We start from the raw sequence: 230,686 nt of genomic DNA, 5'->3' as shown, positions 1-230,686 counted from the left end.
TGCATATTCTTGTTCTGCACGACCATTCTGTTGTAAATATTGATCCAATTTGTCGATATGCTTTGCACTACGGTAGAGCAGGGTATTTTTTGCAATTAAATAAAGCGGATACCAAGCCAAAGTACGTGGCTTGAGTCCTAGGTTTTTCATTTTACGTTGCCCAATAAAAAACTGGGTAATATCCAAGTGATTTTGATAGGCCTTTTTTTGCAAAAAGGAATTGAAGTGTTTGTAGTGTCGTTCAAAAGGCTCTTTGGATAAGCTGATGGCTAAAGCTTTGCTACTTTCATCGGCCTTAGGGTGGGCATAATTCATCCATTGCAGTAGCTTCCATGCGTCAGACTCTTTGCTGACTAGCCATTTTTCATCTACTCCCATTAACCAGCCCGTATATTTCCAAAAATGCATGATGGCTTCTGATTCGGTCTTGCTTGGAAAAATGCCAATGGCTCTGACACCGAGAAGTAACACCGCACTAAATGCAATGTTGGTCATGGCTTGATCATATTGATTGATCGGTGCTCCCCAAATATCGTTATCCCAATCTTTGGATTTATTGAGTTGATGGCGTACCAACGAATGAATAAAACGCACATAAATGGTTGAAGTAAAACCATTGTTAAAACGAGAGAAGCTATCTTGTTGATTGACATCAAGCCACCATTTGTGGGTTTCAGCTAAGCGTTTTCCCGCGTATTTATGTAAAGCACCCGTCATAATTAACGGTTGATTAAAACCAGGGTATTGATAACCCGTCATTAAAGCCACATCGCGTAAAATAAAAGTGCCATTTGTCCCTAAACGATGGGTAAATTTGATCGCCGTTTCAATTTTAGCTGGATCAAACCAGGTAGGCGCTTGTTCAACCATTTTAAAAAAATCAGTTAATTCAGGGATTTCATTGGGAAGTTTATCCAAACCTTGATACAAGGCTGTTTCAAAAAGTTTTCTATTTTGTCTCGGATTGGTCATCACCCAATCCATAACTTTGTCCATCGCGATATCACCAGTCTGTAAGGCACGATTGAGTGAAAGATATTCGTCATAACTCGGTTGTAACTGCTGGTCTGTAAAATAATAAAAAAGCTTAGACTTCATATTTGTTCGTGCCATCTTCTCAAATGAGGCAAGGCGTTGTGGCTTAATTAATGTTTGCATTTTGAGCGCGACCTGATTATTGTTTAGTCAAACTCTAATATGAATAATTATTCGCATTCAATTCGCATTTTGGAGTGAACCGCAAGATGAGAAAACAACCACAACAACAACGTGCTCGGAATGTCGTAGATAGTATCTTGGAAGCAACTCAATTATGTGTTGCTGAATATGGCTTAATCAACGTCACCACACCCAAAATTTCAGAAAAATCAGGTGTCAGTGTTGGTTCTATCTATCAGTATTTTGGCAATAAAGAAGAAATTATTCAGGAGCTTTTAAGTCGTAAAAGTGAGCAGCTGGGGCTTGCGTTGAAACAGATTGCGATTAGCCAAGAAGAATTGAGCTTAGAAGAAATCATTCCACTTAGTCTTCAATTCGGTTTTGACATGATGAAAGCCGATGGTGGCTTTTTTATTGAAGTGCTTAAACATTGGCATGGCTATAACAATTCAGAAGCAGCAAAAGTGTTAGAAAAGCATTTCTATGAAGTGGGATTGTATGTATTTAGCCGTTTTTTTAATCATTGGAGTTTTGAAGTACTTAAAAATAAATCCTTTGTGATTATCAATAGTACGCTTTTTACCATGATGCGTTATGTCAGTCATAATAATTTTCTAATTTCAGAACAGCAGCTAAAAAAAGAATTAACTTTGATGATCTTGGCTTATCTAGAGCAAGGCGCCTGCCCTAATCCGCTTTAAGATAGTCTTTAATGGTGGTAGGGATCCATAGATTGTACTCGACTTATATAGACATACATCCAAATACAAATAGAGCTTGGTTTTATAGAACCCGATTTTATAGAGTTGGTTTTATAGAGTGAGTTTTATAGCGTTGGTTTTAGCGAGTCTAAGTATTGTTTGAGTTGGGACAGAACATTGATCTCTTTATCGGGAATCGTTCGATGCTTCTATTCAATGATAAAACTGATCTATCTCCTTATATAGATTTTAATCGCCGTATCTCTATTAAATTGCATTTATAACAATGCTAAGGGCATACAAGAGGGCGTTTTACTTGTTTTAGCAAATGTACGATGGGGGTATTGGTTTTTTTATTGCTGTGTTTTTATGCAAAAAAGCAGATTTTTAAAGAAAAAGTGCTGTTTTAGAAGAATAAATAAGCAAGTGATAGATAAAATGAAAAATAATTAAAAAAAGGGGTTGTGTTGGTTATGGAATGCTGTAGAATGCACATCCATCGGCGGTGATGTTAAATAAAACTTCTGATAAATCAGGCACTTGATTAAGTTGTTAAGATTTCGAATTGAGATTTTAAGATGAGATTAGGGTTGGGTTTGTTAGAAAAAATAATTAACATTATTGATTGACTTTTTAGAGATAGAGAGTAGTATAGCCGACCTAGCTTGATGCTGACGAAGCATTGAGAAGATCATTAAGAGAATATGAAGAACAACTTGTGTGGATTTTTACTGATTGATTGATCGAAATATTATCATTGATTGATTGGTTTAAATTACTCGAAGTTTATTTGAGAGAATTTGTCAGTACATTGATGAGCCAGAATTGTGACCTTAAGTCACTAATGATTTTTAACTGAAGAGTTTGATCATGGCTCAGATTGAACGCTGGCGGCAGGCTTAACACATGCAAGTCGAGCGGGGGAGATTGCTTCGGTAATTGACCTAGCGGCGGACGGGTGAGTAATACTTAGGAATCTGCCTATTAATGGGGGACAACATCTCGAAAGGGATGCTAATACCGCATACGCCCTACGGGGGAAAGCAGGGGATCACTTGTGACCTTGCGTTAATAGATGAGCCTAAGTCGGATTAGCTAGTTGGTGGGGTAAAGGCCTACCAAGGCGACGATCTGTAGCGGGTCTGAGAGGATGATCCGCCACACTGGGACTGAGACACGGCCCAGACTCCTACGGGAGGCAGCAGTGGGGAATATTGGACAATGGGGGGAACCCTGATCCAGCCATGCCGCGTGTGTGAAGAAGGCCTTATGGTTGTAAAGCACTTTAAGCGAGGAGGAGGCTCTCTTGGTTAATACCCAAGAAGAGTGGACGTTACTCGCAGAATAAGCACCGGCTAACTCTGTGCCAGCAGCCGCGGTAATACAGAGGGTGCGAGCGTTAATCGGATTTACTGGGCGTAAAGCGTGCGTAGGCGGCTTTTTAAGTCGGATGTGAAATCCCCGAGCTTAACTTGGGAATTGCATTCGATACTGGGAAGCTGGAGTATGGGAGAGGATGGTAGAATTCCAGGTGTAGCGGTGAAATGCGTAGAGATCTGGAGGAATACCGATGGCGAAGGCAGCCATCTGGCCTAATACTGACGCTGAGGTACGAAAGCATGGGGAGCAAACAGGATTAGATACCCTGGTAGTCCATGCCGTAAACGATGTCTACTAGCCGTTGGGGCCTTTGAGGCTTTAGTGGCGCAGCTAACGCGATAAGTAGACCGCCTGGGGAGTACGGTCGCAAGACTAAAACTCAAATGAATTGACGGGGGCCCGCACAAGCGGTGGAGCATGTGGTTTAATTCGATGCAACGCGAAGAACCTTACCTGGTCTTGACATAGTAAGAACTTTCCAGAGATGGATTGGTGCCTTCGGGAACTTACATACAGGTGCTGCATGGCTGTCGTCAGCTCGTGTCGTGAGATGTTGGGTTAAGTCCCGCAACGAGCGCAACCCTTTTCCTTATTTGCCAGCACTTCGGGTGGGAACTTTAAGGATACTGCCAGTGACAAACTGGAGGAAGGCGGGGACGACGTCAAGTCATCATGGCCCTTACGACCAGGGCTACACACGTGCTACAATGGTCGGTACAAAGGGTTGCTACCTAGCGATAGGATGCTAATCTCAAAAAGCCGATCGTAGTCCGGATTGGAGTCTGCAACTCGACTCCATGAAGTCGGAATCGCTAGTAATCGCGGATCAGAATGCCGCGGTGAATACGTTCCCGGGCCTTGTACACACCGCCCGTCACACCATGGGAGTTTGTTGCACCAGAAGTAGGTAGTCTAACCGTAAGGAGGACGCTTACCACGGTGTGGCCGATGACTGGGGTGAAGTCGTAACAAGGTAGCCGTAGGGGAACCTGCGGCTGGATCACCTCCTTAACGAAAGATTGACGATTGGTAAGAATCCACAACAAGTTGTTCTTCATTGATGTATCTGAGGGTCTGTAGCTCAGTTGGTTAGAGCACACGCTTGATAAGCGTGGGGTCACAAGTTCAAGTCTTGTCAGACCCACCAAGTCTACTGAACACAGAAGAGCAGATATATTAAGATCTTAAGCTGGGGACTTAGCTTAGTTGGTAGAGCGCCTGCTTTGCACGCAGGAGGTCAACGGTTCGACTCCGTTAGTCTCCACCACTAATTAAAGACTAAGTGATTACAGAACTTAGTAAGCCGATAGCTTATTAAGTTCTGTGATTTATCACAGTTAACTACTCGCTGACGAGGCGGTAGTGAATCATTAACAGAATATATTTGAGTTGAAATAATTGTTTAAACTCGTTTTAGTTGATGTTAGCAAGTAATTGTTAATGTTGAATGAAATGAGCACTAGCGATAAAACTGAATCAAGCGTTTTGGTATATGAATTAAATTGAAGCTGTATGGTGATTAAGTTCACAGGCAACAAATAGAAGTGATTAAGTTCACATTGTTGATCCTCCTTGTAGGGATTAACGACTGTTTGGGGTTGTATAGTCAAGTAATTAAGTGCATGTGGTGGATGCCTTGGCAGTCAGAGGCGATGAAAGACGTAATAGCCTGCGATAAGCTTCGGGGAGGCGGCAAATATCCTGTGATCCGGAGATTTCTGAATGGGGAAACCCACTTACCATAAGGTAGGTATCGCATGATGAATACATAGTCATGCGAGGCGAACGAGGGGAAGTGAAACATCTCAGTACCCTTAGGAAAAGAAATCAATTGAGATTCCCTCAGTAGCGGCGAGCGAACGGGGATCAGCCCATTAAGTTATATGTGTTTTAGCGGAAAGCTCTGGGAAGTGCTACCGTAGAGGGTGATAGTCCCGTACACGAAAGGGCACATATAATGATGACGAGTAGGGCGAGGCACGTGAAACCTTGTCTGAATATGGGGGGACCATCCTCCAAGGCTAAATACTCCTGACTGACCGATAGTGAACCAGTACCGTGAGGGAAAGGCGAAAAGAACCCCTGTGAGGGGAGTGAAATAGATCCTGAAACCGCATGCATACAAGCAGTGGGAGCCGACTTGTTCGGTGACTGCGTACCTTTTGTATAATGGGTCAGCGACTTATATTCAGTAGCAAGGTTAACCGCATAGGGGAGCCGTAGAGAAATCGAGTCTTAATAGGGCGTTTAGTTGCTGGGTATAGACCCGAAACCGGGTGATCTATCCATGAGCAGGTTGAAGGTTGGGTAACACTAACTGGAGGACCGAACCCACTGTCGTTGAAAAGCCAGGGGATGACTTGTGGATAGGGGTGAAAGGCTAATCAAACTCGGTGATAGCTGGTTCTCCCCGAAAGCTATTTAGGTAGCGCCTCGGACGAATACCATAGGGGGTAGAGCACTGTTTCGGCTAGGGGGTCATCCCGACTTACCAAACCGATGCAAACTCCGAATACCTATGAGTACTATCCGGGAGACAGACTGCGGGTGCTAACGTCCGTAGTCAAGAGGAAAACAATCCAGACCGCCAGCTAAGGCCCCCAAATTATAGTTAAGTGGGAAACGATGTGGGAAGGCATAGACAGCTAGGAGGTTGGCTTAGAAGCAGCCACCCTTTAAAGAAAGCGTAATAGCTCACTAGTCGAGTCGGCCTGCGCGGAAGATGTAACGGGGCTAAAACTATATGCCGAAGCTGCGGATGTATACTATGTATACGTGGTAGGGGAGCGTTCTGTAAGCCGATGAAGGTGTATTGAGAAGTATGCTGGAGGTATCAGAAGTGCGAATGCTGACGTGAGTAACGACAAAACGGGTGAAAAACCCGTTCGCTGAAAGACCAAGGGTTCCAGTCCAACGTTAATCGGGGCTGGGTGAGTCGACCCCTAAGGCGAGGCCGAGAGGCGTAGTCGATGGGAAATTGGTTAATATTCCAATACTTCTGTGTAATGCGATGAGAGGACGGAGAAAGTTAAGTCAGCCTGGCGTTGGTTGTCCAGGTGAAAGGCAGTAGGCATGCATCTTAGGCAAATCCGGGGTGCTCTATGCTGAGAGCTGATAGCAAGCTAGTTTACTAGCGAAGTGGCTGATACTATGCTTCCAGGAAAAGTCTCTAAGCTTCAGTTACACAGGAATCGTACCCTAAACCGACACAGGTGGTCAGGTCGAGTAGACCAAAGCGCTTGAGAGAACTCTGCTGAAGGAACTAGGCAAAATGGTACCGTAACTTCGGGAGAAGGTACGCTGCTGACGGTGATAGGACTTGCTCCTTGAGCTATTGGCAGCCACAGAAACCAGGCCCCTGCAACTGTTTATTAAAAACATAGCACTCTGCAAACACGAAAGTGGACGTATAGGGTGTGATGCCTGCCCGGTGCTGGAAGGTTAATTGATGGGGTTAGCGTAAGCGAAGCTCTTGATCGAAGCCCCAGTAAACGGCGGCCGTAACTATAACGGTCCTAAGGTAGCGAAATTCCTTGTCGGGTAAGTTCCGACCTGCACGAATGGCATAATGATGGGGGCGCTGTCTCCAGCAGAGGCTCAGTGAAATCGAAATCGCCGTGAAGATGCGGTGTACCCGCGGCTAGACGGAAAGACCCCGTGAACCTTTACTGCAGCTTGACATTGAACTTTGATCTTACTTGTGTAGGATAGGTGGGAGGCTTTGAAGTAGTGACGCCAGTTGCTATGGAGCCATCCTTGAAATACCACCCTGGTAATATTGAGGTTCTAACTCTGTCCCGTTATCCGGGACGAGGACCATGTCTGGTGGGTAGTTTGACTGGGGCGGTCTCCTCCTAAAGAGTAACGGAGGAGTACGAAGGTGCGCTCAGCGTGGTCGGAAATCACGCGTAGAGTATAAAGGCAAAAGCGCGCTTAACTGCGAGACCCACAAGTCGAGCAGGTACGAAAGTAGGTCTTAGTGATCCGGTGGTTCTGTATGGAAGGGCCATCGCTCAACGGATAAAAGGTACTCTGGGGATAACAGGCTGATACCGCCCAAGAGTTCATATCGACGGCGGTGTTTGGCACCTCGATGTCGGCTCATCTCATCCTGGGGCTGAAGCAGGTCCCAAGGGTATGGCTGTTCGCCATTTAAAGAGGTACGCGAGCTGGGTTTAGAACGTCGTGAGACAGTTCGGTCCCTATCTACCGTGGGCGTTGGAAATTTGAGAGGATCTGCTCCTAGTACGAGAGGACCAGAGTGGACGAACCTCTGGTGTACCGGTTGTGACGCCAGTCGCATCGCCGGGTAGCTATGTTCGGAAGGGATAACCGCTGAAAGCATCTAAGCGGGAAGCCTACCTCAAGATAAGATTTCCCTAGGACTTTATGTCCTCTAAAGAGCCGTTGAAGACTACGACGTTGATAGGTTGGATGTGGAAGTGCGGTGACGCATGAAGCTGACCAATACTAATTGCTCGTGAGGCTTGACTATACAACACCCAAGCAGTTGTATATGAAGCATCATTTGATTCATAAAAGATCAAACATACTTGATTTAGTTGTAAAGCTAGTTACAATACCCAACTCAAATGTTCTGTTAAACTCATTTGGTACGAAGTAAGGCATTTAAATAAGACCCGAACAAGTCCATAACAGTTTGCTGGCGACAATAGCAAGAGTGAACCACCTGATCCCTTCCCGAACTCAGAAGTGAAACCTCTTAGCGCTGATGGTAGTGTGGGGTTACCCATGTGAGAGTAAGTCATCGCCAGCTTTTAAATCTAAAACACCCCGGTCTCTAACGAGAGCGGGGTGTTTTTTTATGCGTGGTGTTTATTAGCGAAATGAAAAGAAATCTGTAGAAGAATTGAAGTGCATAAGCAACTGAAAATAAACAGATTTTTTTAGATGCAAAAAGAAAACCCCATCATCCTGATGGGGTTTTCTTCGTATTGGTGTGTTAGATTTGACTCCTGTCGAATCTCACGTCCTGTGTGTTTTTTTATTCTCAATGAGACTTCCTGTCTCTTTATGTTTGCTATGATAAGCGCAATGCCTAAATCAGTATATTCGCTAATCACTACGATTGTTGTAGGTTAAAGCTTACAAGATGATCCAATTAAGAATTAAGACCCAATTCGCTCAGTTACCAATATGAAATGGTGAGATGGATACTTTTGTTTAAAATAAATCGATAGGTCATAACAATACTGAGGGAATCTAAAATGAAGGCTTTTCGACAGTGCTTAATCTATTTACCCCTATTGCTCAGCTGTAGCTTGTTGAGTGCATGTAATGCTCAAAATAATCAAACCACTACGGCTAATTCTTTGATTAACCAGAGCTATCAGATCCAAAAAGTAGCGACATTTGATGAACCTTGGGCAATGGCTGAGCTGGCTGATGGTCGTTTACTGATTAGCGAAAGGAAAGGGACGTTAAAACTGTTTGATCCTTCTTCATCACAAAGTATTGATATTTTAGGTGTTCCGCCAGTCGCTTATGGTGGGCAAGGGGGCTTGGGCGATATTGTTCTACATCCTGATTTTGCAAACAATCATCAAATTTATTTAAGTTATGCCGAAACAGGAAAAGGGGGATATGGTGCGGTTGTGATTCGTGGTGAATTAAATCTACAAGAAAAAAATCCTCAAATCCGCAATATAAAAAGAATATGGGAACAAGTTCCTAAGGTTTCAGGGCAAGGGCATTATGCACATCGAATGATTTTTGCAAAGGATGGCAAGCTCTGGATTAGTTCTGGTGAACGCCAAAAATTTGATCCTGCTCAAGATATGAATTCAAACTTAGGAAAAGTTTTAAGACTGAATGATGATGGTACTGTTGTTGCAGATCATCCATTTACTCAACAAGGTGAGATCGCAAAACAAGTGTGGTCGTTGGGTCATCGTAACCCATTAGGTATGGCTTTTGATGCGAAGGATCAATTGTGGGTGGTTGAAATGGGGCCTAAAGGAGGAGATGAGTTAAATCTGATTAAGAAGGGCGAAAATTATGGTTATCCGATTGTTTCCAATGGTGATCATTATTCAGGAAAATCGATTCCAGATCATGCGACGCGTCCTGAATTTAAGGCGCCAGAAATCAGTTGGACACCAGTAATATCACCCTCCAGTTTGGTCTTTTATCAAGATGAATTATTCCCGAAATGGAGTCACAAAGCCTTGATTGGTGGGTTATCCTCAGAAGCGATTATTGTGGTTGATACTGAATCGAAGCCTGTTCGTGAGGTACAGCGTTTAAACATGCAGCAACGCATTCGAGATATCCATCCCGCCCATAATGGTTCGATTTGGGTTTTGGAAGATGGAAAAAATGCGGGGCTATTAAGATTGTTACCTAAGTAAAAAATTAATTTAATTCAATGGATTATTATATTATTGAAAAGATGTGGAAGCAGCTGAATTGATATCAGTTGAATTGTTAGGGTTGTCTATAAATTATGCTATTCTTTCGATTTAAAATAATATAAATCGAGAACAATAATGCCAGCAACTACAATTGAAGTTCGCTATCAATATTCTGTAGCGCAAGAAGTGGACTTCATCGATGCTGTTCATCGTGCATTGGTGAGCGCTTTTAAAATTCCTGAATATGATCGTGATATTCGTTTATTGGTGCATGAACCGCATCGCTTTCAATGTCCACCGAATAAGCTTTATCCTGAAAAATTCACCCTGATTCGTATTGATTGTTTTGCTGGGCGTACACTGGATACCAAGCGAAATTTGTATCGCAGTATTGTAGAGAATCTATCTGTATTAGGGATTCCCAAAGATCATATCAAAATTTTATTAAGAGAAATTCCCGCTGAAAATTGGGGAATCCGTGGTGGTCAAGCTGCCTGTGATATGGATTTGGGGTTCGATATTCAAGTCTAGCTCAACCTAATATGAATCAAAGTAGATAGAATAGATTACTCTGTTGATAATATTATTTAAATTCAATATGTTAATTCAGCTTGTGCGCGCTTATAAGGTGGAGTATATGCTGCGTGAAGCATATCTACGTATCATTAAACTGACGTAATATTGTCATTGAAATGACCTCAAAATGTCATGCTATTGGTTTCTAATAAAGCTCATTTAAATCAATAAAAAAGACCTTTATGAAAAAAATTGCTTACTCTGTTTTAGCGTTAGGCGTATTGGCTTTAACCGCATGTAATGATGATGACAATGATTTCTCATTTGAACCATCTGTTACTGTACCGACCTTGGTTTCATTTGCCAAACTTGATGTCGAAACTTATGCAGCCGGTCCAAACTCAGGTGCATTTGTAAAGGGCGCCAATGGCATATTTCCACCTTTTAAAGGTCAGCCAGTTCAAGGCTTTTCGGGTGCTGTAAAGAACGGTGATGGCACTTATATGGTCATGGCAGACAATGGCTTTGGTACACAAGACAATTCATCTGACTTTTTACTCCGTGTTTATCAAGTAAAACCTGATTTTCGGACGAAATCGGCAGGATCTGCAAAAGTTCAAGTGATGAGCTTTATTCAGCTTCGTGATCCCAATAAATTAATACCATTTTCAATCGTCAATCAAAACAGCACAGATCGTTTACTCACTGGGGCGGATTTTGATCCTGAATCGATTCAACGTACTGCGGATGGTACTTATTGGATTGGGGATGAATTTGGACCATATTTACTGCATTTTGATAAAGATGGAATACTGCTTGATGCGCCGATTGCATTACCTCATCCATTGAAAGCTGGTGTGGAATTGCGTTCTCCGCAAAATCAATTCAATAAAGCCAACATAAATTATGTAGAGCCTTTGGTTCAGCAAAGCGGTGGCTTTGAAGGAATGGCATTGTCTAAGGATGGTCAATATTTATATCCTTTGTTAGAAAAACCGTTAAAAGGCGAGACCACACAACAGTTGCTTATCTCACAATTTGATGTGAAGAAGAAAGCGTATACTGGTCGATATTATTATTTTACCTTGAATGCCAAGGCGACCAATATTGGTGACTTCCAAATGTTTGATGATAAGTCTGGCATTATCATTGAGCGTGATGCGAGTCAAAACAAGTTAGATGGTTATAAGAAGCTGATTCAAATTGAATTAGGGGATTCTGGTAAAGCGGTAAAACGTTCTGACTTAGTTGATCTTATGAATATCGCCAACCCGAATAATTTATATGGGACAGCGCGAGATGGAGATATTGGTACAGCAACAACTTTTGCTTTTCCATTTGAAACCATTGAAGATGTGATTATTGAAAATAAAAATACCTTAACTGTTTTAAATGACAATAACTTTCCAGGTTCATCAGGACGAAATGCAAAGCGTGCGGATGATAATGAAATTATTCAGATTAAATTGCCTAAAGCATTGTATTAATACGCGATAAAATGCTTAGCCTCCACGACCCGAAGCTAAATTAATCTTAGCAAGGGAAAACGCCCTCCTTTTTAAAAGGAGGGCTGGGGAGGATTAAAACTTAAACTGATCAATATTAAGTGAAATACCTGACTTTTTATTGAGGGTAAAGCATCAGTACATACCTTAAATTAGCTGAGCAGATATTATTATTTTAAAGTGCGAAGTAATCTTTAAGCTAAATCACAGACAGCCAGTCAATTGACTGGCTTTGTTTATACATCATTCAAGCATGAGGATTAAGCTAAACAGTCTTGTTTCGAAACTTGATCAGGGCAGCCCAATGGATTTAAAGCACATTTTAAATCTTCAATTTGTTCATGGGTGACATAGCCTTTAGATTTTAGGTAATCTGCAACTCGGTCATCACGTAGGCTTAAGAAGGCTGCATCATAAACACCTAAATCTACAAATAAAGCAGCTGCTTCTAAGCTATTAAAACGGTCTAGAAACACATCATTGCCATACATTAGGAAAACATGGTCGTAATCCGCATGTGCATCGATTTTTAAACGAGCTGCCAATGTTGTTGGTGAGGTTTTGATAAAAAGCAAATCTGATAATTCATCAAATTGGGTCATATCTAAGATATTTTCACCGGTTTTTACTTTACCTAACCATGCTTTAAAGACCAGTACCGCACCGCCACGCAGTAACATGCTCCACACTTGATGACGAACTTCATCATTTAAGCATTCGCATTCATCTTCGAGACGTTGAACCAGTTTTTCTTCTTGTTGCGCTAATTTATCAAACAGACCTAAGCCTTGAGGATGATAAGCAACAGGGGTAAATACATCAAATTTTAATTCATCAAATACTTGAAGTGCTAAAGGCACAGCTGCTTGATAAATCGTGTTGAGTGCTTGTATTTGTGTGTCGTGGAGTTTGCTGTGTTTAAACAGATCTTGCCAATCAATTTCAGGCAGGATTGCATTTGCACCATATTGACGATGAAATTGTTGAGCTTGGTGTAGCCCATGTGGAACAGTTTCTGAAATATTCATGGTTAAAAATCCTATTTAAAATTGAATTCAAACGCTGTTTTTGTTTTCCTAAACATGAGCGTAGTTTTGTCTTGAAGTAATTTTTGATTTATCTGAGATGCAATAGGAATGCGACTAAAGTTGTAGACAGGGTGAAAAGTAGTTTTTTATTTTTTAAAATCATATAAATAGAAAATTGTAACTAACTATACAAGTGTATATTTACTATTTTGATGTTATTTGCCATAGAAAAGAGGGCTTTGAAGTTTTTAGTCAATAAATGGGTTCGAGTTTTGCTTTTTTTTGAATGCTTTTGCACAAAGCTTAAAAAAAATTGCTATTCCACTTAAAAAATTGCGTTACAAAACCTCTAGAACGCAATGGTCTAGAGGTTGTAAATGTTTCAAAACATTAAAGAAGAACGTGATCAATAAACTGAAAAGGGTTGAACGTAGTGGAAGATTATTTAGAAATCTTCAAGCCAGATAACCATGCACGTAGAGAAGCAGGCTTCAATGGTTTCTTCAACAACACCACGTTGAGGTCTTTAACACGCTCTGGTAATTCAGGATCAGAATCTGCAGTAATCAGTGCTGAAGGAACATTTTCCTGACGGTTTTCGACAATAAAATCTAAGCCAATTTTGCCGTGATTTAAATGCTGATCAACCAACCAGACTTGAATATTTTCTTTTTGAATAATTTCCAACGCTTGTTCAGGTTCAGTGGCTTTAAAGACTTGATAACCCCATTTGGTCAGTAGCGTTGTCATACCCTCCAAAATCGTATCATCATTGTCCAAACATAAGATTTTATAAGCTTTGGCTTTTAATGGTACCGCTTGTACAGGTGATGAAACCAGTTTAGGCGCTGCTACCATTGGCACATCAATCATAAAACACGAGCCTTTACCTAGTTCAGAATAAACATGCACAGGATAATCAAGCAAACTGGTCATACGTTGGACGATTGCCAGACCAAGCCCTAGGCCTTGTTCGCCCCATGGCGAGGTATGTCCACAACGCTCAAACTCTTGAAACAGCTTAATGCGTTGTTCTTCTGCAATCCCTGGACCGGTATCCCAGACACCGATACGAATATGATTTGGGCGATTAGACGCGCGTAACACACCAACAATCACACGTCCGCGAGCAGTATAACGCAAGGCATTGCTGACAAAGTTTTGGATGATACGACGGATCCATTGTGGGTCGGTATCAATCCAGAATTGAGCATCATGGACACGCAATTGGATATTACGTTGTGCGGCGATTGATTTAAATTGCAGTTCTAAATCACTTAATAAATCATGCAGTGGATAAGCTTGGCGTTTCGGTTGGATTGAACCACCTTCCAGTCGTGCAATATCCAAAAGGGCAGACAACATACTCTCAGCACCATGTAAGGCACGATCAAGCTGTTGTAAGGTTTTACGATCTTCATCCGATTGTACGCTTTGTTCTAAAGCAGTACTGAATAAGCGTGCTGCGTGCATCGGTTGAAGCAAATCGTGACTGGCTGCTGCAATAAAGCGGCTTTTTGACATATTGGCTTTGTCGGCTTGCTCACGTGCCAGTTGTTGTTCAGATAAGGCATTTGCAAGCTGTTGGGTACGATCAGACACACGTGCTTCAAGTACCGCTTCATTTTCACGGAATGCAGTAATATCCGCAAAGGTCGTAACAAAACCACCACCTTCAATGGGATTACCACGCATTTGAATCACACGGCCATCTTTACGAATCCGTTCAAACTCATGTGCGCTCCCGACTTTCATCCAATGAATTCGCTTACGTACATGTTCTTCTACCGAGCCTGGACCACATTCGCCACGCTCTGCGTTATAACGAATCAAATCGGCAATTGGGCAACCGACATAGACTAAATCTTTTGGATAATCAAACAGCTTTAAATATTGGTTGTTCCAAGCAACTAAACACATGTTTTCATCAACCACACTGACCCCTTGGGTCATGTGGTCAATCATGGTCATGATAAGATTTTGATTAAAGCGTTGCCATTGTGACGCTTGGTCGAGAATATTTGCCACTTGGCCCAATGCCAAGCCATTATTGACCATAGCCGTGGTGAGTAATGTCCGTGCAGAGGCTGCCCCGATTGTGCCTGCGAGGTATTGTTCAGTGAACCGCCACCACATCCCATTGGCACTGCTATTTTCATTGAGCACCACATTGTTCATGGTACAAAATTGCTGAAAGGCATGGGTTGCTGGCCCTTCACCAGTAATCCGTTTGGCTAGTGCAATCAGATCACCAACTTTAAGTTTAGCGACATCATGGTGTAAATAATTAATATCGGTAGAGGTATTTTGTGCAGGTAAGGGCTTGGTTTCATAATAGAAAAAGCTTTCTGCCTGTATTTGTTCAGCAATACTAGGACGATAAATACGAGAGACCCAAATATATAAGGTAATATTTAAACCAAGTGCCCAGATTACACCATGAGTAAGCGGGGCAAAAGATTCAAAACCAAATAAGGCTTCTGGTCTTAACCATTCAATATTTAAAGGTCCAAACATCAAAAATTGATGTGCAAACTGGCTATATTCAACAGGTAAGCTACGTAAAATCGTTGGCAATAATAAGGTATATGACCAAAGGATAAAGCCTACAACCAAGCCTGCATAAACCCCTTGGCGACTTCCACCACGCCAGTATAAACCACCAATTAAAGCCGGTGAAAATTGTGCAACCGCACTAAAAGCCAATAGTCCGAAGGTAGATAATTGGTCAATATCATTAAAGAAGTGGAAGAATAAAAATCCGAGTAACATTACCGCTAAAATACACACACGACGGGTAAATTTAAGTACCTGTGGTAAGCGTTTGTCATGACGAGAAAGAATGCCAAACTTCCATAGAGAAGGCATAATCAAGTCATTACTGAGCATGATGGACAGTGCCACAGAAGAGACTAATAGCATACCTGTTGATGCTGAAAAACCGCCTAAAAATGCCAGTAAAGATAACCAGTCTTGGTTATAACTAATCGGTAAAGAGAGTACTGCAACATCAGGAATGGTCAGATACTTAGGTGCTGCATGCAGTGCCCAACTGGCGATTGGAATAATGGCAATAATGGTCAGAATCAAATATGCAGCAAACCACCGTCTTGCACCACGTATATGTTTTTCATCGCGTAATTCAACCACGGCCACATGGAACTGACGTGGTAAACAGATAATCGCCAATGAAGCGAGTAATGTTTGAACCCAGAAGGTATCTGGCACACCAAACAGTTGTACTTCATGAAAAGTTTTTTGCACATCCTGTGAGATTTGTACAATATTTTGTGGATGATCAAAAATAAAGAAAAATGCCACGCAGAGCAGGGCAAATAGTTTTACAAATGATTCAAAAGCAACGGCAAGCATTAAACCGCCATGTTGTTCGGTATTGGCAATTTGTCTTGTGCCAAACATCATGGCCAAGATCGCCAATACAGCGGTAAGACCAAGCACACCATTGGTGGTGGTGGAGACCACTTGGGTATTGTGATCGAGCATGACGGAAGCGCTAAGCGCAATGGCGCGTAATTGTAGTGCTAAGTAAGGAATGATGGCGATTACAGCCAAGATGGTCACTAAGGACGCTAATGTTCCACTTTTACCATAACGTGCTGCGACAAAGTCGGCAATCGAAGAAATCGCATGATGTTGTCGAACGCGACCTAAACGGCGCCAAATGTCATAACCTAGCCAGACAAATAATAAAGGTCCTAAATAAATCGGCAGGAAAATAATCCCCTCACGTACTGCAGCACCTGTTGCTCCATAAAACGTCCAAGATGAGCAATATACGCCCAATGTTAGACTAAAGAGAAGCATCCTGCCGCGCGTGCTTAATCGACTCGCATGCTTCTCACCAAAGAAGGCACAAACGAATAGAATGAGGATGTAAAGGGCCAGAACCCCTATAATTAACCAACTGTTCATAAGGACTACAGTATAAAAAGCTGCGCCTATAATAACGCATACATGAACTGTCTCGTTTATTTTGCTCAAAATTTAACGACCAAAGTCTAAGTTACGAGAACCCCACAATATTGTTAATTTTGACCATGTAAAAAAAGACTAAAAAAAGCAACCAGCGTTCTGGTCGCTTATCAAGGAGCATGGTTATGGATGAGAGACAGGTAGAGGCGATTCTACAAAATCCAAAATTCAAGGAAATGGTTGCTAAAAAAAGTAAATTAAGCTGGACATTAACTGCAATTATGTTGTTCGTTTATGTTGGATTTATGCTTTTAGTTGGCTATAACAAAGAATTTTTAATGAGTTCATTTAGTGGTGGCATCACCACTTGGGGAATTCCTTTAGGTCTAGGAATTATTGTTTTATCTTTCGTATTGTGTGGTGTGTACTCATATATTGCCAACAATAAATTGGATCAATTGAATGCAGATGCAATGAAAGAAGTAGAAGCAATCGCCCACGAAAAAGGACTGCACTAAGATGAAATGGAACTCTTTAAAGACTAAAGCAGCTCTTGCATCTACTGCACTGCTTTCTACTGTTGCACAAGCAGGCCCAGATTTAGGTGAAGCTCAGCAGCAAGCGACCAACTGGCATGCAATCATTATGTTTGCAATTTTTGTTGGTTTAACCTTATTTATTACTAAATGGGCTGCAAAACAAACTACCAATACTGCAGACTTCTACACCGCTGGTGGTGGTATCTCTGGTTTCCAAAATGGTTTAGCGATTGCAGGTGACTATATGTCTGCTGCATCGTTCTTGGGTATTTCTGCATTGGTGTTTAGCTCAGGCTTTGATGGCTTGCTTTATTCACTGGGTTTCATGGTTGGCTGGCCAATCGTATTGTTCTTGGTTGCTGAGCGTCTACGTAACTTAGGTAAATATAACCTGTCTGACGTGGTTTCTTTCCGTTTAGAAGAAAAACCAGTACGTACACTTGCAGCAATCAGTTCGCTTGTAGTTGTGGCTTTCTATTTGATTGCTCAAATGGTGGGTGCAGGTCAGTTGATCAAACTGTTATTTGGTTTGAACTATAACATCGCAGTTGTGATTGTTGGCCTTCTGATGATGGCTTACGTGATCTTCGGTGGCATGTTGGCAACAACTTGGGTACAGATCATTAAAGCAGTGATGTTACTTTCAGGTGCAACATTCATGGCGTTCATGGTGATGCATTCTGTCGGTTATAGCTTCTCTGAAATGTTCAGACAGTCTATTGATGTATTTGCAAAAGTACATGATGTCAGTCTTGATGATGCAACCAAAATTATGGGACCAGGCAGTTTGGCGAAAAACCCACTCGATGCTTTGTCACTTGGTTTAGCACTCATGTTTGGTACAGCAGGTTTACCACACATTCTTATGCGTTTCTTTACAGTTAAAGATGCTAAAGAAGCTCGTAAATCTGTGGTTGTTGCAACAGGCTTCATTGGTTACTTCTACTTATTAACCTTCATTATCGGTTTCGGTGCGATCCTTTTCGTATCAAACAACCCACAATTTATTGATGTTGCTAAAATGGCTGTGACTGGCAAACTAGAATTAGTTGGCGGTAACAACATGGCAGCGGTACACCTTGCAGATGCAGTGGGTGGCGATCTGTTCATGGGCTTTATTTCAGCAGTTGCATTCGCAACGATTCTTGCGGTAGTTGCAGGTTTGACACTGTCAGGTGCTTCAGCAATTTCACATGACTTGTACGCAAACGTACTGAAAAAAGGTCAAACAACCCCTGAATCTGAATTACGTATGTCGAAGATTGCAACACTTGGTCTTGCGATTTTTGCGATGATTTTAGGTATTTTGTTCGAGAAGCAAAACGTTGCCTTCATGGTGGGTTTAGCATTCTCTGTCGCGGCGTGTGCAAACTTCCCAGTATTGGTTCTTTCAATGTTCTGGAAAGGCTTAACTACACGTGGTGCTGTTGTAGGTGGTGTTGTCGGTCTAGTGACAGCGGTGACTTTAATTATCTTATCTAAAGCAGTTTGGGTAGATACATTAAAAATCTCTGATACTCCGATCAACTCATTCAATGGTCCTGCAATCTTTGCTATGCCATTAGCATTCATCTGCTGCTGGTTGTTCTCTGTGACAGACAAATCTGCACGTGCAGAAGCAGAGCGCAAAGCATTTGATGCACAGTTTGTACGTTCACAAACAGGTATTGGTATCTCTGGTGCTTCAGATCACTAAGTGATTTGAGATCAGCTTAAAAAACACCTTCTCGAAGGTGTTTTTTTATGGGCGATGCAAAGCCAGAACTCAATCATCCCAGTTTCAGCTTTTAAGCGATATAAAGCTTGTTTTATGCTGATAGATCAGTTGAATTATCACGAAAAATTGAAAGTATTTAAGAAACCCCATGAATATGTTAATTTGAATGTTTAAAAGAACAATCAGAATCAGAAAATATGCGTTCAATGATCGAATTTTGGAAAGGTTTTAAACAATTACCGTCAGCATGGTTATTGTTGGTCCAACTGCTTATTTTAGTTTTATCTGTCTATACCAATGCCAGCAGAAGTTATCAAATTTTAACTTGGTTACTCGGTGTCTCTGCATTACTGATTATTGCCAAAGTGATTCGACAAACACCGACATTTACACTGTTGGGCTTAACTTTTGTCACGGGGGCATTTGTACTGTCCTTTCTGATGCTGATCGGTTTTCATTCTGTTACTTTGCAAATCTTTGCACATTCATTTGAAGCAGCTGCTTATTTTTGTGCAGCATATGGCCTAATCCGCTATATGTTTGCAGATCGTTATTTAACCAAAGATGAACTGTTTGCTGCGGGTGCGGTATTTACCCTGATCGCATGGGGATTTGCCTTCTTATACAGTATTTGTCAATTGCTGGTTCCGCAGAGTTTTCAAAACCCAAATCATGTTGCGGACTACCAATCTTGGCTGGATTTATTGTTCATTAGTTTTAGTTTGCAATCGGCAACGGGATTGTCCGATTTGATTCCTGTTGCACCTGCTGCGCGGGTGATTTCAATGTTGCAAATGTTCTGTGGTGTGATGTATTTTGCCCTGATCGTCTCACGGATGATTGCCTTGCAATATATTGAAAATAAACCAAAATCATGAGCTAATGATCTTGTTACATTTAGTAAATTGTTGAAAATGTTAATTTAAATTATAATGTGGCCTGAATCCAATCGCTGTTCTACAGGATTCGTCTTTTTTCACACCTGTGAATGCCTTTTTTTGACTTTAAAAAGTCTGTCCATTGAGTATAAAAACCTGGGGGAAATATGCCTTCCAAAAAAATCACTTGGTTTGACAATGTCAATCCAAATGTTTTCTTGAGCACTGTTGGAATTATTGCGCTTTTTTTAGCCGTTGTTGTCTTTGCACCAAATGCCTTTGAACTGATTACTCAAAGGATGAACCGCTGGATCACCGATTCATTTAGTTGGTTCTATGTTTTATCTGTCGCAATATTTTTAATTGTGCTGATTTTTATTGCCTTTTCTGACATGGGTAAAATCAAGCTTGGACCTGATCATAGCCAGCCTGAGTATAGTAATGGGTCATGGTTTGCCATGCTATTTACTGCGGGTATGGGGATCGGGTTAATGTTCTTCAGTGTTGCAGAACCTGTCATGCATTATGTCAATCCACCTGCTGGTGATCCACAAACCATTGAATCTGCCCAAGAAGCAATGAGAATTACCTTTTTCCATTGGGGCTTACATGCTTGGGCTATCTATGCAGTTGTTGGCTTAACGCTGGCTTATTTTGCTTTTCGCTATAACTTGCCACTCAAAGTTCGTTCAGGTTTGTTTCCGATTATTGGTCAACGAATTCATGGCCCAATCGGAGATGCGGTCGATACTTTTGCCACCATTGGTACGGTATTTGGTGTGGCTACCACGTTAGGATTTGGGGTAACGCAAATTAACTCTGGCTTAAATTATTTATTTGGCTGGGAAAGTAATATTAGCACCCAAATCTTTTTGATTATTGTGGTGAGTACGCTGGCTTCGTTGTCGGTTTTCCTCGGATTAGACAAAGGAATTAAACGACTCTCTGAACTGAATCTGATTTTAGCTTTGGTATTGTTAGGCTTTGTATTCCTCGCCAGTTCCAGTATTTATATCCTACAAGCAACCATTCAAAACGCTGGACAATATATTTCGAATTTGTTTAGCATGACCTTTAATTTATATGCTTATCAATCAAATGGCTGGATTGGTGGTTGGACCATCATGTATTGGGCATGGTGGATTTCTTGGTCACCATTTGTTGGTATGTTTATTGCGCGTGTTTCAAAAGGTCGAACCATTCGAGAGTTTATTGTTGGGGTACTGCTTATTCCGACAGGCTTTACCTTGATCTGGATGGGTTTTATTGGCAATGCTGCCTTGTTCAGTATCATGGAACAAGGGCAGGTTGGGCTAATTTCTGCGGTACAAAAAGATTCATCAGTTGCATTGTTTGAATTTTTAACCCATCTGCCTTTTTCAGGTGTGTTTAGTCTTATTGCGACACTGCTGGTGGTGTTGTTCTTTGTTACCTCCGCAGATTCTGGTGCATTGGTGACCGATTATCTCACTGCGAAAACAGAAAATTCGCCGATATGGCAACGCTTGTTCTGGACTGTTTTAATGGCGGTCTTGTCGATCATTCTATTAATGGTTGGTGGGCTAGGCGCACTACAATCGGCCACCATGATGAGTGCCTTACCATTCACCTTTATTATGCTGTTGTTGTGTTGGGGCTTAGTCAAAGCATTGCGCTTAGATGTCACCAAAATGCAGGCTTTACAAGTGGCAAGAATCACGCCGAGAGCTGTGCAAAACCCACGTAGTTGGCAGCAACGTTTGGGCTTAATCATGCACTATCCGCATACGTTGGCTGAAGTACAACATTATATTCAGGTTGATGTGATTAAGGCTTTTGAAAGTATTCGTTTTGAGTTTAAACGCCGTGATTTAAATGTGGTGATTAAAGAAACCGAAGACGGTGTTCAACTGAGTGTGGATCATCATGATGAGTTCAATTTTATCTATAAAGTCATTGCACGCAAAATGGTTGCGCCAAGCTTTATGATGAATGAAGAACATCAGGAAACCGATGATTTTTATCAAGCAGAAATATTTTTAAGAGAAGGTGGTCAAAACTATGATGTAATGGAGTGGACGCAAGAAGACTTGATTCAAGACATCATTGATCAATATGAACGCCATCTACATTTCTTAAATGTACTGAGAAACTAAGTTGTTTATTTAAAAACAAAGGCAATAAAAAAGGACTCGTATGAGTCCTTTTTTGATTCAATTTCTAAGCAACTTAGAAACGGAATTTAGCATTTAAGCCAACAGTTTGCGTATCACCAACATACGAAATTGCGTGGCCTTTATTGTTTTCGTAGTTTGCATTTACGTAGCTTGCACCAACTGCAATCGCAGGCGTGATGAAGTAGTTTACGTTTGCACCCCAAGCTGAATCAGGCGTACCTTCGTAGCTAGACGCTGCGTAAGAAGCACCAACGCTTAATTGTGGGTTCAAATAGAAATCAGTTTTAAACTGGTATGCAGTCGCATCACCATAGATGATGCCTGATTCAAACGCTAAAGACATATTTGTACCGTCAATACCGCCAACGTATTTAGCACGTGCAGTGATTGCGTCTTGGTCTTCACCAATTGTTGCAGCTTCAGCAGTCGCTTTAGCAACGCCGTTACCCATAACATTGAATGCATCTAAAGCAACTTGGTCAGCAACGTTAGTATAACCAACAGCAACTAAGAAGTTTTGAGTAGGAAGAGCACCCACTTCTAATGCAAAACGATCGCCTTGATCATTTGGCAAGCCATTTTTACCGTCAAGGATTGTGTGGCTATAAGAAGCACTTGCGTATGCAGGTACATATGGAGTTGGAACATAAAGTTCAGCTTTAGCGCCGTAGTTATGTGCAACTACACCACCGTCTAATTCGCCATAGTTATATGCTAAAGAAACATTTGATGCTTGGTTTAAGAACGCTGCTTCAGCCAATGGACCTTTTGAAGAGTCAACATTTTTGAAGTAGTAAGTACCTTGCAAACCACCAGTGAAATCTTTGTCATTTTCAGTTGTATCGATATACTCTGATTGACCTTGAATTTCAAATTGGTATGCTTGAGCGCCGGTCATGGCTAATAATAAAGCAGTGGCTAAACCGAGTTTTTTCATAATCTTTTCCAATAGGAGAAATTGGTGAAACAGACGGCATTGTATTGTAACAAGATATTAAGTCAATGACGTTTAAGGCCACTGTTTACAAAGTAGATACATGAAATTTACATTGTTTAAAAAACGTACATTTAAATAGCTTTACGTCAACCTGGAAAAAAACTTAATTAGAACAACAGACTAAATTCAGACAAAAGTTTTATTTCATATAAAACAGATATCAAATTGTTAAATTAATACATTTGTTTTATTGTTTATTTGTGTTTTTTGATCGATATTACCGATGGTTGTTTTGCGATCAATGTCAAGAAAATGTCATTAAATTCTGCTTATATTTAGAATTAATTTGTGATTCTATAATCATTTCATGTGAATATTGTTGTTTTATTCTCAATTATTCATAAAAACGATAATTCATTTATATCCGATCAATTTAATAGGTTTTACAAAGTAAAAGATATTTTGAATAATGAGTCAATAAAGTTCATTCATTTTAAATGAATTTTTTGAGATTTTGAGTTTATATGCCCAGCTTTCCCCAAGGTTGGGCTTTTTTTTATTTAAAAATTCAAAGCAAATCGCATTAAACAGACAATAAAAGTATTGCACCAATATGTAGCATAATTAAGCAAAAGGTGAATTATGTTGGCATGATTCTTGCCAAAAAAAATCCCAATTTTCAAAGAAAACTGGGATTTTTCGCCAAAATCTGGAGCAAATCAATAAATTCTGCTGAGGAATATTAATAAATTGCCCTAATGAAGTGCATTATGCACCAATATATTGCACCTGTAAATATTTTCTTACATTCAATTTAAAAAATAATTCATGGGCTCATCTACACTATTTCAGATTGAGTCAATGCCTAAGTAAAGTTTATGAGTAATTACCGATTTAAATCTAAAATAAAAAGCAGTGTATTGATCATTCTGAGTAGTGTGGCATTTTCAGGTTGTGTTTCTAATGCCAATTTGCATGATCCAGCGTCATCACAAAGAACAAGTGAAATCCCGTTGTTGTTTAATTATGCGCAAACTCAAGCCGTCTTTGTGACTTATGATGGAACTCAATTTAAACGTTATGGGAATGATTTAAATAGAGCCAAGACTGCCTATATTCCAGCCTCTACTTTTAAAATGTTGAATGCCTTAATTGGTTTGCAACATGCGAAAGCGACAAATACAGAAGTATTTAAGTGGAATGGAGAAAAAAGATCTTTTCCTGCATGGGAAAAAGATATGACCTTGGCACAAGCAATGCAGGCTTCAGCCGTACCTGTATATCAGGAGTTGGCACGGCGTATTGGCTTGAATTTGATGAGTAAAGAAGTCAAGCGTGTTGGTTTTGGCAATACACAAATTGGTCAACAGGTAGATAATTTCTGGCTAGTCGGCCCATTGAAAATTACCCCAGAGCAAGAAGCTAAATTTGCTTATCAATTGGCAAACAAAACATTGCCTTTTGATGATGCTGTACAGCAACAAGTTAAAGATATGCTCTATGTCGAAAGACGGGGTGATTCCAAGCTTTATGCCAAAAGTGGTTGGGGAATGGATGTGCAGCCACAAGTGGGTTGGTATACGGGATGGGTGGAACAGCCGAATGGTCAGATCACCGCTTTTGCTTTAAATATGCACATGCAGACAGGGGATGATCCTGCTGAACGCAAGCAACTGACATTAAGTATCTTGGATAAATTAGGCTTATTCTTTTATTTGAGATAAATGCAGTAGATAAAAAAATGCCCAGTTTATTGGGGGAAACTGGGCAATAAAAAAGGTAAATTTTCAAATCATGAGAATTTCTATCTAAGTTCAATTTTATGCAAATTCTATTTATATGTAAAATGTGAATTTTGAATATTACTCATCTATAAAAACGATAATATAAAGGCGTTGAACGCTGTAGATTAAACTTGATTATGTGGAGTAGTTTATGTGTATATATTCTATAATATAAACAAAATTTCTTTAGCTTTATTGCGATATAACTTCCCACAGGACCATGGTGATGGTGCATGAACTCAGATCAGAACAAATAAGCACGCGTTTGCTTATCCTCATGTCAGTCATCATTTTGTCTGTTTTGTTAATTGCTGTTCCACAAATCATCAGTAATTATCGAGAGTATAGTCGAGCAAATCGAGCTTTAGTCAATATTCAAGCCTTGCAAGTTTTTGCTGAAACATCCAATAAAATTTCACGGGAAAGAGCGCCAACAAATAAAGCAATGTCGAGCACGACAGCAAATTTTCCAGACAGAATAAAAGAATTGCAGGACTATCGTAAGGACGTAGATCAGCAGATTAATTTAACCGTCGAGACCTTAAACAAGGCGGGGTTTACCAGTTTGGCGGATCAAGTTGATGTTCAGTTAAGACATGATTTGAACATCGCCCGTAAACAAGTCGATGCTTATTTAGCCTTACCATTAAAAGAACGTAATTCAGTGCAAATGGATCAAGTGATTCAGGGAATGTTTCGGGCATGGGACAGTTGTAGAGCCATGTTGCAGCAATTAATTAACCATTCAAAAAAGAATAATAGTGATGTGACGGATTATGCTTCAATTGTGCTGATATTGGCTGATTTACGAGATCAATCTGGACGAGTTGCGTCTAACATCATGGCACCCCTGAGCTTTTCCGAACCACTGCCTGAATATAACAAAGCACGCTCATTACAAACGCAAGAACAGGTTAAATACTTATGGCGTTTGATGGATACCATGCAAATAGAGTCTTTAAAAACGCCAGAGTATCTTTATTTATATGGTCAGGTGAAAACTCAATTTATTGACCAAGGTTTACCCATCGTAAATCGTTTGGTGCAAGAGAGTAGAAATCAGCAGCCTTATTTTTTAACGGCAAACCAACTGACAGATGCAATCGTGGATAAGTTTACCACGGTGGTAAATTTACAAAAATATCTACTTGAAACCCATGCCTTAAGTGCACGTCATCGAATGGAATCGGAGCAACGTCAATTTTTTATCACGCTCTTTATTTCTCTTTTGTCATTGTCGGTCGCAGTTTTTACCATGTTATATACACGTAAAAAGTTATTTGAACCCTTGATATATGCAAGAAATATGATTTTGGAACTGTCTCAAGTACAAGAACGTGATTATCTAGGGGATGCTTCGATACAAACCAAAGAGGTGCATACCCTAACTGATGCGCTTGATAAATTAAAAGAAATGCTCAAGCAACGTGATGCTTTTGAATTTCAATTACAAAATAGCGCCAACACTGACAGTTTAACCGGTGTCTCAAATCGATTGGCTTTAGATGTTTATTTAAAAAATATTGCGACACAAACCGAGCGGTTTCAAGAGTTGACCTTGATCATGGTGGATATTGATAATTTTAAATATGTGAATGATCGCTTTGGGCATATTTTAGGTGATTCGGTTATTGTTGAAATTGCTCGATGTTTAAAAGCAAATATTGCGCAATCTGATTTGATTGTACGTTTTGGTGGCGATGAGTTTTTGATTTTGATTGATCGTATTCAATGGGATTGGGCGTTGCAAATTTCTGAAAGCATTTTGGCTGATGTCTCACGGTTAAATTTTAACAGTTCAATGTCTAACGAACAGCTCAATGTTTCTGTCAGTATTGGCGTGGCAACTGGGGCTGAAAGTTGGGAAGCTTTGTTTAATCGGGCAGATGCATCGCTATTTAAGGCCAAAGCACAAGGTCGAAATAAAGTCGTGGGATGATCGACTGGGAATCTTGATGATAATTAACCTGTTAGAAAATATTGATTTATCATCAGCATTCAATGATAAAAATACTGAATTATTTTGCAGTGACTTTACGTAACTCAGCATACAATTGATTTAAAAATCGTTGCTGTTCGGCATTGTCTTGAAAGTAACGTTGATACAGCACACTACAGCTTTCCACATCAACAATATTATTGAGATTAAATGACCAATCCTCTGTATTTTTAATACCAATCCCCAGATCATCACCACAACGTTGCCACTGTTTAGAGAAGCCAGAGTTTTGATTGGGAGCAAGCAGCTTAAATTCTGCTTTAAGGCTAAAGCCGCGCATTTCTGAGTTGGTGAATTTGTTGATTGCACTGATTGGTACGCCACCCCAAGTAATGGTTTGTCCACTCGGCATTGAAATCCCTTTCAGTTGACTTTCACTCATTAACTGACTTTGTCTGCCGGTTTTAAAGCCGTGTTTTTCGTAGGTTAAAGTAGAGCCAACAGGAAGCTGTATTTTTTTAATCAGTAAGGGCTGGGTGGTGATAAAATAAGGATTGTCGGGTCTGCCATTACCACCGGCAATGTTTATACTACAACTGCTGAGTAAACAGATACTTGGGACTAAAAAGCATAAGTAAAGAAGCTTCATAAGGAAAATATCCTGTGCTATGCATTGATCTTGCCTTGTTTAAATTAGAAATGCAAAATTTGCTCAGCAAATCCTCAAATTAAGCCAATGATTGTTGGAATATATAAGAGAAAGGCGCGAATCTGAGTTTTATAAAAATTATATGAGCTATTTAATTTCGAGCTTAGATGATTAATCTCCCCCTAAGTCCTGTGGGATAAAGAGAGAAACTCCCTCCTTATTTAAAGGAGGGAGGGGAAGATGCAGGGAATTACTTCAACAACGGTTTTAAGAACTTCGCTGTATGTGAAACTTTAGATTTCACCACTTGTTCTGGGGTACCTTCCGCAATAATCTGACCACCCCCTGCGCCACCTTCAGGGCCTAAATCAATCACCCAGTCCGCCGTTTTAATCACATCGAGATTATGCTCAATCACCACAATGGTATTGCCCTTATTGCGTAGTTCATGAAGAATATCGAGCAGTTTGGCAATATCATGGAAATGCAAACCAGTGGTTGGTTCATCCAGTACATACAGGGTTTTACCTGTATCGCGTTTTGCCAGCTCACGCGCCAGTTTGACCCGTTGCGCTTCACCACCAGATAGCGTTGTTGCAGACTGACCTAAGCGGATATAGCCTAACCCGACTTGGTTTAAGGTTTCCAAACGACGGTGAATCACAGGGATTGCATCAAAGAAATGCATCGCATCTTCGACGGTCATTTCCAATACGTCAGAAATATTCTTGCCTTTATAACCAACTTCTAAGGTTTCACGGTTATAACGCTGACCATGACAGTTATCACAAGGCACGTACATATCGGGTAAGAAGTGCATGGCAACTTTGATCATACCATCCCCCTCACACACCTCACAGCGCCCGCCTTTGACGTTAAACGAGAAACGACCTGCAGCATAACCACGGGCTTTAGCTTCAGGGGTTTGCGCAAACAATTCACGAATCGGGGTAAACAAACCGGTATATGTCGCTGGGTTGGAACGTGGAGTACGCCCAATCGGACTTTGGTCAATGTCTACCACTTTATCAAGGAACTGTAAGCCATCAATCGAATCAAACTTTTCAGCAGTTAAGGTGGTTGCACCATTTAATTGCGTCGCTGCAAGTGGTAAAAGGGTACGGTTAATTAAGGTGGATTTACCTGAACCTGAAACACCTGTCACACAAGTCATTACACCTAAAGGAATCGTCAAATCAACATTTTGTAAGTTATGCCCTGATGCGCCCATCAGTTTAATTTGTTCTTCAGGCTTAGGCGGTTTAACTCGCTCTTTGGGCACTGCAATTTTTAACTTACCAGAGAGGTATTTTCCTGTTAGAGAGTTCTCATTGGCTGCAAGTTCATCATAGGTTCCTTCGGCAATGATATGACCACCATGCACACCAGCACCCGGACCAATATCAATAATATGGTCGGCTGCACGGATTGCATCTTCATCATGCTCAACCACTAAAACTGTATTGCCCAGATCACGCAAACGAACCAGTGTTTCCAATAAACGATCATTATCGCGTTGGTGTAACCCAATGGATGGCTCATCTAAAACGTACATCACCCCCATTAGACCAGCACCAATTTGTGAGGCTAGGCGGATACGTTGTGCTTCACCACCTGAAAGTGTTTCAGCAGAGCGAGATAGGCTTAAATAATTTAAACCGACTGATACAAGGAAGTGCAAACGCTCGCGAATTTCTTTAAAAATTTTATCGGCAATTTCACCTTTGGCACCTTCAAGATTTAAATCTTGATAGTAGCTTTCAGCATCACCAATCGACATTTTGGTAATTTGGGCAATGGTTTTGTCTTTAACACGGACATGACGTGAAATTTCATTTAAACGTGAGCCGCCACAAGCATCACAAGCGGCATTGGATAAGTACTGCGCCAGATCATCACGGACATAATTAGATTCAGTTTCACGATAACGACGCTCTAAATGAGGCAAAATACCTTCAAAAGGTTGTACCCGATTGTGTTTACGACCACGCTCATCGATATAGCTAAGATCAACTTTTTCTTTGCCTGTACCGTAAAGAAATTTCTTTTTCGTATCAGCGTCGAGTTCATTCCAAGGCGTGTCTAAAGAAAAGCCAAAATGATCTGCAACTTTCTGAATCATGCTGTAATAGTATGGACGTTGTCTGTCCCAGCCACGGATTGCACCTTGGCTGATAGAAACATCTGGGCTTGGAATCAGTTTTTCAGCACTGAAATGACTACGGGTACCTAAACCGTCGCAGACAGGGCAGGCACCAAATGGGTTATTGAACGAGAACAGACGTGGCTCTAGTTCAGCAACAGCACGGTCACATTCAGGGCAGGAATGTTTTGCTGAAAATACACGGTCAGGATGTTCACCACCCATCCACGATAAAATCGCCAGATCACTGCCTAAACGTAATGCTGTTTCAAAGCTTTCGGCAATTCGATTACCTAAATCATCACGGACTTTAAAACGGTCAACCACAACTTCAATGGTGTGCTTTTTCTTTTTATCGAGTTCTGGTGGTGTATCGATATCAATCACTTCACCATCCACGCGCGCGCGGACAAAACCTTGGCTCTGTAATTGCTCAAACAGGTTGCTGTATTCACCTTTACGCTCACGAACAACTGGTGCAAGGAGCATCAACGCTGTGCCTTCCTCCAGTCCTTTCACTGCATCGACCATTTCAGAAACAGTCTGTGCAACCATCGGCAAGTCGTGCTCTGGGCAGTAGGGTGTGCCAACACGTGCATACAGTAAACGTAAATAGTCGTAGATTTCAGTAATGGTTCCCACGGTTGAACGGGGGTTATGGCTGGTAGATTTCTGTTCAATCGCAATCGCAGGGCTTAAACCTTCAATTGAATCAACTTCAGGCTTTTCCATTTGTGAAAGGAACTGACGTGCATACGCAGATAAAGATTCGACATAACGGCGCTGACCCTCAGCATATAAGGTATCGAAAGCCAGAGATGATTTCCCTGAGCCTGAGAGTCCTGTGATGACCACAAACTTGTCACGTGGAATATCGAGTGACACATTTTTTAAATTATGGGTACGTGCGCCTCGAATACGGATATGACTTTGACTCATAAAAGCTTTCTCGAAATTATGCGAATTAAAGGGGTATATGATAGCGATTTAATTTTGTTCAAGCTGTAAAAAATAGTTTTTAAACGACAAATTGTGTCATGTAACTGACCATTTAAAACTGTGATGGAGTTTGAGTTTTTGAATAAAATAATAATATTCATATGTTTATGATAGTTTTCAATAATTTTTAGGGTCGCATTCAGCTAATTTAAAATCAAAGCTATAATTTATTTAAAATAAGTTATTGAAGAAAAATGAGATATGCAGTCAGCTTTTGATGCTGTGCTGATTTCTGAGTACTTATTTCGATATTGCATAGGGTAGAACGAATAAACCAGATCAGCTTTAAGATTGGTCCTGTGATGCAATCAATAACCACTTATCTAAAAAAGAGAATTGTTAGACAAAGGTTCTGTGATTAACCATTGTTTTTATTATAAAATGTGTGATATCTATCGCACTTGTGGAGGGCTCGAAAATGAATATACGAAAAATTATATCAGTTATTTGTTTTGCATTTTCTTGCAATGTCTTGGCAGGCGAGACTTCACAAGTTTTATTTGATCAAGTGTTAAATTTAAAACCCAATCAATTGTACGAATTAGAATTAGAAGATGTACAAGCGGGGGATCAGATTTGGACCGCGGTTTATTTGGTTGGACGACAAAATTATCCAGGACTTACTGCAAAAGTTGAGTTTGTCATGGACAATCAGGGCCTGTTAAATAAAGCCAATCCCAGTGAGCATGCTGTATATCAAACACTGATTGCAGAAAATTTGACGCAAACCAATCAATATTCACTCAAGCAATTCAAAGGCTTAAACACATTCATTGAAGATGCTTCAGAACAGCTGATTACAGATCCGATATTGGAAAAAACAGATAGCATTCGTATTTATAGTCAAGTGAATGACTGGATCCCTGAATACAACACTTATGAACCCACCAAAGTGAAATTTGGCATTCAAAATCCTTTGGATTTTGACATTGTTGCGGCTTATGTTTTGGTGGGCAAAGGTGAAAAGCCTGCTGAACTCAGTGAATTAAATTTTAAAAATATTCCAGCCTCTTATGTCTCACCTTTGCCTCCAGTATCAGCCGATTTTACTCAAGCTGAGGTGAATAAATCTGAGACGCACTTGAGTAGAAGTGAGCTAAAATTTATCTTTTTTATTGTGATGGCGATTGTTATGGGTTTGGTTGCGTTTATTAACCGAGGCAAATTAAAACGCGCTTTTTAAAGCTTTAACTTATAGCGCATTAAATTTCTAATATTTTAGATTTCAAATTTACACGCTTGGCGTAAACTCTTGCACTGATCATGTGTTTGAGTAATTTTAGATGTTGTCTTTATTTTTGAAATGTATTCTGGGTGCAGCAGTGGTTTTGTTGATTTCAATTCTTTCAAAAAGTAAGGCATTTTATATTGCAGGTTTAGTCCCACTTTTTCCAACATTTGCATTGATCGCACATGTGATTGTGGCGCAGGAAAAAGGTGCTGAAGCCTTAAAGCAAACAGCCTTATTCGGGCTGTGGTCGTTGATACCGTATTTCATTTATTTGTTCACAGTCTATTTATTGGCAACTAAGCTTTCGATGTGGTCTTGTTTAGGGATTGCAACATTATGTTGGATTGTGGCTGCTGCTGTTTTGATTTATGCATGGCAATTGTTTCAGAATGGATCGGTTTTATGATTTATTGAATCAATAAAAAGAGTTGCAATGAATACTTTTGAGTGGATTGTAAAGTTAATGAGCCTTTGATCAAGGCTCATTTTTTAGGGATATATTTTAATAATCAGCTGTTTAAACAATAAACTGTTTTGGGCTTTCTAGGTTCTTAATGGCATTGTAAATTTGATCTGCATGATTACACACAATCAGTTTTGCCCGATGTTGGGGCGGTAAAAAGCCTTCAATAACAGCATGGTCTAATTGCGCAATCAAATGGTCATAGAAACCATTGACGTTATATAACATCATCGGTTTTTGATGTTGATTCAATTGTCCCCATGTCGCGACTTCTAAAATTTCTTCAAAGGTACCAAAACCACCAGGTAGAGCGACAAAAGCACTCGCACGTTCAGCCATCATAGCCTTACGTTCATGCATGTTTTGTACAATATGTAATTCTGTTAATTGGTTATGGGCAATTTCATAATCCAGCATAAATTCGGGAATAACTCCCACAACATCACCGCCATGTTCAGTGACCGTATCTGCAACTTGGCCCATTAAGCCAATACTTGCACCGCCATAGACAATTCCAAAACCTTGTTCTGCGATGCCTTGGGCAAGTTGGATGGCTTTTTCTCGATAGGTGGGATTATTTCCAGGTCGGGAGCCACAATAGAGCGCGATTAAACATTGTGTGGCTTTATGTTGTTGTTGATCTAATTCGAAAGGTTTATTCATCATTACAGGCAATACACTATTCATAATTTATTTTTTCACCTTAACTTATCATGTTCTTATACATTTCTACTACTTTAAGTAAGAAATGTGACAAAAACATGTTGTGTTATCGGCGCTTTTGCAATGATTTGTATCACTTTGATTTTGTATTTAATTTTAGATAAATCAGTAAAAATCCTGATAAATGAGATGAAATTCCTATCTGGATTGCCTATAATTAACGCTTATTTATCAACAAATGAATCATCATGGGTAGTGGTTGTAGTCGCTCCGAAAATGCACAATCTTTAGACAAAATAATAGTTCAAAATACACTAAAGTTTTCTTCTCAATTCCGAAATTTACAGTTCTCACATGCTGAAAATAGCTATTGCACATTTTCAATGGAGCAAGATCAATGATACTTGAGTGGATGTCTGATCCTTCTGCATGGGTTGGTCTTGCAACTTTAGTTGTTTTAGAAATCGTTTTGGGTATTGATAACCTTGTATTTATTGCAATTTTGGCAGAAAAACTTCCGCCTGAACAACGTGATAAAGCAAGGATTATTGGGCTTTTACTAGCCCTCTGTATGCGAATGGTGTTACTGGCATCCATTGCATGGGTGGTGACATTAACCGAACCATTATTCCATCTCTTTGAGCATGCTTTTTCTGGGCGTGATCTGATCTTGCTGTTTGGTGGTGTGTTCTTATTGTTTAAAGGCACAATGGAACTACATGAACGCCTTGAAGGTGGTCAGGATCTTAAAGAAGAAAATCCTGTACATGCTGTATTTTGGATGGTGATTGTCCAAATTGTTGTTTTAGATGCAGTATTCTCCCTAGACAGTGTGATCACCGCGGTGGGAATGGTGAAAGAACTTTCAGTGATGATGATCGCTGTGGTGATTGCCGTAGCTATTATGCTGTGGGCATCAAAAGCCTTGATGGACTTTGTCAATAAGCACCCAACAGTAGTGATTCTATGTCTTGGCTTTTTGATGATGATTGGTTTCTCATTGATCGTCGAAGGTTTTGGTTATCACATTCCAAAAGGTTATTTATATGCAGCGATTGGTTTCTCGGTACTGATCGAATTTATGAACCAAACCATGCGTAAAAACCAAGAGAAAATGGTGACAACGACCGACTTACGTTTCCGTACAGCTTCTGCGGTATTGAAAATGTTAGGTGGAAAAAGTGCCGATAGTCAAAATGGTAAAGCGGATGATGTGATCGCAACACAAGCACTGGCAGATGAAATTTTTGATGATGAAAATGGTGCTTACCATAGTGTTATGGTTCAAGGGGTCTTGGGACTATCAGAACGTCCAGTAAAATCGGTCATGACACCGCGCCCTGAACTAGAATGGTTAGATTTGGATGAAGACGAAGCCAGCATTAAAGAAAATTTGATGGCAATGTCACATTCACGTTTAATTTTGGCACATGGTGAATTGGATAATATTGCGGGTATTGTTTTAACCCATAAAGTTTTAAATGATTATATCGAAACGGGTGTTTTAAATTTTGAAAAACACTTACGCGAGCCTGTGATTGTGCATGAAAATGCGCAAGTGTTGATGGTGATGGAACAACTGCGTCAGGCACCCTTACAAATGGCGATTGTATTAAATGAATATGGGTCAATTGAAGGGATTGCAACGCCGATTGATGTGCTTGAAGCAATCGCAGGCGAGTTCCCTGATGAAGATGAACTAGAGGCTGCTGCGGAAAGTCTTGAAGATGGTTCGTTGATCCTTGAAGGTTCAACCGATATTCGTCATGTTTCTTTGCTGTTAGGTCGTGATTTAGTCGATGAGTCAGAACAATACTCAACCCTCTCAGGTTATATCCTGTTCCATCTCGGGCGTTTGCCTGAAAATGGTCAAAAGCTTCAAGTCGATGGTTATGAGTTTGAAGTGGTAACGATGGATGGGCATAAGATTGAGAAGGTGCATATTATGGCATTAACAAAATCTAAAGATGCCGAGTCCTAATGGATTTGTTGTAATGAAGCCAGTCGAAAGACTGGCTTCTTTTTATTTTGTTTTTGAAAATAATGATTTAAACCATATGGTTAAAATGATGTCTGGATGACATCATTCATATAGAAAGAATAGGTTTCGATTTCCTGCTGGGTTGGATTATCATTGAGCCTATTCAGATTTTGAGTATTTTCATGTCCAATCTATCCTGTCCATGTGGTTCAGCGCTTTATGCTGAATGCTGTCAGCTGCTGCATTTGGGGAAGAACAAAGCCAAGACAGCAGCACAGTTGATGCGTTCGCGTTATAGCGCTTTTGCCAAACATGAGATTGATTATATTGTTCAGACCACTGCGCTTGGACAGCAGCAAGCTTTGGATGTTAAAGCGATTTCAGACTGGAGCAAAGCCAATCAATGGCTCAGTCTCGAAGTGGTGCAAGCCCAAGAAAAGCTCGATAAAAATCATGCTCAAGTTGAATTTAAAGCACATTTTCATGATGGTCAGCAGGCTCAAATACACCATGAAGTTTCACACTTTGTGCAGCATGATGGTGTATGGTATTTCTTAGATCCAACCACAGATCAGGCTATTACCATGAAACAGCTATGTATTTGTGGATCCGCCAAAAAATTTAAGCAATGTTGCGCACAATTTTTATAACTTTTAGTTCATTTTTGACTTAAAATAGCGCGCATCTTTTCCCATCAGTGGATGAAGGGCAATGTTACTGACGATTATTTATATTATAGCCATTACAGCAGAAGCCATGACTGGAGCGTTGTCCGCAGGACGACGTAGTATGGACTGGTTTGGGGTGATACTGATTGCCTGTGTCACTGCACTCGGTGGCGGTTCTGTGCGAGATGTTTTACTTGGACATTATCCACTGACTTGGGTGAAACATCCTGAATACCTTGTCCTGACATGCTGTGCTGCCTTTGTCACCATTATTATTGCCAAATGGATGAAGCACTTACATTCCATTTTCTTATTACTGGATGCTTTAGGCTTAATTGGTTTTACCATTATTGGCTGTCAAATTGCCTTGCAAATGGGGCATGGTTTTGTGGTTTCCGCGGTTGCTGGGGTATTAACAGGGGTATCTGGCGGTATTCTACGGGATATTCTGTGTAATGATGTTCCGCTGGTCTTCCGTCGTGAACTGTATGCATCGATTTCCTTTGTTGCGGTGATTTTCTATTGGTTCTGTATAGATTTTGGTTTATCGCTTGAAATTACCGTGGTTTCTACTTTAGTTTTTGGTTTTGCATTACGTTGTGTGGCGATTTATTTTGGTTTGGAAATGCCGAAATTTATCTATAAAGATCATGATGAACAATCGGCATCTTCTAAAGATGAGTCATAAGGATGGATCAGCAGCTATTGACTGTGAATCGCTACGTTTAAATTTGAGCTTGGTATGTCATATCTGATTCAGCAAAATCTTAAACTTGAAAAATTTACTGAGCTAGATTTTGCTGTGTATTTTGAATTGGTCAAAAATATTAAAGTCATGCAAATGATTACCGAACGAGCATTAACGCTTGAGGAAGCGCATACGGAATTTGCCAAGATTTTATCTAAGAATGCCTATGATGTAGCATTGGGAAATTATAAAATTCTTGATCCTCAAACAAATGACTTTATCGGTTTAGCCAAACTCGAGTTGGATCAGCCAACAGCAACAACTGCGGAATTGGGCTATATGCTTTTACCTGAATATTGGGGGAAAGGTATTGCCAGTCAGGTTGTTACATTTTTAATTGAGCATGCAAAACAACAAGCATATTTAAAGGATCTCATGGCTATTATTGATCCCGAAAATATAGCTTCAAGAAAAATATTGATAAACAATGGTTTCCATTCTCAAGAGTTTAAAGATTTTGACGGACTAGCAGGAGAAATTCTGCTGTTCAGTCTTTAAAATTAAACAGCGAGCCAAAGTTGTTTCTGCTTTTACATATTTGTTGAGTGCATTATGGATTTAGTATCACGTGTACAACGCTTACCCATAGGTAAATTTCACTATACCTTACTCTGGGTGATCGGACTGGGCTGGATGTTTGATGCCATGGATACAGGACTGATCTCCTTTATTCTCACCAAAATGGCAGAAGAATGGCAAATGACCCCTACTGAAAAAGGCTGGGTGGTCTCCATTGGCTTTGTGGGTATGGCAATTGGTGCTGTATTTTCAGGTGGTTTGGCTGATCGAATTGGTCGTAGAACAGTCTTTGCGATTACTTTGGTGACCTATAGCATTGCAACCGCGTTATGTGCTTTTGCACCGAATCTGACTTGGTTATTGCTGTTCCGTTTTATTGTCGGATTAGGGCTGGGTGGGCAACTTCCTGTGGCTGTAACTTTGGTCAGTGAATATATTCCTGCTCAAGTACGTGGTCGATTTATCGTACTTTTAGAAAGTTTCTGGGGACTTGGTTGGCTTGTTGCTGCGCTTATTTCTTATTTTGTAATTCCTGATTATGGTTGGCATATAGCATTTTTGATTGGTGGTTTACCTGCAATTTATGTTTTTATGATTCTCAAAAAAGTGCCTGAATCGGTTCCTTATTTGATTAATCGTGGACGAATTGAAGAAGCCCATGCACTGGTACAGAAACTGGAACGGCAGTGTGGGGTAGAAGTGATTGAAACCATTGAAGTCAAACCTGTTTCAGCAAAACAAACGATTTCATTTTCACAGCTTTGGTCAGGTGCTTTTGCCCGTCGTACTTTGATGCTGTGGTTGATTTGGTTTGGTATCGTCTATTCTTATTATGGCATTTTTACTTGGTTACCAAGTTTGCTGGTCAAGCAGGGCTATACCATTGTGCAGTCTTTTGAATATGTACTCGGGATGATTTTGGCACAATTACCCGGTTATGTGGCTGCGGCTTGGTTGGTGGAAAAGCTTGGACGTAAAGTAACACTCGCTGGTTTTATTGCTATGTGTGCGCTTTCTGCTTACTTCTTTGGTCAAGCGACCTCAGTCAATATGATTATGTTGTGGGGATGCTTAATGTCGTTCTTTAATTTGGGTGCGTGGGGGGTGCTATATACTTATACACCTGAACAATACCCAACCAATATTCGTGCTTTTGGCTCAGGTTGGGCATCTGCAATCGGTCGTATGGGGGGAATTGTCGCACCGTTGGTGGTGACCCATATGATGGTGGCAAGTGATGGATTTAGTTCAGTCTTTATGATGTTTACGATTGTACTTTTCGCTGTTGCCGCTGTGGTTTTGGTCTTGGGTGAAGAAACCAAAGGTAAGACCTTAGAAGAGATTGGGTTATAGTGGTTTATTGAAATATATAAAAACATAGCGCTAAAAAACGATAACAAAGAAAAAGTATACAATGGCTGATATAGGGTTAATCTTGCCTCTCAGCCATTTTAATTTCTCTAACGTTAAAATTAAAAAAACCAATCATTCATAGCGATATTATCAAATAGATCAGACCAGTATTGAGGGCGGAATAATGAAAAGTAAAATAGGATTAAGCTTTTGTATTGTTTATCTTTTGCTTACCGCATTTTGTCTTTATATCGCGTTAGATCCAATGACGGATAACAAAGGAAACTTTGTTTTCTTACAATTACCGATAGGTTTTCAAGTCTCGGCATTTAATGCAATTGGCTTAGGCCCTTTATTCGATCGGCTGTCTTGGACGCAAGCGTACAGTTTTGTGGTTCCTGTTACTTTGCTGCTTCTATATGGGATCGGGTGGTTGTTGAGTTCGAGCATTCATTCTATAAAAACGCGAAATGGACCACTTCAATAAGTTTCAGCATTTATAAATTTCATTTGAAATAAAGTGCATACCCCAATTTAAAAATAGCAGTTTAAATAAAAGTTGCTCATTTCTTAAAAAATGGATAATTTTACGTCATTAGAAAGATCTAAAGACGCAATTTGTCGTTGTAGGGTACACTTGCACTTGTGTAGTCAGACCCTGCGACTTAGCATAAGAACGTAGATACAAAACATTTATTTAGAACGCACTTATTTAGGATAAAAGGTTGTTATGACAAGCCTTGCGCATCATGCGACAGAAAATCGTTCCGTAGCAGAATTTACTGAACAAGCTTACCTCAACTATGCCATGTACGTGATTATGGATCGTGCATTGCCACACATTAGTGATGGTTTAAAACCTGTACAACGCCGTATCGTTTATGCGATGAGCGAATTGGGATTAAAACCAAGCGGTAAGCCGAAAAAGTCTGCGCGTACAGTCGGTGATGTATTGGGTAAATACCATCCGCATGGTGACTCAGCCTGTTATGAGGCTATGGTGTTGATGGCACAGCCATTTAGTTACCGTTACCCATTTATTGAAGGGCAAGGGAACTGGGGTTCGCCTGATGATCCTAAATCATTCGCAGCCATGCGTTATACCGAAGCCAAACTCTCACCTTATAGTGATTTGTTGCTTTCTGAATTAGGTCAAGGGACCTGTGATTGGCAAGATAACTTTGATGGTTCAATGAAAGAGCCTGTCAATTTACCAGCGCGTGTACCAAATATTTTACTCAATGGTACCACTGGTATTGCAGTCGGAATGGCAACGGATATTCCGCCACACAATTTACGTGAAGTGGTTAAAGGTACGATTGCTTTAATCCGTAATCCAAACTTAACAGATGAAAAAATTGCAGAATATATTCCTGCACCTGACTTACCGACCAAAGCAGAAATTATTACACCACGTGATGAATTATTAAAAATTCAAATGACTGGACGTGGTAGCTATCGTACCCGTGCCGTATATACCATTGAAAAAAATGAAATTATTATCACTGAGCTGCCATATCAAGTTTCTGGCTCAAAAGTCATCACGCAAATTGCAGATCAAATGCAAGCCAAAAAACTGCCATTGGTCAGTGACTTACGTGATGAATCAGATCATAAAAACCCAACACGGTTGGTGATTGTATTACGTTCAAACCGTATCGATGCCGATGCAGTCATGAGTCATTTGTTTGCGACAACCGATTTAGAGTCGAGCTATCGTGTCAATATGAACATGATCGGTGCTGATGGTCGTCCACAAGTTAAATCAATCCGTCGCATTTTATTAGAATGGATTGAAATTCGTAAGAGTACTGTCACACGTCGTCTGCAATATCATCTGAATAAAATTGAAAAGCGCCTACATATTCTTGGTGGTTTGATCATTGCGTATTTGAACATTGATGAAGTGATCAAAATTATTCGCGAAGAAGATCAACCTAAACCCGTATTGATGATGCGTTTCAATATTGATGAAGTTCAGGCAGAAGCAATTTTAGAGCTTAAGTTACGCCATTTGGCAAAACTTGAAGAAATGGAAATGCGCCGTGAGCAAGAAGAACTTGAGGCCAGAGCAGCGGTGATTCGTGAACAACTTGCAAATCCAGAGTCATTAAAATCTTTAATTATCGAAGAACTTAAAGATGATGCGAAGAAGTTTGGTGATGATCGTCGTTCACCGATTGTGCAACGTGAAGAATCACAAGCCATTAGCGAACAAGATTTAATGCCAGCTGAAGCGGTAACAGTGATCCTTTCTGAAGCAGGCTGGGTTCGTGCAGCCAAAGGTCATGATATTGATGTTGAAAAATTAAATTTCCGTGCTGGTGATCAGTACTTGAGTTCAGCACAAGGCAAGTCCAATCAGAAAGTATATATTTTAGATGAAACTGGACGAAGTTATGCTTTGGCCATCAATAGTTTGCCATCGGCACGTGGTTTAGGAGAACCGTTGAGTTCAAAACTTTCTCCAGCCAATGGTGTGGGCTTTATGCAAGTCCTGATTGAAGATGAAGAAAAAGAAATAGTTGCTGTAAGTTCAAAAGGTTATGGCTTTAAATCGCAAGCTAAACAATTGGATACCAATGCCAAAGCGGGTAAAACATTCCTGACAGTTGCTGAAAATGCGACAGCAATGCCAATTGAAGTCGTTGAAAATCATACTCATTTGGCTATACTCAGCTCAGCAGGACGGCTACTTTTAATTGAATTATCTGACTTGCCAACGCTGAATAAAGGTAAAGGAAATAAGTTGATACAACTTGAAACTAATGAGTCTGTTCAGTTTATGTTAACTTTGAATTTAGATGAAGTAATACAAGTGCTTGCAGGGCAGCAACAATTAAAATTAAAAGGGGAAGATTTACAGAAATATATCGGTAAACGCGCATCAAAAGGTCAGTTGTTACCGCGCGGATATCAAAAAGCAAATAAACTGTTGATTCAAAGATAAAACTAGCATCCTTGGATTGAAATACGTTATATATGCAAAGTGTTCGTGAAAATGGATGCAATATTGAGCACAAAGAAGCCAAAAAATTATGTTCAATATTGAGAAAAACAGTTTAAAACTAAGGATTACTGATTGGAGATTATGGCATTATGGAAAAAGTTTGGTTCGCTGAATATCAAAAAACTGGAATTCCAGAAACAGTAGAATTGCCACAGGAAAATAGCTCTCTTATTGATATTTTTGAGCGTAATTTCCAAAAATTTGGTTCACGTGATGCCTTTATCTTCATGGATAAAGTGATGTCATTCAGTGACCTTGAATTGGCAAGCCGTAAATTTGCGACTTATTTGCAAAGTTTAGGTTTGGCAAAAGGTTCACGTGTCGCAGTGATGATGCCTAACGTCCTTCAGTATCCCGTTGTTGCTTTAGGTGTATTCCGTGCAGGTTTGGTACTTGTGAATGTGAATCCACTTTATACAGCACGTGAATTAGAACACCAACTTAATGACTCAGGCGCTGAAGCTTTAGTCATTGTTGAAAACTTTGCGACTGTTTATCAAGCGATTATTGGCAAAACACCTGTAAAACATGTTGTTGTTGCATCCGTTGGCGATATGTTGGGTACTTTAAAAGGTACTTTGGTGAATTTTGTTCTACGTAAAGTGCGTAAACAAATTCCAGACTGGAATATTCCAGGACATATTAAGTTTAATGCAGCATTGGCAAAAGTAAGCCCAAGCAATTATAAACGTCCAACCATGACCCTCAGTGATACTGCTGTACTTCAGTACACAGGCGGTACTACGGGTGTTTCCAAAGGGGCGGAACTGACGCACCGTAACTTAGTAGCAAACTTGCTGCAATGTGATGGTATTTTCCAAAGTAAATTTGGTCAAGGTGATGGCGCGAAAGATGATCGTATCTTCTGTGCTTTACCGCTTTATCACATCTTCGCATTCATGGTGTGTGCGATGTATGGTATGTATAAAGGTCAGGCAAATATTCTGATTCCAAATCCACGTGATTTACCTGCGGTGATTAAAGAATTACGTAAATACCAACCGGGTTTCTTCCCTGCGGTAAATACTTTGTTCAATGCGTTGGTACATAATGAAGAATTTAGACAGCTCGACTTCAGTAAGTTAAAAATGGCGATGGGTGGTGGTATGGCCGTGTTGCCGTCAACCGCTGAAGAATGGAAAAAAGTTACTGGAACCATCATTATTGAAGGTTATGGTTTATCTGAAACGTCTCCAGTTGCAACTGCAAACCCGCCTGCAACGACTGAGTTTAGCGGTACAATTGGTATTCCTTTACCACTGACTGATGTTGCGATCTTAGATGATGATGGCAATCATTTGTCACAAGGTGAGCAGGGTGAAATCTCGATTCGTGGTCCTCAAGTGATGAAAGGCTATTGGAATCGCCCAGATGAAACTGCAAAAGTCATGACAGCTGACGGTTATTTCCGTACTGGTGATATTGGGATCATGGATACCCGCGGTTATTTCAAAATTGTCGATCGTAAGAAAGACATGATTTTAGTATCAGGCTTCAATGTCTATCCTTCTGAAATTGAAGAAGTGATTGCGCAACATCCAAAAGTGCTTGAAGTGGCTGCAATTGGTGTACCTGATGAAAAATCGGGTGAAGTGCCAAAACTATTTGTAGTGAAAAAAGATCCGTCTTTAACCACTGAAGAAGTTCTTGAATATGCAAAAGAAAACTTAACGGGTTATAAACGTCCGCGTTATGTTGAATTTATGGATGATTTACCAAAATCAAATGTAGGTAAAATCCTACGTAAAGATTTACGTAAATAATTGAAAAGTTAAAGATAAAAAAGCGCCAACAAGGGCGCTTTTTTATGCTTGAGGTAAAACAATCGATCGCTTTATATGGTGATTTTATTTTTTATGCGAACGAATATACCAACCGTCAATATAAGGGCGGCTTAAGCCAACAATTGCTGTAAAGGTTAGCATGGTGCCCATTTGACGACCCAGTGCAGAAGGATGAATACTGCCATAGCTAAAATAAATATCGATTAAACAGTATACGACAATAATGGCTAACCAAAAGTATAGATTCATACGCTTTATGCCGACCGCAAAAAAGGCCACCACCAAAACAATAAGCGTCCCCAATGTGGATTGCCAATTGTAATTTGCACAAATCACGCACAAGAGAAAAGCCAAAATTGGCAATACAATTTTAAGAATACGATCAATCTCCGCTTGTTGATGGCGCTGCTTTTCTAAAACCTCAAACAATTCATTTTGATCTGGTTGCACGTTATTGTCCTCACTACACAATTTTGCAAAACTCTGCATTTAACAAAAAATATTCTGTTCATGCCATGCTATGATAACTCGCATTAACACTTCATGAGAAAAAATCATGTCTGGGATAGATGGCATCATATATTTAATTCTAATTGCCTGTTTACTTCCTTATGTTTTTACCATTATTGCGAAAGCATCTGGTGGTTTTAAAGCTGCTGATAATCAGAATCCACGTGAATTTTTAGCCAAAACCACAGGCTTGGCGGCACGTGCCAATGCAGTACAACAGAATAGTTTTGAGAGCTTACCTTTATTTATTGCTGCGATTTTAATGGCAGAGTATATGGTGGTATCACAACATCTGATTATGATGTTAGGGATCGCCTATATCGTGTTACGCATTATTTATGGGATTTGCTATCTGGCCAATATTTCAGCGCTACGTACCATTATTTGGGCTTTGTCCTTAGCTTGCCCAATTATTTTATTGTTATTGGTTATTCGCATCGTCTAAACAGTTTTGATGAAATTCATTCATTTTGATGATGCAAAATGTATAATCCGCATCTGTTTGCGCGATTTAGCGTTATAATCGACAAGATTTTAAATAAGACCTCACTTGAAAGAGTATCCTATGAGCTATAGCAATATTCCTGCTGGTAAAGATGCACCAAATGACATCTACGTAATTATCGAAATCCCAGCAAATGCTGCACCGATTAAATATGAAGTAGATAAAGATTCAGATGCTTTATTTGTAGATCGTTTCATGGGTACAGCAATGTTCTACCCAGCGAACTATGGTTATGTACCAAATACATTGTCTGAAGATGGTGACCCATTAGACGTATTGGTTGTAACTCCACACCCATTGGTACATGGTTCAGTGATTCGTTGTCGTCCTGTTGGTAAATTAAACATGGAAGATGATGGTGGTATCGATGCGAAACTGATCGCAGTTCCACATGACAAATTGACTCCGCTTTATAAAGATGTGAAAGAATATTCAGATCTTCCTGCTTTATTATTGAATCAAATTGAACATTTCTTTGCACATTACAAAGATTTAGAGCCTGGTAAATGGGTTAAATTGACAGGTTGGGAAAGTTCAGAAGTTGCCAAAGCTGAAGTCTTAAAAGCAATCGAAGCTGCAAAATAAGCCTGATTAAAACGTGGTTTGAAGATTGAAAAATGTTCAAATCCATAAAAAAACCTGCATCATTCAATGCAGGTTTTTTTGTTTCTGTGGCTTTATTCTAAATTAGAAAAATTTCACAGGAATATCTAAGAAAATACGCCATTCATTGGTATCACCAATATAGACAGGATTATACGCTTCACTTGCACGGTAGTAAGAGTGACGTAGACGTAAGCTCGCATCTTTTGCAAAACCGCTTTGCATGGTGTATTTCACCTGATTAAAGAATTCACGTTCTTGTGCATCATCAGTCACGTTGCGGACTTTAATATCCCAACCATAAACAAATGCTGTGGTCCAATTTAAGCCAGCAACACCATAATTGCTAAAGTCTAGGTTATATTGAACTTGTGCTGATTTTTCATGGTTACCAATAAAATCAGACATATAAGAGTTTGGTAAATAAATACTTTGGAAACCGTCAGCATTTTGACCATAGTCATAACCCACATCACCTGTATTTTGTTGGTAAGCCAACATCACAGTGTGCGGACCTTGATTATAAGTAGAAGACAATGCCCAGATATTATTGGTTTTTTCTACGCCTGCTTTACCTGTGCTTGCATAATCTACATCGACAGGACCTGTTGCAGAATAGGTATTGGCATTTTTATCAAACTTGGTGTGATAACCACTGAAATCGAAAGTTAAAGAACTTTGATTTGCCAATGGGTATTTATAATTTGCATTGATATAATGACGTTCTAACGCATTTTTAGAATCTAAACCATAATAAGACGCGCTAAGCTGGTCATCAAATTTGTATTTAGCACCCCAAACAATCGCATCATCTAATTTATTACCATCAGTACTGATCTGATCAGACATTTGGTCTTTAGTGAATTTACCCGCAACAAGTTCTAAATTTTTAATTTCATGGCTGGTTAATAACGTACCTGTAAAATATTCAGGAACAAGACGTGTTGTATTACTTGCCAGTACAGGTAAATCTAAAACTTGCGTACCATAACGTACAGTTGTATTTGAGAAACGAGCTTTTACGCTTGCACCACCACGCGTCCATTGATCATAAGGATCAACTCGACCATTTGCATCTCTTGCACCATTATTTTTAAGTGCAATCATATTGTTGCCAGCATGGGTATTTGGACCGATTTTAAAAGAAAAATCACCAACTGCGCCAACACCAAAACCGACGATACCTGGAGTGAAGCCTGAATCTAAATCAAAAATTGCCGTTTGTGCAAATGAGCTTTGATCATCAATACCATGTTTTTTATCGCGAAGAATATAACCTGTACGAAACAATACAGAACCTTTGGCATCTTCAACGAACCCTTTTGCTTCACTTTGTTCGCTAGCAAATGTAGGGGATATTAGAACCGCGTTAATTAATACAGCTAAAGTAAGTTTTGGAGCATTCAACATGAATTGCCTCGTGAACGAGAATAGATTGCACTGACTGATTGAATTCAGAACAGATTGTGGATGAATTGTATATTTAATCTATAAAAAGGGAATCTCTTTTGATCAAAAATATTACATTTCTGTAATCTTTTACGCAATATTAATTTCTTTACTTATGAGAAAAAGTTCTAAAGATTTATTAAAATGATGATTTTATGTGAAATGTAAAATAAATTAGAAAATATGCTGAATTTATCTCCATGTTTTTTACCAAAAATTTAAAAACACAGTAAAATTCGCCTTTATTTATACGCCCACCTGTTTGCCATCATGAACTCACTTATTTCTAAACTGTTATGGGCAATGCCTATTTGTATCGCGTCGTGTCCTACATTTGCTGACGAATCAAATGTCTTGGTTAAAAATGGCACGATCTCTGGAAATGTGGGACTGGTATCCAAGTATATCTATCGAGGTGGAGTTGAAAATGATGATATTGCTGTGCAAGGCGGTTTAAGTTATGCACATAAAAGTGGCATCACGGTGGGGTATTGGGGTTCTACACTGAGCTATAACCCCGCAGATGATAGGCAAAATCATGGTTTTGAAAATAATTTTTATTTAGCTTATGCTCAGGAAATTGCGCAAAATTGGAGCTATAACTTAAAAACCACTGCATATGTTTATCATAAAGGCGGTACTGTTTATGCCGATCAAGCTGATCATCGTAAAACCACCTCTACCGATCTATCTGCTGAGCTAAGTTATAAGAATCTAACTGCGGGTGCTTCAGTGATGTTAGCTGATGCATCCGCTGCCAATGCTGGTGATGTTTATCTCAGCATTGCTTACCGTCATGCTTTGGTTCAAGATTTTATTTTTAACACTTCTATTGGCGCATCTCTATATAACAGTCATCATGATGACAGTATTGTGCAAACCGAACAGAATTTTGCATTGAGCGAAATACGCTTGGGAGTCAGTAAAACCATTGCCAATACAGGTGTTGCTGCTTCATTAGACTATGTGATCGGCGGTAAAGATCGTTTAGGTGAAGCGTATAAGGACAATCTGGTATTTGGTTTAGCTTATAGTTTTTAACATGAACATGTGTGAGTCATTCAGCCTGACTCATTTTATTTAAGTGTATGACTGAACATTGGGCATGCACTTTTTTTAGGCATTTTTTAAACTGTGTGCTTTTTCTGAGCAAAAACAATATCCACCCCTAAAATCATCCTATATAAAAAGCCTAAAGCAATATTTATATGCTTTTTATGACAACAATAAAGCACATTATAGAAAATTTACGCTTAGATTTTTCATACTACTTTGCATTAAAACCACATTTAAAGTAGGTCGGTATGAATCAGTTCCATCAAGTGATGCTTGAAATAGCATGTGTTCAACAATTGAAGAATAAAAAAAATCATCCACAATTTTTTAATTTTAAAATATTGATTATCAATAGATTACTGCATATTTATGAATTTTATAAACAGCTTGAGTTTCATCTTGGCATGGCAATTGCTAATTGCTTAGGGAGTTCATCAAATTTTAGCATAACAAATAAACATCGTATGATGGGGGAGCACTTAAGATGAAATTCTCAACTAAAGCACTAACATTGGCAGTTCTATCGTCTACAGCAACAATGGCAATGGCGGAAGACAACGCACTGTCAAAATTAGGTTTAAGCTTTTCAGGTAGTGCTGCCGTAACGAGTGACTATCGTTTCCGCGGTATGACTCAAAATTATAACGATCCAGCAGTACAAGCGGGTTTTACCTTGTCGCATAGTTCAGGTTTATATGCGGCTCTTTGGGGTTCAAATGTAAATTTTGGTGAGGCAGATCCACATTTAGAATTAGATCCATCTATTGGTTATACAACAGCATTGGCATTATCTCCAACCTTTAAACCGACTTTGGATGTTGGTGTTGTTGAATATAATTATCCAAGTGCAAGCAGTGATTTTAACTGGACTGAGTTTTATGCAAAATTAATATTTGCCGATGTCTTGGTTAAAGGCAGTAGTTTATTGACCAATGTGAACTATACCAATGACTGGGCAGCAGTTGGTGGGAACAGTTGGAATTTTAATGTTGGTTATTCAGCGCCATTTGGTGATACAGGGTTTGGTGGGCTTGCCAATGTGGGCTATACCACAATGGATAAAAAAGCATTACCTGATGGTAAAGACAATTATGTCGACTGGAAAGTTGGGGTGAACTATGCAGTTAAATCTATTCCAGGAGTAACAGCGGAACTTGCAGCAGTCGGAACCAATATTGATACTGATGGATTCACTAATTCTGGGAAACGTGGTGTTGAAACAGGTGCGGTGTTTACTTTAACTAAAGCGTTCTAAGCGCAAATTAAAATCTATAAAGGTGACCTTGAGTCACCTTTATTTTTTGCGATTTGGAAATAAATTAGGCTTTCACTTCAAATGCTGGATGATATTTTACCGTTCCTTGTGGAATGCTTTGGTCAAAGCTAAGGGCTTGAAAATATTCAGCAGGCACACCTTCAAGGATCAAACTGTCATGTGGTTGAAAGCCAAATTTGGAATAATAGGCAGGATCGCCAAGGACCACACACCCAGCAGCGCCAAGTTGTTTTAGTTGCTGTAAGGACTGTTGTATTAACGCCTTACCCACACCTTGGTGTTGGTATTCTGGTGCAACTGAAATTGGACCTAAACCATACCAATGTTGTGCACCAGAAGAAATCTCCACAGGTGAAATTGCCACATGCCCAATAATCTGCTGATCCAATTCAGCAACAACCGAAATGGTTAATTGATTTGCCTCTCTGAGTGCATTGACGATGAAGTGTTCTGTATGGTCGGTATGCGCTGCATTTAGAAAAGCCAATTGAGTGAGATTGAAAATATTTTCAATGTCGTCTGCTTGTTCGTTGCGTAGGGTTAAATTTAGCATGTTATTCACATTTTAATGTTCTCTATCTGATTCTAAGATTGAGTTCCCCGATATGACAAGGCTTCGGTTAAATGGGTACTTTGGATTTGCTCACTTTGAGCCAAATCTGCAATGGTCCTTGAAACACGTAAAATACGATGATATGCCCGTGCAGATAAATTCAAACGTTGTTGTGCCATTTCCAGCATCTGCTTGGATGTTTCATCTAAAATCACATATTTTTCTAAGTCTTTTGGCGATAAGTTGTGATTTAAATAGCCTTGTCTTTGAATTTGAAAATCGCACGCATCAATCACCCGTTCCCGTACTGTTGCTGAATCTTCGACAGGCGTTTGATCCTGCAATTCTTGGGCTTTTAATGGTGGCACATCGATATGTAAATCAATGCGATCCAATAATGGACCTGAAATTCGGTTTTGATACCGTTTAATTGCTTCAGCCGAACATTGGCAGCGACTGTCTTGGTTAAATGCATAACCACAAGGGCAGGGGTTCATTGCTGCAATCAATTGAAAGTTGGCGGGAAATGTAATTTGGCGTGATGCTCTAGAGATAACGATTTCTTTAGATTCGAGAGGTTGCCTTAAAACTTCGAGCACTTTTTTGTCAAACTCAGGCAGCTCGTCTAAAAATAGCACCCCTAAGTGCGCCAGCGTAATTTCTCCGGGTTTTGGATTTGAACCGCCACCGACAAGAGCGATTGCAGACGCGGTATGGTGCGGGGCACGAAATGGGCGCTGTCCAAAATGGTGTTTGGTCTTGGCAATTGAATAAATACTGGCAACTTCAAGATTTTCTTGTGGATTTAAGGCTGGCAAAATACTCGGTAAGCGTGATGCTAACAAGGTTTTACCTGTACCCGGTGGGCCTTTAAATAAAAGGGAATGTCCACCTGCTGCTGAAATTTCTAAAGCGCGTCGTGGGCGTAATTGCCCTTTGACATCTGCCAAATCAAATTTGTAGGTATTGTCTTGCGGTATTTTTTGCCGAGCAGTTGCATCAATTTTTTGTAGATTTAAGAAATGCTCACAGACTTGTTTTAAGTGCTGTGCAGCAAATACCTGAAATTCAGGCAATTGCGCTGCTTCAGCAGCATTTTCCTGCGGCAACATCAATTGATGCTTGGCCATTTGACATGCCATTGCAATGGTTAAGGTTCCTGTGATCGGTCTGAGGTGTCCATCTAGTGCTAATTCACCAATAAACTCAAAATGATCTGTGACATTTTCAGGAAGTTGCCCTGTGGCAATCAAGATACCGAGTGCAATGGGCAGATCTAAACGAGAGCCATCTTTAGGAAGATCCGCAGGTGCGAGATTGATGGTTAAGCGCTTGGTAGGGAATTGATAACCACTATTAATAATGGCAGATCGAACACGATCCTTACTTTCACGAACTGCTGCTTCAGCTAAGCCAACAATTGTTAAAGAAGGCAGCCCTGCACTAACATGGACCTCAACTTCAATTAAAGGTGCATGCAGCCCGAGCAAACCTCGGGTATAAATTTTGGCTAAAGACATTGTTGTTTTCCACTTTTGCTTTATTTTTAATCATTATTATATTTTTTGCACCAATAATGTGCAAATTTAGTTTATTTTTTATCCTGAATCAACACCTCAAGTGCTTTGACCTGTTCTTGTAAATCGGTCAAGCGTAAATTGGCATTATTTAGTGCAGTTTTTTGACGTTCAATTTCGTCTTTTGAAACGATATCCATTTTAGAAATGGCTTCATTCAGCAAGGCACGTAAATTATGTTCTATATCTTTTTTAGGCTGATCAACCTGTTCCAAAATTGCTTGTAATAATGTTTCAATCATGAGGAATCCAAATGAGTAATGTTCTTTGCCTAGTGTAACATCGCGTATTGATTTTATTTAAGTAATTTTTTATCCGATGCGTAAAGCATGATGTCTCCTATAATTTAGCAATGAAATCTAAAAAAACACGCAATATTATGTGTTTTTTAAAGTTGCAACTTCACCTAAGTATATACAATAGGTTATAAAGGCAATGCATGTTGATTGAATTAATCACCCCAACCATTAATAAGATTGGCATGAAAATTGAACATAAAACCTTACTGGTGAAATAAGCCGAAGGAAAACAATATGAAGCTCGTAACTGCAATTGTAAAACCGTTTAAATTAGATGACGTGCGTGAAGCACTGTCTGATATAGGCGTTCAAGGGATTACCGTAACTGAAGTTAAAGGTTTTGGTCGTCAAAAGGGGCATACTGAACTTTATCGTGGCGCTGAGTATGTTGTTGATTTTCTGCCTAAAGTGAAAATCGAAATCGCAATCAGTGATGACATGGTAGATTCAGTGATTGAATCTATTACACGCGTTGCTAGCACTGGCAAAATTGGTGATGGAAAAATTTTCGTGACTAATTTAGAGCAAGTAATTCGTATTCGTACAGGTGAAACAGGTCCAGACGCTGTTTAATTTGGCACGAAGATTGCTGGTTATGTATATCAATACATAACTCACAAAATTAGGTTGGGGGATACGAATGAAAAAAATGCTATTAGCGCTCAGCCTGTCTGGCGCACTTCTTGGCGGATCAGTTGCGTGGGCAGAAGAAAACGTAGCTGAGCCTGCATCTACAGCTGTTGCAACGGCAAGTGATGTGACTGCAACAGTCGCCGATACATCGGCAACCGTTGCGCCTGAAACGGTGACTGCCACAGCTGCGCCAGCAGCAGAAGCAGAAAAACCAACTTTAAATACAGGTGATACAGCGTGGATTCTTGTATCTACAGCACTTGTATTGCTAATGACAATTCCCGGTTTAGCATTGTTCTACGGCGGTATGGTTCGTAAGAAAAATGTGCTTGCCACCATGGCGCAAAGCTTTACTGCCGCAGCAGTGGTCAGCATCGTATGGGTGGTCATTGGTTATTCACTTGCATTTGGTTCTGGTAACGCTTTTATTGGTGGTTTCGATAAAATCATGTTATCTGGAATTACAACAGATGCGCTGAGTGGCACAATTCCAGAAATTCTTTTCGTTATTTTCCAAATGACTTTTGCGATTATTACCGTTGCCATTATCAGTGGTTCTGTGGCTGATCGTATGAAATTCAGTGCTTGGATCACATTTATTACGATTTGGGTCATTATTGTTTATGCACCGATTGCACACTGGGTATGGGGTGGTGGCTGGTTAATGAATGATGGCGCGCTTGATTTTGCTGGTGGTACTGTTGTTCATATTAACTCGGGTGTTGCCGGTCTAGTTGCTGCGTATTTACTGGGTAAACGTATGGGCTTAGGCAAAGAATCTATGGCACCACATAACTTAACCTTAACTGTATTGGGTGCAAGCTTGGTATGGGTCGGTTGGTTTGGTTTCAATGGTGGTTCTGCTTTAGGTGCCAATGGTTCAGCAGCGTATGCTTTGGTCACAACTCAAATCGCAGCCGCAGCGGCAGCAATTGCTTGGTTAGTGGTTGAAAAAATTGTTCGTGGTAAAGGTTCAGTATTGGGTGCAGCATCGGGTGCAGTTGCTGGTCTGGTTGTGATTACGCCAGCAGCAGGTTTTGTGACGGTAAGTGGTGCGTTGATCATGGGCTTAATCGGTGGTGTGGTGTGCTTCTGGGGAATCTCTGGTCTTAAACGTATCCTTAAAGCAGATGATTCATTGGATGCATTTGGTTTACATGGTGTAGGTGGTATTGTTGGTGCGATTTTAACAGCTGTATTTGCCAGCTCATTCATTATGGGCGACAAAGCACCGACAGATGTCATGCATCAATTATGGGTACAAGTTGAAGGTGTGTTAGCAACAATCGCATACTCAGCAGTTGTGACCTTTATCCTACTTAAAATTATCGATGTGGTGATTGGGATCCGTGTTGAATCTGATGATGAACGTATGGGTCTCGATTTAAGCCAACATGGCGAACGTATCGAATAATCAATCTAATTAGAATAATAACTATATATAGTATAAAACAGTCCGTAAGGGCTGTTTTTTTTCCATATCTTGCGAAAGGCTCAACAAAATCTGGTTTTTTTGCTACACTAGCTGAAATCATGAATTTTGTTCAATAAAACCACTATGCATTGTCCATTTTGCAACGCTGCAGATAGTAAAGTAATCGACTCTCGTTTGGCCGCTGAAGGTAGCCAGATTCGTCGACGTCGTGAATGTATCAGTTGTGGCGAACGTTTTACGACATTTGAGAGTTATGAAGTGGTCATGCCACGCGTGACCAAGTCAGATGGTAAAAATGAACCGTTTGACGAAGCAAAATTACGACGCTCTTTAATGCACGCCTTACAAAAAAGACCGGTGACTCAAGAACAGATTGAAACCGTCATTAGTGATATTCAATTGCAAATTCGCCGCCTCGGTGAACGTGATGTACGTTCACGCACCATTGGTGAAATTGTCATGAAATCTTTGTTTGCATTGGATCATGTGGCTTATGTGCGTTTTGCATCGGTGTATCAGGATTTCCAAGATATCGATGCGTTTCGTCATCAAATTGAACAAATGCAAGATCGTGGGCAAGACCACTAATTTTATTTTTGAACGTTATTGATTAGGAATTTTATGTCTGAGTTTGATTCAAATTCTAAACCCGAAGATTATGTCAACATAGATCAGGTTTGGATGCAGAAAGCAATTGAGCTCGCGAAGCTTGGACAATATTCCACACGACCAAACCCGAACGTCGGTTGTGTCATTGTAAAAGATGGGCAATGGGTGGGAGAGGGTTTTCATCCTAGAGCTGGTCAACCTCACGCCGAAGTTTTTGCCATGCGTCAAGCAGGCGAGTCTGCCAAGGGCGCAACCGCGTATGTCACTTTGGAACCTTGTGCGCATTATGGCCGTACACCGCCTTGTGCCAAAGGCTTGGTTGAAGCAGGTGTCAGCAAAGTTGTTGTTGCATGTGCTGATCCAAATCCTTTGGTGGCGGGAAAAGGCGTGGATATTTTACGTCAGGCAGGGATTGAGGTTGAAACAGGGGTTTGTGAGCAACAAGCAGCACAACTCAATCAAGGCTTTTTAAAAGCAATGGCAACGGGTGTGCCTTATGTACGGTTAAAGGTTGCGTCAAGTTTAGATGGCCGTACGGCAATGGCGTCTGGTGAGTCTAAATGGATCACTGGGGCTGAATCACGTCAAGATGTTCAGCATTGGCGGGCCATTTCAGGTGCAGTGATTACTGGGATCGATACCATTTTGGCAGATGACCCACAATTAAATGTGCGTTCATTGGGCGATATTGATATTGCAACGATTGTCCAGCCTAAGCGGGTGATTTTAGACCGACAAGGGCGTTTGCCGCTCAATGCTCAAATTCTTAGCGCGCCTGAAACAGTGATGGTCATGGGACCATTTCGTCAAGAACTTGCCAAGCTGGGCGTGGTACAATTAGAAGTGCAATCTTTAAAAGATTTGCTTACGACTTTAAAAGATTTCCAAATTTACGATGTGTTGGTTGAAGCAGGTGCGACATTATCTACTGCATTTTTGCAGGAAAAGCTGGTGGATGAATTAATCAGTTATGTTGCGCCAACCTTTTTAGGACAATCAGCACGTGCCATGTTCAATGCCGAATTTGAAACGATGGCACAACAATTACGTTTTAAGTTACAAGATGTTCATCAGTTTGGTGATGACATTCGCTTAAGACTTATCCCTTCACAAGAGTCAGTATGAATCCAGAGTCAACATCATCGGTTTACCATAAACGTCGTCATGCTGCGCGCACAACAGATGAATATCTTTTTCATCAGTTGGTTCCCTATTTGGGAAACAAACGTCGTTTGTTGCATCTGATTCTTGAAGCGCTTGAAATCACAGGTACTTTGAATCCTAAGGGTAAACGTGCCCCGATTTTTGCTGATTTTTTTGCAGGCAGTGGGGTGGTTTCACGTTTAGCACGTCAAAATGGCTATCGGGTGATTGCCAATGACTGGGAACCGTATAGTCATGCATTAAATCATGCTATTTTGGCATGTACAGATGCACCTGCATTTAAAGAATTGGGTGGGTATCAAAAAGCCATCGATTATTTAAACCGCTTGCCTGAAGTGAAAGGATGGGTTACGCATAACCTTTGTCCGCGGAATGATGAAATTTATGACCCTGCACGTGACCGTTTGTTTTTTAAACGCCGTAATGGGATGCGTATAGATGCAATTCGCCAGCAAATTGCCACTTGGCAAGCACAGGGTGCAATTGACGATGTAGAAATGAGTGCCTTATTGGCACCTTTGCTCTATTCAGCAAGTTTTGTCAGTAATACCAGTGGTGTATTTAAAAGCTTCCATCATGGTTGGGGTGGTAAGACTCAAACTGCGCTGGAACGGATTGAGTCGTTATTGTGGCTTACCCCCAGCCGCTTTAGTGAAGTTGGGCAGAATAAACAGAAAACCCCAATGGCAGAAGTGTGGTGTGTTGATGCACAACACTTGGCAAATCAAATGAGTGGTTTTGAAGTCGATGTGGCCTATTTAGATCCACCGTATAACCAACATGCTTATAGTAGTAATTATCATGTACTTAACTCGCTAACACTGTGGGATCAAGTTGATTTACCGACACCGGATACCAAAGGTTTTAAAAGCGGGATTGACCGTGCATGGCGTAAAGAACGTCCTAGTCCTTATAATTCTTCTAAGCATGCACAAGAAGCTTATGAGAATTTGTTGGAAACCATTAATGCGCGCTATATTCTCACCAGTTACTCAACCGATGGAAATATTGAGGCCAAAGACTTATTGGCGGCCAATCTGAAACGTGGCAAAGTCACCTTATTGACTCAGGATGTGCCTCGTTATCGTGTTAGTAAACAGCGTCAGTCTGAACGTGCACGTGTGCTTGAGTTTATTGTGATCACCGATACCCATGCCAAGTCAGGACCACCATTGCGTCAGCTGTTGGGGCAACTTTATCATTTTGCGGAATTGGGTGGTGTGGATACTTCAGGTGTAAGTACACAACTGGCCTTATGGTAACAACTCGCCTTTACCATTAAAATATGGGGCGAGTGCAAAATAAACACGATTGAACTTCATCAGTTCCTCTCACTGCAGCAGTAGGTAGAATTATGTTCACAGGTATCATTGAAAGTTTGGGTAAAGTTGAGAGTTTACAAAATGTAGGCGGTGATGTGCGCTTACGTATTCAGACAGACTTGGATATGTCTGATGTACATTTGGGCGACTCTATTGCAACCAATGGCATCTGTTTAACTGTGATCGACTGGGGTGAAAACTGGTACGCTGCTGATGTATCCCGTGAAAGCTTAAATCGTTCGACTTTAGCAAGTTGGAAAGTGGGGCAAGCGGTCAATGTGGAAAAAGCAATGTTGCCGACAACACGCTTCGGTGGACATATCGTCAGTGGACATGTCGATGCTGTGGGTGAAATCACCGTAGTGCGTTCAGATGCTCGCTCACTGTATTTCGAAGTCACTGCACCTGTTGAAATTGCTAAATATTTGGCTGAAAAAGGGTCTGTGACTGTAGATGGAATTAGCCTCACCATCAATCATTTACGTGGAAATATCTTAAGTTTAAATTTAATTCCACACACTGCTGAACGGACCAATATTGCAACGTGGAAAGTGGGCTCTCAAGTCAATTTAGAAGTCGATGTATTGGCACGTTATATAGAAAGGTTGTTGCTTGGTGATAAAGCTGCTGAGCCAAAAGCAGAGTCTAAACTCAGTATGGAATTTCTGGCAGCCAATGGTTTTTTAAAGTAAATAAAAACCAAACCCGATTAAAAAAAGCCTAATTTATTTAGGCCTTTTAATATATACATGATTAAATTAGGCTAATATATCGTGAATTCTTCTGTAAGAGAGTTGAGTATTGCTTGAATTTTTATTGCATTTAGAACAATTATTGCCCACTTTTTTAGAAAATTACGGGCTGTGGATTTATGCCATTTTGTTTCTAATCATTTTTGCAGAAACTGGCTCAGTCTTTATGTTTTTTCTCCCAGGCGATAGTCTATTGATCGCTGTTGGTGCTTTATGTTCTACCGCTGAATCTGTGCATTTGCACTATATGGGTGTGTTGCTGATTATTGCTTCAATTTTGGGGTATATGGTGAACTATTATACGGGGCGTGCGCTAGGTTTTAAGTTTTTCCACGCGCATTCACGTTGGTTTAAGCCTGAATATATTAAAAAGACCAACCATTATTTTGAAAAGCATGGTGGGAAAACCATTCTGGTTGCCCGTTTTGTGCCTTTTGTTCGTTCTTTTGCTCCTTTTGCAGCGGGTGCAGGGCATATGAAAATGCCAGTATTCATGTTGTATAACATTTTAGGTGGATGGATTTGGATTGCGCTGTTGCTTGGTGCAGGTTATGGCGCGGGTAATTTATTATCTTTGCTGCTCGATTCATTTTAATCAGATTCAAACCGTCGTAAACTGCCCCGATGAATAAGCCGAATGCTGATCCTCAACATTCGGCTTATTTATATTGAGAGTAGAATAAAACCATGAGTGGTTTTATTTAATAAATTAGCTGTATTTATTAAAATAATCTGCTGCTATTTTTACGCACTGACACAAAAAAATATCCAGAAAGTGCAAACAGAAAAAGCTTTCAAATCGCCAAAGTGCTAACATTTTGCAAGTTTTAAAATCTTAATGCTGGTGAGCAAAAATGTTAATACAACGTGGTGGGTTAAAAGTTGTGGCTGGGCTTGGAATTTCAGGCGTTTCAGCCGTAAATTTTCTTCATGAAAATGGCTACCGTGTTGCAGTCACAGATTCTCGTGAAGTCCCACCAGGACATGAGCAAATTCCAGCAGCAGTTCAAACCAGCTTTGGCCAACTCGATCAAGATTTACTTTTACAAGCTGAAGAAATTGTCATTAGCCCGGGGTTAGATCCTCAGTTGCCAGCAATTCAAGCTGCGATTGCAAAAGGTATTCCCGTCATCAGTGAAATTCAAATTCTCCGCCGTGCTACAGATAAGCCGATTGTGGCGATTACTGGTTCAAATGCAAAAAGTACCGTGACCACTTTGATTGGTTTAATGGCACAAGACGCAGGGGTTAAGGTTGCGGTAGGGGGTAACTTGGGGCGTCCAGCTTTGGATTTAACCCATGATGATCCAGACGTTTATATCCTTGAACTTTCCAGCTTTCAATTGGAAGCAACCTCAAGTTTAAATGCAGAAGTGGCTGTGGTCTTGAACATGAGTGAAGATCACTTGGACCGTCATGGGGATATGGCAGGTTACCATGCGGCAAAACATCGTATTTTCCAAGGTGTGAAAAAAGTCGTATATAACCGTGACGATTCATTGACGCGTCCATTGGTGCCAGATGTCACACCAATGCAAAGCTTTGGGCTCAATGCACCCGATTTAAAACAATACGGTATTCTAAGAGAAGATAACGGTACGATTTGGTTAGCGCGAGGTCGTGAGCGTTTACTTAAAAGTTCAGAGATGTATATCCAAGGAACACATAATGTTGCCAATGCTTTGGCATGTTTAGCTTTGGGTGAAGCGATTGGTTTACCAATGGACAAAATGCTTGAAACCTTAAAAACCTTTAAAGGTTTAGAGCACCGTTGCGAATTCGTTAAAGAAGTGAATGGCGTTCGTTATTATAATGATTCTAAAGGCACCAATATCGGTGCAACTTTAGCAGCATTGGACGGCTTAGGTGCTGCAATTGAAGCTCAAGGTGGTCAGGTTGCAATTATTTTGGGTGGTCAGGGCAAAGGGCAGGACTTTACTGCACTACGTGAGTCTCTGCAAAAATATGTCAAAGTTGCGGTACTGATGGGTGAAGATCGCTCAATCATTGAAAATGCCATTGCAGGGACAACAACGCTGCTACATGCAGCATCTTTGCAACAAGCTGTAGAACTTTGTCAACAACATACGCATGCGCAAGATGTAGTGCTATTATCACCTGCATGTGCAAGCTTTGATATGTTTACAGGCTATCCTGAGCGTGGTCATCGCTTTGTTGAATATGTAAATGCTTTAAACTAAAAAGAATCATAAGGAAATAAGTATGGCTGGGTTAGCTCAGACGACTATAAGTAAGATTCACCAAGTGTATGATCGCTGGATGCCAAAATTGCCGGCAGAGATTACACCGCGTAATGTACTGATATTTTGCGTCATTTCATTGTTGTGTATTGGTACGGTGATGGTGGCTTCGGCTTCAATGCCTTATGCTGAACGAATGCATGAAAACGAATTTCACTATGTGATTCGTCATGCAATTTCGATCGTGGTGGCTTTTGTTGCAGCCGCAATTACCTATCGAGTTTCACTCAACCTTTGGTTTAAAAATACCTTTCCATTGTGGTTGATCACCATTGCCTTATTACTTGCCGTCTTGGTGGTGGGTACAGAAGTCAATGGTTCAACACGTTGGATTCGTGTAGGTGGATTTACCTTGCAGGCAACCGAAGTCGCCAAGGTGATGATGGCCATATTTACCGCAGACTATGTGGTTCGTCGTGCTGAAGAAGTCCGTAATAATATTAAGGGCTTGGTACGTCTAGGTGTGGTGATGTTGCTGACGGTCGGACTGATTATTGCAGAGCCTGACTTAGGGGCAACGGTGGTGATTGCTGTTTCGATGCTGGGTGTGTTCTTCTTGGCTGGCGCACCCATGATCCAGTTTGGCTTTGCATTCGGTGCGATTCTGGTGGCATTTGTATCCTTAATCGTGTTTGAACCATATCGTTATGAACGCTTAATGTCATTCTCAAACCCTTGGGCTGATCCGTTGGGCTCAGGTTATCAATTGTCGAATGCCTTGATGGCCTTTGGTCGTGGTGAATGGTTTGGGGTGGGCTTAGGACATAGTATTCAAAAAATGTCTTATTTGCCTGAAGCACATACTGACTTTATGTTGGCAATTTTAGGTGAAGAATTCGGTTTCTTTGGTATTTCGACCGTTTTGTTACTCTCATTTGTGATGTTGATTTGCTGTATTCGTATCGGTCAGCGTGCGCTCAATCATCAATATTTGCGCGCAGGCTATTTGGCTTACGGGATCAGTATTATTTTCTTATTACAGATCTTGGTGAATGCGGGTATGAATATGGGCATGTTGCCGACCAAGGGGCTAACGCTTCCATTTATTAGTTATGGTGGTTCATCTTTAATTATGTGTGCGGTGATGATCAGTTTAATTCTCAAAATTGATGCAACCACCAAGGATGCCAATCCAGCGCGAGAAGAGTCTAGTTTTTAATTTTTTATTGAACTTAAATAGACAAGCCATTTGATCACAAATGGCTTTTTTTATGGATAATTGAGTTTGGATTTTGCGTATTGCAATATTTTAATGCCGATCGGGTGGTCTTAAATTTTACCCAATCCCAAGTTTGATAACCGGACTCACTCAGTCGTAATACATCTATCGCTGTTGGGGAATAATAAAACGAAGTTTCCAATACACCATTGGCATAAATTTTGATCTGATGTTTTCCTGGGGTATTTGCAAATTTAAGTTTGATTGGAGTTTTGTGATCGACCTTGAAGATTGCAGAGCGATCGACTTGAACTGAATAAGTTGGTAATGGTTTACCCCATTGTTCACGTGGTGCGCCACTCATTTCATCAACAACAGCAGTTTTAGAAATCGGGGAAATACATAAAATTGCCATTTGCGCATAGACCTGTGTAAGGCCCATGAGCATGAGAGAACTCAGCGTTATTAGATTTTTTAAAAGGTTCATCTCAATCCTGAATGATGTTGGTATTCTTATGTTGGTATTGTTGCTTAATCAGGGATTACTGATAAATGGATTGTAGCGTTGTCCCTTGAGGAATGCGAGAGATATCCCATTGAGCGACAGCTTGAGCCAACATGAGATCTGGCTGATCTAGGTCTACTGGAGCTTGTCCAAGTGCTATAATCGCTTGTAACAGCAATTCAGGTGCATGTTTGAGATCAAGCGCTTGCGCAAGGTTTTGTTTAGAGAGTTTTTGCCCCAAATGATTCATGGCGAGGGGTAAGTGCATATATTCAAGAGCTGGATAACCCAAAAGCTGTCCTAGCCAAATTTGACGTTCAGTATTGTCCAATAAATCCGCACCACGCACGACATGGCTGATTTCTTGTAAATAATCATCGACAACGACTGCCAGTTGATAATTGATAATGCCATCACGACGCTTCAGTACAAAGTCACCTAAATCGTATTGTAGGTTGGCACAATGTTGTCCTTGTAAGCGGTCATTGAAACAAATGTTTTGATCAGAAACTTTTACACGAATGGCTTGGTTTTGAAAGTCGAGCTGTTTGTCTCGGCAGGTGCCAGCATAGATATGATTTGAGCCTAATATTTTACGAGTACATTCACAGGCATAAACGCAATGTTTTTGTTTGAGTTGTTCGATTACAGATTGATAAATATCTAAGCGATGTCTTTGATAAATGATTTCAGCATCGGATTGGAAGCCAAAAGCATCTAGGCATTTTAAAATATGCTGTTCACTATCTGGGTAAATACGAGGGATATCCGTGTCTTCGATACGGACGATCCATTGCCCATGATGCGCTTTCGCATCGCAATAGCTCGCGACAGCGGTCACTAAGGAACCAAAATGTAACGGCCCTGTGGGTGAGGGTGCAAACCGACCTTTGTATACGGTACTCTTCCTCCCTCCCTTTGGAAAAGAGAGGGTTGGGGAGGAATTTGACACAGTATTAACCGTTATTTTGCTTCTCTTTGATCTCTGCAAGGGTTTTACAGTCGATACATAAAGTTGCAGTTGGTCGTGCTTCTAAACGGCGTAAACCAATTTCGATACCGCAAGTTTCACAGAAACCATAGTCATCATTTTTAATCGCTTCAATAGATTGCTCTATTTTACGAATAAGTTTACGTTCACGGTCACGGGTACGTAATTCGATGGCAAACTCTTCTTCTTGCGTCGCACGGTCATTTACATCAGGTAAAGAAGAAGATTCATCTTGCATTGTATTTAGGGTGCGATCCACTTCCGACATCAATTCTGCTTTCCATGCCAGCAAAATTTTACGAAAATGTTCGAGTTGCCCCTCAGACATGTATTCTTCATTTTTCTTTGGCTGATAAGGCTCGATACCGAATAGACTTGCTGTAGTACCGTTTTCATTGGTCTTCGGCTTGGTTTTACGCACTCGCTTTACAGACTTATCATCTGCAATTGCTGTTTGTTCTTCCAAGACTTGATTTTGGTTGTCATTCGCCATAAAGGGCATTCCTCATCATATACGTATTATCTATACGCAAAAAATATGGTGATATGCAAGTATTTTTATCACTACCAACAGAATGAATCTATCGGGGGCGTCATCATATAGATTTTTTTACCAAGATGAAAGTCACCTAACCCTGAATTCGACTTTCTGCATATCTCGTTGGACGAATAACTTAATAGAAAAAAACCAAAATGAAAAGCTAGTAACCTGAAATTTCTTCATTAATTGTAACTTTGAAGTGATCCAAGCGGTGTACAGAGGTCTCAAATTCACCATTGGCTTTTAAATGTAAGCAACGGTAACCAGGCGCAATCGGGTCAAATGAAAACTCTTGGCTGAGGGGTTTAAATTGTACACACGTGGCAGGAGTAGAAATAAACTGTATTCCATTCCACAGGTTATAGGATTCTTGATGGACATGACCATGTAACACAGCTTTGATGTTTTCAAAGGGTTCGAGTACGGCCTTTAATTCATCGGCATTTTTGAGCTTATGTTGATCGAGCCATTTGGAATGCATATCAAAAGGATTGTGATGACAGGCGATAAGGATAAATTTGTCACGCAATTGTTCCAATAGCCGTTTTAAATGGACCAATTGTTCCGTTTGAATATTTCCATCGGTACGTCCACCCACAGCACTATTCAACAAAATGATACGCCATTGATCTAACTCAATCACGGCTGGAATAGGTTCTGGCGAATGGAACGGGAATAAGTTTATATTGTCGTGATTTCCCGGAATTTGGTAAAAATCGACACCAAAACGCTGCATATATTCTAAATAGCGCGCATAAGTTTCTGGAAATGCAGCTTGAGCCAAATCACCAGTATGTAAAATCAGATCGATATTTTTATAACGTTGCTGAATATCATCCATGACGGCATGAAAGCTTTCTTCAGGATTAATCCCGACAAACTCTGCATCAGGTTTATCCATCAGGTGTGTATCTGTGATTTGGATAATCACTCTATCTTTATCTGTTTGCGGCAATATCTCTGATTGCATGCCTTTCCCCTAGACATCTTCAAATGCATGCAAGTGCTGTTGTAGCCATTGCAAAGCCATAATCACAGGTGCATTTTTTAAACGATTACTTTTTAATAATAGACTCAAATCTGAATAATCAATGATATGAAGTTGGATATTTTCACCTTCATCTGGCATACCAAACACACCACCTTCAGCAGGTAATGCGGCTTGCGCTACATAGAGATGAAAGATTTCATCACATGCGCCAGCAGATGGATAGAAGCTAAACAGGTGTTTGATTTGGTTTAATTCACATCCAGATTCTTCGATGCTTTCCCGTCGAATGCAACTTTCTGGAGATTCATCTCCATCAAGTACGCCTGCAATGATTTCGAGTTGCCAAGGTGAAATTTCATCATCAATTGCCCCTACACGAAACTGTTCAATCAATGCAAATTTTTGTTGTTGATCATTATAAATCAGTACACCAGCAGCTTCTTTACGGCGAATTAATTCACGTTGAATGGCTGAGGTATATTCAGTTTGATTAAATAATCGGTGTCGCAAGCTCACTTTTTCGACTTGAACAAAACCTTTAAAGGCATATTCACGAGATTGTATTTCTACATCATTATGGGTGTAGGTTGCTTGCTGAATGATGTTCATGTGCACAGTTAGGATGAAACATATTCACTTCATCCTAACTGAGAAATAGTGAAAGACAAAAGTTTTTTTTAATCTTTACACTTTATGGTACAACTTTTGCCCTTGTTCCTGATAAACGGATTTCATGGTTTTGAGACCATCTTCTATAAGCGTTTCGCTATTTACAGGGTGGGCTGCATTTTGTTGATTTTGTGCATAATCTCGCACGTTTTGGGTGATTTTCATCGAGCAGAACTTAGGTCCGCACATTGAACAGAAGTGCGCAGACTTATGTGCTTCTTTAGGCATCGTCTCATCATGCATCGATCTAGCAGTATCTGGATCTAAGCTGAGATTGAATTGATCTTCCCAACGGAACTCAAAGCGTGCCTTAGATAAAGCATTGTCACGAACTTGTGCGCCCGGATGACCTTTGGCTAAATCCGCTGCATGGGCTGCGATTTTATAGGTGATAATCCCGTCTTTAACATCTTTCTTATTGGGCAGACCCAAATGCTCTTTGGGAGTCACATAACACAACATTGCAGTGCCGTACCAACCAATCATCGCTGCACCAATTGCCGAGGTAATATGGTCATAGCCCGGAGCAATATCGGTGGTGAGCGGACCAAGAGTATAAAAAGGTGCTTCCTGACAAACTTCAAGTTGCAAGTCCATATTTTCTTTGACCATATGCATTGGCACATGGCCTGGCCCCTCGATCATGACCTGAACATCATGCTTCCATGCACGATGGGTCAGTTCACCTAAAGTGCGTAATTCGGAAAATTGTGCTTCATCATTGGCATCCTGAATACAGCCCGGACGTAAACCATCGCCTAAGCTGAAAGACACATCATAGGCTTTCATGATTTCGCAGATTTCATCAAAATGCGTATAGAGGAAGTTTTCTTCATGATGCGCCAAACACCATTGCGCCATGATCGAACCACCGCGTGACACGATCCCCGTTAAACGATTGGCTGTCATCGGCACATAACGTAATAAGACCCCAGCGTGAATGGTGAAATAATCGACACCTTGTTCAGCTTGTTCAATCAGGGTGTCTTTAAAGATTTCCCATGTCAGGTCTTCAGCAACACCATCGACTTTTTCAAGTGCTTGATAAATTGGTACCGTACCAATTGGAACTGGTGAGTTGCGGATAATCCATTCACGGGTTTCATGGATGTTTTTACCCGTCGATAAGTCCATGATGGTGTCAGCACCCCAGCGGGTTGCCCAGGTCATTTTCGACACTTCTTCATCAATCGATGAACCCAAAGCTGAGTTGCCAATATTGGCATTGATTTTTACCAAGAAATTACGCCCAATGATCATGGGTTCGCATTCAGGATGGTTAATATTGGCTGGAATAATGGCACGACCTTCAGCGACTTCTTTACGCACAAATTCAGGGGTAATCTCCATGAGGTTGTGTGCACCAAAATTTTGCCCTGCATGCTGGCGCATATCGACACCTTCATGCTGGCGCTGATTTTCACGAATCGCAATGTATTCCATTTCAGGCGTGATGATGCCTTGTTTGGCATAATGCATTTGTGTGACATTGTTGCCTGTTTTTGCACGACGTGGTTTTTGAATATGGGCAAAACGGATTTCAGCAGTACGAATATCTTTTAGACGTTCTTGGCCAAATTTAGAGGTTAAGCTGGCTAAATGTTCAGTATCGGCACGTTCTTCAATCCAAGTTTCACGGACATTGGGTAAGCCTTTATTCAAATCAATGTGTACGTTGGGATCGGTATAAACACCTGAAGTATCGTAGACCATAATCGGTGGGTTTTTTTCACCACCAAGGCCTGTCGGAGTATCCGTGAGTTCAATTTCACGCATCGGTACTTGAATATCTGGGCGTGAACCTTGAATATAAACTTTTTTAGATGCGGGTAAAATTCGAGTCAGATCTTTGGCTTCTTGCTCGTGTTGAGCCAATTGATCAGCAGGGGATAGATTCGTTAATTGGTTCATTACAATGATCCTTATGAATGACATCAACGAATCAAGCACGACCAAAAACGGTGGCAAATTTAGTCTATTTTATCTGCTAAATTCATCATCAGAATAAAGCGCTATTGCGACAAAAATAGATAAACTATGGGCTGTCAGTTTTTAGATGCTTGATTCCTACGCAGGTCTTAACCTGATCAGGTTCAACGGTACTTTAGTTTAAGTTTTGGCAAGGAGATGCAAAACTGACTAAATCTCAGCGAGGAATTACTCGCGCTCCGTCAAGCGATGTTTAAATCTTAGCATGTTCTCATTAAAAATATGCTGGCATGCAGATATCAATTTCAATTATTTTTTTGAGTCAGAATTTCCTCAACAGATTTTCTAATTTTTTGTTCAAATGCCTCACGTTGTGCTCGGATCTCTTGCTGTTCAGGTGAGTTATCTTCAGGATACTGTCTAGATGGTTTTGGCATTTGCTGCCAAAGCGTTTCACTTGCGTTGATTAAATTCACAAATTTCTGTGCAGTTTGGCTACTTGCAGTTTTACTTTTTGCAATTTTTTCAATCGCTTTGATTGCTTGTTCATCTGCAATTTTATCGTCATCGAACCAGAGCGTACGGGTGTTGTCGTCGCCTTGAAAAAGTGCACTACGGTATTGTTCAATGTTCTCTACGACTTGAGGTTTAAAATGGTTGTTGGGGTAATCCTTATTGAATTTTTCCCAATATAACAGTCGATTGGCCACTTCATCAAAACTAATTGCTAGCCCTGCGTCCATAATATAGTTGGCACCTGTATATTCTTTACGGATCTGTTTAAAGTAGACCTGATCTGATTTTTCTAAATAGGGTGCAAAAATATCCAGATCATATTGTGGATGCTGTACAAAGGTGTATTCACCTTCACCGATATAAAATTTTGCTAAATATAAGTCCTTTGCGTGATCAACTAAATATTTCTCACGCGGTTTTAACTTTTTATACAGTTCTTGTTTTTGTTGAGCTGTCATAGATTGACCGTCTGCAAGTGTATCGGTCATATATTGAAAGACTTCAGGCGAGGCATCGGCGATGAGTTTTTGATAAATGTTTTCAATTTTTGCTTGCCATTGATAACGTGTTTTTAACGGTGCAGATGCGAGGCATTTTTTTAGTAATTGATTGAGGTCATTTAAATCTTCAACGATGACCGTTTTTTCTAATTTTTTGATGCTTGTATCTATCTCGTTACAGTCTTGTGGAAGTGCTGGTATTTCAGCTGTACTGGTCTGAGTCGCTTTAGAAGCTGCTTTAGTTGTCTCAATTGTTTGATTGTTCTCGTGCTTTTGGCAAGCGCTGAATAGGGTACATAGGCAGAGTGTTGTGAGTGATAGATGTTGTTTTAAAGCTTTCATAGTATGACTGTTGTTGTGTATTTTTGAATATCACAAGGATAATAAAAATTGAGCTAAAATAACATCTAACTGTTAGAACAAATCGCATCACTAAAGCAATCTTTTTTAACATGCTTAAAGTCGATCGGGCTTAAATTTAGATATTGATTGAGCTGGGACAGCGCCAATAATTGAGGGATATTTTCCAGTTTAGTGCGTTCTTTTTCACTAATTTGAATTTTTTGCTGTCTTTGCTCTTTGCTCATCGCTAAAAAATGAACAAACTTCTTGGCCTGAGCTGAAAGCTCACCATCATTGGACTTTGCCAAGCGTTCAATCACCAACCAGCTGGCTGCATCGATATCAGTTTGATTTTCAAAACTGGTCGATATAGGTGCTTCTTCAGTGCCTAAAAACAATAAACTGCTATAGGCATTTTTTAAGAACTGCGCATCATGTAAAAAAGGGCTATTGGGATAAGTTTGCAGATATTCTTGCCAAAACTTAGCTCTTTTTGCAATTTCTTCAGCCTCAATATCGGGTTTATGGTTTTTAAAAAGCGGTTGGGTATTTTGTTGTGCAAGATTTTCGATAAAAACTTGTTCAGGCGCAGTCAGATACGGCGCGAAAACTTTTGCTAAATATTGCGGGCTTCTTCGATAGACAATTTTATCATCTGTTTGTTCGGTCAATTCGATATACGCTTGGCCTTTGTGACGTAATAAATATTGGTCACGCAGATTAAGTTGTTCAAATTTACTCTGTTGAATGGTCGGGTATGCAGCTTGATCTAAAGCATAGTTTTCAAATGCTTGTTGTTGTTCTGAAGTGCGCTCAATCTGTAAAAATTGTTGATACATACGTTTCGACTGATGCATCAATTCCATTTGTTCCGCAGGTTTCATCAAGGGCAAACACATACGAATATCTTGATTGACTTGTTCTATCGCAAGCGTGGTTCTTTTTGCATTGATTGCCAGCATCTCATTTTTGAGATTTTGGCAAATTTGGGTTAAATCAGGAATTGGATTTTCTTTTTGCGGCGCTTCTTTAGATTCTTTGACAATGTCGGTTGTGGGTTTTTGACACGCGATAACCACCATGCAACTCAAGATAACGAGTATGCCTGAAATGAGAAAATGAAGAATATTGCGAGGAAATTTCATTCGACCAGCATTTAAAAGAAGCTCAGTTTTGTTCGATGCCATTGTCGCTGAATCGAGGCTAAATAAATGAAATATTTTGTAGTTTTGTGATAATGAAACGTTACTTTTTGCAAGAAACTGAGTCATGTGTCTGATTTAAGATCTGCAAAAATTAACCTGAGTACGGCATCGTGAATTTGCGATAAATGGATGCTCACAGCAAAGTGACATATGTAAATTCAGCAAATTGTAGTAGTATCTTTACTCTAAATTGCTTTGATCAGAAGTGAAATGAGCGATATTGAGAAATTCATTTGAAAGAAAAATACTTGTCATAAAACATTCATAATGAATATGCTTTAATATTAACCCATAAAAATAGTTTTTGTTGCGTGTGGAGCATCTGACCTTGAGCCCAAGTAATCCTGTATTAAACCATCATATATCTTCTCAATTTAATGAGGACTTACAGGATGTGAATACCAAATTTATGACCATGGGCGGTTTGGTAGAACAACAAGTCGCAAATGCAGTGCATGCTTTATTGGATACCAATGCCAATATGGCGATTGATGTTCAATTTCAAGACAATACAGTCAATCGTTATGAACGAGAAATTGATGAAGCACTGACTTTGATTTTGGCGCGTCGTCATCCGGCTGCAATCGACTTACGTATGGTGATTGCCATGAGTAAAGCCAATACCGATTTAGAACGTATTGGTGATGAAGCTGCAAAAATTGCCCGTATTGCACAGACTTTATGTGAAGAGGGTGAATCGCCACGTGGCTATATGGAAACACGGCATATTGGCAATCAAGTGCGTGTCATGATTCATGATGCTTTAGATGCTTTTGCGCGTGTGGATGCAGAACAAGCATTAAAAGTTTTGTTGGCCGATGCAGATATTGACCGTGAATATCAATCCGCGACGCGTACACTGATGACTTACATGATCGAAGATCCACGTCATATTAGTCGTGTCATCAATGTGATGTGGGTATTGCGTTCACTGGAGCGGATTGGTGACCATGCACGTAACATCTCAGAACAAGTGATTTATATGGCAAAAGGTTTTGATGCGCGACATACTAGTGTTGAAGAGATTGAGCAAAAAGTTCAAGGTAAATAATTGAATTTAGAATAAGCAAAAAGACCTGAATGATTCAGGTCTTTTTATTTGGAAAATTTAAGATCACAAAAAGAAAATTACACTTGAGCAAGTGCTTGTTCTAAATCTGCAATCAAGTCATCAATATGTTCAATCCCCACAGATAAACGCACCATATCAATACTCACGCCTGCTGCTTTTAGCTCTGTTTCATTCAGTTGACGATGAGTGGTGGTTGCTGGATGACAGGCTAAACTTTTTGCATCGCCAATATTCACCAGACGCGTAAACAGCTGTAATGCATCGATAAAACGGGTGCCACCTTCACGACCATCTTCAACACCAAAAGACAGAATTGCAGACGGTTTACCTTTGACATACTTTTGTGCCAAAGCATGTTGTGGATGATCTTTTAAACCTGCGTAGTTGACCCATTTTACTTTTGGATGTGCCTGTAAATATTCAGCAACTTTTTGTGCATTTTCAGTATGGCGTTCCATACGCAAATTGAGTGTTTCTAAGCCTTGTAAAATTAAGAATACGCTGAGCGGGCTGATCGCTGCGCCTGTATTTCTTAATGGAACAACACGTGCACGGGCGATATATGCCGCAGCACCTAAAGCTTCTACATAATTTACCCCGTGATAACTTGGATCGGGGGTATTTAAGACTTTGAAGCGCTCGGGATATTTGCCCCAAGGGAATTTACCACTATCGACAATCGCACCACCAATCGAATTACCATGACCGCCAATATACTTGGTCAATGAATGCACCACGATATCTGCACCATGTTCAAAAGGTTTCAGTAGGGCAGGTGTTGCAACGGTATTATCCACAATCACGGGTACACCATATTCGTGTGCGATTTTAGCAATGGCATCTAGGTCAATAATATTACCCAGCGGATTGCCAATCGACTCAACGAAAACCAACTTGGTTTTTTCATCAATCAAGCCGCGCAATGCTTCGGGATCTTGGTAATCAAAGAAACGCACTTCAATACCTTGTTTTGGCAAAGTGTGAGCAAATAAATTATATGTTCCACCATAAAGTGTTGAAACCGATGCAATATTGTCACCCGCTTCTGCAATGGTCTGGATAGAATAGGTGATCGCAGACATACCCGAAGCCAATGCTAAAGCACCAATACCGCCTTCAAGTGCGCTCAGACGTTGCTCAAGCACAGCGGTCGTTGGGTTCATGATTCGTGTATAAATATTACCCTGAACTTTAAGGTCAAATAGATCCGCACCATGTTGGGTATTATCAAAAGCATAAGAGGTGGTCTGATAAATTGGAACGGCGACCGCTTTAGTAGTTGCTTCTGGTTCATAGCCTGCATGTATGGCAAGAGTTTCGTCTTTATATGTCATGTTCTTCCGTCAACTTTTTATTAAATTTCAATAGAGTGTAACAAATAAATATATGAAGTAAACAAGGGTTTATATATTTTAAAATCATAAAAACAGATAAAGCCAACAATGCAGCCCGAGATAAATTGAGTTTCAACGAGGAAAAATAGACCGAATATCGCTGAGTTTGTGAGCTGTCATTGTGGTGTCATTTGCTGAAACTAGCATAACAAATTCCATAAATTCAGTTATTAAAAACACAATGAAAAAAGCAGCAATAAATAAACTGACCCGCCATAAAAGCACTTTAACTTTAGTCCTCTGTAGTTTACTAGGTTTGACCGCATGTTCTGATGATGATCAAGATTCAACAACACAGAAGACCTTAACCCAAAATATAACATTGGCATTTGGTGATGAAGCCTGTGTAATGGGGGGAACACGTATGCAGAGCGGTTTAGATCGCAATGGCAATGGCAAACTTGAAGCCAGTGAAATCACTAAAACCGAAAACAGTTGTAAGCCCAATTTGTTTGCACAAGGTGTAGCATTGCAATTTAACGTACTGGGACGTTACTCTGCGAATGGTACGACCATTGATAGCTCGTTTGATATTCGTCAGGGTGGTTTTGGTTCTGATGTTGCTGCACATCCAAGTAATAAAAAGCAATTCTATGCATTGACCGATCGGGGGCCAAATGCAGACTTTACTGATAAATTATATGGTGCTGGTAAGGTTTTCGCCATTCCAGACTATGTGCCGAAAATTGGTTTATTTGAAGTTCAAGACAATGGTACTGTGAAATTAATTAAAACCATCAATTTAAAAGATATTAATGGAAAAAACATCACGGGATTACCCAACACTTCTGCGTTAGGCGGCACTGGGGAAACACCATATGATGTCAATGGGAAAGTGATTACTGTAGATCCAACCAAGCCTTACGATGTGGTGAATAATCCAATTCGATTGGATGATTATGGCTTGGATAGCGAAGGGCTCACTGCACTTAACGATGGTACTTTCTGGGTCAGCGATGAATATGGACCGCATATTGTGCATTATGATGCCAATGGTAAAGAAATAGGGCGTATCAACCCATTTAAGGCTGATAAACGCAACAATTGGACTTTGCCGAATGAGTTTAGCTATCGCCGTGCCAATCGAGGGATGGAGGGCTTAACCATTAGCCCAGACCAAAAAACTTTGGTTGGGATTATGCAATCGACCATGAGTTTACCGAATAAAAATGTCAATAAATCAACGTTGACGCGTATTGTGACGATTAATCTTGAAACAGGCAAAGTCGCACAATATTTATATCAGCAAGAGATAGCTGAAAATTCAAACTCTGCCATTATTGCCCTCAGTGCAACACAATTTCTGGTTTTAGAACGAGATGGATTGTTTTATAAAGATACGCCCAATGTGATGAAAAATGTCTATCGTATTGATTTAAGCAAAGCCACCAATTTAGAAGATATTCAAACACAAAATGATGTCAAACAAGATGAAAAGCTTGGTTTAACCATTGCGGGCAAGACCTTAGAAGAATACCAATTGGATAAAGGCTGGGACGGTTTAAAAGCATTTAATATTGTTCCAGCACCTAAAACATTGGTACTGGATATGGGGAAAGCGGTTAAATATCCACATGATAAAATGGAAGGTCTATGGTTGATCAATAGTACGACCCTTGGGATTTTAAATGATGACGATATGGGGCTTTGGAATAATGCCAAAGGCATGGAGCCAAAGTATCTGGATGCGGCACGTACACGTATTGATATCAATACCTTATACATCATGGATAAATTGAATTTAAAAGGCCAATAATTGCATAACAACAGCCGCCCAAGAGGCGGCTTTTTCTATAACCATCATTTAAAAATAATAGGTTCCTCAATGAAAAAAATAGCCATTCTCACCGTTCTAACAAGTTTAATTACTACAACTGCTTGGGCTGTACCGCAAGTGACATCGCGTGAATATAAATTGTTGTTACAGCCAGACAAATTTAGCTATGCCAATGAGTCCGCTAACGTAAATAGCTATATGCAACAAGCCAAAACGGTTATTGCACAACAAATTAACCGTACAGTTTCAGGAACGATGTTCTTAGACAAGCAACGCCAAATACGTTTTTATGATTCACCCAGCAGTTGCCTACTCAATAATATGGGCTATAGCTTTCGAGAACGGATTGAAAACGGAGCATCTGAAGTAACGCTTAAATTTAGAAGCTATGATCATTATCTGTCTGATTTTGCCGATTTGAGTAGCTCAACTGCGGGAGCCAAAACCAAGCTTGAAGATGATATCACGCAAACAGCAACACAAGGATTTTTGGTGGGTTCTAGTAAATCCACCACAGTGGCAAATACACGGATAATCAATAAGTTTTTAGACATCCATACGCATTTTCCAAAATTTAAAGAAACCTTTGCCATCAGTGATAATCAGCCGTTATCACCTGTAGGTGGACTCACTCTTTATGAACGAAGTTATCGTGGGGTCAGCATTGATTTAGGCGAGTTTGATGCAGAGGTAGATATGAGTTTATGGTATACCCAAGCACCTTATGCAGGATTAAAACCTGCTGTAGTTGAAGTCTCGTTTAAGTACCAAGACCCAAATGCAAATTACACCAATAAGGTTGTACAACGTGCTGCTATTAGTTTTTCTGCTTTGAAATCATTGTCAAACTACAATGCACCAAGTTCAACTCAAACCAAGACGCAATTTGTATATCAGTATCAGCCGGATTTTTGTTCGTGATCATGTGTGAGATCGCGATTTGATTACATGCATTGGTGTGGAAAAATGTTTTCTTGATGCTTTTAAAATATCTCAATCAATTGGACAAATCTGAACAAAAATAGATAAATTCAGCGTATAATTGACGGTATTTATTTATTCGCATTTTGCGAATTTCTATTCATTATAGAGGAGTCCTACGTGGCCCAATATATTTACACGATGAACCGTGTGTCGAAGATGGTTCCGCCTAAGCGCGAAATCCTAAAAGACATCTCTTTATCATTTTTCCCAGGTGCAAAAATTGGTGTACTTGGTTTAAACGGTGCAGGTAAATCTACCCTACTCCGTATTATGGCTGGCGTAGATAAAGATTTCTCAGGTGAAGCTCGTGCGCAACCAGGTATTAAAATCGGTTATCTAGAGCAAGAACCACCATTAGATCCAAATAAAGATGTGCGTGGAAACGTTGAAGATGGTTTACGTGAACCATTAGATGCATTGGCACGTTTAGATGAAGTTTTTGCTGAATATGCAGCTGAAGATGCTGACTTTGATGCACTTGCAAAAGAGCAAGAGAAATTAGAAGCAATTATCCATGCTTGGGATGCACACAACCTTAGCAACCAAATGGATCAAGCTGCAGCAGCATTGAATCTTCCAGCATGGGATTCTGACGTAAGCTTACTTTCAGGTGGTGAACGTCGTCGTGTAGCATTGTGTCGTTTGTTATTGTCTAAACCAGACATGTTATTGCTGGACGAACCGACTAACCATTTGGATGCAGAATCTGTATCTTGGTTAGAACGTTTCTTAAAAGACTTTGCTGGTACAATCGTTGCGATTACCCATGACCGTTATTTCTTGGATAACGTTGCAGAGTGGATTCTTGAGCTTGACCGTGGACATGGTATTCCTTACCAAGGTAACTATTCTTCTTGGTTGGAACAAAAGAATGCACGTTTAGAGCAGGAAAATAAACAAGAAGAATCTTTTGCTAAAGCATTGAAAAAAGAATTGGAATGGGTTCGTTCAAATGCTAAAGGTCAGCAAAAGAAAAACAAAGCACGTATGGAGCGCTTTGAGGAGCTTAACTCACGTGAGTTCCAACAACGTAATGAAACCTCTGAAATCTATATTCCACCTGGTCCACGCCTAGGGAATAAGGTTGTAGAAGTTGAAGGCATCAGCAAATCGTTTGATGGCCGTCTACTTTATGAAAACTTATCGTTCACAGTACCACCAACTGCGATTGTTGGTATCGTTGGTCCAAACGGTGCGGGTAAAACCACTTTATTCCGTATGATGACAGGCGAACAGCAACCAGATACTGGTACAGTTGTATTGGGTGAGTCTGTAAAAGTTGCTTATGTTGGTCAGATTCGTGACACTTTAGATAACAATAAAACAGTTTGGGAAGAAGTTTCTGGCGGTTTAGATATCTTAAGAATTGGCGAATACGAGATCGCATCTCGTGCCTATATCGGTCGCTTTAACTTTAAAGGTCAAGATCAGCAAAAACGTGTTGGTGAATTGTCAGGTGGTGAACGTAACCGTTTACAACTTGCGAAGATCCTTCAGATGGGCGCCAACGTAATCTTACTGGATGAGCCATCAAACGACTTGGATATTGAAACTTTACGTGCGCTAGAGGATGCAATTCTTGTATTCCCTGGTACTGTCATGGTGGTATCGCATGACCGTTGGTTCCTTGACCGTATTGCTACACATATCTTGTCATTTGAAAATGAACAGCCAGAATTCTACGAAGGTAACTATGCTGAATATGAAGCATATCGTTTAGCGCGTTTGGGTGATGCTGCTGTGCAAAAACGTACCAAATACAAAAAAATTGGTGGTTAATCACTAATTTTGTAGATAAAAAACCAGCTTTCGAGCTGGTTTTTTATTGTAAATAAAGCCGATAAAGTTGGTGTTGTGCTTCGAGATGACCTTGATTGGCGGCAAGCAACAACCATTTGTATGCATTCTTTTTATCTGGCGATAGGCCGAGCTGGCCTTGTAGGTAAATCATGCCCAATTTATATTGTGCTGTGCTATATCCTTTAAGTGCTGAATGTAAAAAATACCAAATCGCGTTGCGTTGGTATTTTTGGATTTTTTCATTTAACAGCTGATCTAAATCAAGAGGGTCACGCTGGTTAAGCGCCAGATGTTCATAACTGGTTGCACGGTGGTAAGTATGCATTGATTCAGACATTTTAAATGCATGATAGGAACTGGAATAATGATATTTATGGCTGACAATTTGGTTGAGCTTCCGTATTATTTTTATTAAATCCATATTGATTCACGCTTATTTTTATGAAATTACCCTTACAAGATTAAAGCAAATAACCAGAATAAGTAATCCCAATAACCATGATTTTTTTTCATATAAAAGTATTGCTAAACTGATTCGAGATCAATCATTTGATCTCTTTCATAAATCAAAAAGTGATTATGTTGAGTGAATCATATGGGTATTTAAAGTTCCTTCTCCCTCTGGGAGAAGGCTAGGATGAGGGCGATTTTATGTTGATTGATCAGTTTTATCTTGGTGTTTTAATTCTCGGTATTTTAATTTTTGCTATTTGAATCAGACTAAATCAATTGCATATATAAAAGAATGCCAAAATAACATTCTTCTATATATGTGCGCTCACAATTAATTAAAGACGCATCTCAATCCCTTGTTCAGCAAGGTATTGTTTCGCTTCAGGAATAGAGTATTGACCAAAATGGAATATCGAGGCTGCCAATACAGCATCGGCACCACCTTTTAAAATACCATCTGCTAAATGTTGTAAATTACCCACACCGCCTGATGCAATGGTCGGAATGGTGACACGATCATTGATTTGACGCATTAGACCAATGTCATAACCCGCTTTCGTCCCATCTGCATCCATAGAGGTAACCAATAATTCACCTGCACCGAATTCTGCCATTTTGACCGCCCATTCAATTGCATCTATGCCTGTTGGTTTACGGCCGCCATGGGTGAAAATTTCCCATTTATTTTCACCCGTTCTTTTCGCATCGATTGCTACAACAATACATTGTGCACCAAAGCGCTGAGATGCTTCTTGAACGAACTCAGGATTAAATACTGCAGCAGAGTTGATGCTGACTTTATCTGCGCCTGCATTTAATAACAAACGAATATCTTCAACTTTACGAACACCACCACCGACTGTAAGTGGAACAAACACACTTTCAGCCATACGTTCAACCGTACGGTAAGTGGTATCTCGGCCATTTGATGTTGCGGTAATGTCTAAAAAGGTGATTTCATCTGCACCTTGCTCATTATAACGACGGGCAACTTCTACAGGATCTCCTGCATCACGGATATCCAGAAACTGGACACCTTTCACCACACGACCATTATCTACGTCCAGGCAAGGAATAATACGTTTAGCGAGCATAATTTTTTCCAAAAATAACAGGCGATTATGAAAGTTCGTGACTTAGGTGCTACACCTCGATAGTCGAAGCGGTTATTCTATCAAACTTATGTAAGTTTTTTCGCAGGTTTTCTATGTCGGTTTATACCACTTTGAGTTTAAAAGAAGTTCAGCACTTTGCAGCACCTTATGGATTAGAGGTGGTTGAACTTAAACCAATTCAAGGCGGTGTGCAAAATACCAACTATTTTATCATTTGTGCTGATGGAACACAGTTTGTATTAACATTATTTGAAAATATGGATGCACAAGCAGCAGGGGAGTTAATTCCTGTCTTAGAACACTTGGGGCAACAAGGTTTGGCAGTTCCTGTTCCGTTAAAACATAGCGGTCAGTCGATTCATAGCTTAAAAGATAAGCCTGCACAAATTGCGCCACGGATGTCAGGTAAACATCCCATGCCTTCTACAATCGCTCAAGTTGAGCAAATTGCTGTAGCACAGGCCAAAATGCATGTAGCGTTACAAGACTTCCCATTACAGCGTCAAGTAGCGCGTGATCATGCCTATTGGTATAACGTTGCTCAACAAATTAAACCAACGTTGGATGTGGCGGATAGTGCTTTGCTGAATAACCTTTTAGGTTTATATGAAGCACTGACCATGATGTATCCAAATCGACCGAAAGGTTTTATTCATTCGGATTTGTTCCGTGACAATACTTTGTTTGAAGGCGATGAGTTAAAAGGCATTCTTGATTTTTATGAAATGAATCAAGATGAATTACTTTTTGATATTGCGATTACCTTAAATGACTTTTGCACAGAATATCCAAGTGTTGCCTTGAATGAAGCCAAAGCAACGGCTTTCTTAAATGCATATACTTCGATTCGTCCTTTGACTGAAGATGAAAGAGCTTGTTTAGAGTTATATTTGGCGATGGCTGCAGGTCGCTTTTGGATGATGCGTTTACAAATCGCTCAGATGAATGCCGCTGAAGCACGCACAGGTGATGATATTTTGCAGAAAAATCCGCAAGAAATGCGTAATATGTTGATTGAAAGATTAAAGTTCGTGACTGCTTAATAGTTTTTTGTGGGAAATAAAATGCGTGATCAAGGTCGTTTAGTTGAATGGTTCGATGATAAAGGCTATGGCTTTATTCAACCAAATGATGGTGTAAAAGATCGCGTATTTTTACACATCAAAGATTTTGCACAAAAAGGGCCACGCCCAATCGTGGGCTGTGCCCTTGAATATGTGGTGCAACTAGATGGTCAAGGGCGTTATAAAGCAAAACAAGTCACGTATTTAAAAGCCACACAAATGGCGAAAGTGACAAGCCAGCAAGCGGCTAAAGCCAAGCAGTTGCATGCAGCAAAGCAGGCTAAATTACAGCCGATGCAAATTCTGTGCGCTGTTTATATTATTGCTTTGGCAATCTTGACCATAAGCGGTTTGCTCAATGGCATGTTTATTCTTTTTGTCAGTATTATCAATGTGATGACCTATTGGTTTTATGCACAAGATAAAGAAGCCGCGCAGAGCAATCAGCGTCGTGTTCCTGAAAATACCCTGCATATTTTAGCTTTTTTAGGTGGTTGGCCTGCAGCTTGGTTAGCACAGCAACGCTTACGACATAAAACACAAAAACAACCCTTTAAAAAGATTTATTTGTGTACCATATTCTTTAATATTTTATTGATTTTATGGTTAATTTCGCCTTTGAATATGTTTAAGATTTAAACGGGCGTTAGCAAATTTAAAAGGGCTTACAATGAATAATTATGTTGATCCAAATAATAGTAAATCTCTGACTTTAATTTTATATATCCTCTACATTGTTGCAATTTTTTCTGCGGGAATTCTTGCAATCATTGCATTGATTATCAATTATGTAAAATTGAATTCAGTCCGTGGTACGATTTTCGAAAGTCATTTTAGATGGCAAATTCGCACTTTTTGGTGGTATTTAGTCTGGACGGTAGTTGCATTTATTCCGTTTATTTTTCTATTTTTCACCATGGATAATGTCAATGCCTTTGCCGGTGTTGCCGTGGGTGCTACGATTTTTTGTGCTGCCACTTTATTTATTTCTTGGATATGGATTGTCTATCGCGCCATTCGAGGCATTATTGCGCTGAATGATGATCAAGCCTTACCAATATAACTGAATTAATAATGCTTGATGGATCTTGTTGCCGAGCAATACAGCTTGATCAAAGCGTAATTTTAGTGAAAACAGCGTTCTGATTAAGAACGCTGTTTTTCTATCTCAACTGAATTTTCTTTAAGCTGTCGTGTGTATAAAAATTTGGGTCTCCATTCACTGATGATCACCCCCAATACCACAAGTAAACCGCCAAAAAGAGCCAGCAATGGCAAGCGCTCACCTGCAATTCTGCCAAATAAAGCCGCCCAAACTGGTTCGCCAGCATAAATCACGGCCGCTTGAGAAGGATCGACAGAGCGTTGTGCCCAATTCATCGTCAATTGTAATAAAGCACTGGTTAAGCCCAGTCCAACTGCAAGCATCACCAATTGCCATGAAAAGGGTGGAATATGCAGCTCACCCACAAAAGGCATACTGGCAAATGAAATCAATGAAGCAAAGGCAAGCTGAATCACCGTTACACGCTGAATATTGACCCTCCCTGCAAAGTGCCCGATGAGAATAATCTCCATAGCAATTGCAAACGAACCAACCAATGTAACGATTTGCCCCGTATTTAAATCAATGTGATGAAAACCATTTCCTGTCAAAAAAATTAAACCGATAAACGCCAGTAAAACACCGAGCCAAGTCATGATATGTGGTCTTTTGCGAAAAATCACCCAGATAAGAATCGGTACAAGGGGGACATATAATGCTGTTAAAAAGGCAGACTCACTGCTGCTGATGGTTTGCATACCGACAGTTTGCGAGCCATACCCTGCGGCAATCATACCGCCAATCAGTGCACCAGCGATGAGTTCTTTTAAATTGATACCTTTTAGATATTTATAAGACAGTAATCCAACAGCAATAGTCGCTGCAGCAAAACGACAACCGACAAAAAACATAGGGGAACTATAGTTTAGGGCATAATGTACAATGACAAATGTACCACCCCAAATCATGGTCATCAGAATCAGTGCAATTTGAGGCGTTCTGGACTTTAAAAATAAAGCGAGGGGAGAGGAAGACATAAAATAAAGTAATGTAGAAGAGCAGGGCTATTTTACGCGAAAGCACAGTATTGTGCAGATGTTAAGCTGAGTAATCGGGTATTTAAATCACTCAATTGTCATGCAGTCGTGCTAGCATATTGAATCAAAATTTTGATAAAGAGAAATAAATCATGGTGATCGAACAGGCTTTATTTCATATTGTTGATTGTCAACAAATGGCTTTTGAAAAGAAATTTTATGAATTATCAGACACCTTCCGGAATGCCCAAGGTTGTGAAAAATTTAAATTGATTCGTGGTATAGAAGACAATCAAAAATATATTCTACAAATTCACTGGATTGATCTTAAAACCCATACAGATGTTTTTATGAAAACAGATGAATTTAAACAGTGGTTTACGGCAATGAAGCCCTTTTTAGCAAGTAAAATTGAAATGCAACATTTTGAAAATACATTGGTTTAAATCTGGATGTAGTGATTTAAATACCTTGTTTAACGCATAAAAAAGAGAACATCTCGGTTCTCTTTTTTAATCCAATCTAGGCTGGGAACTTAAAAGCCTTGTTCATCCAATAACAGCTGCGCTTCACGTAGGTTTAATGTGCCTTCATAAATTGCACGACCTGTGATCGCACCTAAAATACCCGGTTTACCTTTTAAATTACGAACATCATCCAGATTGGTTACACCGCCTGAGGCGATCACTGGAAGACCTGAGTATTGCGCAAGGTTTACTGTCTGTTCAACATTGACACCCTGCATCATACCGTCACGTGCGATATCGGTATAAACAATACTCGATACACCAGCATCTGCAAAACGTTTTGCAAGATCAGTGGCTTTTACATCAGTGACATTTGCCCAGCCATCAGTTGCAACCATACCATTGATCGCATCAATACCGACAATAATGTGTCCCGCAAACTTCTTACAGGCTTCTTCAACAAATTCAGGATTTTGAACTGCTTTGGTGCCGATGATGACAAAAGAAACGCCTGCATCTAAATAATGTTCGATTGTTTCCAAAGAGCGAATACCACCGCCAATTTGGATTGGCAGTTCAGGCTGTGCTTTTGCAATTGCTTCAACGACAGGTTTATGAATTGGTGTTCCAGCAAAAGCCCCATTCAAATCAACCAAATGCAAACGACGAGCGCCTTCATTTACCCAATGCTGTGCTGTTGCAACAGGATCATCAGAAAATACGGTATCGTCTTCCATACGACCTTGTTTTAAACGAACACATTTACCATCTTTCAGGTCAATTGCCGGGATGATCAGCATGCTTTCGCTCCTTGCTTAATCTCAATGAAGAATTTATTGATCTTCATCTTAGCAAAAACTTGATCAATTTCTAAGTGTCAGTTTAGGCTTTTATTGGCGCGAATGCTCAATTTAAGCTGAGTATGTGCAATCGTGTCAGGTATTAAGTCTAAATCCAGTAAGGCTTCGAAAATTAAGAGTGCAGCATAGGCATCGGCTGCTGCATATTCAATTTGTGGCGTTGTGAGGATTTTACGTGCCCAATTTGAGGTGCTAATTGATTTACTTTTAGGGAAATTGACTTGAAATAGCAATGCCATGGCATTTTTAATCCCTAAAGGATTATTGAAGCCAAAACTCGAAAAGCATTTTGAAAGTTCGATGACACTGTTGAGTTGCATGCCTTTTTTACGAAATAAATGTGCATCATTTTTTAAGCCAAAACCGACTTTAATCTGATCAGGATTTTCAAAAAAGGGCGCTAGAAAAGCCAAAATATCTGCTGAAACTTGAAATAAATAGGCTTTTTCAAATGTCGCCAGTTGAATAAGATGTGGGCCAGTTTGTATTTCACCTTTATTAAAGGTAGGTTTGGACTCGGTATCGAAACCAAAAATGTGCGCCGTTTTTAATTCTGCTTCAATTGCTTGGCATTGTTGTAAGCTATTGACCACAACAATGTTACTCAAAGGCAAATTTTGAAAACGGGGAAAGCTCTGAATTTGTTCTTTACTAGGAAGTTGCTGAGTTTGAATATTCACAAATTTAAGCTCACAAATTTTAGTCGACCAGTTTAAGCATTAAAAATATTAACCATATTGTGTTATAACAAACTTTGAATAAAAGATGATAGTTTTGTGGGTCAAAAACACAGGAATAAATTGTATGGTTGAAAAAGATGATGATCTTTTTATAGAAGGCGCCAAGCGTTTAAAGCAATTAATTCAGGATAAAAATATAAAAGCCAGTGATATTGTTAACGTACTCGAAACTTCAAAAGGAACCATGACCAAATGGTTGCAAAACTCAACACCGTCGAGTGCGCAAAGCTTAATTGAATTGGCGCGTTTAGTTGGGATGACTGAACGCTGGAATATGGAATCTAAACAGCAAGATAAAGCAGATCTGGTGACCAAAGCATATGCTGAGTCTGAATTGGATTTAAGCCATGTGACCATGGAACAATTGATTAACGAAATTAAAGACCGTTATGCAGCTTTAAATTTAAAGGCAGATATTAAAATTAGTGTTGAGCCATTAGAAGGTGGTTTTGTCACCAAAGAGTAAAATAACCACCTTATAAAAATAGGGTGGTTATTTCGGCTGATTTATTCAGATTGATTGATTTGTTGTTGATATTGCTGAAATTGTTGCGCTTGGTCAAGGTAACTTTGATATGCTGGGATTGCTGTAACTGCAAGGATTAGAATACTGATTGGCAAGATCACAATATAAATCCAAGCCAATACTTTTTCCCAACCACGAGTAATTCGAGGTGCGCCATAGTTATTTGTCCCAGCATCTCCTTTTGCACAGCTTAAATAAACAAAAAAGAATAAATTCACCAAAGGTAAAAGCATAAGAAGAGATAACCAGCCACTTTGGTTTTTGTCATGTAAGCGACGGATTGTAAAAATAAAACTGAAGTAGATCACTGCGATATAAATAATAATCGCAACTGCGCCGAGTATAAAGATGAGCGTATTTGAAGGTGAGTTACTTAAAGCTGGGATGAATAGTGCAGCGATAATACCCAGTACAAACATAGATAGACCCAACAGCATATTCCAGCCCAAATAGGATAATCGACCAAAACGGCCACTGGCACTTAAAGCTGAATCATGGGTTTGAAAATTAGAAGACATTGTTATGTTCCTAGAATGAATTAAGGTTTTTAAATCAATTTTTAAAATCAATTGTTGGATTTTTATTCAATTTGGTTGAATCATAATAAACAGACGATAAAAAATAAAGTCAAAATAGAATAAAAAAATCAAGCCAATCGCAATTGGCTTGATTTTTAGAGATATAAATCGGAATGAGATTGACCTGAATAAATCAGATTTTCCATTCCACAAAGTTTTTCAGTAACTGTAAACCTGCTGTATGGCTCTTTTCAGGATGGAACTGTGTCGCAAATAAATTTTCTTTATGAATAGCCGTACAGAACTGCAAACCATAATCACATGTTGCAGCAACAAGAGAAGAGTCTTTGGGTTCGACATAATAGCTATGTACAAAGTAAAAACGACTATCTTGATCAATATCTTTCCACATTGGATGATTTGGATCTGCCTGATGGACTTGGTTCCAGCCCATATGAGGGACTTTTAAGCCGTCCATATCTGGAAAATGTTTTACCACACCTTCAAAAATACCCAGCGCTTGAGTGCCTGCATTTTCTTCTGACGATTCAAGCAAAGCTTGCATGCCAACACAAATGGCAAGTACCGGTTTATTAAACGCAGCATGGCGTACAACCTCATCAATACCTGCTTCATGCATCCCCTGCATACAATCACGCATTGCACCTACACCCGGAAATACGATTTTATCTGCCTGAGCGATTAATTTTGGATCATTTGTGACATCTACAGTTGCGCCAACATGTTCGAGTGCTTTGGCTGCTGAATGAAGATTTCCCATGCCATAGTCAAGAAGGGCAATACGGGTCATTACAAGGTTCCTTTCGTCGATGCAACAGTATTTTCTGCACGCGGATCAACTTCACAGGCCATACGAAGCGCACGTGCAAATGCTTTAAAAACACTTTCAATTTGGTGATGGCTATTTTTGCCTTTTAAATTGTCAATGTGCAAAGTCATTAAAGCGTGATTTACAAAGCCTTGGAAAAACTCGGAAAATAAATCCACATCAAAACTGCCGATACGGGCACGTGTAAATGGGATATCCATCCATAAACCTGGACGACCTGATAAATCAACCACGACACGGCTTAAAGCTTCATCAAGTGGTGCATAGAAATGACCATAACGTTTTAAGCCTTTTTTATCACCGAGTGCTTGCGCAAATGCTTGGCCTAGTGTGATTCCACAGTCTTCTACAGTATGGTGATCATCGATTTCTAAGTCGCCATCACAATGAATATCGATGTCAAATAAACCATGACGCTTGATTTGATCAACCATATGGTCTAAAAAGGGAACACCTGTATTGAGCGTGCCTTGACCAGTACCATCAAGATTCACACGAACTCGAATTTTAGTTTCGTTGGTGTTTCTTACCACTTCACTGATACGTTGCGCCATAGACACGTTCCTCAAAAAACGTCAAAAATTAAAAGTTTGATGTAAAGATATTTCGCTGTGACGAAAGTGACAGCATATTAGATTGCTCAGGAGGGTTAATCAATGCCTATTACCGTACATGCTAAAACTTCACTAGAAAATGAAGAAGTTCGCGATCAGCTTGAGCGATTATATGACACCAGTCCCGAGTTTGGGGATGGTCATGATGCCATAGAACAACTTGAGCAAAACTTGGCTCATTATACCTTACTTTATGTCGCAGAATTTAATACAAAGATTATTGGTGCGTTATGGTGTACAGGACAAGGTGAAAGTCGGACTTTGGAAAATATTGTGGTACATCCTGCTAACCGCGGGCGTGGCGTTGCTGAGCGTTTGGTCGAAGAAGTTTGTCGTATCGAGGAAGAAAAGGGCATTAAAAACTTTGAGCCGGGCTGTGGAGCAATCCATCGTTGTTTAGCTCACTTAGGTAAAATCTAAGATCATCTTGGATCTTTGACCAATTTAAGCAACCTGATCAGGTTGCTTTTTTATTTGGCTATTTTTCCATAATTATAAAGTTAAGCTGATCTCAGTAGCATATAGCAGTCATGACCAAAACACTTTGGGAAAAAATTAAATCGAGTTTGCAAAACTTAAAGCAAGGAGGAGTACTTTCGCTCAGCAAATTGAGCGTGCCAAAATTTGCGTTCCAAAGCTGAAAAATGTATAAAAAACAGCCTTATTTAGAATAAATAGGCGGTTTTTGTTGTAAAAATAAACTATTGAATGATTTTAGTGATTTCAATGCTTGACGACTAAACCATTAAATTGTTTAATACGCCCCATCGGCGTGATAGCTCAGTAGGTAGAGCAACGGATTGAAAATCCGTGTGTCCCCAGTTCGATCCTGGGTCTCGCCACCATATTTAAAATCTTTGAGATTTCAATCCCTGATCCCATCAGGGATTTTTTTTGGGTAAAAAATATTCGGTTGAATAAAAAAGTCATGATTTTTATTGACTATTGAACTGAGATACGGCTTAATACACCGCATCGGCGTGATAGCTCAGTAGGTAGAGCAACGGATTGAAAATCCGTGTGTCCCCAGTTCGATCCTGGGTCTCGCCACCATATTTGAAAAACCTCAAACATTGTTTGGGGTTTTTTATTGCCTGTTTTTTATCTTCAATTCAGAAATTGATGTTCATCATTAAAACAGCATGTCATTTTGAATGCGTAAATTGAACTCATTGTCTTACAAAATATCTTGCCATGGACTATAAATATCGTAAGATAAACCTTTGGTAAGTGAAATAGATTGTTATAAGAACAATGAAAGATTTATTTTCATCAGGCAGCCAGCTTTATCAGCAAGCTCGACCGAGTTATCCGCAAGAAGTGGTTCAGGAAATTTTAAATCATGTTCCAGAGCGCGGTTTTGCTTGGGATTGTGGTGCGGGTTCAGGTCAATTTACTCAATTGCTCAGCCCTTATTTCGATCATGTTGTTGCAACAGATATGAGCGAAAAACAATTAAACCTTGCGCCTTATTTTGACAATGTTAGCTATCAAGTTCAGTCTGCTGAACAGACTTCATTTACAGCACAGAGTTTTGATTTGATTTCAGTGGCTCAGGCTATTCATTGGTTTGATTTTGATGGTTTTTATAAAGAAGTTGAACGCACATTAAAACCACAAGGTATTCTTGCTGTGATCGGTTACGGCTTAATTCATGTCGAAAATGCAGCCATCAATACCATGATTCAAAACTTATATGCTGAAAAACTAGATGGTTATTGGGATGCGGAGCGCCGTTATATCGATGAAGAATATAAAACCATTCCCTTTCCTTTTGATGAAATAAACGTTGCTGAGTTTAAGATGCAGTATCAGTGGTCCTCTGCACAACTGTTAAAGTATTTATCTACTTGGTCTGCAATTAAACACTATTGCGAAAGAAATCAGGATCATCCATTACTTGATCTAGCTGAAGCATTAACCAGCGAGCTTGCAGATTTGACCATCACATTCCCAGTTTTTTTAAGAGTGGGTAAAATTAAAAAATCAAAGAAAAAATGCTTTATGCACAAATAAAATAAGGATCGCATTTTATCTTTGATTACAACAGATATAGCCAACAATATACTTACTTATATATTATTTAAAAGTAAGATAAATCATGAAAGCTCCAGTTAAAATATTATCCATTGCTGTATCGCTATCGGCATTCAGTTCTACCGCTTTTGCAACGACAGGCTATTTTATGCATGGCTATGGGGTAAAAGCCCAAGGCAATGCAGGGACTTCAATCGCTCAATTTCAAGATGCATTAACGATTGCCAATAACCCAGCAGGCTTAAGCTGGATTGGTGATCGTATTGATGTCGGTGCAACCGTGTTTTCACCTGATCGTTCAGCTGAGATTACCGCGAATCAAATGCCACAAGCTTACCCCAACGCCAATGGTCGATATGATGGCAATGGACGCAAATACTTTGTACTCCCAGAGCTTGCATTCAACCATCAAATCAATGACCAAGTTGCTTTAGGTTTAGCAATATATGGGAATGGAGGAATGAATACGGGGTATAAAAATAATCCATTTGCAGCATTTGGCAACAGTGGAACAGCAGGAGTGGATTTAACCCAGGTTTTCATTACTCCAGCAGTTGCTTGGAAATATGCAGAAAATCAATCTATCGGCATTGCAACCAATATTCTCTATCAACGTTTTGAAGCACGGGGAATTGCTGGGTTTAGCGGATTTTCAGCCGATGCTTCAAATTTAAGCAATCGTGGTAAGGATTCTGCGACTGGCATTGGTGCACGTATTGGTTGGGCTGGAAAATTCTTTGATCAACGTTTAACCTTAGGCGCAAATTATTCTTCAAAAATTAATGCAGATCGCTTTGATCGATATCGTGGGTTATTTGCTGAACGCGGTGACTTTGATGTTCCTGAAAGTTATGGTGTGGGTGCAGCTGTCAACATCACACCTCAATTAACAGTGGCTGCGGATATACAACGAATTAACTATTCGGATGTGAAATCGGTAGGAAATCCTTTTGATCTTGCACAATTACAACAAGGTCATGCTTTTGGTACATCACAAGGGCCAGGATTTGGCTGGAATGATATCAATATCTATAAACTGGGTGTGTCTTATCAAGCCCATCCAAAACTCACACTAAGAGCTGGTTATAGTCATAATGATCAACCGATTCCAGACAGTGAAGTGTTTTTAAATATTCTTGCTCCTGGGGTAATTCAAGACCACCTCAGCGTGGGTGCAACTTGGAATCTCGATCAACATCAAGAAATCAGTATTGCCTATACACATGCCTTGGAAGATGAAGTAAAAGGCAAAATTTCCCCTGCGTTTGGTGGGGGTGAAGCGAAACTCAAAATGAGTCAGGACATTTTAGGGCTGTCGTATGGCTATAAATTCTAAGTTTTTCTGTCAATCGCCATGACATCAGTTGGATTCGACAGATTTTTAATCTGAAATAAGACGTTTACCCAAACACACGACTTCGATTTCTTCATAGCCGAGTTGCTCATAAAAGCTTTGCACATCAATATTATCCTTACGGATTAACAGTTGCAGTTTGGGGCAACCTAATGCAACTAAACGCTTTTCAAGTTGTTGTATCAATGCCGTTGCAACACCATTACGTTGATCATGAGGATGGACAGCAAGATAATTGACCCAGCCCCGATGCCCATCATAGCCCCCCATAACCGTAGCGATCAATTGATCATCTTTGACCGCCAATAGAAACAATCCGTCTTTTTGTGCGACTTTACGGAAGATATCAATTTCTGGGTTGTTCCAAGGACGGGTTAAATCGCAGACTTCCCACAGTGCGATGACTTCGTCTAAATCGGTTTCCTGAAACTGTCTGATAATAAACATAGAATTTTTATCTCTTGTTTTTTAAAACAATCTTTACAGCAGATTAATATAAAAAACCGCAGTTGATAAGTTTATTTTTTAGACAATGCGTAAATACTTTTTGCTGAGTTTGTTAACTTATAAAAACGTTATAGGCTGAGAATAGTGATTTTTTATTGATTGAAAGTGTGCATAATAATAGAGGCATAATTTAAAACAAAAAAGGAACTTCACGTGAATAAACAGGAATTTGATTATATTATTATCGGTGGTGGAAGCTCAGGCTGTGTGTTGGCTGGGCGTTTATCAGAAAACCCGCAAGTTTCTGTTTGTCTGCTTGAAGCTGGGGGCTCAGGAGAGGGTTGGAAAGTAGAAGTTCCTTGTGCAGCAGTGATTAGCATTCCAACCAAGATCAATAACTGGGCCTTTGAAACTGTACCGCAAAAGGGCTTAAATGGTCGTAAAGGTTATCAGCCTCGTGGAAAATGCTTAGGTGGTTCGTCGGCAATTAATGCCATGGTGTATATCCGTGGACATCGACAAGATTATGATGATTGGGCAGCCTTAGGCAATACTGGTTGGTCATATGATGAGGTCTTGCCTTATTTTATTAAGTCTGAAAATAACCAAAGAATTAAAAATCAATATCATGGCAATGCTGGACCACTTTCAGTTATTGATTTACGCAGTGATAATCCCTTACAGCAAAAATATATCGCAGCTGCCAAAGAGCAGGGTTATCGAATTCTGGATGACTTCAATGGAGAAGAGCAGGAAGGTTTAGGCGTTTATCAAGTGACCCATATCAATGGGGAGCGTTGTAGTTCCGCGCGGGCTTATTTATTTCCACATCGAGATCGTAAAAACTTAACGGTGGAAACCCATGCACAGACTCAGCGAATCTTGATTGAAAATGGCGTGGCTGTTGGGGTGGAATACAAGCAAGGCGGTCAGCTGAAACAAATCTTTGCACGTCGAGAAGTGTTATTGAGTGCGGGAGCGATGCAGTCGCCACAGATTCTGATGCTGTCAGGTGTTGGTGACCAACAAGAACTTGCGCAACATGGCATTGAGGTAAAACAACACTTGCCTGGTGTGGGTAAAAATTTTCACGATCATCCTGATTTTATTTTTGGTTATAAAGTCAGTGAAATTCAAGGCACCTTTGGCTTATCTATTCCAGGTTCAATTGATTTATTTAAACAAATTGGACGTTATCGTAAAGAACGCCGTGGTTTGTTGACTACGAATTTTGCTGAATGTGGCGGCTTTATTAAAAGTTCAAATGAGCAAAGTCTACCGAATTTACAATTACATTTTGTGATTGCACTGGTGGATAACCATGCACGAACCATGCACACAGGGCATGGTATTTCTTGTCATGTCTGCCTTTTAAATCCAGTCAGTCGTGGTTCGATTAAGATAAGTGGGCCAAGTATCGATGATCCTTTATTGATTGATCCGAATTTTTATGGTGAAGAATCTGATTTAGAAGAAATGGTAAAAGGCTTTAAACTCACTCAGAAATTAATGCAATCTGATGCTTTTAAAAGCATGATTAAAGAAGATTTATTTACAGCCACGGTAAAAACAGATGAGGACATTCGCCAAGTTTTAAGAGATCGCTCAGATACCGTTTATCACCCTGTGGGAAGTTGTAAAATGGGGGTAGACGATATGGCTGTGGTTGATCCACGGTTACGCGTTTATGGTATTCAAAACCTGCGTGTGGTCGATGCGTCAATCATGCCAAAAGTGGTGAATGGCAATACCAATGCCCCTGCAATTATGATTGCAGAGAAAGCGGTTGAGATGATTAATCAGGACCAAGCTGGTGTGGCGTTTATTGAAAAGAAAGATAAAGTGCGTGTTGCAATCTGAGTCTTTAGATATTTAAAAAATCAGTGGGTGGGCATTCAAACCCAAATAAGCCCATAAAAAAACGCCCTGAAGGGCGTTTTTACTTTTTACATCAGATTTAAAATCTTATGCAGATTTTTTAGCTTGATCTTCTAAAGAAGCAAGCATATGGCCTGTTTCTTCAAAGTTATAATGCCAAGAAAGTGCTTCGCGAAGAATATGCGGCGTTTGACCGCCTTTTTCACATGCACGATCAAAGTAATCATTCAATGCATCACGATACATTGGGTGAGCACAGTTGTTGATGACTGCACGAGCACGTTCACGAGGCGCTAAACCACGTAAGTCAGCAAGACCTTGTTCAGTCACGAGAATATCAACATCATGCTCAGCATGGTCGATATGTGAAGCAAATGGAACAACAGAAGAGATGTCGCCACCTTTTGCAATTGATTTGGTCACGAAGATTGCTAAATGTGCATTACGTGCGAAATCACCTGAACCACCAATACCATTCATCATCTTGGTACCGCAGACATGGGTCGAGTTGACGTTGCCGTAAATATCGAACTCAAGTGCAGTATTGATCCCGATGATGCCTAAGCGGCGAACCAATTCAGGATGGTTTGAAATCTCTTGTGGACGTAGAACCAGTTTGTCTTTGTATTGTTCTAGGTTGTTAAATACTTTTTCGCCATATTTAGCAGAAAGGGTAATTGATGAACCTGAAGCAAACTTCATTTTACCCGCATCAATCAATTCGAAAGTACAGTCTTGCAGTACTTCTGAATACATCACCAAATCTTCAAAGTTAGAATCTTTAAGACCAGTTAATACCGCATTGGCAATCGAACCGATGCCTGCTTGTAAAGGACCAAGATTCGAAGGTAAACGACCTTCTTCAACTTCTTTTTCAAAGAATGCGATTAAGTGGTTGGCAATACCTTGAGTTTCATCATCTGGTAGTGTCACTGTTGATGGAGAATCATGATATTCGTTGTTAATTACGATACCCACGATTTTTGCAGGATCAATATTGATTGCAGGTGTACCAATACGTTGATCAACATGCGTCAAAGGAATTGCTTGACGTGTTGGACGGTAAGTTGGGATATAAATATCGTGTAAGCTTTCAAAAGCAGGGCTTAAGTTGGTGTTGATTTCAACAATCACTTTTTCAGCAAAAATTGCAAAGCTTGCAGAGTTACCCACAGATGTTGTTGGAATGATGCCACCATCTTCAGTGATCGCAATCGCTTCAATCACCGCAACATCAGGTTTTTTCAACTGGAGGTTACGCATTTGCTCAACAGTTTCAGACAAATGCTGATCGATGAACATCACTTCACCGTTGTTGATAGCTTTACGTAAAGTGTTATCGACTTGGAATGGTAAACGACGCGCAAGTACACCAGCTTCAGTTAATTGTTTGTCTAGGTCATTACCTAAACTTGCACCTGTGATTAAAGTAATCTTCAACGGATTCACTTTGGCTTGTTTTACCAGCGCTAAAGGTACAGCTTTTGCTTCACCTGCACGAGTAAATCCACTCATCCCCACAGTCATCCCATCTTGGATAAAAGTTGCAGCTTGTTCTGCGCTCATGACTTTGTCATGGAGAGATGCTAAACGAATACGATCTAAAGACATGGTTTACGCTCAATTCTTGTTCAAAACTAGACGGATTGTACCGCCCTCAAACTGAATTGTGCATGCCTCTAATGCTAAGGTCTAATTTTTTCAATAAATGCAGGTATAAATTCTGGTGATGGTTTTTAAGTTATTATTTATTAATAAAATAATGATAGCTGTTTGTTAAATAAACAAAGTTAAGTGTTGGTTTATTGAGCAATCACTAAAAGTGATCACTCAAACTTTGTTTGATTTTTTGAATTGGATTTGTAGGTGTCGGTTCTTCCTCAACTTTTATTGAAGTTGGTAGTGAAATGATGGCTTGTAGCCCGCCTTCAGGACGGTTGGAAATCAACAGTTCACCTTGATGAATATCGACAATTCGTTTGACGATGGCCAAACCTAAACCACTCCCTTGCACCGTACGTGCAGCATCACCACGCACAAAAGGTTGCATAAGCCCTTCAATTTGGTCTTCGGGAATTCCTTCACCATTGTCTGCTACACAGATTTTAATATGCTCATCTTCTACAAAAGCACTGAGTTCAATGGGTTCTGCCCCATAGCGTTTTGAATTGTTGATGAGATTACCAATCAAACGTTTTAACGACAGTGAGCGAGCAGTAATGACGGGTAATTCTTGCGGCGTGAACTGAATATCTAAGGGTTTAAACTGAATGATCAGTTCTTGTAGCAAAGCATTGATATTGGTGTCTTGAAGCTCTTCATCTGAGCCATCACGCATATAGGAAATAAACTGGCTTAAAATGGCATCCATATCATCGACATCATAAATCAAACCTTCTTTTAAGAAGTCATCATCAGACATCATCTCTGCACTTAAACGGATCCGTGTTAGCGGTGTTCTTAAATCATGCGAGATACCTGCCAACATGATTTGGCGATCACGTTCAGTTTGTTCAAGTGTATAGATCATCTGGTTAAAAGCTTGGTTTACCTCACGGATTTCTTGTGGTCCATGATTGGTTTCCAAGTAGGGTGCTTTCCCTGTTTTACTGTAGCTATTCGCAGCATGTTGTAAGCGACGTAACGGGCGATTAAGCTGTCTGACCAGTGTCAGGATGATCGCCGCAGCAATCAGTGGAATACCCAATAACCAAGCTAAAATGAGTTCAGGACTATAGTTGGCATAGGTATTCAGAGGTTCACGGACCCAATTGCCATTCATTTCAGGAGTCTGGACCCAAATGCGTGGACTGGGTTTAAACTGGAAATAAACCGTCACATCTTTAATTTTTAATTCTTCTGCAAGCTGATTCTCAATGCGATTGGTAAAGAAATCTGCAATAATTTTATCTTTTACATTTGGGTATTCTTTGGGATCTGTAACATATTCAACCCCAACCCGTTGCTTTAACCATTCGTCAATATCGAGTTGGATCTCGTCATGGTAAATCTGCAAGCGCGGATTATTAACCATTTCCAGCTCAACCGCCAAAAAACGTGCATGCTGTTGAATTTCAGGTAAATAAAGTGTTTTCCAAAAAAACCACAATGACATAAATAGGCTAAAGAACACCACGAATACCACCAATACCGTAGTACGCATTGCTGCCGAACGCGGTTTAACTTTATCGAGGAAGCGTTCCCAAGGTGTACGTTTGCGTTCTTTGTAGCTGACAAAGTCGGTAAATTCTTGTGGGTCTATGGGTTCTAATTTCACAGGAGCATTCCAATCTGTGCGATATTGTTAATCTATGGATTTTAGTTTAAAGGATGGCAGATTTATCGCAATATTAAAAATGTTAGGTTACTCGGCTTTAACTTATTTATGGTCATAAATACTCGGATTTAAAATACTTTAAACTCAACAAAATAAGAGATACATGGCATTGAGGTCACACCGTTTTTGTAGAATCGCCAAATATGCTTATATTTAAAATACCAGTGAAATCATCAGTAAAGCGTCGCTCTAGGGCAAAGCCATCAAGACTATTGTTTTGGATGAATAAATATGGATAAAAAAAATACTGGTCACATGCAAAACCAAATATGTGACCAGTATTTTTGAAACTGATTCATGCTATCGAATCAAGATCTATTTATTCAGCACCATCTGGAACGAACACATAACCTACGCCCCAAACTGTTTGAATATAACGTGCACGTGCAGGGTTTTCTTCAATCAGACGACGTAAGCGAGAAACTTGAACATCGATTGAACGTTCCATAGCACCCCATTCACGACCACGTGCAAGATTCATCAACTTGTCACGTGTTAATGGTTCACGTGGGTGCTGAACTAATGCCTTCAAGACTGCAAACTCACCTGTGGTTAATGTGACCACTTGCCCTTCACGCGTCAGGGTACGTGTTGATAAATCTAAAGACCAAGGGCCGAAAGACACAACTTCTACGTTTTGACTTGGTGCACCTGGAACTTCACGAACCTGACGACGCAGTACGGCACGAATACGTGCTAATAACTCATTTGGATTAAATGGTTTTGGCAAATAATCATCCGCACCAGCTTCTAAGCCAGCAATACGGTCAGAGTCACTGCCTCGTGCGGTTAGCATAATGACAGGTGTATCTATATTTGATGAGCGTAAACGTCTACAAATACTTAAACCATCTTCTACAGGAAGCATAAAGTCTAAAACGATGAGTGAAAATAACTCACGTTGTAATAGGCGATCCATCTGCGTTGCGTCGTGGGCCGTTTTTACCACAAAGCCTTTATCTTCAAGGAAACGCTGTAAAAGGGTACGTAAACGCACATCATCATCGACCACTAAAATGCGTTCGACACGGTCAGTTTCGTTTTGTACGATATCTGTATTTTCAGCAGGTACAACCAAACTCATGATGTACTCCCTTAATGTTGTAAATTATAAATATTCGTCAATCTCAGTATACTGCCTAAGCTCTTGTTAAGACTATGTATCAAATTGCTCAAAAATACAATTTTCAGGCTGTTTTGAAACCAAAAAACAACATCTATAACGATTTGAGATGATTCTATGTTTATAAATAAAAAGATATACCATATGCAAATGAAAGTTTTATGTATTTTGGCAATAAGTTTTGCTTTAAGTGCATGTATTAGCCGACTTTCCAGACCTGAAATCTCAGGACAAGTGATTGACCAATTTGACCAACCGCTTGGTCAGGTCCAAGTCGGTGAAACGCAAACCGACATGCAAGGCAACTTTCGACTCAAGGAGCGACGCTATGCTGCATTTTTGCTGAAAGAAATCATGTATATGGAAGCGCCACCAGTATTTGTACAAGAACGGCTAAATAAACAGGGTTATCAGCCGTGTGATTTGCAATATTTCAATTCCCATGGCGGTGGACAGCGCAAAGGCGCACAGTGGAAAGTTGGAAAAATTATTTTACAAAGCAATTTAAATACAGCAAAGCAGTATGAAATACCCGATTGCACTGTAAAAACTCAAGAAAAATGATCTTTTATCACTTTTTTCACTGCTAATTTGCAAAACAATTGTGGATTTTATGGTCTTGGTCTTTATAATCACTAACTTTTAGTCCTTATCCTTGTGGAATTAAACACGATGACTGACTTAGTTCAGCAGTTGGCAAGTGAACTTGCCGTACGTCCAAACCAAGTAGAAGCTGCCATTAAACTGATAGATGAAGGCTCTAGTGTTCCATTTATTGCACGTTACCGTAAAGAAGTAACGCAAGGCTTAGACGACATCCAATTACGCCAACTTGATACACGCCTTGTTTATCTACGTGATTTATTTGAACGCCGTGAAAAAGTAATCGAATCATTAAAAGAACAAAATAAGCTCTCTGATGACTTACTTGCTCGGGTAAATGGCGCTGAAACAAAAAATGCATTAGAAGAACTTTACGCACCGTACCGTCCAAAACGTACCAGTAAATCATTCAAAGCAAGAGAAGCCGGATTAGGGGAATTTGCTGAGAAAATTATCGCAGAGCAAATTGATCCGACTGAAGCTTTGGCTGGTTTTAGCCATGAAGAATATCCAGATGTTGAAAGCCAATTAGACGCGATTCAACACATCATCATTGATGACTGGGCACAAAATATTTCATTAACCACAGAACTTAAATCAACATTTGCCAAAACAGCGGTGTTAAAAAGTTTAGTGGCGTCTGATGAGAAAAAAGAAGTCGGTAAGAAATTCCGTGATTACTTTGATTTCTCTGAAAATTTAAATAAAGTGCCTTCGCATCGTTTATTGGCAATGCTACGTGGCCGCCAAGAAAATGTATTGGGACTTAAAGTTGATGGTGATGATCATGCACCACTTGCACGTATTGAAACTGAATACGCGCTTGAAAGTGTGCAACCACAAGCACGTCAAGATTTCTTAAAGCAAATCGCAAAGCTGTTTTGGTTAGGTAAAATTCGCCCAACGATTGAGCATTCTTTGTTGACTGAAAAGCGCCTTGCAGCTGAATCAGAAGCAATGGACGTGTTTGCAGAAAACTTACGTCATTTATTACTCTCTGCACCTGCAGGTTCACGTACAACTTTAGGTGTTGACCCTGGTATTCGTACAGGGGTGAAACTGGCGGTTGTTTCAAATTCAGGTGATGTGCTTGCACATAGCACGATTTATCCATTTGCACCCAAAGAAGATAAAGCCGGCTCGATTGCTGAACTTGCACGTCTTTGCCGTGAATTTAATGTGGATTTAATCGCGATTGGCAATGGTACTGCGAGTCGTGAAACTGAAGCTGTTGTTGCAGAAATGATGGCTGAAAATGCGGATCTTACATTAACGCGTGTTTCAGTAAGTGAAGCGGGCGCATCTGTTTACTCAGCATCAGAATTGGCTTCTGCTGAACTGCCTGAGCTTGATGTTGCGATTCGTGGCGCTGTTTCAATTGCACGCCGCTTACAAGATCCATTGGCTGAACTGGTAAAAATTGATCCTAAATCTATCGGTGTAGGTCAATATCAGCATGATGTGAATCAAACCAATTTGGCAAAAACATTAGATGCTGTGGTTGAAGACTGTGTGAATGCGGTAGGTGTAGATGTAAATACAGCCTCTCCAGCAATCTTGGGCTATATCGCAGGTTTAAATAAAGCCATTGCGCAGCAAATTGTAGATTACCGTAAAGAAAATGGTCGTTTTGACAATCGTCAAGCATTGAAAAATGTACCACGTTTAGGCGAGCGTACCTTTGAGCAAGCTGCGGGTTTCTTACGTATTCAAGATGGTTCAGAACCTTTAGATGCATCATCTGTTCACCCTGAATCGTATGGTTTGGTCAACAAAATTGTTGAAGCAAAAGCGACCACAGTGAAAGATATCATTGGTAATACTGAAATTATTCGTCAAGTGAAAGCAGAAGATTTTGCTGACGACAAATTTGGTCTACCCACAATTCAAGACGTGTTAAGCGAGTTGGAAAAACCAGGTCGTGACCCTCGTCCAGAGTTCCGTACAGCAAAATTCCGTGAAGATATCACTGAAGTCAGTCAATTGACTGAAGGGATGCAGCTTGAGGGTGTGATTACCAATGTGACTAACTTCGGTGCATTCGTCGATGTTGGTGTACATCAAGATGGTCTAATACATATTTCAGAACTTGCCAATGAATTTGTTTCTGATCCACATAAAGTGGTGAAACCAGGGCAAATCGTACAAGTACGTGTATTGACTGTAGATGCTGAGCGAAATCGTGTGAATTTATCGATGCGCCCAGAAGGTTCGGAAGCACCAGCTAAAGCACCACGTCAAAAGCGTGAGTTCAATAACAATGAACAACGTGGTGAGCGTAAGCCTCAGGGTAAACGTCCACAACAAGGTCGTCCAAACCATGACAATAAAGACAAAGCACCACGTCATGACAAGAAACCACAAGCAGCTAAACCTCAAGAAAACAAAATTGGTGGTTTAGGTGCGTTGTTATTACAAGCAGGGATTAAAGGGTCTAAATAAGCCTTAATTTCTCAATAAAGAAACCGCCGTAAGGCGGTTTTTTTTATGGATTAGACAATTGCAGAAAGATCACAATCTTTTTTAAATGGACATGCTTCTCCGACCACAAGATTTTCAAGTAGATTCTGAATATTCTGTAATTGGAGAATTTTTTCACCAATGACACTGAGCTTGTCTTTTAAAATCATATGAAATTGTTCTGCTGGAATTTCATTAACGTTGACCAAGTCTAAAATCTGTTTAATTTCAGCCAAAGTAAAACCTAAATTTTTAGCGACTTGAATCAGTTGTAACTGCTGTAAGTCTTGTTTTGAATAATCCTTATAACCATTATTTCGTGTCAATGGGCGGATAAGATCAAGCTTTTCATAAAAACGAATGGTATCCCGACTGAGATTTAATTGCTCTGATAATTCGCCGATTAACATCACTTGCTCCAAATTTTATGTATTTGCAAGAAACACTTGACTGTGGAGTGTACTCCATCCTTTAGCTTAAGTGTGAGCATATAAAGGGTGTATAAAGTGATGCAAAATAATCAAAGTGTAGAAAAAGTTGCCTTGGTGGTTGGTGCAACAGGGTTTATTGGTAAATTTCTTGTAGCACAATTACTTCAAAGCAACGACCAAGTTTTTGCCTTGTGTCGTCGTCTCGATCAGCAAGAGCCGAGTTTGAGAACGTGGCTGGAAAAACAAGGAATAAACCATCAAAAATTATTCTGTCTACAAGGCGATGTTACCTTGCCTGATTTGGGTATTTCTGTTGCAGATTGGAAACGGCTTGCTGAGGTAAATTATTTATTTAATACCAGTGCACTATTTGCATGGAACCTTTCGATACAACAGGCAAGGGAAGTCAATGTTAAGGGCTTAATCAATTTACTTGAATGCGTAAACGAGCATTGCCAATTGAAACGGGCAATTCATCTTTCTGGCTATATGTTGACACTCACTCAGCACTTAAAAGATGCTGGAGTCTGTTTAGAAAATATCGAGAGTACGAATTGGAGGCAGGTGTACCAAAAACTGGGTGCTTATGAGGCTTCTAAAATTGAAGCTCATTTTGCGTGGGTGAAATGCGCTCAACAGTTGAACATTGACTGGACAGTGATTCATCCTGCAACAGTGGTAGGGGATGAAAATTCTGGTGAAATTGCAGAAAACCAGCCAATTGCTCACCTGATTACCCAGCTTAAACAGGGTAAAATGACCGCAATTCCTGCAACCCCTCAGCATTATTTACCTTTGGTTTCCGTGACAATGTTGGTCAATGCGATATGCAAAGCATCTCAGGATCAACTTGCAATTCATCAAGCTATATTGATTGCCAATCCCACTCAGATTTCTTTACAAGCGCTTATTCACAATGCAGCTCACAGATTAAATCTAAAAGCACCGCAATATTTCGTCTCGCTGAGCATTTTAAAAGTGATTTTAAAATGGAAGTGGCTTGCTCAAAAGCTGGATCTATCTGCTGAGATGTTGAATTTCATCCGAACTGAGCAATTAAATATGGATCAATTTTTAACATTAAATCAGAAATGGCAAATACCAGAAACCAATCTTAAACAGAGCATTGCACTGACTGTAGAATGGGTGGATCGGAATCATCAGATCTAGCAATAAATTGCCCATTTCAATAAATGGGCAATTTATGATTATCGTGTCGTATAACCACCATTGGCAAAAATAGTCTGACCTGTAATCCACCAACCCTCTGTCACTAAAAAACGTACCAAAGGTTCAATATCTTCAATCTTGGTTAGACCACCCAGTGCAGAGGCAGATTTATGATAGGCCACCGCTTCAGGTGCTTCTTGACCATAGAAAAAAGGTGTATCCATTGGACCCGGTGCAACAGCAGTGACGGAAATACCGCGATCGCCGTACTCTTTCGATGCTGCACGTGTATAGTGCTCCACAGGTGCTTTTAAGCCTTCATAGGTTGAATACAATCCTGTATAGGCTGCTAAAAGACTGGTCACGATAGAACAAATTTTTCCACCATTGTTAAGATGTTTACCCGCAGACTGAATGAAGAAATAGGCAATTTTATTGTTAATGTCATTCATTGAATCAAACTCTTGTTCAGTTGTTTCAATCAATGGTTTTTTGAGTACTCGCCCTACGGTATTAATCGCGATATCGACACCACCAAAGATTTCTTTAGCTTTGATGAACAATGTTTCAATATTTTGAATATTGGAGAGGTCTGCTTGTATCAAAGTCGCATTAACGCCAAGTTGTTCAACGGCTTTTAGTGTTTCTTCGGCATCTCTTTGGGTTTCTAGGCTGTTGTAGTGAATGACAAGATTTGCACCTTGTTCTGCAAATTTACGTGCGATCAAACCACCTAGGTTTTTAGCACCACCTGTAATAATCACTGTTTTGTCTTTTAAATTGTGCTGTGCCATTGTTATTTTCCAGTTTTGATAAATGATGCTGAAATTCTAAAAGCTATTTTTTATTCTAAATAGTGATTAGAATCGAATAGATTGTTTGAAAAAATTGAATAATAAATGGATAAAATTGAACGGCTAAAAATTTTTTGCTTAGTTGCAGAAAAGCATTCATTTGCCCAAGTTGCTAAAGCGCTGGATTTACCACGTTCAACAATTACCTATGCAATACAAGGCTTAGAAAAAGAATATCAAGTATTGTTGTTTAATCGCACCACGAGAAAAGTTAACTTAACCAATGATGGGGTTCAGTTTCTTAAAGAAGTTCAACAATTGATTTTTCAGGCTGAAGGGCTGAATAAGTTTAAATTAAAAAATCGCCAATATAAGGGGCAAGTTAAAATTGGCTTACCATTAAGAATAGCAACCCAATATCTTCTCCCTGATCTGCATGAATTCTATGCAAAGTACCCCAATATTAAAGTCTCAATTTATAGCCACGATCATTATTCAGATTTAATTGAACAACGACTAGATTGTGTGCTTCGTGTTGGAAATGTGATGAATGAAAATCTAATTGTGAGACCCATCACGGAGGTTGATTTATATACGGTGGCTGCTCCAAAATACTTAAATACATTGGAGAATATTCTAGAAACAGCGCCGTTAAATCAACATATTATGATCGGTTATCAAATGAAAAATATGGATTCAGATTTTGGAAGTCTGGTATTTAAAGATAGCCAGATCAAACTTCCTTATCAACTTTCAGTTGAGGATACCGAAAGTTATTTACATGCGGGCTTGCAGGGGTTGGGGATTATTCAGATTCCAGCTTTTGATGCAATCCCGTTTATCGAGACCAAAAGATTAACTCGAATATTTGAGCAAGAAGCATGCTTAAAAATACCCATTAATTTTCTTTTTTTAGAAAGAAAATATCGACCCGTATATTTTCAATTCTTTATTGATTGGTTAGAGAATTTATTGAAACAGAAGCTTGCGAATCATACTGAACTGTTGTCGTTTAAATCGTGAAAATTGTTGCTGAGTAATAGCTTCGGTACTCAAGGTGGGCTTAATAGATTGGTCAGGTGGTTTTGTTTAAGTGTTAATTGTTCAATGACCAGTTGTTCTGAGTCATGATTATTTTTGAGTAATTCAATATCCGCAATCGTTTGAGACAACAAGGCTTGAAAATCATCTGCTTGTAATACATGTTGAGAGGGGGTAATTGCATCTGTCTTAAAATCATAATTTAGACTAATTTTTTGCAGGAGGTTTAATGCAAAAGGCGGACAAAGTAGCGCATCGATGAAAAGATAGCTGAATTTTAAGTTGGACAAATATAGTTGTTTTCGTTGAACAAAAATCCAAGTGATATTGATCAGGTTAAGCGCATAAATGCTCAGGATTAAAATTGCTAAATATAGATAACTGCTTTTATAAATCAACGCAATAGGTAATAAAACCAGTGTTAATACTGTATTTAAATAAATCATCGGCTGCAACGGTTTTAAGATCTTTTGTAGATTTAGAATAGCCCCGATCTCGTTGTCCGCAACTTGTTGGTGATCTTGATGATGGGTCAGTTGCCAGCGAACTTTAAAGCATAAATAATGTGGGCAAAATGGCTGAGGAATAATCAGAAATTTTTTGAAGATGCTGACGTGATTGACCAGCATCTGTGACTTAAACTTTGCGGTAAAACCGTTGAGAAGATAAAATTCATTATAGAAACAAAGTTTAGCCGAATCATAGAGATAAAATCCGACTAAACCCAAAATAATAAGATAATCAAATGCGATCATTATTCTTTATTTCTTTTAAAAATCTTCCCGATAAAACCAATGCAAGCAGCAACGCCAACAAGGATAAACTTCCAAGTCGCTGCAAAGAAAGCAGCAATGACCGCCCAAAAACCTTTTTTAGTCGCAACGGCGGCAGCACCACCTACCACTAAAGCGGCTAGACCATATTCTGCGACTTTGTCGCCTGCTTGGAATTCGGTGTAACGTTCGCCTGAGTTATATTGGAAGCCTTTGATGGAGTTTTTAAAGGCTTGAATATTTCTATCTAGATTTTCAGGATCCGATACCAAGGTTGCACTCATTACACCCGTGCGTCCCAACAAACGTACAGTATAGTTTATGGTTTCCATATTATCTTCACCACGGACTTTTAATGCCCATTCAAGATGTTTAGATGCAGGATCATATTTTGGAGGCACAGCCCAACTGTCTGTATAAAGTTTATCAAGTCCTAAACGCACTCGTTCAGCATTGGCTGCTTCATCATAAGATTTTAATTCTTTTAACAATGCATCAGCATCAATTTTCTCATCATCTTTGACGTAGCCTGACGGTTCAAAGTCAAAGGTCGCCCACCATGAATCATCCTCTGCGACGAGTACATTGGTACTGCCTGAAGTGAGATTACCAGTAAGCTCTAAAAATTTATCTGAATTTGAAATATCCAGAAAACCATCACCTTTGATTGTGTTTAGGGTGGCGACATCAGCAAGATTTTCCTTTTTGGGTCCAATTTGCCAATTCAGTTTGGAATACGGGCTTTCTTGCTGAGTTTGTGCACTTTGGTCAGGTGTCGTGCTTTGTTCTGTTGTTGTGGTCGTTTCTGCATAACTATAAACAGGTATGAGTGTGCTCGTGCTTAAACTTAGGAAAAGCAAAACGGCATGAGTAACAGGTTGAAGCTTTAAGTTAAATTGTTTTTTTAACATGGTGGTCTCATTTTCTAATTGGTTATGTCTCTGATTATTTGAATAGCTTCGTGTTGTTAAATTTAAAATCAATGATTTTTTCTTTAATATTGGATGCGTGAAGTTATTCTTAGTGCTTAGTTTTTCTAATATTATTTTATTTATTCAAGATTTTCAATGTCTGTATTTGAACGGATAGTCTACTCAGTAAAATATCCGTTCAGTGGCTTAAATTACCAATGTTCACCAGGGAACAAACGCGCATATGCTCTTTGTACCAGATTCAATTTTTGTTGCTCACCCACAGATGCAGTCGAACTTGGGAACAAATTAAAGCCAATTGACATTAATTTGTTATTGATTCCAGGTGCAATCGAATACGTAATAGAAGCTAAACGGCCTAAGTTTGTCGCAACTTTCTTCGGACGTTTCACAATCGCATAAGCCACTAAATCTGCTGCTTGTTCAGGTGAAAGTGTTGGCACATATTTATAAATTTTAGTCGGTGCAATCATCGGCGTGCGGACTAAAGGCATATAAACTGAAGTAATTGCAATTTTATGTGAATGCACTTCCGCAGATAAACAACGGCTAAATGCATCCAATGCTGCTTTTGATGCAACATAAGCAGAGAAGCGAGTTGCGTTTGCCAACACACCAATTGAACTGATATTGATAATTTGACCGTCTTTACGAACCATCATTTGCGGTAAAATATTCAAGACTAAACGAACTGCACCAAAGTAATTCAGCTGCATCGTACGTTCAAAATCATGGAAACGGTCAACAGATTCATGTACTGCGCGGCGAATCGAGCGACCTGCGTTATTGATCAAAATATCAATATGATCAACAGAGGCAATGATTTGTTTAGACACTTCATCAATAGCATCCATATCATTTAGGTCGCAAGGGAAAATATCAGCCTGCCCACCTTCAGCCTGAATTTCAGCTTGAACTTCTTTCAATGTTTCTTCAGTACGAGACACTAAAAGTACATGTGCACCTGCTGCTGCGAGCTTTTTTGCAACCGTTAAACCGATACCACTAGATGCACCTGTGATTAGTGCAATTTTACCTTGAACCTTTTTTTGAAAAAGTTGCTCTAATTTTTGATTCATAGCTATTTTCCTGATTCTACTGGCATAAATATATGCTGTATTTTTTTGTTTCGGGTGATTGGGTCTTTGTTTAAAAGATGATCACTTTTGTTGGAAGGCAATAATAGACAAAAAAAATAAAAATACTAGTATTAAGTGACTGAATTTATAAAATATTTTTAGAGTAAATACTCTATTATATTTTTACTTATTTCGTGATTTTTACCATATAAAAATGAGTATTAAAAGCAAAAAATCAATCTTACTGTATAAAACATAACCAAATAAATTCACTTGAAAATTTGAATATATTTTTAAGTAAACAGAGTTGATTTCAACTCTGTTTATAGATGGATATATGTAATATTTTTATCATGATTTATGAAAAAGCAAGCTCATCATATGCTTTTTTTAATTGTTCTTTGGCGTGGGTATGACCTTGATGTGCAGCTTGTTCAAGCCACTTTTCTGCATGACTATAACTTCGGTCTAACCCAAGTTGTCCATTTAAGTAGCTGAGTCCCATTTTATACTGAGCTTCTTGATCTCCACGCAAAGCAGCTCTTAAATAGCACCACATCGCATTACGATTTGCGATTTCATCTAAACTTAGATTTTGATCTTCAAAATGATGTGCTTGCGCTTTTTCGAGAGCAGCTTCGGAAGCATTCTGTTCAAATGCTCGACGAGATGTTGAATCTCCTAAAAAACGGTTAAAAATATGTACCAACATATACAACCTCCTTGCTAATCCATTAACAAAGTAAAAGAGACTGCTAATCACAAAAAAATGATTAGATATAATTAATCTAGCTGATTTTTTACACTTTGCAAATAGTTAAATGTAATTTGTCAATTGCGATTTTTACACATTTGTTAAAAAATACATTATTTAACAAACCAACAATTTTTATTTAAATGATTAAATCACGCACTGTAATTTTATTACATTGAGAAAATTTGCTATATTTAGGTTGTTTTTTGATTTCGGATAGAATCTGTGAAACGCTCAAGTGTTTTCATCACAGTCTTGCTTAGTTTGTTTATGTTCCAGAGTCTTTGGAATGTAGCGGCAGCTTTTTGTGATCATGAAAGCACTACACTTCCATCGCAAAGTCTGATGAGTCAGCATTTTGGACACCATAATGCACCTGATTGTACTCAGGATCAGCAGCAGCATCCGCAGCTATTGGATGTGTATGGGATAGATAAACCGATTTCAGATCAGTCCGCATTCAAACAATTATCAGCACATCAACATGATGTGCGTTCCAGTGATTTCCTCAATCATATAAATGATGATCATCGTGACCATTTGCCTTCCTTTGCGCATTTTATTGTGGTTGATGATCAGCAACAAACAGCGCAGCCTAAGTTTATAGGCTACCCTGAATCTCGCTTTATTGGCTGGAATAATTTGTACCAGTCACCTGATCTATATTTGCCCAATCCTCCGCCTCTCTCATCCCCGCTATAAGGTGGGGTAGCCAAAAAGATTGCCCACCGCTAATGGTTTAATTTAGTGGGGCATTTTTATGTCAAAAGAAATACGTAATTTAGTACAAAAGCCTGTATTTGGTTTTAGGCCGTCTTTGCTCGGTGCATTGATGTTGAGTGTGATGTCATCTCTTAGTTGGGCAGACAACACATCTCAAGCATTAACCTTACAACAGGCAATTGCAAAAACTGAGCAATATCAGCAAACGCAAAATGTCTGGCAAACGCAGCAGCAAATTGCAACAGCGAACATTAAACAAGCAAAACTGTGGACAAATCCAGAGTTATCCGTATCGCAAACGGGTTTTGGTTCCAATCAAGATCAAGAGCTTTCAATTGGTGTTTCTCAACGATTGGATATTTTTGGTGAACGTAAGTCAGCACAGCGGTTGGCACAACTTTCAAAAGATCAAAGTGACTTAAATCAGCGAATTTATCAGGCTCAACTTGAATTGGCTGTGAAATACCAATGGTCACAGCTGGCGATTTTTGAGTTAGAACGCAACGTGGTCCAAGAGCAGCTCAAGGTCAGTGAAGAAAATCTGAATGCGATTCAGAAGCGCTATCAAGCGGGGAGTGTGGCTCAGGTTGATGTAGATCGTGCCAGACTGAGTCATGCAGAAAATGCTCGCTTATATCGTCAAGCCGATTTGCAGGTGCAAGTTGCCAAGCAGCAATTGTCCAATCTTTGGGGAGATGCTGATAAATCGATTCGTATCGGTTTAAATCCTCAATCTTTATGGCCGTCTTCGACACACCAACAGGTACAAGAATATCTCGCAGACAATCTTTTTGAAAAATCACGTCAGTTACAGGTGTTGCAAGCAAAAGCGACAGTGGCGCAACTCAAAGCTTCGGCACGGCCTAATCCAACTGTGAATTTAGGCGTGAATCGTACTCGATCACCTGAAACCTCGACTGACAATGCTTTAGTTGTGGGGGTTTCTATCCCATTGAATATTTTCAACCGCCAGCAATATGGTGTGCAAATTGCGCAAGCAAAGCAGGATTTACTCAGCAGACAACAGGAATTTTATCTCCGCCAAAATGCTTTGCAGGTGGGAACCTTGTTGACTGAATTGCAAGGACTGGAAGTACAGTTTAAAGCAGTCGATGAGTCTCAGATTCCGCTTGCAGCTCAGGTTCAACGTAAAACTTTGCAGGGGTTTACTGTCGGTAAATTTGCCGTTAACGATGTGCAACTCGCAACGTTACAGCTGCAAGAAGTGCGTTTGAGAAAAGTGCAATTATTGAAAGATGGCTGGCAACGTGCCATTGAAGCGGAAAGTCTGAGTCTCGGTATTGAACCAAGTCAAATCATGGCAAAAGACGCTTTAGCACAGATCAATCAGAGTTTATGGCAGGACACACAAGCTTTACCAATCGTGGGTGGGGGAAAATAATATGCTGAATCAATTTAAATCTTTTAAACTTCAGAAAGGCAAAATTTCTCAACGCCTACTGATCATCATTACTATTGTGATGACTGCTCTTATTGCTATGGGTTTGTTCTTTTCATCTAAAAAAGCAAGTAGCAAAGATGCTGGTGAAAATGAAGCAGGGCATGCTGAAGAAGGGCATTCACATGAAGAAAATGCTAAGGGAACCACCAAAGACGGTGCTGAAGAAGCGAAGCACAGTGAAGAAGAGGGTGGCGAGAAAGAGGATGCTGAAGCCATTAGCTTGACCGCGCAACAGATCACTGAACAAGGAATCAAACTTGCTAAAGTAGAGATGGGGACTGTTATAAAATCGGCTTCTTATCCTGCAAAAGTCATGGTCAATACCGATCGTCAAGCACATGTATCACCTGCATTTAGTGGGCAGGTGGTTGCTGTCAATGTTGAGTTGGGACAGCGTGTGCAAAAAGGGCAGGCATTGGCGACCTTGGTGGTGCCTGATTTGGTTGATCAGCAGGCAAATTTACAGGTTGCACAAACAAGCTTAGAACTGGCACGTCAGGATTATGAACGAGAGCGCCAGTTATGGTCACAAGGTATTTCTGCCAAGCAGGATTATCAACGGGCTTACAATGCTTACAAGCAAGCACAGATCCAGGTACAAGCCACCAGATCCCGTTTATCTGCTTTTGGTGCCTCATCAAGCAGTAATGGTCGCTATGTTCTCACAGCACCAATTGCAGGCATTATCAGTAAAAAAGACTTGGTCATGGGTGAAAATGTACAGCTGGCCAGCCAGTTATTTATCATTGATCAACTGGATCAGCTATGGCTTGAATTTATTGTACCAAGTTCTGAGTTTTCAGCGATTGCACCCAATCAACAGCTTGAATTTAAGTCACTGCAAACGGGGAATACTTTTAAAGCACAGATTCAAAGTTTAAATAGTGAAGCTGATGTGCAGACTGGACGTTTACAAGTGCGTGCCAAAGTGCTGTCAAATGCAGCTGAATTGCGCCCGAATTTGATGGTCAATGTTCAGCTACAACAGCAAGGCACTGCTCAAGCATTACGTGTACTCAAAAGTGCCATACAGAAAGTTGAAGGAAAGGATATTGTTTTCGTTTCCAGTGAGCATGACAAGAAAATCGAGTTTACTGCACAGCCTGTTGTACTGGGTCAGGTATCCGGTGATGGTCAGTGGATTGAAGTGAAGTCTGGTCTGACTCAAGGGCAGCAATATGCTGCTCAGGGCAGCTTCTTGCTGAAATCTGAATTAGAAAAAGGAGAGGCGAGCCATGGGCATTAATGATTCTTCTGATTCTAAGTTAGATCTCGATGCGGATTCAGCATTACCTCAACCTGAAGGATTATTTGATCGACTGATTCAATTTTCGATTAAAAATGCCATTTGGGTCATGCTGTTTATTGTGGCATGGATTGGCGTAGGGATTTACGGTTATCAAAAATTACCGATTGATGCTGTACCCGATATTACCAATACCCAAGTGCAAGTGAATACCCAAGCGGCTGGTTTTACCGCATTAGAAGTTGAACAAAGGATTACCTATCCGATCGAAACTGCGATGGCGGGTTTACCCAAGCTAGAATTGACTCGTTCTATTTCCCGTTATGGTTTATCGCAAGTGACCATTATTTTTAAAGATGGGACGGATATTTATTGGGCACGACAACAGATTAATCAACGCTTACAAGAAGCTCAAACCGAACTGCCAGATGATATTGCACCGACAATGTCCCCTGTATCGACAGGGTTGGGTGAGATTTATCAATGGGTGATCAAGGCTGAGCCGAATGCGAAAAAACCTGATGGTACACCCTATACCGCAATGGATTTACGTGAAATTCAGGACTGGATTGTACGACCACAGCTACAACGGGTTCCCGGCGTTGCAGAGGTCAACTCGATTGGTGGCTTTAATAAAACCTATGTGGTCACACCTGATTTAAATCGTTTGCAACAATTACAAATCCCTGTCAGTGATCTACAAAACGCTTTAACTGGAAATAATGAAAACCGTGGTGCTGGTTTTATTGAAACCAATGGGCAGCAATTGACAGTACGTGTTCCAGGAACCTTAAACAATATTGAAGATATTCAAAATGTAAGTATTGGCAATAAAAATGGTTTTCCGATCAGAGTTGCAGATGTAGCGACTGTTTCAATTGGACATGATCTACGTACAGGTGGTGCAACTTACAATGGCGAGGAAACTGTACTCGGTATCGCCATGATGATGATGGGTGAAAATAGCCGTACTGTGGCGAAATCAGTAGATGCAAAAATCAAAGAAGTCCAGCAATCTTTACCGAAAGGTATTGTGATCCAAACTGTATATGACCGGACAGCTTTGGTCGAACGCGCGATTAGTACAGTGCAGAAGAACCTTGTAGAAGGGGCGATTCTAGTTATTGTTATTTTGTTCCTATTTCTTGGTAATTTCCGTGCAGCGTTAATTACTGCATGTGTGATTCCGTTATCGATGCTGTTTACTTTGGCGGGTATGGCTGAGCAGAAAATTAGTGCCAATCTAATGAGCTTAGGCGCACTGGATTTCGGGATCATTGTGGATGGTGCGGTTGTTATTGTTGAAAACTGTATTCGACGACTGGCAGAGGCACAGCATGCAAAAGGCAGATTACTTTCACGAGCAGAACGGTTTAAAGAAGTTTTTCTTGCGGCTAAACAGGCACGTCGCCCTTTAATCTTTGGTCAATTAATTATTCTGGTGGTGTACTTACCTATTTTCGCCCTGTCTGGTGTTGAAGCAAAACTCTTCCATCCTATGGCTATGACGGTGGTATTGGCACTGGTGGGCGCAATCATTCTTTCAGTTACTTTTGTCCCTGCTGCTGTGGCTTTATTTGTTAATGGTGAAGTTAAAGAAACAGAAAGTCGCTGGATGCTGTGGTTAAAGCAAAAATATGAAAAACTACTCAATTTAGCCTATAACTTTAGAATGTTAGTCGTCACCCTTGCGGTGAGTATTCTGTTTTTAACGGGCGTGCTTGCCACGCAAATTGGCAGTGAGTTTGCACCGACCTTGAGTGAGGGCGATTTTGCAGTGCAGCAAATGCGTTCGCCAAGTACTGGTCTAGAGCAGTCTTTACGTATGCAGGAGAATACTGAAAAGTTATTGCTCAAAGAATTTCCAGAAATCAAAGCCATATTTGCCCGTACAGGGACGGCAGAAGTGGCAACAGATGTCATGCCACCTAATATTTCCGATGCTGTGGTACTGTTAAAGCCACGTGATGAATGGAAGAATCCAAAGCAAACCATTGATGAGCTACGGCAACGTATGATTGCATTTCTTGGTACATTACCCGGAAATAATAGTGAGTTTTCTCAACCGATTGAGCTGCGTTTCAACGAATTAATTTCTGGTGTGCGAAGTGATGTGGGGATCAAGATTTTTGGCGATGATATGGAGGTGTTGAATCAGCAAGCCACTAAGATTGCACAACAAATCAAAGGGATTACTGGCGCAACTGCCGTCAATGTGGAACAGACTTCAGGCCTACCACTTTTAAATGTTGAAGTGAACAAAGCCGCGGCAGCGCAATATGGTCTATCGGTGAGAGCGATTCAAGACTTGGTGGCAACCAGTGTCGGCGGGCAGAATGTTGGTCAAATCTTACAAGGTGACCGTCGTTTCGATTTTGTGATTCGTCTGGATGATGCTCAACGTACACCTGAGCATCTGGCCGTTTTACCTATTCAAACACCAAATGGTGGTCTAATCCAACTTCAGGATGTGGCTAAAGTTGAAAATATCCTCGGTATTAATCAGGTCAGTCGTGAAAATGGTAAACGTCGTGTGGTCGTGACTGCCAATGTCGAAGGGCGCGATTTGGGCTCATTTGTCACCGAATTACAATCGACTTTGGCGAAGCAGGAAATGCCTGCGGGTTATTGGTTGAGTTATGGTGGACAGTTTGAAAACCTAACCTCTGCGAAGGCACGTATGCAGCTGGTCGTTCCGCTGGCACTGATAACTATTTTTGTGTTGTTGATGGCCGTTTTTCATAACTTTAAGGAAAGTTTGCTGGTGTTTACCGGTGTGCCATTTGCACTGTGTGGCGGTTTGATTGCACTGTGGCTTCGCGGTATACCATTGTCGATGTCTGCAGGTGTGGGCTTTATCGCGCTCTCAGGTGTGGCAGTATTAAATGGTTTGGTAATGTTGACCTTTATTAAGGAATTACGTCAACAACTCGATGTTTATCAGGCCACATGGCAAGGTGCAATTTTACGTTTAAGACCCGTATTGATGACGGCTTGTGTGGCATCGTTAGGTTTTGTGCCGATGGCGTTGGCTACAGGGACGGGTGCGGAAGTTCAGCGTCCACTGGCAACCGTGGTGATTGGCGGCATCATGTCATCCACTTTACTGACTTTGGTGATTTTACCAGTGATTTATCGTTGGATGAATGAACGTAAAGTTAAAGCACAAACGAATGGTTGATCATTAATTTAAAAATAACCTCACCGTTCTTAGCCAAGAAGGGTGAGGCATTGAAACTGTATAGACAGTTTATTATTGACTGACAGGCAATACACCTAAACTAATGATGGTGTAATTTTGATTTACAGGTTGAGTGGTTTTGTTAAATGCTTCACTGACTTCAAGCAGATATTGCCCTGAATAAGGAAAAGTGACTATTGCTGAACCATCTTGAGCAACTGGAACTTTTTGTGCTTGTTTATCGGTTTGCCCTTGAGCACGGATGAGCAGTTCAGCATTTTTGAGTGCTTGTCCTGATTTTTTAATCAAGATTTGTACAGGTTGCTGCGCAGTAATGCTGTTGGGATGGGTTTTAAATTCGACTTGTATTGCAGCATCAGTGTTGTTTTGAATAGGTGACGTTTTTTCTTTAGAAATATAGCTTTGGATTGACCATTCTCGGTTAATGGTGATTGGTACAGGCGGTTTCTTAAAGTCAGCAGGAATCACATATTCGCGTTCAGCGATCTTACCTGCTTTCTCAGCAGGGACATCAAAAAGCATTTTCCATTCTTTATTATGTTGGACATATTTGAGTGGGAAAGACGCTTTACTGAACAGGTGATAGGTGCCTGCTTGTGGTAAGGCTAAGTCAAATACTGTAGCCGATTTTAAAGTGCTTGCAGCTTCAACTTGTAACTTGCTTTGATCTGGTTGAATCACGTTGAGCGCGGTTTGTTTCATGGCATGTTCTGCATTCAGTGCTTCTTCAGCATAGGATGCAATCACTGGGATTTGTGTATTTGTGGTGTTATAGCCCAGAGGTGCAACATAGGGTTCATGTGCATAACTATAAGAGCAAAGAAGTACAGAAAGGTAGAGGTATTTTTTCATTGTCGATATTCCATTAACAGGGGTATTTTAACTGTGGAAAATATAGTCGCTATTATATAGAAGAAACTTTATTATTGATAATAATAATTATTATCAATAATAAATAGAAAAAATATTCAATATTTTGATAAAACAAAATCAGAGGTATCAACATGAGTGAACAACAAGGGCATGATCATAGTCATGCTGTCGCCACAGAAGGAAATGTAAAAAAACTAACCTTTGCATTGGCGTTAACCAGTACCTTTTTAATTGTTGAAGTGATTGCGGGTTTCATGACGCAAAGCTTGGCTTTATTGTCCGATGCCGCACATATGTTTACTGATGCCGCAGCATTAGCAATTGCATTGGTTGCGATCAAAATTGGTAAATTACCCGCAGATGATAAACGGACCTTTGGCTATCAGCGTTTTGAAATTTTAGCAGCGTTGTTTAATGCCATGATGTTGTTTGTCGTTGCAATTTATATTCTCTATGAGGCGTATCAGCGCTTTAGCCAACCCCCTGAAATTCAGAGTGTTGGTATGATGGTTGTGGCGGTTATTGGGTTGGTGATTAACCTCATTTCAATGAAGATTTTATTCTCCAGTTCAAAGGAAAGTCTCAATATCAAAGGTGCTTATCTGGAAGTATTGAGTGATGCACTCGGTTCCGTGGGTGTGGTTATTGGGGGGGCAATTATTTATTTCACTGGCTGGATGTGGGTGGATACGATTATTGCTGTACTCATCGGCTTCTGGGTTTTACCACGAACATGGGTTTTGCTAAAACAAAGTATCAATATTTTACTGGAAGGTGTGCCTGAGGAAATTGATATTGAAAAATTACGTAATGATCTTTTATCGGTTAAAGGTGTAGAAAGTATTCATCAACTTAAGGTTTGGGCCATTACATCTAAAAATGTCCATCTGACAGTGCATTTATTTGCACCAGCAGCGGATCGGAATCAATTGTACCAACAGGTCATGGAAATGCTCAGTCATCAACATGGGATTACTGAGATGACGCTACAAATTGAAGACAATGCGTGTATGGTGCATTCGCATGAGTCAGATGGGCATGATCACAGTAACGCTGATGAAACACATACAGATGAAGCAAAAAACCATTCACATTAAGGTGAATGGTTTGATTTGAACATCAGGCAAAGCTGAAGAATTAGATTTGCCATTCATGATTGCAGTCACGGCACTTCCAGCTTTTATTGGCTTGCATAAATGACTGCATTGAGATTTTAAAATCGGGCAGATCACGCCAAAACATTACCCCTGCAATCACAGCTGCAATGAAGACCACGACTGTTGCAATTTGCAATGTTTGACCTGCGCCGTTGCTGAAAATCCACATCACAATACTAATGACAACCAATAACAATAAAATAAACAGTAATGGAATCAAAAATACCAAGCTTTTTGGAACAACAGGGCGTACAGCAGGTGTATTCCCATGGGTAACAGGCAAGATTTTTCGACTTTGGCACTTTGGGCATTGGTATTGCATGGTGGCTCCACATTTATAATCTAAGCATATTCTAATCGTTCTATTTTAGAATGCAAAAAAGACTGAATAGCAGCTTAAAAGCAAAATTTAGGCAATAAAAAACCCAAGTCACGATGCTTGGGTTTTTTACAAAGATGTCGCCATCTTGAATATGGCGTCCCTACGGGGATTCGAACCCCGGTTACCGCCGTGAAAGGGCGATGTCCTAGGCCTCTAGACGATAGGGACAAGTGAGGCAACACAGGTAAAACATTTGGTGGAGTCAAGGAGGATCGAACTCCTGACCTCTACAATGCCATTGTAGCGCTCTACCAACTGAGCTATAACCCCCAGTCTGTGTGAGCGCAATATTAGGGATATTGCGCTCACACGTCAACAGAAAATTTAATTAAGCTTCATCAACTGCATCATTTTTCGGCAATTTGATGCTTTCGTTCAGTTTTTCCCAAACTTTTGCTTCTTTTTTGCTCGGACCACCCACAATTTCAAGTGCATGACGTAAACGGGCAAAGGTTAAATCAGGGCCAATGGTGACCATCGATTGCATCACAGGGGTCGATGATGTTGAACCAGCAATTGCGATAAAGAATGCTGGCATGAAATCACGGAGTTTGATTTCCATTTGATTCGCCAAATCCATCAAGGTTTGGCTTACAGTATCGTTGTTCCAAGTAAACAAGCTTTCTAAACGCCAAATTGCAAATTGCAAGCTTTGACGAACTTGCTCTTCAGTCAACTTTTTGCTGTCAAATTGCTCTTTGGTCAATGTTGGGAATTGATTGAAGTAAAAACCAGCCCAATTTACCGCTTCAGATAGTAAGTTAATACGTGGCTGAATGGCCGCAGCAATATCTTCTAGGGTTTGGCGATCAGACTTCCAAGCCAAAAGTGTATTTAACAGTTCAGCAGGGCTGAGTGCTTTAATCCATTGTCCATTGAGCCAGTTTAGTTTTTCAACATCAAAAATTGGACCACCTAAAGACACACGCTGAATATCAAAGTGTTCAATCATTTCAGCCAAAGAGAATTTTTCTCTTTCATCTGGCATTGACCAACCCATACGACCTAAATAGTTCAGTAAGGCTTCAGGCAGCACACCGATGTCTTTGTAGTAGTTGATTGAGGTTGGATTTTTACGTTTAGACAATTTTGACTTGTCTGGGTTACGCAGCAATGGCATATGGCACAATGTTGGCATGTCCCAACCAAAATATTGGTAGAGCAACTGGTGTTTTGGCGCAGATGGAATCCACTCTTCGCCACGAATCACATGAGTGATTTCCATTAAATGGTCATCGACCACATTGGCTAAATGATAAGTTGGCAAACCATCTGTTTTGAGTAGGATTTGCATGTCGACTTGTGCCCAAGGGATCTCCACTTCGCCACGAAGTAAGTCATTGAATTGGCAAACGCCTTCTTCAGGGACTTTCATACGGATCACATGAGCTTCACCCGCAGCCAAACGCTGTTGTACCTCTTCTGGGGAAAGTTTTAAGCCACGACCGTCATAACCAGGGGTTTCACCACGGGCTTGTTGTTCAGCACGCATTTGATCAAGCTCTTCCGCCGTTGCGAAACAGTAAAAGGCATGACCCTTTTCAACAAGTTCTAAAGCATATTGTTTATAGATTCCCATTCGCTCAGATTGGCGATAAGGAGCATGAGGTCCGCCGATATCTGGCCCTTCTGACCAATTTAAACCTAACCAACGCAATGAATCTAAAATCATTTTTTCAGATTCAGGGGTTGAGCGGAGTTGGTCGGTATCTTCAATACGAAGAATAAATTCGCCACCATGTTGTTGTGCAAAGCATAAATTAAACAAGGCGATATAGGCAGTGCCTACATGCGGAAAACCAGTTGGAGAGGGTGCAATACGAGTACGGACTTTCATAACTAAATATTATTCAGAATGTAAATTGAAACTATTATAACGAAAAAGCCCAACTGCTTAAGGGTTAATTCACCAATAAACGATTGGGCTTCTAAATTCTTTTGAGGAGCGTAGAATTTATTTTTCTAAATCAAATTTTTACAAAGTATGCGGTTGGAATAAAGCTTGTACAAAACAAGAAAATTTCTGATGTTGTTCAGCTAAAAAGTTTTGTGAGGCTGTGGTTTTAATCGACGTTAAAACTTTAAGCTGATCTTTATCTGAGATCAGTTTATTCTCGCCACGCTTTTGTTGATTGAGCGCTTTTTCAATCGGTGATTGTTTATCTACCACAACAATTAACGATTGTATTGGCTTGGTCGTATCTTTAATTGCAGCAGTATGGCCTGTCTGTGCCATCACTGCGAGTCCTAGACTTAAGCCCAAGATCTTTAAATAAGAATCATTCATTCCATCGGCTCCCCTTGATGGTCAAATTTTTGTTCTTGAACATGGTTATTGTAGCAAAACAACTTACAAAAAGCATAACTACGTCACATTTTTTAATAATACTACACAAAAAATGTTTAAAAAACAATCATTGAAACGAAATGTAATATTTTAATTGATAACACATAAATGTGGATGAATCGTGAAGAATTCAAGTTTAGGTTAAATTGTGTAAAAAATATACCAAATAATTTACATGAGTAATACACATTTTTAGATATCTTAAATTATGAATAAGATAGTTTAAATATTTATAAGTAATTGATTGTTAAATTAAAATAATAAAAATATAGTGCTTCTAAATCATTAAAAACCGAGAAAGAAATGAAAAAACTACTGCTTTTAAGTGCGATCAGTTTAATCGTCACGGGGAATGCTTATGCAGCGAAAGAATTTTTAAATGTATCTTACGATCCTACCCGTGAATTTTATCAAGAATATAACAAGAGTTTTGGTCAATTTTGGAAATCAAAAACAGGCCAAGATATTGAATTTAAGCAGTCTCATGGTGGTTCTGGTAAGCAAGCACGTTCAGTGGTAGATGGTTTACAAGCAGATGTGGTGACACTGGCTTTGGCCAATGATATTGATGAAATTGTCAATGCGGGTTTGATTGAAAAAGGCTGGCAAAAAGAATTTCCAAATAATTCTGCACCCTACACATCTACCGTTGTTTTTTTAGTGCGTAAGGGCAATCCCAAAGCAATTAAAGATTGGAATGATCTGGTAAAACCTGGGGTTGAAATTATCACACCAAACCCTAAAACAGGCGGTGCACCGCGCTGGATTTATTTATCAGCGTGGGGCTATGCATTAAAACAACCGGGTGGCAACGATGCAAAAGCGCGTGAATTAGTCAAACAAATATATAAAAATGTCAAAGTGTTAGATTCAGGCGCACGTGGCTCGCTCACAACATTTGCGGATCGTGGGATTGGCGATGTTTTGTTGTCTTGGGAAAATGAAGCAATTTTGGCGACGTCTGGTCCAGATAAAGACAAATATCAAATTATTTATCCATCCATTTCAATCCTAGCTGAGCCTTCAGTCGCAATCGTCGATAAAGTGGTTGATAAAGATGGTAATCGTAATTTAGCAAAGGGCTATTTAAATTATCTTTATTCACCAGTAGGGCAGGACTTGGCAGCAAAATATAATTTCCGTCCGCGTAATGCCAAAGCTGCGGGTAAATATGCGGCAAAATTTCCAAAAATTAAACTCTTTACCATAGATCAAGTTTTTGGTGGCTGGGCAAAAGCGCAAAAAACCCATTTTGCCAATGGGGGGATTTACGATCAATTTACGGCTGAAAAGTAATCTGAATCAAATACAAACAAGTCCTCTTTGATCAAAGGGGGCTTTTTTTAGCTTGATACATTTGCGATAAAAATAAATAAACAGACAAAATATAAACTACAGCGATGTTGAGCACTTTCATCAATTAAAACTATAGATTGATTTTTAATCTGTGCTGAGTTTGCGGGTATTTCGCTTTTTGATTGAAGTTTATTCGCTTATTTCATATATTTAGAATAATTTTAGCGATGTTAGCACTCATAATATGAAAACTAATTTTAAAGCACTGATGAGTGCTGTGGTTATTGCGACGGGATTAACTGTTGCAACGACAGCAAGTTATGCTGCTGACCGTGAATTTTTAAATGTGTCTTATGATGCAACGCGTGAGTTTTATGATGAGTTTAATAAATCATTTGGTGCTTACTGGAAATCTCGTACAGGTAAGACTGTTGATTTTAAACAATCGCATGGTGGTTCGGGAAAACAAGCGCGTGCCGTGGTTGATGGCTTAAAAGGTGATGTAGTGACCTTAGCTTTGGCCAATGATATCAATGAAATTGTGAAATCAGGTCAAATTAACCCAGGTTGGGAAAAAGAATTTCCAAATAACTCAGCACCGTATACGTCTACCGTTGTGTTTTTAGTACGTAAAGGTAATCCTAAAGGTATCAAGGATTGGACAGATTTGACCAAACCTGGTGTACAAATCATTACCCCTAATCCTAAAACGGGTGGTTTACCACGCTGGATCTATCTCTCAGCTTGGGGCTATGCACTTAAACAACCGGGTGGTAATGATGCTAAAGCACGTGAGTTTGTTTCTAAGATGTACCATAACGTAAAAGTTATGGATCCAGCTGCGCGTGCATCGATGACCACATTTGCTGAACGTGGGATTGGTGATGTTTTACTGACTTGGGAAAATGAAGCCATGGTGAGTAAGAAAGCATCTGGCAATAAATTTGATATTGTCTATCCATCGATGTCAATTTTGACTGAACCGTCAGTGGCAATTGTTGATAAAACAGTAGAGAAGAATGGCAATAAATGGTTAGCAACAGGTTATATTAACTATTTGTATTCTCCAATAGGTCAAGATATGGCAGCACGTCATTTCTATCGCCCGCGCAATGCAAAAATCTTAGCTAAATATTCCAATCAATTTCCTGAACTGAAAACTTTTACCATTGATGAAGTCTTTGGTGGTTGGGCAAAAGCACAGCAAACTCACTTTGCCAATGGCGGTGTTTTTGATCAGATTTATAATAGCAAGCGCTAAGCATCCACTATTTTGATTGAATCAACCTCCTTTTTAGGAGGTTTTTTCATTCTGTTATGAATCAGTTAGACTAGGGTCTGTTGACAATTCGTCTCTGTTTGCGACTAAGTGTGTTTTTTAGATGATACAAGGCACGAAATATGAAATTTAGTCATTCTAAATAAATAGTTCGTAACGATGTAGCAGCAAAAAACACTCTAGTCCCCCGCTGCGCCTTGCGCTGCAAACAAAGCAGTGCTTTGTTCTTGCTCAGGGTTGTGGCTAAAATTATCTCAGTCTGCGTTATGAAACTCGAAAATAGTCTCGCTATTCTCTTCGTTTCATGCCTTGCCTGCTCAATTTTAGCCTACAACGCAAGCCATTTATGAAATGCCAGCAGACCCTGATATCAAAGTAAACAAAAAATTGAGACGATGGATATTACGCTAAGACTCGCGACTAAAGATGATATTGAGGTTATTTTTGATATACGAACATCAGTCAAAGAAAACCATTTGTCAAAACAACAACTGACTGAACTGGGTATCACTGAATCGGTCATATTGGATTTAATTCAAAATACTTCGACTATCTGGCTTGCGGAGATGCAGCATCAAGTGTGTGGTTTTTCGATCGCAGATTTAACTGAGGGCAGCGTATTTGCCATGTTTGTCCACCCTGATTTTGAAGCCAAAGGTGTCGGAACTTCGCTTTTGAAAAAAGCAGAAGATTTATTATTTGAATCTTTTCAAGAAATTTGCTTGGAAACCGATCAAAAAAGTCGTGCTTTTGAATTTTATCTCCGACAAGGTTGGCGTGTTTCAGCGTATTTTGACAATGGTGATGTAAAAATGCTCAAGACACGATAGCGCTTTGTCGCAGGATGGATGAGCTATTTTTTGTGCTGAACTTTTATAAAAAGCATTTTAAAACGGTTTTCTCTATAAAAAGTAATATTTCCCTACAAAAAGTCGTTTGGAGCTTTGGCAAAACAAGGTAATAATGTGCAGTTACTTTTTTTGCTTAAACTGAAATCATAATTATGTCTCATATTTCTGTATTACTACATGAAACTGTCGATGCTTTACTTGCAGATCGCAATACAGGAATTTACGTGGATGGGACATTTGGACGTGGTGGACACACCCGTTTATTGTTGTCTAAATTAGATGAACATTCAAAAGTTTATGCTTTTGATAAAGACCCACAAGCGTTAGAAGTGGCATATCAGTTAGAAAAAGAAGATCCTCGTTTTAAAATTATTCATGCCAGTTTTGCAGATTTACAACAAGAATTAAATCAATTAGATATTTATCAAGTCGATGGGATTATGGCAGATTTAGGGGTGTCATCACCACAGCTAGATCAAGCAGACCGTGGTTTTAGTTTTATGAAAGATGGACCACTTGATATGCGTATGGATAATTCTCAAGGACAAACAGCCGCAGATTGGCTAGTGGATGTAGACGAAGAACATTTGGCCAATGTGATTTTTCAATATGGTGAGGAACGTTATAGTCGTCGTATTGCACGTGCGATTAAGCAAGCAGGTTATATTGAAACCACTGGAAAATTAGCGGAAATTGTGAAAGTTGCGCATCCTAAGTGGGAAAAGAATAAACATGCTGCGACACGGACATTCCAAGCTATTCGTATTGAAATTAATAAAGAACTCGATGACGTACATACCTTTTTACCTCAAGCCGTAGATTTGTTAAAATCAAATGCACGTTTGGCCGTCATTAGTTTCCATTCACTTGAAGACCGAATTATTAAACAATTTATTCAAAAAGAATCAACGTTACCAGAAGATAATGGCTGGGGATTACCGCAAAAAGTACAAGATACTCGTCGACTGAAAAAAGTAGACAGAGTTCGTGCCAGTGAGGAAGAAGTCAAAGCCAATCCTCGCTCACGTAGTGCTTGGCTTCGAGTTGCAGAACGCTTAGAACAAAAAGGCGCAGAATGAAACAAGAAATTATAGAAGAATCAAGTCATAAGCTGGCAATAAAAAAAGCGATTGTTTATGGCGTATTGGTTGTTGCAGTGTTGATCAGTGCCTTTATGGTGGTGTTGCAAGTCTTTGCTTATCGTCATGATTTTCGTGATTTAAATAGTTATATGCGTGAACGTGAAGATATCAATGCAGAATGGGGACGTTTGCTCATTGAACAACAAACATTTGGTGCAACTGCGCAAATAGGAACACGTGCCGTAACACAATTGAGAATGTATTCACCGCCAGCTGCGCAAACAGTTGTCATTTCATTACCAACTGAATCAGAGCAGAAGAAGTAAGGCATCTGTATGGCAGATAAGCAAACTAAACCGACTCGGCAGCCACGTAAAAAGCAGCCTTCCATTACCCAGAAAAGTACTGTATCGATAGATATGTGGCGTTTCTATTTAATGTGGGGTGTGGTGCTTTTATGTTTTGTCGGCTTGGTCGGACGTGCATTTTATGTGCAAGTGATTAATAAAGACTTTTTACAAAATAAAGCCAATGCCAACATTCTACGTTCTGAAACATTAAAAGCCATGCGTGGTGTGATTAGTGATCGTCATGGCGTGCCTTTGGCAATCAGTTCTCCAATCATGAAAGTGGTGATTGATCCACGTGAATATTTTGAGACTAAAAAACAGTTTGATACCATCACGGCTGAATTACAGAAGACACCCAACAGTCGTAAACTTAAACGCCAATTGCCTGATGAAAATTTAAATTTAGATGAATTGGCAGATGCAGTCGGTCTTGATCGTGCAGACTTAAAAAAACGTTTAAATGAACGTCCACGTTCTCGTTATTTGGTACTTAAAAAAGAAGTTCCACCACCACAAGCAGATTTTATTACCCAACATAAATTTGCTGGTGTTTATGCCGAAAAAACCTATAAACGTTATTATCCTCAGCCGCAACCCAATGCGCAAATTATTGGTCTCACCAATAGTGAAGGGACGGGGATTGAAGGTTTAGAGATGCAGCTAAACTCCCGTCTGGCTGGTGAAGATGGTGAGCAAAAGATTTCTCGTGATAAACATGGTAACCGTATTACCACCCCTGAAGTTGTAAAAGAAGTGAAAGCAGGGGAGAACATCACCTTAAGTATTGATTCACGTTTGCAATATATTATGTATCGTGAGTTGACTGCGGTGGGTGTTGCCAATAATGCACGTTCTGCTTCTGCAATTGCTGTGGATGTAAAAACGGGCGAAATTCTGGCTATGGCGAGTTGGCCTTCTTATAATCCCAACGATAAAAATGGCTTAAGTAATAAAGATGCCATGCGTAACCGTGGTGCAATTGACATGTTTGAACCTGGTTCAACCATGAAACCTTTTACCATTGCAGCGGGTTTGGAAAGTGGCAAATATACCCCAAACTCGGTGATTAGTACCAGCCCAGGTTCGATGCGTTTAGGTTCCCATACCATTCGTGATACGCATAACTATGGTTCGTTGACCGTTACTGGTGTGATCATTAAATCCTCGAACGTCGGTTCGGCAAAAATTGCTTTGTCTTTACCAAAAGAAACCTTGCCAAGCTTCTTTAGAAAGGTCGGTTTTGGACAGCGTTCGGCGGTTAAATTCCCAGGTGAGAGTGGAGGTTTAGTGCTTCCACCTGAAAAGTTAAATTCTTCGCAAATTGGTACAATGGCTTATGGCTATGGTCTAAATGCGACGATTTTACAGTTGGCGCAAGGCTATGCAATGTTGGCCAATCATGGTGTGGAATATCCTTTAAGTCTCTATAAATTAAATGATCAGCCCAAAGGTAAACAGGTTTTAGCACCTAAAATTGCTGATGAAGTTTTGTTGATGTTAGAGCAAGTTACGATGCCTGGTGGTACTGCAAAACAAGCCAATATTCCCGGTTATCGCGTGGGTGGTAAAACAGGTACAGCACACAAGTTGCGCCCTGACCATAGAGGTTATTCGAATACTGAATACCGTGCTTTATTTGCCGGTGTGGCGCCGATTAGTGATCCTCGTTTGGCGGTTATTGTTGTAGTCGAAAATCCGCGTGGACAATACTATGGTGGTTTGGTTGCCGCTCCAGTGTTTGCCCGAATTATGCAAGAATCTTTACGTTTAATGAATGTGCCTCTAGATAAACCTCTTGAAACGGCTAAGGCCAAGCCATAGGTAAACTATAATGATTAATTTTCAAGATATTTATAAAGTTGATAATACAAAGGCTTGGATGTCTGAGTCTTTTAATGGCTTTTCTCTAGATAGTCGTTATGTACAGCAAGGGCAAATTTTTATTGCTTTGACCAGTTATTCGCAACCAGAAAAAACCGCACAATTTGCTCAAATCGCTTTAGACAAAGGCGCATTGGGCATTATTAGTGAAACAGATTTAGGCTTTGAATCTGCATTGATCTGCCCAGATGTGCGTCAGTTGATGGGACAATGGCAAAAACAATATTTACAAGCGACATCCCCAGTAAAAGCTGCGCGAATTCTTGCAGTCACGGGAACCAATGGTAAAACCACAATTTCACGCCTTGTTGCTGAATTACTGGCATTACAAAATAAAAAATGTGCAGTGATGGGAACTACGGGGAACGGGATTTTGCCAAACCTAGAAGCGTCTTCGCATACCACTTTAGATGCGTTGCATTTACAAAATCTTCTGCATGATTTTGCTATGCAAGGTGCTGAATTCGCTTCAATTGAGGCAAGCTCGCATGGTTTGGAACAAGGTCGTTTAAATGGTTGTGATATTGAGATTGCTGCATATAGTAATCTAAGTCGAGATCATTTGGATTATCATGGGACGCTTGAAGCCTATGCTGAAGCGAAAGCGTTACTGTTTAAATTTGCTGCGTTAAAAGTTGCAGTAATTAACATAGACGATGCGCATGCAGATCTAATGATGAATGCGGCAAGTAGCAATCTGTCACACCCAAAAGTATTGACTTATTCAACCTCTAAAGCGGCTGATTACCAAGTATTTGGGATTAAATATAGCTTAGATGGGGCAACATTCCATCTCAAAACAGCCAAAGCTGAATTTACCGTGAATAGCCCATTGCTTGGGCATTTTAATATTGAAAATTTGGTGGCCAGTTTAATTGTTGCTGAACAAGCAGGTTTTGATTTAAAACAACTTATCGCAACTGTACCCAACATAAAAGGTGCACCTGGACGTATGCAGGTGATTCGTGATCAGGATCGTCTGTTTGTGGTGGATTATGCACATACACCAGACGCTTTAACTCAGGTTTTAAAAACCTTGAAACGCCATGTTGAAAATCAGCTTTGGGCTGTCTTTGGTTGTGGTGGTGATCGAGATCGCGGTAAACGCCCATTGATGACCAAAGCAGCTTTGGAACAAGCCAATCCCGTGATGATCACATCAGATAATCCGCGTACAGAAAATCCTGAGCAAATTTTTGCCGATATGAAGCATGAAATTGATTTTAGCCAGCATGAGGTTCACGAAATTCGTGATCGCCGTGAAGCAATCAAATATGCAGTAAAGCATGCCCAATCAGGTGATATTGTTGTGATTGCCGGAAAAGGTCATGAAAATTATCAAGAAATTGATGGTGTTCGTCATTGGTTTGACGATGTCGTTGAAGTGCAATCGGCAATAGATGCACAACACCATAAACCCAATTCAGCTTATCCAGCTCATTAGGAATAAGAGATGCACACCTCTACCACCAGCACTGTGCCTTTGGAGCCATGGTCAGCAGCACAACTTGCTGAAGCAACTCAAGGTTATTGGTATTTAGATCAAGCACCACAAGGTGAAATTAAACGTATTTTGACTGATTCACGTCATGCTGAATTAGGTGATGCTTTTTTGGCGCTCAAAGGTGAGCGTTTTGATGCACATGATTTTGTTGCTCAAGTGGCTGCGAATGGCTGCCAAATTGCCATCGTGAGCCATCCTGTTGATGTAAATATCTGTCAACTTGTCGTGGCAGATACACGTTTGGCATTGGGGCATTTAGGAGCGTATCGTCGTGCTCAACATCCACAATTAAAAGTGATTGCACTTACAGGCAGTAGTGGCAAGACCACCACCAAAGAGATGTTGGGGAGTATTCTTTCACGTTTAGCCCCGACCTTGATTACACGTGGCAATTTAAATAATGATCTTGGTGTGCCAATGATGTTATTGGAGCTGCGTTCAGAGCATCAATATGCGGTGATGGAACTTGGTGCAAGCCATCAAGGTGAAATTGATTACACCTCAAATCTTGTGCAGCCACATGTTGCCGGTATTTTAAATATTGGAACTGCACATTTAGGCGAATTTGGTGGACGTGATGGAATTTGCCGTGCCAAATCTGAAATTTACCGTCATATTGATCAAGCTGGAACAGCAATTGTTCCTGCTCAGGATGATTTTACCGATACGATTCGTCAAGTGATAGACACTGAGCAAGTATTAAGTTTTGGTCAGGGTGGTGAAGTCTTTGCGACAGATGTTCAGTTACACGCACAGTCTGCAATCTTTACCCTTAATGCACCTCAAGGCGCAAGAACAGTCAATCTTCCTTTTGCAGGCGAACATAATGTCCATAATGCAGAAGCAGCAACTGCATTTGCCTTGGCGATTGGCGTTGATTTAGACGATATTGTGATCGGCTTGGAGTCGGCACAAGGTGCAAAAGGGCGTTTGAATTTTATTCATAAGCACAAGCACTTATTTATTGATGATACCTATAATGCCAACCCGACTTCAATGCGTGCAGCAGCTGAGGTACTTGCGCAACAGCAAGGGATCAAAGTGATGGTGATTGGCGATATTGGTGAACTGGGCGATACTGCTGCGCAGCAACACTATATGTTGGGTCGTGATCTGGTTTCAGTGGATGGGATCCAATTTGTTGTCGCGGTAGGAGAGTTTGCTCCTGCTACACAAGAAGGTGCGCGAAGCACTCAATATGGTAAAAAATTACAAGCTTTTCTTAGCCAAGAACAAGCTTTACCTTTATTGTTAAGTTTAATTGCAACACATCAACCACAGTCCATGAGTTTCCTGTTTAAAGGTTCTCGCTATACCCATATGGAAACGTTGATGGCTGATTTGATGGAGAAAGTTTAATGCTGTATTGGTTATTTCAACACTTGGCGGGTTATGAGAACGCGTTCCAAGTTGTTCGATACTTATCGTTACGAGCATTGCTCAGTGTACTGACTGCACTTGCGATTGGTTGGGCCTTGGGACCAGTCATGATCCGTAAATTACAAGCGCTCAAATATGGTCAGGCTGTCAGTTCATATGCACCTGAAAATCATGCCAAAAAAATGGGTACGCCAACAATGGGCGGGATTTTAATTCTGCTTTCAATCGGGATCAGTACTTTGCTTTGGGCAGATTTATCCAATCCTTATGTGTGGATTGTCTTGGCTGTTATGGTGATCTTTGGTGCTGTAGGTTGGGCGGATGATTGGATTAAAGTCCGTTATAAAGACAATGCGGGTTTACCTGCCAAGAAGAAATTCTTTTGGACTTCGGTTGGCTCTTTGGGGGCGGGTATTGCGTTGTATATCATTGCAACTCAGCAAGACAGCCCTGTACATACAGCGAATATGCTGGATTTATTGATACCATTTTTTAAAAATCTGAGTATTCCATTGTCTTCAATTCCATTGGGTATTGGCTTCATTATTTTTACCTATCTGGTAATTAATGGTGGGTCAAATGCAGTGAATTTGACAGATGGTTTAGATGGTCTGGCGATCATGCCGATTGTTTTGGTTGCCGCAGGTTTAGGTGTTTTTGCATACTTGGCAGGTGATATACGCTTTGCCAATTATTTACATATTCCCTATGTAAAATATACCTCTGAGCTGGTGATTATTTGTGCTGCAATGATTGGGGCAGGCTTAGCATTTCTTTGGTATAACGCGCATCCTGCCCAAGTCTTTATGGGAGATGTTGGTGCATTATCATTAGGTGCAATGCTGGGCACTATCGCGGTAATGGTTCGTCAAGAGATCGTCTTTGCAATTATGGGCGGGGTCTTTGTCGTAGAAGCAATCTCGGTATTCTTGCAAATCGGATCATTACGTATGCGCAATAAACGTGTATTTCTTATGGCGCCGTTGCATCATCATTATGAGAAAAAAGGCTGGCGTGAGACTCAAGTGGTGATCCGTTTTTGGATTATCACAATTATGCTGGTAGTTTTAGGTCTAATGACATTAAAATTACGCTAAGCCAAAGTGATTTGAAAAGTCGGCATTTGCCGGCTTTTTTTATGGCCTAAAAATATCTTTTGGAGAATACAATGAATTTGTTGATGTGCCCTGTATGTCGTGAGGCATTGAGCCTATCGGATCGGACTTGGCGCTGTGTAAATAATCATAGCTATGATGTGGCAAAACAAGGCTATGTAAATTTACATGTAGTACAACATAAGCATAGTAAAAATCCAGGGGATACCCCTGAATCTGTACAAGCACGCCGTGGATTTTTAAGTGGTGGATTTTATGCACCTTTACAGCAAGCCGTGGTTGAGAAAATTCGTGAGTTACGGGTTGAAAACCTGCTGGATATCGGCTGTGGTGAAGGCTACTATACTGATGCAATGCAACATCAAGTGATACAATGTATTGGTGTTGATATTGCAAAAAATGCAGTTCAGGTTGCTGCAAAACTCAATAAAGATGTGACATGGATTGTGGGGACAGGAGCGACGCTACCTGTTTTGGATCATTCGATTGATTTGTGTACCAGCTTATTTAGCCCGATCCCAGAAGAAGAAATACTCCGAGTACTTAAGCCAAAGGCCTATTTGATGGTGGTAACACCTGCACCAGAGCATTTATATGCCATGCGTGAGGGGCTGTTTGATGAAGTCAAAGCCCATGAACCGCAAAAGTTTGTCGAGCAATTACAAGCATCTTTTGAGTTAATAGAGCAGCCGATTATCGAAACAACGTTTGAGTTGGATCAAGCACAACTCAAAAATCTGATTGCGATGACCCCTTATGCTTATAAAGCAAAACCTGAAAAGCGTTTAGTTTTGGAAGCACAAGTTAAAACGACGTTAAAGGCAGCCTTTCAAATTTATATTTTTCAGAAAAAATAATAAAAATTTAAGCCATAAAAAATGCCATCAATTGATGGCATTTTTTATAAAATAAAGGGTCTGTCGACAATTCGTCTATGTTTGCGACTACGTGTGTTTTTTAGGCGATACTAGGCACGAGATACGAAATTTAGTCATTCTAAATGAGTAGTTCGTAACGACGTAGCGGCAAAAAACACGCTAGTCCCGAAGGGTTGTGGCTAAAATTATCTCAGTCTACGTTATGAAACTCGAAAATAGTCTCGCTATTCTCTTCGTTACATGCCTTGCCTGCTCAATTTTAACCTACAACGCAAGCCATTTATGAAATGTCAACAGACCCTAGATTATTGAACTTCATTAATCAAATTCTCAAGAGAATCACTTTCTCGTTTCGCACCGCCTTGATTCATTGCAGGCGGTGTTACTTTGTTCGGTTTGAGCGGTTGATCTGTACCTTCATCAGGCAAGTCTTCAAAGTCATTTGATGAATTACGTGATGGTGTAACAGGCGCAGGTTTAAAGATTGGACGTGCTAAAGGTGGTGATGAACCATAGCCTTCGTTTTGAGTCGCACCTTCAACTTGTGTTTGATTACGTTCTTCACGAGAAATTGGTGCTTTGGCATTTTTGTCAAAATGTACCCAAGCAGATGGTGTATCTTTTAAGGCTTTACCCATAAAACCAGTCCAAACTGGCAGTGCTGCGATCCCACCATATTCACGACGGCCGAGAGTGGAAGGCTGGTCAAAACCGACCCAAGCAATCGCAACTAATTTGCCGTTGAAGCCAGCAAACCACGCATCTTTCGCATCGTTGGTTGTTCCTGTTTTACCGCCAATGTCATCGCGACCAATTTTAAGTGCTGCACGACCAGTACCATGCACAATCACATCACGAAGAATATTTGCCATATCAAAAGCAGATTGTGATTTTAAAATCCGTTGTGCTTGACGATATTTACTTTGTTCTTCTTTACTTAAAGGGGTTTGAACCTCATTCACTGTAATGTTTGTACCTTCAATGGCCTCGTCATCAGGGGTGGTTGCAGTATTGGCCACAGTTTCTTTTTGATTGATACATGGAATACACGCATATTCAGGCGCTGCTTCATAAATGGTTTTGCCATAAGCATCTTCAATACGGCTGATGAAATGCGGTTGAATGCGATATCCACCATTGGCAATTGCGGCATAGCCTGTTGCCATTTGAACAGGAAGTACTTGTGGGGTACCCAGCGCAATCGTGAAATTACGCGGGATTTGATCTTCTTGTAGGCCAAAATCCATCAATAATTGGCGCGCACGTTCTACACCTACGCTTTGTAATAAGCGCACAGAAACGGTATTACGTGATAAATATAAAGCACGACGCAAAGGAATCATGCCTAAATAACGACCATCAGAGTTTTTAGGTGTCCAACGACCAATGGTGATTGGACTGTCATTGACCATGGTGTATGGAGTCATACCGCGTTCAAGCGCCAGTGCATAGATGAATGGCTTAATGGTTGAACCTGGTTGGCGCCAGCCTTGTATTGCGCGGTTAAATTTAGATTGGTAAAAGTTGTATCCACCCACCACTGCTTCAATTGAACCATCATTGGGGTTGATTGCAATCAGTTGACCTTGTGCTTTCGGGGTTTGAACCAATGACCACGCGGTTTTATTTTCATTGGGACGTAAACGGATAATATCTTTAACAGTTACAATCTGCGAAGCACGGCTTGGTGCACCACCAACGGCATTGGCATTGATATATTTTCTTGCCCAAGACATACCTGACCAAGGTACAGTCACTGTTGAACCATCTTGCATTTTGGCATCAAAACTATTGCTGCCTACTTTGATGACTTCTGCAGGGTAGGTATTGGCATAAGGGATGAATTGTTTTAAAGGTTTATCATGTGCTTCAGCACCACGCCATCCATGACGACGATCATAATCTTCCAAGCCTTTTTGTACTGCATCTTCTGCATATTGTTGGCGTTGGCTGTTTACGGTTGTATAAACTTTATAACCCGAATCAATTGCTTGTTCACCAAACTTTTCAACTAGTTCAGAGCGGACCATTTCGCCTACATAGGGAAATCGATTACTTAAGCCGCGATCAGGCATACTCAAGTTAATTGGTTCAGCGACAGCTTTTTCGTATTCTGCTTGTTTAAGATAGCCGAGTTGTAACATACGACCTAGAATCCAGTTACGGCGTTCTAAGGCGCGTTCAGGATTCACTACAGGATTGTATTTTGACGGTGCTTTAGGTAAGCCTGCAATCATCGCCATTTGTGCGACACTGAGTTGATCTAAGCTTTTGTCATAATAAATTTTTGCAGCAGCAGCAATACCATAGGCATTTTTACCCAAAAAGATCTTATTGACATATAAAGATAAAATTTCTTCTTTCGATAGATTTTGTTCTATTTTACGTGCCAAAAAAACTTCAGTAAGTTTGCGCTTAAGTGTTCGTTCAGGGGATAGATAATAATTTTTAGCCACCTGCATGGTAATTGTTGAGCCGCCTGTTTGTACATTTGACCCAGTAACACTTTCACTCACGGCACGCCCTAAGCCTTTAAAGCTAATCCCGCTATGTTCGAAGAATGATGAATCTTCAGCAGCAAGGAAGGCATGAATGAAATGCGGCGGGATCTGATTGTACTCAACAGGCACCGAAAGCTTGCCACCATATTCAGCGATCAGCTGATTATCTGCTGAATAAACTTGCAAAGGTTTAAGCAATGGCGCCTTTTTTAAAGAGCTCATTTCTGGTAGTGATGGGGCAATATATAGATACATTCCATAAAAGCCCATCGGAATTGCGACTAAAATAATGATAATCAGCAAAAAAAAGGGATGAATATAACCTGAACAAGATAGCTTTTTCATAACAAGTAAGTTTTAATAATAGCTAATGGCAAACTAATTGCGTTCAGTATAGCTTCTCATGTGATGGATTGTTAGATGGGATATTGTATCTGTAAAAAATTAAGACCAAATGCAGTCGGTTTGTGTTATTTATTGGGGATAAAAAAATAATAGGAAATCAATCGTGCTTAGACTATATCGTAAGCCAAATAAGGGGTTAATAGGAGTAGATATTAGTTCTACTACTGTAAAGATTTTAGAGCTCTCTGTTAAGAACGGTCGTTACTGGGTTGAAAGTTATGGATTAAGTCCACTGCTGGATGGGAGTGTTGTTGAGAAAAACATTCTTAATCCTGAAGCAGTTGCTGATGCGTTGGAAAGAGCAGTCAATATTGGCAATCCTCAATCGCAAAATGTCGCGGTTGCTGTACCTACATCTATGGTGATTCACAAAATCATCGAAATGGATGCAGATATGTCAGATGAGGAAAGAGAAGTTCAGATTCGAATGGATGCTGAACAATATATCCCTTTCCCACTGGATGAAGTCAGTCTAGATTTTGAAGTGTTAAAAGATAAGCTGGCAAATCCAAATCGAGTCAATGTGTTACTTGTTGCAACACGTGCAGAGAATATCGATTCTCGTGTTGAAGTTTTAGAAATCGGGGGCTTATCACCTAAAATCGCAGATGTAGAAAGTTATGCAATTGAGCGTGCTTTTGATGTCTTTTCCGATACCTTGCCAATTGGTGTAAATCTTGTGGGTATCCTAGATATTGGTCATACCATGACCACTTTGTCTGTGATGCAAAATGGCAAGATCATTTATACCCGAGAGCAAGTTTTTGGTGGCAAGCAGCTGACTCAAGATGTACAGAACCGTTATGGTTTGTCTTATGACGAAGCTGGTCGTGCCAAAAAAGATCGGACTTTACCTGATGATTTTGAAACAGAAGTCTTGATGCCGTTTTTAGAAGCAGTTGTACAACAAGCTGCTCGTTCATTACAGTTCTTCTTTTCATCTTCTCAGTTTAACGAGATCGACCATATTCTATTGGCGGGTGGTAATGCCAATATTCCTGGTTTGGCAAAATTATTACAACAAAAACTCGGTTATCGCGTCACGATTGCAAATCCTTTCTTACAAATGGGGTTTTCACCACAAATTGACTTAAAAAAAATAGAAAATGATGCACCTTCTTTAATGGTTGCATGTGGTTTGGCTTTGAGGAGTTTTGATTAATGGCAAAGATTAACTTACTCCCTTGGCGTGATGAGCTAAGAGAACAGAAGAAGAAGCAATTCGTTGCGATATGTGTTGGGGTTGCACTGATTGGTTTAGTGACAGTGTTATTGGCGTGGTTCTATTTCGATCATAAGTTAGAAGATCAGGAGCAAGCCAATCAATTGGTGACCAGTACCAATCAAAATTTAGATACCCAATTAAAAACTTTAGATGGTTTACAAGAACGTCGTAATGCCATTATTGAACGTATGAAACTGATCCAAGGCTTACAAGGTCAGCGTCCTGTGATTGTTCGCCTCGTTGATGAGTTGGTTCGAATTGTCCCTGCACAAATGTACATCACAAAATTTAGTCGTGTGGGTGATAAATTTACCATTGAGGGCAAAGCTGAAAGTCCAAATACAGTTGCTGAATTGTTGCGTGGATTAGAGGCGTCTGAATGGTATCGAAATGCATTTATGAATTCATTCTTAGCTGCAGATGAAAATAAAAATAAAGTGCAGACTTCGGTGATCCCTCGTGTAGAAGAATCATATGGAAGTTTTGTTGTGACTGTAGATATCGGTGAAATAGCAGCGACTACAGATGGGGATACAACGAAAGCTGGACAAGTTCCAGCTGCTGGGGGTGCAAAATGAGTCGTGAAGATTTTGAGCAATTAGAATCATCTGTAAATGATGCTCCAAAAAAGAACAAGATGACTGTTGAGAAGTTTTTTCAACAGTTCAATACCTTGGATATGAATAACTATGGCAGTTGGCCTTTATCCGTTAAAGTCACCTGTTGGGTATTCTTGTTTTTTTTGGTGTGTGCAATTGGCTATTTTTTAGCAATTAGACCTAAATTAGATGCAATTGATCAAGCACGTACAGTTGAACAAAATTTATTAACTGAGTTTAAAGAAAAAGACTCTAAATTAAGAAACTTGCAGCAATATCAAGCACAATTGCAACAAATGGAAGCAAATTTTAATCAGCAATTAGAGCAACTTCCTAAAGAAACTGAAATTCCGAGTCTAGTTGAAGACATTAACGTGACAGGGGTAAGTTCTGGTTTGAAATTTAAAAATATCAAATTAGAACCAGAAGTGAAGCAGGAGTTCTTTATTGAGCAGCCGATCTCGATTGATGCAACAGGGGATTATCATTCATTTGGCAGTTTTGTCAGTAGTTTGGCTGCTTTACCACGTATTGTCACTTTGCATGATTTCACAATTACAGGAACACCTAGTCAAGATAATAAGTCTGATGTGCCAGTGATTGACTATACAATTAAAGCAAAAACCTATCGTTATATTGGTGCTGATGAGCAAAAGATTAATAAATCTGCGAATGCTGTAGCACAGAAGACAACGACACCTCAGCAAGGAGGGAAGCCACAATGAACCAGCTCAGTAAAATAGTTTGTGGAATCTCTTTTGCAATGCTGTTGGTGGGGTGCGATTCTCGTATTGATGCCGTTAACCAAGAAATGGCAAATATTAGAAATCAGCAACCATTGCCGATTGAACCTGCACCAGTATTTAATCCTGTACCAAGCTTTAATTATTCAGCTCAACAATTACGCAGCCCATTTTTGCCAAGCTCATTGGCAAATGAATTGAAAATCATGTCAGGCAAGCGTGTCTACCCGAATTTTTCAAGACAACCACAGCCGCTTGAAAGCTATCCTTTAGAATCGTTAACACTGAAAGGAAGTATGAAAGGAGCTGTTGGGCAAACAGTGGGGTTGATTCAAACACCTGATGGTGAGATTGAGCGGGTACAACTTGGCAACTACATGGGTATGAATCAAGGGCGAATTATTGAAATTACGCCGACCCGTATTGATTTATTGGAAATTGTTCCAGATGGTCGAGACGGTTATATAGAAAGACCACGGAGTCTAGTCCTAATCGGTCCAATAGATTAAAACGGAATAAAGGAATAAAAATGAAAAAGAGTTTGAAAAATATCTTTAACGGGGATGGTAAGTTTATGAATAGTCAACTTCGTCAATTTACTATGGCGGCAGTGTCAATTGCGATTATGCAGGTTGCAGCAGCGCAAACAACCATGACCAATATTGTACCGATGAAAATATCGGGGCAAGGTACAGAAATTCGTGTGATGTTTAATGGCTTACCGCCACAGCCTCAAGCCTATCAATTGGATAATCCATCGCGACTGATTTTAGACTTTGATCAGGCGAAGCAAACGATCAATCAATCATCCATTGCTGTGGCGAGTGAAGAAGCGTCGACTGTAGATATTGCGGCCGATGATCAACGTTCACGCTTAACAGTAAATTTAAAAAATAGTGGTTCTTTTACAACGCGTGTTGAAGGGAATACCTTTATTTTAAAGATTAACAATGCCAATCAAGCTGCTGCTTTACCGACTTATGCAGCATCTGCATCTACACAGAATAAGCAAAATCAAGGCATCGCAGATATCGGTTTTCAGCGTGGCAATGCGGGTGAGGGGCAGGTTATTGTAAATCTGTCTGGTGCAAATACACCTGTAGATGTGCAACAACAGGGCAGTAAAGTTGTTATTCGAACCTTAGGGAATAAAATTCCAGCACATTTAATTCGTCGTTTAAATGTTAATGATTTTGCGACCCCAGTTTCTTCTGTGGATGCTTATAATGATGGTTCCAATGGCGTAATCACCATTCAATCTTCGGGGAGCTATGAATATATGGCTTTCCAAGCGGAAAATAAATTGACCGTGAGTTTAAAGCGCCCTGTAGAAAATAAAGTAAATCGTCCCAATGTGAGTCAATCTTATACCGGTAAGAAAATCTCACTGGATTTTCAAGATATTGAAGTACGCCGTGTACTACAGCTGCTTGCTGATTTTACCAGTATTAATATGGTGGCTGCGGATTCAGTTCAAGGTAATATAACTTTACGTTTAAAAGATGTACCTTGGGATCAGGCCTTAGATATTATTTTAAAAACCAAAAATTTAGATAAGCGCCGTAATGGGAGTGTGATTTGGATTGCGCCTGTCACCGAGCTGATTAAAGCAGAAGAAGATGAAGCCAAAGCAATTGCACAAAGTGTAAAATTAGCACCAATTCAAACTGAATATATTCAGCTTAATTATGCAAAAGTTGCAGAAGTTCTTAAATTGTTACAGGACTCTAGAAACCCTAAAGGTGCGCAGGCGAATAATACCAATAATACAGATTCTTTAGCTTTAGAAAGTCTACTGAGCTTAAGAGGAAGTGCGGTTGCAGATACAAGAACAAATACATTAATTATTAATGATACTGCAAATAATATTGATAAAATCCGTAAAATGATTGATCTATTGGATATTTCGGTAAAACAAGTCATGGTTGAAGCACGTATTGTTCGTGCTACGACAGATTTTACCAAAGAAATGGGGGTAAAGTGGGGCATTTTATCTCAAGGGATTACCAAGAATAATGATTTGCTGGTTGGTGGAAGTGATCAAACACTTTGGGATTTAAAAAACCCAGATAGTAATGGCAAATATACCATTACTCGCCCTGATAATTTAAATGTCGATCTTGGTGTGACGACTGCGGGTGCAAGTAAGATTGCATTTGGTTTAATTAGTATGTCTGATTTTATGTTAGACCTAGAATTATCTGCATTACAAGCCGATGGTTATGGGGAAGTGATTTCAACACCAAAAGTAATGACTGCAGATAAACAAAAAGCCAAAGTTGCTTCGGGTCAACAAATTCCATATCAGTCAACGCAAACGGCAGGAGGCAGTGCCGTTGCAACAACTGAATTTAAAGATGCTTTGCTCAGTTTGGATGTTACACCAAGCATTACTCCAGAAGGGAAAGTACAAATGCAGCTAAATGTCACAAGTGACTCAGCTGGCCAAATAGTGAATGGAAATGTGGCGATTAACAAGAATGAAATCAATACCAATGTCTTAGTCGATGATGGAGAAACCGTGGTATTAGGTGGCATTTTTGAACAAGAAACTAAAAACAGTCAGACCAAAGTTCCATTTTTAGGTGATATTCCTTATTTAGGACGATTATTTAGAAAGGATGTAAAGTCTGATAATAAACGAGAGTTACTAATCTTTGTGACACCAAGAATTGTTAATGACAGTCGTACCAGAAATCATTAATATACTTTCAATGAAAGCAATTCGATAGGTGACTCCTTGCCAAGCAAAGAGTTGGAAACCCTACCAAATATTTATTTGGTAGGGCCCATGGGAGCAGGAAAAACAACAGTTGGTCGGCATCTAGCGGAACTGTTAAGTCGTGAGTTTTTAGACAGCGATCATGAAATAGAAAGAAAAACTGGGGCATCTATTCCTTGGATTTTTGAAAAAGAAGGCGAACAAGGTTTCCGTACAAGAGAAACAATCGTGATTGATGAGCTCACATCAAAAAAAAATTTAGTGGTTGCAACAGGTGGTGGTGCTGTTACTCAAGCCATGAATCGAGAATATCTCAAGCATAGAGGTATTGTGATTTATTTATATACCCCTGTAGAAATCCAATTATTACGTACACATCGAGATAAAAATCGTCCTTTATTACAAGTCGAGAATCCTGAGCAAAAGTTAAAGGATCTACTTAAAGCACGAGATCCACTTTATAGAGATGTTGCACATTATATTATTGAAACCAATCAGGGTGCTGCGCGAGATTTAGCGCTGAGAATATTGCAACTGATCGTTTCAAAAGAAATTATTTAGTCAGTAAATTATCATTCATTGTTATTTGGCAGAATCATGCAAACTTTACATGTTGAACTGGGTGAACGTCGTTATCCAATCTTTATTGGTAGTCATTTGAATCCTCAAGAATTGCTTGAACCTTATATTCAAGGGCATCAAGTGATGATTGTTACAAATACCACAGTTCAGCCTTTGTATTTGTCGCACTATGTTGAGGCGATTCAACAGTTGGGTAAGCAGGTTACAACATGTGTTTTGCCTGATGGTGAGAAATATAAAGATATCCAGCACCTCAATCTGATTTTTGATGCTTTGCTTCAAGCTGGCTTTAATCGTGATTGTACGGTTTTGGCTTTAGGTGGTGGGGTGATTGGTGATATGGCAGGTTTTGCCTCCGCCTGTTTCCAACGAGGCGTGTATTTTATCCAAGTTCCGACCACATTATTGTCTCAAGTGGATTCGAGTGTTGGTGGGAAAACTGGAATTAATCACCCTTTAGGCAAAAATATGATTGGTGCATTTCAGCAACCTCAAGTGGTTTTGGCTGATATGGCACAGCTCCAAACCTTGCCTGAACGTGAACTTTCAGCAGGTTTGGCTGAGGTGATTAAATATGCATTACTGGGTGATGTCGACTTTTTAACATGGTTAGAAGAGCATATGGATGGGCTGATTGCCCAAAATCCAGAATTATTGGCTGAAGCTGTTTATCGTTCTTGTGCGCATAAAGCAAGAATTGTGGCCAATGATGAGAAAGAGCAAGGTGAACGTGCTTTATTGAATTTAGGCCATACTTTTGGTCATGCCATTGAGTCGTATCTCGGTTATGGGGTGTGGTTGCATGGGGAAGCAATTGCAACGGGTATGGTGATGGCTGCTGATTTGTCTCAGCGTATGGGATGGATTTCATCCGATGATCTGGAACGTACAAAAAAAATCATACAACGTGCCCAATTACCTGTAGCATGTCCTAAAATTCCGCTCGATGAATTTTTGGCATATATGTCACATGATAAAAAAGTATTAAATGGTCAACTTCGTTTAATATTGATAAAACAACTCGGCCAAGCCATCATTACTAAAGATTTTGATGTTGAGTTGATGAAACAAGCGATTCTCGCGAATCAGATATAGAAAAGGTTAGTTCCAAATGGCAGCAATTCGTACAAATTGGCAAAATATTCGACAATATATTTGGTTGGTTGGTGGATTAATCTGTCTTTTGGTGGCACTGATTTTTTGGGCAGTGACCGACACCAAAGATCTGGTCACTGTAGTCAATCCGATTGAAGAGTCCCAAGTTCAAATTCAACCTGAAAAAGTTGCCGCAACATCGCATTTAGGCGCTTTGATGGATGAAGTACGTCCACTTGAAATGACCACACGTATTGTGACTGCGGGTAGCCATGATGCAGAATTTCGTGGTACAAAATTTTTTCAAGAAAATAAGAAAGCTTGGACCATAGAGCTATTTAAGACCTCAGATGAAGATGTCATCTTGGGCTTTTTACAGAAACAAGCGGATCGTAAAAATTTTATTTACTTCCGTTTAAGTGGTGAAGATCAAGCTGAGCAATATGTTTTAGCCTATGGTTTATTTAAAAGTGATGATCAGGCCAAGAGCCAGTTACAACAATTAAATCTAAAATTGCCTGCATCTATTCATCCTCAAGCGATCCAGTTTGAAAAATATAGTGCTTTAATTAATGATCTGGGCTCAGATGAAATGGCAAGTGCAAATAAACTCTATCAAGTAAAATTAAAATCTGCACCTTTACCTGTAGTTGATGAAACGCTATTGGCTCAAGCAAAATCGGCCTTGTCTTCTTTAACAGGTTCAGCTCCTGCAAATCAGACCACCAAAACCACAATTACCCGTCGTGATGCATCTGGCAATGTGGTAGATGTACAAAAGTCACAATCTCGTGCACAGCCTTCAAGCAACAATAAAGAAACCGGTGCTACTGCTGATAAAAAGCCAGCTGAGCATGAAGTCAGTGATCCATTTAATTAAAATTAGCTCTAAAATGAAGCAGAATTAATTATTTAATTTTATATTTGCACAAAAATGGTGCTATAAATGCCTTTATAAGACGCTTAGAATTTTAAAGAATATCTTTATTTCACTATCTTTTAGTGATTTGGTGAACAAAAATAAAATTTGGCATATTTTTTGCTTTATTGTTGCGCTAATTGAGTTGATTGTCCCTGTTTTGGAGCGAAATGATTCAGTTGGTGTGCGATTTAAGTCTGATTGAGTGCTTTATTTCAGTGCGGAAGTTGTAAAACAATCTTGCAATTAAAGTAAAAACAGACTGGTATTCGATTCTGACTCAGTGGTTTACTTGAGCTAAGAAAATACTTAAAAATCGTAATTGAGTGTTCGAATGTTTTTCGCCCTTTCATGGGCCTATGTAGAAAGAAGGGTACGCTATGCACATGCCATCGCCTAACACTGTAGCTCCCGCTCAAGGTTTATACCAACCGGATGAGTTTAAAGATAACTGTGGTTTCGGCTTGATTGCCCATATGCAGGGTGATGCGAGTCATGATTTAGTCAAGACCGCGATTCATAGTCTAAGCTGTATGACGCACCGTGGTGGTATTGCCGCAGATGGTAAGACCGGTGATGGTTGTGGCTTGCTCTTGGCTATGCCTAAAGCATTCTTCCGTGAAGAAGCAAAAAAGATCAGTGACATTACACTGAGTGAAATTTTTGCGGTCGGGACGATATTTTTAAATTTAGATCCAGCACTTGCGGCCCATGCAAAGCAAATTCTAACCCATGAAATTGAAGAAGAAGGCTGTCGTGTGATTGGTTGGCGTGTTGTTCCAACCAATAATGATGCCTTGGGTTCAATCGCAATGCAGTCTTTACCTGCATTTGAACAAATTTTTGTCAATTGTCCAATGGGTGTGACTGAGGTTGAATTTAACCGTAAGTTACTTATGGCACGTCGTCGTGCAGAACAACAATTAACAGCTGATCCCTATTTTTATGTGACCACACTGTGCTCTACAGTGATCACCTATAAAGGCTTAATGATGCCTGCATATATTGCAGAATTCTATACAGATCTTGCTGATGAACGTTTGGACTCACACATTGTTGTGTTCCATCAACGTTTCTCGACCAATACTTTACCCCGTTGGCCATTGGCACAGCCGTTCCGTTATTTGGCCCATAATGGTGAAATTAACACCATTACTGCAAACCGTAACTGGGCAGTGGCACGTACCCCAAAATTTGAAAATCCATTATTGCCAGGCATTACTGAACTGAGTCCAATTGTAAACCGTACAGGCTCAGACTCATCAAGTATGGACAATATGCTTGAGCTGCTTGTGGGTGGCGGGATGGATTTATTCCGTGCATTACGCATGCTTGTTCCACCAGCGTGGCAAAACGTTGAAACATTAGATGCGGATTTACGCGCGTTTTATGAATTCAACTCTAAGCATATGGAGGCTTGGGATGGTCCTGCGGGTCTGGTGATCCAAGATGGTCGTCATGCGATTTGTATGCTAGACCGTAATGGCTTGCGTCCTGCACGTTGGGTGATCACTAAGAATGGTTATATCACTTTGGCATCAGAAATTGGTGTCTGGGGTTATGAACCTGAAGATGTGATCTCTAAAGGTCGTGTAGGTCCTGGTCAAATCCTGGTGATTGATACCTTGACTGGAAAATTGCTCGATACCAAAGATGTGAGCAATCATCTGAAAAAAATGCGCCCTTACCGTGAATGGTTACGTGAAAACTCAGTTCGCTTGCAAGGTAGCCCAGAGCTTGAAGAATATTTGTGTGATCAAGGCTTAAAAGGTGATGACCTTAAAGCGGCTCAAAAAATGTTTATGGTGACATTTGAAGAGCGTGATCAACTGCTTCGTCCAATCGCTGAAAGTGGACAGGAAGCTGTCGGTTCAATGGGTGACGATACACCAATGGCGGTATTGTCTCGCCAAGTGCGTCATGTGACAGATTATTTCCGTCAGCAATTTGCGCAAGTGACCAATCCACCGATTGACCCATTACGTGAATCAATTGTCATGTCATTGGAAACCTGCTTTGGTCGTGAGCAAAATGTATTTGAACAAGGTCCAGAGCATGCAGATCGTTTAATTGTATCGAGCCCTGTACTGTCAAACTCTAAAATGCACCAGATTCGTACCCTTGGTCGTAAAGGTTACGAAATTGCAGATATTGATTTGAATTATCCTGTAGCTGAAGGTCTTGAAGCTGCGATTTCACGTATTTGTGAAGAAGCTGCACAGGCGATTCGTGATGGTAAAACCTTATTGGTCATTTCAGATCGTAAAATCCGTGAAGGCTTTTTACCTGCAAATGCAGCAATGGTGACGGGTGCAATACATCACTTCTTGATTAATGCTGGTTTACGTACCGATGCAAACATCATTGTTGAAACTGCACTTGCACGTGATGCACATCAATTTGCCGTGATCTTAGGTTTTGGTGCAACTGCGATTTACCCTTATTTGGCTTATGATGTGATCAATGATTTGATTGCAAAAGGTGAATTATTGGGTGATCCAATTCACGCACAAGCGAATTTCCGCAAAGGTATTGATAAAGGTTTACTCAAAGTCCTCTCAAAAATGGGGATTTCAACAGTCGCATCTTATCGTGGTGGACAGTTATTTGAAGCAGTCGGCTTATCTGAAGAAGTTGTCAGTAAGTGCTTTACAGGTGTGCCAAGCCGTATTAAAGGTGCAACATTCATTGACCTTGAAAATGACTTAAAAAAACTAGCAGATATTGCTTGGAAAGCACGTAAGCCAATTGAACAAGGTGGTTTGCTCAAGTTTGTCTTTGATAAGGAATACCACGCATTTAACCCTGATGTGATCAATGCGTTGCATAAATCAGTGCGTTCAGGCAATTATGCCGACTTTAAAGAATACGCAGAGTTGGTGAACACACGTCCTATTGCGACGATTCGTGACTTATTAAAACTCAAAACTGATCATTCTATTCCATTAGAAGCAGTTGAATCAGTTGAAGAAATTCTGCCGCGTTTTGACTCTGCTGGTATGTCTTTAGGTGCATTGTCACCAGAGGCACATGAAGCTATTGCGATCGCAATGAATACGATCGGTGGTCGTTCGAACTCGGGTGAGGGCGGTGAAGATCCTGCACGTTATGGCACCATTCGTAACTCTAAAATTAAGCAAATTGCTTCAGGTCGTTTTGGTGTAACACCTGCATATTTAACATCTGCTGAAGTGTTACAGATCAAAGTAGCACAAGGTGCAAAACCAGGTGAAGGCGGTCAGTTACCGGGCGGTAAAGTGAATGGCTTAATTGCGCGTTTACGATACTCGGTTCCAGGGGTGACTTTGATTTCACCACCACCACACCATGATATTTATTCTATTGAAGATTTATCGCAGCTGATCTTTGACTTAAAGCAAGTCAATCCACAAGCCATGGTGTCTGTGAAACTAGTATCAGAGCCTGGGGTTGGAACAATTGCAGCGGGTGTTGCAAAAGCCTATGCAGATTTCATTACCATTTCTGGATATGACGGCGGTACAGCGGCTTCACCTTTATCCTCTATTCATCATGCAGGTTCGCCATGGGAATTGGGGCTTTCAGAAGCGCATCAAGCACTTCGTGTCAATGACCTGCGTGGTAAAGTACGTGTACAAACTGATGGTGGCTTAAAAACAGGTCTAGATGTGGTTAAAGCTGCGATTTTAGGTGCGGAGAGCTTTGGTTTTGGTTCTACCCCAATGATCGCGCTTGGATGTAAATACTTGCGTATTTGTCACTTAAATAACTGTGCAACAGGTGTGGCAACTCAGCAAGATCATTTACGTCAAGAGCATTATATTGGCGAGCCAGAAATGCTGATTAATTTCTTCCACTTTATTGCGGAAGAAACACGTGAATGGTTGGCTGCTTTAGGTGTTGCATCATTGAAAGATTTGATCGGTCGTACTGATCTACTTGAGATGTTGCCCGGTGAAACGGATAAACATGCACATTTAGATTTAAGTGCATTGTTAGAATCACATCCATCTGCGGAAGGCAAAGCGCAATATTGCCAAGTACAAGGCAATGAACCATTTGATAAAGGTATTCTTGCTGAGAAAATGGTGGCAGAAATGTTACCTGCGATTGAAGCAAGTACCGGTGGTGAGTTCCATTTTACTGTGGGCAACTGTGACCGTTCAATTGGTGCGCGTCTTTCAGGTGAAATTGCCAAACGTTATGGCAATCTCAGCATGGAAGCACATCCTGTTAAAGTGAATTTAAAAGGAACTGCGGGTCAGTCATTGGGTGTTTGGAATGCGGGTGGTTTGCATATCAGCCTTGAAGGTGATGCAAATGACTATGTGGGTAAAGGTATGGCAGGTGGTCGAGTATCGATCTTCCCACCAAAAGGTTCACCATTCCAAACTCAAGAAACGGCAATTATCGGCAATACCTGTTTATACGGTGCGACAGGCGGTAAATTATTTGCTGCGGGTACAGCGGGCGAGCGTTTTGCTGTGCGTAACTCTGGCGCGTTTGCGGTCATTGAAGGTGCAGGCGACCATTGCTGTGAATATATGACAGGCGGTATCGTGACTGTACTGGGTAAAGTTGGACACAACTTTGGTGCAGGTATGACCGGTGGTTTTGCTTATGTACTTGACTTAGATAACGACTTTGTTGATTACTACAACCACGAATTGATTGAATTAAACCGTATTTCTACAGAAGCGATGGAAGAACATCAAGAATTCTTACTTCGTATCTTAGATGAACACATTGCTGAAACAGGTAGTGCTTGGGCGTACAAGATTCGCAACGAGTTTGATTTCTATAGCCGTAAATTCTGGCTGGTGAAACCAAAAGCGGCTAATTTACAAACGCTTTTGAAAACAACTCAAGCAGATCCACAATAATTCCACTACTCAAATTTTAGGTAGGTGTGGATAACTTCGCAGATATACACAAGCGAATGAAGTTATCCACGCTCACCCACGGAGAGAGACATGGCTGAACGCCTGAATAATGACTTTCAATTTCTGGATGTAGCACGCCAAGATCCAGAGAAAAAAGATATTAATGTCCGCAAAGCAGAGTTTGTGGAAATTTATAAACCTTTTACAGCGGAAGTTGCAGCAAACCAAACCCACCGTTGTTTAGGCTGTGGTAACCCATATTGTGAATGGAAATGTCCCGTACATAACTATATTCCAAACTGGTTAAAACTGATTGCAGAAGGACGTATTTTCCAAGCGGCTGAGCTTTGCCATCAAACTAACACTTTACCTGAAGTATGTGGTCGGGTATGTCCACAAGATCGTTTATGTGAGGGTGCTTGTACCCTGAATGATGGTTTTGGTGCTGTGACCATTGGTAATGCCGAAAAATATATCAACGATACTGCCTTTGCTTTGGGCTGGCGTCCAGATATGTCATCGGTAAAATGGACCAACAAAAAAGTTGCCATTATTGGTGCAGGTCCAGCAGGCTTAGGTTGTGCAGATATTTTAGTCCGTAATGGAGTAAAACCTGTTGTATTTGACAAGCGTCCTGAAATTGGTGGATTGCTTACATTTGGTATTCCAGAATTTAAAATGGAAAAAGATGTGATGAAACGCCGCCGTGAAATTTTCACCGGTATGGGCGTTGAATTCCGCTTAAATACTGAAATTGGTACAGATATCACTATCGATCAATTGCTTGCTGACTATGATGCTGTATTTATGGGTATGGGAACATATACCTATATGAAAGGCGGCTTTGCAGGTGAAGATTTTGATGGTGTCTATGATGCACTAGATTTCTTGATTGCAAATGTTAACCGTACACAAGGCTGGGAAAAAGATCCATCTGAATACATCAGCGTTCAGGGCAAAAAAGTCATCGTTTTAGGCGGTGGTGATACTGCAATGGACTGTAACCGTACTTCAATCCGTCAGGGTGCAGAGTCAGTAACTTGTGCTTACCGTCGTGATGAAGAAAATATGCCAGGTTCACGTCGTGAAGTGAAAAATGCGCGTGAAGAAGGGGTAGACTTCCAGTTCAACCGTCAGCCAATCGAAATCGTTGGTGAAAACGGTAAAGTGACGGGTGTAAAAGTTGTGACTACCCAGCTGGGTGACCCTGATAGCCGTGGTCGTCGTAGTCCTGAACCGATTCCAGGTTCTGAAGAAGTTTTACCCGCAGATGCGGTATTGCTGGCTTTTGGTTTCCGTACTAGCCCAGCAGAATGGTTTGCAGGTGCAAATATTGGGCTAGATGGTTCTGGTCGAGTCATTGCTGCTGAAAAACAACAATTCAAATTCCAAACCTCTAACCCAAAAATCTTTGCGGGCGGAGATATGGTACGTGGTTCTGATTTGGTGGTGACTGCAATCTGGGAAGGCCGTGAAGCTGCTGAAGGAATTTTGGATTATCTTGATGTTTAATTTTAGACATTAAATAACATCTATTTAAGAGCCCGCAGTCATGCGGGCTTTTTAATGCAGCAAACTCAAAAAATTAATTTGAGCCAATCGTTTGCAGATAATGATTTAACTTTAAACTATGTTGTTTTGCTCGAGTTCTGATTTCAGCGTGTGTATGTCCTAAAACAGTTGAAATATCATATAAGAACACGGGTTTTAAATATTCCATTCCAGTATAAAGTGCTGATTTTTGAATTGGAGATAAAAAGCCCTCCAATAATGAATGCTGTTGTTCCGTACTAAAATTCTGCTCAGGTTGACCAATGGTCATACTCAGCAAAAGCTTTTTATGTTTAAGCTTGTCTCCTTTGGAACCATAGGCGAATTGATAGGTAAACACCTGATCAAACCAAATTTTTAAAATGGCAGGTATACTGAACCAGTACATAGGGCATTGTAAAATGATCAGCTCATGTCTTAATAGTGCACTTTGCTCTGCTGCAATATCGATTTGATAATCTGGATATAAATCATGAATATGGCGAATTTCTAAATCAGTTTGAGTTCTTGATAATTCATCGACAATGGTTTTATTTGCGACAGATTCAGTAAAACTGGGATGCGCTAAAATCAGTAATGCCATCTTGGTTTTTCCAACTATAAAAATTATAGTGAATATAAATATTATAGTTTTTATGTACAATAACTATCCATTTTGATAGCTGGTAGAAAAATGAATATTGAGCAAAACACCTGTGAAGTGACGTTTCACGATAAGACTTATCATTGCCCGATTAGTATGGTGATGGATTTAATCGGTGGGAAATGGAAAACCGTGATTCTTTATTATCTAAAGGAGGAGTCAAAACGCTTTAATCAACTTAAGCGTGATATGCCAGATATCACAGAAATGACCTTAAGTTTGCAACTCAAGCAATTGGAAAAGAATGGTTTTATTTCCAGAACTGTATTTGGTGACAAGCCTCCAGTCAAAGTGGTGTATGAATTAACTGCATTTGGTCAAACATTTATTCCTGTATTAGACGCTTTATCTGCTTGGGCACATGGCTTTTCAGCGCAAAACTGATTCAAAGTGAAGGTGTTGAAATAAGCAGTTTTAATGCCTAAATAGGCAATTAAAAGTGCAATTTAGCAATAAAATTTGCCAATCACACTAAAGCAATAGTTTGTTTTTTTAATACAAAAAAGTTCCTAGACGAATTCTGTTTGTTTGGGTTCTATAAAACACATGCTTTTTTGTTGAATGTTTATATGACGTTGCAAGCATAAATATTTATAAATTGAGTTCTAATTTTGAATGGATCCTATGTGATTGTTTTAAAAATTAAAACATAATTCAACCTGATTGAAAAATGTCATTTAAGTCAATAAAAGCATGCTTATAAATTTCGATTTTAGGCTTTGTGTAAACGATAAAGCACTTTTTTGTGAAGATAAGAGATATATTTGTTTTTAATAAATTTAATTTTATCAATATCTTATATTTTTAATTTTTTTAGATTTTCAATTGAGCCATGTGTTTTCTTGAAAATGATATTTTAGGTCAACTGTGTGGATGATTCTGCAATATACAAATATTGAGATTGTGCCAATATAGCTTAAATTCAGACAAATGTAGGATTATCCTTATGTCAACAGTTCAAGCGACGGCAGAAAAATCATATTTAAATCGTCCTAAAGCTATTGGTATCAAAGTCCGTAAACCAAGCTTTAACCCAACAGCAATTCGCAGACATTTTTTTGCCAATTCTCCTGTGATGTCACATTTATTGACCGCGCTTTCTTCAACATTTCCGATTGGTGAGCAGTTCTTTGTACATAGTGTGCGTAATGTACGTGACAAAATCACGGATGAAAAATTGCAAGCACAAATTGCAGCATTTATTGGTCAAGAGGCCATGCACTCCAAAGCTCATACAGAATTCAATGATGCATGGTGCCGTGATGATTATAACTTAGATAGTTTTCAAGCATGGTTGGCGCGTCGAGATGCACTGATTAAAAGTGTACATCCAAAATTACAACTTGCTGTTACCGCAGCTTTTGAGCATTTTACTGCATTATTGGGTGGCTATATTCTTCGTCATCCTGAAGTTTTAAGCACTCTGGATGATGATGCGGTGAAACTTTGGGTGTGGCATGCAATCGAAGAAATTGAGCATCGTGCAGTGGCATTTGATGTATATCAAGCGATTTATAAAGATGATCGTACGCGTCGTACAGTGATGCGTAATGTGACTACGGGTTTTGCAAGTTTAACGTTTTATTCGGCTACCCGTTTGTTTATGCAAGACTGGAGAAAAAGTTTACCTAAAGTGCCGCAAAATATCTTTGGGGTATATATGATTTCTAAAATGTTGATTTCATTGATTCCTGAATATTTATCTTATTACAAATCTGACTTTCATCCTGATGAAATTGATTATTCGAAGATTGTGGCGTACTGGAAAGAAAAGCTGGCAGATGATTATGGAATGGAAAGTTTCCAAGAAGAAGTTCATCTGCCGTTATATAGTTAAGACAATGCTTTAGATCAAAGTGCCAATTTATAAGATTGGCTCTTTTAGTTTTCTAGCTGACGTTGATGGATACTTTCTAAAGTATCGACCATAGTGCGGGTCATTTGGTCAATTTCATAATTGAGTTTGCCACCAATTTGGATATGTTTAAATGTCGTCAAACGTAAGGTTTCTGGGATCAAATCCACTGAAATTTCATTGGTTTTCCGATCAACACGATTGACCGTCAAGCTGCAACCTTGCAGTCCAATAAAGCCTTTTTTAAAGAAGTATCTGATATTGTCATCTGGAATAACGATATCTATGTGTAGTGTTTCACCGGTATGAACCACATCTTTAATGGTTGCCATACCTTCGATATGCCCAAAAATATTATGCCCACCGTTTTCCATGCCAGCTTTGATAGATCTTTCGATATTGACTTCATCACCAATTTTTAAAAATTGTAATGTGGTGAGAGACGTGGTCAATGCTGAAACATCAAATGAGGCTGTATTTGCAACAGCATCAAAACTTGTTGCGGTTAAGCATGTCCCATCGATTGCGACACTGGCGCCAATAAAAACATCATTTAAAAAGCCATTTTCATTGGAAATATAAAGGGTTGTAAAATTATCACCTTGTTGGATGTTTACAACTTTTTCTAAGCCTTGAACGATACCTGTATACATCGCTGATCTCTTTTATTTAGCTGATTTTTATTGTACAGATTTCATTGAAGAGGACTAGGGCTGAATTTTAGATTTATGTTGTATAGAAGAGCCTAACATCATACTTAGATGATTTTTTAAAAGAGAATGAATATAGTAGTAAGGATTGCACAGACTTATTTTATAGGGAAAAGTCTAAATCATTGCTTATATAGTCAAACCACCTATTTTTACATAAATTATTTAATTCATATTTTTGATTTTAATAGAAATTTATATTATTCATGAACCTTTAGAAACTATTCGTTATCAATTCATTTTTTGTATTTTTGAATCATAGATGGTTGTTCTACCGTGTGGCGACATGGATGTCGCCGTTGGGCGGGGGTACAGGACGTACCCCTCGCCAAGTAGAAGATTTTTGTCATCTTTTCATCTCTGAAAAGTGAGGCATCGCCTACGCAATGGTATTTAAACTTTGAATGTAAGGTGTGGCATTGCAAGCTTTTTTATAATCAAACAATTTATTTTTCCATACAATTGATTTAATTAGAAATATTAATCAAGAGAAATTATATTCTTGTGTATGCGTTTTTTAACAGGTTGATTATAGTTTGATGATAATGTATTTCAGACGATCTAAGCTTGATTGTGGCTTAAATTGGACTAAGTCAGTATGTACCTAGACTCAGTCCAATTTAATTTAGCCAACCAATCAACCAGTCAACAATCAGCCAGAAAATAAATTAAATCTTATCTTTAAACTGTTTTATGATCTTTTGACGTTGCCATGGTAAAGGACGATTAATTGCTTCAGGTACATCACCAGAGGTTGAACGTAGACGTAAATGAATTGCTGCCTGCGCAATTAAGTTTGCCGATACTGGAGCTGTAATAAAGGCAAGCAGTGTGATCAATAACTCTGCAAAACCTAAACGACTGTTAAATGCTGCGTAAATCATTCCCGCGATTAAAAAGCTGCCTAAACCCAAGGTACTGGATTTTGTCGGTGCATGTAGACGCATAAATAAGTCTGGTAATTTGACCATACCTATGCCACCTACCAAAGTAAAAAACGCACCAACAATCAAGAAGAATGAAACGATGATTTCCATGACAATTTGCATATTATTTTCCATGTACTTTCTCCTTAATCAACCACATGACCCGTTGTAAAATAACGAGCCAGTGCAGCAGTTGAAACAAAGCCCAGCATTGCAACCAATAATGCGCCTTCAAACATTGAGGTACTTGCCCAATAAATGCCAAGAATGACAACTAAGCAGGTTGCATTTAAAAACAATGTATCCAATGCCAGTAATCGATCTACGATAGAAGGGCCCATCACCAAACGGACCAAACATAACAACATGGAGATGGTCACTGCGAGCAGGCAAATACCAAGTGCATAAGGTAAAATACTCATGAACGTGCTCCTCGTTGCAGGTCAAAGATTTCGATTAAAGGAACTTCATAGCGGGCTTTAATCGCTTGAATTTCTGCGTCTACATCATCACAACTTAGTGCATGAACCAAAATATCACCACGTTCTTGATCAATCCCAGCACTGACTGTACCTGGTGTGGTGGTAATGATCATCGCCAATAACGTATTGACATGTTCATGGTCGGTTTCCAAAGGAACTCGAAACCATTTCGGGGTGAGATTTTTGGTTGGGCCTAAGATTTGTTTAGCAACTTTGATATTACTGATGACGATGTCCCATAGCACCACAAAAAATAATTGAATGGCGCTTTTCCAATGAATATTGGGCGTATGAATGATAAAGGGTTGAATCAGTTTAGGAATGATTAATCCCAAACTGATTGCCACAACAAAATCAAAGCTTTCAGCACTATGATTCAACATCAGCCAACTCATTGCCACAATCACCGACACAAAAGGATGCGGTAAAATACGAGCGAATAATGATTTATTTTGCATTTATTGCTCCATAGGCTTGAGTTGAGCATTTTCAACATGTTGTTGCTGTTCTTGTCCCTGAATTTGGCGTTGCTTAAATTCAGAGATATGTTCACCTTTTAGGGTTTCTGGGCTAATGATATAGGGAATATAGTGTGCATTTGGATCAACCATTTCACCATTGTATTTTGTTTCAGGTACATAGTGCGGATCGAAAGGTTGTACACTGATGGTTTCACCATGCCCATCCAATTTTAAAATACGCTGTTGATAAAGTGATGCATCAGAAACTTGCAGCGCAGTTTTTTCAACATAATTTAAAATTGGAGCAGCGCAAACGACATAGACAATCAGTCCAGCCAGTAGCAGGTAAACGCTTTTGTCATTGCGTGCAGGGGCTTGCTCGGGTAAGTCCTGATAGGCTGTATAAGCGTCTTCTTTCGGGTTGTCCTCAGGTGTCGTCGCTCGCCAAAACAGGATAAATCCGACTCGTGTAAATGCCAGAATACTTAAAAAACTTACAATCAAGATAATCGCAATAATCCAGCCTTGTGCAGCCAAGTTTGCAGTTGCCTGTAAGATTAAGACTTTGCCTAAAAAACCACTAAATGGCGGTAAACCTGCCATCATCAAAGCGATAAGGAAGAATGTCATGGCAATGACTTTGTCTTGCTTCATCTTTGGTGCGACTTTGAGATGATCTTTCATTGCACCACGTTGTGAAGTAATCCAACCACAGAGCAAATAGAACGAAGCGGCTATGATGGTACTGTGAACGAGGTAGTACAACCCAGCAGCCCATGCTGGTGTGTTAAACATGGCAATGGCAACTAAAATTGTTCCGACTGAGGATAACACCATAAAACCAACAAAGCGGCGTAAGCGTTCAGCTGCGAGTGCACCGATCACACCATATAATGATGTGACTAAACCAATTGGCAATAAGTAGTTACTAAAGATCGTTTGTCCAAGCTGATCATTAAAGACGGTACCATTGACCCGTAAAATTGCATACACACCCACTTTGGTCATGATGGTGAAAATAGCAGCAACAGGTGTCGCGGCAACAGCATAGGTTTTTGGCAACCAGAAACCCACAGGTAACATGGCTGCTTTGATGCCAAATACAACAAATAGAAGCAAACCACCTGCTATAGCAAGACGATGTTGATCATGTTCCAAGGTCGGTAATAAACGACCGACATCGGCCATATTCAAACTGCCCACACTGCCATAAATCATACCTAAACCGATGAGGAATAGGGCAGAAGCCAGTAAGTTGATGGTGACGTAGTGAATACCTAATTGGAAACGGGCTTTGCCTTGACCATGTAACAGCAAGACATAAGATGCCATCAGTAATATTTCAAAGAATACAAACAGGTTAAATAAGTCACCTGTTAAGAATGCACCAGTCAGACCCATTAAAAGAAGATGGAACATGGCATGAAAATAACGCCCACGTTCATCCCATTCTTTGCTGGCAAACCACAATACAGGCGCTGCAAGTGTGTAGGTGAGAACCAGCATTAACGCCGATAAGCGATCAAGTACCAAGACAATCCCAAATGGTGCAGACCATTCAGCAAGTTGATAAACAAAGATTTTCCCGGTATTGGCTTGAATCAAGTAAGCAATCGCAGTGGCGAGTCCAAGCATAACCGAGATTAAGCTAATGCCACGGCGCCAAGGTTGTCGCCAATCATGTTTTAAAGCGCCTGAACCAGGATTGCCTAATAAAATCAGCATAAAGCCTGTAAATGCAGGAATTAAAATACTCAGGATTGGAGAATGAGCATACCAAAAATCTAAAAAGCTGGTCATTATGGCTCATCCTCACGTGGGTCAAAATTACTCGGTTCCTCTTTGGTGTCTACATGGTCTGTCCCAGACTCATAACGACTGCGTAATGCCAATTGAACGATAAAAGCAGTCGTTGCAAAGCCAATGACAATTGCGGTTAGCACTAAAGCTTGAGGCAAAGGGTCAGTGACTTTGCTGGCTTGGGTTAAAATCGCAGGTGAACTGATTTGTATTCTTCCCATCGAAAACAGGAAGATATTGACTGCATAGCCAATCATGGCTAATCCAAGAACGACTGGAAAGGTACGTGCACGAAGAATCAGATAAATTCCTGAGGCAACCAATAATCCAATCGCAGATGCAATTAAAAATTCTAAACTGATCATGCATTACTCCTTGGGTACTGGACCAGACATGCTTGAATGTCTAGAGTCGCCTAAAACAGAAATGAGTAACATGGCTGCACCAACAACCGTGACGTATACGCCAAGGTCAAATCCGGCAGCAGAGGCCAGATGGAATTTGCCAAATAGTCCTGATTCCACATAAATATGCGCACTGGTAAGAAACGGACGTGCCCAGAACCATGAAGCCAGACCTGAAAGCCCAGCAATGATCAGCCCTAAACCAATCCAAATTTCATATAAACGACCAGATTGAGCACGCAGCATTTTTTCAGCCTGATCTTGTCCAATCGCGATATATTGAATCACCAATGCCATAGAGGTAATTAAGCCTGCAATAAAGCCGCCACCTGGATAATTATGTCCTCGCATGAAAATATACAGACTTACCACAAGTGCGATTGGTAGTACCCATGAAGCCGTCATACGGAACATCAGCGGCGATGGATTGAAACGATAGCTCAGACCTTGAGTGATCGTGGTGCCATGTGCACGCATCCCATCCATCATGCACAGCGCACCAATGGCTGCAATGCCCAATACTGCAATTTCACCAAAGGTATCGAAACCACGGAAATCAACCAGAATGACATTGACGATGTTTGAGCCACCGCCTAACGGAATTGACTGCTGAACAAAGAACCATGAAATCGAATTATGATCACGTGTCATGATTAACCAAGTAATCCAACCAATACCAATACCGCCGCCAATTGCAATGACTGCATCACGCCAACGGCGGGTTTGGCTGGACTCATAAGGGGTTAACTGAGGAAGCAGTGATAAACTCATCAACAATAGAACTGTTGTGACAACATCCACAGTAATTTGTGTCAGTGCTAAGTCTGGCGCAGAGAGTGTGATGAAAATCATCGTCACGACCAAACCAATTGCACCACTAATCAGAACCGCTTTTATACGTTCATGGTGGAACCACAGCATCATCCAGCAGGCGGAGAACAATAACAGCCATAACACGATTGCAGTAAAGGGTGCATGTGTGAGTTCACGTGTTCCTGTGGTTAAATTTTGGTTGATCAATGGTGTGGCAACCACAGCAATACTTAAGGCCAAAATCCACAATAAATAATTTTGTAATGAGCCAGTTTCAGTTTTTTTCTTAATTTTGCGTGAAATCAGCAGGAGATTTTTAAGGAAATCTTCAAATAATAATTTGCCTTGGAAACGACCTAAGTGTGGATCAAGATCAATTTCACGAATTCGCCCGCCTTTGGCCAATGCGAAATAAAAAATCACACCACCAATTAAGGCAACTGCACTCATCAGTAACGGTAAATTAAAACCATGCCAGATGGCTAAATGAACCCCTTCAAAACTGGCAATTTGTGTTGATGCGCGTGTTCCGGCATTGACAATGTTTTCAACCAACAGTGCAGGAATGATTCCGACTAAAATACATAAAGTTGCCAATATGATTGCTGGAATTCGCATACCGATTGGCGGCTCATAGGCATTTTTATTGGGAACATCACGCCCCACATCACCATCAAAAAATACACCATGTACCAGACGAACTGAGTAAGCAACCGCAAATAAACCTGCCAATGTCGCAACAATCGCTGCCAACACAACATAGCCACCAGATAAGTTTGCCAATAGCTCAGTAAAGAACATTTCTTTTGAGATAAAGCCATTGGTCAAAGGTACACCCGCCATACTTGTAGCGGTAATCATGGTTAATGTTGCTGTAAATGGAAGAAGTTGCCAAAGCCCACTTAACTTTCTTAAATCCCGTGTACCAGATTCATGGTCAATGATCCCAGCGAGCATAAATAATGCCGCTTTAAAGGTTGCATGATTGATAATATGGAAAACTGCAGCAGCCACGGCTAAAGGTGAGCCTATACCCAAAAGGCACATGATCAAACCTAAATGACTGATGGTTGAATAAGCCAGTAAGCCTTTTAAATCTTCTTTAAAGATGGCAAAAAATGCTGCCATACATAAGGTCAGCAGACCAATTGTGGTGACAAGATTATGGAACAGTGCCGAGCCAACAAAGATTGGCAATAAGCGTGCAACCAGAAAAATCCCTGCTTTTACCATAGTTGCTGAATGCAGATAGGCTGAGACAGGGGTTGGTGCTGCCATGGCATTGGGTAGCCAGAAATGGAAGGGAAATTGCGCACTTTTAGTAAACGCACCCAATAAAATCAACAATAAAGCGGGAACAAATAAACCACTATTTTGAATTGTACTCGCCATCATGGTGAGTTGGTCAATTTGATAGGTTCCTGCGATTTGACCAATCAGAATAAAGCCACCCAGCATGGCTAAGCCACCCATACCAGTGATGGTCAGCGCCATCCGTGCACCACGTTGCGCGGCGTCGTAGTTACTCCAATAGCCTACTAACAAGAATGATGAAATACTGGTTAGTTCCCAAAAAACCAATAAAATAATTAAGTTATTCGACAAGGAAATACCCAACATTGCGGCCATAAACAGCATCAACAATGCATAGAGCTTACTCAGAGAATTTTTCGGGTTTAGATAATAATAGGCATAGATATAAATCAGTGTGCCGATCCCCGTGATCAGCAATGAAAAAATTAAACTTAAAGCATCTAATCGGAAACTAAAATCAATACCAATTTGAGGTAGCCATTGCCACTGCTCTAAAACGGCTTGTCCACTTAATACTGTTTTCGCTTGAGTCAGTAGCAGGATAAAACTGCTTAAACTGACCCCGATTGCCCCTAAAGCTGTTACCCCGCGAGAGAATTGCTTCAGCCACAGAACAACGATAGTGCCAAGTATTAATGGTAAAAGAATAATAATCGGAAGCACACGCGTATCCATTGTCGTGAATAGGTCGTGAAACCTATGTGAATCTTATCTTTCAAGGATTTGAGGAATGCAAGGAACAGTCCAATAACTTAAATCTTGAAAGCCGAATTAAATTAGTAATTAAAAAATGAGTTGTGTTGCGCAACTTGAGAAAGCGATTAGAAAATCAATTTGCATTGAAAAATCTAATTTAAATTGATTTTTTCATCTTATTACATGAGTAGAATAACATCAATTTATTTTGTCGTTTTTTACGCAAACATTTGTAATTATACGCTTCATGTGACTTTTTGCTGCTTGAAAATCATGCGCTAACAATCAATCTAGTATGTTTGGAATTTTATAGAACAATGAATATGAACGTGAATATATTCATGATTTGAGAATGGAGTATAAAAGACAGTGTCATACGATTGATGATCATTCACTGTCTGCTATTGACGGGTGTAGGCTGAGGTATTTCTATAATAAGAACTTATGTGACGTTTGGTCATCACCAGACTGCATTAAACGTTTTAATTCGGTCTTTTGTTCTTCACTGAGGTGTTTAAACTGCTCAAAAAGCTGTTGAACATTTACTGGTAGATTGGGTTCGGGTTCAAGCAAATCCTGTTCAGCGCTTTTGGGAACTTCTTTGAGCAAGTTTGCATAAATATCTTGGTATTCTTGCCATACTTTATTGTTCTGAATTTCATAAAGCTTTTTATTGTCCAGTTTAAAACATTGATATTCGTCGGCTTGCTCAAGCAGCTCTTCATGACTGGCTGTAGCAATGATCTGCAAACGAGGAAAGGCTTGATTTAAACGATCGAGAATTAACTGAAGGCCAAATTGGTCTAAATCAACATCAATTTGATCAATCAGTAAGATGCCTTCACCTTCTTCACAAGGATAAAGACTTAAAGGATTGAGTATGCACATACGACGCACTAAATCACCGACTAAGGCTAGCCAATTTTTAACCGTATTCGACAGTTGTGAGTAAGTTAGGCTTTGATTTTTATAAGTGACCATCAGTTGTAATTTGGGCTGATACTCTAAATAGAGATCTGTGACTTCAGGAAGGACAATACTCAAGCTTTGCTTTAAGGCTTTTAAGCTGGGTGCATGTAACTGAGCACGGGCTTGAAATAAAATACTTTGAAAATCCTCATCACTTTGATTTGAAGATTCCTTTTGCGCTAAAACACTTTGAAAAAGTTGCGCGATTTGTGCATTTTCGATATCACTGATTTCTCGAAACCATTCGAAAAATCGTGCAAAGGTGGTATATGGAATCGGTACTAACTCATAGGCATTGTGCGCTTGTAAAATAATGGGATTATTTTTATTGAGAATATTCACTTCATTTACAAATCGTTCAGCAGGGTAGTAGGCAATTAAAGGTAAGCCTTGAACAGGATCTTTTTTGAGCACTAGATTATAACGTTCTACCAATTGTTCGAGTTGTACTAAGTCAACTTTACTCAGACCAACACCAGAACTATTTAAGGTTTTATATAATTGCCAATGACAACTTTGCGGATCTTGTTCTGCTGTTGCAGTGCTTTCTGCGAGTTGACCAAACTCTATTGGAAATTTGATTTTAACATCTATTTTGGATTGCACTCGATCTAACATAATGTCTTGGTCGAGCATCACCACACCAGGTGTGCGCAAATCTTTTAGACGTGCAGGAAACCAAGTCAAAGCTTGGTAAATATTTTTAATAATTGCCGTTTTTCCACTGGCTTGTTCGCCAACAATTAAACTGATTGGTTTGTTTTTATAATTAAAGTCTATTTTTAAATCAGCAAAATGGTATGTATGGCGAAAATGAATTGCTGCTAGTTTCATAGGATACCTGAAAATTGACGGGCAGCATAAAAGCTGTTGATATTTTCACCTTGCGATTTTTTCGCTAATACAGATGAACTGCTCAAAACCCTTATGCTGTTGCTTTATTTTTAAATGGCGCTTTTACTTTCAATTGTTGCACGAGATCATAGATGTGATGAATATTTAAGCTAACCTTTGCCCGTGTACAGGCAACATATAACAGTCTTAATTCTTCATCGCTAATTTTATGTTCTAAACCGTTTATTTTAAATTGGTAATCATCTTCGATATGGACACGATTCCATTCTAGCCCTTTGGCCTTATGTGCAGTTGAAATCACATAATCAGCTTGCTCTATTGGGGTTATTTTAGCAAGTGCTTTTTTGAGCGGTTCCGTACCGTGATCGTCAACCAATTTGACTAAGGGTTTGATATCACTACCGTCATTGGTTTCACAGTATTCATGTACATCATGCCAAGAGTTAAACCAAGCCAGTTCAGGCACATCCACAACACGTTTGCCTTGTTTAAGCAAACTTGCCGCATCAACAAAACGGTTGAGTTTTGCATGATCGGCTTGTAGTCCAACTTTATCGCCTTGCACGAGACCAGAAAGAAGCAATTCCATTGCACGTGCATTGGTGCGACATAAAATCGCATCACGCATTTTAGTATGTGGTTTATTGACCACACTCGATTTCATTTCAGGATTGCCCAGTAAAGGCACAGTTTCATCCAATGCACCGAGCAAATGATTGGCTACATCTGCAATCGCATCACCAAAACGGAATGAAGTGGTTAAACGAGATTCAGGGAGTGGCATTTGTTGCATGGCATTGACCGCACCACGCCATGCATAAATTTGTTGATGTGCATCACCCACATAAATCACTTGGGTATTACGCTGACGCAATAAAATACCAAGCATTAATGGATCAGCATCTTGTGCTTCATCAAAGAGCACGTAATCTGCTGGAATAAATGGATCTGATAATGCCCAGAGTTTTAAATAAATATCATGACCTATGCCTGCTTGATGATTGGTATCAATCGACTCTAACCAACGTCTTTCTACAGCAGGGTAAAGATGTTTTTGTAAAGACTCGATATCATCTGCATGCAGCCAACTTGGTGCTTGGATATGACGTGGTGCTGGGTATTGTGAGCTGGTCGAGCAGAAATAACTTACAGCATTGGCAACTAAACTTGCCAAACGGCTGGGCATCAACACATACTTTTCATAACGCCCGCCCATTAAACGTCTAAGCGTAATCGGTTCGAGGCGATATTCTTTGGCAATAAAACTGGGACTTAAACGCGGCAGACGTAATTTATCGGTTACCCCACGCGACACACTACGAAACGCCAAAGAGTGGAAGGTTCGACAATCTACATTTTGATGAAATTTATTCTGTGCTTCTGTGGCAATTGCCTTATTAAAGGCCAAATACATCCCACGGCGCTCCGTCATCGCATCACTGATTAACTGCAAAGTCGTGGTTTTACCTGTGCCAGCATAGGCAATCACTTTAAATGATTGTCCTTTTTTCGCTTCTGCGATTGCAAAGCTTTGCTCAGATGTGGGTGTAAAAGAATAAGGCACAGTATTTATAAAATCTTATTAGCTTGAAAATTCAATATGGGACAGAGTATAGCAAAAATTGCTCAGCACTAGGGTGAAATCTAACAAGATGTTATTTAAGCGACTGTGCTAAGAATCTGCGGAGCGTATCCTGATCATTTTTATCATAATATGAGGTATTGGGGCTTTTGTCTTTAAAATGACTTAAAAGTGAAACTAGATTGTCATAACTGCTTTCTAAACTGAGCACGGGAAAATTCTAAAACATATTCGGATAAAGTTATGACAAATTCAGCCAGCCGACATACACGCCGTGAAGTGCTTACTTGGTTAGCCAGCATTCCATTTCTTCCACTTGGGGCAATGGCAACTTCAGCCACACTTGCAGGTTGTAATGATGATGATAAAAATACTGCAGTTAAACCACCGATCAATCCAGCTAAATTAAAATCTGCAACATTTATACCAATGGATGCACCGACAGTTGTTGCAGCAATGGCTACTACAACATGTACTTCAAAACTTTCGATTAATTGGGATGATGGTAGCTCAACTACTTATCAACTTGGATATAAGCCATTCTTCTTAACAGGTACTGAAGTTCCAGATGGTAAAGGTGGTAAAGTTATAGCAGGTGGTTATTATGATATTAAAAACCAACCTATTATCGATAGATCTGTAGCAGGCAAAGAGCGCCAATTTTTCTCTGACTGTCCAGATGGTAGTTCTCTAATCAGTTTTAAACAAGCAACTGGCAAAGACTTTACCGATGCCGATAAAAAAGCTTTGGGTGTAACAGGAAATCCAGTATTCCATGTGGTTCAATTTGAATACCTTACTAAAGATCAAGCAGGCGGAGATACTTACGGTAAGTTGTCATCACCAATTGCAGTCCTTACTCTAGATCAAGATCCTAAAACAGGTCATTTAACTTTAATTAAATACCACAATGTAGATACGTCTAGTGCACATGGTCTATGGATTACGTGTGGTGCGAGTTTATCACCTTGGGGAACACATCTTTCAAGTGAAGAATACGAGCCAGATGCATTTAATCAGGGATTAGGTCAATCAGCAGCGACACTTAAAGCATTCAGTAAAAATATATATGGTGATGAGACCTCTGCAAATCCATATAATTATGGGCATTTGCCTGAAATTACAGTAAAAGCTGATGGTACAGGTTCAGTGAAAAAGCATTACTGCCTAGGTCGTATTTCACATGAGTTGGTACAAGTATTTGCGGATAATCGTACAGTACTTATGGGTGATGACTATACCAATGGTGGTTTGTTTATGTTTGTTGCAGATAAGGAAAAAGATTTATCTGCGGGAACACTGTATGTTGCAAAATACACAACGCAATTAACCGATACAACATCGGGTAAAATTTCTTGGATTAAACTCGGTCACGCAACCAGTGCAGAGATTGAAAACTTGATTAAAAGTGGTATTAAATCCACTGATATTTTTGATTCAAAATTACAGATTGCAAAATATCCAACAGATGCTACGGCTGATGAAAAACAAGCGATTGATGCTTCAAAACCAACTGCTGACCAAAAATTATTGGCAGATGCAGCAAAAGCTCGTTTGAAAACGCAACAGACCAACCAAAAAGCAGAATTGGAAGCTCAAGGTTTTAAATTTACTTATTTAAGTAAAACAGGTGTTTATCTGAAATTGAAAGATAACTCTGATAAAACTAAACTTGCAGCAGCATTCCTTGAAACACATCGCTATGCTGCTTTTGTTGGTGCATCGATGGCATTGACGAAAAATGAAGGAACAACAGTAAATACCACAGATAAAAAAGCTTACTCTGCTTTAGCAAACATTGTTGACTCAATGGTTGAAGGCGGTAGTGGTTATCTTGCTGAGCACAATGTGAAGTTTCCTAAAATTACCGCTGGTGGTATTTTAGAGCATAAATTGTCTGGCGGACAAATCGACAGCACAAATGTAGCAATTAATAGTGAATGGGTTCCAAGTGAATCAAGCGTATTGCTTAAAGGAAAAGACATCAGTTTTGATAGTTTCGGGAATACTGCAGATCCATCACAAATTGCTAGTCCTGATAACTTGAAGTTCTCTGAAAAGTTACGCGTGTTATTTATTGGTGAAGACTCAGGTAATCATTTGAATAATTACTTGTGGGCTTATAATGTAGATACGAAGAAATTGGATCGTGTTTTATCTGCACCAGCAGGTGCGGAATCAACAGGTTTACATGCTGTTGATGAAGTAAATGGCTGGACATATATCATGAGCAACTTCCAGCACCCAGGTGATGAATGGTATCGCTTCTATAAAGATAATGAAGATGGTTCACGTAACGGTTTAAGTAAAGACATGCTTGCTCAACTTGATGCAGCGATTAACACCAACTATAACAACAAGTTCGCAGCGGCTGTTGGTTATATTACGGCTGACCCAATTGCACCTTCGGTTGAGAAAAAATCTTCTTAATTTCGATTTTGAATAAGAAAAGCAGCGATATTTCGCTGCTTTTTTTATAAATGCCAAATTAATGATCTCGATTGGCTTTTTCAACTAGGCCAGAAAGCCCTTGACGACGAGCAAGTTCGTTGAGTACCAATTGCACATCCAACTCAAAGTAACCAAGCATCACAATGGTATGGAACCATAGATCTGCAACTTCATAAATCAGATCATTTTTATGATCTTCACACGCTTCAGATTTAAAATCTTTAGCAGCAATGATGGTTTCAATACTTTCTTCACCAATTTTCTCTAAGATTTTATTTAAACCTTTATGGTAAAGCTTTGCCACATAAGAAGAATCTGGATCAGCTGCTTTACGTTCAGCCATCATTTTACCTAAATAACCCAAGACTTCGACCTGTTCAGCCTGCGCATTGGAACTATTCATGGCAATAGTATGTGGATTCGATGAAGGTTTTTCACCGTATATTGCATTTGGATCTTTTAATTGTGCATCGACAATTTCCCAACCCGTTGCAGTGAGCTTGCGATAGAAGCAAGACTCTCGACCTGTATGGCAGGCGATTCCACCATGCTGTTCGATTTGTAAGACGATCACATCTGCATCACAGTCTAAACGGATTTCGTAAACGGTTTGAAAATGGCCTGACTCTTCACCTTTAAACCATAATTTATTTCGTGAGCGAGAAAAATAAACGCCCTGCATTTTTTCAGCAGTCAGTTGTAATGCTTCACGGTTCATCCATGCCACCATCAAAATGCGACCAGTTTGATGATGCTGTGCAATAGCAGGAATAAGCCCTTGTTCGTTAAATTTTACTTCATCGAGCCATTGCAGATTGTTCATAGGATTTCACCAAGTTATAAAAAGAAAGAGCGCTACGTTGACATGGTAGCGGTTGTATAGTGTACGTTATTTCCAGCATTTTAGGAAAATATTGATTATGGATTGAGTCGAGATTAAAACGCTTGTTCACACTTTAAAATTACAGAATGGGTAACTTGAGTGCACATTATTTTTCTCTTACCAAGGATGATCGAGCAATATCTTTATACTTCATTTGGGTAAACATACCTGATTTTAATCCCGACACAGTGATTGCCATTTCTTTACGAAAATAAGGGATACGGTACATCCAAGAGAAGCTTAGATCTCGTAAACCGCCTGCCCACCAAAGATCAGACTGGTAAAGGGGCGTCAGTAAACGGCTTAAAAATTGATAGAATGCAGATGAGCTTTTACGATGTTGGTGATAGCACTGCCATAGCTTTGCATAATCGATCGTTTGATTGTTTCGGGCAACTTGAACTGCTTGTCCCAAAGCCCATGCATCTAAAAGCGCCATATTTGCACCTTGTCCAAGTTGTGGGCTCATGGCATGTGCAGCGTCTCCAATGATACCGATACGTCCTTGACCAAATTTAGACAGCACCACATCACGATAATGGGCAGAAAGCCATTGTTGCTTTTCTTCAGGATTGGCGATCACTTGCTCTAACCACTCTGCTGCGGGCTTCCAGCGTTTGGATAGCGCATTTAACCACTCAGCACGGGCTTGTTGATGAGGTAAAAAATTTCCAAGCTGATCGGTTGGAAGACTCCAGAAGATGCTGGAAAGTCGTTGCTTGGGCTGAGTGGGAATTGCGCCTGTAGGTAAGATTCCCATCATGATCTTGGAGCGATCATAAAATTGATGCAAAATTTGAGTATCAAGCTGCAAACATTCAGGCACAATGGTCCATTTCGCGCCCCAAGGGTAAGCTTGATCGATTTTAACCCATTCGATCGGTCTTAATTGGCTTCGTGCACCATTGGCAACAATAACGCTATCAAAGACTTCATCAAAACATTCACCATTAATCTTACCCAAAACTCGGATTTCATCTGCTGATTCTTTAAGTTTTTCAATATCGGCATTCATGTGCCAAGTGATCAGTTCAGGAAATTCATGGCATTTATTTTGCAAAACATGACATAAGCTTGCTCGATGGATACCTAAACCATAAAAATCGGGATGGGCTTGGACATAATGACTATCTACCAGTTTAAAGCCATTGGCGAGTTGTCCCTCTAAGCCTGTGACCATTGCACCAAGTTTAACCGCATCATCAAGCACACCTAAGTGCTCAAAAACTGCAAGTCCAGACGGTTGAAGCAATAAGCCAGCACCGACAGGTTCAAGCTCAGATACTTTCTCAAAAATAGTAACCTGAATATTTTGTTGTGCGAGTAAAATTGCTGCAGCAAGCCCTGCTGTTCCTGCACCGACGATGGCAAATTTTGGCGTTTTAGTTTGATTCATTATTAGAGTAAGTGCTTTGAATGATTTAAATTTAACAAAAAGCAGGGAATTAACAAGCAGTAATTTGAATTAAGCTCTTTTTTTACTAGTCCCCGCTGCGCCTTGCGCTGCAAACAAAGCAGTGCTTTGTTCTTGCTCAGGGTTGTGGCTAAAATTATCTCAGTACGTTATGAAACTCGGAAATAGTCCCGCTATTCTCTTCGTTTCCTGCTTTACGACGTATACGTCTCATGCTCAATTTTAACCTACAACGCAAACCATTTATGAAATGTCAACAGACCCTAATGGATCTTAGCCAAAAATCAACGCCTATAGGCGAGACCAGATACGGATTAAATTCAGTATAAAAATACATGATTTAAAGCTTGAGCCATGACTGGCTCATGTCTCAGGCTGATATCTCAAGTCATCGAGAATACTGTTGTTATGTATTTAAGCTATTGAAAATCATATTTATTCACCGCTGGATGAGGTGATCAATGGGGGAGAATAATTATAAATCTAGTATCACTTCAGCAAAATTTTGTTTCTCCAGCATTTCTAAAAATTCATCACCGAGTCGCTGACTTTCTGCCACAGACTGCTTCCACAATTGTTTTCGCTTCTGATCATCCAGACCTTTCATCACAAAATCTTTACGATCTGGTAAACGTCCTAAAGGTAAAGATTTTAAATAGTCTTGAGAAGGCGAGATCAGTAAAGTCCGTGCTTGGTTTGCAGGATTGGCTGTGCGAGATTTAAACATTTTGTCAAACCAGCCTGGGATGATACTGTCGGTAAAATGTGGATATAAAACAATCCCTTTACTCTCAAAAGGCAAATCGATGTGATAGTCAATCAAACCACCATCTCGATATGCGCCTTGTGGCGCATCGGCAATATTTTTTACCGCAGGTGTAACTGCAGGAATCGAACCTGAGGCCATCAGCCAATCCGCAACATTGTGCTGATTAAAATTTAAATAATGGGTTTTAAAAGCGTCATCCTGAATTTTAAATTGTGGGAACTGAGCAGGCTGACAGATGACCCGTTGCATAAATTTATTCAGGTGGTTTCTTGAAATTGCATTACTGCCGATAATACCGAGTAAGGAGCTATACAGTGCAAGCTTTTGATCACTTTGAAATAAATGTTCTGCTTTGGCTGCGATAATCGTAAGGTGATATTCGGGATGTTCGACCAATTTTTGGCTATGTTGGTCTAAAATGCTGTACAGCATCTCGCGAGATATTTTCTCAATCTCTGCAATGGTCATCTTTTTATGAAAGGGCAAGTTGATATATAACTCCGCCAAACGCTTAGGACCGAGTTGTTCACCTTGCGCTAAAATTCCAGCAAAGCGCCATGCACCAACAGATGAACCAATTAAAAAACGTCGTTGTTTGGCACGCTGTAGAAAATCACCGAAAATCGCCTGATCCAAGCCCATTAAACCAATGCCTTTGGGGCCGCCAGCTGCGCCGGGAATCATATCGACTTGATGTGCAGATAAGCCTTCTTGTTGTATGTGTTGTTTGGCGAGTGAGCCTGCACGTAAGGTGATTGCTGCAGGGCGTTTTTGTAGAATTTGGGTCATGATTTCACTCACTCAAACGAATATTTTTATTTTAGAGTGCGTGATAGATTGAACAATGGCGAGAGCTGTCACTCGGTGACTTAGCAGTCATAGACAAAAAGCCTATTCATTGAATAGGCTGAATCACTTTATTTGGCAATCCGCCAAACTGCTAAAACAGTGGACAAGACAATTAAAACAATTGAAATATACCACGGTGCAATGATCGCAATAGAGAGCAAAATCGCCATAATACTGCCGAAAATCCAGCTACGTTTTTGTTGCTGTTCCACTTCTAAACGCATCATTTGCAACTCATGCAGTTGTTTTGCATGCCATGCAGATTGATTTTTTAAACCATTTAAGCTGTCAACCATCAAGGTTGGGAAATCCTGTGCGCCTAAAAGTAAGTCAGGAATTTTCTGTCCTAACTCTTTTAAGTTTTTCTGAGGATTCATTTGTGCTTTTACCCATTCGGTGAGAATCGGTTTTGCCAGTTTCCAAATGTCGAGTTCAGGATATAAATCGGTACCTAAACCTTCCACATGCACCAGTGTTTTGAGTAATAACATCAATTGTGGTGGAATTTCTAAATGGAAACGACGCGCAATGTCCATGACTTGAATCAAGATACCCGCAAAGTCCAATTCATGCATCGGTTTGGAAACCATTGGTCCAACAGTGCGACGCATTTCACGGGATAGCGCATCTTGATCAGTGCCCGGTGGAATCCAGCCTGCCTGATGCACAATTTGAATCAGTTGTAAGAAGTCGCTGTTCATGACCGCAAGCAACATACGTGCAACGGTCATCTGATCTTGTTTAGATAGCTCACCCATAATTGCACAGTCAAGGGCAATATAACGAGGGTGGCTTGGATTTAAGGTTTCAACAAATACGTTGCCGGGATGCATGTCGGCATGGAAGAAATTGTCACGAAATACTTGCGTAAAGAAAATCGTTAAACCCTTTTCAGCAAGATCTTTACGATCCATCCCGAGCTTTTCAAAGGTTTCAATATCCGAAATGGGAACGCCTGTGATCCGCTCAGCAACCATAACATCTTTGCTGTCCATATAGACTTCAGGCACATACATCATGCTTGAACCCGTGAAGTAATGACGCATACGACGGGTATTGTCTGCTTCTAGTGTAAGATCCAGTTCATTTAAGATCACTTGACGATAATTCTGGATGATTTCAGACAAATGCACTGCACGAGCTGCTTCAAGCCGTTTTTCTAAGCTTGCTCCTAGCCATTGCAGAATTTCAAAATCCTGTAGAATCTGACTGCGAATATCTGGACGAGTGACTTTCACCACCACTTCACGACCATCATGGAGCGCAGCAGTATGGACTTGTGCAATAGATGCAGCAGCCAAAGGTTGTTCATCAAAACGGGCAAAAATTGTAGAAATATTGGCTTTCAGCGATTGTTCAATACGCGCTTTTGCAATATTGACCTCGAAGGGTTTAACCCGATCTTGTAATAAAACCAATTGCTGTAAAATTTCAGGTGGAATTAAATCACGACGCGTGGAAAGTAATTGCCCCAGCTTAATTGCTAAAGGTCCCATTTCTTCTAATGCTTCTTTAAGCTTGAGTGGGTTTTTACGTTCTTTGCTTGACCATGCCGCAGGGTGTAAGCGAATTAAAGCTAAAGCATGCCGAGCTTTTTCAGGTAATTCTTCCGCAGGGACCAGTGTGTCGAGTCTATAGTGCGCGGCGATGCGCCAAAGTTCGAATAAACGGGCAATATGCGGAATCATATATTAAATTACCTGATCTTGATTTTGAGTAAAGTGAGATTGAAGTTGCTGAATTTTTGCTTCAAGTCGGTCAATATTTTGGTTCAGTTGACGGGTATCTTGTTGCAGATCATCCATTTGCCAACGCGGAGCCAATACACCCGTATCTTCTTTTAAAAAGTCTTCTACAAAAAATAAATGACTTTGCAGTGAGCGTTTGAGATGCTTTGGCGCCAGTTGGATTTTGCCAATTTCATGCGCGAGTGCAGGACCAATCCACGGGCTAAGCTGGGCTGCCAAATCAGGCTCAAGCTGTTGGATAATATTTTGAATATCCTGTAACAGGTGATAATCACCTTGTAGAGGAATATTGCCAATATCATCCGCAACAAATAATTTAGCCAATTCAACAACATTCTTTACATGTAATGTTGCTGTGGCTTCTGCAATCGCAACATTTTTGTCAAAAGGACGTTGTTCAAAAATTGAAGGTGTTTCGCTTTTACCAGTCACAGTCGGTTCAAGACGGATTTTATTTTGATCAAAGTAAACATCGACAGAAAGCTGAGGCGTATCCATCACGACACGTAACAGTTTGCCTTGTAACTGATTAAATTGGATGCGGGTAATTGCATCCAAATTAATAAACTGATTGATTAATCGTTCAACTGCACCGAGTGCCAGAATTGACCACATAATTCAACCTTGCTTGTTATATCTTGGGGAAATTACAGTTTAAAGCCACGGTGTACCGCCACAATACCACCGGTTAAATTGTGGTAATCACAGTTTTGGAAACCGGCATTTTCCATCATACCTTTTAAGGTGCGTTGGTCTGGATGCATACGAATAGATTCGGCCAAATACTTATAACTTTCTGCATCATTGGCAACAACTTTGCCCATAAATGGTAAAGCCGTGAAAGAATAGAAGTCATATAGCTTTGAAAATGGTTCAAATACTGGTTTTGAGAACTCAAGTATTAATAAACGACCACCTGGCTTTAATACACGATACATCGCTTGGAGTGCCGCATCTTTATCAGTCACATTACGTAGACCAAAGCTGATGGTGAGCAAGTCAAAACTATTGTCTGCAAATGGCTCTAAGGTTTCGGCATTGGCCAAAACAAAATCAACATTGGTACAGCCAGCATCAATCAAACGATCACGACCAACATTCAACATGGACTCATTAATATCGGATAAAACCACATGACCTGTTGGACCAACTTCACGGCTGAAAACTTTGGCTAAGTCACCTGTACCGCCTGCAATATCAAGCACATGCTGACCACGACGGACACCTGACATATTGATCGCAAATCGCTTCCAGAGGCGGTGAATACCGAATGACATTAAATCATTCATAATGTCGTATTTACTTGCGACAGAATGGAAGACTTCAGCGACTTTTTGCGCTTTTTCTTCACTATTAACAGTTTTGTAGCCGAAATGCGTAGTTGCGCCAACATTACCTGTATTAGCACCACGGGGGAGGTTGTATTTTGGCACAGTCCCAGAAACTGGCGTATCTACCAGTTGTTGCTGCAAGGACTGTTGTTGGCCTTGTGGAGTACCTTGCGGTAATGGTTCTGTTAGAAATGGACTCACTTTGTCTGTATTCGTTGCCGTTTCAGCAGGGGCTGTAGGCTTTTGGTTTTCATTCGACATTTGAGTCACTCCTGAACACAAAAATGGGAAATTTTATATTGCTCTGCATAATGACAGATTCTGCATAATTTTGCAGTCCTCATCATGAAATTGTTATGAATAATATACAAAAACCGATCTTAGAGATCGGTTTGATACAGCCAAAAATTAAATTAATCCTGAAATGGATTGGGATCTCCAGCATGCACTTTTTCGACAATATCACGTTCTTTTAGGGTAAATGCATGGATAAAATCAGCTGCGGATTTCATCGGTTTCATCGCAATAAAACCTTCGCCAATAAAGTCATACATCAATTCAAATTTATATTTGATTGCAGTGCCTTTACACATTTTAAATGCAGTATGCATAATGAATGAACGCATGTATTTGTCTAGTGCACCACCCAAATCATCCAATAAACCCAGCTGTTGTTGACGGGCTTCTGCTTGATCTAATTTCAGTAAGGTCAGTCGCATCATTTCATCATCAATCACTTGGTCAACAGGGTAATCCTTAAGTAATTGTGCCGCGACTTGCTCATCAAGTTGCATAGCAAGTACCGCCAATCCAACAGATTTTAAACCGGTCTTAATGGCATTTTCAGGGAGAATTTTTTCTGCTTTGTGTGCATATTTTAATAAACGTTCAATCTGTATCGCCAAATCATCAAATTCAGGCCCACCATATAAGCGGTTGATAAAATATTTTGCCATCAATTGATTTTCTTTTTGATTAAACAGCGCATGATGAGTGTTTTCAATACGCATTTTTAACCAGTCCTGCGCTTCATGCAGGCGTTTTTCTAGAATTGGGTCAGTGTGATAACTCAATTGTTGATATTGTTCTAAAAGCTGATCAAGTGCAGCAAGTTTTGACATATAAAAACTCTAGATTTCGTTTAGCAACAGCATAAAGGCAGTTGGCACGTATCACTATGACAAAAGTTAAAAAACAATAGAGAAATATGGTCAGTGGATTTTTAAATAGCCAATATCAAAGATTTTATACAGAAAATAATATAACTCTGTTTTAGGGAATGGGTATACTCAATTGAAGTTTCAGACCATAGAGAAGCAGATGATTGAAGAACAATTAGCGTTTGCGTTGCGTGATGAAGAAGAGTTATCCGTTGATCTGATTGAGGCACAATATGCCTTAAAGAATTCTAAAGATAAAAATAATGCCAAAAGCTTGGTCATTTTAGTCAGTGGTATTGAGCTTGCGGGGAAAGGGGAAGCGGTTAAACAATTACGTGAATGGGTTGATCCTCGTTACTTACGGGTTAAAGCAGATCCAGCCAGTTTATTTAGCAGTAAACAAAGTTTTTGGCAGCCTTATGCACGACATATCCCATCAGAAGGGCAAATCCAGCTGTTTTTTGGCAATTGGTACAGTGACTTATTGTCAACAGCGATGCATGTTTCTAAACCTTTAGATGAAACCTTGTTCGATACCTATATTGAAAATATGCGTGCTTATGAACAAGATCTAAAAAATAATCATGTTGATGTGATTAAAATCTGGTTTGATCTACCGTGGAAAAGCTTACAAAAGCGTTTAGATTCAATGGATGCGTCTGAACAGCGTTGGCATAAGTTAATGGGTTTGGATTGGCGGAATAAAAAACAATACGACATTGTGCAAAAATTACGTCAACGTTTTACTGATGATTGGTATGTGATTGATTGCGAAGATTGTGTTGCACGAGATCAACAATTTGCTCAGTATATTTTGCAAGCATTAAAGCAGTTGCCTCGACATAAAGCAGCAGTGAGAACCAAGTGGAAACAGGCGACTGTACCTGAGTCGTTATTGCAACCTGCTACAGAAGAACTGGATAAAGATCAATATAAAGCTGAATTAAAGAAATTAACCAAAAAAGTATCGGAAGCGCTACGCAATGATTCACGCAATGTCATCATAACCTTTGAAGGCATGGATGCAGCAGGTAAAGGTGGGGCAATCAAGCGGATTGTGAAAAATCTTGATCCACGTGAATACGAGATTTATACCATTGCTGCACCAGAACAGTATGAATTGCGTCGACCCTATTTATGGCGGTTTTGGACCAAGATTCAACCCGAGGAAAAGATTAGCATTTTTGATCGTACTTGGTATGGTCGAGTATTGGTTGAACGTATTGAAGGCTTTGCCAAGCCTGCGGAATGGCAACGTGCCTATGATGAAATTAATCGCTTTGAAAAAGATTTAACGGATAATCAAACCGTGTTAGTTAAATTCTGGTTGGCAATCAGCAAAGATGAACAAGAAGCACGTTTTAAAGCACGTGAACAAACACCGCATAAACGCTTTAAAATTACCCCTGATGACTGGCGAAATCGTGGACATTGGGACGATTATTTAAATGCGGCTGCGGATATGTTTGAACGAACCGATACTGAGTATGCACCGTGGCATGTGGTTGCGACCAATGATAAGTACACGGCTCGTATTCAAATCCTTAAAACGATTTTAAAGCAGTTAAAAGCGGATTAGACATGATCAGGCGTTGGTTCCTATGAGAACATTACACAAGATTTTGCTCGATCATAAACAGCACTTAACTCAGCCGAGTGAAAAGTTAGTTCAGCAGTTGATTCGAAAACTAGACAATGATTCATATTTACCTGATGGTAAAAATGTTCATAAATTACACCTACTTTCTACCAGTGAAGTAGATAAGTTTTTACTCAATTGTTTAGCTAAATATCAACTGAGCAATGAACTTTATGATTTAAGCAATCATGATATCGGAAGTTTAAGAGCCGTCTGGGCTGTATTGAGTTTCTCTAAAAATCCTGAAGTCATTCAATATTTTGATGATTTTATTTTAGAAAATATCCGTCATCAGCCTGCGTATTTAGCAAATCTTTTTGAAATTTTTAATTTCTTGGAGGCGCCTCATCCTTCTGTTGAGCAAATTCGACAGTATTATGATCAACGCTTGCCCGAGTTGCCTGCTTATCAATTATTGAAGCGATTAGATATTCATCCAGTTGATCTATTCAATTGGTCAATTTCATTTATTTTAACAACCGATGGTGAATGGTTGACACCAAGAGAACTTACTGATGAAGAAAAGAACCGTCGTTATATATTAGAAATTAGATTAAATTCGCCTGAAGCATTGAATGATACTTATAGGGTCGAGATAATGAATGATTTTTCTTTAAAGAGAAAAAGGATCATTTTAAAACAAAGCGGTACATTTACAATTGATATCGATCAGATGAAATTTCCATCAGTGGATTTGTTGAATTTAAACCTGTTTTTGACGCATATAGAGCAATTTTTAAATATACAATTCAATTTCGAAAAGTTTGCATATCTATCTGTAACGAAAGGGATTCAACGTAAAAAAGTCGAGGCATGGATCAAAAACCGATTTGTAATTTAAAGGGTTATTTTTAAATAATGTTTTGTTAATGGAGAAAGCCTATTGCTTAAAATCTCCTAATCTAATGGATGCCCCAGAATTTTTTTAAGTAAAAATTTTAAAGCAATTTTTTCGGCGGGATTTAATGCAGCGAGGGTTAAATCACTAATGCTTGCAGCAATCGGAATTGCTTGCGAAAGCTCTTGAATACCCGATGGTGTAATATGAATCAACACCTTGCGTTTGTCATGTTGATCAGGATCTTGTGAAATAAAAAGCTTGTCTTTTAATCGCTGGATAATGCCACGAATGGTTGCTTGGTCGATACCAGTTTCCTCAACCAGTTCTTTTTGTGAACATTCTTTTAATTTATTGATGGCATAAAGTACAGCGAACTGAACCGAAGTGAGGCGAGTTTCATCCAAACTTTGTTGAAAAATCGTTAAATGATGAAAGTAAGTCCGTCTAAGTAAATATCCCACTTGTTCTTCAATTACATATTCATCATTCATGTTTGACTTCTTTATCATGTGAGGAAAATTAGACCCGAAGATTTAAAATATTGATATTTTTTTAAAACTTTAACAGGGCTAGTATAAAAGGATTGCATAAAAATAACGACCATAATGCTACTTGGTCGTTATGCTTTGCTTGGATGTATTAAACATTTGATTTTAATAGTTAGTTTCTTCGCGTTAGCTGAGCGCTATAGGAACGCCTTGATCAACAACCACTAAATCATCGAGTTTCACTGTACAGTTACGAAGTGGAATATCCATATGACATGGTGTCTTACGGCTACCACCTACTTCTGTGTTGGGTCCCGTTGAAAATAAAAAGTTACCATTAAAAGCACGTGCATCCATACACATTCCATCATTTTTATCATGCAAACCCATCGCTGTCCATTGTGCTCGAGGTTGTAAGCCCCAACCAATGTGTGAAATTCCATACACCTCTGGATCATTAAAATATTTCATATAATCACGAAGATATTCTGCTTCAAATCCACCATGAATTTGAGTAATTACCCCCTTTTCGATTTCTAAAGTGACTCTTTCACGGGCATAGGTTTTAAAGGGTAATAAAATATCACCAATATCTACAACCAAGATGCCTTCTGCCATATTTTCATTGGGCCAAGTGAATAAGAAACCACTCGGCCAGTGATCCCAGCGCCCAACTTCGTCAGCAAAGCCATATTCAGTTACAGCAGGGTATTGCCCAAGCGGAGCATAAAAATCTGTGCCTGCCTTTGAGTTCACATGCATACTTTTCGCTTTCTTTAAGTATTTTTCCGCAGTTTGAATCCGATGTTTGTCTTCTTGTGTGGGCAGCATACGAGCGAGAATTTCTGGGGGTTCCACGGCCAGTAAAATTCGTGTTCCTGTTTTTAAAATCTGTTCTTGTTCTGGTGAGTGCAGCAACATCATGGTGTCAATGATGAGGTCGACAGATTCAAGTGCTTGTTGCGCAGCAAAATTACCCGTTAACGCAGTATCACCACAATAAGCGGTCATATCGTTCCCCATGGCTTGGGGATGATTAAATGAAGGTAATTCTAAAATAAATACTTTGGCTTTTAACCGACATGCTGCATCAAGTGCGGCTTGAACGGTTTGTTGATGTGAATAATGACTTTTTAAAATCGCCACACTTTGTGTTTCATCGATTTTGGATAAGGTTAAAACATGCTCAAACATTTGGGTCAGTTCAGTGCTATTTACAGGCATGATGGTGCTCCTTTTTCATCGCTGTTTTTGTATTTTTAAAGAGTATACACTTTGATAAAGTGAATTGTACATTTATTACATCATTGTAATTAAAATAATTATTAATAATAAACAAATATTTAATTGATTTTATAGGTTGGGATTTGTTTGTAAATTTAAAGTGTATAGACTTTAATATTATCGTGGGGTATATCTATTAAAAGAAAAATTTGTTTGATGGAGTAAACAATGAATAAAGCAAAAAAAATTGCAGTGATTGGTGCAGGTCTTGGTGGCGCTTCAATGGGGCTGTTACTACAGAGAGCGGGTTTTGATGTTGATGTCTATGAACAAGCAGCAGAATTTTCTCGTTTAGGTGCTGGTATTCATATTGGTCCAAACATTATGAAAATCTTTCGAGAAATGGGCTTAGAGCAAGACTTGGAAGACATGGGATGTCATCCAACGCATTGGGTCAGCCGTGATGGAAATACTGCAGACTATATGTCCAATGTTGGTTTGACTGGATATGGAGCAACCTATATCACGATCCATCGTGGTGATATGCATGCCCGACAAATCGAAGCATTGCAGCAAGACAAATTACATTTTGCCAAGCGCTTAAGTGCTATTACTCAAAAACTAGATGGAGTAACGCTAAGCTTTGAGGATGGCACAGTAAGTGATGTTGATATTGTGATTGGTGCTGATGGGATTAACTCAAAAATTCGAGAAATCATTCTTGGACCAGAAGCCCCTTTATACAGTGGTTGGGTTGCGCACCGTGCCATGATTAAAGGAGAACAATTAGAGAAATTAAAACAGCAATTTGATTTAGACGATTGTGTCAAATGGTGGTATGAGGATCGCCATATGATGGCCTATTACACCACCAAAGAACGTGATGAGTACTACTTTGTTACAGGTGTGCCTCATCCAGCATGGGATTTCCAAGGGCAAAGTTTTGTGCCTTGTTCAAAACAAGAACTATTTGAAACATTTAAAGATTTTCATCCAACCATACAAGCCATGATTGAAGCCAGTGAAGATATTACCAAGTGGCCATTAAACAATCGTAATCCGTTACCGATATGGAGCAATGGCCGGATGGTGTTGCTTGGTGATGCTTGCCATCCCATGAAACCGCATATGGCACAAGGCGCAGGTATGGCGATTGAAGATGCCGCAATGCTCACGCGCTGTTTGCTGCAAACAGGGTTGGACCACTATCAGGAGGCATTCAAATTATATGAACAAAATCGTAAACAACGTGCCAGTCGAGTGCAAGAAGTTTCCAATGCCAATACCTTCTTAAAAAGCCAAGAAGATCCAGCTTGGGTGTATGGATATGATGTATATGCACATGCATTAAATGAGGAGGAGGCCGTATGAGTCAATTCCTGTATGGGTCTAATATAGCGATCAATCAAGTCCGCTTACATTATCTTCGTTATGGTGGGAGAGGGCATGCTTTGGTGTTGATCCCCGGGATTACCAGTCCTGCCATTACTTGGGGATTTGTAGCGGAAAAATTAGCACAATTTTTTGATGTCTATGTTTTGGATATTCGAGGCCGAGGGCTGTCTTCTTCGGGGGAGTATCTGCAATATGACACCGATACCTGTGCGCAAGATATTCTAGATTTTGTTAAAAAATTGGACTTGGAATCTTATTATTTGGTTGGGCACTCGATGGGCGCGCGTTTTGCAATTCGTTGTGCTGCGTTTGAGCCCAAAGGTTTGAAAAAAATAGTCTTGATTGATCCTCCTGTCTCAGGTCCAGGACGGCGTGCTTACCCGAGCCAATTATCTTGGTATGTCGACTCTATTCAGCAATCTATTCAGGGGATGAATGCAGAAGACATGAAGCAATATTGCCCATCTTGGACTTTAGCGCAAAGACAATTGCGCGCAGAGTGGCTACATAGTTGTTATTTACCAGCCGTTATCAAGTCTTTTCATGATTTTCATCATGTTGATATTCATCAATATATCTCAAAAATCAAAGTACCAACTTTATTAATGGTGGCTGGTAAAGGCGATGTGATCTCGGCAGGCGATATTGCAGAAATCCAATTGCTTAATTCACGGATTTTGGTGAGCCGTGTGGAAAATGCAGGGCATATGATTCCTTGGGATGACTTAAATGGTTTCTTAGCCGGCTTTTCAGATTTTTTAGGACAGAGGCTTATTTAAGGAGGAATGCTCATGCAACGAATTTATAAAATTGGTCAAATCGTACCCAGTTCCAATACCACGATGGAAACTGAAATTCCAGCGATGTTGAAAGCACGTCAACTGATTCGTCCTGAAACATTTACCTTCCACTCTAGCCGTATGCGGATGAAACATGTCAAAAAAGAAGAGCTTGCGGCAATGGATGCACAGTCTGACCGTTGTGCTTTAGAACTTTCAGACGCCCAAGTTGATGTATTGGGATATGCCTGTCTGGTTGCGATTATGTCCATGGGCATCGGTTATCACCGTGAGTCAGAAAAACGTCTCCATCAAGTCACGGTTGATAATGCTGCTGCAGCACCTGTCGTCACCAGTGCGGGGTCTTTGGTTGACTGTTTGAAGCTGATGAAAGCGAAAAAAATTGTTGTTGTTACGCCCTATATGAAACCCTTAACCGAATTGGTGGTGAATTACATTGCTGAAGAGGGTTTTGAAATTCTCGATTATGTGGCCTTAGAAATCGCTGACAACATTGCTGTTGCGCAACATGACCCTGCTGATTTGCCCAACATTGTGCAGAAGCTGAATTACCAAGATGCAGATGTGATTGTGCTTTCAGCATGTGTACAAATGCAGTCGCTTCCTGTAGTCGCTAAAGTTGAGGCACTTACGGGTAAGCCCGTGATTTCAGCAGCAATTGCAACAACCTATCAGATGCTTAAAGCAATGGATTTAGAGCCAATTGTACCGGGTGCTGGTGCATTGCTCTCTGGCGCATATGCATAAGGAGTGTGAAATGAATCAACAATCCCTAAATGATAATTACCAAGGCGTGTGGGGAAATCGAATTGGTTTTGGCAAGAAACCCGTGCTGCTGTTGGTCGATTTTATCCAGTCTTATATTACGGCATCTGAGCCTTTATATGCGCCTGATGTGATTACTGCAGTTCAAGAAACCGAAGCAGTTTTAACACTGGCACGTGAACAGAATATTTTAGTAATTCACACCAATATTCTTTATCACGCTAAAAACCAAATTGACGGGGGAATGTGGGTAAAAAAATCACCCGTAATGGCAGCGATGACGATGGATAATCCAGCCACTCAATTTTGCCCACAAGTTCAACCGCTCGACACTGAATTGGTGATCACTAAAAATTATGCAAGTGCTTTTTTTGCTACAAGTTTGTCATCGGTTTTAAACGCTGAGGCGATAGATACCGTGATTATTGTGGGTTGTTCGACCAGTGGGTGTGTTCGCGCAACAGCCGTGGATGCTGTGCAACATGGATTTAGAACCATTGTGATCCGTGACTGTGTTGGGGATCGTCATCGTGAACCCCATGAAGCCAATCTGTTTGATATCGATAGTAAGTATGGAGATGTTGTATCAAAACAAGAGGTCTTGAATTATTTCACTCAAAACAAAAAATGATGATTGATACAGCTAAAAATTATGGACGTTAAGGTAATAAAAAACCAAGGATAGAATGGTTTTTGGTGATGCATTAAAACAAAAGAGAATGTGCAGATCATCAGTGACATAAAAGTTTTGTTCATTTTGTTCTAAGTATTACAAGAAAAACAACTCACTTGGTTTGTGATCTAAAGGAGTTAGATATGTCTACCAGTGTTGTAAAACCACAAGAAATTTACCCTGAACAAGAGGTTCAGGTTTATAAAAAAGTGATTTGGAAACTGATTCCATTCCTGTGTTTCTGTTATATCGCAGCCTATTTAGACCGAATTAATGTCGGGATTGCCAAATTACACATGTTAAATGATGTGAACTTGAGTGAGGCTGCGTTTGGGTTAGGCGCAGGACTTTTCTTTGTTGGCTATATTATTTTTGAAGTACCCAGTAACTTGGTTCTGGAAAAGGTTGGTGCAAAAATTTGGATTGCGCGGATTATGATTACATGGGGGATTTTGTCTGGTTTAACCATGTTTGTGACCACACCGATGCAGTTTTATGCGCTACGGTTTCTGCTCGGTGCTGCGGAAGCAGGCTTTTTACCCGGGGTTTTGTATTATTTAACCACATGGTTCCCAACATATTATCGCGCTAAGATCATTGCCTTATTTATGATCGGTTTACCTTTGGCGGTGATTATTGGTAGTCCGCTATCAGGTTGGATCATGACCACCTTTGATCAAGTTTATGGCTGGGCAGGTTGGCAATGGTTGTTCTTTTTAGAGGCACTTCCAAGCGTGATCTTGGGTATTTTGACATTTAAAATGTTACCGAATCACTTTTCCAAAGCCAAATGGCTCAATGATGCTGAAAAATCAATCATTGAAAAAAATCTCAATAAAGATTTAGAAGGCAATGACTCTGCCAAACAAAAGCATAGTTTTAAAGATGGATTTTTCAATACCAATATCCTGAAACTCGGTGCAATTAATTTTTCGATGTTGCTGTGTACCTATTCTATGGGCTTTTGGTTGCCGACATTTATTAAAACCACAGGCGTTGCCAACTTATTAAATATCGGATTACTGGTTGCCATTCCAAGTATTGTTGGTTTGATTGCAATGTTGGTCATTGGGCGGAGCTCAGATAAATATAGAGAGCGTCGTTGGCATATGGTCGTACCATTTATTTTTGGTGCAGTCGCACTGTTTTTAACCACAATGTTTAGTAGCAATATTGTCATGACCTTGATTTTGTTCTCGATTGCTGCGATTGCGACCACAGGCACCATCCCCGTGTTTTTTAGTCTTCCTGCAACTTTTTTATCAGGAACTGCGGCGGCGACAGGGTTTGCATTGGCATGTTCTATTGCCAACATTGCCGGCTTAGTCAGTAACACTTTGGTGGGTTATGCCATTCAGATTACCGGTAAACCAGAAGGTGCACTCATCGTGTTCTCAGCATGTTTATTGTTGAGTTGCTTCATTGTGCTGTCTTTGCCTAAAACATTAGTAAACAAATAAATTAAAAAAATTGAATGGCAATGCGTTCGGGAGAACAAATTGCTGAGGAGGTTCTCATGTTAAAAATTAAATATTTAGGATTAATTGTATCGAGTTTGATCTCATTTCAAGCCTATGCCAATGCACAACCTTCACCGTTCCAATGGGAAACTGAAGATGGTTTAAAACAATTGAAATTAGGCGGTTTTGTCCGAACCAATTATCGCGATGAGCGATGGGAAAGCCCCAATAATGGCAAGTTTTTGTTTGATAATGCCCGTTTAAATATTAAGGGAAAATATGATCAATTTTATTTGGATGTAAGTTATGCCTTCCAAAGTGATCATAAACGTTCTGTTGAACATGGTTTTGTCGGCTATAAGCCTGATGACAATAATGATTTTCAGGCCGGAATTATTTATAAGCCTTTTGGGATTTATCCATTCCCAGAGCATGCCTGGACTTTCCCGATCCCATTTTTCTTGGGATTTGCCGACAGCGTAGCGCCGGGATTGAGTTGGAAAAATACCTCGCCAACACATGATTTTACCGTGGCGTATATGCCAATCATGAGTCCAGGCAATATTCGTTATTCGCCAGAGTCAGGTTCGGCGGATAAATTGGATAATGTGCTGCCTCACCAACAGCAATATCTCAATGAAAAAAGAAATCAGCTCAATCTACGTTATGCCCATAAAATGGATTTGGAATTTGGTAAACAGGAGTTTGGTGTCAGTGGGGCATATTCACAATTGCGTAATAAAGCGACGGATAAAAATGGCGATTATTATGCATTTGGAGTGCATGGCTTAAACAATTACGAAAAATGGAATGTGCAAACTTCAGCGATTCGCTATAAATATGATGCAAAAAACCCAGAGGGTTTAAATAATGATCAAATTTTAATGCAAGCGAATGGTATAACACCTGCTTATTTTGTCGCAGCTGAAGGGACGATTGGTTCTTTTAATATCGGTTATACCCAACCTGTGCAAACCAAGTATTTTCCGAATTTAAAAACTGTAAAATTCTATAATGATTATAGTGTGTTATGGAAAGACAAAGCCGGTTGGGATCGCTCGCAAATGGACACCTTTGGAGTGCAGTTTAATGCAATGCCTTTCTTAATTTGGGTAGATGGAAGTGTCGGGAAGAATGTCAATGTGTTGGGTGGGGCTAAAAACGCAACTGGCTATACCTCGACGAATTCAGACTATAGCAATGACTGGAAATTTAGGTGGAATATCAACGTTGGATATAACTTTTAGTCTTGACCTATGAGGGAATAAATGGAATTGACAGTCAATAATCTGGTTGAAGCAGTGATTTTAAATCGACATTCTGTACGTGCATTTACAGATCAGGCTGTAGATCCTGAGATCATTCAGGATCTGCTGCGAAAAGCCAGTTATGCACCCTCTGGAACCAATACGCAACCGTGGAAAGTCTATGTGGTTCAGGGCAATAGCAAATTGAGGATTAGTCAACAAGTGATTGCAGCGGCGGATTCCATTTATTCTGGTCAAAGTTCAAGAAGTGAATTTACTGCCCCTTATCTTTATTATCCTGAGCAATGGTTTGAACCGTATATTAGCCGTAGACGGGAGAATGGTTGGGGGGTGTATGCTGTACTGGGGATTAGCAAACAGCAACGGCAGGAAATGCATCAGCAACAGCTTCGAAATTTTAAGTTTTTTGATGCGCCTGTTGGTTTATTTTTTACCACGCATCGTCAATTAGAAGCGGGCGCAAAAATGGCGATCGCCATGTTGATGCAAAATATTATGTTGCTTGCAAAAGCGCAGGGCTTAGACACCTGTCCCCAAGCATCATGGAATGATTATCACAAGATTATCATGCCAATTTTAGGTGCTACAGATGATGAACAATTGGTTTGTGGCATGTCTTTAGGCTATGCCGATATGAATGAAAAAATTAATTCTTTTCATCCCTCACGACTCAGTCTTGAAGAATTTGCTGTATTTTTACAATGAACAAAAAACAAAGAGATATCAGATGATATCTCTTTGTTTTACTAAATATCGATCTTAAAGTATAGCAGCGCTTAGCTGACTAACTTTTGCGTTTGTTTAGTTTGAATATTTTTGGCTAATTTATAACATTCATCTACATGCGCTTCAGCAACTTTTTTCATCACAATATAGCCTAAACTTGCTGCAATGATTGAGCCACCCAGTGGGATAAATTTGGTCACTTGTTTGGTAATGATTTTAGCCGCCATATTATTTAATGATGCCTTTACCGCAGTACGCGCAACCACTAAACCTGAAAACTCAAAACCACGTTTGCGTAATTCATTCCAATGAATTTTCTTGGTTGCAGGATCATAAACACTGATTTGATCTGGTGCTAAACCAAAGCGGGCATTGATTTCAGGAATCAGAAGCGACAGCATCCCGACATCAATCACCACATCTAAAAACGGAACAGGAATTACTGCGACACCAGCAGAGACGTAAGAGCGCTTTTTTACTTGCTCCAAGCATTCATCACGAATTTGTTCTAGGTTTAAGCTTGGATCGATTGCGTCTGGAAGTTTATCAATTTTCATAAAACAATTACCTTTGTTTCAAGCTTTTTCTCATATTTTTGAAAACGCATGTTTAAGCTTGAAATTGTGAAGTTATTTCCAAATAATGTTTTAAAAATGCCATAGTATGGTGTTGTTGTATAGTGGCGAATGTTTATGTTTTGTGCATAAACGTAGACAATAGAAGATTGAAAGTTGAGGAATTATGGCCATTCATGTGATTCAAAGCCAACGCATTGATGTCTTGGTGCAAGGGCTTTTGCAAAATACCATTCGGCCATCCAAGAATCCTTTTGCAGTCTTGCAAACACAACATTTTATTGTCCCAAGCCCTGCGGTACAAGAATGGTTGAGCCAACGTATTGCTGAACAACAAGGCATCAGTGCCAACAGTCAATTTCATCAACGTATTCGTGGTTTTCAGTGGTTTGCTTATCAGCAAGTTTTAGACGACAAAGACAAAGTCCGTAAAGCCAATATTCCGCGTTTGATTATGAAGTGGCGAATTTATCAAACGTTAAAAAGTTTTATTGAGCAGGATGAAAATAGCTTAGCCCAAGATCATCCTTTGCATGGCATTATCCAACGTATTTATGATGCAGCCTCGCAACTGGAACAGGGTTTAGAGAAGCAACTCAAAAAACAAAGTATGTTGTATTGGGTCTCTGAACAAGTGTCAAAATTGTTCAGTCACTACATGTTGTATCGTGGGGACTGTCAACGCGGTTGCCAACAGAACAATGGACAGGCATGTAGTTGCCCAAGCAATTGGCTAGGGCAGTGGGGACGTGGTCAAGCACTTAACCTAGAACAGCAGTTTTTTAAAACCAATCAACAAATTTCAGCATTTACTTTAAATCAAGCACAAGAGCTGGAAACTTGGCAACGTTGGTTGTGGCAACATACATTTCATGAAGATTTTATTGAAATGCAAAGTATTGATCATGATTTTTGGCAAATCATGGATGATGATCTACAACGCCCTCAAGCCTTAAAGAAATTACCCAGCCAGCTGATTATCTTTACTTTATTGGATTTACCACCAAGTCAATTACAGTTTTTAAGACGACTGGGACAATATTTGGATGTGGTGATTTTACATTACAACCCATCACAAGAATATTGGGCTGACAGTGTCGATCCAAACTGGAAAAAACAATATGATTTGCGGGTAAAGGCGCGTTTTGTCAGTAAATATCCCAAAGCGACCGATGCAGATATTCATAAGTTTTTTGATGAATTTACTTTGAATTTTAATGCAGAAATTCGTGAATCACGACATCCATTATTAACCCGTTTTGGTAAACAAGCCCGTGATCACTTTTCGATCTTGTCTAATCTGTCTTCAGGTGAAGAAGGACAATGGGTGGATGCCTTTGTCGATGAAGAACCGATTCATTTATTAAGTAAATTACAATCAGATATTCTGTATTTGGTTGAGCCTGAACCGCATGCTTATCCAATTGCCCAAACGGATGACTCAATTCAAATCCATGTGTGTCATTCGTCTTTACGACAGCTTGAAGTGTTAAAAGACCAGTTGGTTGCTTGGCTGATGAAAAGCACTACTGAACAACCACATCGCCCAAGTGATGTTTTGGTGTTAGTGCCAGATTTAAAACAAATTGAACCGCTTATTCGCAGTGTATTTCCGCATACACCAAACCAAGACAGTATTTATTTGCCAGTGAAGATTGCTGGTGTAACGCAACTGGATGCCAATAATGCTTGGCGTGCTGTTTTAGGCCGGATTCAATTGGTTGAAGGTCGTTTTAGCGTTGAGGATTTTGCAGATTGGTTAAGTTTAAATGCCACGCAATTACGTTATGGTCTGGATATTTCAAATACAGAAAGAATGATTGAGCTATTGATCAATGCTGGGTTTAAACGTGGTCTAGATGCACAACATTTACGACGATCTTTAAGTCAGGATGATGAAGATTTCCGTTTTAGTTTTAAATTTGCTCTTGATCGTTTGGCTTTAGGTATTGCGATTCCAGAGCATACGATTTTTGAAAATACCCTAAGCTATGCCCAAATTTTGCAAAGTGATTTTGAGTTAGTGGCTAAACTGATTCAGATTTATCAAGATTTTGATGTGCGCCGTGACTGGATGGTTGCGCATGAGTTGGGGAAAAATACCACGTTAAAATGCAATGTTGAGGCGTGGTTAAAACTGCTGATGCAAGACATTATTGAGTTTGAACAAGCTGGTGTTGAGTCGTTACAAGTCGTACGTGAAATTGTCAAAAAACAAGAGCGTATGCTGACTTTAGCCAGTTTTTATGATGAACAAGCGCAACCTATTCTTAAAAATATTTATTTACCTTTACCCTATCTATTGAATGAAATTCAAAATTTATTAGAAGGTCAAATCGATCAGGCTTTACCGACAGGGCAGATTACCTTTAGCCAAATTGGCCAGATTCGTCCTTTGCCTTATAAGTTGATCGTCCTGTTAAATTTGGATGGGGGTAAATTTCCAGATCGAAATGTGCATTTACCCTTTGATTTGATGCAAATTCTCAAGCCGCAGTTGGGGGATCGCTCCCGCCTAGATGATGATCAAGGCGCTTTCCTCGATGCTTTGTTATTGGCGCAGGAAAATCTATGGTTATTCTATAATGGCTTTGATGTGAGTGATGGTGAAGTTCGTGAGCCATCCAGCGTGTTACAGGAATTGATCAACCATATTGCCCTGATTGCCCAATCTGAAACGGCATTATCTAGGGACAATAAAGATATCAGTCCTGTTGATCAGATGATTGAGCTGAAGGGGATTCAAGTCCCTGAACATTTACAGTCTTTATATCACATTCACAGCTTACAACCTTTTGATCCAAATGGTTTTGAGTCAACAACACCGCTTCGTTTTCAAGATCAATGGTTCAATGTTGCACAACACATCCGTCAAGCGGAAATGCTTGCTAAACGTGAGGCTTGGGCAAATACACAATATCCTGTTGTTCAAGAAGAGCTCACTGTTTTGGATGCGCGACAGTGGATTCAAGATGTCACTTTCCCAGCACAGTTATATTTAAAAACTTTAGGCGTAGAGAATCTGCGCGCAGAAGATATTCCCGCAATGAACGAACCCTTAATTCTGGATGGTTTGGCACGTTATCAGATTCGAGATTTCTTGCAGAAACAATCGACTCATTCTGCTGAAGACTCTTGGTCTCAAGAGATTGGATTACTGCAAAATCAATTACCGATTGGTAAGGTTCAGCATAGCGCATGGCAAATCAGTTTGGCGGAGCAAGACAGTTTAAAAGAGCGGTTACAGCGTTATGCTGCTGATGTGACGGTGACAACGCAACGGCAATGGCGAATTGACGCTGGTTTGGTTATGAATATCACAGTACCTCAGCAAGCAGGGCAGCATTGGGTGAGTTTGGATGCGTCAAGCGGTCGTGCTAAACGTCGTGCCAAAGTTTGGTTGGAATATTTACTTTGGTTAAGCTATTTAAATGTCGATGCTGAAAAGTCTAAAACACTACAACGTATTGCGGTATTTAGTGATGTCACGATCATCAGTACGGGGTTAAGTTCAGAACAGGCGAAAGCATATTTATTGCCGTGGTTTAAAGTATTTGCCTATGCCCAATCGGAACCTTTGGTTCTGCCTGCTGCTTTGTTATTAAAGCCCGCTGAAAATAATAAGCAGTTGCAATGGTCACTCGGGACTGTTGAAGGTGGCTTAGCTGAACATGGTTTAAATGAACATGGTTTAAATGCGGATACACAACATCATGTGGAAAGCATGTTGATCGATAACTTTGCAGATCTTTTAAATGAATGGAATAAAAGCGATGCGTTTCTACCTTATGATTTGACTGAAATGGAATGGAGTAAAAAGCATCGGGATTGGCAATTTATTTTGCAAGAACAAGATGCGACCGCATTGTTAAAACATGCCTGTGATCATTTCGGCTATGCGTTGTATCAGCCGATTTATCAGCATCAATTTGTTGCGGAGGAATAAACATGACTTCCGTAAATTCACAGTTACCAGCAGCACAAAACGGCACAGCCAAAAAAGTTTCGATTCAGCCGATTGAAGATATGCAATTTGCCGGATTGCACTGGATCGAAGCTTCTGCAGGTACAGGCAAAACCTATACGCTCTCAAGCTTGATGGTGCGGATTTTTTTAGAAAAATACTTACCGAGCCAAGTCATTGCAACCACATTTACCCGTAAAGCTGCGGCAGAATTAAAAACACGTATTCGCTTACGATTACAGGAAACATACCGCTATTTTGACTCATGTCGTGAATTAACCGAAGCGCAAGTCTTGACCAAAGCAGCCCAAGAGTCAGATCCATTATTTTCTAAAGTGTTAAAGATGTTTGCCTCACGGATTGCGTATGCCTGTGAACGCTTGAAATTGGTGATTGATCAACTGGATGAACTTTTTGTCGGGACTTTAGACAGTTTTAGTCAGAAATTACTGCGTGAGTTTGCTTTTGAAAGTGGCAAAATTGAGCGGGCTGAAATTACTGATGATGCAAAAAGTTATAGCCAGCAATTGATTCATGATGTACTTCGTGCATGGATTCAAAAACAGCCCCAAGATATTGTGGATAGCTTGATGTTTGCGGGCGAGTTACATGGTGTCGATTATTATGTTGCAACGGTGGAACAAAGCTTAAATTTTGCCTCGGCAAATTTTATTGAGCCTAAATTTTCCAATGCAGATGTTCAGCTATTCCAACAGGCAATTGAACAGCTTGCCAAGATTCAACTGGATCAATTGCAGACTTTGCAAAGTTATTATTTATTGGATGGTGAGTTTTATAAATTTGCGAATGGGACAAAATTTAGAAATGATCGATTGAATCGTATTTTTGCCAAGAGCTTGCCGCGAATTATTCAAACCCTACAACAGCATGACTATAAGCATTATCTAAGTTCAAAGCTGAGTGTTGAAAAGTCCGACTTTGCAACCTTGATGAAGGTGATTCGGGAGCAGCAAATTTTTAAAAAAGCCGCACCTGAAAATGTACAATCCGATTTTTATCAACACACGCTTATTCAACAATTACTCAGTATTTATGCGCAGATTGAGATATATGAAAATCAACTGCTTGGAACCAATACGTTCTTAAAATACTATTTGGCAAAAGAAGTTAAAACACGTTTACCTCAAGTGTTACAGCAAAAGGGTGAAACCACCTTTGCACAACAAATTCGTACCCTTGCAGAGGCTTTGCAAGGTGAACAAGGCCAGCGTTTTGCGACCTTTGTACATGCGCGTTATCCACTGATTCTGGTCGATGAATTTCAGGACACCAACCAAGATCAAGATGATATGTTGGCACAAATTTGGCGGCATCCCAATCGTGTCAAACAGGGTTGTATGATCATGGTCGGAGACCGTAAACAGGCGATTTATGGTTTCCGTGGTGGGGACATGTTGACCTTTTTAAAAGCGCATCAGGATGTGTTTGGTAAAGCAGGGCATGAATATAATCTGATTTTTAATCATCGTTCAGTCAAGCCTTTGGTTGAAGTGGTTGATGCCTTATTTCAACGCCAGATGGATTTTGGTGAACAGGTCTGGTATACCCCAGTACAAGCAGGTCCTCGTCCGCATCCCGATTTACTGGATCAAGGTCATGTCAATCCACAGCCTTTAAGGTGGATCAAGCTTGAAGATAAAAATCAAGAAGCTGAACAAGTGGCATGGAAAATTCGTGAGCTACTCAATCAGGGGATTCAAGGCAGTTTATATTTTATTGAAAAATCAGTGCATCGTGCAGTAGATGAAAATGATATCGCCATCCTCTCCAAAAACCATGATGGCTTAGATAAAGCACAATCCGCGTTGGAATTTTTAGGGATTCGAACCAGTCGACCCTCGAAAAAAAGTGTTTTTGAAAGTCAGATTGCAGGTGATGTTGGGGCTGTGCTTGCTGCAATTTTGCATCCTTATCAAGAAGCCAAAGTAAAACGGGCTTTGTTAAGCCGCCTGATCGGCTTTGATTTAAAAGCGTTGATTGCCTTGGAACAGCATGCCGATGGTTTGAGTGTCTATATTGAACTGTTCGATCAGATTCGTGAGATGTGGCTCAATCAAGGGTTTTTAACGGCTTGGCAATATCTGCTTAACCAATTTTCTGTCTGGACAAAATTGGTGGAAAAACACAGTCGTGACAATGAACGTGTGGTGGTGAATTTACGTCATTTAACAGAGTTATTGAGCCAGCACAGTGAAAACTATCAAGGTGCACAAAATCTTTATCATTGGTATTTAAAACAACTGACTTCACCGATGGAGAGAGAGTGGGAGATGGAACGGAAACTGTCCAATGAGGCAGGGGTTCAATTGATGACCATTCACCAATCCAAAGGGCTTGAATTTAAGTTTGTGTTTTTATTGGGCGCTGATAAAGACTTTAAAGAGATCAATAAAACGCTGAATTTCTCGACGGTTGAACAGCTGAATGTACGAACAGGACAGAATGAACAACAGCGTGTGGTGGCGATCAATGATGTCAATCTACTCGATAAAAAAGACATTGAGCAGCACAATGAGCGCGCTTTAGCAGAACATCACCGGTTGTGGTATGTGGCATTGACCCGCGCCAGTTATCGGGTGTATGCAATGCTGAGTGATGTAAAGGAAAAATCTACAACAGGACTGGCATTTTGGCGCGGTCAAGGCGAAAATACGTTTCAGCATGCTGGAACTGCCATGCAAGCTTTATTGACCGAACGCCCACCACGTTTAGAAAAGGCTAAGAGCGATGTTCAATTGCCTTTACTTGCACAAGCCTTTCCTACTCAACGTTTTTATCCGCGGGGTAAAACCAGTTTTAGTGCTTTGGCTCAGCATTTAACTCGGCAACAAATTCAGGATGCTTTGGCCGTTTCTGAACAAAAACAGGATCGAGCAGAAGATGAAATTCAACAACCCATTGTTGAAATCATTACAGATGTGGTTCCTAGTCAACCACTTGCATGGATCAAAGCCAATTTCCCAATGGGTACAATTGCAGGAAATTTCCTACATGAAATTTTTGAGCATATTGATTTTAAAGATACGCATTATTGGCGTTTGGAAATACGTCGTCGCTTTAAAAATGATTATTCAAGTTTATGGACGGAGTTACTGGAAAAATATCAGCAAGCGTTTCTCAACGACAATTCGAGTGAGGGCATTTCTCAAACAGAACAGGCTGTAGAAGAGACGCTGATTGATTGGATGGCTGAGTGGCTACAGGATGTTTTATCGACTCCGATTCTCAGTCATTTTAAAATGGGGCAACTTGAACCACATGAGCATTTAGCTGAGTTTCCATTTTATCTGGCCCTTTCAGATCGAGTTTTGGCAATTAAACGTATACATCAATTGTTTGATGAGCATGCCATTGCAATGCCTGAGTTTAAAGATGCCAATTCAGCACGTTATTTAAATGGGTCAATTGATTTGGTGTTTTTTGATGGTCAGCAATATCATATCGCCGATTATAAAAGTAATTTTTTGGGTGTAGATCAGCAAAGTTATTCATTTGAAGCTGTTCAGGACAGCATGTCGCATGCCAGCTATTGGCTACAGGCATCTTTGTATTTGGTAGCATTGCATCGTTATTTGAAAATCCAGCTGGAAGATTATCAAATTGATCGTGATCTGGGAGGCGCAACCTATTTGTATTTACGTGGTATGAATGGTCAAAGTGGACAAGGTTACTACTTCTGGCGACCCACGACGGAATTTATTTTAAGACTTGATGCCATATTGGGCTATTTTACTGAGGATAAATCCAGTTGAATCGTGTGAATAGTTGCTTGAACATCTTTGCAAACAATAAGTTATTCTGTGGATAACTCTGTTGAAAACCTTGTAGATAACTCTGAGGATAACCGTGTGGAAAATAAACAGGATTTAGAAAGCCAAGTCCCGCAATGGATTGAGACATGGACTAAATACATTTTAGCGCAGTATTCCACAGCTTCAGGATTAGATGAACAGACACTTGAATTAGTACAAGAAATTTTATTGGCGACCACACAAGGGGATAGCTGTATCTCCGCAGAGGCGCAAAACATCGCCTTATTAAAGCCATTGATTGTAACGCATGATATTGAAGAACTTGATATTGTAGAACATAGTTTAGCTGAAACAGTGGTTGCACCATTTGTGCAACAGCATGGCTTGATTTATCTATACCGTTATTGGCAACTTGAGCGCCGTTTAGCGATACAAGTGGCACGGTTAAAACAGCAGAAGATTCAACCTGTTGATGTTGTTGCATTTGATCAGCTTCTCACCGATCCACATCAAAAAGCTGCCTTAACTATGGTGGCAGGCAATGCTTTTAATATTATTACCGGCGGACCAGGTACAGGTAAAACTTATACCTTGGCCAGAATCATTGCAGTATTGCAGCAAACCATTCCAGATATTCGCATTGCAATGGCTGCGCCCACAGGCAAAGCCGCACAGAGAATGGGGGAAGCACTACAAAAATCATTGAGTGATCCAAAACTACACAGTTTTGGACTGAACCAACATCAATTTAATCCCATGACCTTACATCGGTTATTGGGTTTGGGAAATCAGCATATTCCTCGTTTTAATCTGCGACAGTCATTGCCTTATGATGTGATCGTGGTTGATGAAGCATCAATGCTAGATTTAAATTTAGCCACGATGTTGTTTGAGGCGATTCCTGAACATTGCCGTTTAATCCTTTTGGGCGATGCCAATCAGTTGGCTTCTGTGGATGTCGGTTCGGTGTTGGCAGATTTACAGAATGTACAATCATTACAGCACAATCGGGTCAATCTACAGACCAGTCAGCGTTTTAAAGACGGTGCCTTAATTGGAAAAATGGCGCAGTTTATTCAATCACAGAAAAATCAAAGTATAGACCGTGCAGAATTATTGGCGAATTTTGAGCAAGAGATTGTTGAGGCGAGTGCGCTTAAACCAGTTGAACTCAAAGCAAATATGCAAGATGTGATTCAGCTTGAATATCTGCCTGAAAAGATTTTGCCAGCAGATCTAATCCAGTATTACCAAAAACTCAGTTTAGGTTTTCAAGCTTATTTTCAAAGTTTAAACAGCTATCTGATGGCCGAAGAGCCTCATCATCAGATTGAAGCGGTGACACAAGCATTTGACCTCTATCGTATTTTAACGGCTGTTCGGCATGGTGCATTGGGATTGAATAGCTTAAACCATGAAATGGAAAAAGCATTATTTGAATATCTTCCAACATTGGCTCGTTATGGTGACTGGTATGTTGGGCGTCCTGTGATGATGAGCTATAACGATTATCAACTTGGTCTTTCCAATGGAGATATTGGAATTTGTCTAAAACATCGCCAGCATGCTGATCAATTTGAAGTCTATTTCCCCAGTTTAGACAAATGGATTGCTGCAACGCGTTTGCCTAAATCGATGCAAACCGCTTTTGTTTTAACCATTCATAAATCTCAGGGCTCAGAATTCACCCATACCGCCGTGGTTTTGGATGTTGCAGCAACACGCTTGTTGAGCCAAGAGTTGATTTATACCGCCATCACACGGGCCAAATCAGTGGTGAGTTTACTGGTCGATCGACAAGCATTTATCCACGCTTTAGACACTGCCACAACCAGAATGAGTGGATTGGTTAGCATGATTAACACGGCATAGTTATTTTGTAGTTTTTATTGATAGTTTATCTCTATGTACGAAATTGCTTACATGAATTCGAGAGATTTGCGCATAGAGCTTCTTGTTACTTTTTGAGATGATGAAGCCATAAAGAACTCAGCAAGGATCGTTGAGTAAAATCGCAAAATAATAACAATTTAAAGTCGTGAGACTGCGAACTTACATGAAAGTAAGTGATAAGAGGAAACTTACAGCCGCTAAGCCTTGTAGTTTTGGGAGAGACTACAGGGCTTTTTTATTGAAATTAAATTCTGAATTTTTTACTTCAAAGAGAATCAAATTATTTAAATTTAGTAGGTTTTTTAAAACGCTACAACCATTGCCTCTATGTACGTTATTTCTCACATAATCTTGCGGTAAATGCGACTTCTGTTCAAAGTCTGTCACAGGCATAATAAGTCACATAAGGACATAATTGGTCACATGGTTGTGAAATGAGTGTCATGTACAAAAACAAAAACTGCTTAGGGTACAAGCAAATACTATAAATAAGATAAGCACAATAACTAAACAAGAAACTACAGCGCAAAGGAAAAGCCCTAAGAGTAATCTTAGGGCTTTTTCATATTTTATCTGTTGCGTTTAAACCAAAACCGCTGTTTAAACCGACAATTTAAACCAATTCGGTTTCTGTTCGATCTGTGCCAAATAATGCTCGACGTTGTGTTTTAGGGATCTTAGGACACTGGCTAGAAATTTGATAAAGCGTTTGCGCCAGAGCAGGAATATGTGTTCCAACCACAGCTTTACCTGTATTTAAAATACTGACACTAATATCACGCTCTGGATCAGCCCAGCAGAGAATGTTGGAAAAGCCTAAATGCCCAAAAGCTTGCCCCGTCATTGGCCCAAATATACCCACTGGGTTACTGCCGAGCATAGGCCCCAAAGCATAGCGCATCGGTGCAAGTAAGGTTCGGTCGATGTTGGTGGTTGAGGTGGGCAAAGTTGCACGAAATACCGTTTCAGGACTCATGATTTGCTTGCCATTATATTGACCGCCATTCAATAACATCTCAAAGAAGCGATTGGCTTGTTCAGCACTGGTGTAAATATTGCCCGCAGGGCATACCGTATCCATAAAACGTGGATCATTGGTCACATCGACAGCAAGCTGTAAGCCACCACCGAGCACATGGTTTAAATATAAGTCTGTACCGAGTTTAGGGTGTACACCAGTCGGGTAATTTAAAGCAACTTGATCTCTATATTCTGGTTTTAAGCCATAGTTGAAAAATTGCATATCCATCGGTTTTTCAATATGTTCATGTAAAAACTGACGAATATCTTGTCCTGTTACCCGTTCAATCAATTCACCTAAAATATAGCCTGCAGTAACAGCGTGATAAGCCAAATGCGTACCAGCAGGTGAAATGGGTTGTGCAGCGTAAAGGTGTTGTAAAATTTGATCTTTGTCAAAAAGCAGTTCTGGGGTGACTTCCATTTCTATCCGTGGAATTCCACCACGGTGGGACAATAAATGGAAAATTGTGGCACGGCGTTTGCCATTTTGTGCATATTCAGGAATGTAATAACTGATCGGATCTAATAGATTGATTGCACCTGTTTCATCTAACATGTGAATCAACATTGCTGTAATTATTTTTGATGCTGAAAATAGACAAATCGGGGTGTCTGGATTGGCAAGTACTGCATCTGAAGCCAGACCATCGGCAGAATTACCAGATGCATAACCCAGACTACGATTGAGAATAATCTCACCTTTGCGTCTTAAGCACATGGTGATCAGGGGGTGGTTGCCTGTTTGATACAGGTTTTCAATACTTTGCCAAATCTTTTCAATTTGTTGTTGGGTCATCCCTCCCAGTTCTGGAGAAACTTCATTTTTGCGCTGCGTGATACTGCTTAAGTCCTTGGGTACATAGCAGGTATTGGTTGAAAACAATTTCACAATCTTTTTCCATGATTATTTTTATTCCACGGCAGTGTGAACTGAGTTGAGCATGATGTCAGTGTCCCAATTGCCATGCGATTTGTAAAAAAAATGCAATAGTTTTGTAATTAAGCCTTATGGGATATGGTTGTACGATATTTTTGCAATCTCACCCCACTTCCTTTAAAATAGGCGACTGCTGTAGTGATGCACGGCAGTTAAATTGATTTTGAAGAATCAATTTGATTTGTATCAAATATTTAAATTAAGCATCTCGGAGAAATCGAATGGCTTTAACAAACGCAGATCGCGCAGAGATCGTTGCAAAATTCGCTCGTGCTGAAAATGACACTGGTTCACCTGAAGTACAAGTTGCTTTATTGACTGCTCAAATCAATGATTTGCAAGGTCACTTTAAAGAACACAAACACGACCATCATAGCCGTCGTGGTTTGATCCGTATGGTTAACCAACGTCGTAAGCTTCTTGACTATCTTAAAGGTAAAGATGCTACTCGTTACAGCGATTTGATTGCTGCTTTAGGTTTACGTCGTTAATTCGATTTAAACTTTTATTTTCGGATTATTGCATGCTGAATGCTGTACTGATGAAAACTAAAGTCTATCCAGTATTTACTGGATAAAAGGGAAGGGGCGAATATTCGCTCCTTCTTCGTGTTTAAAATTAGTCTAACTAAAGATTTATTGTCTAGTGAGGTCGGCTTCTAAGCTTTGTCATTTATGCGGTTGATGTGAATGCCAAACCTTAGGGGTCTCCACTAGAATAAAATTAGGAAACAAAAATACATGTCAATGTTTAATGTTATTCGTAAAGAATTTCAATATGGTCAACATCAAGTTGTACTAGAAACAGGTCGTGTTGCTCGTCAAGCAAACACGGTTCTTATTACAATGGGTGGCGTAACAGTACTGGTTGCTGTTGTTGCACAACCTACTGCTAAAGCGGGTCAAGACTTCTTCCCACTTACAGTTAACTATCAAGAAAAACAATATGCTGCGGGTCGTATCCCAGGTGGTTATGGTAAGCGTGAAGGCCGTGCTTCAGAAGCAGAAACTTTAATTTCTCGTTTAATTGACCGTCCAATTCGTCCGTTGTTCCCAGAAGGGTATTACAACGAGATCCAAGTTACTGCAACAGTTGTGTCTTCAGACAAAACTATGGACGCTGACATTGCTGCAATGTTAGGTACGTCTGCTGCACTTGCAATCGCAGGTACACCTTTCCGTGGTCCAATCGGTGGTGCGCGTGTTGGTTTGATCAATGGCGAATATGTTCTTAACCCAAATTTAGAACAACTTGCTCAATCTGACCTTGACCTTGTCGTTGCAGGTACAGAATCTGCAGTATTGATGGTTGAGTCTGAAGCAAAAGAACTTTCAGAAGACCAAATGTTAGGCGCTGTGCTTTTCGGTCATGACGAAATGCAAATTGCGATCCAAGCGATTAAAGAGTTTGCTGCTGCCGCTGGTGCAACAGAATCAACTTGGACTGCTCCAGTTAAAAACGAAGATCTTCGTGCAAAATTAAAAGACGCATTTGAAGCTAAAATATCTGAAGCGTATACCATTGCTGTTAAGCATGACCGTTATGCTGCTTTAGATGCACTTCAAGCTGAAGCAACTGCGCAATTCGTTCCTGAAAATGACGAAGCTGGTATTGCAGATGACTTAAACGAATTATTTGAAGATCTTAAATACCGTACTGTACGTGACAACATCCTTTCAGGAAAACCACGTATCGATGGTCGTGATACTAAAACTGTTCGTGGATTAGATGTACAAGTGGGTGTGTTAGATCGTGCTCATGGTTCATCATTATTTACACGTGGTGAAACTCAGGCGTTGGTTACAACGACTTTGGGTAATACACGTGATGCGTTGATGGTTGATACCTTGTCTGGTACAAAAACTGACAACTTCATGTTGCATTACAACTTCCCTGCATATTCTGTAGGTGAAACAGGTCGTGAATCTGGTCCTAAGCGTCGTGAAATTGGTCATGGTCGTTTAGCACGTCGTGGTGTACAAGCTGTTCTTCCACCAGCTGATCGCTTCCCGTATGTGATTCGTATTGTATCTGACATTACTGAATCAAATGGTTCATCTTCAATGGCTTCTGTATGTGGTGCTTCATTATCACTTATGGATGCAGGTGTTCCTCTTAAAGCGCCAGTTGCGGGTATCGCAATGGGTCTAGTAAAAGAAGGCGAGCGTTTTGCTGTTCTTTCTGACATCTTAGGTGATGAAGATCACTTAGGTGATATGGACTTTAAAGTTGCTGGTTCTGCAAACGGTATTACTGCGCTTCAAATGGATATCAAAATCGAAGGTATCACAGAAGAAATTATGGAAGTTGCGTTGAATCAAGCCTATGCAGGTCGTATGCATATTCTGAATGCAATGAACCAAGTGATTTCACGTGCACGTCCTGAAATTTCTATGCATGCGCCAACATTCCAAGTGATCAACATCAATCCAGATAAGATCCGTGATGTGATTGGTAAAGGTGGTGCGACAATTCGTCAAATCACAGAAGAAACAAAAGCAGCGATTGATATCGAAGATAACGGTACTGTACGTGTATTTGGTGAAACCAAAGCGGCTGCTCAAGCTGCGATTGCAAAAATCCAAGCGCTTACTGCTGAAGTTGAACCAGGTAAAATCTATGCTGGTCGCGTGATTCGTATTGTTGAATTTGGTGCGTTTGTAAATATCATGCCAGGTACAGATGGTTTACTTCACATCTCGCAAATTTCAAACGAACGCGTTGCAAACGTGACTGATATCTTGGCTGAAGGTCAAGACGTTAAAGTTCAAGTTGCTGACGTAGACAACCGTGGTCGTATTAAATTAACCATGAAAGATGTAGACCAAGCATAATATTTGCAAGGTTTAAATCCTTTAGGGTTTGATTAAAATTTAATACAGAAAAGACTGCCTTGTGCTTCGCCAAAGTTACAACTTTGGCTTGCTCAGGGCTTTTTTTATGGCATGATGCATAACAATAAAGACCAAAAATATCGTGAATATGCAAAGCTTTTATTTTTTTCAACACACAGATGAACCTTATACTTGTATACAAAAAGAACCTGTTTTTAATGCAGAGCAACAATTTGTCTGGGTGGATTGTACCCGTGAAGATGTGGTCAATCGTGCTGAGCAATGGCAAAAAGAAATCTATAATGCGACCGAAATTCACCTCAATGAATACCATATTCGAGATATTTTAAATATCGAACATCCATGCGCATTTGATGCAATGGAAGATTATGATTTATTGATTTTTCGTAAATTAATTACCCCAGATGATCAGATCGATAGTGGTGAAGATGCCCTTGAACAGCATGATCGTGTTTTTGGTTTGGCGTCCTCGCCAGTCAGTTTTATTATTACTTCACAAGCTTTAATCACTATTCATGAAAAGGGCAACCATGCTTTTGAAAGTTATCTTGCCCGTATTTTCAATATCATGAATAAGAGTTTAGAAGAACAAAATAAACCACGTAAATTACCGACTACGCCTTTAGATTTAGCACTGCGCTTGCTGAATAGTATGATTGATGGCTATTTGGATTTACGTAATCCTTTGTCTCGTCGCGTTGAATTTTGGCAACAAGAGCTTTTGCAAGGCAATCGTCGCTTTACCAAGTGGCATCAACTGTTTCAGGAAAATCTGGTTTTTCAGCAAATTGAAAATTTGTGCGAAGAACAAATAGATTCCCTACAGGAACTTCGAGATGAAATTGTTGAAAACTATGCGCACTTAAAAGGTAAAAAACGCACTGAGAAGCAGGACATTATGCTGGTTCGCGTGGATGATCTGGTTAGCCATGTTGAGCGTATTCAAAAATATACAGTACGTTTAAGTACCGCAATTCAAACTGCGATTGATTTACATTTTTCTGCAATCGCCAATCAAACCAATGAGAATATGCGAATTCTTGCGATTATTACTGCGGTGTTTGCGCCATTAACCTTATTAACAGGGGTGTATGGAATGAATTTTGAATTCATTCCAGGTTTACGCAGTCCGATAGGTTTCTGGGTGATGCTGGGTGTGATGTTGGGCTGTACGATTGGGTTGTTAGTCTATTTTTACCGCCGTCATTTGGTCGGGCGTGGTGAACGAAGTGTGATTGATATGTTGGCACAACAACATAAAAATCAGCACGTCAATTTACTCTGGTTTTTAGATTATGAACCGATCAAACAAACCATGAAAGAAGTCGAAAAAATCACAAAACTGAAATAATTAAGCATTATTCTAGTTGAGGATTTATCTGCGCTGTCTTTTGTAAAATTAAGTAGAGTTGATCTTTTAATCTTAATTTTTTCCGCTTGAGCTGCTCAATATTTTCATGAATATGATTGAGTGGATCAAGCTCAAGGTGACTGATTTCACGATCAAGTTCATCGTGGTCAATCAAAAGTTTAGCAAAATGCGGATCTTCTTGTTTTAAACTACACATGAGATCGCGGTGTTCTGGGAACATGTGTTTCAACTTTTTATTCATTACTTTCGAATTCATCAGAGCTCATTAACCTCTTTGTCAGAAAATTCTAAACGAAAAAACAAAAACGGAGAGACAAGTTCTCCATCATGACAGGTTAAATATTAACCTGTCACTAGGCATTAACATTTTGAAATGAATTAATGAGTATGAAGGTGAAGATGTTTGACTTGTTTTCGCAATTGTTGAACTTCATCAAGTAAATCCATCATCATTGCAACGGCAGATAAACTGGCTTCAAAGTCACGTTGTAAACGATAGGCACGACGTGCGCGTGAGATATCTTCTCCAAAAAATTGATGAATACGGTCTTCAGGACGTGCAGGTAAAATTTCATATTCAAGCAATTGCAAAATCCAATCCGGACTTTGACCGCATGCCTCAGCAAAGTGCTTGAGATCTAGATTTAGGTTTTCATCCACGATTTCTGCATCATGGAAACCGTCATAGACAATTTCACGATATTGAATAGTTGTCATGATTGCTCTCCTTTAGCAAGGCTATGTTGGTATCTATAAAATTATGAACGAGGATTAAAGTCAGTAAAAGCATCAGCAAATTGTTGATAGGCTTTTTGCTGTGTTTCGGTGGTTGCTTTGGGATAAACAATATTGATCACCAAATAAAGATGACCTGGGGTTTTATGCGGTATCCCTTTGTCTTTTAAACGGAGTTGCTGATTGGGTTTGGCATTTTGTGGCACAGTAACTTTTACTTTACCTGCTGGGGTATCAATTTCAATACTTTGACCAAGTGCTGCTTCCCAAGGTGTGACATCAACCGTGTAATAGACATCAGCACCTTCAACACGGATACGGTCAGTGTCTTGGTATTGGATCTCAATATAAAGATCGCCATTTTCACCACCGTTAATTCCAGCTTGCCCTTGTTTTGCAAGGCGAATTTGCTGACCTTCTTTCATGCCTTTGGGGATTTTAACTTGGAGGGTTTTCCGTTGTACCTCGGGTTCACCATAGGCATTATAGGTAGGGATTTGTAAGGTGATACTCTGGGTTGCGCCTTCATAACCAATGCTTACAGGAATTTCAATACTGGCATGTTGGTCTTCACCTTTATAGCTGCGTTGTTGCTGAGAGCCGCGTTGCCCAAAATCTTGTTGATGTCCACCGCCAAAACCGCCACCGAAACGTCCAAATAGATCTTCAAAACCACTAAAATCTTGTCCACCATTGCTACTGTACGAACGATGGAATTGGCTACCATCAAAACCACTTTGACCTGTAGATTGCCCACCAAACCCACCTGTATTGGCATAGGGGTTATCCAGTTCAAAATCGTATTGCTTTTTCTTTTCTTCATTGCTTAAGGTGTCGTAGGCGACATTGATGGTCTGCATTTTTGCTTCAGCATCGGTTTCTTTACTCACGTCAGGATGATATTTACGTGCGAGTTTTCGATAAGCTTTCTTAATTTCGTCTGGTGTCGCATTTCTAGAAACACCCAAATCTTCATAATAATTTTTTGCCATACTTAAGGTCATTATTTTGTTTAACTTTATTCTAGTTTTATGCCTTTTTGGCTACAGATGGAAGAGCAACTTAGTGTGGTTATTGTTTCAAAACTTATCTAGCGCAAAAGCCCGCTTATGCTGATAAAGGTGGTGTTTCATGTTCTATGGGCTTTGTGTGTTCGGGTTGGTGCTTTGGTTAAGTAAATGACAATTCCAAAGAGCTATTCAACCTTTTAATTTATAACACTTGCTGATTATGCTTTGAATTTTAATTGAAAAAAAAAGAGCAAACTGAATTTGCTCTTTTCTTGGTAAAAATCGATAGTTAAATTTTTGCAAATTTAAACCATTCAGATCTTAATAGATTAACTTAAATGCTCACCAAACAGATTTAAAGCTTCTTTTGCAGTGAACTGATATTTTTTATTGCAAAATTGGCAATCCATTTCAATTGGATTTTGAATTTCTAGAGTTTCTTTGACCGCATCTAGACCAATCTGGATCAATGCATTTTTGCATTTATCGCGTGAACAGGTGCAGTTGAATTGAAGCTGTTCAACGTCTGGTAGACGAACTTCTTCTTCATTGTATAAACGGTACAGAATTTCTTGTGCGGTTAAATCCGTCAATTCTTCAGGCTTTAAGGTCTGCGTCAACATAATCAAACGTGGCCATAAGTCTTCATCTACACGTTGCTGTTCTTCTTCATTATTACGAGGTAATAACTGAATCAGTAAACCGCCTGCATTGTGATGGGTGCTTGCCAAGACAATACGTGTTGGAATTTGTGCAGAAAGGTCATAATACTGCATTAAACAAGCCGCAAGCGTCGGTTGATCAAGTGGCACAATCCCTTGATAACGCTCACCAAATTCAGGTTCAATATTGATAAATAACACAGGTTGTTGCAACGTGCTGAGCACAGTACTGCTGTCTTCACTCAACATAAAATGCGGATCTTCTTCATAATCTGCAAGTGCACGTACATCACCTAAATGGTTGCATTCAGCCATCGCCCATTTGAATGTACCTTGTGCTTGAATTTGTAAGCTAATACGTCCTTTAATTTTTAATGTGCTTGCAAGTAATGCTGTTGCACTCAACATTTCACCCAATAAAATGCGTACAGCAGGCGCATAATTACGCTGCGATAGAATCGTTTGTAGTGCTGTATCTAAATGTACAATTTCACCACGTACAGGGCTATCTTCAATATAAAAACGTTGACGTAAATCAGACATAAAATTCTCCAAATCCCTGTTTAGATGGTGGCGATATTATAAATCACAAGTTTATTTCACCTGAAAAACGCTGCATCTTAAAGTTAATTTTCGTCATCACGCATAATATTAATACGATCATGCTTGGCATGTGTGGTTTGAGCTTTTGCTGTGGGCCTTTCTAAGCCGGATTCATCCAAATCTGGAACATCTTTATATTGCTCAGGATTGTGGTTTTCAACTTGCGCATCGCTTTCAAACAGGTGCTCAAGCTCCGAAATAAAGTCCCGATAGCTTTCAAAAAGCTTTTGCTCGTCGGTATAAATACGCTGTTGACGTGTTAACAGTTCTTCATCGTAGTTTCTAAATAGCTCAACACTATCATAGGCCTCTTGTTTACTCATGCCCAGTTCACACAATGCTCGATAACCCATACCCAATGAAGTTAAATAGGTTTCACGCCAAATATGTTTAACTCCGACATCACGCAGGAGGTGCATGTGATAACGATCTCGTGCTCGAACCAATAAGGTAAGGTTTGGATAATTGAGCAAAATATGTCGCGCAACATTCATTGAATCTTCAACATTATCAATTGCCAATACAAAAACCTTGGCCTGCTCAATTCCTGCTGCACGGAGTAAATCGGGTTGAGTCACATCGCCATAATACAAAGTACCACCATAGCGTCGAACAAAATCAATTTTTTGTAAATTATTATCAATGGCGGTAAAAGTAAAATGACGGATACGTGCCAAACGAGCAACAATTTGCCCTACACGACCAAAACCAGCAACAATAAGAGCAGGGTGTTCGTTGGGAATCTCATCGTATTTCGGCGCACTGTCTCTATTGATTAAGGGCAATACTTGCGTACTTACCAACCAAAAGAAGATGGGGGTCAGTACCATGGATAAGGTCACAATTAAGGTGATGGGCTCCATGATTGCTTCAGCCAGTACTTTTTCGCTTTTTGCCACGTTTAATACCACAAAGGCAAATTCACCCCCTTGGGCTAAACAGGTTGCGACCATTAAACTATTGGTCCAACTCATTTTTTTATAACGTGCAATGGCTGCCATCACGATCATTTTGATCAGAATTAAACTGACTGCGCCACCAATAATCAGTAATGGCATATCTGCAATTAACGAGATTTGTGTGGTCATTCCCACCGTCATAAAAAATAAACCGAGCAATAAACCTTTAAAGGGCGCAATACTGGCTTCAAGTTCATGACGGAATTCAGAGTCAGCCAGAAGCACACCTGTTAAAAAAGCGCCTAAGGTTGTACTGATCCCGAGTGTATCCATCAACAACACCACACCCAGCACAATAAATAAGCCAACGGCTGTAATCAGTTCTGTTGCACCGCTTTTTGCCACAAAGCGGAAAAATGGTCGCATCACATAACGGCTAAACAGAAATAAACCCGTGAACGTGGCGATAATTGCAGCAAAGTAAGCAACGCCATGATGACTCGATTCGCTGCCCGCTAAGAGAGGAATGATGGCAAGTAATGGAATCGCAGCAATATCCTGAAACAGTAAAATCGAAAAGGATTGCTGACCATGAGTGGTATTGAGTTGTTGTTTTTCTTCCAAAAGCTGTAAAACAAAGGCGGTTGAAGAAAGTGCTAAGGCAAAACCAATCACAAAACTTGCGGGGAGTGATTGTTGAAAGATTAAATAGATGGTTCCCATCAGCACCAAACCAGTAACCCCGACCTGTAAACTTCCCATCACAAAAATGGATTGGCGCATTTCCCATAAACGCTGTGGGCGAAGTTCTAAACCGATCAGGAACATCAGTAAAATCACCCCAAATTCTGCAAGGTGCATGATTTCCTCTGGATCATTGGCGATGTTAAACGCGCTTGGACCTAGAAGTATTCCTGTAAATAAGTAACCCAGTACGGTGGCAATACCGAGTTTTTTCCCTAGAGGAACCAGGATTAATGCTGCACCAAGGAAGATGGTGATTTGGAGTAACAGTGACATTCACTTGCCTTAAGTTTTTTTCTTTCTTTAGAAATTGTAGCGTGATTTTGTGATTGACTTGGAGATATTTATTGAGAAATTGTCTTTTTACCCAATAAAAATTTAAAAATGATTAGCGAGGTAAAACGAGAACTGATGTGTAAATAAAGACGTGATAATAAACTGTATTGAAAATCCATTGCTTTATATGGCGGTAGATTTTTGCATTTTTCTAAATGATCTATTTATGCTGATGATCGTGGGCTTAAATGGAATACTATATTTTTCAATTTATTTAGAAAATCTTAATAAATGCTGAATTTTATTTAAAAAATCAATTGAGAATGATTCTTATTTAAATGGTGGCGTGATACAGTATTTCGTAGTTCTAGATTTGCTGAGAATAAAAATGAGAATATTAGCACTACTATTTTTTATAATTTTTTTTCCAATTAAAACATTTGCTATGTCATTTGAAGAATGCCAAATGGAATATTTCATATGTCATAGTGCTGGTGGAGGTGAATGCAATGCATGGAATGTAATGAAAACAGATTGTGAAAATAGTTATGGAAGTCGTTTAATTTCAGATTCTGGTGGAAGCGGGGGCGTAGGTCAATTACCAAGAATAGAAGTAGAGGCTATAAGACCAAGTCCATTCCCTAGTATAAATGATCCTTGGCTTGGTGGTGGTACTTCTGGTGGAGGTGGTGGTTCTACGAGCACGGGTCCAACGTCGAGTTCTGAGGATACGGAGCTTGTTGTTCCTGCTTTTGAGGCAAGGGAATGTTCCGCAGATAGTACTTCTAATCCTATCGTGATTGCAACTGGGAAAAAAATCCAGCAGGAACTGGACTTTACAACGTCTGGTGAGATGCCTTTAGTGTTTATTCGCTATTATGATTCTTTTGCTACTGGCACTGCGAATTTTTCAGTCAATGGAAAATGGAGGCATAATTTTGATTATCGTTTAGCTATAGATCCTCAGGGAAAGAGAATTCGACAATTACCCAATGGTGAAAATTATTACTTAAATGAATTAACACGTATTCAGAAATCTAATAACGAATTTATTGTTACCCTACCAGATGGTGGCGTTGAGACTTATACGCTCAATGGAAGGTTACTTAGTAAAAAAAATGCTTATGGTATCGGTTGGGTACTTTCTTATGATGAAAATAAAAGATTAATTAAAGTCACACATACAAATGGAAAATCTATTAAGTTAATTTGGTATGCGGGTGAACTCTCAGAAGTGATAGATCCTGCTGGAAATATTTATTCATACCACCATAACTACCGCTCACTTTATCTAGTTTCTTATCCTAAAAATACAGGCTCACGTACCTATCTTTATGGAGAAAATGGAGCTGACTCTTATCATATGCTGAGTGGGATATGGATAAATCGCAAGCCTTACAATAGCTATTATTTTAATGGAAACAAAGCAGTTCAAAGTGGCCGGAGTGATGGTACACAAGTTGATAGGTTAACTTTTGGTGATAATTATACAATTGTTACCAATCCTTTAGGTGCAGTTATTAAATATATTTATACAGATAATAAAAAAAATAAACTGGCTAAAGTAGAAAGAAGTGGGGTAAATAACTGCCCGAATAGCAGTATGGAAAATACTTACGATAACAATGGATATGTGATTTCCACCAAAGACTGGAATGGCGTAGAGACACAATATCAGCGTGATCGTTTTGGTAGAGTCACTCAAGAAACTATAGGTATCCAAAATGGTAATGCTTCCAATGCGTATATCAAAAAATATAGCTACCTTGGAGAAACCAGTTTAATCACTCAAATTCAAATGCTTGATGGATCTAATCGTTTAATTCGAGAGGAAACTTATAGTTATTATTCTGCCAATGAACCCGCTAAAAACCGCTTAAAAAGCTTCTCCGTCTGTGACCAACACAGTTGTCGTAAAGAACAATACAGTTATACCTTCCATGCCAATACGATGCTGGCAACGATGGCCGTCACTAAAAATGGAAAGATCAGCCGTTATATGTATGACACAGCTGGAAATCTGATCGAGTTTAAGAATGCCTTGGGGCAAACCACGACATATAGCAATTATGATGCTTTAGGCAATGTGGGTAAAATTACTTCAGCCAATGGGCAAGACATTCAATACAGCTATGACAGTCGGGGGCGAGTAACCAGTGAAGCCTTAAAAAATTCACTGGCGAGGTATATCCAAACACGTTATGAATACGGGCCTTTCGGCCGTACCAAAACCAGCTATCCAAATGGAATGGTTGAAACAACGACTTATAATGATAATGGAACGATTGCCAGTATTAGTCATGGTACCGATGGCAATGTCATTAGCCAGCAGAACTACAGTTATTCCAATTTGGGTGTCCTACAACGAGTAGAGTATCGTGAAGGTAATACCGTTCGTTACGCTCGAGTAAATGACCAAAACCAGTTGGGTTGGATAACAGCAGACAAAGGTAATAATGGTCAGAACATTGCTCGGGAATATGATGGCAATGGCAATGTGATTAAACAAAGCAATGCACTGGGCCAGGTAAAAACCTTTAGCTATGATGCCATGGGGCGTTTGCTGACAGAAGGTCAGCCAGATGGCTCAATTGTAAGATACACATGGGATTCCCTGGGTAACTTAACCTCAGTCACTGATCCAGCTGGTAATACAACCACCTATAGCTATAACGGTTTCGGGGAAGTTCTTACCCAGAAGAGCCCAGCCACCGGTCAAACCAGCTACACTTATGACAATGATGGGAATCTCATTAGCTTGACCCGTGCCGACGGCAGTATCACCAATTATAACTATGATGCCTTGAATCGAAAAACTCAGGCCAGAACAGGTGATCAGGTTCAAGTCTGGCGTTATGATGATTGTACCAATGGCATTGGAAGATTATGTGCAACCTCAGATGGGATAACGGGTAAAGGCTATGGTTATACCAAATCAGGCCAACTCACCGTTCAAGTGACTAAAATTGATGGTACAGAATACAATTATTACTGGTTATACGATGATTATGACCGTGTGTTTCAAGAAGGTCATGAACTAATATTTAATAGCGTGTATATATATGACGAACTGAATCGAGTCAAGGAGGTAATATTCAAATTCGATACAGATATTATCATAACTGTGGTGAGTAATATTCTTTATGAACCCTATGGTGGAGTTAAAAGTTGGACCTATGGCAATGGTCTGACTGAAAAGCGCAGTTATGATCAGGATTATCGCTTGACTGGTATTCGTGGAAACTTACAAAACTATGATTACAGCTACAACAGCAATGACTGGATCACGCAAGTCAAAGATGTTGTAGACGATAGCAAGAGCCTTAGTCATGAATATGATGCGATGGGCCGTTTACTTGGTTCTAGTACAAATGTACAAGCACTAAGATGGGGCTACGATACGGGGTCGAACAGACTGAACCAGTCCAGTAATGCAGCACGTTATGAAATTTCTGCTGGAAATCAGCTTAAATCAATGACCACTGCTGCGGGTATACAATCGTATAGTTATGACACGCTTGGAAACTTAACTGCTCGTACAGGTCCGGTCGGGACAGCTAATTACAACTATGCTTATGATGGTTTTGGGCGTCTTAAAACAGTGAAATCAGGTGAAAGCGTTACCCGTTATGATTATGATGTGGACAATCTTCGCAGTCGTAAAGTCAATGGTTCAGCCCGCACAGATTATATTTATACGCCTGATGGTCGTTTAACAGCAGAGACATGGCGAGTTGGTAGCATAGGCCGTTTCTATATCTGGTTAGGTGGCGAACCTATCGCTCTGTTCACAAGAGGTGATGTACATTTCATACACAATGATCATTTGGGTCGGGCAGAATCAATTACTGCCCCAAATAAGTCGGTGGTGTGGAAGGCTTCTAACGGTAGTTTTGGGCGTACAGTGACGAATGAAACATTAGGTGTTTTTAATCTTGGATTCCCTGGGCAATATTATGATGCAGAGAGTACACTTTGGTATAACTGGAACCGTTATTATGATGCCAGTATAGGGCGTTATACTCAAAGCGATCCGATTGGATTGGCTGGAGGTTTAAATACCTATGCTTATGTAGGAAATAATCCGGTTAATTTTATAGACTCTACAGGATTAGCTCCAACTCGAAGAGGGCCATCATCACAAATAGATCCAATAACGGCTAGCCAAATTAGATTCTATGTAGATAAAATTAGGCAATTTGATCCAAATTATACTTATAGAACTTATAGACCAATGAATGATCCTGTTGGTGTAAGAGATATTCAAAATCTACAAAGAGATTTAAATAGGTTACAGATTAATAATCAGCTTGAAACTCAATGTAGACCAAATCAAACAGGGCCAAAGCTAAGATTTGCACACCCACCAAATACATTGATGAACAGTTCGAGCTATTCCTATTGGAGGAATCAACCTTTGAGAGATGTTATTGATTCTTTAAGACCAAATAGAGGAAATGACGAGCCATTAAGAGTTAATCCTAACAATGGTTTGATACGACAAGGAAATACTCGAACATACATTTTACAAGAGAATGGTATTAATATTAATCTTTTACCGAGAAGTGAATAATTATGACAGATTACTCTAATGATAATAAGGCTATATTTTCTAGTCTTGATAAAGAATATTTCATGAAACTAAGTAATGATCATAAAATAATTTGGTTCTCGAGGTTAGGCTACTACTTATCTATGGAAATTAGGATAGTCATATATGATAGTCGTGATTCGTTAGTAAAAATTGATGACTGCAGAATTGATCTTATAAATGATATTCTATTGCAAATTTTTGGAAAAATTGGTTCTAAAATAAGAAATGGTGATAATTTTTCAGATACTGATTTTTTTGACATGCTAGAAGAAAAAGCAAAAAAAGTGGGTTTCAATCCAAGCGCATTTATTAAAGATGTTGAATATATGATTAAACTAGCTCCCCAAAAATGAATGATATCTAGTCGAATATATTGAAGATTTGGTTCTAGTGCCTCATCTTACATTGCAGATCAACTACCAAGGGAGATATCGGAGTGAATAAATTGTGGATTGAAGTAAAAGCAGATTTTTTAGAATTAAATAGAGATTTTCAAATTAAGTGGTTTACTTAACTATTCAATTTAGACTGATTTTTCATGAGGAAAAAGATGTAAATATTAAACTAAGAAAAATCTATGGCCTTAATGAAATAAATCATCTAATTTTCCCATGGATTGGAAGGAAAATTAAAAATATTAATAGTTATCTAGATGGTTTTTTATTGATTATTTATGTTTATCTACTGAGAAAGTAAATCTTAGTATGTTAAGTTTTTGAAAAGTAGAAAAATATAAAAATTGGAATTAATATTGAATCTCTAGGAATAGCTGAAATATTAATTTATTACCAAGAGGAGAATGATTTTGGAAAAAATAAATGGGAAAAGAGTTTTTTTTAATGAAGAGTTTTTATATTATTCGGATTTGAGTGACTCTAATAAAATAGTATGGCTTTCAAGGTTAAGTTATTTTTTATCATTGGAAATTAGAGAAGCTCTTTATAATTATCGTGAAGAAAATAACATGGAGGATGTTAAAATAGATGATATAAATAATGCACATATGGAAGTATTTTCACAAATAGAAGCTATAGCAAGAAAAAATTTTCATTTTAGTGATAATGTTTTTTTTGAAATAATAGAGAAGAAATTTGAAAGATTTGATTTTGATTTTTCACAATTTGTTAAAGATGTCAGAATGAGGATTAATTATCAATAAAAAGCCATTCGACAGTATTCCCAATTTTGCTAAGCCAGGTGAATGGAGAGAGTTTAATAATGGTAAAGAATAAATGGCTTAAATCATCATTAGGCTTATTTGTGATTCTAAGCTCTTCAGCTTGTAATAGTGCTCAGAATCTAGAGAATACATTTACATTGGGAACAGGAGTAGAAATTGTTGCCGAAGAAAATAAATGCGATGGAGCATATGAGAAAATTAAACCAACCATTTTAAAATTAAATAATGAAAAGGCTTATTTAGTTTAATTGACGGATTTCTTTTCATGTGCTGAGCGTGAAGATGCTTATTTGACATTAAATTCCTTCAAAAAATCCTCTTTAGTTATTTATGGTGAAAATAAAAATAGGTGCGAATGTGTTAAATCTTTAAAAGTAAAAATTGATGCTAAAAGAATTGACACTGGCGATGTACTCTATATTGTAAGTGATAATGAGGTAATTGATCACCTCATAGTTCCTTAAAATTAAAATAAATAGAATTTGAGGAGAAAAATTGTTAACTAAAAATAAATTACGTTAATTATTATTTTTTAATAGTACTCATTTATTTAAGTAATATATTTTATAAGTTTTTCATTGTAGATGAAATTTACCATATGGCTATTACAGAACTCCAGCAGATCTTAAGTACACACCAGGAGGGTATTAATGGATATTATTTATTCTATTCGAGCAAACATAATATCTTGTAGAAATGTTTTGTTAAATGGAAATCCCAAAGAGCATATTGTTGATTGCATCCAATATGTTGTTGATAACTCTTCATTCATTCCAATAGAGAGTACACGTAAAATACTTGATTTTTGTTTAAAAGAAGTATTATTACAAATTCAATCCTCAGATTTTCGTAGCGCAGGAATGATTTTGAATTTAATACACAATCTACCGTTAGATAAAGAAAAAGAAGAATCATGGGATGTTGATTATTTTTTATCTTCAGAATTAATTACTTTTTTACGAAATTATAGAACAATCATATCCGCAAGGAAAATAGCTTTTTTTGTCTGTGGAGAGCTAAGTTCGAAATATATTGAATGAAAAACAGTAACAAATTGGATGGTGGCTATACAGTCATGAATGAACCGAATTTTGATCTTTATCCAAGAATTTCTTTAAATGATTTGTGAAAATTAGATTTTCTTTGAGCGGTTCGTATAGTCCTAATTTTGGAGTATTTTTTATAATAGGAAATAATATGAAAAAATTAGTAGCAGTAATAGTTTTTATAATTTTATTGGCGGCAGTCACAACTTTTGTACAAAATAAGATTCATAAAAAAAATGAAAAATATATTGAAACTGTTTTTCAAACGGATAACCATTTACAAGATAAGTTTGGTAATATTCAAAAATATAAAATTTGGAAAGTAGGTAGATATTTTGGTGCCCCAGAAGACCAAAATTATGATTACTATACAATGTATTTAACCGGTGATAAATACTCAGGAGTAATATATCTAGATCTATACAAAGGTGAAAATGGAGAAATAGAAAAACATGAGATTAGAATAAAAAAATAGCATAATCATTTTAATGGAATGTTTTTCTATAGAATAGTTGTGGAGATTGAAATGAAATATATGGTTGGCATCATTATAGTCTTTGTTATTTTAGTAGGAGTCTATCTTTTTACAGATAAAGTCAATCTATCCAATGATTCAATTGATGTAAGTACGGGTTCGGTAGTGAGTGAGTATATGCAAAAGAATGAGGAGAAATTTGTAAAAAAAGGTTTAGCTGGAAATAATGAAGCATTATTTGAAGTTGTGCAATGGGGTATCAAAACAGATGAATCGAAAAAATTGAATATTTGAACTTGTTAGTTGAACGAAATTACCCACCCGCAATAAGATTGCTGGCTATGTCATATGAAAGTGGCTCTAAAAAAGTTTTGGGAAAAGATTGTAAAAAAGCCGAAACATTAGCACAGAGATTAAAAAATGATTTCCCAGTTTATTATAATGACCTAGATTATGGTAGCTATGGTTGTCGCAGTAAGTAACGTAAATATAAATTACATTGGAGTGGATTTGTTGAAAAAATGAAAATATTGCCTGTTTGGTGAGGGGTTAGAGAATGGGGGAAACGTAATGGGGTGAGCAAAGGAGAAGTCAGCGACCGACTTCATGGTGTAAAAGATAGTTGTGGAGGAGGTGCAGCAGAAAATTTTGGAATTAATCCTCAGACTGGTGATGTAGAAGATTCTAATGGTGAATGGGTTGGTAATTTAAATGATGAGTGATAAAGAAAAAGAATCTATTGGTACTATTAGTCTATCTTTAAATGGGATAGATTTGGATCCTATCCAAGTTACTAAGATATTGTTATTGAATCCAACTAAAAGTTTCATGAAAGGCGATACCCATACTACATCGTATGGTTCCAACACAGTACGGAAACTTGGATACTGGAGATATACTTTACCAAGAGCCCCCGACATTTCTAAACAAATTTCAAAACTAGTTGAATTGTTAGAGTCTCATTATTTTGACCTGGGAAAATTAGATAATATTGATAATGCATATATAGATGTTTTTTCAGCAAAAAATATTATAGAGGGTAATGTTACCTTTAATTTTAATTTAAACGCTGGTCTTGTTCAAAGAATAGCTAATTTAGGGCTTACGTTAAATTTTGAACTATGTGGTGTATCGGAAGAATGATGGGATAAACAAAAACAAGAATGTATCTATTAAGAATGATTTTTAATCATAATTATCTTTCTATATCTAATAAATTAACATCACACACTTAGCCGTTTTAGCATGGGAGAGATTGTTTGGACACTGAATTAAAAAACTATATGAATCCAAGATATATAATTTGCGCAATGATTGATTCATGCTTTATTGATCTAGATACGCTCATCGGCTGGGTTGATATGAACATAAGTCATGTTGATACTCCTAGGGATTGGCTATTTTCTGCTTCTTTAGCTACTGACCTTAAAAATATAAATGACGATATTAGATGTGGTTTAGCAAACGAAAATATGCTGGATCATAACTTAATCGATTCGCTTTTCATTGGTTTTGCTTACATTCGGTATAAAAAAGGCGAAATAAATATCAGTGAATTAGATAAAATTTTATCTGAATATTTCGTTTCTGATAGAGTGCTTTTTAATGAAGATGATTTATTTACTTATTTTTATAAACCAAACTCTAATTCTCAATTAGTTCATGATATTAATTTAAAATTTGCTGAGTATGAATCTATCAGCAGAAAGGCTTTTGAATATTTTCATAGTGAAAAATTAATTAAAGACTTAATGTATTGATTTTTATATTATTAAATCTAGTTTTGAATGGCATATGATAATATTTTCTATTCAAAAAATAGTGAGTACACAAATTCATTTTTAAACAAAATTGCATACTCACATCACTGCTAAAATACTGAATACAACAACAAACTCAACTCAACTCTTGCGGATCAACATCTATGGTGACTTTCATCGTAGAGGGTTTGCTATGTAACAGCTGTTGCCACCATTGACGAATATAAAAATGCATTTTTGCCCGATCTTGAGAAAGCAAAACCACATGGGCTTGGTAACGCCCTGCTTTACGCTCCATTGGGGCTGGAATAGGTCCCCAAATATCAATTAAATTCTCTTCGGCAGTTTGTCTAAGGAGCTGCGTCATTTCAGTCAAAAACTTTAAATTTTCTTCCTGATGTTTTGAATCACAACGGATCAAAGCTGTATAACGAAAGGGTGGAAGTAGCGCGGCTTGGCGATCTTTTAAGGTTTGTTTGGCAAAGGTCCGATAGTCATTATGAATCAAGGTGTTTAATAACGGATGATCAGGTCTTAGGGTTTGTAAATAGACCTCACCTTTCATTTCACCACGACCCGCACGACCTGCAACTTGAATAATTAATTGCGCAGTACGTTCTGTAGCACGGAAATCCACACTCAACAAACCTGCATCAATATCCAAAATTGCCACTAAGGTGACATAAGGAAAGTGATGTCCTTTTGCCAGCATTTGAGTACCAAGTAAAATGGTCGGTTCACTTTTCTGGATTTGATCATAAATCTTTTGCCAACTACCAACCCGACTGGTTGAGTCACGATCTACGCGCAAGACGGGGAAGTGAGGGAACAGCTCATTCAAGGTTTCTTCAACTTTGGCAGTTCCCATGCCAATTGGCTTTAATTGTTGTTGATTGCATTGAGGGCAAGCATCAGGCATACGATTAATCGTGCCACAATGGTGACAATGTAAATGCTGATAAGGCTTTAAATGCAGGGTAAAGTGAGCATCGCAGTTGGGGCAATTGGCCTGCCAGCCACAGCTTTCACAGATAAGCACAGGAGCATAACCGCGGCGATTTAAAAAAATCAGAACTTGTTCTTTTTTCTCTAAACGTTTTTTTATTTCAGCAATTAAAACATCACTTAAGCCATGCTGTTTTTTTGCCACTTTTAAATCAATCAAATGCATTTTCGGCATGATTGCGGCACCAGCACGTTGATTTAACTCAATCCGTGTCAGCTTTTCTTGGCGAGCAAGATAATAACTGTCAATACTAGGCGTGGCAGAACCTAAGATAATCGGGCAATTTTCTAAATGTGCACGATACATGGCCACATCGCGAGCATGATAGCGAAAGCCTTCTTGTTGTTTAAACGAAAGATCATGCTCTTCATCTAAAATAATCAAACCCAAATGCGGCAAAGGCGTATAAATTGCAGAACGTGTGCCTAAAATAATAGAGGCTTTGCCCGTTTGCGCATGTTGCCATGCTTGTAAACGTTTAGTGTCATTTAAGCCTGAGTGCAGTAAAGCAATATTGCAATGAAAACGTGATTGAAAACGACTGATGGTTTGTGGGGTTAAGCCGATTTCAGGTACTAAAACCAAGACTTGTTTGCCTTGCTTAAGTACTTCATGCATCACTTGCAAATAAACTTCGGTTTTACCACTCCCAGTTAAACCATCCAGTAGAAACGCTTGATATTTTTTTTGCGCTTTTAAAATCGCTTGAATGGCTTTCTTCTGATCGTCATTTGGCGTGAGGGGCATCTGTGCCAATTGCACAGGTTCTGGCGTGACATTCTGTGGTTCCAAATCACAACGAACAATGTCTTTTTTCTCAAGGACTTTGAGCGTGGCTGTTTCAACACCACTTAAATTAAGAATATTTTCCTGTGTCCCTTTCGGGTGTAGCTTTAAAATTTTATAGGCTTCTTGTTGTTTTTCAGAACGCTTAACTTTGTCTTCGGCATGTAAGTCTAAAAGTTTCCAGATACGTGCCAATAAATTATAAGGTTTACCTTGGCGTAATAAGGTAGGTAACGCCGTTTGAATCACTTCACCGATAGGAAATTGATAATATTGTGATGACCATGTCAATAAACTTAAAACTTTACTGTCTAGAATGGCCTGTTCATCTAACAGTTCAGTAATGGCTTTGAGTTTAAAATGAGAATCCACAGGTTCATCAATCGGTACTTTCTTAACAATAACACCAATCAGATTTTGTCTGCCAAAAGACACTGCAACACGCGCACCGACTTCAGCTTGCGCATATTGTTCAGCGGTGACTTGGTAATCAAAGCAGTCATTCAAATAGACTGGAACAGCAACTTGAATACGATAAATCGTCTGTGGCGTAGCAAGGGTATTCGACATTTTTAATTTAGTGACTCATTAATTTAGTGAGGCTGTGATGAAATTGTTTCATGTCCAGATTCGGCTTGTGTTAGAGTGTAACAGTCATCTATAAACATGAATATGAATGATTTATAGGGTATGACGCAACAGCGTAATCAAAAAATTTTGGAAAACTAGAGCATAATAATGCCAGCATATCAATTTACTGCAATTGATGCTTCAGGAAAGCAGCAAAAAGGCGTGTTAGAGGGAGATTCCGCACGCCAGATTCGACAACAACTACGGGACAAGGAATTGATTCCTGTCACGGTGGATGCTGTTGAACAAAAAGATAAAAATAAAAGTTCAGGATTTTTTCAACGTAAATTCTCGGCTTATGATTTGGCCTTAATGACACGTCAACTTTCTGTTTTGGTCGCTGCTGCAATTCCTTTAGAGGAAGCATTACGAGCAGTTGCCAAACAAAGTGAAAAAGTGCATGTACAAAATCTTTTACTTTCGGCACGTTCAAAAGTGCTTGAAGGGCACTCTTTGGCTCAAGCGATGCAACAAACAGGACGCTTTCCAGATTTGTATATTGCGACTGTTGCCGCAGGTGAACGTTCAGGGCATTTGGATTTAATTTTAGATCAATTATCTGATTACACGGAAAACCGCTTTGCCATGCAAAAGAAAATTCAAGGTGCGATGATCTATCCAATCATCTTGATGTTTATGTCTTTTGCGATTGTGATGGGGTTAATGACGTATGTTGTTCCAGACATTGTTAAAACCTTTGACCAAAGTAAGCAAGCCTTGCCATGGATCACTGTGGCGTTGATGAAAGCCAGTGAGATTATTCGGCAGGCTTGGCCCTTTATGCTGGTGTTTAGTGTGATTGGGATCTTTTTATTGATTCGATTCCTACGAACTTCTGCGGGGCACTATGCTTTTGATCGTTTAACACTCAGATTGCCATTATTTGGTAAATTATCTCGTGGTATAAATGCAGCGCGTTTTGCCAGTACCCTATCTATTCTTACCCAATCAGGCGTGCCATTGGTCGATGCTTTGAAAATTGGAGCAGCGGTAAGTAGCAATTGGGTGATACGAGATGCTGTTAATATTGCAGCAGAGAAAGTCACAGAAGGTGGAAATCTTGCAACACAATTGGAGCGTTGTGGTTATTTCCCACCGATGATGGTACAAATGATTAAAAGCGGTGAAGCTTCGGGTGAGTTAGATCGAATGTTAAGCCGTGCATCAGATATGCAGGATCGAGAAGTATCCTCATTTATTTCAACATTATTGGCTTTACTGGAACCCTTAATGTTGGTGTTTATGGCTGGTATTGTTTTGGTTATTGTGATTGCAGTCATGTTGCCAATCGTCAATATGAACAATATGATTTAAGCCAATTATTTTTATAAAGAATATATAGAGAGTAAGCAGATGCAACGAAAGATGAATAGGACTCGTCAGTCAGGTTTTACCTTAATTGAAGTGATGGTTGTGATTGTTATTTTAGGCGTACTTGCAGCATTGATCGTACCCAATGTGATGGGACGCGGTGAAAAAGCCAAAGTTGACACCACTAAAATTGCATTAAAAGGTGTAGCGGGTGCTTTAGACCAGTATAAACTGGACAATGGGCGTTATCCGACAAGCCAAGATGGTGGTTTAGACGCGCTTGTAAATCAACCTGCAACGGCTAAAAACTGGTTACCTGGTGGTTATGTTAAAGGTGGTTATCCAAAAGACAGTTGGGAAAATGATATTCAATATGTGATCCCTGGTTCTGAAGGTCGTAAATTTGATTTATATTCTTTTGGTGCCGATGGTAAACAAGGTGGTGAAGGAAATGATGCAGATATTTATTACCAACCTTAATTGAAGATTATTTAAGTTAATATTTATGGGATTAATCACTTCATTTAATCGAGTTAATAAATCTTGAGTGAAGTGATAATCTTTCTTGTTTGCTAAAGTGCATTTAATTTATTGAAATATAACAGCTATTTAAAATAATGATTTTTGAGAGTTATAATAAGAATTATTCCCATATTTAATAGTTACAAGAAAGTTAAATTGTGTATAAAAATAGACTTTTTATTTAATTAAAAGCTTGCATAATAGTTCTCAGGGCAATCTGAATTGCTTAGGAGGATGAGATGAAAGCATTATTATTACCAGATGAAATCAGCCAATTTCATTGGACTATGCTCAAATCTGTTCTTTTAATTTTGAGCCTATTACCGATTAGCCAGTTTTTTCTCAATATTTGGCAAGTTGCCGATGCCAATAGCCAGATCATGATTGGTTTTATGGCGATTAGCGTATTTAGTGCATTATCTATTATTAGTTTTTATAATGCCTTAAATTTGACAGTATTTCAGTTAAAAACTGAATTCTCATCATTATTAGAACAATATTTAGTACGTTCATATCGTTATGTGCCAATGTTATTTTTAGCTGCAATGATGTCTTATTTGGTGACTCAACTTTAGTTGAAATATCATGGAAAACCGAGGGTATAAGTATAATCCTCGGTTTTTTTGCACTACAATTTAATGATTCAGATTTATTCAACTAAGTCGGCTGAACCAGGCTCATGGTGATTTTGCGCACAATAGGTAAGATAAAAAGTAACACTGGAAAGGCAATCAGCCAAGAAATCCCCCAAGCTGAAAGCCATGTGTATAGCGAAAAATTCTCAAAACCCATGCTTCTGAATGTACTGATACATGAAACAATAAATGTCATGATAATAGACAGTAACAAAGGTAAAACAATCGCTGCATAGCGATGTGGAATCTTTTTAAAATTAAAATAAGATGATTTAGAATTTTGCATTTTTTACTCCGTAAACCAACAAACGCCAGTGCCGAACCAAAATATTAAAATCTTGATTTAAATAGCCCCAAGCCTTGTTGGAGATATGTTGGCACGTTGATTGACGTAAACGTTTACGACTTTATGATCAGCGAAAATAATTTAGCATAAACTTGAAAAAAATATAATAAAAAATGCGCCGAAAATATTTTCAATTTCGTTTTGATAGGGCTTGGATTGAGTCTGGATTGAACATGATTGTCTTTTTAACAGGATCATTTGTCTGTTTTGTATAAGGTTGATCGCTTTAAATTTATCTAAAATGATTTTATCTCTTGAGATGAATTGATAAAAATACGAGGACTCAGCAATGCAACAAATAGAATGGAATGATTTTCTTAAGGTAGAGTTACGGGTAGGAAAAATTATTCAAGCCGAAGTGTTTGAGAAAGCGCGAAATCCTGCTTATATTTTGCATGTTGATTTTGGTGAAGTGCTTGGTGTAAAGAAATCGAGTGCGCAAATTACCAACCTGTATCAACCTGAAGATTTAATTGGGAAGCTTGTGGTTGCTGTTGTGAACTTTCCAAAAAAACAAATTGGACCGATTCAATCAGAGTGTTTAGTGACGGGTTTCCATAATCAAGATGGGCATGTGACGTTGTGTGTGCCTGATGCAAATGTGCCATTGGGCACAAAGTTACTTTAATGATTGAATCAAGCGCTTTGTTGAAGCTAACCTCATCTCCTTAAACCAGAGATGAGGGATTCAAGCATTAACGTCTAGATTTAAAGCTAATATCGACTGCTTTCGGTCGATAGATCCAGCCTAAAATTAATAATAAGAGGGATAGCAATAAAATAGGGTAATCGCTAAAGCGGGTGTACCAAGTTTCACCTTGCATGGCTGGTAAATCACCACGAAGCACAGCTTTTTGATCTACAGGGGCTTGTTTTACAATATGCCCATTGTGGTCAATAAATGCTGTTACGCCTGTATTGGTTGCACGAATAAACCAACGTCCATTTTCCTTGGCACGCATTTGCACCATTTGAAGATGTTGTAATGGGCCTGCTGTACCAGTGAACCAAGCATCATTAGAAACAGTCACTAAAAAGTCACTATTAATCGCATTTCGTCGAGTGAGATTCGGATAGGCCACTTCATAACAAATGGCTGCAGCTAAATCATGTCCTTTAATATTAAAAGGTTTCTGATTGGATGCACCTTGGGAAAATCCACTCATGGATGGATCATTTTGTAGCGCAGGTAACACCCAAGCCAATAATCCTGAAAGTGGAATATATTCACCAAAAGGCACCAGACGTTGTTTTTTATATAAGCCTGAAGAATCCGCGCCAGAAGCCATCATACTGTTGTAGTACATTGGATAGCCATTTTTCTGCGATTCTTTTAAGTCCCAATAAGGAATACCCGTTACCCATGCTGTGCCTGAACTTTTGGCTTGTTGATCCATCATATCCAAGAATTGTTGAATATCTGTTTGGAACAGTGGAATCGAGGATTCTGGCCAAACAATCAGATCACGCCCCCATTCAGTACGGCTTAAATTGACGTAAATTTCTAAGGTTTTAACCTGATATTCAGTCAACCATTTTAAATCTTGCGGAATATTGCCTTGAATCAAAGAAACGGAGAGCGGCTTTTCTGCTTTCGGTTGTACGAAAGTGATAAACGATGCGCCCCATGCGCCAAGGATTAAAATGATTGCAGGAAAGATCCAAAAGACTTTTCTATTTAAAATTTCAACCAATGCACAAGCAAGGATAATCACAACAAAAGATACTGCAAACACACCAAAAAGTGGAGCATAGCCATCTAAGAGTCGTTCAGTGAATGCGTAACCTGCAAATAACCATGGAAAACCAGTAAAGACCCAAGTCTTCGACCATTCAAAAATAACCCACAAAGGAGCGAAAGTTAATGGCGTTTCAGGAAAGAATCTACGATATACCCAAGTCTGAATCGCGGTAAAAAGCCCCATGACAATGGCCATGATGGCGATCATCAAGACACTTAATACAGCATTGGTATCTCCATACACATGAATCGATGTATAGAGCCAGAATGCGCCAACAAACCATAGACCAAAGCCATAGCTTAAGCCAATCGCAAATGCTTGGCGTGGTGTACGGCCTTTTAAGCAAGCATATAGCAGGGCAGGCGATAAAATTGCCAACCACCACCAATAATAAGGCGCCAGTGCTAAACTGAACACTGCGCCTGACATTAACGAAATCAATAATGGGAAAATGAAGGGCAGCTGTTTTTGTTGTTGTGATGAATTTAACAGCTTGTCAAAGTATGCTCTCATTTATGTACAGCTCGAATCAGATGAATAGTGCGTGCATCTGCTTCAATAATTGTAAATTCCCAATCCTCAAGCTCAACCACTTGGCCTTGAAGATCACTCACTAGACCAATTTCTTGAAGCAGTAATCCGCCCATAGTCTCTACTTCATCGTCAGGAAATTCAGCATCTAAAACATTGTTAAAATGTTCGATTGGTGTAAGTGCTTGCACAATCCATGTATTGGCTGTGGTATGGGTTGTATCTGGAATGATAAATTGCGCTTCTTCGTCAACGTTATCATGCTCATCTTCAATTTCGCCAACAATCTCTTCCAGAATATCTTCTAAAGTGACCAGACCTGCTGTTGAACCATATTCATCAATCACAATAGCAATATGGGTTTGAGTGTTTTTTAACATTCTCAAAACTTGGTCGGAACGTGCACTTTCTGGCACAAATAATGGCTGACGCATTAACGCATGCACATCGACAACAGATGAACGATCAGTTAAAAAGGGTAAAAGATCTTTAGCAAGTAAAATACCCACCACGTTTTCAGGCTGATCAGAAGAGAAAACAGGGAAACGTGAATGTGCAGATTCAATAAGAATATCTAAAATATCAAGAAGTTGATCATCTTCTTGTAAACTGACCATCGCTGTGCGCGGAGTCATGACTTCACGGATTTTTGTTGCTGGAAGGTCTAATACGCCTTCTAACATTGCAACAGTATCGGGTTCTAAAAAACGACGTGAATCTTGTACTAATTTTAGCAGTTCATCCCGGGTTTCTGGCGCTGTTCCTAACCATTTGCGTAAGCCACGCATTCCCCACGATGGGCCTGATTCCTCGTGCATGATCTTTCCTAAAGACGCTTAATATCTAGTAAATGTTTTTTTATCATACCGAAGAAAACACAGATGTCTATCTATTAAATAAGGTAAATAGATGAATGTATGTGTCATATTATAGATATATTGCAAGCCTTATTCATTATTTGAGTTTGTGTTAAAATTATTGATTGATTTCGCTTCTTTTTGAGAATAGATAATGTCTGAACCGATGCCTACAGCAAGCATTCAATTAAACACGCGTGGACTACGTTGTCCTGAGCCTGTAATGATGTTGCATCAAGCAATTCGTAAATCTAAATCAGGTGATGTCGTTGAAGTATTTGCAACTGATAATTCAACTTCTTGGGACATTCCTAAATTTTGTATGCATCTCGGTCATGAGTTGATTTTACAAGAAGAAGTACTAGATGATGCCGGAAATAAGGAATTTCACTATTTAGTGAAGAAAGGTTAAAAGATCATGATGGGTGGAAATCAGTCTATGTTATATGTGATGATTTCCCTTTTATTGATTTAAGAATATTGAAATTTATTTAGCCTGTTTTTAATGGCTAATAAATTTATGTTATATGTAATTTATTGAATTTTAATAATTATATTGTGGATATTAAATCATTTTACAAAATTAAAAATGACAGAATTTTGACTTATGATTATAATCTAAACATATTTTTTAATAATAATTAACTCATTCAAATGAACAGCTTAGTAAATAGCATTTATAAAATATTGGATCAGCTTGGACTAAACGCACAAAAACGAGCCTTGCATATCCAATTTAGCAATACAGACTTAAACAACCAAGTCTTCTTACAACGTATCGATGGACAACATGGTCTAAACCAAGGCGTGTTTATTGAACTGATTTGCCTTGCCACCTCAGCAACGATTCCGCTTAAACAATTCATTGGTAGCCAAGTAGCGATTGATCAAGTCACAGATCATGGACAACTGTTTCGTAGCACAGGGGTGATTACTGAGGCCGCACAAGGGCAAAGTGATGGTGCACTAACGCTATATAAACTCAAACTCGAAGATGCCACTTCACTATGGCATAAACGCCGTAACAGCCGAGTGTTTATGAATAAGTCGGTTGTGCAAGTCATAGAAACGCTGTTTAAAGAATGGCAAGAAAAAAGCCCACTCTTTGCCTCCAGTCTAAGCCTCGATAAAAGTGGACTGAAAAAAGATTACGATATCCGACCATTCATCATGCAGAGTAACGAAAATGACTACGCATTTTTAACCCGCTTGATGCGCAGTGAAGGGATCAACTGGTTGATTGATGAAGCGCAATTGATTGTGCCTAGTTCTGCGACTCAAATTCAGCCACAAAAACTGCGCTTGGTGGATGATAATAGCGAATACAAAGCGCTAGAACGAAGAAAGATCCGCTTCCATCGTAGCAGTGCCACAGAACAACAAGACAGCATCACCAGCTTTATCGGGCAACGTAGCTTACAACCCACTGCTGTCCACGTACAACGCTGGCAAGCAGATGTGTTAGAACAAGAAGAGGGTGCAGGCAGTGTTCAAAGCAAACACCAACACAGTCAAAATCAAAACAATGCCAGTCTCGGTTTAGAACAGGCTTGGCATATCAGTCCAGCATGGATTCAAGACTTGAATGGTGAAGATCAAGTAACTGCTTCAAATAACAATCAGATTGAAAAGATTAACCAAAACCTCAGTCATTACTATGATGCTCAATCTAAACAATTTATAGCCAACTCCACTGTACGTGATGCACAAGTGGGATACTGGTTTGAATTAAACGAACACCCAGAAATAGACCAACACAATGGCTCAGACAAAGAGTTTCTGATCACCTCAAAGACATTCTATAACCAGAACAACTTACCCAAAGATCTGAATGAACAAATCAATCGCTTGCTCCAACAGAGCAATTGGGTCAATTCAAATGTAGACTCAAACAACCCAGAACGCCAAGCCAATCAATTGGTACTACAACGCCGTAATATCACTACTGTTCCTGAATACCATCCACTACAACACCGCCCGAGTAGCCATCCACAACGTGCCAAAGTGGTTGGACCAAGTGGAGAAGAAATCCATGTCGATGAATGGGGACGTATCAAAGTTCGTTTCCTATTTACCCGCAATGAAGATCATAGTCATGATGGTGGTGCAGGGAGCAATGACAACGACACCGATTCCGCTTGGGTGGATGTACTGACCCCGTGGGCAGGTGAAGGCTATGGTGCACGGTTCTTACCGAGGATTGGTGAGATTGTCGTGATAGATTTCTTTGATGGCAATATCGATCGACCATTTGTGGTGGGGCGTATCCATGAAGCGCAACGAAGCCCAACGAAATTTGATGACAAAGGCCAATTGCCTGATACTAAAAAACTAGCAGGGATCAAAAGTCGAGAAGTTAAAGGCAGTGGCTATGGCCAGCTTAGATTTGACGATACCACAGAGCAAATCAGCAGCCAGCTACAAAGCAGTCACGGCGCGAGTCAACTTAACCTCGGTAATCTGAGTCATCCTAAAGAAACTGATACCAGTGAAGGACGAGGCCAAGGCTTTGAACTAAGAACAGACCAATGGGGAGCGTTACGAGCTGGACAGGGTCTACTACTGAGTACCCATGCTCAAGATTCAGCTTCAGGCAATCACCTTGATGCAACTGCGGCGAAAAGTCAGTTAGAAAGCAGTCTAAATAACTCTAAAGCCTTAAGTGAAGTTGCCAAGAATCAGCAAACTGATCCTTTAGAAAATTTAGATCATTTGAAATCGTTTATTTCTTATTTGGAAAAAGGCGAATCCAGTGAAGCAAAAAATCAAGCAGATACCTTTAAGCAAGCCCTCATGTTATTGGCCTCACCCAATTCGGTTGCGCTTGCTACTAATGAAGATCTACATCTTTCTGCCGATCGACAAATCTATGAAACTGCGGGTGATAGTATCAACCTGAGTACGCAAAAGAATTTAGTTGCACATGCGCAATCAAAGATCAGTCTTTTTGCGGCACAAGAAGGGGCAAGATTATTTGCAGGGAAAGGTAAGGTTGAAATCCAAGCACAAGGCGATGGTGCGGATTTGATTGCACGTAAAGGTATTCAGATTATTTCAACTGAAGAAAAGATCGAGATTAAAGCGGATAAGAAAATTATTTTGATTGCAGATGGTTCGCAAGTTGAAATTAGTAGTGCAGGTGTTTTACCAACCACTGCGGGTAAGTTTGAAGTCAAAGCTGGACAACATAAGTTTTTGGGCGGGGAAAGAGTTAACTTTGAAATTCCTTTTCTACCAAGTAAGAATATATACTCTCATCAGTTTATCTTAAAGAATAAGCAAGGTGAAATCATGCCGAATACTAATTATGTTTTAAATGGAGCAAATGGGAAAAAATTTAAAGGTAAAACAGACAAAGATGGTAAAACAAATAGGATTTATACAGCTGAGCAAGAAAAATTTAGCTTGGATGTGGAACTATAATAATGAATGAGAAAAAATATATTACCGAGATTAATCAGCCTATAACAGAAATTGAAGTTAATGAGTATTATTTAGTTATTGGTACAGAGGCTAATGCTTCATATGCATATCAAAATGCAAAGATAACATTCTCTTCGAAATCGGCTAAACATCAATATTTAACAGGCCCTAATTTAGACTGGGGGCATGCTTTTTTTTATGTTGTAGAAAATGATGATGTTTTTAGTTTTTTTAGTTTTGGTCCTAGTGCTGGAAAGAAGCTTGGTGAAAATAAAGTAATTGGAAATGCTTCAACATGTCAATATCCGATTGGTGAAGTAGCTCAATTATATGTTCTAAATATTAGTGAAGATGAAGCAAAAAAAATAAAAAATGAAGTAAGTAAAATGTATGAGAAATCAAATAATCATTTTTATAATCATGAAACAAATGAATGGGAGCAAAAGAAATCAAATGATAAGAAATATAGAGCAATTACCAATGAAACTTGTGCAAAAGAAGCTTACAGAATTCTTTCAGATATTTTAGATAAAAAAATTCCTGATGCCTATGGTTATGTAAAAATGTATGGGATATCGAAAAAGGCTATATGTCCATTTGCATGGAATGAACATTTATTTAATTCTAATTTAAAACATTATAGCTACCCAGAGTATCCAAATGTAGGAAAAGCAAAAGAGCTATTAGCTGCATTTAAATCAAAAATAAATAATGAGGAGGAAGATTTGAAATATACTTACTTTTTAAGAACAGATTCGGCTAATAATATGAATTATGGTGTTATGGTTCCTGAGTTCGATGATGAGAATACTACAGACTGGTTTTTAAGTGAGGGTGATGAAGATCCTCTCAAAATATACTCATATTTTAATGGTTAGATAATGTATTATTTTAAGTTGATAAGTTTATTATTGTTTTTAATATTTAATTCAACTGTAAATTCCAAAACAATGGATGACAATATGATTGATAATACTATTATGTTGATAAATGAAATCACAAGAGTTGGCGAGACAGAAAAGTGGAATAGTAGTCTCTTCTTTGAGGGAGCTTTGAAAGTGCATGTGCTAAAAGATGGAACTTTAACTGATAGAGGAGTATACGTTTTATCTAAAAATAAATTTGGTTATCCAGCCACAATCAAAGTCTTAAACTTAAATGATAAAGAGAAAAAATATAAATTTGTTTTTTCTCCTTCAAATCAACCTGTGTTTAAAAAACCGATAAAGGCTGATGTAAAGTTGTTAAAAGAAAATAATATTTTCTTTAAATATTCGGAGCTGGTTGAAAAGGACTCAGCAATTTACTCTAGTCCGTACAGCCCAAATACATTATATAAACATATATTTGTTAATCAAAAAAATAATTCTATAATATATGAATTTTATTCATCAAAAAATGAAATTGAAAGTCAAATAAACTATATTAGGCTGGTTGTTTTATTTGGTGGTGGAAATAAGTAATATAATTTTTTCGTTAAAAACGAAATTTAATTAATGATAAAAAACCCGCCGAAGCGGGTTTATTGATTTACATATTCGGGTAGTTTGGACCACCGCCACCCTCAGGAGTTACCCAAGTGATGTTTTGAGATGGATCTTTGATATCACAAGTCTTACAGTGAACACAGTTCGCAGCATTAATCTGGAAGCGCTTAGAACCATCATCATTTTCCATAATCTCGTAAACACCAGCAGGGCAGTAGCGTTGAGCAGGCTCATCCCATTTTGGTAAGTTGACATTGACTGGAATAGAAGCATCGGTCAGCTTTAAGTGAGCTGGCTGATTCTCTTCATGTACGGTATTCGATACAAATACAGAAGATAAACGATCAAAGGTTAATTTACCGTCTGGCTTTGGATAGGTCGGTTTAAATGTCGCAGCATCTACAGTTTTTAATGCACTAAAGTCAGGTGCAAGGTCATGTAGGGTAAATGGCACTTTAAAGATATTTTGATCGATAAAGTTAAATGCACCACCCATCCATAAACCGAATTTATGCATTGCTGGGCCAAAGTTACGCGAACGATGTAACTCTTCTTTTAACCAACTGTTGTTAAACTTGTCCGTATATGCAGTCAATTCTTTAGCAAAGAAGTCTTCGCCTTCAGCGACACGCGCCACTGCTAAATCGCCACCTTTCTCATGACCGGCTTGAATTGCCTCAAATACAGCTTCACCGCACAACATACCCGATTTCATCGCAGTATGAGAGCCTTTGATTTTAGCAAAGTTTAAGAAACCTGCATCATCACCAATTAAGCAACCGCCTGGGAAGGTCAGTTTAGGTAGAGAGTTTAGACCGCCTTTAACAACTGCACGTGCGCCATAAGAAATACGCTTACCGCCTTCAAGATATTGCTTGATCAGTGGATGTGTTTTCCAACGTTGCATTTCAGCAAAAGGATACATGTGTGGATTTTCATAAGATAAATCAACAATCATCCCCAAGGTCACTTGGTTGTTTTCAGCGTGATATAACCACCAGCCGCCTGAAGAACCTGTTTCTGCCAAAGGCCAGCCTGAACCGTGCATCACTAAACCTGGTTTATGTTTTGCAGGGTCAATTTCCCAAAGTTCTTTGATCCCGATACCGTAATGTTGTGGATCAGCATCTTGGTCTAAGTTGTATTTTGCAATCAAACGTTTACCAAGGTGTCCACGGCAACCTTCTGCAAAAATTGTGTATTTTGCATGAAGCTCGTAGCCAGGAGTAAAGTTGTGCGTCGGTTCACCATCTTTACCAATACCCATATCACCAGTTTGGATGCCTTTTACAGAACCATCTTCATGATAAAGGATTTCTGAAGCAGCAAAGCCAGGAAAGATAGAAACTTCTAACTCTTCCGCTTTTTGACCTAACCAACGCACGACATTACCCAATGAAATAACATAGTTACCATCATTGTGCATGGTTTTAGGCACCATCCAATGCGGCGCTTCTTGTGACTTTTCAGCAGACATGAGGAAATAAGTTTTGTCCTCAGTCACAGGTACATTTAAAGGTGCACCTTGTTCTTTCCAGTCAGGGAAAAGTTCATTGATTGCACGAGGTTCAAGTACAGCACCAGAAAGGATATGCGCACCAACTTCAGAGCCTTTTTCAACCACACAGACGGAAAGGTCTGGAAGATTGTTTTCAAGAGCTAATTGACGAATTTTAATCGCAGCAGAAAGACCCGCAGGGCCTGCGCCTACGATCACTACGTCAAACTCCATCGATTCGCGTTCGATGTGTTCCATGTAGGACTCCTCATATTTCTAAGGGTGGCAACCGTGAGCATTTATTGGGAATTAATAAATCGGTGCTGCCATGAGTGTTCTAAAAATTCCGTGATACGAATTAACGCTCGTACCAATAATATATTTTGCGCTAGTATAGTTAGAAACCCTAATCTAGCCAATTGGCTGAGTCGTATTATTTTTAAGTCAGCAAGGCATAAACCATGGTAAATCAAAATAATTCAACATCAGCGGCTCAAAATCAGCCAGATTCTGATAATAAAAACTTAATGAGCATTGCACAATACTTAAAAGATGTACAGGCGGGTCACAAAAGGTCAATACCCCCTTTAGAGCAGTGGCAGCCAAAGCATTGTGGCAAAATGGATTTAACGGTAAAAGCCAATGGAGAATGGTGGCACGAAGGTCAATTGATCAAACGCCAAGCGCTTTTAGACCTGTTTACAAAAGTACTTTGGAAAGAAGACGGAAAGTTCTATTTAAAAACCCCAGTTGAACAGATTGAAATTCAAGTTGAGGATGAACCTTTATTGGTCAATCAAGTTGATCAGGTGAATCTTGATGGGCAGGTCTATCTACAAGTTACCACCACCAATCAAGACATTACACTGATTGATCCAGAACACCCTATTTTTATGCGTGAATATCAAGGTGAGTTAAGACCTTATGTACATATTCGTTTTGGGATAAATGCCTTGATTCAACGTTCTGCTTTTTTCAATCTGATTGAATATGGGAAATTGCTTGAAAATGAACAAGGAGATACCATTTTATCTTTAGAAAGTGGTGATTTTCACTTGCAATTAGGGACTTGAGGTTTAATCTTGTTAATTATTTTTACCGTATGCCAATAGTGGATCAAATGAGCGCGATTCTTCCTCTCTCTCCTCTAGAAAATCCAATGCCAAAAGCCTTGGCAGATGCCCCGATTGGTATTTTTGATTCAGGTATCGGTGGGCTTTCTATTGCACAGGAAATTGCCAATTATTTGCCAAATGAACGTATTGTTTATTATGCCGATACTGCACATGTCCCTTATGGCCCACGGACGGATCAAAATATTCGTGAATTAACTGCGCAAGCAATCGAGTGGTTATATCGTCAAGGTTGTAAAATCGCAGTTGTGGCATGTAATACCGCTTCAGCATTTAGTCTGGATTATTTACGTGATCATTATGGTGAAAACTTTCCTATTGTTGGGCTGGTGCCTGCTTTAAAGCCAGCAGTGCTACAAACCCAGTCTAAAGTGGTTTCAGTTTTGGCTACACCTGCCACTTTTCGTGGAAAATTGATCAAAGATGTGATGCAGCGTTTTGCAGAACCTGCCAATGTTGAAGTACTAACGATTACCAATCTTGAACTGGTTCCCTTGATTGAATCTGGACGTTATAACAGTTTGGAATGTAAACATAGCCTGCAAAAGGTTTTAGATCCAGTCATTGCCAAAGGTTCAGATTATTTGGTGTTGGGCTGCACCCATTACCCTTACTTAAAACAAAGTATTCAAGAATTATACGGCCCTCAGCTTAACTTAATTGATTCTGGATTAGCGGTTGCACGACAAACGGCGCGTATATTGTTAAAAAATGAGTTAATATCAAGTAGCTTGCAAGAAAAAGGGGTGCGTTTACAATGTTTTGTGAGTGGGGGAAATGCAAAACAATTAGAAAATGTCATCAAACATCTCATACAACCAAAAATTACATGGTCTGTAGAAAATATTGTTGAAAAACTCGGCTAATTCTTTCAATATTGAACAGATTTAATATATTTTCATAAGTGTAGGGCATATCCAACTTAAAGCTCATGGATGGATTTAAGTAGGGTGTGACAAGAATGGGTTAACCTATGCTCGATAAACGGTATCAAGTTTTTATTACAACATCTGGCAAAGAAATGCAGCCAGAACGGATGGTCGTGTCACAAACCCTTATCGGGATGGGGTTTTTTTCTTGGGGATTAGAACAACGGACGCCATTAAGTACCGCATTTGCACGTCGTCAGATAGATGACTGTGATTACGTTTTATTGTTGTTGGGGAGTCAGTACGGTGAACAATCTGTTTCAGGGGTGAGTTATCTACATCTTGAATATATTTATGCGGTGACCAAACAGAAACCAATTATTGTATTTATGCATGAGAGTCCTGAATTTCGCGAACCGCATTTAAAAGAAGAAAGTACGCTGCTAAAAGAAAAGTTTAATGAATTTAGACATCAACTACAAAAAGAAGTTGAGCAAGTCGTTACTTATCGAACTTTACGAGATTTAGAACTTGCGGTACGTTCATATATGCCACAAATGCTAGAACGTTATCCTGTCGTAGGATGGGTCAGACCTCAGAATATTCAGGTCTTACAAGATGAGATTGATCGTTTAAAAGCAAAGTTGGCACATGTTTCCGTAGAGCAAGGGAAAAAAGAAGCAGATCCATTTTTAACTTTACCCAAAGTTTCATTACATGAAGTGTTTAATTTTGATTATCGAATGCATGCCTATCAAGATGGTAATTTTAAAGAGTTATCGCCAGCGCGTGAGATGACATGGGCAGAGTTATTGAAAATTTTATCAGTTGAATTTAGACAACCGACGTCTGAGGATTTTTTCTCTAAAGTCTTAAACGAATATTTGAATAATACGGGTTTAACTGACGCGCAAGTGGTGATGCCACGTGCTCATGCTGTATCTAGAGCGCAGATTAATGTGCGTTCATTGCATACGATTAAGCAGCAAGTCCGTCAAAATGAATGGATCATCCCTGTGGGGCGTGATGATCGTCAGCGTATGCTCTGGCAGATGACGGATAAATGCGTAAAGTTACTTGAAAATTCACAACGTATTAGCAGTCGCTCTTCAATTTTTTAAGTTAAATAAATTGAGTGAGTTAAGATAAAAAATTTTGTTTAGATAAAGACTCTGTTAAGCTGATCATTCGAGATAAACTATTCTGTAAATGGGGTGAAAATGTCTTTATCTAAACCTAAGGTTCTGATTATTATTGCTAATTTAGGGACACCAGATGCGCCTACAGCTCCAGCTGTTCGGGCTTTTTTAAAGCAGTTTTTATCAGATCAGCGCGTCATCGAAATTCCCAAAATTTTATGGGCAATTATTTTAAATGCATTTGTTCTGCCTTTTCGACCAAAGCGTGTTGCCGAAGCTTATGCACAAGTCTGGTCAAATGATTCACCGATGCGTGAAATTCTATTTGAACAAGTTGAATCACTACAAAAAAAATTAATAAGTACCAATGCTGATTTAGATTTAGAGATTGTGCCAGCAATGACCTATGGGCGACCGGGTATCGATGCTGTATTGAATGATGCGAAAAACAAGCAGTATGACCATATTATTCTTTTTCCGTTATTTCCACAGTACTCGGCAACATCAACCGCCCCTTTATATGATGCCGTTGCACAATGGTTGTTAAAGCAACGCAATATTCCGGGTTTAAGTTTTATTCGAGATTATTATCAACACCCACTTTATATTCAGGCCTTAGCTAACAGTGTGCGTGATTATCAGCAGCAATATGGACCAGCCACTAAACTGTTGATGTCTTTTCACGGGATCCCACAGCCTTATGCAGATAAAGGCGATCCTTATGCAGAGCGTTGTCGTATCACTGCACTTAAGGTGGCTCAGGCGTTGAATTTAAAAGACGACCAATGGGCGATCAGTTTCCAATCCCGTTTTGGAAAACAAGAATGGGTAAAACCGTATACCGATCAACTATTGCAAGAGTGGGCAGCGCAAGGTGTTGAATCTGTTCAAGTGCTGAGCCCTGCATTTTCGGCAGATTGTTTAGAAACCTTGGAAGAGCTGGCGATTCAAAATGCTGAATTGTTTTTAAAAGCAGGTGGTCAACACTATGCTTACATTCCTGCATTAAATAGCCGTGCGGATCATATTGACTTATTTGAGCAACTTTTACAGACTCAATTGAATACACTCAAGTTTCATTTACAGGTATAGGGTTTTTTAGGAAAATTATCATGTTACAAGTCAAGATTGTACCCGTTACTGCATTCGCCCAAAATTGTTCTATTGTTTGGGATTCGGAAACCAAAGAAGCGGTATTGATTGATGCTGGTGGTGAGCCTGAGAAATTAAAACAAGAAGTTGAAGCATTAGGACTGACAGTCAAAGCATTGTGGTTAACACATGGTCATTTGGATCATGCTGGTGCAGTAGGTGCATTGGTCAAAGAATGGAATGTGCCTGTGATTGGTCCGCATAAAGAAGACCTGTTTTGGTTAGAAATGATTCAAGACGTATCTGCCCGTTATGGATTTCCAATTCCTGAGCCTGTTCATGTCAATCAATGGTTAGAGGGTGGCGAAAAGTTAAACTTAGGGGATGAAGAGTTTGAGGTGCGTTTTGCACCAGGACATACACCAGGCCACGTCATTTTTTACAATGCCAAATATGGTGTGCTTTGGACAGGAGATGTACTGTTTAAAGGTTCAATTGGCCGTACTGACTTTCCAAAAGGCAACCATCAACAGCTCTTAGATTCAATTCAGCGTGAATGTTTTACCCTACCTGATGAAACTCAATTTATTTCAGGGCATGGTCCGATGAGTACTATTGGTTTTGAAAAGCAACACAATCCTTTTGTGGCAAGTAAAGCGGGTTAAGTATTCGCTGTCTGGCTTTATAGTAAAAATAAGAAATGAAAAATGGTGAAGTAATCAATGTTTTACTCACCATTTTTGTTTTAAATGTATATTTTATTAATGATTCAACATTTAATAAGGATCTGTAATAGTAACGTGAATAATCTGAGTAAAACAAAGCATAGACTATGTTATTTATGCTCATCTTTAAATAACTCCTGCAAAAGTCATTCATCTCATCATTGAAATAATATGCGTGGAGAATGAGAAAATTAAAATTAGACTTCTTTCATAAGTCCTTTTTAAAACTATAAATCAACATAAAATCCCCCTCATCCTAGCCTTCTCCCAAAGGGAGAAGGGACTTTCAATGCTAATTTATTAACGACACATGATCATTTTTTGATTTATGAAAG

At 39.6% G+C, this 230,686-nt stretch carries 192 protein-coding genes, 6 tRNA genes, 3 rRNA genes and 1 riboswitch (1 of these 202 running past the window's edge); of the genes, 124 read left to right on the top strand and 77 right to left on the bottom strand.

From position 1 onward, the window contains the following. Window positions 1-1,158 carry the 5' portion of an oxygenase MpaB family protein gene (locus tag MTO68_RS22035; protein WP_244014359.1) on the bottom strand. It extends 51 nt beyond the left edge of the window, so only the first 1,158 of its 1,209 coding nucleotides appear in the window; it begins with the start codon at window positions 1,156-1,158; the stop codon falls past the left edge of the window. Between the two features lie 86 nt (window positions 1,159-1,244). On the opposite strand from MTO68_RS22035, the gene MTO68_RS22030 reads away from it, so the two are divergent. From MTO68_RS22030 to MTO68_RS21990, 9 genes are all read left to right on the top strand, one after another. Then, window positions 1,245-1,859: a TetR/AcrR family transcriptional regulator gene (locus tag MTO68_RS22030; RefSeq protein ID WP_244014357.1), complete on the top strand. Its 615-nt coding sequence runs from the start codon at window positions 1,245-1,247 to the stop codon at window positions 1,857-1,859. An 852-nt stretch (window positions 1,860-2,711) separates the two neighbouring features. Then, window positions 2,712-4,250: ribosomal RNA gene (locus MTO68_RS22025) — 16S ribosomal RNA — on the top strand. A 59-nt stretch (window positions 4,251-4,309) separates the two neighbouring features. Next, window positions 4,310-4,386, top strand: a tRNA-Ile gene (locus tag MTO68_RS22020). 44 nt (window positions 4,387-4,430) lie between these two features. Next, a tRNA-Ala gene (locus MTO68_RS22015) sits at window positions 4,431-4,506 on the top strand. A gap of 337 nt (window positions 4,507-4,843) precedes the next feature. Beyond that, window positions 4,844-7,734: ribosomal RNA gene (locus MTO68_RS22010) — 23S ribosomal RNA — on the top strand. Window positions 7,735-7,901: 167 nt separating this feature from the next. Next, window positions 7,902-8,016 (top strand): 5S ribosomal RNA (rrf, locus tag MTO68_RS22005). Together the 16S, 23S and 5S rRNA genes with 2 tRNA genes alongside form the textbook arrangement of a ribosomal RNA operon. A gap of 451 nt (window positions 8,017-8,467) precedes the next feature. Continuing rightward, entirely contained in the window at window positions 8,468-9,610 is a 1,143-nt protein-coding gene (locus tag MTO68_RS22000; RefSeq protein WP_244014355.1) for a PQQ-dependent sugar dehydrogenase, read from the top strand. A gap of 138 nt (window positions 9,611-9,748) precedes the next feature. Next, a complete protein-coding gene (locus MTO68_RS21995) occupies window positions 9,749-10,144 on the top strand; it encodes a tautomerase family protein (RefSeq protein WP_034612737.1) in 396 nt (131 codons plus the stop codon). A 227-nt stretch (window positions 10,145-10,371) separates the two neighbouring features. Continuing rightward, window positions 10,372-11,616: an esterase-like activity of phytase family protein gene (locus tag MTO68_RS21990; RefSeq protein ID WP_034612735.1), complete on the top strand. Its 1,245-nt coding sequence runs from the start codon at window positions 10,372-10,374 to the stop codon at window positions 11,614-11,616. Window positions 11,617-11,894: 278 nt separating this feature from the next. Here MTO68_RS21990 and MTO68_RS21985 read toward each other — a convergent pair whose 3' ends face one another. Both MTO68_RS21985 and MTO68_RS21980 read right to left on the bottom strand, forming a co-directional pair. Then, window positions 11,895-12,662, bottom strand: coding sequence for a hypothetical protein (locus tag MTO68_RS21985; RefSeq protein ID WP_096735339.1), 768 nt, complete (start codon window positions 12,660-12,662; stop codon window positions 11,895-11,897). 441 nt (window positions 12,663-13,103) lie between these two features. Beyond that, the gene (locus MTO68_RS21980; protein ID WP_244014353.1) at window positions 13,104-16,595 is read right to left on the bottom strand and encodes a PAS domain-containing hybrid sensor histidine kinase/response regulator; all 3,492 of its coding nucleotides are present in this window, start codon (window positions 16,593-16,595) and stop codon (window positions 13,104-13,106) included. Window positions 16,596-16,780: 185 nt separating this feature from the next. Here MTO68_RS21980 and MTO68_RS21975 point away from each other — a divergent pair, with 185 nt between their 5' ends. The 4 genes from MTO68_RS21975 (at window position 16,781) to MTO68_RS21960 (ending at window position 21,864) form a co-directional block, all read left to right on the top strand. Beyond that, on the top strand, window positions 16,781-17,113 hold the full coding sequence (locus tag MTO68_RS21975; RefSeq protein WP_004725226.1) for a DUF485 domain-containing protein: 333 nt from the start codon (window positions 16,781-16,783) through the stop codon (window positions 17,111-17,113). Window position 17,114: 1 nt separating this feature from the next. Next, on the top strand, window positions 17,115-18,830 hold the full coding sequence (locus MTO68_RS21970; RefSeq protein ID WP_004816490.1) for a cation acetate symporter: 1,716 nt from the start codon (window positions 17,115-17,117) through the stop codon (window positions 18,828-18,830). 218 nt (window positions 18,831-19,048) lie between these two features. After that, a complete protein-coding gene (locus tag MTO68_RS21965) occupies window positions 19,049-19,729 on the top strand; it encodes an ion channel (protein WP_034612723.1) in 681 nt (226 codons plus the stop codon). 167 nt (window positions 19,730-19,896) lie between these two features. Continuing rightward, window positions 19,897-21,864, top strand: coding sequence for a BCCT family transporter (locus MTO68_RS21960; RefSeq protein ID WP_151956280.1), 1,968 nt, complete (start codon window positions 19,897-19,899; stop codon window positions 21,862-21,864). A gap of 73 nt (window positions 21,865-21,937) precedes the next feature. Here MTO68_RS21960 and omp33-36 read toward each other — a convergent pair whose 3' ends face one another. Further along, window positions 21,938-22,822 carry a porin Omp33-36 gene (omp33-36, locus tag MTO68_RS21955; RefSeq protein WP_004816498.1) on the bottom strand — a complete coding sequence of 295 codons (885 nt, stop codon included), beginning with the start codon at window positions 22,820-22,822 and terminating at the stop codon, window positions 21,938-21,940. An 878-nt stretch (window positions 22,823-23,700) separates the two neighbouring features. Between omp33-36 and blaOXA the strand changes: the two genes are divergently transcribed. Both blaOXA and MTO68_RS21945 read left to right on the top strand, forming a co-directional pair. Then, window positions 23,701-24,546: an OXA-274 family carbapenem-hydrolyzing class D beta-lactamase gene (gene blaOXA / locus MTO68_RS21950; RefSeq protein ID WP_244014351.1), complete on the top strand. Its 846-nt coding sequence runs from the start codon at window positions 23,701-23,703 to the stop codon at window positions 24,544-24,546. A 286-nt stretch (window positions 24,547-24,832) separates the two neighbouring features. Next, entirely contained in the window at window positions 24,833-26,545 is a 1,713-nt protein-coding gene (locus tag MTO68_RS21945) for a GGDEF domain-containing protein (RefSeq protein ID WP_034612708.1), read from the top strand. Window positions 26,546-26,624: 79 nt separating this feature from the next. Here the strand turns inward: MTO68_RS21945 and MTO68_RS21940 are convergent, their stop codons facing one another. After that, the gene (locus MTO68_RS21940) at window positions 26,625-27,194 is read right to left on the bottom strand and encodes a hypothetical protein (protein ID WP_244014349.1); all 570 of its coding nucleotides are present in this window, start codon (window positions 27,192-27,194) and stop codon (window positions 26,625-26,627) included. A 250-nt stretch (window positions 27,195-27,444) separates the two neighbouring features. Beyond that, entirely contained in the window at window positions 27,445-30,276 is a 2,832-nt protein-coding gene (gene uvrA / locus MTO68_RS21935; RefSeq protein ID WP_004816511.1) for an excinuclease ABC subunit UvrA, read from the bottom strand. A gap of 478 nt (window positions 30,277-30,754) precedes the next feature. Between uvrA and MTO68_RS21930 the strand changes: the two genes are divergently transcribed. Beyond that, entirely contained in the window at window positions 30,755-31,519 is a 765-nt protein-coding gene (locus MTO68_RS21930) for a hypothetical protein (protein WP_244014347.1), read from the top strand. A 100-nt stretch (window positions 31,520-31,619) separates the two neighbouring features. After that, a complete protein-coding gene (locus tag MTO68_RS21925; RefSeq protein WP_034612698.1) occupies window positions 31,620-31,973 on the top strand; it encodes a GlpM family protein in 354 nt (117 codons plus the stop codon). A gap of 111 nt (window positions 31,974-32,084) precedes the next feature. On the opposite strand, the gene MTO68_RS21920 is transcribed toward MTO68_RS21925, so the two are convergent. Further along, complete coding sequence (locus MTO68_RS21920; RefSeq protein ID WP_004816519.1) at window positions 32,085-32,717, bottom strand: TIGR00730 family Rossman fold protein; 633 nt, start codon at window positions 32,715-32,717, stop codon at window positions 32,085-32,087. Between the two features lie 373 nt (window positions 32,718-33,090). Here MTO68_RS21920 and MTO68_RS21915 point away from each other — a divergent pair, with 373 nt between their 5' ends. From MTO68_RS21915 to MTO68_RS21880, 8 genes are all read left to right on the top strand, one after another. Then, window positions 33,091-34,674, top strand: coding sequence for a TerC family protein (locus MTO68_RS21915; protein ID WP_004816521.1), 1,584 nt, complete (start codon window positions 33,091-33,093; stop codon window positions 34,672-34,674). Between the two features lie 182 nt (window positions 34,675-34,856). After that, window positions 34,857-35,324: a YchJ family protein gene (locus MTO68_RS21910; protein WP_244014345.1), complete on the top strand. Its 468-nt coding sequence runs from the start codon at window positions 34,857-34,859 to the stop codon at window positions 35,322-35,324. 61 nt (window positions 35,325-35,385) lie between these two features. Further along, window positions 35,386-36,030: a trimeric intracellular cation channel family protein gene (locus MTO68_RS21905; protein WP_004816523.1), complete on the top strand. Its 645-nt coding sequence runs from the start codon at window positions 35,386-35,388 to the stop codon at window positions 36,028-36,030. A 54-nt stretch (window positions 36,031-36,084) separates the two neighbouring features. Beyond that, entirely contained in the window at window positions 36,085-36,588 is a 504-nt protein-coding gene (locus MTO68_RS21900) for a GNAT family N-acetyltransferase (protein WP_244014343.1), read from the top strand. A gap of 54 nt (window positions 36,589-36,642) precedes the next feature. Then, window positions 36,643-37,962: an MFS transporter gene (locus tag MTO68_RS21895; protein WP_004816527.1), complete on the top strand. Its 1,320-nt coding sequence runs from the start codon at window positions 36,643-36,645 to the stop codon at window positions 37,960-37,962. A 184-nt stretch (window positions 37,963-38,146) separates the two neighbouring features. Continuing rightward, entirely contained in the window at window positions 38,147-38,449 is a 303-nt protein-coding gene (locus tag MTO68_RS21890; RefSeq protein ID WP_244014341.1) for a hypothetical protein, read from the top strand. A 243-nt stretch (window positions 38,450-38,692) separates the two neighbouring features. Beyond that, window positions 38,693-40,912, top strand: a complete 2,220-nt coding sequence (gene parC, locus MTO68_RS21885; protein ID WP_105713793.1) for a DNA topoisomerase IV subunit A — start codon at window positions 38,693-38,695, stop codon at window positions 40,910-40,912. Window positions 40,913-41,061: 149 nt separating this feature from the next. Continuing rightward, entirely contained in the window at window positions 41,062-42,735 is a 1,674-nt protein-coding gene (locus tag MTO68_RS21880) for a long-chain-fatty-acid--CoA ligase (protein ID WP_004816532.1), read from the top strand. An 84-nt stretch (window positions 42,736-42,819) separates the two neighbouring features. Here MTO68_RS21880 and MTO68_RS21875 read toward each other — a convergent pair whose 3' ends face one another. Next, window positions 42,820-43,245: a hypothetical protein gene (locus MTO68_RS21875; protein WP_051065591.1), complete on the bottom strand. Its 426-nt coding sequence runs from the start codon at window positions 43,243-43,245 to the stop codon at window positions 42,820-42,822. Window positions 43,246-43,312: 67 nt separating this feature from the next. Between MTO68_RS21875 and MTO68_RS21870 the strand changes: the two genes are divergently transcribed. Then, window positions 43,313-43,711 carry an MAPEG family protein gene (locus MTO68_RS21870; protein WP_004725268.1) on the top strand — a complete coding sequence of 133 codons (399 nt, stop codon included), beginning with the start codon at window positions 43,313-43,315 and terminating at the stop codon, window positions 43,709-43,711. A 120-nt stretch (window positions 43,712-43,831) separates the two neighbouring features. Continuing rightward, window positions 43,832-44,356: an inorganic diphosphatase gene (gene ppa / locus MTO68_RS21865; protein WP_004725270.1), complete on the top strand. Its 525-nt coding sequence runs from the start codon at window positions 43,832-43,834 to the stop codon at window positions 44,354-44,356. Between the two features lie 102 nt (window positions 44,357-44,458). On the opposite strand, the gene MTO68_RS21860 is transcribed toward ppa, so the two are convergent. After that, window positions 44,459-45,784 carry an OprD family outer membrane porin gene (locus MTO68_RS21860; RefSeq protein ID WP_244014339.1) on the bottom strand — a complete coding sequence of 442 codons (1,326 nt, stop codon included), beginning with the start codon at window positions 45,782-45,784 and terminating at the stop codon, window positions 44,459-44,461. Between the two features lie 309 nt (window positions 45,785-46,093). Between MTO68_RS21860 and MTO68_RS21855 the strand changes: the two genes are divergently transcribed. The 3 genes from MTO68_RS21855 (at window position 46,094) to MTO68_RS21845 (ending at window position 48,134) form a co-directional block, all read left to right on the top strand. Next, window positions 46,094-46,864: a TorF family putative porin gene (locus tag MTO68_RS21855; protein ID WP_244014337.1), complete on the top strand. Its 771-nt coding sequence runs from the start codon at window positions 46,094-46,096 to the stop codon at window positions 46,862-46,864. A gap of 263 nt (window positions 46,865-47,127) precedes the next feature. After that, entirely contained in the window at window positions 47,128-47,367 is a 240-nt protein-coding gene (locus tag MTO68_RS21850; protein ID WP_244014335.1) for a hypothetical protein, read from the top strand. After that, complete coding sequence (locus MTO68_RS21845) at window positions 47,364-48,134, top strand: TorF family putative porin (protein ID WP_004816545.1); 771 nt, start codon at window positions 47,364-47,366, stop codon at window positions 48,132-48,134. The genes MTO68_RS21850 and MTO68_RS21845 overlap by 4 nt, the downstream gene beginning before the upstream one ends. Window positions 48,135-48,198: 64 nt before the next feature. Here MTO68_RS21845 and MTO68_RS21840 read toward each other — a convergent pair whose 3' ends face one another. The 3 genes from MTO68_RS21840 to MTO68_RS21830 form a co-directional block, all read right to left on the bottom strand. Continuing rightward, window positions 48,199-48,708 carry an N-acetyltransferase gene (locus MTO68_RS21840; protein WP_004816547.1) on the bottom strand — a complete coding sequence of 170 codons (510 nt, stop codon included), beginning with the start codon at window positions 48,706-48,708 and terminating at the stop codon, window positions 48,199-48,201. 32 nt (window positions 48,709-48,740) lie between these two features. Further along, window positions 48,741-50,228: a YifB family Mg chelatase-like AAA ATPase gene (locus tag MTO68_RS21835; protein WP_244014333.1), complete on the bottom strand. Its 1,488-nt coding sequence runs from the start codon at window positions 50,226-50,228 to the stop codon at window positions 48,741-48,743. Between the two features lie 71 nt (window positions 50,229-50,299). Continuing rightward, a complete protein-coding gene (locus MTO68_RS21830) occupies window positions 50,300-50,527 on the bottom strand; it encodes an accessory factor UbiK family protein (RefSeq protein ID WP_004725282.1) in 228 nt (75 codons plus the stop codon). A 291-nt stretch (window positions 50,528-50,818) separates the two neighbouring features. Here MTO68_RS21830 and glnK point away from each other — a divergent pair, with 291 nt between their 5' ends. The 9 genes from glnK (at window position 50,819) to ftsW (ending at window position 59,919) form a co-directional block, all read left to right on the top strand. Continuing rightward, a complete protein-coding gene (gene glnK, locus MTO68_RS21825) occupies window positions 50,819-51,157 on the top strand; it encodes a P-II family nitrogen regulator (protein ID WP_004725283.1) in 339 nt (112 codons plus the stop codon). Between the two features lie 67 nt (window positions 51,158-51,224). Next, entirely contained in the window at window positions 51,225-52,631 is a 1,407-nt protein-coding gene (locus MTO68_RS21820; protein WP_004816553.1) for an ammonium transporter, read from the top strand. A 144-nt stretch (window positions 52,632-52,775) separates the two neighbouring features. Further along, entirely contained in the window at window positions 52,776-53,240 is a 465-nt protein-coding gene (gene nrdR / locus MTO68_RS21815; RefSeq protein ID WP_004725286.1) for a transcriptional regulator NrdR, read from the top strand. Window positions 53,241-53,273: 33 nt separating this feature from the next. Next, the gene (ribD, locus tag MTO68_RS21810) at window positions 53,274-54,386 is read left to right on the top strand and encodes a bifunctional diaminohydroxyphosphoribosylaminopyrimidine deaminase/5-amino-6-(5-phosphoribosylamino)uracil reductase RibD (RefSeq protein WP_004816555.1); all 1,113 of its coding nucleotides are present in this window, start codon (window positions 53,274-53,276) and stop codon (window positions 54,384-54,386) included. Next, window positions 54,383-55,687, top strand: a complete 1,305-nt coding sequence (locus tag MTO68_RS21805) for a DNA adenine methylase (protein ID WP_004725289.1) — start codon at window positions 54,383-54,385, stop codon at window positions 55,685-55,687. Before ribD ends, MTO68_RS21805 begins: the two co-directional genes overlap by 4 nt. Before the next feature lie 92 nt (window positions 55,688-55,779). Continuing rightward, entirely contained in the window at window positions 55,780-56,439 is a 660-nt protein-coding gene (locus tag MTO68_RS21800; RefSeq protein ID WP_004816556.1) for a riboflavin synthase, read from the top strand. A gap of 109 nt (window positions 56,440-56,548) precedes the next feature. Beyond that, complete coding sequence (locus MTO68_RS21795; RefSeq protein WP_004725292.1) at window positions 56,549-57,094, top strand: VTT domain-containing protein; 546 nt, start codon at window positions 56,549-56,551, stop codon at window positions 57,092-57,094. A 259-nt stretch (window positions 57,095-57,353) separates the two neighbouring features. Further along, on the top strand, window positions 57,354-58,700 hold the full coding sequence (gene murD, locus MTO68_RS21790; protein WP_244014331.1) for a UDP-N-acetylmuramoyl-L-alanine--D-glutamate ligase: 1,347 nt from the start codon (window positions 57,354-57,356) through the stop codon (window positions 58,698-58,700). Window positions 58,701-58,722: 22 nt separating this feature from the next. Further along, window positions 58,723-59,919 (top strand): putative lipid II flippase FtsW, encoded by a 1,197-nt coding sequence (ftsW, locus tag MTO68_RS21785; RefSeq protein ID WP_004725295.1) that lies wholly within the window; start codon window positions 58,723-58,725, stop codon window positions 59,917-59,919. A 34-nt stretch (window positions 59,920-59,953) separates the two neighbouring features. Here the strand turns inward: ftsW and MTO68_RS21780 are convergent, their stop codons facing one another. The 8 genes from MTO68_RS21780 to MTO68_RS21745 all read right to left on the bottom strand — a co-directional run bounded on the left by MTO68_RS21780 (window position 59,954) and on the right by MTO68_RS21745 (window position 68,174). Then, the gene (locus MTO68_RS21780) at window positions 59,954-60,406 is read right to left on the bottom strand and encodes a hypothetical protein (protein WP_244014329.1); all 453 of its coding nucleotides are present in this window, start codon (window positions 60,404-60,406) and stop codon (window positions 59,954-59,956) included. 55 nt (window positions 60,407-60,461) lie between these two features. Further along, window positions 60,462-61,376 (bottom strand): tRNA glutamyl-Q(34) synthetase GluQRS, encoded by a 915-nt coding sequence (gluQRS, locus tag MTO68_RS21775; RefSeq protein WP_239044730.1) that lies wholly within the window; start codon window positions 61,374-61,376, stop codon window positions 60,462-60,464. A gap of 4 nt (window positions 61,377-61,380) precedes the next feature. Further along, a complete protein-coding gene (gene dksA, locus MTO68_RS21770; RefSeq protein ID WP_004725300.1) occupies window positions 61,381-61,908 on the bottom strand; it encodes an RNA polymerase-binding protein DksA in 528 nt (175 codons plus the stop codon). Between the two features lie 208 nt (window positions 61,909-62,116). Further along, complete coding sequence (cpdA, locus tag MTO68_RS21765; protein WP_244014327.1) at window positions 62,117-62,926, bottom strand: 3',5'-cyclic-AMP phosphodiesterase; 810 nt, start codon at window positions 62,924-62,926, stop codon at window positions 62,117-62,119. Window positions 62,927-62,935: 9 nt separating this feature from the next. Beyond that, on the bottom strand, window positions 62,936-63,556 hold the full coding sequence (locus MTO68_RS21760; protein WP_004816566.1) for an NUDIX domain-containing protein: 621 nt from the start codon (window positions 63,554-63,556) through the stop codon (window positions 62,936-62,938). Between the two features lie 75 nt (window positions 63,557-63,631). Next, window positions 63,632-65,527 (bottom strand): phosphomethylpyrimidine synthase ThiC, encoded by a 1,896-nt coding sequence (gene thiC / locus MTO68_RS21755; RefSeq protein WP_034612636.1) that lies wholly within the window; start codon window positions 65,525-65,527, stop codon window positions 63,632-63,634. 136 nt (window positions 65,528-65,663) lie between these two features. Further along, a riboswitch (TPP riboswitch) is annotated at window positions 65,664-65,797 on the bottom strand. A gap of 53 nt (window positions 65,798-65,850) precedes the next feature. After that, a complete protein-coding gene (locus MTO68_RS21750; RefSeq protein WP_244014325.1) occupies window positions 65,851-66,903 on the bottom strand; it encodes a hypothetical protein in 1,053 nt (350 codons plus the stop codon). A gap of 65 nt (window positions 66,904-66,968) precedes the next feature. Next, window positions 66,969-68,174, bottom strand: coding sequence for a hypothetical protein (locus MTO68_RS21745; protein WP_244014323.1), 1,206 nt, complete (start codon window positions 68,172-68,174; stop codon window positions 66,969-66,971). 262 nt (window positions 68,175-68,436) lie between these two features. Between MTO68_RS21745 and phoU the strand changes: the two genes are divergently transcribed. Further along, a complete protein-coding gene (gene phoU / locus MTO68_RS21740; RefSeq protein WP_004725313.1) occupies window positions 68,437-69,159 on the top strand; it encodes a phosphate signaling complex protein PhoU in 723 nt (240 codons plus the stop codon). 77 nt (window positions 69,160-69,236) lie between these two features. On the opposite strand, the gene MTO68_RS21735 is transcribed toward phoU, so the two are convergent. After that, window positions 69,237-70,514 (bottom strand): aminotransferase class I/II-fold pyridoxal phosphate-dependent enzyme, encoded by a 1,278-nt coding sequence (locus MTO68_RS21735; protein ID WP_004725315.1) that lies wholly within the window; start codon window positions 70,512-70,514, stop codon window positions 69,237-69,239. Between the two features lie 241 nt (window positions 70,515-70,755). On the opposite strand from MTO68_RS21735, the gene MTO68_RS21730 reads away from it, so the two are divergent. The 3 genes from MTO68_RS21730 (at window position 70,756) to ettA (ending at window position 75,114) form a co-directional block, all read left to right on the top strand. Then, window positions 70,756-72,330: an esterase-like activity of phytase family protein gene (locus MTO68_RS21730; protein ID WP_244014321.1), complete on the top strand. Its 1,575-nt coding sequence runs from the start codon at window positions 70,756-70,758 to the stop codon at window positions 72,328-72,330. A gap of 69 nt (window positions 72,331-72,399) precedes the next feature. Then, the gene (locus MTO68_RS21725) at window positions 72,400-73,272 is read left to right on the top strand and encodes a hypothetical protein (protein ID WP_244014319.1); all 873 of its coding nucleotides are present in this window, start codon (window positions 72,400-72,402) and stop codon (window positions 73,270-73,272) included. A 180-nt stretch (window positions 73,273-73,452) separates the two neighbouring features. After that, complete coding sequence (ettA, locus tag MTO68_RS21720) at window positions 73,453-75,114, top strand: energy-dependent translational throttle protein EttA (RefSeq protein WP_004816581.1); 1,662 nt, start codon at window positions 73,453-73,455, stop codon at window positions 75,112-75,114. Between the two features lie 43 nt (window positions 75,115-75,157). On the opposite strand, the gene MTO68_RS21715 is transcribed toward ettA, so the two are convergent. Then, window positions 75,158-75,472: a sel1 repeat family protein gene (locus MTO68_RS21715; protein WP_227504220.1), complete on the bottom strand. Its 315-nt coding sequence runs from the start codon at window positions 75,470-75,472 to the stop codon at window positions 75,158-75,160. A gap of 451 nt (window positions 75,473-75,923) precedes the next feature. Beyond that, window positions 75,924-76,685 (bottom strand): imidazole glycerol phosphate synthase subunit HisF, encoded by a 762-nt coding sequence (gene hisF / locus MTO68_RS21710; protein ID WP_303576666.1) that lies wholly within the window; start codon window positions 76,683-76,685, stop codon window positions 75,924-75,926. 110 nt (window positions 76,686-76,795) lie between these two features. Here hisF and MTO68_RS21705 point away from each other — a divergent pair, with 110 nt between their 5' ends. Genes MTO68_RS21705 through MTO68_RS21695 form a run of 3 tightly spaced genes read left to right on the top strand, consistent with a single transcriptional unit; the run spans window position 76,796 to window position 78,830 of the window. Next, window positions 76,796-77,746: a homoserine kinase gene (locus MTO68_RS21705; protein ID WP_244014317.1), complete on the top strand. Its 951-nt coding sequence runs from the start codon at window positions 76,796-76,798 to the stop codon at window positions 77,744-77,746. Window positions 77,747-77,767: 21 nt separating this feature from the next. Continuing rightward, window positions 77,768-78,406: a DUF1294 domain-containing protein gene (locus tag MTO68_RS21700; RefSeq protein WP_004816587.1), complete on the top strand. Its 639-nt coding sequence runs from the start codon at window positions 77,768-77,770 to the stop codon at window positions 78,404-78,406. Between the two features lie 31 nt (window positions 78,407-78,437). After that, entirely contained in the window at window positions 78,438-78,830 is a 393-nt protein-coding gene (locus MTO68_RS21695; RefSeq protein WP_096735313.1) for a hypothetical protein, read from the top strand. Window positions 78,831-78,913: 83 nt separating this feature from the next. Here MTO68_RS21695 and MTO68_RS21690 read toward each other — a convergent pair whose 3' ends face one another. Next, complete coding sequence (locus MTO68_RS21690; RefSeq protein WP_244014315.1) at window positions 78,914-79,849, bottom strand: DMT family transporter; 936 nt, start codon at window positions 79,847-79,849, stop codon at window positions 78,914-78,916. Between the two features lie 152 nt (window positions 79,850-80,001). Between MTO68_RS21690 and MTO68_RS21685 the strand changes: the two genes are divergently transcribed. Further along, window positions 80,002-80,295 (top strand): antibiotic biosynthesis monooxygenase, encoded by a 294-nt coding sequence (locus MTO68_RS21685; protein WP_244014314.1) that lies wholly within the window; start codon window positions 80,002-80,004, stop codon window positions 80,293-80,295. A gap of 89 nt (window positions 80,296-80,384) precedes the next feature. On the opposite strand, the gene hisA is transcribed toward MTO68_RS21685, so the two are convergent. Beyond that, window positions 80,385-81,116 (bottom strand): 1-(5-phosphoribosyl)-5-[(5-phosphoribosylamino)methylideneamino]imidazole-4-carboxamide isomerase, encoded by a 732-nt coding sequence (gene hisA / locus MTO68_RS21680; RefSeq protein ID WP_004725338.1) that lies wholly within the window; start codon window positions 81,114-81,116, stop codon window positions 80,385-80,387. 77 nt (window positions 81,117-81,193) lie between these two features. Continuing rightward, on the bottom strand, window positions 81,194-81,856 hold the full coding sequence (locus MTO68_RS21675; protein WP_004816590.1) for a 3'-5' exonuclease: 663 nt from the start codon (window positions 81,854-81,856) through the stop codon (window positions 81,194-81,196). A gap of 124 nt (window positions 81,857-81,980) precedes the next feature. On the opposite strand from MTO68_RS21675, the gene MTO68_RS21670 reads away from it, so the two are divergent. Further along, window positions 81,981-82,382, top strand: a complete 402-nt coding sequence (locus MTO68_RS21670) for a transcriptional regulator (RefSeq protein WP_004725342.1) — start codon at window positions 81,981-81,983, stop codon at window positions 82,380-82,382. Between the two features lie 41 nt (window positions 82,383-82,423). Here the strand turns inward: MTO68_RS21670 and MTO68_RS21665 are convergent, their stop codons facing one another. The 3 genes from MTO68_RS21665 to hisB form a co-directional block, all read right to left on the bottom strand. Further along, window positions 82,424-82,960: a DUF805 domain-containing protein gene (locus MTO68_RS21665; protein WP_244014312.1), complete on the bottom strand. Its 537-nt coding sequence runs from the start codon at window positions 82,958-82,960 to the stop codon at window positions 82,424-82,426. A 193-nt stretch (window positions 82,961-83,153) separates the two neighbouring features. After that, window positions 83,154-83,771 (bottom strand): imidazole glycerol phosphate synthase subunit HisH, encoded by a 618-nt coding sequence (hisH, locus tag MTO68_RS21660; RefSeq protein WP_034612605.1) that lies wholly within the window; start codon window positions 83,769-83,771, stop codon window positions 83,154-83,156. Further along, window positions 83,771-84,364 carry an imidazoleglycerol-phosphate dehydratase HisB gene (gene hisB / locus MTO68_RS21655; RefSeq protein WP_004725347.1) on the bottom strand — a complete coding sequence of 198 codons (594 nt, stop codon included), beginning with the start codon at window positions 84,362-84,364 and terminating at the stop codon, window positions 83,771-83,773. Before hisB ends, hisH begins: the two co-directional genes overlap by 1 nt. Window positions 84,365-84,466: 102 nt before the next feature. On the opposite strand from hisB, the gene MTO68_RS21650 reads away from it, so the two are divergent. The 5 genes from MTO68_RS21650 (at window position 84,467) to MTO68_RS21630 (ending at window position 87,797) form a co-directional block, all read left to right on the top strand. Continuing rightward, window positions 84,467-84,844 carry a GNAT family N-acetyltransferase gene (locus MTO68_RS21650; protein ID WP_004816597.1) on the top strand — a complete coding sequence of 126 codons (378 nt, stop codon included), beginning with the start codon at window positions 84,467-84,469 and terminating at the stop codon, window positions 84,842-84,844. A gap of 349 nt (window positions 84,845-85,193) precedes the next feature. Beyond that, window positions 85,194-85,269, top strand: a tRNA-Phe gene (locus MTO68_RS21645). 132 nt (window positions 85,270-85,401) lie between these two features. Beyond that, window positions 85,402-85,477 (top strand) — tRNA-Phe (locus MTO68_RS21640). A 201-nt stretch (window positions 85,478-85,678) separates the two neighbouring features. Continuing rightward, entirely contained in the window at window positions 85,679-86,440 is a 762-nt protein-coding gene (locus MTO68_RS21635) for a class I SAM-dependent methyltransferase (protein ID WP_004816598.1), read from the top strand. A gap of 85 nt (window positions 86,441-86,525) precedes the next feature. After that, window positions 86,526-87,797, top strand: a complete 1,272-nt coding sequence (locus MTO68_RS21630) for an outer membrane protein transport protein (protein ID WP_244014310.1) — start codon at window positions 86,526-86,528, stop codon at window positions 87,795-87,797. A 45-nt stretch (window positions 87,798-87,842) separates the two neighbouring features. On the opposite strand, the gene MTO68_RS21625 is transcribed toward MTO68_RS21630, so the two are convergent. Beyond that, complete coding sequence (locus MTO68_RS21625) at window positions 87,843-88,262, bottom strand: GNAT family acetyltransferase (protein ID WP_034616847.1); 420 nt, start codon at window positions 88,260-88,262, stop codon at window positions 87,843-87,845. Between the two features lie 213 nt (window positions 88,263-88,475). Between MTO68_RS21625 and MTO68_RS21620 the strand changes: the two genes are divergently transcribed. Then, window positions 88,476-90,122, top strand: coding sequence for a GMC family oxidoreductase N-terminal domain-containing protein (locus MTO68_RS21620; RefSeq protein ID WP_034616844.1), 1,647 nt, complete (start codon window positions 88,476-88,478; stop codon window positions 90,120-90,122). Between the two features lie 105 nt (window positions 90,123-90,227). Here the strand turns inward: MTO68_RS21620 and MTO68_RS21615 are convergent, their stop codons facing one another. The 3 genes from MTO68_RS21615 to ompR form a co-directional block, all read right to left on the bottom strand. Further along, window positions 90,228-91,751: an acetyl-CoA hydrolase/transferase family protein gene (locus MTO68_RS21615; RefSeq protein ID WP_244014308.1), complete on the bottom strand. Its 1,524-nt coding sequence runs from the start codon at window positions 91,749-91,751 to the stop codon at window positions 90,228-90,230. A 205-nt stretch (window positions 91,752-91,956) separates the two neighbouring features. After that, complete coding sequence (locus MTO68_RS21610; RefSeq protein WP_239044743.1) at window positions 91,957-93,417, bottom strand: ATP-binding protein; 1,461 nt, start codon at window positions 93,415-93,417, stop codon at window positions 91,957-91,959. A 379-nt stretch (window positions 93,418-93,796) separates the two neighbouring features. Further along, window positions 93,797-94,561: a two-component system response regulator OmpR gene (ompR, locus tag MTO68_RS21605; RefSeq protein ID WP_004816610.1), complete on the bottom strand. Its 765-nt coding sequence runs from the start codon at window positions 94,559-94,561 to the stop codon at window positions 93,797-93,799. 183 nt (window positions 94,562-94,744) lie between these two features. On the opposite strand from ompR, the gene MTO68_RS21600 reads away from it, so the two are divergent. Together MTO68_RS21600 and MTO68_RS21595 are read left to right on the top strand one after the other, a co-directional pair. After that, entirely contained in the window at window positions 94,745-95,164 is a 420-nt protein-coding gene (locus MTO68_RS21600) for a carboxypeptidase regulatory-like domain-containing protein (RefSeq protein WP_244014306.1), read from the top strand. A gap of 108 nt (window positions 95,165-95,272) precedes the next feature. Beyond that, window positions 95,273-97,645: a Tex family protein gene (locus MTO68_RS21595; protein ID WP_004816613.1), complete on the top strand. Its 2,373-nt coding sequence runs from the start codon at window positions 95,273-95,275 to the stop codon at window positions 97,643-97,645. A gap of 50 nt (window positions 97,646-97,695) precedes the next feature. Here MTO68_RS21595 and MTO68_RS21590 read toward each other — a convergent pair whose 3' ends face one another. Further along, the gene (locus MTO68_RS21590; protein ID WP_004725368.1) at window positions 97,696-98,073 is read right to left on the bottom strand and encodes a MerR family transcriptional regulator; all 378 of its coding nucleotides are present in this window, start codon (window positions 98,071-98,073) and stop codon (window positions 97,696-97,698) included. A gap of 99 nt (window positions 98,074-98,172) precedes the next feature. Between MTO68_RS21590 and MTO68_RS21585 the strand changes: the two genes are divergently transcribed. After that, on the top strand, window positions 98,173-99,264 hold the full coding sequence (locus tag MTO68_RS21585) for an SDR family oxidoreductase (protein ID WP_244014304.1): 1,092 nt from the start codon (window positions 98,173-98,175) through the stop codon (window positions 99,262-99,264). Window positions 99,265-99,302: 38 nt separating this feature from the next. Here the strand turns inward: MTO68_RS21585 and MTO68_RS21580 are convergent, their stop codons facing one another. Then, window positions 99,303-100,058, bottom strand: a complete 756-nt coding sequence (locus MTO68_RS21580) for an SDR family oxidoreductase (RefSeq protein ID WP_004816617.1) — start codon at window positions 100,056-100,058, stop codon at window positions 99,303-99,305. A gap of 105 nt (window positions 100,059-100,163) precedes the next feature. On the opposite strand from MTO68_RS21580, the gene MTO68_RS21575 reads away from it, so the two are divergent. After that, window positions 100,164-101,081, top strand: a complete 918-nt coding sequence (locus MTO68_RS21575; protein ID WP_034616829.1) for a LysR family transcriptional regulator — start codon at window positions 100,164-100,166, stop codon at window positions 101,079-101,081. A 29-nt stretch (window positions 101,082-101,110) separates the two neighbouring features. Here the strand turns inward: MTO68_RS21575 and MTO68_RS21570 are convergent, their stop codons facing one another. The 4 genes from MTO68_RS21570 to MTO68_RS21555 all read right to left on the bottom strand — a co-directional run bounded on the left by MTO68_RS21570 (window position 101,111) and on the right by MTO68_RS21555 (window position 104,595). Then, window positions 101,111-101,854 (bottom strand): hypothetical protein, encoded by a 744-nt coding sequence (locus tag MTO68_RS21570; protein ID WP_244014302.1) that lies wholly within the window; start codon window positions 101,852-101,854, stop codon window positions 101,111-101,113. Continuing rightward, complete coding sequence (locus MTO68_RS21565) at window positions 101,854-102,783, bottom strand: DUF2167 domain-containing protein (protein ID WP_244014300.1); 930 nt, start codon at window positions 102,781-102,783, stop codon at window positions 101,854-101,856. The genes MTO68_RS21570 and MTO68_RS21565 overlap by 1 nt, the downstream gene beginning before the upstream one ends. A 212-nt stretch (window positions 102,784-102,995) precedes the next feature. Next, window positions 102,996-103,883, bottom strand: coding sequence for an SDR family NAD(P)-dependent oxidoreductase (locus MTO68_RS21560; RefSeq protein WP_034616823.1), 888 nt, complete (start codon window positions 103,881-103,883; stop codon window positions 102,996-102,998). A 358-nt stretch (window positions 103,884-104,241) separates the two neighbouring features. Beyond that, entirely contained in the window at window positions 104,242-104,595 is a 354-nt protein-coding gene (locus MTO68_RS21555; protein WP_004816626.1) for an SEL1-like repeat protein, read from the bottom strand. A 267-nt stretch (window positions 104,596-104,862) separates the two neighbouring features. Between MTO68_RS21555 and MTO68_RS21550 the strand changes: the two genes are divergently transcribed. Genes MTO68_RS21550 through MTO68_RS21535 form a run of 4 tightly spaced genes read left to right on the top strand, consistent with a single transcriptional unit; the run spans window position 104,863 to window position 111,249 of the window. After that, the gene (locus MTO68_RS21550; RefSeq protein ID WP_004816629.1) at window positions 104,863-105,339 is read left to right on the top strand and encodes a hypothetical protein; all 477 of its coding nucleotides are present in this window, start codon (window positions 104,863-104,865) and stop codon (window positions 105,337-105,339) included. Window positions 105,340-105,397: 58 nt separating this feature from the next. Beyond that, window positions 105,398-106,762 carry a TolC family protein gene (locus tag MTO68_RS21545; protein ID WP_244014298.1) on the top strand — a complete coding sequence of 455 codons (1,365 nt, stop codon included), beginning with the start codon at window positions 105,398-105,400 and terminating at the stop codon, window positions 106,760-106,762. A gap of 1 nt (window position 106,763) precedes the next feature. Then, complete coding sequence (locus tag MTO68_RS21540) at window positions 106,764-108,068, top strand: efflux RND transporter periplasmic adaptor subunit (RefSeq protein ID WP_244014297.1); 1,305 nt, start codon at window positions 106,764-106,766, stop codon at window positions 108,066-108,068. Then, window positions 108,058-111,249: a CusA/CzcA family heavy metal efflux RND transporter gene (locus MTO68_RS21535; protein WP_034616814.1), complete on the top strand. Its 3,192-nt coding sequence runs from the start codon at window positions 108,058-108,060 to the stop codon at window positions 111,247-111,249. Before MTO68_RS21540 ends, MTO68_RS21535 begins: the two co-directional genes overlap by 11 nt. A gap of 72 nt (window positions 111,250-111,321) precedes the next feature. On the opposite strand, the gene MTO68_RS21530 is transcribed toward MTO68_RS21535, so the two are convergent. Next, window positions 111,322-112,122, bottom strand: a complete 801-nt coding sequence (locus tag MTO68_RS21530) for a DUF4198 domain-containing protein (RefSeq protein WP_244014295.1) — start codon at window positions 112,120-112,122, stop codon at window positions 111,322-111,324. 152 nt (window positions 112,123-112,274) lie between these two features. On the opposite strand from MTO68_RS21530, the gene MTO68_RS21525 reads away from it, so the two are divergent. After that, window positions 112,275-113,240 carry a cation diffusion facilitator family transporter gene (locus MTO68_RS21525; RefSeq protein ID WP_034616808.1) on the top strand — a complete coding sequence of 322 codons (966 nt, stop codon included), beginning with the start codon at window positions 112,275-112,277 and terminating at the stop codon, window positions 113,238-113,240. Window positions 113,241-113,280: 40 nt separating this feature from the next. On the opposite strand, the gene MTO68_RS21520 is transcribed toward MTO68_RS21525, so the two are convergent. From MTO68_RS21520 to MTO68_RS21500, 5 genes are all read right to left on the bottom strand, one after another. Further along, window positions 113,281-113,622: a hypothetical protein gene (locus MTO68_RS21520; RefSeq protein WP_004725393.1), complete on the bottom strand. Its 342-nt coding sequence runs from the start codon at window positions 113,620-113,622 to the stop codon at window positions 113,281-113,283. A 152-nt stretch (window positions 113,623-113,774) separates the two neighbouring features. Further along, a tRNA-Glu gene (locus MTO68_RS21515) sits at window positions 113,775-113,850 on the bottom strand. A gap of 26 nt (window positions 113,851-113,876) precedes the next feature. Then, window positions 113,877-113,952 (bottom strand) — tRNA-Ala (locus tag MTO68_RS21510). Window positions 113,953-114,010: 58 nt separating this feature from the next. Beyond that, entirely contained in the window at window positions 114,011-115,519 is a 1,509-nt protein-coding gene (gltX, locus tag MTO68_RS21505; RefSeq protein WP_004725395.1) for a glutamate--tRNA ligase, read from the bottom strand. A 138-nt stretch (window positions 115,520-115,657) separates the two neighbouring features. Beyond that, window positions 115,658-115,969, bottom strand: a complete 312-nt coding sequence (locus tag MTO68_RS21500; RefSeq protein ID WP_004725398.1) for a hypothetical protein — start codon at window positions 115,967-115,969, stop codon at window positions 115,658-115,660. A gap of 363 nt (window positions 115,970-116,332) precedes the next feature. Here MTO68_RS21500 and MTO68_RS21495 point away from each other — a divergent pair, with 363 nt between their 5' ends. The 10 genes from MTO68_RS21495 (at window position 116,333) to MTO68_RS21450 (ending at window position 127,624) form a co-directional block, all read left to right on the top strand. After that, window positions 116,333-117,325 (top strand): sulfate ABC transporter substrate-binding protein, encoded by a 993-nt coding sequence (locus MTO68_RS21495; protein ID WP_004725400.1) that lies wholly within the window; start codon window positions 116,333-116,335, stop codon window positions 117,323-117,325. A 244-nt stretch (window positions 117,326-117,569) separates the two neighbouring features. Next, window positions 117,570-118,586, top strand: a complete 1,017-nt coding sequence (locus MTO68_RS21490; protein ID WP_004816643.1) for a sulfate ABC transporter substrate-binding protein — start codon at window positions 117,570-117,572, stop codon at window positions 118,584-118,586. 413 nt (window positions 118,587-118,999) lie between these two features. Continuing rightward, window positions 119,000-119,434 (top strand): GNAT family N-acetyltransferase, encoded by a 435-nt coding sequence (locus MTO68_RS21485; RefSeq protein ID WP_244014293.1) that lies wholly within the window; start codon window positions 119,000-119,002, stop codon window positions 119,432-119,434. A gap of 173 nt (window positions 119,435-119,607) precedes the next feature. Continuing rightward, the gene (gene rsmH, locus MTO68_RS21480; RefSeq protein WP_034615067.1) at window positions 119,608-120,534 is read left to right on the top strand and encodes a 16S rRNA (cytosine(1402)-N(4))-methyltransferase RsmH; all 927 of its coding nucleotides are present in this window, start codon (window positions 119,608-119,610) and stop codon (window positions 120,532-120,534) included. After that, window positions 120,531-120,863 carry a cell division protein FtsL gene (ftsL, locus tag MTO68_RS21475; RefSeq protein ID WP_004725407.1) on the top strand — a complete coding sequence of 111 codons (333 nt, stop codon included), beginning with the start codon at window positions 120,531-120,533 and terminating at the stop codon, window positions 120,861-120,863. Before rsmH ends, ftsL begins: the two co-directional genes overlap by 4 nt. Window positions 120,864-120,872: 9 nt before the next feature. Further along, window positions 120,873-122,708, top strand: a complete 1,836-nt coding sequence (gene ftsI, locus MTO68_RS21470; protein ID WP_004816649.1) for a penicillin-binding protein PBP3 — start codon at window positions 120,873-120,875, stop codon at window positions 122,706-122,708. Window positions 122,709-122,715: 7 nt separating this feature from the next. Further along, window positions 122,716-124,212: a UDP-N-acetylmuramoyl-L-alanyl-D-glutamate--2,6-diaminopimelate ligase gene (locus MTO68_RS21465; RefSeq protein ID WP_244016012.1), complete on the top strand. Its 1,497-nt coding sequence runs from the start codon at window positions 122,716-122,718 to the stop codon at window positions 124,210-124,212. A gap of 9 nt (window positions 124,213-124,221) precedes the next feature. Continuing rightward, window positions 124,222-125,631 (top strand): UDP-N-acetylmuramoyl-tripeptide--D-alanyl-D-alanine ligase, encoded by a 1,410-nt coding sequence (murF, locus tag MTO68_RS21460; protein ID WP_004816652.1) that lies wholly within the window; start codon window positions 124,222-124,224, stop codon window positions 125,629-125,631. After that, window positions 125,631-126,749 (top strand): phospho-N-acetylmuramoyl-pentapeptide-transferase, encoded by a 1,119-nt coding sequence (mraY, locus tag MTO68_RS21455; RefSeq protein WP_004725416.1) that lies wholly within the window; start codon window positions 125,631-125,633, stop codon window positions 126,747-126,749. The genes murF and mraY overlap by 1 nt, the downstream gene beginning before the upstream one ends. 71 nt (window positions 126,750-126,820) lie before the next feature. Continuing rightward, a complete protein-coding gene (locus MTO68_RS21450) occupies window positions 126,821-127,624 on the top strand; it encodes a putative RNA methyltransferase (protein WP_244014291.1) in 804 nt (267 codons plus the stop codon). A 326-nt stretch (window positions 127,625-127,950) separates the two neighbouring features. On the opposite strand, the gene ponA is transcribed toward MTO68_RS21450, so the two are convergent. Then, on the bottom strand, window positions 127,951-130,491 hold the full coding sequence (ponA, locus tag MTO68_RS21445) for a penicillin-binding protein PBP1a (protein WP_244014289.1): 2,541 nt from the start codon (window positions 130,489-130,491) through the stop codon (window positions 127,951-127,953). A gap of 163 nt (window positions 130,492-130,654) precedes the next feature. On the opposite strand from ponA, the gene MTO68_RS21440 reads away from it, so the two are divergent. The 10 genes from MTO68_RS21440 to MTO68_RS21395 all read left to right on the top strand — a co-directional run bounded on the left by MTO68_RS21440 (window position 130,655) and on the right by MTO68_RS21395 (window position 144,810). Further along, window positions 130,655-131,713 (top strand): pilus assembly protein PilM, encoded by a 1,059-nt coding sequence (locus MTO68_RS21440; protein ID WP_244014288.1) that lies wholly within the window; start codon window positions 130,655-130,657, stop codon window positions 131,711-131,713. Continuing rightward, window positions 131,713-132,354, top strand: coding sequence for a PilN domain-containing protein (locus MTO68_RS21435; RefSeq protein ID WP_004816663.1), 642 nt, complete (start codon window positions 131,713-131,715; stop codon window positions 132,352-132,354). Before MTO68_RS21440 ends, MTO68_RS21435 begins: the two co-directional genes overlap by 1 nt. Next, window positions 132,351-133,100: a type 4a pilus biogenesis protein PilO gene (pilO, locus tag MTO68_RS21430; protein WP_004816666.1), complete on the top strand. Its 750-nt coding sequence runs from the start codon at window positions 132,351-132,353 to the stop codon at window positions 133,098-133,100. The genes MTO68_RS21435 and pilO overlap by 4 nt, the downstream gene beginning before the upstream one ends. Next, complete coding sequence (locus MTO68_RS21425; protein ID WP_096735283.1) at window positions 133,097-133,627, top strand: pilus assembly protein PilP; 531 nt, start codon at window positions 133,097-133,099, stop codon at window positions 133,625-133,627. The genes pilO and MTO68_RS21425 overlap by 4 nt, the downstream gene beginning before the upstream one ends. Before the next feature lie 20 nt (window positions 133,628-133,647). Beyond that, a complete protein-coding gene (locus MTO68_RS21420) occupies window positions 133,648-135,822 on the top strand; it encodes a type IV pilus secretin PilQ family protein (protein ID WP_244014286.1) in 2,175 nt (724 codons plus the stop codon). A 36-nt stretch (window positions 135,823-135,858) separates the two neighbouring features. Beyond that, window positions 135,859-136,401: a shikimate kinase AroK gene (aroK, locus tag MTO68_RS21415; protein WP_004725433.1), complete on the top strand. Its 543-nt coding sequence runs from the start codon at window positions 135,859-135,861 to the stop codon at window positions 136,399-136,401. 36 nt (window positions 136,402-136,437) lie between these two features. Next, window positions 136,438-137,517, top strand: a complete 1,080-nt coding sequence (gene aroB / locus MTO68_RS21410; protein ID WP_244014284.1) for a 3-dehydroquinate synthase — start codon at window positions 136,438-136,440, stop codon at window positions 137,515-137,517. Window positions 137,518-137,533: 16 nt separating this feature from the next. Further along, window positions 137,534-138,397, top strand: coding sequence for a hypothetical protein (locus tag MTO68_RS21405; protein WP_004816673.1), 864 nt, complete (start codon window positions 137,534-137,536; stop codon window positions 138,395-138,397). Between the two features lie 425 nt (window positions 138,398-138,822). Further along, window positions 138,823-143,298: a glutamate synthase large subunit gene (gltB, locus tag MTO68_RS21400; RefSeq protein ID WP_239044765.1), complete on the top strand. Its 4,476-nt coding sequence runs from the start codon at window positions 138,823-138,825 to the stop codon at window positions 143,296-143,298. Window positions 143,299-143,388: 90 nt separating this feature from the next. Next, on the top strand, window positions 143,389-144,810 hold the full coding sequence (locus tag MTO68_RS21395; RefSeq protein WP_004725441.1) for an FAD-dependent oxidoreductase: 1,422 nt from the start codon (window positions 143,389-143,391) through the stop codon (window positions 144,808-144,810). Window positions 144,811-144,883: 73 nt separating this feature from the next. Here MTO68_RS21395 and MTO68_RS21390 read toward each other — a convergent pair whose 3' ends face one another. Then, window positions 144,884-145,432 carry an NAD(P)H-dependent oxidoreductase gene (locus MTO68_RS21390; protein ID WP_244014282.1) on the bottom strand — a complete coding sequence of 183 codons (549 nt, stop codon included), beginning with the start codon at window positions 145,430-145,432 and terminating at the stop codon, window positions 144,884-144,886. Window positions 145,433-145,522: 90 nt separating this feature from the next. Between MTO68_RS21390 and MTO68_RS21385 the strand changes: the two genes are divergently transcribed. Next, window positions 145,523-145,876, top strand: a complete 354-nt coding sequence (locus MTO68_RS21385; RefSeq protein WP_244014281.1) for a helix-turn-helix domain-containing protein — start codon at window positions 145,523-145,525, stop codon at window positions 145,874-145,876. Window positions 145,877-146,438: 562 nt separating this feature from the next. Next, entirely contained in the window at window positions 146,439-147,329 is an 891-nt protein-coding gene (locus MTO68_RS21380; protein WP_244014279.1) for a metal-dependent hydrolase, read from the top strand. Window positions 147,330-147,373: 44 nt separating this feature from the next. On the opposite strand, the gene MTO68_RS21375 is transcribed toward MTO68_RS21380, so the two are convergent. The 9 genes from MTO68_RS21375 to MTO68_RS21335 all read right to left on the bottom strand — a co-directional run bounded on the left by MTO68_RS21375 (window position 147,374) and on the right by MTO68_RS21335 (window position 158,341). Continuing rightward, on the bottom strand, window positions 147,374-148,000 hold the full coding sequence (locus MTO68_RS21375) for a riboflavin synthase subunit alpha (protein WP_244014277.1): 627 nt from the start codon (window positions 147,998-148,000) through the stop codon (window positions 147,374-147,376). Between the two features lie 725 nt (window positions 148,001-148,725). Then, on the bottom strand, window positions 148,726-149,106 hold the full coding sequence (locus tag MTO68_RS21370; RefSeq protein ID WP_034615073.1) for a Na+/H+ antiporter subunit G: 381 nt from the start codon (window positions 149,104-149,106) through the stop codon (window positions 148,726-148,728). A gap of 23 nt (window positions 149,107-149,129) precedes the next feature. After that, window positions 149,130-149,405 carry a monovalent cation/H+ antiporter subunit F gene (locus MTO68_RS21365; RefSeq protein ID WP_004816687.1) on the bottom strand — a complete coding sequence of 92 codons (276 nt, stop codon included), beginning with the start codon at window positions 149,403-149,405 and terminating at the stop codon, window positions 149,130-149,132. Further along, window positions 149,402-149,923 (bottom strand): Na+/H+ antiporter subunit E, encoded by a 522-nt coding sequence (locus MTO68_RS21360; protein ID WP_244014275.1) that lies wholly within the window; start codon window positions 149,921-149,923, stop codon window positions 149,402-149,404. Before MTO68_RS21360 ends, MTO68_RS21365 begins: the two co-directional genes overlap by 4 nt. Then, on the bottom strand, window positions 149,924-151,726 hold the full coding sequence (locus MTO68_RS21355; protein ID WP_244014273.1) for a monovalent cation/H+ antiporter subunit D: 1,803 nt from the start codon (window positions 151,724-151,726) through the stop codon (window positions 149,924-149,926). Then, window positions 151,726-152,091 carry a Na+/H+ antiporter subunit C gene (locus MTO68_RS21350; RefSeq protein ID WP_004725457.1) on the bottom strand — a complete coding sequence of 122 codons (366 nt, stop codon included), beginning with the start codon at window positions 152,089-152,091 and terminating at the stop codon, window positions 151,726-151,728. The genes MTO68_RS21355 and MTO68_RS21350 overlap by 1 nt, the downstream gene beginning before the upstream one ends. Before the next feature lie 3 nt (window positions 152,092-152,094). Beyond that, window positions 152,095-154,932, bottom strand: coding sequence for a monovalent cation/H+ antiporter subunit A (locus tag MTO68_RS21345; protein WP_244014272.1), 2,838 nt, complete (start codon window positions 154,930-154,932; stop codon window positions 152,095-152,097). A gap of 450 nt (window positions 154,933-155,382) precedes the next feature. Continuing rightward, window positions 155,383-156,756 carry an AAA family ATPase gene (locus MTO68_RS21340; protein ID WP_244014270.1) on the bottom strand — a complete coding sequence of 458 codons (1,374 nt, stop codon included), beginning with the start codon at window positions 156,754-156,756 and terminating at the stop codon, window positions 155,383-155,385. 91 nt (window positions 156,757-156,847) lie between these two features. Further along, a complete protein-coding gene (locus MTO68_RS21335) occupies window positions 156,848-158,341 on the bottom strand; it encodes a UvrD-helicase domain-containing protein (RefSeq protein ID WP_004725463.1) in 1,494 nt (497 codons plus the stop codon). Between the two features lie 261 nt (window positions 158,342-158,602). On the opposite strand from MTO68_RS21335, the gene MTO68_RS21330 reads away from it, so the two are divergent. Next, window positions 158,603-160,789: an alkaline phosphatase PhoX gene (locus MTO68_RS21330; protein WP_004816697.1), complete on the top strand. Its 2,187-nt coding sequence runs from the start codon at window positions 158,603-158,605 to the stop codon at window positions 160,787-160,789. A gap of 58 nt (window positions 160,790-160,847) precedes the next feature. Here the strand turns inward: MTO68_RS21330 and hisIE are convergent, their stop codons facing one another. The 7 genes from hisIE to MTO68_RS21295 all read right to left on the bottom strand — a co-directional run bounded on the left by hisIE (window position 160,848) and on the right by MTO68_RS21295 (window position 168,925). Beyond that, a complete protein-coding gene (gene hisIE / locus MTO68_RS21325; RefSeq protein WP_004816700.1) occupies window positions 160,848-161,633 on the bottom strand; it encodes a bifunctional phosphoribosyl-AMP cyclohydrolase/phosphoribosyl-ATP diphosphatase HisIE in 786 nt (261 codons plus the stop codon). A gap of 166 nt (window positions 161,634-161,799) precedes the next feature. Then, window positions 161,800-163,089: an NAD(P)/FAD-dependent oxidoreductase gene (locus tag MTO68_RS21320; protein WP_244014268.1), complete on the bottom strand. Its 1,290-nt coding sequence runs from the start codon at window positions 163,087-163,089 to the stop codon at window positions 161,800-161,802. Between the two features lie 493 nt (window positions 163,090-163,582). After that, window positions 163,583-164,665, bottom strand: coding sequence for a patatin-like phospholipase family protein (locus tag MTO68_RS21315; protein WP_244014266.1), 1,083 nt, complete (start codon window positions 164,663-164,665; stop codon window positions 163,583-163,585). Between the two features lie 128 nt (window positions 164,666-164,793). Then, a complete protein-coding gene (locus tag MTO68_RS21310; protein ID WP_239044775.1) occupies window positions 164,794-166,413 on the bottom strand; it encodes an AarF/UbiB family protein in 1,620 nt (539 codons plus the stop codon). A 3-nt stretch (window positions 166,414-166,416) separates the two neighbouring features. Then, on the bottom strand, window positions 166,417-167,088 hold the full coding sequence (locus MTO68_RS21305; RefSeq protein ID WP_004725474.1) for a hypothetical protein: 672 nt from the start codon (window positions 167,086-167,088) through the stop codon (window positions 166,417-166,419). 32 nt (window positions 167,089-167,120) lie between these two features. Beyond that, a complete protein-coding gene (gene ubiE / locus MTO68_RS21300; protein ID WP_004725476.1) occupies window positions 167,121-168,065 on the bottom strand; it encodes a bifunctional demethylmenaquinone methyltransferase/2-methoxy-6-polyprenyl-1,4-benzoquinol methylase UbiE in 945 nt (314 codons plus the stop codon). A gap of 152 nt (window positions 168,066-168,217) precedes the next feature. Beyond that, window positions 168,218-168,925: a hypothetical protein gene (locus MTO68_RS21295; RefSeq protein ID WP_244014264.1), complete on the bottom strand. Its 708-nt coding sequence runs from the start codon at window positions 168,923-168,925 to the stop codon at window positions 168,218-168,220. Between the two features lie 199 nt (window positions 168,926-169,124). Here MTO68_RS21295 and MTO68_RS21290 point away from each other — a divergent pair, with 199 nt between their 5' ends. Together MTO68_RS21290 and MTO68_RS21285 are read left to right on the top strand one after the other, a co-directional pair. Then, window positions 169,125-170,543: a phosphate--AMP phosphotransferase gene (locus tag MTO68_RS21290; RefSeq protein WP_244014262.1), complete on the top strand. Its 1,419-nt coding sequence runs from the start codon at window positions 169,125-169,127 to the stop codon at window positions 170,541-170,543. Window positions 170,544-170,565: 22 nt separating this feature from the next. Then, the gene (locus MTO68_RS21285; RefSeq protein WP_004816712.1) at window positions 170,566-171,444 is read left to right on the top strand and encodes a hypothetical protein; all 879 of its coding nucleotides are present in this window, start codon (window positions 170,566-170,568) and stop codon (window positions 171,442-171,444) included. Between the two features lie 56 nt (window positions 171,445-171,500). On the opposite strand, the gene MTO68_RS21280 is transcribed toward MTO68_RS21285, so the two are convergent. Together MTO68_RS21280 and MTO68_RS21275 are read right to left on the bottom strand one after the other, a co-directional pair. Then, window positions 171,501-171,935, bottom strand: a complete 435-nt coding sequence (locus MTO68_RS21280) for a MarR family winged helix-turn-helix transcriptional regulator (protein ID WP_004725483.1) — start codon at window positions 171,933-171,935, stop codon at window positions 171,501-171,503. A 183-nt stretch (window positions 171,936-172,118) separates the two neighbouring features. After that, window positions 172,119-173,156 carry a 2,5-dihydroxypyridine 5,6-dioxygenase gene (locus MTO68_RS21275; protein WP_244014260.1) on the bottom strand — a complete coding sequence of 346 codons (1,038 nt, stop codon included), beginning with the start codon at window positions 173,154-173,156 and terminating at the stop codon, window positions 172,119-172,121. 228 nt (window positions 173,157-173,384) lie between these two features. Here MTO68_RS21275 and MTO68_RS21270 point away from each other — a divergent pair, with 228 nt between their 5' ends. From MTO68_RS21270 to MTO68_RS21240, 7 genes are all read left to right on the top strand, one after another. Further along, window positions 173,385-174,527 carry an FAD-dependent monooxygenase gene (locus MTO68_RS21270; protein ID WP_244014258.1) on the top strand — a complete coding sequence of 381 codons (1,143 nt, stop codon included), beginning with the start codon at window positions 173,385-173,387 and terminating at the stop codon, window positions 174,525-174,527. Beyond that, the gene (locus MTO68_RS21265; RefSeq protein WP_244014257.1) at window positions 174,524-175,330 is read left to right on the top strand and encodes an alpha/beta hydrolase; all 807 of its coding nucleotides are present in this window, start codon (window positions 174,524-174,526) and stop codon (window positions 175,328-175,330) included. The genes MTO68_RS21270 and MTO68_RS21265 overlap by 4 nt, the downstream gene beginning before the upstream one ends. 12 nt (window positions 175,331-175,342) lie before the next feature. Further along, entirely contained in the window at window positions 175,343-176,098 is a 756-nt protein-coding gene (locus MTO68_RS21260; RefSeq protein ID WP_279578599.1) for an Asp/Glu racemase, read from the top strand. Window positions 176,099-176,108: 10 nt separating this feature from the next. Then, entirely contained in the window at window positions 176,109-176,747 is a 639-nt protein-coding gene (locus tag MTO68_RS21255) for an isochorismatase family protein (RefSeq protein WP_244014255.1), read from the top strand. A 185-nt stretch (window positions 176,748-176,932) separates the two neighbouring features. Further along, on the top strand, window positions 176,933-178,249 hold the full coding sequence (locus MTO68_RS21250; protein ID WP_004816727.1) for an MFS transporter: 1,317 nt from the start codon (window positions 176,933-176,935) through the stop codon (window positions 178,247-178,249). 56 nt (window positions 178,250-178,305) lie between these two features. After that, window positions 178,306-179,496 (top strand): hypothetical protein, encoded by a 1,191-nt coding sequence (locus tag MTO68_RS21245; RefSeq protein WP_244014253.1) that lies wholly within the window; start codon window positions 178,306-178,308, stop codon window positions 179,494-179,496. Window positions 179,497-179,517: 21 nt separating this feature from the next. After that, the gene (locus tag MTO68_RS21240; RefSeq protein WP_244014251.1) at window positions 179,518-180,222 is read left to right on the top strand and encodes a nitroreductase; all 705 of its coding nucleotides are present in this window, start codon (window positions 179,518-179,520) and stop codon (window positions 180,220-180,222) included. A 71-nt stretch (window positions 180,223-180,293) separates the two neighbouring features. Here MTO68_RS21240 and MTO68_RS21235 read toward each other — a convergent pair whose 3' ends face one another. Continuing rightward, window positions 180,294-180,800: a hypothetical protein gene (locus tag MTO68_RS21235; RefSeq protein ID WP_244014250.1), complete on the bottom strand. Its 507-nt coding sequence runs from the start codon at window positions 180,798-180,800 to the stop codon at window positions 180,294-180,296. A gap of 184 nt (window positions 180,801-180,984) precedes the next feature. Between MTO68_RS21235 and MTO68_RS21230 the strand changes: the two genes are divergently transcribed. From MTO68_RS21230 to recD, 3 genes are all read left to right on the top strand, one after another. Then, window positions 180,985-184,764 carry an exodeoxyribonuclease V subunit gamma gene (locus tag MTO68_RS21230; protein ID WP_244014248.1) on the top strand — a complete coding sequence of 1,260 codons (3,780 nt, stop codon included), beginning with the start codon at window positions 180,985-180,987 and terminating at the stop codon, window positions 184,762-184,764. A 2-nt stretch (window positions 184,765-184,766) separates the two neighbouring features. After that, window positions 184,767-188,555: a UvrD-helicase domain-containing protein gene (locus MTO68_RS21225; RefSeq protein WP_244014246.1), complete on the top strand. Its 3,789-nt coding sequence runs from the start codon at window positions 184,767-184,769 to the stop codon at window positions 188,553-188,555. Between the two features lie 96 nt (window positions 188,556-188,651). Then, window positions 188,652-190,427, top strand: a complete 1,776-nt coding sequence (recD, locus tag MTO68_RS21220) for an exodeoxyribonuclease V subunit alpha (RefSeq protein WP_244014245.1) — start codon at window positions 188,652-188,654, stop codon at window positions 190,425-190,427. Window positions 190,428-191,061: 634 nt separating this feature from the next. On the opposite strand, the gene MTO68_RS21215 is transcribed toward recD, so the two are convergent. Then, window positions 191,062-192,360, bottom strand: coding sequence for a serine hydrolase domain-containing protein (locus MTO68_RS21215; RefSeq protein WP_004725512.1), 1,299 nt, complete (start codon window positions 192,358-192,360; stop codon window positions 191,062-191,064). Between the two features lie 269 nt (window positions 192,361-192,629). On the opposite strand from MTO68_RS21215, the gene rpsO reads away from it, so the two are divergent. The 3 genes from rpsO to MTO68_RS21200 all read left to right on the top strand — a co-directional run bounded on the left by rpsO (window position 192,630) and on the right by MTO68_RS21200 (window position 196,614). Continuing rightward, window positions 192,630-192,899 carry a 30S ribosomal protein S15 gene (rpsO, locus tag MTO68_RS21210; protein ID WP_004725514.1) on the top strand — a complete coding sequence of 90 codons (270 nt, stop codon included), beginning with the start codon at window positions 192,630-192,632 and terminating at the stop codon, window positions 192,897-192,899. Between the two features lie 255 nt (window positions 192,900-193,154). Then, the gene (gene pnp / locus MTO68_RS21205; protein ID WP_171066865.1) at window positions 193,155-195,242 is read left to right on the top strand and encodes a polyribonucleotide nucleotidyltransferase; all 2,088 of its coding nucleotides are present in this window, start codon (window positions 193,155-193,157) and stop codon (window positions 195,240-195,242) included. Between the two features lie 148 nt (window positions 195,243-195,390). Next, window positions 195,391-196,614: a magnesium transporter CorA family protein gene (locus MTO68_RS21200; RefSeq protein WP_244016010.1), complete on the top strand. Its 1,224-nt coding sequence runs from the start codon at window positions 195,391-195,393 to the stop codon at window positions 196,612-196,614. A 7-nt stretch (window positions 196,615-196,621) separates the two neighbouring features. Here the strand turns inward: MTO68_RS21200 and MTO68_RS21195 are convergent, their stop codons facing one another. The 5 genes from MTO68_RS21195 to MTO68_RS21175 form a co-directional block, all read right to left on the bottom strand. Beyond that, window positions 196,622-196,891 (bottom strand): DUF465 domain-containing protein, encoded by a 270-nt coding sequence (locus MTO68_RS21195; RefSeq protein WP_004725519.1) that lies wholly within the window; start codon window positions 196,889-196,891, stop codon window positions 196,622-196,624. 122 nt (window positions 196,892-197,013) lie between these two features. Continuing rightward, window positions 197,014-197,352 carry a chaperone modulator CbpM gene (locus MTO68_RS21190; RefSeq protein WP_004725521.1) on the bottom strand — a complete coding sequence of 113 codons (339 nt, stop codon included), beginning with the start codon at window positions 197,350-197,352 and terminating at the stop codon, window positions 197,014-197,016. A gap of 41 nt (window positions 197,353-197,393) precedes the next feature. Further along, entirely contained in the window at window positions 197,394-198,362 is a 969-nt protein-coding gene (locus tag MTO68_RS21185; RefSeq protein ID WP_239044788.1) for a DnaJ C-terminal domain-containing protein, read from the bottom strand. Between the two features lie 347 nt (window positions 198,363-198,709). Then, window positions 198,710-199,585 carry an Hsp33 family molecular chaperone HslO gene (locus tag MTO68_RS21180; RefSeq protein ID WP_004725526.1) on the bottom strand — a complete coding sequence of 292 codons (876 nt, stop codon included), beginning with the start codon at window positions 199,583-199,585 and terminating at the stop codon, window positions 198,710-198,712. A gap of 83 nt (window positions 199,586-199,668) precedes the next feature. Then, a complete protein-coding gene (locus tag MTO68_RS21175) occupies window positions 199,669-201,564 on the bottom strand; it encodes a monovalent cation:proton antiporter-2 (CPA2) family protein (protein WP_105713853.1) in 1,896 nt (631 codons plus the stop codon). 466 nt (window positions 201,565-202,030) lie between these two features. Between MTO68_RS21175 and MTO68_RS21170 the strand changes: the two genes are divergently transcribed. The 10 genes from MTO68_RS21170 (at window position 202,031) to MTO68_RS21125 (ending at window position 210,619) form a co-directional block, all read left to right on the top strand. Beyond that, window positions 202,031-206,137, top strand: a complete 4,107-nt coding sequence (locus tag MTO68_RS21170) for an RHS repeat-associated core domain-containing protein (RefSeq protein WP_244014243.1) — start codon at window positions 202,031-202,033, stop codon at window positions 206,135-206,137. A gap of 2 nt (window positions 206,138-206,139) precedes the next feature. Continuing rightward, on the top strand, window positions 206,140-206,511 hold the full coding sequence (locus MTO68_RS21165) for a hypothetical protein (RefSeq protein ID WP_244014241.1): 372 nt from the start codon (window positions 206,140-206,142) through the stop codon (window positions 206,509-206,511). Between the two features lie 452 nt (window positions 206,512-206,963). After that, window positions 206,964-207,317 carry a hypothetical protein gene (locus MTO68_RS21160; RefSeq protein WP_244014240.1) on the top strand — a complete coding sequence of 118 codons (354 nt, stop codon included), beginning with the start codon at window positions 206,964-206,966 and terminating at the stop codon, window positions 207,315-207,317. A 59-nt stretch (window positions 207,318-207,376) separates the two neighbouring features. Further along, window positions 207,377-207,586: a hypothetical protein gene (locus MTO68_RS21155; RefSeq protein ID WP_244014238.1), complete on the top strand. Its 210-nt coding sequence runs from the start codon at window positions 207,377-207,379 to the stop codon at window positions 207,584-207,586. Between the two features lie 402 nt (window positions 207,587-207,988). Continuing rightward, a complete protein-coding gene (locus MTO68_RS21150; RefSeq protein ID WP_244014236.1) occupies window positions 207,989-208,378 on the top strand; it encodes a hypothetical protein in 390 nt (129 codons plus the stop codon). Between the two features lie 157 nt (window positions 208,379-208,535). Beyond that, entirely contained in the window at window positions 208,536-208,859 is a 324-nt protein-coding gene (locus MTO68_RS21145) for a hypothetical protein (protein WP_244014235.1), read from the top strand. 51 nt (window positions 208,860-208,910) lie between these two features. Further along, on the top strand, window positions 208,911-209,153 hold the full coding sequence (locus MTO68_RS21140; protein ID WP_244014233.1) for a hypothetical protein: 243 nt from the start codon (window positions 208,911-208,913) through the stop codon (window positions 209,151-209,153). Window positions 209,154-209,434: 281 nt separating this feature from the next. Further along, entirely contained in the window at window positions 209,435-209,581 is a 147-nt protein-coding gene (locus MTO68_RS21135; protein ID WP_244014231.1) for a hypothetical protein, read from the top strand. Next, the gene (locus MTO68_RS21130; RefSeq protein WP_244014230.1) at window positions 209,571-210,002 is read left to right on the top strand and encodes a DUF4279 domain-containing protein; all 432 of its coding nucleotides are present in this window, start codon (window positions 209,571-209,573) and stop codon (window positions 210,000-210,002) included. The genes MTO68_RS21135 and MTO68_RS21130 overlap by 11 nt, the downstream gene beginning before the upstream one ends. A 116-nt stretch (window positions 210,003-210,118) precedes the next feature. After that, window positions 210,119-210,619 (top strand): hypothetical protein, encoded by a 501-nt coding sequence (locus tag MTO68_RS21125; protein WP_244014228.1) that lies wholly within the window; start codon window positions 210,119-210,121, stop codon window positions 210,617-210,619. 136 nt (window positions 210,620-210,755) lie between these two features. On the opposite strand, the gene MTO68_RS21120 is transcribed toward MTO68_RS21125, so the two are convergent. Beyond that, window positions 210,756-212,981, bottom strand: coding sequence for a primosomal protein N' (locus MTO68_RS21120; protein WP_034617817.1), 2,226 nt, complete (start codon window positions 212,979-212,981; stop codon window positions 210,756-210,758). Between the two features lie 168 nt (window positions 212,982-213,149). Between MTO68_RS21120 and gspF the strand changes: the two genes are divergently transcribed. From gspF to MTO68_RS21105, 3 genes are all read left to right on the top strand, one after another. Then, window positions 213,150-214,355: a type II secretion system inner membrane protein GspF gene (gspF, locus tag MTO68_RS21115; protein WP_096735249.1), complete on the top strand. Its 1,206-nt coding sequence runs from the start codon at window positions 213,150-213,152 to the stop codon at window positions 214,353-214,355. Window positions 214,356-214,394: 39 nt separating this feature from the next. Continuing rightward, window positions 214,395-214,832, top strand: coding sequence for a type II secretion system major pseudopilin GspG (gene gspG / locus MTO68_RS21110; protein ID WP_004816754.1), 438 nt, complete (start codon window positions 214,395-214,397; stop codon window positions 214,830-214,832). Window positions 214,833-215,113: 281 nt separating this feature from the next. Beyond that, complete coding sequence (locus MTO68_RS21105) at window positions 215,114-215,449, top strand: hypothetical protein (protein ID WP_004725552.1); 336 nt, start codon at window positions 215,114-215,116, stop codon at window positions 215,447-215,449. An 82-nt stretch (window positions 215,450-215,531) separates the two neighbouring features. Here the strand turns inward: MTO68_RS21105 and MTO68_RS21100 are convergent, their stop codons facing one another. Then, entirely contained in the window at window positions 215,532-215,795 is a 264-nt protein-coding gene (locus MTO68_RS21100; RefSeq protein ID WP_034617824.1) for a DUF2798 domain-containing protein, read from the bottom strand. 349 nt (window positions 215,796-216,144) lie between these two features. On the opposite strand from MTO68_RS21100, the gene MTO68_RS21095 reads away from it, so the two are divergent. After that, complete coding sequence (locus MTO68_RS21095) at window positions 216,145-216,483, top strand: tRNA-binding protein (RefSeq protein WP_105713855.1); 339 nt, start codon at window positions 216,145-216,147, stop codon at window positions 216,481-216,483. A gap of 67 nt (window positions 216,484-216,550) precedes the next feature. On the opposite strand, the gene lnt is transcribed toward MTO68_RS21095, so the two are convergent. Together lnt and MTO68_RS21085 are read right to left on the bottom strand one after the other, a co-directional pair. Further along, entirely contained in the window at window positions 216,551-218,110 is a 1,560-nt protein-coding gene (gene lnt / locus MTO68_RS21090; protein WP_004725558.1) for an apolipoprotein N-acyltransferase, read from the bottom strand. Beyond that, window positions 218,107-218,946 carry a CBS domain-containing protein gene (locus tag MTO68_RS21085; protein WP_004816763.1) on the bottom strand — a complete coding sequence of 280 codons (840 nt, stop codon included), beginning with the start codon at window positions 218,944-218,946 and terminating at the stop codon, window positions 218,107-218,109. The genes lnt and MTO68_RS21085 overlap by 4 nt, the downstream gene beginning before the upstream one ends. A gap of 193 nt (window positions 218,947-219,139) precedes the next feature. On the opposite strand from MTO68_RS21085, the gene tusA reads away from it, so the two are divergent. From tusA to MTO68_RS21065, 4 genes are all read left to right on the top strand, one after another. Further along, window positions 219,140-219,397 carry a sulfurtransferase TusA gene (gene tusA, locus MTO68_RS21080; protein ID WP_004725563.1) on the top strand — a complete coding sequence of 86 codons (258 nt, stop codon included), beginning with the start codon at window positions 219,140-219,142 and terminating at the stop codon, window positions 219,395-219,397. A 242-nt stretch (window positions 219,398-219,639) separates the two neighbouring features. Further along, on the top strand, window positions 219,640-222,408 hold the full coding sequence (locus tag MTO68_RS21075; RefSeq protein ID WP_244014226.1) for a type VI secretion system Vgr family protein: 2,769 nt from the start codon (window positions 219,640-219,642) through the stop codon (window positions 222,406-222,408). A 2-nt stretch (window positions 222,409-222,410) separates the two neighbouring features. Then, on the top strand, window positions 222,411-223,286 hold the full coding sequence (locus MTO68_RS21070; protein ID WP_004816773.1) for a hypothetical protein: 876 nt from the start codon (window positions 222,411-222,413) through the stop codon (window positions 223,284-223,286). Window positions 223,287-223,370: 84 nt separating this feature from the next. After that, a complete protein-coding gene (locus MTO68_RS21065) occupies window positions 223,371-223,871 on the top strand; it encodes a hypothetical protein (RefSeq protein WP_244014224.1) in 501 nt (166 codons plus the stop codon). A gap of 67 nt (window positions 223,872-223,938) precedes the next feature. Here MTO68_RS21065 and MTO68_RS21060 read toward each other — a convergent pair whose 3' ends face one another. Further along, the gene (locus MTO68_RS21060; RefSeq protein WP_004725573.1) at window positions 223,939-225,651 is read right to left on the bottom strand and encodes an electron transfer flavoprotein-ubiquinone oxidoreductase; all 1,713 of its coding nucleotides are present in this window, start codon (window positions 225,649-225,651) and stop codon (window positions 223,939-223,941) included. 203 nt (window positions 225,652-225,854) lie between these two features. On the opposite strand from MTO68_RS21060, the gene MTO68_RS21055 reads away from it, so the two are divergent. The 5 genes from MTO68_RS21055 (at window position 225,855) to MTO68_RS21035 (ending at window position 230,291) form a co-directional block, all read left to right on the top strand. Then, window positions 225,855-226,466 (top strand): DUF1285 domain-containing protein, encoded by a 612-nt coding sequence (locus MTO68_RS21055; RefSeq protein ID WP_244014222.1) that lies wholly within the window; start codon window positions 225,855-225,857, stop codon window positions 226,464-226,466. Window positions 226,467-226,513: 47 nt separating this feature from the next. After that, window positions 226,514-227,392, top strand: a complete 879-nt coding sequence (gene murI / locus MTO68_RS21050; protein WP_035370572.1) for a glutamate racemase — start codon at window positions 226,514-226,516, stop codon at window positions 227,390-227,392. Window positions 227,393-227,499: 107 nt separating this feature from the next. After that, window positions 227,500-228,516, top strand: coding sequence for a DUF4062 domain-containing protein (locus MTO68_RS21045; protein WP_004816781.1), 1,017 nt, complete (start codon window positions 227,500-227,502; stop codon window positions 228,514-228,516). Between the two features lie 99 nt (window positions 228,517-228,615). Then, the gene (gene hemH / locus MTO68_RS21040) at window positions 228,616-229,626 is read left to right on the top strand and encodes a ferrochelatase (RefSeq protein WP_244014220.1); all 1,011 of its coding nucleotides are present in this window, start codon (window positions 228,616-228,618) and stop codon (window positions 229,624-229,626) included. A 20-nt stretch (window positions 229,627-229,646) separates the two neighbouring features. After that, window positions 229,647-230,291, top strand: a complete 645-nt coding sequence (locus MTO68_RS21035; protein ID WP_034616439.1) for an MBL fold metallo-hydrolase — start codon at window positions 229,647-229,649, stop codon at window positions 230,289-230,291. Window positions 230,292-230,686: the final 395 nt, after the last annotated feature.

The organism is Acinetobacter sp. NyZ410 (assembly GCF_022828975.1).
In the GTDB taxonomy this organism is placed as follows: Bacteria; Pseudomonadota; Gammaproteobacteria; order Pseudomonadales; family Moraxellaceae; genus Acinetobacter; species Acinetobacter guillouiae.
The sequence above is the reverse complement of the archived record's forward strand: the minus strand, read 5'-3'. Positions and strand labels throughout refer to the sequence as shown.

What these genes read in the sequence shown, in the direction of transcription:
- MTO68_RS22030 (WP_244014357.1), top strand. Translation starts at nt 1,245, where the DNA reads ATGAGAAAACAACCACAACAACAACGTGCTCGGAATGTCGTAGATAGT.
- MTO68_RS22000 (WP_244014355.1), top strand. Translation starts at nt 8,468, where the DNA reads ATGAAGGCTTTTCGACAGTGCTTAATCTATTTACCCCTATTGCTCAGC.
- MTO68_RS21995 (WP_034612737.1), top strand. Translation starts at nt 9,749, where the DNA reads ATGCCAGCAACTACAATTGAAGTTCGCTATCAATATTCTGTAGCGCAA.
- MTO68_RS21990 (WP_034612735.1), top strand. Translation starts at nt 10,372, where the DNA reads ATGAAAAAAATTGCTTACTCTGTTTTAGCGTTAGGCGTATTGGCTTTA.
- MTO68_RS21985 (WP_096735339.1), bottom strand. Translation starts at nt 12,662, where the DNA reads ATGAATATTTCAGAAACTGTTCCACATGGGCTACACCAAGCTCAACAA.
- MTO68_RS21980 (WP_244014353.1), bottom strand. Translation starts at nt 16,595, where the DNA reads ATGAACAGTTGGTTAATTATAGGGGTTCTGGCCCTTTACATCCTCATT.
- MTO68_RS21975 (WP_004725226.1), top strand. Translation starts at nt 16,781, where the DNA reads ATGGATGAGAGACAGGTAGAGGCGATTCTACAAAATCCAAAATTCAAG.
- MTO68_RS21970 (WP_004816490.1), top strand. Translation starts at nt 17,115, where the DNA reads ATGAAATGGAACTCTTTAAAGACTAAAGCAGCTCTTGCATCTACTGCA.
- MTO68_RS21965 (WP_034612723.1), top strand. Translation starts at nt 19,049, where the DNA reads ATGCGTTCAATGATCGAATTTTGGAAAGGTTTTAAACAATTACCGTCA.
- MTO68_RS21960 (WP_151956280.1), top strand. Translation starts at nt 19,897, where the DNA reads ATGCCTTCCAAAAAAATCACTTGGTTTGACAATGTCAATCCAAATGTT.
- omp33-36 (WP_004816498.1), bottom strand. Translation starts at nt 22,822, where the DNA reads ATGAAAAAACTCGGTTTAGCCACTGCTTTATTATTAGCCATGACCGGC.
- blaOXA (WP_244014351.1), top strand. Translation starts at nt 23,701, where the DNA reads ATGAGTAATTACCGATTTAAATCTAAAATAAAAAGCAGTGTATTGATC.
- MTO68_RS21945 (WP_034612708.1), top strand. Translation starts at nt 24,833, where the DNA reads ATGGTGCATGAACTCAGATCAGAACAAATAAGCACGCGTTTGCTTATC.
- MTO68_RS21940 (WP_244014349.1), bottom strand. Translation starts at nt 27,194, where the DNA reads ATGAAGCTTCTTTACTTATGCTTTTTAGTCCCAAGTATCTGTTTACTC.
- uvrA (WP_004816511.1), bottom strand. Translation starts at nt 30,276, where the DNA reads ATGAGTCAAAGTCATATCCGTATTCGAGGCGCACGTACCCATAATTTA.
- MTO68_RS21930 (WP_244014347.1), top strand. Translation starts at nt 30,755, where the DNA reads ATGAATATACGAAAAATTATATCAGTTATTTGTTTTGCATTTTCTTGC.
- MTO68_RS21925 (WP_034612698.1), top strand. Translation starts at nt 31,620, where the DNA reads ATGTTGTCTTTATTTTTGAAATGTATTCTGGGTGCAGCAGTGGTTTTG.
- MTO68_RS21920 (WP_004816519.1), bottom strand. Translation starts at nt 32,717, where the DNA reads ATGAATAGTGTATTGCCTGTAATGATGAATAAACCTTTCGAATTAGAT.
- MTO68_RS21915 (WP_004816521.1), top strand. Translation starts at nt 33,091, where the DNA reads ATGATACTTGAGTGGATGTCTGATCCTTCTGCATGGGTTGGTCTTGCA.
- MTO68_RS21910 (WP_244014345.1), top strand. Translation starts at nt 34,857, where the DNA reads ATGTCCAATCTATCCTGTCCATGTGGTTCAGCGCTTTATGCTGAATGC.
- MTO68_RS21905 (WP_004816523.1), top strand. Translation starts at nt 35,386, where the DNA reads ATGTTACTGACGATTATTTATATTATAGCCATTACAGCAGAAGCCATG.
- MTO68_RS21900 (WP_244014343.1), top strand. Translation starts at nt 36,085, where the DNA reads ATGTCATATCTGATTCAGCAAAATCTTAAACTTGAAAAATTTACTGAG.
- MTO68_RS21895 (WP_004816527.1), top strand. Translation starts at nt 36,643, where the DNA reads ATGGATTTAGTATCACGTGTACAACGCTTACCCATAGGTAAATTTCAC.
- MTO68_RS21890 (WP_244014341.1), top strand. Translation starts at nt 38,147, where the DNA reads ATGAAAAGTAAAATAGGATTAAGCTTTTGTATTGTTTATCTTTTGCTT.
- parC (WP_105713793.1), top strand. Translation starts at nt 38,693, where the DNA reads ATGACAAGCCTTGCGCATCATGCGACAGAAAATCGTTCCGTAGCAGAA.
- MTO68_RS21880 (WP_004816532.1), top strand. Translation starts at nt 41,062, where the DNA reads ATGGAAAAAGTTTGGTTCGCTGAATATCAAAAAACTGGAATTCCAGAA.
- MTO68_RS21875 (WP_051065591.1), bottom strand. Translation starts at nt 43,245, where the DNA reads ATGCAGAGTTTTGCAAAATTGTGTAGTGAGGACAATAACGTGCAACCA.
- MTO68_RS21870 (WP_004725268.1), top strand. Translation starts at nt 43,313, where the DNA reads ATGTCTGGGATAGATGGCATCATATATTTAATTCTAATTGCCTGTTTA.
- ppa (WP_004725270.1), top strand. Translation starts at nt 43,832, where the DNA reads ATGAGCTATAGCAATATTCCTGCTGGTAAAGATGCACCAAATGACATC.
- MTO68_RS21860 (WP_244014339.1), bottom strand. Translation starts at nt 45,784, where the DNA reads ATGTTGAATGCTCCAAAACTTACTTTAGCTGTATTAATTAACGCGGTT.
- MTO68_RS21855 (WP_244014337.1), top strand. Translation starts at nt 46,094, where the DNA reads ATGAACTCACTTATTTCTAAACTGTTATGGGCAATGCCTATTTGTATC.
- MTO68_RS21850 (WP_244014335.1), top strand. Translation starts at nt 47,128, where the DNA reads ATGAATCAGTTCCATCAAGTGATGCTTGAAATAGCATGTGTTCAACAA.
- MTO68_RS21845 (WP_004816545.1), top strand. Translation starts at nt 47,364, where the DNA reads ATGAAATTCTCAACTAAAGCACTAACATTGGCAGTTCTATCGTCTACA.
- MTO68_RS21840 (WP_004816547.1), bottom strand. Translation starts at nt 48,708, where the DNA reads ATGCTAAATTTAACCCTACGCAACGAACAAGCAGACGACATTGAAAAT.
- MTO68_RS21835 (WP_244014333.1), bottom strand. Translation starts at nt 50,228, where the DNA reads ATGTCTTTAGCCAAAATTTATACCCGAGGTTTGCTCGGGCTGCATGCA.
- MTO68_RS21830 (WP_004725282.1), bottom strand. Translation starts at nt 50,527, where the DNA reads ATGATTGAAACATTATTACAAGCAATTTTGGAACAGGTTGATCAGCCT.
- glnK (WP_004725283.1), top strand. Translation starts at nt 50,819, where the DNA reads ATGAAGCTCGTAACTGCAATTGTAAAACCGTTTAAATTAGATGACGTG.
- MTO68_RS21820 (WP_004816553.1), top strand. Translation starts at nt 51,225, where the DNA reads ATGAAAAAAATGCTATTAGCGCTCAGCCTGTCTGGCGCACTTCTTGGC.
- nrdR (WP_004725286.1), top strand. Translation starts at nt 52,776, where the DNA reads ATGCATTGTCCATTTTGCAACGCTGCAGATAGTAAAGTAATCGACTCT.
- ribD (WP_004816555.1), top strand. Translation starts at nt 53,274, where the DNA reads ATGTCTGAGTTTGATTCAAATTCTAAACCCGAAGATTATGTCAACATA.
- MTO68_RS21805 (WP_004725289.1), top strand. Translation starts at nt 54,383, where the DNA reads ATGAATCCAGAGTCAACATCATCGGTTTACCATAAACGTCGTCATGCT.
- MTO68_RS21800 (WP_004816556.1), top strand. Translation starts at nt 55,780, where the DNA reads ATGTTCACAGGTATCATTGAAAGTTTGGGTAAAGTTGAGAGTTTACAA.
- murD (WP_244014331.1), top strand. Translation starts at nt 57,354, where the DNA reads ATGTTAATACAACGTGGTGGGTTAAAAGTTGTGGCTGGGCTTGGAATT.
- ftsW (WP_004725295.1), top strand. Translation starts at nt 58,723, where the DNA reads ATGGCTGGGTTAGCTCAGACGACTATAAGTAAGATTCACCAAGTGTAT.
- MTO68_RS21780 (WP_244014329.1), bottom strand. Translation starts at nt 60,406, where the DNA reads ATGAACCTTTTAAAAAATCTAATAACGCTGAGTTCTCTCATGCTCATG.
- dksA (WP_004725300.1), bottom strand. Translation starts at nt 61,908, where the DNA reads ATGGCGAATGACAACCAAAATCAAGTCTTGGAAGAACAAACAGCAATT.
- cpdA (WP_244014327.1), bottom strand. Translation starts at nt 62,926, where the DNA reads ATGCAATCAGAGATATTGCCGCAAACAGATAAAGATAGAGTGATTATC.
- MTO68_RS21760 (WP_004816566.1), bottom strand. Translation starts at nt 63,556, where the DNA reads ATGAACATCATTCAGCAAGCAACCTACACCCATAATGATGTAGAAATA.
- thiC (WP_034612636.1), bottom strand. Translation starts at nt 65,527, where the DNA reads ATGAACCAATTAACGAATCTATCCCCTGCTGATCAATTGGCTCAACAC.
- MTO68_RS21750 (WP_244014325.1), bottom strand. Translation starts at nt 66,903, where the DNA reads ATGAAAGCTTTAAAACAACATCTATCACTCACAACACTCTGCCTATGT.
- MTO68_RS21745 (WP_244014323.1), bottom strand. Translation starts at nt 68,174, where the DNA reads ATGACTCAGTTTCTTGCAAAAAGTAACGTTTCATTATCACAAAACTAC.
- MTO68_RS21735 (WP_004725315.1), bottom strand. Translation starts at nt 70,514, where the DNA reads ATGACATATAAAGACGAAACTCTTGCCATACATGCAGGCTATGAACCA.
- MTO68_RS21730 (WP_244014321.1), top strand. Translation starts at nt 70,756, where the DNA reads ATGAAAAAAGCAGCAATAAATAAACTGACCCGCCATAAAAGCACTTTA.
- MTO68_RS21725 (WP_244014319.1), top strand. Translation starts at nt 72,400, where the DNA reads ATGAAAAAAATAGCCATTCTCACCGTTCTAACAAGTTTAATTACTACA.
- MTO68_RS21715 (WP_227504220.1), bottom strand. Translation starts at nt 75,472, where the DNA reads ATGTCTGAATCAATGCATACTTACCACCGTGCAACCAGTTATGAACAT.
- MTO68_RS21705 (WP_244014317.1), top strand. Translation starts at nt 76,796, where the DNA reads ATGTCGGTTTATACCACTTTGAGTTTAAAAGAAGTTCAGCACTTTGCA.
- MTO68_RS21700 (WP_004816587.1), top strand. Translation starts at nt 77,768, where the DNA reads ATGCGTGATCAAGGTCGTTTAGTTGAATGGTTCGATGATAAAGGCTAT.
- MTO68_RS21695 (WP_096735313.1), top strand. Translation starts at nt 78,438, where the DNA reads ATGAATAATTATGTTGATCCAAATAATAGTAAATCTCTGACTTTAATT.
- MTO68_RS21690 (WP_244014315.1), bottom strand. Translation starts at nt 79,849, where the DNA reads ATGTCTTCCTCTCCCCTCGCTTTATTTTTAAAGTCCAGAACGCCTCAA.
- MTO68_RS21685 (WP_244014314.1), top strand. Translation starts at nt 80,002, where the DNA reads ATGGTGATCGAACAGGCTTTATTTCATATTGTTGATTGTCAACAAATG.
- hisA (WP_004725338.1), bottom strand. Translation starts at nt 81,116, where the DNA reads ATGCTGATCATCCCGGCAATTGACCTGAAAGATGGTAAATGTGTTCGT.
- MTO68_RS21670 (WP_004725342.1), top strand. Translation starts at nt 81,981, where the DNA reads ATGGTTGAAAAAGATGATGATCTTTTTATAGAAGGCGCCAAGCGTTTA.
- MTO68_RS21665 (WP_244014312.1), bottom strand. Translation starts at nt 82,960, where the DNA reads ATGTCTTCTAATTTTCAAACCCATGATTCAGCTTTAAGTGCCAGTGGC.
- hisH (WP_034612605.1), bottom strand. Translation starts at nt 83,771, where the DNA reads ATGACCCGTATTGCCCTTCTTGACTATGGCATGGGAAATCTTCATTCA.
- hisB (WP_004725347.1), bottom strand. Translation starts at nt 84,364, where the DNA reads ATGGCGCAACGTATCAGTGAAGTGGTAAGAAACACCAACGAAACTAAA.
- MTO68_RS21650 (WP_004816597.1), top strand. Translation starts at nt 84,467, where the DNA reads ATGCCTATTACCGTACATGCTAAAACTTCACTAGAAAATGAAGAAGTT.
- MTO68_RS21635 (WP_004816598.1), top strand. Translation starts at nt 85,679, where the DNA reads ATGAAAGATTTATTTTCATCAGGCAGCCAGCTTTATCAGCAAGCTCGA.
- MTO68_RS21630 (WP_244014310.1), top strand. Translation starts at nt 86,526, where the DNA reads ATGAAAGCTCCAGTTAAAATATTATCCATTGCTGTATCGCTATCGGCA.
- MTO68_RS21625 (WP_034616847.1), bottom strand. Translation starts at nt 88,262, where the DNA reads ATGTTTATTATCAGACAGTTTCAGGAAACCGATTTAGACGAAGTCATC.
- MTO68_RS21615 (WP_244014308.1), bottom strand. Translation starts at nt 91,751, where the DNA reads ATGTCTTTAGATCGTATTCGTTTAGCATCTCTCCATGACAAAGTCATG.
- ompR (WP_004816610.1), bottom strand. Translation starts at nt 94,561, where the DNA reads ATGAGTTTGGTTGTACCTGCTGAAAATACAGATATCGTACAAAACGAA.
- MTO68_RS21600 (WP_244014306.1), top strand. Translation starts at nt 94,745, where the DNA reads ATGCAAATGAAAGTTTTATGTATTTTGGCAATAAGTTTTGCTTTAAGT.
- MTO68_RS21595 (WP_004816613.1), top strand. Translation starts at nt 95,273, where the DNA reads ATGACTGACTTAGTTCAGCAGTTGGCAAGTGAACTTGCCGTACGTCCA.
- MTO68_RS21590 (WP_004725368.1), bottom strand. Translation starts at nt 98,073, where the DNA reads ATGTTAATCGGCGAATTATCAGAGCAATTAAATCTCAGTCGGGATACC.
- MTO68_RS21585 (WP_244014304.1), top strand. Translation starts at nt 98,173, where the DNA reads ATGCAAAATAATCAAAGTGTAGAAAAAGTTGCCTTGGTGGTTGGTGCA.
- MTO68_RS21580 (WP_004816617.1), bottom strand. Translation starts at nt 100,058, where the DNA reads ATGGCACAGCACAATTTAAAAGACAAAACAGTGATTATTACAGGTGGT.
- MTO68_RS21575 (WP_034616829.1), top strand. Translation starts at nt 100,164, where the DNA reads ATGGATAAAATTGAACGGCTAAAAATTTTTTGCTTAGTTGCAGAAAAG.
- MTO68_RS21570 (WP_244014302.1), bottom strand. Translation starts at nt 101,854, where the DNA reads ATGATCGCATTTGATTATCTTATTATTTTGGGTTTAGTCGGATTTTAT.
- MTO68_RS21565 (WP_244014300.1), bottom strand. Translation starts at nt 102,783, where the DNA reads ATGTTAAAAAAACAATTTAACTTAAAGCTTCAACCTGTTACTCATGCC.
- MTO68_RS21560 (WP_034616823.1), bottom strand. Translation starts at nt 103,883, where the DNA reads ATGAATCAAAAATTAGAGCAACTTTTTCAAAAAAAGGTTCAAGGTAAA.
- MTO68_RS21555 (WP_004816626.1), bottom strand. Translation starts at nt 104,595, where the DNA reads ATGTTGGTACATATTTTTAACCGTTTTTTAGGAGATTCAACATCTCGT.
- MTO68_RS21545 (WP_244014298.1), top strand. Translation starts at nt 105,398, where the DNA reads ATGTCAAAAGAAATACGTAATTTAGTACAAAAGCCTGTATTTGGTTTT.
- MTO68_RS21540 (WP_244014297.1), top strand. Translation starts at nt 106,764, where the DNA reads ATGCTGAATCAATTTAAATCTTTTAAACTTCAGAAAGGCAAAATTTCT.
- MTO68_RS21535 (WP_034616814.1), top strand. Translation starts at nt 108,058, where the DNA reads ATGGGCATTAATGATTCTTCTGATTCTAAGTTAGATCTCGATGCGGAT.
- MTO68_RS21530 (WP_244014295.1), bottom strand. Translation starts at nt 112,122, where the DNA reads ATGAAAAAATACCTCTACCTTTCTGTACTTCTTTGCTCTTATAGTTAT.
- MTO68_RS21525 (WP_034616808.1), top strand. Translation starts at nt 112,275, where the DNA reads ATGAGTGAACAACAAGGGCATGATCATAGTCATGCTGTCGCCACAGAA.
- MTO68_RS21520 (WP_004725393.1), bottom strand. Translation starts at nt 113,622, where the DNA reads ATGCAATACCAATGCCCAAAGTGCCAAAGTCGAAAAATCTTGCCTGTT.
- gltX (WP_004725395.1), bottom strand. Translation starts at nt 115,519, where the DNA reads ATGAAAGTCCGTACTCGTATTGCACCCTCTCCAACTGGTTTTCCGCAT.
- MTO68_RS21500 (WP_004725398.1), bottom strand. Translation starts at nt 115,969, where the DNA reads ATGAATGATTCTTATTTAAAGATCTTGGGCTTAAGTCTAGGACTCGCA.
- MTO68_RS21495 (WP_004725400.1), top strand. Translation starts at nt 116,333, where the DNA reads ATGAAAAAACTACTGCTTTTAAGTGCGATCAGTTTAATCGTCACGGGG.
- MTO68_RS21490 (WP_004816643.1), top strand. Translation starts at nt 117,570, where the DNA reads ATGAAAACTAATTTTAAAGCACTGATGAGTGCTGTGGTTATTGCGACG.
- MTO68_RS21485 (WP_244014293.1), top strand. Translation starts at nt 119,000, where the DNA reads ATGGATATTACGCTAAGACTCGCGACTAAAGATGATATTGAGGTTATT.
- rsmH (WP_034615067.1), top strand. Translation starts at nt 119,608, where the DNA reads ATGTCTCATATTTCTGTATTACTACATGAAACTGTCGATGCTTTACTT.
- ftsL (WP_004725407.1), top strand. Translation starts at nt 120,531, where the DNA reads ATGAAACAAGAAATTATAGAAGAATCAAGTCATAAGCTGGCAATAAAA.
- ftsI (WP_004816649.1), top strand. Translation starts at nt 120,873, where the DNA reads ATGGCAGATAAGCAAACTAAACCGACTCGGCAGCCACGTAAAAAGCAG.
- murF (WP_004816652.1), top strand. Translation starts at nt 124,222, where the DNA reads ATGCACACCTCTACCACCAGCACTGTGCCTTTGGAGCCATGGTCAGCA.
- mraY (WP_004725416.1), top strand. Translation starts at nt 125,631, where the DNA reads ATGCTGTATTGGTTATTTCAACACTTGGCGGGTTATGAGAACGCGTTC.
- MTO68_RS21450 (WP_244014291.1), top strand. Translation starts at nt 126,821, where the DNA reads ATGAATTTGTTGATGTGCCCTGTATGTCGTGAGGCATTGAGCCTATCG.
- ponA (WP_244014289.1), bottom strand. Translation starts at nt 130,491, where the DNA reads ATGAAAAAGCTATCTTGTTCAGGTTATATTCATCCCTTTTTTTTGCTG.
- MTO68_RS21435 (WP_004816663.1), top strand. Translation starts at nt 131,713, where the DNA reads ATGGCAAAGATTAACTTACTCCCTTGGCGTGATGAGCTAAGAGAACAG.
- pilO (WP_004816666.1), top strand. Translation starts at nt 132,351, where the DNA reads ATGAGTCGTGAAGATTTTGAGCAATTAGAATCATCTGTAAATGATGCT.
- MTO68_RS21425 (WP_096735283.1), top strand. Translation starts at nt 133,097, where the DNA reads ATGAACCAGCTCAGTAAAATAGTTTGTGGAATCTCTTTTGCAATGCTG.
- MTO68_RS21420 (WP_244014286.1), top strand. Translation starts at nt 133,648, where the DNA reads ATGAAAAAGAGTTTGAAAAATATCTTTAACGGGGATGGTAAGTTTATG.
- aroB (WP_244014284.1), top strand. Translation starts at nt 136,438, where the DNA reads ATGCAAACTTTACATGTTGAACTGGGTGAACGTCGTTATCCAATCTTT.
- MTO68_RS21405 (WP_004816673.1), top strand. Translation starts at nt 137,534, where the DNA reads ATGGCAGCAATTCGTACAAATTGGCAAAATATTCGACAATATATTTGG.
- gltB (WP_239044765.1), top strand. Translation starts at nt 138,823, where the DNA reads ATGCCATCGCCTAACACTGTAGCTCCCGCTCAAGGTTTATACCAACCG.
- MTO68_RS21395 (WP_004725441.1), top strand. Translation starts at nt 143,389, where the DNA reads ATGGCTGAACGCCTGAATAATGACTTTCAATTTCTGGATGTAGCACGC.
- MTO68_RS21390 (WP_244014282.1), bottom strand. Translation starts at nt 145,432, where the DNA reads ATGGCATTACTGATTTTAGCGCATCCCAGTTTTACTGAATCTGTCGCA.
- MTO68_RS21385 (WP_244014281.1), top strand. Translation starts at nt 145,523, where the DNA reads ATGAATATTGAGCAAAACACCTGTGAAGTGACGTTTCACGATAAGACT.
- MTO68_RS21380 (WP_244014279.1), top strand. Translation starts at nt 146,439, where the DNA reads ATGTCAACAGTTCAAGCGACGGCAGAAAAATCATATTTAAATCGTCCT.
- MTO68_RS21375 (WP_244014277.1), bottom strand. Translation starts at nt 148,000, where the DNA reads ATGTATACAGGTATCGTTCAAGGCTTAGAAAAAGTTGTAAACATCCAA.
- MTO68_RS21370 (WP_034615073.1), bottom strand. Translation starts at nt 149,106, where the DNA reads ATGCAAATTGTCATGGAAATCATCGTTTCATTCTTCTTGATTGTTGGT.
- MTO68_RS21365 (WP_004816687.1), bottom strand. Translation starts at nt 149,405, where the DNA reads ATGAGTATTTTACCTTATGCACTTGGTATTTGCCTGCTCGCAGTGACC.
- MTO68_RS21360 (WP_244014275.1), bottom strand. Translation starts at nt 149,923, where the DNA reads ATGCAAAATAAATCATTATTCGCTCGTATTTTACCGCATCCTTTTGTG.
- MTO68_RS21355 (WP_244014273.1), bottom strand. Translation starts at nt 151,726, where the DNA reads ATGACCAGCTTTTTAGATTTTTGGTATGCTCATTCTCCAATCCTGAGT.
- MTO68_RS21350 (WP_004725457.1), bottom strand. Translation starts at nt 152,091, where the DNA reads ATGATCAGTTTAGAATTTTTAATTGCATCTGCGATTGGATTATTGGTT.
- MTO68_RS21345 (WP_244014272.1), bottom strand. Translation starts at nt 154,932, where the DNA reads ATGGATACGCGTGTGCTTCCGATTATTATTCTTTTACCATTAATACTT.
- MTO68_RS21340 (WP_244014270.1), bottom strand. Translation starts at nt 156,756, where the DNA reads ATGAAACTAGCAGCAATTCATTTTCGCCATACATACCATTTTGCTGAT.
- MTO68_RS21330 (WP_004816697.1), top strand. Translation starts at nt 158,603, where the DNA reads ATGACAAATTCAGCCAGCCGACATACACGCCGTGAAGTGCTTACTTGG.
- hisIE (WP_004816700.1), bottom strand. Translation starts at nt 161,633, where the DNA reads ATGAACAATCTGCAATGGCTCGATGAAGTAAAATTTAACGAACAAGGG.
- MTO68_RS21320 (WP_244014268.1), bottom strand. Translation starts at nt 163,089, where the DNA reads ATGAATCAAACTAAAACGCCAAAATTTGCCATCGTCGGTGCAGGAACA.
- MTO68_RS21315 (WP_244014266.1), bottom strand. Translation starts at nt 164,665, where the DNA reads ATGACCCAAATTCTACAAAAACGCCCTGCAGCAATCACCTTACGTGCA.
- MTO68_RS21310 (WP_239044775.1), bottom strand. Translation starts at nt 166,413, where the DNA reads ATGATTCCGCATATTGCCCGTTTATTCGAACTTTGGCGCATCGCCGCG.
- MTO68_RS21305 (WP_004725474.1), bottom strand. Translation starts at nt 167,088, where the DNA reads ATGTGGTCAATTCTGGCACTCGGTGCAGTTGAACGATTAATCAATCAG.
- ubiE (WP_004725476.1), bottom strand. Translation starts at nt 168,065, where the DNA reads ATGTCGAATGAAAACCAAAAGCCTACAGCCCCTGCTGAAACGGCAACG.
- MTO68_RS21295 (WP_244014264.1), bottom strand. Translation starts at nt 168,925, where the DNA reads ATGTCAAAACTTGCTGCACTTGATCAGCTTTTAGAACAATATCAACAA.
- MTO68_RS21290 (WP_244014262.1), top strand. Translation starts at nt 169,125, where the DNA reads ATGATTGAAGAACAATTAGCGTTTGCGTTGCGTGATGAAGAAGAGTTA.
- MTO68_RS21285 (WP_004816712.1), top strand. Translation starts at nt 170,566, where the DNA reads ATGAGAACATTACACAAGATTTTGCTCGATCATAAACAGCACTTAACT.
- MTO68_RS21280 (WP_004725483.1), bottom strand. Translation starts at nt 171,935, where the DNA reads ATGAATGATGAATATGTAATTGAAGAACAAGTGGGATATTTACTTAGA.
- MTO68_RS21275 (WP_244014260.1), bottom strand. Translation starts at nt 173,156, where the DNA reads ATGCCTGTAAATAGCACTGAACTGACCCAAATGTTTGAGCATGTTTTA.
- MTO68_RS21270 (WP_244014258.1), top strand. Translation starts at nt 173,385, where the DNA reads ATGAATAAAGCAAAAAAAATTGCAGTGATTGGTGCAGGTCTTGGTGGC.
- MTO68_RS21265 (WP_244014257.1), top strand. Translation starts at nt 174,524, where the DNA reads ATGAGTCAATTCCTGTATGGGTCTAATATAGCGATCAATCAAGTCCGC.
- MTO68_RS21260 (WP_279578599.1), top strand. Translation starts at nt 175,343, where the DNA reads ATGCAACGAATTTATAAAATTGGTCAAATCGTACCCAGTTCCAATACC.
- MTO68_RS21255 (WP_244014255.1), top strand. Translation starts at nt 176,109, where the DNA reads ATGAATCAACAATCCCTAAATGATAATTACCAAGGCGTGTGGGGAAAT.
- MTO68_RS21250 (WP_004816727.1), top strand. Translation starts at nt 176,933, where the DNA reads ATGTCTACCAGTGTTGTAAAACCACAAGAAATTTACCCTGAACAAGAG.
- MTO68_RS21245 (WP_244014253.1), top strand. Translation starts at nt 178,306, where the DNA reads ATGTTAAAAATTAAATATTTAGGATTAATTGTATCGAGTTTGATCTCA.
- MTO68_RS21240 (WP_244014251.1), top strand. Translation starts at nt 179,518, where the DNA reads ATGGAATTGACAGTCAATAATCTGGTTGAAGCAGTGATTTTAAATCGA.
- MTO68_RS21235 (WP_244014250.1), bottom strand. Translation starts at nt 180,800, where the DNA reads ATGAAAATTGATAAACTTCCAGACGCAATCGATCCAAGCTTAAACCTA.
- MTO68_RS21230 (WP_244014248.1), top strand. Translation starts at nt 180,985, where the DNA reads ATGGCCATTCATGTGATTCAAAGCCAACGCATTGATGTCTTGGTGCAA.
- MTO68_RS21225 (WP_244014246.1), top strand. Translation starts at nt 184,767, where the DNA reads ATGACTTCCGTAAATTCACAGTTACCAGCAGCACAAAACGGCACAGCC.
- rpsO (WP_004725514.1), top strand. Translation starts at nt 192,630, where the DNA reads ATGGCTTTAACAAACGCAGATCGCGCAGAGATCGTTGCAAAATTCGCT.
- pnp (WP_171066865.1), top strand. Translation starts at nt 193,155, where the DNA reads ATGTTTAATGTTATTCGTAAAGAATTTCAATATGGTCAACATCAAGTT.
- MTO68_RS21200 (WP_244016010.1), top strand. Translation starts at nt 195,391, where the DNA reads ATGCAAAGCTTTTATTTTTTTCAACACACAGATGAACCTTATACTTGT.
- MTO68_RS21195 (WP_004725519.1), bottom strand. Translation starts at nt 196,891, where the DNA reads ATGAATTCGAAAGTAATGAATAAAAAGTTGAAACACATGTTCCCAGAA.
- MTO68_RS21190 (WP_004725521.1), bottom strand. Translation starts at nt 197,352, where the DNA reads ATGACAACTATTCAATATCGTGAAATTGTCTATGACGGTTTCCATGAT.
- MTO68_RS21185 (WP_239044788.1), bottom strand. Translation starts at nt 198,362, where the DNA reads ATGGCAAAAAATTATTATGAAGATTTGGGTGTTTCTAGAAATGCGACA.
- MTO68_RS21180 (WP_004725526.1), bottom strand. Translation starts at nt 199,585, where the DNA reads ATGTCTGATTTACGTCAACGTTTTTATATTGAAGATAGCCCTGTACGT.
- MTO68_RS21175 (WP_105713853.1), bottom strand. Translation starts at nt 201,564, where the DNA reads ATGTCACTGTTACTCCAAATCACCATCTTCCTTGGTGCAGCATTAATC.
- MTO68_RS21170 (WP_244014243.1), top strand. Translation starts at nt 202,031, where the DNA reads ATGGAATATTTCATATGTCATAGTGCTGGTGGAGGTGAATGCAATGCA.
- MTO68_RS21165 (WP_244014241.1), top strand. Translation starts at nt 206,140, where the DNA reads ATGACAGATTACTCTAATGATAATAAGGCTATATTTTCTAGTCTTGAT.
- MTO68_RS21155 (WP_244014238.1), top strand. Translation starts at nt 207,377, where the DNA reads ATGGTAAAGAATAAATGGCTTAAATCATCATTAGGCTTATTTGTGATT.
- MTO68_RS21150 (WP_244014236.1), top strand. Translation starts at nt 207,989, where the DNA reads ATGGATATTATTTATTCTATTCGAGCAAACATAATATCTTGTAGAAAT.
- MTO68_RS21145 (WP_244014235.1), top strand. Translation starts at nt 208,536, where the DNA reads ATGAAAAAATTAGTAGCAGTAATAGTTTTTATAATTTTATTGGCGGCA.
- MTO68_RS21140 (WP_244014233.1), top strand. Translation starts at nt 208,911, where the DNA reads ATGAAATATATGGTTGGCATCATTATAGTCTTTGTTATTTTAGTAGGA.
- MTO68_RS21130 (WP_244014230.1), top strand. Translation starts at nt 209,571, where the DNA reads ATGATGAGTGATAAAGAAAAAGAATCTATTGGTACTATTAGTCTATCT.
- MTO68_RS21120 (WP_034617817.1), bottom strand. Translation starts at nt 212,981, where the DNA reads ATGTCGAATACCCTTGCTACGCCACAGACGATTTATCGTATTCAAGTT.
- gspF (WP_096735249.1), top strand. Translation starts at nt 213,150, where the DNA reads ATGCCAGCATATCAATTTACTGCAATTGATGCTTCAGGAAAGCAGCAA.
- gspG (WP_004816754.1), top strand. Translation starts at nt 214,395, where the DNA reads ATGCAACGAAAGATGAATAGGACTCGTCAGTCAGGTTTTACCTTAATT.
- MTO68_RS21105 (WP_004725552.1), top strand. Translation starts at nt 215,114, where the DNA reads ATGAAAGCATTATTATTACCAGATGAAATCAGCCAATTTCATTGGACT.
- MTO68_RS21100 (WP_034617824.1), bottom strand. Translation starts at nt 215,795, where the DNA reads ATGCAAAATTCTAAATCATCTTATTTTAATTTTAAAAAGATTCCACAT.
- MTO68_RS21095 (WP_105713855.1), top strand. Translation starts at nt 216,145, where the DNA reads ATGCAACAAATAGAATGGAATGATTTTCTTAAGGTAGAGTTACGGGTA.
- lnt (WP_004725558.1), bottom strand. Translation starts at nt 218,110, where the DNA reads ATGAGAGCATACTTTGACAAGCTGTTAAATTCATCACAACAACAAAAA.
- MTO68_RS21085 (WP_004816763.1), bottom strand. Translation starts at nt 218,946, where the DNA reads ATGCACGAGGAATCAGGCCCATCGTGGGGAATGCGTGGCTTACGCAAA.
- tusA (WP_004725563.1), top strand. Translation starts at nt 219,140, where the DNA reads ATGTCTGAACCGATGCCTACAGCAAGCATTCAATTAAACACGCGTGGA.
- MTO68_RS21075 (WP_244014226.1), top strand. Translation starts at nt 219,640, where the DNA reads ATGAACAGCTTAGTAAATAGCATTTATAAAATATTGGATCAGCTTGGA.
- MTO68_RS21070 (WP_004816773.1), top strand. Translation starts at nt 222,411, where the DNA reads ATGAATGAGAAAAAATATATTACCGAGATTAATCAGCCTATAACAGAA.
- MTO68_RS21065 (WP_244014224.1), top strand. Translation starts at nt 223,371, where the DNA reads ATGATTGATAATACTATTATGTTGATAAATGAAATCACAAGAGTTGGC.
- MTO68_RS21060 (WP_004725573.1), bottom strand. Translation starts at nt 225,651, where the DNA reads ATGGAACACATCGAACGCGAATCGATGGAGTTTGACGTAGTGATCGTA.
- MTO68_RS21055 (WP_244014222.1), top strand. Translation starts at nt 225,855, where the DNA reads ATGGTAAATCAAAATAATTCAACATCAGCGGCTCAAAATCAGCCAGAT.
- murI (WP_035370572.1), top strand. Translation starts at nt 226,514, where the DNA reads ATGAGCGCGATTCTTCCTCTCTCTCCTCTAGAAAATCCAATGCCAAAA.
- MTO68_RS21045 (WP_004816781.1), top strand. Translation starts at nt 227,500, where the DNA reads ATGCTCGATAAACGGTATCAAGTTTTTATTACAACATCTGGCAAAGAA.
- hemH (WP_244014220.1), top strand. Translation starts at nt 228,616, where the DNA reads ATGTCTTTATCTAAACCTAAGGTTCTGATTATTATTGCTAATTTAGGG.
- MTO68_RS21035 (WP_034616439.1), top strand. Translation starts at nt 229,647, where the DNA reads ATGTTACAAGTCAAGATTGTACCCGTTACTGCATTCGCCCAAAATTGT.